The 222,727-nt window shown below is 69.9% G+C and carries 198 protein-coding genes, 32 pseudogenes and 1 riboswitch (1 of these 231 cut by a window edge); of the genes and pseudogenes, 112 read left to right on the forward strand and 118 right to left on the reverse strand.

Going from position 1 to position 222,727, the window contains the following annotated elements; all coding sequences use genetic code 11:
- The first annotated feature begins 280 nt into the window (after nt 1–280).
- The 15 genes and pseudogenes from ACFYZJ_RS17455 to ACFYZJ_RS17525 all read left to right on the forward strand — a co-directional run bounded on the left by ACFYZJ_RS17455 (nt 281) and on the right by ACFYZJ_RS17525 (nt 15,793).
- Complete coding sequence (locus ACFYZJ_RS17455; RefSeq protein ID WP_388569437.1) at nt 281–1,753, forward strand: FAD-dependent monooxygenase; 1,473 nt, start codon at nt 281–283, stop codon at nt 1,751–1,753.
- 63 nt (nt 1,754–1,816) lie between these two features.
- Nucleotides 1,817–2,146, forward strand: a complete 330-nt coding sequence (locus tag ACFYZJ_RS17460; RefSeq protein ID WP_388568625.1) for a TcmI family type II polyketide cyclase — start codon at nt 1,817–1,819, stop codon at nt 2,144–2,146.
- Entirely contained in the window at nt 2,143–3,414 is a 1,272-nt protein-coding gene (locus ACFYZJ_RS17465) for a beta-ketoacyl-[acyl-carrier-protein] synthase family protein (RefSeq protein ID WP_388568628.1), read from the forward strand. The genes ACFYZJ_RS17460 and ACFYZJ_RS17465 overlap by 4 nt, the downstream gene beginning before the upstream one ends.
- Nucleotides 3,411–4,622: a ketosynthase chain-length factor gene (locus ACFYZJ_RS17470; protein WP_388568630.1), complete on the forward strand. Its 1,212-nt coding sequence runs from the start codon at nt 3,411–3,413 to the stop codon at nt 4,620–4,622. Before ACFYZJ_RS17465 ends, ACFYZJ_RS17470 begins: the two co-directional genes overlap by 4 nt.
- A 128-nt stretch (nt 4,623–4,750) precedes the next feature.
- Nucleotides 4,751–5,011, forward strand: coding sequence for an acyl carrier protein (locus ACFYZJ_RS17475; RefSeq protein ID WP_388568633.1), 261 nt, complete (start codon nt 4,751–4,753; stop codon nt 5,009–5,011).
- Between the two features lie 93 nt (nt 5,012–5,104).
- Complete coding sequence (gene fabG / locus ACFYZJ_RS17480; protein ID WP_388568636.1) at nt 5,105–5,890, forward strand: 3-oxoacyl-ACP reductase FabG; 786 nt, start codon at nt 5,105–5,107, stop codon at nt 5,888–5,890.
- A gap of 50 nt (nt 5,891–5,940) precedes the next feature.
- Complete coding sequence (locus ACFYZJ_RS17485) at nt 5,941–6,879, forward strand: aromatase/cyclase (protein WP_388568639.1); 939 nt, start codon at nt 5,941–5,943, stop codon at nt 6,877–6,879.
- Nucleotides 6,834–9,260 (forward strand): annotated as a pseudogene (locus tag ACFYZJ_RS17490) (SDR family oxidoreductase); the annotation flags it as partial. The gene ACFYZJ_RS17485 and the pseudogene ACFYZJ_RS17490, both read left to right, overlap by 46 nt.
- 118 nt (nt 9,261–9,378) lie before the next feature.
- Complete coding sequence (locus tag ACFYZJ_RS17495; RefSeq protein WP_388568642.1) at nt 9,379–10,842, forward strand: MFS transporter; 1,464 nt, start codon at nt 9,379–9,381, stop codon at nt 10,840–10,842.
- A 124-nt stretch (nt 10,843–10,966) separates the two neighbouring features.
- Entirely contained in the window at nt 10,967–12,547 is a 1,581-nt protein-coding gene (locus ACFYZJ_RS17500) for an acyl-CoA carboxylase subunit beta (RefSeq protein WP_388568645.1), read from the forward strand.
- A gap of 29 nt (nt 12,548–12,576) precedes the next feature.
- Nucleotides 12,577–12,837: an acyl-CoA carboxylase epsilon subunit gene (locus ACFYZJ_RS17505; protein ID WP_388568648.1), complete on the forward strand. Its 261-nt coding sequence runs from the start codon at nt 12,577–12,579 to the stop codon at nt 12,835–12,837.
- Between the two features lie 58 nt (nt 12,838–12,895).
- On the forward strand, nt 12,896–13,759 hold the full coding sequence (locus ACFYZJ_RS17510; protein WP_388568650.1) for an NAD(P)H-binding protein: 864 nt from the start codon (nt 12,896–12,898) through the stop codon (nt 13,757–13,759).
- A gap of 50 nt (nt 13,760–13,809) precedes the next feature.
- A complete protein-coding gene (locus ACFYZJ_RS17515) occupies nt 13,810–14,508 on the forward strand; it encodes a putative quinol monooxygenase (RefSeq protein ID WP_388568653.1) in 699 nt (232 codons plus the stop codon).
- 17 nt (nt 14,509–14,525) lie between these two features.
- Nucleotides 14,526–14,714 (forward strand): hypothetical protein, encoded by a 189-nt coding sequence (locus ACFYZJ_RS17520; protein ID WP_388568656.1) that lies wholly within the window; start codon nt 14,526–14,528, stop codon nt 14,712–14,714.
- Nucleotides 14,715–14,761: 47 nt separating this feature from the next.
- Nucleotides 14,762–15,793 (forward strand): alpha/beta hydrolase family protein, encoded by a 1,032-nt coding sequence (locus ACFYZJ_RS17525; protein WP_388568658.1) that lies wholly within the window; start codon nt 14,762–14,764, stop codon nt 15,791–15,793.
- Here ACFYZJ_RS17525 and soxR read toward each other — a convergent pair.
- Entirely contained in the window at nt 15,708–16,163 is a 456-nt protein-coding gene (gene soxR, locus ACFYZJ_RS17530) for a redox-sensitive transcriptional activator SoxR (RefSeq protein WP_388568660.1), read from the reverse strand. The genes ACFYZJ_RS17525 and soxR overlap by 86 nt on opposite strands.
- 63 nt (nt 16,164–16,226) lie before the next feature.
- Here soxR and ACFYZJ_RS17535 point away from each other — a divergent pair, with 63 nt between their 5' ends.
- The 6 genes from ACFYZJ_RS17535 to ACFYZJ_RS17560 all read left to right on the forward strand — a co-directional run bounded on the left by ACFYZJ_RS17535 (nt 16,227) and on the right by ACFYZJ_RS17560 (nt 21,310).
- Complete coding sequence (locus ACFYZJ_RS17535; RefSeq protein WP_388568663.1) at nt 16,227–16,652, forward strand: hypothetical protein; 426 nt, start codon at nt 16,227–16,229, stop codon at nt 16,650–16,652.
- Nucleotides 16,652–17,749: a cytochrome P450 gene (locus tag ACFYZJ_RS17540; protein ID WP_388568666.1), complete on the forward strand. Its 1,098-nt coding sequence runs from the start codon at nt 16,652–16,654 to the stop codon at nt 17,747–17,749. The genes ACFYZJ_RS17535 and ACFYZJ_RS17540 overlap by 1 nt, the downstream gene beginning before the upstream one ends.
- Nucleotides 17,746–18,525, forward strand: coding sequence for a class I SAM-dependent methyltransferase (locus ACFYZJ_RS17545; protein ID WP_388568669.1), 780 nt, complete (start codon nt 17,746–17,748; stop codon nt 18,523–18,525). The genes ACFYZJ_RS17540 and ACFYZJ_RS17545 overlap by 4 nt, the downstream gene beginning before the upstream one ends.
- A gap of 92 nt (nt 18,526–18,617) precedes the next feature.
- On the forward strand, nt 18,618–19,925 hold the full coding sequence (locus ACFYZJ_RS17550; RefSeq protein ID WP_388568671.1) for an MFS transporter: 1,308 nt from the start codon (nt 18,618–18,620) through the stop codon (nt 19,923–19,925).
- A 73-nt stretch (nt 19,926–19,998) separates the two neighbouring features.
- Nucleotides 19,999–20,640 carry a DsbA family protein gene (locus tag ACFYZJ_RS17555; protein WP_388568674.1) on the forward strand — a complete coding sequence of 214 codons (642 nt, stop codon included), beginning with the start codon at nt 19,999–20,001 and terminating at the stop codon, nt 20,638–20,640.
- An 85-nt stretch (nt 20,641–20,725) separates the two neighbouring features.
- On the forward strand, nt 20,726–21,310 hold the full coding sequence (locus tag ACFYZJ_RS17560; protein ID WP_388568677.1) for an NADPH-dependent FMN reductase: 585 nt from the start codon (nt 20,726–20,728) through the stop codon (nt 21,308–21,310).
- Nucleotides 21,311–21,352: 42 nt separating this feature from the next.
- Here ACFYZJ_RS17560 and ACFYZJ_RS17565 read toward each other — a convergent pair whose 3' ends face one another.
- Complete coding sequence (locus tag ACFYZJ_RS17565; RefSeq protein ID WP_388568680.1) at nt 21,353–22,027, reverse strand: response regulator transcription factor; 675 nt, start codon at nt 22,025–22,027, stop codon at nt 21,353–21,355.
- A gap of 1,052 nt (nt 22,028–23,079) precedes the next feature.
- Between ACFYZJ_RS17565 and ACFYZJ_RS17570 the strand changes: the two genes are divergently transcribed.
- On the forward strand, nt 23,080–23,295 hold the full coding sequence (locus ACFYZJ_RS17570) for a hypothetical protein (protein WP_388568683.1): 216 nt from the start codon (nt 23,080–23,082) through the stop codon (nt 23,293–23,295).
- A gap of 303 nt (nt 23,296–23,598) precedes the next feature.
- Here the strand turns inward: ACFYZJ_RS17570 and ACFYZJ_RS17575 are convergent.
- Nucleotides 23,599–23,751, reverse strand: a pseudogene (locus ACFYZJ_RS17575) (transposase); the annotation flags it as partial.
- Between the two features lie 6 nt (nt 23,752–23,757).
- A pseudogene (locus tag ACFYZJ_RS17580) lies at nt 23,758–24,264 on the reverse strand (transposase); the annotation flags it as partial.
- A gap of 604 nt (nt 24,265–24,868) precedes the next feature.
- On the opposite strand from ACFYZJ_RS17580, the gene ACFYZJ_RS17585 reads away from it, so the two are divergent.
- The 4 genes and pseudogenes from ACFYZJ_RS17585 (at nt 24,869) to ACFYZJ_RS17600 (ending at nt 26,755) form a co-directional block, all read left to right on the forward strand.
- Nucleotides 24,869–25,117 (forward strand): hypothetical protein, encoded by a 249-nt coding sequence (locus tag ACFYZJ_RS17585; RefSeq protein WP_388568685.1) that lies wholly within the window; start codon nt 24,869–24,871, stop codon nt 25,115–25,117.
- A 64-nt stretch (nt 25,118–25,181) separates the two neighbouring features.
- Entirely contained in the window at nt 25,182–25,442 is a 261-nt protein-coding gene (locus ACFYZJ_RS17590; protein WP_388568688.1) for a hypothetical protein, read from the forward strand.
- Between the two features lie 113 nt (nt 25,443–25,555).
- Nucleotides 25,556–26,010, forward strand: a pseudogene (locus ACFYZJ_RS17595) (TolB-like translocation protein); the annotation flags it as partial.
- Nucleotides 26,011–26,173: 163 nt separating this feature from the next.
- Nucleotides 26,174–26,755 carry a DUF4389 domain-containing protein gene (locus ACFYZJ_RS17600; RefSeq protein ID WP_388569439.1) on the forward strand — a complete coding sequence of 194 codons (582 nt, stop codon included), beginning with the start codon at nt 26,174–26,176 and terminating at the stop codon, nt 26,753–26,755.
- Between the two features lie 307 nt (nt 26,756–27,062).
- Here ACFYZJ_RS17600 and ACFYZJ_RS17605 read toward each other — a convergent pair.
- Nucleotides 27,063–27,573: pseudogene (locus tag ACFYZJ_RS17605) on the reverse strand (IS5 family transposase); the annotation flags it as partial.
- A gap of 231 nt (nt 27,574–27,804) precedes the next feature.
- Here ACFYZJ_RS17605 and ACFYZJ_RS17610 point away from each other — a divergent pair.
- The 3 genes and pseudogenes from ACFYZJ_RS17610 to ACFYZJ_RS17620 all read left to right on the forward strand — a co-directional run.
- Nucleotides 27,805–28,428 (forward strand): DUF1989 domain-containing protein, encoded by a 624-nt coding sequence (locus ACFYZJ_RS17610; protein ID WP_388568691.1) that lies wholly within the window; start codon nt 27,805–27,807, stop codon nt 28,426–28,428.
- A pseudogene (locus tag ACFYZJ_RS17615) lies at nt 28,406–28,850 on the forward strand (IS5 family transposase); the annotation flags it as partial. The gene ACFYZJ_RS17610 and the pseudogene ACFYZJ_RS17615, both read left to right, overlap by 23 nt.
- Before the next feature lie 63 nt (nt 28,851–28,913).
- Nucleotides 28,914–29,012 (forward strand): annotated as a pseudogene (locus ACFYZJ_RS17620) (ROK family protein); the annotation flags it as partial.
- Between the two features lie 297 nt (nt 29,013–29,309).
- On the opposite strand, the gene ACFYZJ_RS17625 reads toward ACFYZJ_RS17620, so the two are convergent.
- Nucleotides 29,310–29,921: a TetR/AcrR family transcriptional regulator gene (locus tag ACFYZJ_RS17625; RefSeq protein WP_388568694.1), complete on the reverse strand. Its 612-nt coding sequence runs from the start codon at nt 29,919–29,921 to the stop codon at nt 29,310–29,312.
- Nucleotides 29,922–30,195: 274 nt separating this feature from the next.
- On the opposite strand from ACFYZJ_RS17625, the gene ACFYZJ_RS17630 reads away from it, so the two are divergent.
- Together ACFYZJ_RS17630 and ACFYZJ_RS17635 are read left to right on the forward strand one after the other, a co-directional pair.
- Nucleotides 30,196–31,302: an MFS transporter gene (locus ACFYZJ_RS17630; RefSeq protein WP_388568696.1), complete on the forward strand. Its 1,107-nt coding sequence runs from the start codon at nt 30,196–30,198 to the stop codon at nt 31,300–31,302.
- A gap of 182 nt (nt 31,303–31,484) precedes the next feature.
- Entirely contained in the window at nt 31,485–32,417 is a 933-nt protein-coding gene (locus ACFYZJ_RS17635; protein WP_388568698.1) for an alpha/beta fold hydrolase, read from the forward strand.
- A 246-nt stretch (nt 32,418–32,663) separates the two neighbouring features.
- Here ACFYZJ_RS17635 and ACFYZJ_RS17640 read toward each other — a convergent pair whose 3' ends face one another.
- A complete protein-coding gene (locus ACFYZJ_RS17640) occupies nt 32,664–33,305 on the reverse strand; it encodes a carbonic anhydrase (RefSeq protein WP_388568700.1) in 642 nt (213 codons plus the stop codon).
- A gap of 38 nt (nt 33,306–33,343) precedes the next feature.
- Between ACFYZJ_RS17640 and ACFYZJ_RS17645 the strand changes: the two genes are divergently transcribed.
- Entirely contained in the window at nt 33,344–33,559 is a 216-nt protein-coding gene (locus tag ACFYZJ_RS17645; RefSeq protein ID WP_388568703.1) for a hypothetical protein, read from the forward strand.
- A gap of 257 nt (nt 33,560–33,816) precedes the next feature.
- Here the strand turns inward: ACFYZJ_RS17645 and ACFYZJ_RS17650 are convergent, their stop codons facing one another.
- The 5 genes from ACFYZJ_RS17650 to ACFYZJ_RS17670 all read right to left on the reverse strand — a co-directional run bounded on the left by ACFYZJ_RS17650 (nt 33,817) and on the right by ACFYZJ_RS17670 (nt 38,645).
- Nucleotides 33,817–34,212, reverse strand: a complete 396-nt coding sequence (locus tag ACFYZJ_RS17650; RefSeq protein ID WP_388568705.1) for a hypothetical protein — start codon at nt 34,210–34,212, stop codon at nt 33,817–33,819.
- A 139-nt stretch (nt 34,213–34,351) separates the two neighbouring features.
- The gene (locus ACFYZJ_RS17655; protein WP_388568708.1) at nt 34,352–35,020 is read right to left on the reverse strand and encodes a Type 1 glutamine amidotransferase-like domain-containing protein; all 669 of its coding nucleotides are present in this window, start codon (nt 35,018–35,020) and stop codon (nt 34,352–34,354) included.
- Between the two features lie 326 nt (nt 35,021–35,346).
- Nucleotides 35,347–36,522 carry a PP2C family protein-serine/threonine phosphatase gene (locus tag ACFYZJ_RS17660; protein WP_388568710.1) on the reverse strand — a complete coding sequence of 392 codons (1,176 nt, stop codon included), beginning with the start codon at nt 36,520–36,522 and terminating at the stop codon, nt 35,347–35,349.
- A gap of 259 nt (nt 36,523–36,781) precedes the next feature.
- Complete coding sequence (locus ACFYZJ_RS17665; protein WP_388568713.1) at nt 36,782–37,918, reverse strand: ABC transporter substrate-binding protein; 1,137 nt, start codon at nt 37,916–37,918, stop codon at nt 36,782–36,784.
- Between the two features lie 136 nt (nt 37,919–38,054).
- On the reverse strand, nt 38,055–38,645 hold the full coding sequence (locus ACFYZJ_RS17670) for an IS5 family transposase (protein ID WP_388568716.1): 591 nt from the start codon (nt 38,643–38,645) through the stop codon (nt 38,055–38,057).
- Between the two features lie 412 nt (nt 38,646–39,057).
- Between ACFYZJ_RS17670 and ACFYZJ_RS17675 the strand changes: the two genes are divergently transcribed.
- Nucleotides 39,058–39,627, forward strand: coding sequence for a peptide deformylase (locus tag ACFYZJ_RS17675; RefSeq protein WP_388568718.1), 570 nt, complete (start codon nt 39,058–39,060; stop codon nt 39,625–39,627).
- A 153-nt stretch (nt 39,628–39,780) separates the two neighbouring features.
- Here ACFYZJ_RS17675 and ACFYZJ_RS17680 read toward each other — a convergent pair whose 3' ends face one another.
- Nucleotides 39,781–40,884 (reverse strand): ArsR/SmtB family transcription factor, encoded by a 1,104-nt coding sequence (locus tag ACFYZJ_RS17680; RefSeq protein WP_388568720.1) that lies wholly within the window; start codon nt 40,882–40,884, stop codon nt 39,781–39,783.
- 191 nt (nt 40,885–41,075) lie between these two features.
- Between ACFYZJ_RS17680 and ACFYZJ_RS17685 the strand changes: the two genes are divergently transcribed.
- Nucleotides 41,076–41,480 carry a hypothetical protein gene (locus ACFYZJ_RS17685; protein ID WP_388568723.1) on the forward strand — a complete coding sequence of 135 codons (405 nt, stop codon included), beginning with the start codon at nt 41,076–41,078 and terminating at the stop codon, nt 41,478–41,480.
- Between the two features lie 168 nt (nt 41,481–41,648).
- Nucleotides 41,649–42,008 (forward strand): hypothetical protein, encoded by a 360-nt coding sequence (locus ACFYZJ_RS17690; protein WP_388568725.1) that lies wholly within the window; start codon nt 41,649–41,651, stop codon nt 42,006–42,008.
- Between the two features lie 260 nt (nt 42,009–42,268).
- Here ACFYZJ_RS17690 and ACFYZJ_RS17695 read toward each other — a convergent pair whose 3' ends face one another.
- On the reverse strand, nt 42,269–42,823 hold the full coding sequence (locus ACFYZJ_RS17695) for a hypothetical protein (protein WP_388568727.1): 555 nt from the start codon (nt 42,821–42,823) through the stop codon (nt 42,269–42,271).
- Between ACFYZJ_RS17695 and ACFYZJ_RS17700 the strand changes: the two genes are divergently transcribed.
- The 3 genes and pseudogenes from ACFYZJ_RS17700 to ACFYZJ_RS17710 all read left to right on the forward strand — a co-directional run bounded on the left by ACFYZJ_RS17700 (nt 42,822) and on the right by ACFYZJ_RS17710 (nt 44,560).
- The gene (locus ACFYZJ_RS17700) at nt 42,822–43,178 is read left to right on the forward strand and encodes a hypothetical protein (RefSeq protein WP_388568729.1); all 357 of its coding nucleotides are present in this window, start codon (nt 42,822–42,824) and stop codon (nt 43,176–43,178) included. The genes ACFYZJ_RS17695 and ACFYZJ_RS17700 overlap by 2 nt on opposite strands.
- Nucleotides 43,179–43,319: 141 nt before the next feature.
- Nucleotides 43,320–43,667 (forward strand): hypothetical protein, encoded by a 348-nt coding sequence (locus ACFYZJ_RS17705; protein WP_388568732.1) that lies wholly within the window; start codon nt 43,320–43,322, stop codon nt 43,665–43,667.
- Between the two features lie 32 nt (nt 43,668–43,699).
- Nucleotides 43,700–44,560: pseudogene (locus ACFYZJ_RS17710) on the forward strand (IS5 family transposase).
- A 9-nt stretch (nt 44,561–44,569) separates the two neighbouring features.
- On the opposite strand, the gene ACFYZJ_RS17715 reads toward ACFYZJ_RS17710, so the two are convergent.
- Together ACFYZJ_RS17715 and ACFYZJ_RS17720 are read right to left on the reverse strand one after the other, a co-directional pair.
- On the reverse strand, nt 44,570–44,953 hold the full coding sequence (locus ACFYZJ_RS17715; protein ID WP_388568734.1) for a hypothetical protein: 384 nt from the start codon (nt 44,951–44,953) through the stop codon (nt 44,570–44,572).
- Between the two features lie 122 nt (nt 44,954–45,075).
- Nucleotides 45,076–46,554, reverse strand: coding sequence for a dihydrolipoyl dehydrogenase family protein (locus ACFYZJ_RS17720; RefSeq protein WP_388568737.1), 1,479 nt, complete (start codon nt 46,552–46,554; stop codon nt 45,076–45,078).
- Between ACFYZJ_RS17720 and ACFYZJ_RS17725 the strand changes: the two genes are divergently transcribed.
- Nucleotides 46,553–47,020, forward strand: coding sequence for a hypothetical protein (locus ACFYZJ_RS17725; RefSeq protein WP_388568740.1), 468 nt, complete (start codon nt 46,553–46,555; stop codon nt 47,018–47,020). The genes ACFYZJ_RS17720 and ACFYZJ_RS17725 overlap by 2 nt on opposite strands.
- 145 nt (nt 47,021–47,165) lie before the next feature.
- Here the strand turns inward: ACFYZJ_RS17725 and ACFYZJ_RS17730 are convergent, their stop codons facing one another.
- From ACFYZJ_RS17730 to ACFYZJ_RS17750, 5 genes are all read right to left on the reverse strand, one after another.
- The gene (locus ACFYZJ_RS17730) at nt 47,166–48,080 is read right to left on the reverse strand and encodes an NADP-dependent oxidoreductase (RefSeq protein WP_388568742.1); all 915 of its coding nucleotides are present in this window, start codon (nt 48,078–48,080) and stop codon (nt 47,166–47,168) included.
- A gap of 240 nt (nt 48,081–48,320) precedes the next feature.
- Nucleotides 48,321–48,674: a hypothetical protein gene (locus ACFYZJ_RS17735; protein ID WP_388568744.1), complete on the reverse strand. Its 354-nt coding sequence runs from the start codon at nt 48,672–48,674 to the stop codon at nt 48,321–48,323.
- Nucleotides 48,675–48,737: 63 nt separating this feature from the next.
- Entirely contained in the window at nt 48,738–49,385 is a 648-nt protein-coding gene (locus ACFYZJ_RS17740) for a nitroreductase family protein (RefSeq protein ID WP_388568746.1), read from the reverse strand.
- Nucleotides 49,386–49,445: 60 nt separating this feature from the next.
- Complete coding sequence (locus ACFYZJ_RS17745) at nt 49,446–50,270, reverse strand: isocitrate lyase/phosphoenolpyruvate mutase family protein (RefSeq protein WP_388568748.1); 825 nt, start codon at nt 50,268–50,270, stop codon at nt 49,446–49,448.
- A 531-nt stretch (nt 50,271–50,801) separates the two neighbouring features.
- Entirely contained in the window at nt 50,802–51,356 is a 555-nt protein-coding gene (locus ACFYZJ_RS17750; protein WP_388568750.1) for a carboxymuconolactone decarboxylase family protein, read from the reverse strand.
- A gap of 569 nt (nt 51,357–51,925) precedes the next feature.
- Here ACFYZJ_RS17750 and ACFYZJ_RS17755 point away from each other — a divergent pair.
- From ACFYZJ_RS17755 to ACFYZJ_RS17765, 3 genes are read left to right on the forward strand one after another with little or no spacing between them, the layout of a single operon-like run.
- Nucleotides 51,926–52,306 (forward strand): RidA family protein, encoded by a 381-nt coding sequence (locus tag ACFYZJ_RS17755; RefSeq protein ID WP_388568752.1) that lies wholly within the window; start codon nt 51,926–51,928, stop codon nt 52,304–52,306.
- A 23-nt stretch (nt 52,307–52,329) separates the two neighbouring features.
- The gene (locus tag ACFYZJ_RS17760) at nt 52,330–52,947 is read left to right on the forward strand and encodes a TetR/AcrR family transcriptional regulator (protein WP_388568754.1); all 618 of its coding nucleotides are present in this window, start codon (nt 52,330–52,332) and stop codon (nt 52,945–52,947) included.
- Nucleotides 52,850–53,206, forward strand: a complete 357-nt coding sequence (locus ACFYZJ_RS17765) for an Ada metal-binding domain-containing protein (RefSeq protein WP_388568756.1) — start codon at nt 52,850–52,852, stop codon at nt 53,204–53,206. Before ACFYZJ_RS17760 ends, ACFYZJ_RS17765 begins: the two co-directional genes overlap by 98 nt.
- Nucleotides 53,207–53,241: 35 nt before the next feature.
- On the opposite strand, the gene ACFYZJ_RS17770 is transcribed toward ACFYZJ_RS17765, so the two are convergent.
- From ACFYZJ_RS17770 to ACFYZJ_RS17795, 6 genes are all read right to left on the reverse strand, one after another.
- Nucleotides 53,242–53,625 (reverse strand): MmcQ/YjbR family DNA-binding protein, encoded by a 384-nt coding sequence (locus tag ACFYZJ_RS17770; protein WP_388568759.1) that lies wholly within the window; start codon nt 53,623–53,625, stop codon nt 53,242–53,244.
- A 615-nt stretch (nt 53,626–54,240) separates the two neighbouring features.
- Nucleotides 54,241–54,825: a sigma-70 family RNA polymerase sigma factor gene (locus ACFYZJ_RS17775; RefSeq protein ID WP_388568760.1), complete on the reverse strand. Its 585-nt coding sequence runs from the start codon at nt 54,823–54,825 to the stop codon at nt 54,241–54,243.
- Nucleotides 54,826–55,005: 180 nt separating this feature from the next.
- Nucleotides 55,006–55,779, reverse strand: a complete 774-nt coding sequence (locus ACFYZJ_RS17780; protein WP_388568762.1) for a hypothetical protein — start codon at nt 55,777–55,779, stop codon at nt 55,006–55,008.
- 357 nt (nt 55,780–56,136) lie between these two features.
- Nucleotides 56,137–56,808, reverse strand: a complete 672-nt coding sequence (locus ACFYZJ_RS17785; RefSeq protein ID WP_388568764.1) for a TetR/AcrR family transcriptional regulator — start codon at nt 56,806–56,808, stop codon at nt 56,137–56,139.
- Between the two features lie 280 nt (nt 56,809–57,088).
- A complete protein-coding gene (locus ACFYZJ_RS17790; protein ID WP_388568766.1) occupies nt 57,089–59,053 on the reverse strand; it encodes a SpoIIE family protein phosphatase in 1,965 nt (654 codons plus the stop codon).
- A gap of 457 nt (nt 59,054–59,510) precedes the next feature.
- Nucleotides 59,511–60,428: an NADP-dependent oxidoreductase gene (locus ACFYZJ_RS17795; protein WP_388568768.1), complete on the reverse strand. Its 918-nt coding sequence runs from the start codon at nt 60,426–60,428 to the stop codon at nt 59,511–59,513.
- 309 nt (nt 60,429–60,737) lie between these two features.
- Here ACFYZJ_RS17795 and ACFYZJ_RS17800 point away from each other — a divergent pair, with 309 nt between their 5' ends.
- Nucleotides 60,738–62,414: an aminotransferase class I/II-fold pyridoxal phosphate-dependent enzyme gene (locus ACFYZJ_RS17800; RefSeq protein ID WP_388568770.1), complete on the forward strand. Its 1,677-nt coding sequence runs from the start codon at nt 60,738–60,740 to the stop codon at nt 62,412–62,414.
- Between the two features lie 226 nt (nt 62,415–62,640).
- Entirely contained in the window at nt 62,641–62,784 is a 144-nt protein-coding gene (locus tag ACFYZJ_RS17805; RefSeq protein WP_388568773.1) for a hypothetical protein, read from the forward strand.
- A 130-nt stretch (nt 62,785–62,914) separates the two neighbouring features.
- Here the strand turns inward: ACFYZJ_RS17805 and ACFYZJ_RS17810 are convergent.
- Both ACFYZJ_RS17810 and ACFYZJ_RS17815 read right to left on the reverse strand, forming a co-directional pair.
- A pseudogene (locus tag ACFYZJ_RS17810) lies at nt 62,915–63,151 on the reverse strand (NADP-dependent oxidoreductase); the annotation flags it as partial.
- Nucleotides 63,152–63,641: 490 nt separating this feature from the next.
- The gene (locus tag ACFYZJ_RS17815; protein WP_388568775.1) at nt 63,642–66,146 is read right to left on the reverse strand and encodes a SpoIIE family protein phosphatase; all 2,505 of its coding nucleotides are present in this window, start codon (nt 66,144–66,146) and stop codon (nt 63,642–63,644) included.
- Between the two features lie 1,138 nt (nt 66,147–67,284).
- Between ACFYZJ_RS17815 and ACFYZJ_RS17820 the strand changes: the two are divergent.
- Nucleotides 67,285–67,826 (forward strand): annotated as a pseudogene (locus ACFYZJ_RS17820) (LOG family protein).
- Nucleotides 67,827–67,981: 155 nt separating this feature from the next.
- Here the strand turns inward: ACFYZJ_RS17820 and ACFYZJ_RS17825 are convergent.
- Together ACFYZJ_RS17825 and ACFYZJ_RS17830 are read right to left on the reverse strand one after the other, a co-directional pair.
- Nucleotides 67,982–69,442 (reverse strand): PLP-dependent aminotransferase family protein, encoded by a 1,461-nt coding sequence (locus ACFYZJ_RS17825; RefSeq protein WP_388569442.1) that lies wholly within the window; start codon nt 69,440–69,442, stop codon nt 67,982–67,984.
- Nucleotides 69,443–69,770: 328 nt separating this feature from the next.
- Nucleotides 69,771–70,058 (reverse strand): restriction endonuclease fold toxin-2 domain-containing protein, encoded by a 288-nt coding sequence (locus ACFYZJ_RS17830; protein ID WP_388568777.1) that lies wholly within the window; start codon nt 70,056–70,058, stop codon nt 69,771–69,773.
- 602 nt (nt 70,059–70,660) lie between these two features.
- On the opposite strand from ACFYZJ_RS17830, the gene ACFYZJ_RS17835 reads away from it, so the two are divergent.
- From ACFYZJ_RS17835 to ACFYZJ_RS17845, 3 genes and pseudogenes are all read left to right on the forward strand, one after another.
- Nucleotides 70,661–71,395: an HPP family protein gene (locus ACFYZJ_RS17835; RefSeq protein WP_388568779.1), complete on the forward strand. Its 735-nt coding sequence runs from the start codon at nt 70,661–70,663 to the stop codon at nt 71,393–71,395.
- A 346-nt stretch (nt 71,396–71,741) separates the two neighbouring features.
- Nucleotides 71,742–72,029, forward strand: a pseudogene (locus ACFYZJ_RS17840) (hypothetical protein); the annotation flags it as partial.
- A 9-nt stretch (nt 72,030–72,038) separates the two neighbouring features.
- Nucleotides 72,039–72,887 (forward strand): alpha/beta hydrolase, encoded by an 849-nt coding sequence (locus tag ACFYZJ_RS17845; RefSeq protein WP_388568781.1) that lies wholly within the window; start codon nt 72,039–72,041, stop codon nt 72,885–72,887.
- Nucleotides 72,888–72,950: 63 nt separating this feature from the next.
- Here the strand turns inward: ACFYZJ_RS17845 and ACFYZJ_RS17850 are convergent, their stop codons facing one another.
- Nucleotides 72,951–73,112: a DUF4328 domain-containing protein gene (locus ACFYZJ_RS17850; protein WP_388569446.1), complete on the reverse strand. Its 162-nt coding sequence runs from the start codon at nt 73,110–73,112 to the stop codon at nt 72,951–72,953.
- Between the two features lie 17 nt (nt 73,113–73,129).
- Nucleotides 73,130–73,424: pseudogene (locus ACFYZJ_RS17855) on the reverse strand (class I SAM-dependent methyltransferase); the annotation flags it as partial.
- A 169-nt stretch (nt 73,425–73,593) separates the two neighbouring features.
- Between ACFYZJ_RS17855 and ACFYZJ_RS17860 the strand changes: the two are divergent.
- Nucleotides 73,594–74,889, forward strand: coding sequence for an MFS transporter (locus tag ACFYZJ_RS17860; protein ID WP_388568783.1), 1,296 nt, complete (start codon nt 73,594–73,596; stop codon nt 74,887–74,889).
- A gap of 407 nt (nt 74,890–75,296) precedes the next feature.
- On the forward strand, nt 75,297–75,461 hold the full coding sequence (locus ACFYZJ_RS17865; protein WP_388568785.1) for a hypothetical protein: 165 nt from the start codon (nt 75,297–75,299) through the stop codon (nt 75,459–75,461).
- 80 nt (nt 75,462–75,541) lie between these two features.
- On the opposite strand, the gene ACFYZJ_RS17870 is transcribed toward ACFYZJ_RS17865, so the two are convergent.
- From ACFYZJ_RS17870 to ACFYZJ_RS17900, 7 genes are all read right to left on the reverse strand, one after another.
- Nucleotides 75,542–75,817 carry a hypothetical protein gene (locus ACFYZJ_RS17870; protein ID WP_388568787.1) on the reverse strand — a complete coding sequence of 92 codons (276 nt, stop codon included), beginning with the start codon at nt 75,815–75,817 and terminating at the stop codon, nt 75,542–75,544.
- A gap of 321 nt (nt 75,818–76,138) precedes the next feature.
- A complete protein-coding gene (locus ACFYZJ_RS17875; RefSeq protein ID WP_388568789.1) occupies nt 76,139–78,211 on the reverse strand; it encodes a hypothetical protein in 2,073 nt (690 codons plus the stop codon).
- Entirely contained in the window at nt 78,211–78,648 is a 438-nt protein-coding gene (locus tag ACFYZJ_RS17880) for a hypothetical protein (RefSeq protein WP_388568791.1), read from the reverse strand. The genes ACFYZJ_RS17875 and ACFYZJ_RS17880 overlap by 1 nt, the downstream gene beginning before the upstream one ends.
- Before the next feature lie 386 nt (nt 78,649–79,034).
- Nucleotides 79,035–79,967, reverse strand: coding sequence for a hypothetical protein (locus ACFYZJ_RS17885; RefSeq protein WP_388568792.1), 933 nt, complete (start codon nt 79,965–79,967; stop codon nt 79,035–79,037).
- A complete protein-coding gene (locus ACFYZJ_RS17890; RefSeq protein ID WP_388568794.1) occupies nt 79,964–80,320 on the reverse strand; it encodes a PadR family transcriptional regulator in 357 nt (118 codons plus the stop codon). The genes ACFYZJ_RS17885 and ACFYZJ_RS17890 overlap by 4 nt, the downstream gene beginning before the upstream one ends.
- A 132-nt stretch (nt 80,321–80,452) precedes the next feature.
- Nucleotides 80,453–80,728: a hypothetical protein gene (locus ACFYZJ_RS17895; protein WP_388568796.1), complete on the reverse strand. Its 276-nt coding sequence runs from the start codon at nt 80,726–80,728 to the stop codon at nt 80,453–80,455.
- 11 nt (nt 80,729–80,739) lie between these two features.
- Nucleotides 80,740–81,144, reverse strand: a complete 405-nt coding sequence (locus ACFYZJ_RS17900; RefSeq protein ID WP_388568799.1) for a hypothetical protein — start codon at nt 81,142–81,144, stop codon at nt 80,740–80,742.
- A 21-nt stretch (nt 81,145–81,165) separates the two neighbouring features.
- Between ACFYZJ_RS17900 and ACFYZJ_RS17905 the strand changes: the two genes are divergently transcribed.
- Both ACFYZJ_RS17905 and ACFYZJ_RS17910 read left to right on the forward strand, forming a co-directional pair.
- Nucleotides 81,166–81,732 (forward strand): hypothetical protein, encoded by a 567-nt coding sequence (locus ACFYZJ_RS17905; protein WP_388568802.1) that lies wholly within the window; start codon nt 81,166–81,168, stop codon nt 81,730–81,732.
- Nucleotides 81,711–82,115, forward strand: a pseudogene (locus ACFYZJ_RS17910) (ATP-binding protein); the annotation flags it as partial. The gene ACFYZJ_RS17905 and the pseudogene ACFYZJ_RS17910, both read left to right, overlap by 22 nt.
- A 52-nt stretch (nt 82,116–82,167) precedes the next feature.
- Here the strand turns inward: ACFYZJ_RS17910 and ACFYZJ_RS17915 are convergent.
- Complete coding sequence (locus tag ACFYZJ_RS17915) at nt 82,168–82,806, reverse strand: HAD family hydrolase (RefSeq protein WP_388568804.1); 639 nt, start codon at nt 82,804–82,806, stop codon at nt 82,168–82,170.
- Between the two features lie 736 nt (nt 82,807–83,542).
- Nucleotides 83,543–84,994, reverse strand: coding sequence for an amidase (locus tag ACFYZJ_RS17920; RefSeq protein ID WP_388569449.1), 1,452 nt, complete (start codon nt 84,992–84,994; stop codon nt 83,543–83,545).
- Between ACFYZJ_RS17920 and ACFYZJ_RS17925 the strand changes: the two genes are divergently transcribed.
- Nucleotides 84,993–85,343, forward strand: a complete 351-nt coding sequence (locus ACFYZJ_RS17925) for a hypothetical protein (RefSeq protein ID WP_388569498.1) — start codon at nt 84,993–84,995, stop codon at nt 85,341–85,343. The genes ACFYZJ_RS17920 and ACFYZJ_RS17925 overlap by 2 nt on opposite strands.
- Before the next feature lie 1,303 nt (nt 85,344–86,646).
- Here ACFYZJ_RS17925 and ACFYZJ_RS17930 read toward each other — a convergent pair.
- The 8 genes from ACFYZJ_RS17930 to ACFYZJ_RS17965 form a co-directional block, all read right to left on the reverse strand.
- A complete protein-coding gene (locus ACFYZJ_RS17930; protein ID WP_388568807.1) occupies nt 86,647–86,793 on the reverse strand; it encodes a hypothetical protein in 147 nt (48 codons plus the stop codon).
- A 357-nt stretch (nt 86,794–87,150) separates the two neighbouring features.
- Nucleotides 87,151–88,035 carry an alkaline phosphatase family protein gene (locus ACFYZJ_RS17935; protein ID WP_388568809.1) on the reverse strand — a complete coding sequence of 295 codons (885 nt, stop codon included), beginning with the start codon at nt 88,033–88,035 and terminating at the stop codon, nt 87,151–87,153.
- Between the two features lie 554 nt (nt 88,036–88,589).
- Nucleotides 88,590–89,288, reverse strand: coding sequence for an XRE family transcriptional regulator (locus ACFYZJ_RS17940; protein WP_388568812.1), 699 nt, complete (start codon nt 89,286–89,288; stop codon nt 88,590–88,592).
- The gene (locus tag ACFYZJ_RS17945) at nt 89,285–89,668 is read right to left on the reverse strand and encodes an ATP-binding protein (RefSeq protein ID WP_388568814.1); all 384 of its coding nucleotides are present in this window, start codon (nt 89,666–89,668) and stop codon (nt 89,285–89,287) included. Before ACFYZJ_RS17945 ends, ACFYZJ_RS17940 begins: the two co-directional genes overlap by 4 nt.
- A gap of 137 nt (nt 89,669–89,805) precedes the next feature.
- Nucleotides 89,806–90,531: a lactate utilization protein C gene (locus tag ACFYZJ_RS17950; RefSeq protein WP_388568817.1), complete on the reverse strand. Its 726-nt coding sequence runs from the start codon at nt 90,529–90,531 to the stop codon at nt 89,806–89,808.
- A complete protein-coding gene (locus ACFYZJ_RS17955) occupies nt 90,528–91,985 on the reverse strand; it encodes a lactate utilization protein B (protein WP_388568820.1) in 1,458 nt (485 codons plus the stop codon). The genes ACFYZJ_RS17950 and ACFYZJ_RS17955 overlap by 4 nt, the downstream gene beginning before the upstream one ends.
- Nucleotides 91,982–92,755 carry a (Fe-S)-binding protein gene (locus tag ACFYZJ_RS17960; protein ID WP_388568822.1) on the reverse strand — a complete coding sequence of 258 codons (774 nt, stop codon included), beginning with the start codon at nt 92,753–92,755 and terminating at the stop codon, nt 91,982–91,984. Before ACFYZJ_RS17960 ends, ACFYZJ_RS17955 begins: the two co-directional genes overlap by 4 nt.
- Nucleotides 92,756–92,775: 20 nt before the next feature.
- Nucleotides 92,776–94,485: an L-lactate permease gene (locus ACFYZJ_RS17965; protein ID WP_388568825.1), complete on the reverse strand. Its 1,710-nt coding sequence runs from the start codon at nt 94,483–94,485 to the stop codon at nt 92,776–92,778.
- 189 nt (nt 94,486–94,674) lie between these two features.
- On the opposite strand from ACFYZJ_RS17965, the gene ACFYZJ_RS17970 reads away from it, so the two are divergent.
- Nucleotides 94,675–95,466: a FadR/GntR family transcriptional regulator gene (locus tag ACFYZJ_RS17970; RefSeq protein WP_388568827.1), complete on the forward strand. Its 792-nt coding sequence runs from the start codon at nt 94,675–94,677 to the stop codon at nt 95,464–95,466.
- Nucleotides 95,467–95,712: 246 nt separating this feature from the next.
- A pseudogene (locus ACFYZJ_RS17975) lies at nt 95,713–96,348 on the forward strand (IS110 family transposase); the annotation flags it as partial.
- Between the two features lie 135 nt (nt 96,349–96,483).
- Here ACFYZJ_RS17975 and ACFYZJ_RS17980 read toward each other — a convergent pair.
- Entirely contained in the window at nt 96,484–97,563 is a 1,080-nt protein-coding gene (locus tag ACFYZJ_RS17980) for a Gfo/Idh/MocA family protein (protein WP_388568830.1), read from the reverse strand.
- A 113-nt stretch (nt 97,564–97,676) separates the two neighbouring features.
- Here ACFYZJ_RS17980 and ACFYZJ_RS17985 point away from each other — a divergent pair, with 113 nt between their 5' ends.
- A complete protein-coding gene (locus ACFYZJ_RS17985) occupies nt 97,677–98,255 on the forward strand; it encodes a TetR/AcrR family transcriptional regulator (RefSeq protein WP_388568833.1) in 579 nt (192 codons plus the stop codon).
- A gap of 158 nt (nt 98,256–98,413) precedes the next feature.
- Nucleotides 98,414–98,944 carry a GNAT family N-acetyltransferase gene (locus ACFYZJ_RS17990; RefSeq protein WP_388568836.1) on the forward strand — a complete coding sequence of 177 codons (531 nt, stop codon included), beginning with the start codon at nt 98,414–98,416 and terminating at the stop codon, nt 98,942–98,944.
- An 86-nt stretch (nt 98,945–99,030) separates the two neighbouring features.
- Here the strand turns inward: ACFYZJ_RS17990 and ACFYZJ_RS17995 are convergent.
- The 3 genes and pseudogenes from ACFYZJ_RS17995 to ACFYZJ_RS18005 form a co-directional block, all read right to left on the reverse strand.
- Nucleotides 99,031–99,252, reverse strand: a pseudogene (locus ACFYZJ_RS17995) (ATP-binding protein); the annotation flags it as partial.
- 169 nt (nt 99,253–99,421) lie between these two features.
- A pseudogene (locus ACFYZJ_RS18000) lies at nt 99,422–99,527 on the reverse strand (IS5/IS1182 family transposase); the annotation flags it as partial.
- Between the two features lie 283 nt (nt 99,528–99,810).
- Complete coding sequence (locus tag ACFYZJ_RS18005; protein ID WP_388568839.1) at nt 99,811–101,025, reverse strand: PP2C family protein-serine/threonine phosphatase; 1,215 nt, start codon at nt 101,023–101,025, stop codon at nt 99,811–99,813.
- Between the two features lie 276 nt (nt 101,026–101,301).
- Between ACFYZJ_RS18005 and ACFYZJ_RS18010 the strand changes: the two genes are divergently transcribed.
- Nucleotides 101,302–101,664 carry a DUF488 domain-containing protein gene (locus ACFYZJ_RS18010; RefSeq protein ID WP_388568842.1) on the forward strand — a complete coding sequence of 121 codons (363 nt, stop codon included), beginning with the start codon at nt 101,302–101,304 and terminating at the stop codon, nt 101,662–101,664.
- A gap of 61 nt (nt 101,665–101,725) precedes the next feature.
- Nucleotides 101,726–102,133: an STAS domain-containing protein gene (locus ACFYZJ_RS18015; protein ID WP_388568844.1), complete on the forward strand. Its 408-nt coding sequence runs from the start codon at nt 101,726–101,728 to the stop codon at nt 102,131–102,133.
- Nucleotides 102,134–102,229: 96 nt separating this feature from the next.
- Here ACFYZJ_RS18015 and ACFYZJ_RS18020 read toward each other — a convergent pair whose 3' ends face one another.
- Nucleotides 102,230–102,496 carry a SpoIIE family protein phosphatase gene (locus ACFYZJ_RS18020; RefSeq protein WP_388568846.1) on the reverse strand — a complete coding sequence of 89 codons (267 nt, stop codon included), beginning with the start codon at nt 102,494–102,496 and terminating at the stop codon, nt 102,230–102,232.
- On the opposite strand from ACFYZJ_RS18020, the gene ACFYZJ_RS18025 reads away from it, so the two are divergent.
- A complete protein-coding gene (locus tag ACFYZJ_RS18025; protein ID WP_388568848.1) occupies nt 102,495–102,686 on the forward strand; it encodes a hypothetical protein in 192 nt (63 codons plus the stop codon). The two genes, ACFYZJ_RS18020 and ACFYZJ_RS18025, sit on opposite strands and share 2 nt — an antisense overlap.
- Before the next feature lie 400 nt (nt 102,687–103,086).
- Here the strand turns inward: ACFYZJ_RS18025 and ACFYZJ_RS18030 are convergent, their stop codons facing one another.
- The 4 genes from ACFYZJ_RS18030 to ACFYZJ_RS18045 all read right to left on the reverse strand — a co-directional run bounded on the left by ACFYZJ_RS18030 (nt 103,087) and on the right by ACFYZJ_RS18045 (nt 105,059).
- A complete protein-coding gene (locus ACFYZJ_RS18030; protein ID WP_388568850.1) occupies nt 103,087–103,707 on the reverse strand; it encodes a hypothetical protein in 621 nt (206 codons plus the stop codon).
- 123 nt (nt 103,708–103,830) lie between these two features.
- A complete protein-coding gene (locus tag ACFYZJ_RS18035; protein WP_388568853.1) occupies nt 103,831–104,319 on the reverse strand; it encodes a hypothetical protein in 489 nt (162 codons plus the stop codon).
- Between the two features lie 210 nt (nt 104,320–104,529).
- Nucleotides 104,530–104,913, reverse strand: coding sequence for an integrase core domain-containing protein (locus ACFYZJ_RS18040; protein WP_388568856.1), 384 nt, complete (start codon nt 104,911–104,913; stop codon nt 104,530–104,532).
- Nucleotides 104,901–105,059, reverse strand: a complete 159-nt coding sequence (locus ACFYZJ_RS18045) for a hypothetical protein (protein ID WP_388568860.1) — start codon at nt 105,057–105,059, stop codon at nt 104,901–104,903. Before ACFYZJ_RS18045 ends, ACFYZJ_RS18040 begins: the two co-directional genes overlap by 13 nt.
- 66 nt (nt 105,060–105,125) lie before the next feature.
- On the opposite strand from ACFYZJ_RS18045, the pseudogene ACFYZJ_RS18050 reads away from it, so the two are divergent.
- A pseudogene (locus tag ACFYZJ_RS18050) lies at nt 105,126–105,245 on the forward strand (IS5/IS1182 family transposase); the annotation flags it as partial.
- Between the two features lie 215 nt (nt 105,246–105,460).
- Here the strand turns inward: ACFYZJ_RS18050 and ACFYZJ_RS18055 are convergent.
- The gene (locus ACFYZJ_RS18055; protein ID WP_388568862.1) at nt 105,461–106,057 is read right to left on the reverse strand and encodes a hypothetical protein; all 597 of its coding nucleotides are present in this window, start codon (nt 106,055–106,057) and stop codon (nt 105,461–105,463) included.
- Nucleotides 106,058–106,385: 328 nt separating this feature from the next.
- On the opposite strand from ACFYZJ_RS18055, the pseudogene ACFYZJ_RS18060 reads away from it, so the two are divergent.
- Nucleotides 106,386–106,469, forward strand: a pseudogene (locus tag ACFYZJ_RS18060) (IS5/IS1182 family transposase); the annotation flags it as partial.
- A 59-nt stretch (nt 106,470–106,528) separates the two neighbouring features.
- Here ACFYZJ_RS18060 and ACFYZJ_RS18065 read toward each other — a convergent pair.
- Nucleotides 106,529–107,089 (reverse strand): hypothetical protein, encoded by a 561-nt coding sequence (locus ACFYZJ_RS18065; RefSeq protein ID WP_388568865.1) that lies wholly within the window; start codon nt 107,087–107,089, stop codon nt 106,529–106,531.
- A gap of 104 nt (nt 107,090–107,193) precedes the next feature.
- A protein-coding gene (locus ACFYZJ_RS18070; protein ID WP_388568868.1) for an IS5 family transposase occupies nt 107,194–108,032 on the reverse strand; the annotation gives its coding sequence in 2 pieces (ribosomal slippage) (nt 107,194–107,666 and nt 107,666–108,032; 840 coding nt in all).
- A gap of 111 nt (nt 108,033–108,143) precedes the next feature.
- Between ACFYZJ_RS18070 and ACFYZJ_RS18075 the strand changes: the two genes are divergently transcribed.
- The 3 genes from ACFYZJ_RS18075 (at nt 108,144) to ACFYZJ_RS18085 (ending at nt 110,979) form a co-directional block, all read left to right on the forward strand.
- Nucleotides 108,144–108,272: a hypothetical protein gene (locus ACFYZJ_RS18075; protein WP_388568871.1), complete on the forward strand. Its 129-nt coding sequence runs from the start codon at nt 108,144–108,146 to the stop codon at nt 108,270–108,272.
- Between the two features lie 475 nt (nt 108,273–108,747).
- A riboswitch (ZMP/ZTP riboswitch) is annotated at nt 108,748–108,832 on the forward strand.
- A gap of 22 nt (nt 108,833–108,854) precedes the next feature.
- Complete coding sequence (locus tag ACFYZJ_RS18080; protein WP_388569452.1) at nt 108,855–109,721, forward strand: bifunctional 5,10-methylenetetrahydrofolate dehydrogenase/5,10-methenyltetrahydrofolate cyclohydrolase; 867 nt, start codon at nt 108,855–108,857, stop codon at nt 109,719–109,721.
- 139 nt (nt 109,722–109,860) lie between these two features.
- Nucleotides 109,861–110,979 carry an IS630 family transposase gene (locus ACFYZJ_RS18085; RefSeq protein WP_388568874.1) on the forward strand — a complete coding sequence of 373 codons (1,119 nt, stop codon included), beginning with the start codon at nt 109,861–109,863 and terminating at the stop codon, nt 110,977–110,979.
- 33 nt (nt 110,980–111,012) lie between these two features.
- Here the strand turns inward: ACFYZJ_RS18085 and ACFYZJ_RS18090 are convergent, their stop codons facing one another.
- Nucleotides 111,013–111,813, reverse strand: a complete 801-nt coding sequence (locus tag ACFYZJ_RS18090) for an inositol monophosphatase family protein (protein WP_388568877.1) — start codon at nt 111,811–111,813, stop codon at nt 111,013–111,015.
- Nucleotides 111,814–112,241: 428 nt separating this feature from the next.
- Between ACFYZJ_RS18090 and ACFYZJ_RS18095 the strand changes: the two are divergent.
- Both ACFYZJ_RS18095 and ACFYZJ_RS18100 read left to right on the forward strand, forming a co-directional pair.
- Nucleotides 112,242–112,355: pseudogene (locus ACFYZJ_RS18095) on the forward strand (threonine dehydratase); the annotation flags it as partial.
- Nucleotides 112,356–113,058: 703 nt separating this feature from the next.
- Nucleotides 113,059–113,859: a polysaccharide deacetylase family protein gene (locus ACFYZJ_RS18100; protein ID WP_388568879.1), complete on the forward strand. Its 801-nt coding sequence runs from the start codon at nt 113,059–113,061 to the stop codon at nt 113,857–113,859.
- A gap of 148 nt (nt 113,860–114,007) precedes the next feature.
- On the opposite strand, the gene ACFYZJ_RS18105 is transcribed toward ACFYZJ_RS18100, so the two are convergent.
- Nucleotides 114,008–115,015 (reverse strand): alpha/beta hydrolase family protein, encoded by a 1,008-nt coding sequence (locus ACFYZJ_RS18105; protein ID WP_388568882.1) that lies wholly within the window; start codon nt 115,013–115,015, stop codon nt 114,008–114,010.
- 638 nt (nt 115,016–115,653) lie between these two features.
- On the opposite strand from ACFYZJ_RS18105, the gene ACFYZJ_RS18110 reads away from it, so the two are divergent.
- Nucleotides 115,654–116,850 (forward strand): hypothetical protein, encoded by a 1,197-nt coding sequence (locus tag ACFYZJ_RS18110; protein WP_388568884.1) that lies wholly within the window; start codon nt 115,654–115,656, stop codon nt 116,848–116,850.
- Between the two features lie 194 nt (nt 116,851–117,044).
- On the opposite strand, the pseudogene ACFYZJ_RS18115 reads toward ACFYZJ_RS18110, so the two are convergent.
- The 7 genes and pseudogenes from ACFYZJ_RS18115 to ACFYZJ_RS18145 all read right to left on the reverse strand — a co-directional run.
- Nucleotides 117,045–117,903 (reverse strand): annotated as a pseudogene (locus ACFYZJ_RS18115) (D-alanyl-D-alanine carboxypeptidase family protein); the annotation flags it as partial.
- Between the two features lie 187 nt (nt 117,904–118,090).
- On the reverse strand, nt 118,091–118,498 hold the full coding sequence (locus tag ACFYZJ_RS18120) for a hypothetical protein (protein ID WP_388568887.1): 408 nt from the start codon (nt 118,496–118,498) through the stop codon (nt 118,091–118,093).
- Between the two features lie 228 nt (nt 118,499–118,726).
- The gene (locus ACFYZJ_RS18125; RefSeq protein WP_388568890.1) at nt 118,727–119,533 is read right to left on the reverse strand and encodes a polyprenyl synthetase family protein; all 807 of its coding nucleotides are present in this window, start codon (nt 119,531–119,533) and stop codon (nt 118,727–118,729) included.
- A gap of 134 nt (nt 119,534–119,667) precedes the next feature.
- Nucleotides 119,668–120,123, reverse strand: a complete 456-nt coding sequence (locus ACFYZJ_RS18130; RefSeq protein WP_388568892.1) for a hypothetical protein — start codon at nt 120,121–120,123, stop codon at nt 119,668–119,670.
- A 15-nt stretch (nt 120,124–120,138) separates the two neighbouring features.
- Nucleotides 120,139–120,297, reverse strand: coding sequence for a hypothetical protein (locus ACFYZJ_RS18135; RefSeq protein ID WP_388568894.1), 159 nt, complete (start codon nt 120,295–120,297; stop codon nt 120,139–120,141).
- A gap of 195 nt (nt 120,298–120,492) precedes the next feature.
- Nucleotides 120,493–121,103 (reverse strand): annotated as a pseudogene (locus ACFYZJ_RS18140) (ATP-binding cassette domain-containing protein).
- A gap of 304 nt (nt 121,104–121,407) precedes the next feature.
- Nucleotides 121,408–122,331, reverse strand: coding sequence for an alpha/beta hydrolase (locus ACFYZJ_RS18145; RefSeq protein WP_388568896.1), 924 nt, complete (start codon nt 122,329–122,331; stop codon nt 121,408–121,410).
- Between the two features lie 67 nt (nt 122,332–122,398).
- Between ACFYZJ_RS18145 and ACFYZJ_RS18150 the strand changes: the two genes are divergently transcribed.
- Nucleotides 122,399–122,875 (forward strand): MarR family winged helix-turn-helix transcriptional regulator, encoded by a 477-nt coding sequence (locus tag ACFYZJ_RS18150; RefSeq protein WP_388568899.1) that lies wholly within the window; start codon nt 122,399–122,401, stop codon nt 122,873–122,875.
- Nucleotides 122,876–123,086: 211 nt separating this feature from the next.
- Here ACFYZJ_RS18150 and ACFYZJ_RS18155 read toward each other — a convergent pair whose 3' ends face one another.
- The 3 genes from ACFYZJ_RS18155 to ACFYZJ_RS18165 form a co-directional block, all read right to left on the reverse strand.
- The gene (locus ACFYZJ_RS18155; protein WP_388568901.1) at nt 123,087–124,478 is read right to left on the reverse strand and encodes a Fic family protein; all 1,392 of its coding nucleotides are present in this window, start codon (nt 124,476–124,478) and stop codon (nt 123,087–123,089) included.
- Nucleotides 124,479–124,592: 114 nt separating this feature from the next.
- Nucleotides 124,593–125,207 carry a hypothetical protein gene (locus ACFYZJ_RS18160; RefSeq protein ID WP_388568904.1) on the reverse strand — a complete coding sequence of 205 codons (615 nt, stop codon included), beginning with the start codon at nt 125,205–125,207 and terminating at the stop codon, nt 124,593–124,595.
- A gap of 299 nt (nt 125,208–125,506) precedes the next feature.
- Nucleotides 125,507–126,757: an ROK family protein gene (locus ACFYZJ_RS18165; RefSeq protein ID WP_388568906.1), complete on the reverse strand. Its 1,251-nt coding sequence runs from the start codon at nt 126,755–126,757 to the stop codon at nt 125,507–125,509.
- 113 nt (nt 126,758–126,870) lie between these two features.
- Between ACFYZJ_RS18165 and ACFYZJ_RS18170 the strand changes: the two genes are divergently transcribed.
- From ACFYZJ_RS18170 to ACFYZJ_RS18205, 8 genes are all read left to right on the forward strand, one after another.
- Nucleotides 126,871–128,328, forward strand: a complete 1,458-nt coding sequence (locus ACFYZJ_RS18170; RefSeq protein WP_388568909.1) for an APC family permease — start codon at nt 126,871–126,873, stop codon at nt 128,326–128,328.
- On the forward strand, nt 128,325–129,308 hold the full coding sequence (locus ACFYZJ_RS18175; protein WP_388568911.1) for an ROK family protein: 984 nt from the start codon (nt 128,325–128,327) through the stop codon (nt 129,306–129,308). The genes ACFYZJ_RS18170 and ACFYZJ_RS18175 overlap by 4 nt, the downstream gene beginning before the upstream one ends.
- A gap of 22 nt (nt 129,309–129,330) precedes the next feature.
- Entirely contained in the window at nt 129,331–130,410 is a 1,080-nt protein-coding gene (locus ACFYZJ_RS18180; RefSeq protein WP_388568913.1) for an SIS domain-containing protein, read from the forward strand.
- A 738-nt stretch (nt 130,411–131,148) separates the two neighbouring features.
- Nucleotides 131,149–131,394, forward strand: coding sequence for a hypothetical protein (locus ACFYZJ_RS18185; protein WP_388568915.1), 246 nt, complete (start codon nt 131,149–131,151; stop codon nt 131,392–131,394).
- Between the two features lie 379 nt (nt 131,395–131,773).
- On the forward strand, nt 131,774–132,976 hold the full coding sequence (locus tag ACFYZJ_RS18190; protein ID WP_388568917.1) for a cytochrome P450: 1,203 nt from the start codon (nt 131,774–131,776) through the stop codon (nt 132,974–132,976).
- A 377-nt stretch (nt 132,977–133,353) separates the two neighbouring features.
- The gene (locus tag ACFYZJ_RS18195) at nt 133,354–136,383 is read left to right on the forward strand and encodes a SpoIIE family protein phosphatase (protein ID WP_388568920.1); all 3,030 of its coding nucleotides are present in this window, start codon (nt 133,354–133,356) and stop codon (nt 136,381–136,383) included.
- 382 nt (nt 136,384–136,765) lie between these two features.
- Nucleotides 136,766–138,295 (forward strand): hypothetical protein, encoded by a 1,530-nt coding sequence (locus ACFYZJ_RS18200; RefSeq protein ID WP_388568922.1) that lies wholly within the window; start codon nt 136,766–136,768, stop codon nt 138,293–138,295.
- A gap of 146 nt (nt 138,296–138,441) precedes the next feature.
- Complete coding sequence (locus ACFYZJ_RS18205; protein ID WP_388568925.1) at nt 138,442–139,101, forward strand: zinc ribbon domain-containing protein; 660 nt, start codon at nt 138,442–138,444, stop codon at nt 139,099–139,101.
- A 218-nt stretch (nt 139,102–139,319) separates the two neighbouring features.
- Here the strand turns inward: ACFYZJ_RS18205 and ACFYZJ_RS18210 are convergent, their stop codons facing one another.
- From ACFYZJ_RS18210 to ACFYZJ_RS18240, 7 genes and pseudogenes are all read right to left on the reverse strand, one after another.
- The gene (locus tag ACFYZJ_RS18210; RefSeq protein ID WP_388568927.1) at nt 139,320–140,861 is read right to left on the reverse strand and encodes an AMP-binding protein; all 1,542 of its coding nucleotides are present in this window, start codon (nt 140,859–140,861) and stop codon (nt 139,320–139,322) included.
- A 69-nt stretch (nt 140,862–140,930) separates the two neighbouring features.
- The gene (locus ACFYZJ_RS18215; protein ID WP_388568929.1) at nt 140,931–141,890 is read right to left on the reverse strand and encodes an alpha/beta fold hydrolase; all 960 of its coding nucleotides are present in this window, start codon (nt 141,888–141,890) and stop codon (nt 140,931–140,933) included.
- Nucleotides 141,891–142,592: 702 nt separating this feature from the next.
- The gene (locus tag ACFYZJ_RS18220; RefSeq protein ID WP_388568931.1) at nt 142,593–142,712 is read right to left on the reverse strand and encodes an RICIN domain-containing protein; all 120 of its coding nucleotides are present in this window, start codon (nt 142,710–142,712) and stop codon (nt 142,593–142,595) included.
- On the reverse strand, nt 142,709–144,121 hold the full coding sequence (locus ACFYZJ_RS18225; protein ID WP_388568933.1) for an alginate lyase family protein: 1,413 nt from the start codon (nt 144,119–144,121) through the stop codon (nt 142,709–142,711). Before ACFYZJ_RS18225 ends, ACFYZJ_RS18220 begins: the two co-directional genes overlap by 4 nt.
- A 44-nt stretch (nt 144,122–144,165) precedes the next feature.
- Nucleotides 144,166–145,572: a ricin-type beta-trefoil lectin domain protein gene (locus ACFYZJ_RS18230; RefSeq protein WP_388568936.1), complete on the reverse strand. Its 1,407-nt coding sequence runs from the start codon at nt 145,570–145,572 to the stop codon at nt 144,166–144,168.
- Between the two features lie 984 nt (nt 145,573–146,556).
- A pseudogene (locus ACFYZJ_RS18235) lies at nt 146,557–146,949 on the reverse strand (sugar phosphate isomerase/epimerase family protein); the annotation flags it as partial.
- Nucleotides 146,944–147,284: pseudogene (locus tag ACFYZJ_RS18240) on the reverse strand (FAD-dependent oxidoreductase); the annotation flags it as partial. The pseudogenes ACFYZJ_RS18235 and ACFYZJ_RS18240, both read right to left, overlap by 6 nt.
- Before the next feature lie 53 nt (nt 147,285–147,337).
- Between ACFYZJ_RS18240 and ACFYZJ_RS18245 the strand changes: the two are divergent.
- The 3 genes and pseudogenes from ACFYZJ_RS18245 (at nt 147,338) to ACFYZJ_RS18255 (ending at nt 148,993) form a co-directional block, all read left to right on the forward strand.
- Nucleotides 147,338–148,030, forward strand: a complete 693-nt coding sequence (locus ACFYZJ_RS18245) for a TetR/AcrR family transcriptional regulator (protein ID WP_388568939.1) — start codon at nt 147,338–147,340, stop codon at nt 148,028–148,030.
- A gap of 352 nt (nt 148,031–148,382) precedes the next feature.
- Nucleotides 148,383–148,538, forward strand: a pseudogene (locus tag ACFYZJ_RS18250) (VOC family protein); the annotation flags it as partial.
- 26 nt (nt 148,539–148,564) lie between these two features.
- Entirely contained in the window at nt 148,565–148,993 is a 429-nt protein-coding gene (locus ACFYZJ_RS18255; protein WP_388569501.1) for a hypothetical protein, read from the forward strand.
- A 473-nt stretch (nt 148,994–149,466) separates the two neighbouring features.
- On the opposite strand, the gene ACFYZJ_RS18260 is transcribed toward ACFYZJ_RS18255, so the two are convergent.
- From ACFYZJ_RS18260 to ACFYZJ_RS18270, 3 genes and pseudogenes are all read right to left on the reverse strand, one after another.
- Nucleotides 149,467–150,642, reverse strand: coding sequence for an RNA polymerase sigma factor (locus ACFYZJ_RS18260; protein WP_388569454.1), 1,176 nt, complete (start codon nt 150,640–150,642; stop codon nt 149,467–149,469).
- Nucleotides 150,643–150,650: 8 nt separating this feature from the next.
- A complete protein-coding gene (locus ACFYZJ_RS18265) occupies nt 150,651–151,058 on the reverse strand; it encodes a YciI family protein (RefSeq protein ID WP_388568942.1) in 408 nt (135 codons plus the stop codon).
- A 154-nt stretch (nt 151,059–151,212) separates the two neighbouring features.
- Nucleotides 151,213–151,412, reverse strand: a pseudogene (locus ACFYZJ_RS18270) (IS481 family transposase); the annotation flags it as partial.
- Nucleotides 151,413–152,506: 1,094 nt separating this feature from the next.
- On the opposite strand from ACFYZJ_RS18270, the gene ACFYZJ_RS18275 reads away from it, so the two are divergent.
- Complete coding sequence (locus ACFYZJ_RS18275; protein WP_388568944.1) at nt 152,507–153,226, forward strand: polysaccharide deacetylase family protein; 720 nt, start codon at nt 152,507–152,509, stop codon at nt 153,224–153,226.
- Nucleotides 153,227–153,760: 534 nt separating this feature from the next.
- Here ACFYZJ_RS18275 and ACFYZJ_RS18280 read toward each other — a convergent pair.
- From ACFYZJ_RS18280 to ACFYZJ_RS18290, 3 genes are all read right to left on the reverse strand, one after another.
- A complete protein-coding gene (locus ACFYZJ_RS18280; RefSeq protein WP_388568947.1) occupies nt 153,761–154,612 on the reverse strand; it encodes a putative RNA methyltransferase in 852 nt (283 codons plus the stop codon).
- Between the two features lie 668 nt (nt 154,613–155,280).
- Nucleotides 155,281–156,006 carry a restriction endonuclease gene (locus ACFYZJ_RS18285; RefSeq protein ID WP_388568950.1) on the reverse strand — a complete coding sequence of 242 codons (726 nt, stop codon included), beginning with the start codon at nt 156,004–156,006 and terminating at the stop codon, nt 155,281–155,283.
- Complete coding sequence (locus ACFYZJ_RS18290) at nt 156,003–156,212, reverse strand: hypothetical protein (protein ID WP_388568952.1); 210 nt, start codon at nt 156,210–156,212, stop codon at nt 156,003–156,005. Before ACFYZJ_RS18290 ends, ACFYZJ_RS18285 begins: the two co-directional genes overlap by 4 nt.
- Before the next feature lie 890 nt (nt 156,213–157,102).
- Between ACFYZJ_RS18290 and ACFYZJ_RS18295 the strand changes: the two genes are divergently transcribed.
- The 3 genes from ACFYZJ_RS18295 to ACFYZJ_RS18305 all read left to right on the forward strand — a co-directional run bounded on the left by ACFYZJ_RS18295 (nt 157,103) and on the right by ACFYZJ_RS18305 (nt 160,080).
- The gene (locus ACFYZJ_RS18295; RefSeq protein ID WP_388568954.1) at nt 157,103–157,900 is read left to right on the forward strand and encodes a hypothetical protein; all 798 of its coding nucleotides are present in this window, start codon (nt 157,103–157,105) and stop codon (nt 157,898–157,900) included.
- Nucleotides 157,901–158,276: 376 nt separating this feature from the next.
- Nucleotides 158,277–159,227 carry a hypothetical protein gene (locus tag ACFYZJ_RS18300; RefSeq protein ID WP_388568956.1) on the forward strand — a complete coding sequence of 317 codons (951 nt, stop codon included), beginning with the start codon at nt 158,277–158,279 and terminating at the stop codon, nt 159,225–159,227.
- Nucleotides 159,228–159,531: 304 nt separating this feature from the next.
- A complete protein-coding gene (locus ACFYZJ_RS18305) occupies nt 159,532–160,080 on the forward strand; it encodes a GNAT family N-acetyltransferase (RefSeq protein WP_388568958.1) in 549 nt (182 codons plus the stop codon).
- Nucleotides 160,081–160,294: 214 nt separating this feature from the next.
- Here ACFYZJ_RS18305 and ACFYZJ_RS18310 read toward each other — a convergent pair whose 3' ends face one another.
- Nucleotides 160,295–160,852 (reverse strand): putative immunity protein, encoded by a 558-nt coding sequence (locus ACFYZJ_RS18310; protein WP_388569457.1) that lies wholly within the window; start codon nt 160,850–160,852, stop codon nt 160,295–160,297.
- Between the two features lie 882 nt (nt 160,853–161,734).
- Here ACFYZJ_RS18310 and ACFYZJ_RS18315 point away from each other — a divergent pair.
- Nucleotides 161,735–162,598 (forward strand): class II glutamine amidotransferase, encoded by an 864-nt coding sequence (locus tag ACFYZJ_RS18315; protein ID WP_388568960.1) that lies wholly within the window; start codon nt 161,735–161,737, stop codon nt 162,596–162,598.
- Between the two features lie 109 nt (nt 162,599–162,707).
- Here the strand turns inward: ACFYZJ_RS18315 and ACFYZJ_RS18320 are convergent, their stop codons facing one another.
- Nucleotides 162,708–163,436, reverse strand: a complete 729-nt coding sequence (locus ACFYZJ_RS18320; protein ID WP_388568962.1) for an LmeA family phospholipid-binding protein — start codon at nt 163,434–163,436, stop codon at nt 162,708–162,710.
- Nucleotides 163,433–164,059, reverse strand: a complete 627-nt coding sequence (locus ACFYZJ_RS18325) for a TetR family transcriptional regulator (protein WP_388568965.1) — start codon at nt 164,057–164,059, stop codon at nt 163,433–163,435. The genes ACFYZJ_RS18320 and ACFYZJ_RS18325 overlap by 4 nt, the downstream gene beginning before the upstream one ends.
- A gap of 132 nt (nt 164,060–164,191) precedes the next feature.
- Between ACFYZJ_RS18325 and ACFYZJ_RS18330 the strand changes: the two genes are divergently transcribed.
- Entirely contained in the window at nt 164,192–166,366 is a 2,175-nt protein-coding gene (locus ACFYZJ_RS18330) for an MMPL family transporter (protein WP_388568967.1), read from the forward strand.
- 60 nt (nt 166,367–166,426) lie between these two features.
- Entirely contained in the window at nt 166,427–166,576 is a 150-nt protein-coding gene (locus ACFYZJ_RS18335; protein WP_388568970.1) for an Lrp/AsnC ligand binding domain-containing protein, read from the forward strand.
- A gap of 80 nt (nt 166,577–166,656) precedes the next feature.
- Here the strand turns inward: ACFYZJ_RS18335 and ACFYZJ_RS18340 are convergent, their stop codons facing one another.
- From ACFYZJ_RS18340 to ACFYZJ_RS18355, 4 genes are all read right to left on the reverse strand, one after another.
- A complete protein-coding gene (locus ACFYZJ_RS18340) occupies nt 166,657–167,937 on the reverse strand; it encodes an amidohydrolase (RefSeq protein ID WP_388568972.1) in 1,281 nt (426 codons plus the stop codon).
- A gap of 48 nt (nt 167,938–167,985) precedes the next feature.
- The gene (locus ACFYZJ_RS18345; protein ID WP_388568974.1) at nt 167,986–168,627 is read right to left on the reverse strand and encodes a trimeric intracellular cation channel family protein; all 642 of its coding nucleotides are present in this window, start codon (nt 168,625–168,627) and stop codon (nt 167,986–167,988) included.
- An 81-nt stretch (nt 168,628–168,708) separates the two neighbouring features.
- A complete protein-coding gene (locus ACFYZJ_RS18350; protein WP_388568976.1) occupies nt 168,709–169,350 on the reverse strand; it encodes an NADPH-dependent F420 reductase in 642 nt (213 codons plus the stop codon).
- A 323-nt stretch (nt 169,351–169,673) separates the two neighbouring features.
- Nucleotides 169,674–170,369 (reverse strand): DUF899 domain-containing protein, encoded by a 696-nt coding sequence (locus ACFYZJ_RS18355; RefSeq protein ID WP_388568979.1) that lies wholly within the window; start codon nt 170,367–170,369, stop codon nt 169,674–169,676.
- A gap of 268 nt (nt 170,370–170,637) precedes the next feature.
- On the opposite strand from ACFYZJ_RS18355, the gene ACFYZJ_RS18360 reads away from it, so the two are divergent.
- The 3 genes from ACFYZJ_RS18360 (at nt 170,638) to ACFYZJ_RS18370 (ending at nt 172,711) form a co-directional block, all read left to right on the forward strand.
- Nucleotides 170,638–170,937, forward strand: a complete 300-nt coding sequence (locus ACFYZJ_RS18360) for a TetR-like C-terminal domain-containing protein (protein ID WP_388568982.1) — start codon at nt 170,638–170,640, stop codon at nt 170,935–170,937.
- Between the two features lie 405 nt (nt 170,938–171,342).
- On the forward strand, nt 171,343–171,849 hold the full coding sequence (locus ACFYZJ_RS18365) for an NUDIX hydrolase (RefSeq protein ID WP_388568985.1): 507 nt from the start codon (nt 171,343–171,345) through the stop codon (nt 171,847–171,849).
- Between the two features lie 85 nt (nt 171,850–171,934).
- Entirely contained in the window at nt 171,935–172,711 is a 777-nt protein-coding gene (locus tag ACFYZJ_RS18370) for a methyltransferase domain-containing protein (RefSeq protein ID WP_388568988.1), read from the forward strand.
- Nucleotides 172,712–173,334: 623 nt separating this feature from the next.
- Here the strand turns inward: ACFYZJ_RS18370 and ACFYZJ_RS18375 are convergent.
- A pseudogene (locus ACFYZJ_RS18375) lies at nt 173,335–174,134 on the reverse strand (M1 family aminopeptidase); the annotation flags it as partial.
- A 409-nt stretch (nt 174,135–174,543) separates the two neighbouring features.
- Between ACFYZJ_RS18375 and ACFYZJ_RS18380 the strand changes: the two are divergent.
- The 7 genes from ACFYZJ_RS18380 (at nt 174,544) to sbnA (ending at nt 186,742) form a co-directional block, all read left to right on the forward strand.
- Nucleotides 174,544–175,833, forward strand: coding sequence for a glycoside hydrolase family 3 N-terminal domain-containing protein (locus tag ACFYZJ_RS18380; RefSeq protein WP_388568990.1), 1,290 nt, complete (start codon nt 174,544–174,546; stop codon nt 175,831–175,833).
- A 229-nt stretch (nt 175,834–176,062) separates the two neighbouring features.
- Nucleotides 176,063–178,306 carry an RICIN domain-containing protein gene (locus tag ACFYZJ_RS18385; RefSeq protein WP_388568992.1) on the forward strand — a complete coding sequence of 748 codons (2,244 nt, stop codon included), beginning with the start codon at nt 176,063–176,065 and terminating at the stop codon, nt 178,304–178,306.
- 197 nt (nt 178,307–178,503) lie between these two features.
- The gene (locus tag ACFYZJ_RS18390; protein ID WP_388568995.1) at nt 178,504–181,008 is read left to right on the forward strand and encodes a Pls/PosA family non-ribosomal peptide synthetase; all 2,505 of its coding nucleotides are present in this window, start codon (nt 178,504–178,506) and stop codon (nt 181,006–181,008) included.
- The gene (locus tag ACFYZJ_RS18395; protein ID WP_388568997.1) at nt 181,005–183,566 is read left to right on the forward strand and encodes an amino acid adenylation domain-containing protein; all 2,562 of its coding nucleotides are present in this window, start codon (nt 181,005–181,007) and stop codon (nt 183,564–183,566) included. Before ACFYZJ_RS18390 ends, ACFYZJ_RS18395 begins: the two co-directional genes overlap by 4 nt.
- A 23-nt stretch (nt 183,567–183,589) precedes the next feature.
- Entirely contained in the window at nt 183,590–184,594 is a 1,005-nt protein-coding gene (locus tag ACFYZJ_RS18400) for a TauD/TfdA family dioxygenase (RefSeq protein ID WP_388568999.1), read from the forward strand.
- Nucleotides 184,591–185,661: a 2,3-diaminopropionate biosynthesis protein SbnB gene (gene sbnB, locus ACFYZJ_RS18405; protein WP_388569001.1), complete on the forward strand. Its 1,071-nt coding sequence runs from the start codon at nt 184,591–184,593 to the stop codon at nt 185,659–185,661. The genes ACFYZJ_RS18400 and sbnB overlap by 4 nt, the downstream gene beginning before the upstream one ends.
- A 52-nt stretch (nt 185,662–185,713) precedes the next feature.
- Complete coding sequence (gene sbnA / locus ACFYZJ_RS18410; RefSeq protein WP_388569003.1) at nt 185,714–186,742, forward strand: 2,3-diaminopropionate biosynthesis protein SbnA; 1,029 nt, start codon at nt 185,714–185,716, stop codon at nt 186,740–186,742.
- A gap of 54 nt (nt 186,743–186,796) precedes the next feature.
- Here sbnA and ACFYZJ_RS18415 read toward each other — a convergent pair whose 3' ends face one another.
- From ACFYZJ_RS18415 to ACFYZJ_RS18425, 3 genes and pseudogenes are all read right to left on the reverse strand, one after another.
- Nucleotides 186,797–186,973: a hypothetical protein gene (locus ACFYZJ_RS18415; protein ID WP_388569505.1), complete on the reverse strand. Its 177-nt coding sequence runs from the start codon at nt 186,971–186,973 to the stop codon at nt 186,797–186,799.
- A gap of 73 nt (nt 186,974–187,046) precedes the next feature.
- Nucleotides 187,047–187,508, reverse strand: a pseudogene (locus tag ACFYZJ_RS18420) (4'-phosphopantetheinyl transferase); the annotation flags it as partial.
- Nucleotides 187,509–187,765: 257 nt separating this feature from the next.
- Nucleotides 187,766–188,167, reverse strand: coding sequence for a VOC family protein (locus ACFYZJ_RS18425; RefSeq protein WP_388569005.1), 402 nt, complete (start codon nt 188,165–188,167; stop codon nt 187,766–187,768).
- 92 nt (nt 188,168–188,259) lie between these two features.
- On the opposite strand from ACFYZJ_RS18425, the gene ACFYZJ_RS18430 reads away from it, so the two are divergent.
- Complete coding sequence (locus ACFYZJ_RS18430) at nt 188,260–189,048, forward strand: TetR/AcrR family transcriptional regulator (protein WP_388569008.1); 789 nt, start codon at nt 188,260–188,262, stop codon at nt 189,046–189,048.
- A 111-nt stretch (nt 189,049–189,159) separates the two neighbouring features.
- Here the strand turns inward: ACFYZJ_RS18430 and tpg are convergent.
- From tpg to ACFYZJ_RS18465, 7 genes and pseudogenes are all read right to left on the reverse strand, one after another.
- Nucleotides 189,160–189,713 (reverse strand): annotated as a pseudogene (gene tpg / locus ACFYZJ_RS18435) (telomere-protecting terminal protein Tpg).
- A 3-nt stretch (nt 189,714–189,716) separates the two neighbouring features.
- The gene (locus tag ACFYZJ_RS18440) at nt 189,717–189,857 is read right to left on the reverse strand and encodes a hypothetical protein (RefSeq protein WP_388569010.1); all 141 of its coding nucleotides are present in this window, start codon (nt 189,855–189,857) and stop codon (nt 189,717–189,719) included.
- Nucleotides 189,858–190,192: 335 nt separating this feature from the next.
- Complete coding sequence (locus ACFYZJ_RS18445) at nt 190,193–191,275, reverse strand: PP2C family protein-serine/threonine phosphatase (RefSeq protein ID WP_388569460.1); 1,083 nt, start codon at nt 191,273–191,275, stop codon at nt 190,193–190,195.
- 264 nt (nt 191,276–191,539) lie between these two features.
- Entirely contained in the window at nt 191,540–192,634 is a 1,095-nt protein-coding gene (locus ACFYZJ_RS18450; RefSeq protein ID WP_388569012.1) for a class I mannose-6-phosphate isomerase, read from the reverse strand.
- Between the two features lie 188 nt (nt 192,635–192,822).
- The gene (locus ACFYZJ_RS18455; RefSeq protein WP_388569014.1) at nt 192,823–193,698 is read right to left on the reverse strand and encodes an FUSC family protein; all 876 of its coding nucleotides are present in this window, start codon (nt 193,696–193,698) and stop codon (nt 192,823–192,825) included.
- Nucleotides 193,650–193,925: a hypothetical protein gene (locus tag ACFYZJ_RS18460; RefSeq protein ID WP_388569016.1), complete on the reverse strand. Its 276-nt coding sequence runs from the start codon at nt 193,923–193,925 to the stop codon at nt 193,650–193,652. Before ACFYZJ_RS18460 ends, ACFYZJ_RS18455 begins: the two co-directional genes overlap by 49 nt.
- Before the next feature lie 290 nt (nt 193,926–194,215).
- Nucleotides 194,216–194,794, reverse strand: a complete 579-nt coding sequence (locus ACFYZJ_RS18465; RefSeq protein WP_388569019.1) for a TetR/AcrR family transcriptional regulator — start codon at nt 194,792–194,794, stop codon at nt 194,216–194,218.
- Between the two features lie 88 nt (nt 194,795–194,882).
- Between ACFYZJ_RS18465 and ACFYZJ_RS18470 the strand changes: the two genes are divergently transcribed.
- Together ACFYZJ_RS18470 and ACFYZJ_RS18475 are read left to right on the forward strand one after the other, a co-directional pair.
- On the forward strand, nt 194,883–195,764 hold the full coding sequence (locus ACFYZJ_RS18470; RefSeq protein WP_388569022.1) for an SDR family oxidoreductase: 882 nt from the start codon (nt 194,883–194,885) through the stop codon (nt 195,762–195,764).
- Nucleotides 195,765–196,329: 565 nt separating this feature from the next.
- Nucleotides 196,330–196,845 (forward strand): DinB family protein, encoded by a 516-nt coding sequence (locus ACFYZJ_RS18475; protein ID WP_388569024.1) that lies wholly within the window; start codon nt 196,330–196,332, stop codon nt 196,843–196,845.
- A 13-nt stretch (nt 196,846–196,858) separates the two neighbouring features.
- Here the strand turns inward: ACFYZJ_RS18475 and ACFYZJ_RS18480 are convergent.
- Nucleotides 196,859–197,398: pseudogene (locus ACFYZJ_RS18480) on the reverse strand (IS5 family transposase); the annotation flags it as partial.
- Here ACFYZJ_RS18480 and ACFYZJ_RS18485 point away from each other — a divergent pair.
- Nucleotides 197,388–197,826 (forward strand): annotated as a pseudogene (locus tag ACFYZJ_RS18485) (GlxA family transcriptional regulator); the annotation flags it as partial. The pseudogenes ACFYZJ_RS18480 and ACFYZJ_RS18485 sit on opposite strands and share 11 nt — an antisense overlap.
- A 104-nt stretch (nt 197,827–197,930) precedes the next feature.
- On the forward strand, nt 197,931–198,929 hold the full coding sequence (gene gap, locus ACFYZJ_RS18490) for a type I glyceraldehyde-3-phosphate dehydrogenase (protein ID WP_388569027.1): 999 nt from the start codon (nt 197,931–197,933) through the stop codon (nt 198,927–198,929).
- Nucleotides 198,930–199,022: 93 nt separating this feature from the next.
- Here the strand turns inward: gap and ACFYZJ_RS18495 are convergent, their stop codons facing one another.
- The 5 genes and pseudogenes from ACFYZJ_RS18495 to ACFYZJ_RS18515 form a co-directional block, all read right to left on the reverse strand.
- Nucleotides 199,023–199,868 carry an RNA polymerase sigma factor SigF gene (locus ACFYZJ_RS18495; protein ID WP_388569030.1) on the reverse strand — a complete coding sequence of 282 codons (846 nt, stop codon included), beginning with the start codon at nt 199,866–199,868 and terminating at the stop codon, nt 199,023–199,025.
- Between the two features lie 256 nt (nt 199,869–200,124).
- Nucleotides 200,125–200,376, reverse strand: coding sequence for a WhiB family transcriptional regulator (locus ACFYZJ_RS18500; protein ID WP_388569032.1), 252 nt, complete (start codon nt 200,374–200,376; stop codon nt 200,125–200,127).
- 260 nt (nt 200,377–200,636) lie between these two features.
- Nucleotides 200,637–200,927 (reverse strand): annotated as a pseudogene (locus tag ACFYZJ_RS18505) (helix-turn-helix domain-containing protein); the annotation flags it as partial.
- On the reverse strand, nt 200,873–201,160 hold the full coding sequence (locus ACFYZJ_RS18510; RefSeq protein ID WP_388569507.1) for a hypothetical protein: 288 nt from the start codon (nt 201,158–201,160) through the stop codon (nt 200,873–200,875). The pseudogene ACFYZJ_RS18505 and the gene ACFYZJ_RS18510, both read right to left, overlap by 55 nt.
- Before the next feature lie 436 nt (nt 201,161–201,596).
- On the reverse strand, nt 201,597–203,003 hold the full coding sequence (locus ACFYZJ_RS18515; protein WP_388569463.1) for a DHA2 family efflux MFS transporter permease subunit: 1,407 nt from the start codon (nt 203,001–203,003) through the stop codon (nt 201,597–201,599).
- A 141-nt stretch (nt 203,004–203,144) separates the two neighbouring features.
- Here ACFYZJ_RS18515 and ACFYZJ_RS18520 point away from each other — a divergent pair, with 141 nt between their 5' ends.
- Complete coding sequence (locus ACFYZJ_RS18520; RefSeq protein WP_388569034.1) at nt 203,145–203,576, forward strand: MarR family winged helix-turn-helix transcriptional regulator; 432 nt, start codon at nt 203,145–203,147, stop codon at nt 203,574–203,576.
- Nucleotides 203,577–203,689: 113 nt separating this feature from the next.
- Here ACFYZJ_RS18520 and ACFYZJ_RS18525 read toward each other — a convergent pair whose 3' ends face one another.
- The 3 genes and pseudogenes from ACFYZJ_RS18525 to ACFYZJ_RS18535 all read right to left on the reverse strand — a co-directional run.
- Nucleotides 203,690–205,261, reverse strand: a complete 1,572-nt coding sequence (locus ACFYZJ_RS18525; RefSeq protein ID WP_388569037.1) for a PP2C family protein-serine/threonine phosphatase — start codon at nt 205,259–205,261, stop codon at nt 203,690–203,692.
- 1 nt (nt 205,262) lies between these two features.
- The gene (locus ACFYZJ_RS18530) at nt 205,263–205,829 is read right to left on the reverse strand and encodes a methanogen output domain 1-containing protein (RefSeq protein WP_388569040.1); all 567 of its coding nucleotides are present in this window, start codon (nt 205,827–205,829) and stop codon (nt 205,263–205,265) included.
- A 221-nt stretch (nt 205,830–206,050) separates the two neighbouring features.
- Nucleotides 206,051–206,218 (reverse strand): annotated as a pseudogene (locus ACFYZJ_RS18535) (molybdenum metabolism regulator); the annotation flags it as partial.
- 488 nt (nt 206,219–206,706) lie between these two features.
- Here ACFYZJ_RS18535 and ACFYZJ_RS18540 point away from each other — a divergent pair.
- Nucleotides 206,707–207,519: a LuxR C-terminal-related transcriptional regulator gene (locus tag ACFYZJ_RS18540; protein ID WP_388569043.1), complete on the forward strand. Its 813-nt coding sequence runs from the start codon at nt 206,707–206,709 to the stop codon at nt 207,517–207,519.
- An 86-nt stretch (nt 207,520–207,605) separates the two neighbouring features.
- Here the strand turns inward: ACFYZJ_RS18540 and ACFYZJ_RS18545 are convergent, their stop codons facing one another.
- The gene (locus ACFYZJ_RS18545) at nt 207,606–211,934 is read right to left on the reverse strand and encodes an HAD-IC family P-type ATPase (protein WP_388569046.1); all 4,329 of its coding nucleotides are present in this window, start codon (nt 211,932–211,934) and stop codon (nt 207,606–207,608) included.
- Here ACFYZJ_RS18545 and ACFYZJ_RS18550 point away from each other — a divergent pair.
- Nucleotides 211,933–212,445: a hypothetical protein gene (locus ACFYZJ_RS18550; protein ID WP_388569048.1), complete on the forward strand. Its 513-nt coding sequence runs from the start codon at nt 211,933–211,935 to the stop codon at nt 212,443–212,445. The two genes, ACFYZJ_RS18545 and ACFYZJ_RS18550, sit on opposite strands and share 2 nt — an antisense overlap.
- A 1,034-nt stretch (nt 212,446–213,479) precedes the next feature.
- Here ACFYZJ_RS18550 and ACFYZJ_RS18555 read toward each other — a convergent pair.
- Nucleotides 213,480–214,451: an anti-sigma factor RsbA family regulatory protein gene (locus ACFYZJ_RS18555; protein WP_388569050.1), complete on the reverse strand. Its 972-nt coding sequence runs from the start codon at nt 214,449–214,451 to the stop codon at nt 213,480–213,482.
- Nucleotides 214,448–214,807, reverse strand: coding sequence for an STAS domain-containing protein (locus ACFYZJ_RS18560; protein WP_388569052.1), 360 nt, complete (start codon nt 214,805–214,807; stop codon nt 214,448–214,450). The genes ACFYZJ_RS18555 and ACFYZJ_RS18560 overlap by 4 nt, the downstream gene beginning before the upstream one ends.
- A gap of 667 nt (nt 214,808–215,474) precedes the next feature.
- On the opposite strand from ACFYZJ_RS18560, the gene ACFYZJ_RS18565 reads away from it, so the two are divergent.
- The gene (locus ACFYZJ_RS18565) at nt 215,475–216,281 is read left to right on the forward strand and encodes an SGNH/GDSL hydrolase family protein (protein ID WP_388569054.1); all 807 of its coding nucleotides are present in this window, start codon (nt 215,475–215,477) and stop codon (nt 216,279–216,281) included.
- A 725-nt stretch (nt 216,282–217,006) separates the two neighbouring features.
- Entirely contained in the window at nt 217,007–217,456 is a 450-nt protein-coding gene (locus ACFYZJ_RS18570; protein WP_388569057.1) for an SPW repeat protein, read from the forward strand.
- Nucleotides 217,457–217,592: 136 nt separating this feature from the next.
- Here the strand turns inward: ACFYZJ_RS18570 and ACFYZJ_RS18575 are convergent, their stop codons facing one another.
- Nucleotides 217,593–218,657: a galactosyldiacylglycerol synthase gene (locus tag ACFYZJ_RS18575; protein WP_388569465.1), complete on the reverse strand. Its 1,065-nt coding sequence runs from the start codon at nt 218,655–218,657 to the stop codon at nt 217,593–217,595.
- 374 nt (nt 218,658–219,031) lie between these two features.
- Between ACFYZJ_RS18575 and ACFYZJ_RS18580 the strand changes: the two genes are divergently transcribed.
- The 5 genes from ACFYZJ_RS18580 to ACFYZJ_RS18600 form a co-directional block, all read left to right on the forward strand.
- Entirely contained in the window at nt 219,032–219,880 is an 849-nt protein-coding gene (locus ACFYZJ_RS18580) for an SDR family NAD(P)-dependent oxidoreductase (protein WP_388569060.1), read from the forward strand.
- A gap of 7 nt (nt 219,881–219,887) precedes the next feature.
- A complete protein-coding gene (locus tag ACFYZJ_RS18585) occupies nt 219,888–220,850 on the forward strand; it encodes a DMT family transporter (RefSeq protein ID WP_388569062.1) in 963 nt (320 codons plus the stop codon).
- Between the two features lie 15 nt (nt 220,851–220,865).
- The gene (locus ACFYZJ_RS18590; RefSeq protein ID WP_388569065.1) at nt 220,866–221,024 is read left to right on the forward strand and encodes a hypothetical protein; all 159 of its coding nucleotides are present in this window, start codon (nt 220,866–220,868) and stop codon (nt 221,022–221,024) included.
- 21 nt (nt 221,025–221,045) lie between these two features.
- Nucleotides 221,046–221,834, forward strand: a complete 789-nt coding sequence (locus tag ACFYZJ_RS18595) for a polysaccharide deacetylase family protein (RefSeq protein WP_388569068.1) — start codon at nt 221,046–221,048, stop codon at nt 221,832–221,834.
- A 369-nt stretch (nt 221,835–222,203) separates the two neighbouring features.
- A protein-coding gene (locus tag ACFYZJ_RS18600) for a cyclase family protein (RefSeq protein ID WP_388569071.1) crosses the window boundary here: on the forward strand, nt 222,204–222,727 show its 5' portion. 415 nt of this gene lie beyond the right edge of the window; the window shows 524 of its 939 coding nt (coding positions 1–524); its start codon is at nt 222,204–222,206; its stop codon lies off the right edge, out of view.

Below are 222,727 nucleotides of genomic sequence, written 5' to 3' on the forward strand. Positions count from 1 at the left end.
ATGGAGCAGCCGCTGAACGCCCACAAGGCCGGCACCATCAAGGGCCTGAACGCCGAGGTCGGCGCCTCCATCACCTCCGGCGCCGCCATCTGCGACATCAAGGACTGAGTTTCTCACCGACATTACCGGCCGGAATTCCTACTGAACCGGCCAGGGGACTCCGGCACGCGCGATCGCCACGCCGCTCGCACCGATTCCCTCCCTCGGGCCGCCGGTCCGTGACCGGACCGGAAAAACCGAGGAAATCCAAAGGAAAGGACTCATGGCCAAGGAGAGGCACATGGACGCCGAAGTGATAATCGCCGGTGCGGGACCGACCGGCATGATGCTGGCGGGTGAACTACGCCTGGCCGGTGTCGACGTGATCGTCCTGGAACGTCTCGAGCGGCGCACGGGCGAGTCCCGCGGCCTGGGGTTCACCGCACGCACCATGGAGGTGTTCGACCAGCGCGGACTGCTGCCGCGGTTCGGGGAGATCGAGATCAGCAACCAGGGCCACTTCGGCGGCCTGCCCGTCGACTTCGGCGTGCTGGACGGCGCCCACCAGGCCGCCAAGACCATCCCCCAGTCGCAGACCGAGAGCGTCCTGGAGGAGTGGGTCACCGAACTGGGCGGTGACATACGACGCGGCCACGAGGTCGTCGTCGTCAAGGACGAGGGCGACTCGGTCACCGTCGAAGCCCGCGGTCCTCAGGGCGTGGAGCGGTTCACGGCGCCGTACCTGGTGGGATGCGACGGAGGCCGGAGTACGGTGCGCAAGGCGGCCGGCTTCGCCTTCCCCGGCACGGCGGCGACGATGGAGATGTTCCTGGCCGACGTCAGGGGCCTGGACCTGGAACCGCGCATGATCGGCGAGACGCTTCCCGGCGGCATGATCATGGTCGGTCACCTGCCGGGCGGCATCACCCGGCTCATCGTGTGCGAGCGCGGCACGCCTCCCCGGCGCCGCACCGCGCCGCCGCAGTACGACGAGGTGGCCGCCGCGTGGAAGCGGCTGACCGGCGACGACATCTCGCACGGCGAGCCGGTGTGGGTCAGCTCCTTCGGCGACGCCACCCGCCAGGTCACCGAGTACGTGCGCGGCAGGGTGCTGCTCGCCGGCGACGCCGCGCACATCCACTTGCCGGCCGGCGGGCAGGGCATGAACACCGGTATCCAGGACGCGGTCAACCTCGGCTGGAAGCTCGCCGCCGTGGTGCGCGGCCGGGCCCCGGAGGGCCTGCTGGAGACCTACCACAGCGAGCGCCACCAGGTCGGCAGGCGGCTGCTGATGAACACCCAGGCCCAGGGCCTGCTCTTCCTGAGCGGCCCGGAGATGCAGCCGCTGCGCGATGTGATGACCGAGCTCATCCAGTACCCCGAGGTCAGCCGTCACCTGGCCGCCATGGTCAGCGGTCTGGAGATCGGCTACGACGTCGGCGGCGGCACCAACCCGCTGCTCGGCCGCCGCATGCCACACGTCGACCTGGTCCGCCCCGACGGCACCGCCACCGGCAGTACACAGGCCCTGCACCGGGCGCGCGGCGTGCTGCTGGATCTGGAGGACAACGCGGTGCTGCGCCACCGGACGGCCGGCTGGCGGGACAGGGTCGACGTCGTCACGGCGGCCCCTCGGGGCGAGCGGGCCGTGGAGCGGCTGGCCGGCTGCTCGGCCGTGCTGGTCCGCCCGGACGGCTACGTGGCCTGGGCCGCGCCCGGCAGCCACGGCGACCTGCCGATGGCGCTGGAGCGCTGGTTCGGCCCCGCGCTGTGACCGGACTGCGCGGAGTGACTGGGACGACCGGAACCGGTCGTGAGTCGTGAGGAGACAAGGAACATGCACAGCACGCTGATCGTGGCACGGATGGACCCGGGCTCGGCATCCGACGTGGCCAAGCTGTTCGGCGAGTTCGACCGCACCGACATGCCGCACCGGATGGGCACCCGGCGCCGCCAGCTGTTCCACTTCCGGGGCCTCTACTTCCACCTGCAGGACTTCGACGCCGACGACGGCGGCCGCCGTATCGAGGAGGCCAAGCTGGACCCGCGGTTCGTCCGGATCAGCGAGGACCTCAAGCCGTACATCGAGGCCTACGACCCGGCGACCTGGCGTTCGCCCAAGGACGCCATGGCCACCCGCTTCTACCACTGGGAGGCGTCGGCGTGACGGCACGTCGGGTGGTCATCACGGGCATCGGTGTCGTCGCCCCCGGCGGCATCGGCGTCAAGAACTTCTGGAACCTGCTCAGCGAGGGACGCACCGCGACCCGCGGCATCACCTTCTTCGACCCCGCACAGTTCCGCTCCCGGGTGGCGGCCGAGATCGACTTCGACCCCGAGGAGCACGGCCTGGGCCCGCAGGAGGTGCGGCGCATGGACCGTGCGGCCCAGCTCGCCGTCGTCGCCGCGCGCGAGGCGGTCGGCGACAGCGGGCTGGAGCCGGACGAGCTCGATCCGCACCGCGTCGGGGTCACCGTCGGCAGCGCGGTGGGCGCCACCATGGGTCTCGACTGGGAGTACCGCGTGGTGAGTGACGCCGGGCGGCTGGAACTCGTCGACCACGAGTACGCCGTGCCCCACCTGTACAACTACTTCGTGCCCAGCTCGTTCGCGGCGGAGGTGGCCTGGAGCGTGGGTGCCGAGGGGCCCACCAGCGTGGTGTCCACCGGCTGCACCTCCGGCCTGGACGCGGTGTGCCACGCTGTGGAGCTCCTGCGGGAAGGCTCCGCCGACGTCATGGTGGCCGGCGCCACCGACGCGCCGATCTCGCCGATCACGATGGCCTGTTTCGACGCCATCAAGGCGACCACCCCGCGCAACGACGACCCCGAGCACGCCTCGCGGCCCTTCGACGGCACCCGCAACGGCTTCGTGCTCGGAGAGGGTTCGGCGGTGTTCGTACTGGAGGAGCTGGAGAGCGCCCGGCGGCGCGGCGCGCACGTCTACGCCGAGATCGCCGGCTACGCCTCCCGCTGCAACGCCTTCCACATGACCGGCCTCAGGCCGGACGGCGCGGAGATGGCCGAGGCGATCCGGGTCGCCCTGGACGAGGCGCGTGTCGACCCGGAGGAGATCGACTACGTCAACGCGCACGGCTCGGGCACCAAGCAGAACGACCGGCACGAGACGGCCGCCTTCAAGAAGAGCCTGGGCGAGCACGCCTACGCCGTGCCCGTCAGCTCCATCAAGTCGATGATCGGCCACTCGCTGGGCGCGATCGGCTCGATCGAGATCGCCGCCTCGGCGCTGGCCATGGAGCACAACGTCGTACCGCCCACGGCCAACCTGCACACCCCCGACCCCGAATGCGACCTGGACTACGTGCCCCTGACCGCCCGGGAGCACCGCACCGACGCGGTGCTGACGGTCGGCAGCGGCTTCGGCGGCTTCCAGACCGCCGTGGTCCTCACCCGTCCCGAGAGGAGGGCGGCATGACCGCGACCGCGGTGATCACCGGCCTGGGCGTCGCCGCGCCCAACGGGCTGGGGACGAAGGAGTTCTGGGCGGCCACGCTCAGGGGCGAGAGCGGCATCGGTCGCATCGAGCGGTTCGACGCCTCCCGCTATCCGGCGCGCCTGGCCGGCCAGGTGCGCGGCTTCGTCGCCGAGGACCACCTGCCCAGCAGGTTGCTGCCGCAGACCGACCGCATGACCCGGCTGGCCCTCGTGGCCGCGGACTGGGCGCTGGACGACGCCGGGGTGCGGCCCGACGAACTGCCGGCCTACGACATGGGTGTGGTCACGGCCAGTTCCTGCGGCGGTTTCGAGTTCGGCCAGATCGAGCTGCGCAACCTGTGGAGCAAGGGCAGCCAGTACGTCAGCGCCTACCAGTCGTTCGCCTGGTTCTACGCCGTCAACAGCGGCCAGATCTCCATCCGCAACGGCATGAAGGGGCCCAGCGGCGTGGTGGTCAGCGACCAGGCCGGCGGTCTGGACGCCGTCGCCCAGGCCCGTCGGCAGATCCGGCGCGGCACGCCGCTGATCGTCTCCGGCAGTGTCGATGCCTCGATCTGCCCGTGGGGCTGGGTGGCCCAGTTGGCGAGCGGCCGGCTCAGCGCCAGCGACGACCCCGACCGCGCCTATGTGCCCTTCGACGCGCAGGCGTGCGGCCACGTCCCCGGGGAGGGCGGCGCGATCCTCGTCGTGGAGGACGCCGAGGCGGCCCGGCGCCGCGGCGCGCGGCCCTACGGCGAGATCGCCGGCTACGGGTCCACGTTCGACCCCGCGCCGGACAGCGGCCGCGAGCGCGGCCTGAAGCGGGCGATCGAGCTGGCACTGGCCGACGCCGGGGCCGACGCCCGGGACGTCGACGTGGTGTTCGCCGACGCGGCGGGCCTGCCGGCGGAGGACCGCGCGGAGGCCGAGGCCCTCGCGGCCGTGTTCGGCACCCGGGGCGTCCCCGTCACGGCGCCGAAGACGATGACCGGGCGGCTGTACTCCGGTGCGGCGCCGCTGGACCTGGCCGCGGCCGTGCTGGCGATCGCCGACGGGCAGATCCCGCCCACCGTCAATGTCCGGCCGGTCGCCGACTACGGCCTGGACCTGGTCACCGGCGCACCGCGCCCCGCACAGCTGCGCACCGCGCTGGTGCTGGCCCGCGGCCACGGCGGCTTCAACTCGGCCATGGTCGTCCGGGCCGCCTGACGAGGTTCCTGCGGCAGCCGCCCCCGTCTTCCCTTCTCTCCCCCTCAGCACGAGGAAACACCTCCTCGGCACCACGGAGATCCCCTCACAGCACGACGAAACAGCACGACGAAACGGAGCAAGGAACCGTGCAGTTCACCATCGACGACCTCAAGCGCATCCTCCTCGAGGGCGCCGGCGCGGACGAGAGCGTCGACCTCGACGGCGACATCCTGGACCGGCGCTGGGACGAACTCGGCTACGAGTCGCTGGCCCTGCTGGAGACCGGCAGCCGCATCGAGCGCGAGTACGGCATCACGTTCGACGAGACGTCGGTCACCGAAGCCGAGACGCCGCGCGCACTGCTGGAGCTCGTCAACGCCCAGCTCGGCGCCTCCGCCGCCGCCTGACGTCCCCGTCCCCGCCCGGGGCGGACGGGCCTGCACCCGCACCGTCGGCCCCGGGCGGCCCCACCGTCCGCATCGCACCCAGCCGGAGAAGCCATGACCGAGCACACCTCGCGAGTCGCCGTCGTCACCGGAGCCACCAGCGGCATCGGCCTGGCCGTCGCCAGGGCCCTGGGAGCCCGGGGCCATCGCGTGTACATCGGCGCCCGTACCGCGGAGAACGTCACCACCACCGTCAAGCAGCTGCGCGAGCAGGGCGTCACCGCCGAAGGCAGCGCCGTCGACGTGCGCGACGGCGCCGCGATCCGGCGCTTCGTCCAGGCCGCCGTCGACGCCTTCGGCGCCATCGACATCCTCGTCAACAACGCGGGCCGCTCCGGCGGCGGCGTCACCGCCGACATCGCCGACGAGCTGTGGGACGACGTCATCGACACCAACCTCAACAGCGTCTTCCGTATGACCCGCGAGGTGCTCAACACCGGCGGCATGCGCGAGAAGACGTGGGGCCGCATCATCAACATCGCCTCCACCGCCGGCAAGCAGGGCGTCGTCCTGGGCGCCCCCTACTCGGCCTCCAAGCACGGTGTCGTCGGCTTCACCAAGGCCCTCGGCAACGAGCTCGCCCCCACCGGCATCACGGTCAACGCCGTCTGCCCCGGCTACGTGGAGACGCCGATGGCACAGCGCGTCCGGCAGGGCTACGCCACCGCCTACGACACCACCGAGGACGCCATCCTGGAGAAGTTCACGGCGAAGATCCCGCTCGGCCGCTACTCCACCCCGGAGGAGGTCGCCGGCCTCGTCGCCTACCTCGCCTCCGACACCGCCGCCTCCATCACCTCGCAGGCCCTCAACGTCTGCGGCGGCCTGGGCAACTTCTGATCCCCGGCCGGCCTGGACAGTCGTCCGATTCCCACGAGGAGTACCCAGTTATGACGAGCCGTCAGGTGGAACACGAGATCACCGCCGACGCCCCCGCGGCCACCGTCTACCGGCTGATCGCCGAGGTGGAGAACTGGCCCCGGATCTTTCCGCCCACCATCTACGTCGACCACGTCGAGCGCAGTGCCGCACAGGAGCGCATCCGCATCTGGGCCACGGCCAACGGAGAGGCCAAGAGCTGGACGTCGCGCCGCACCCTGGACACGGACAACCTACGGATCACCTTCCGCCAGGAGGTGTCCGCCCCACCGGTCGCCGCCATGGGCGGCATCTGGATCATCGAGCCGCTGTCGGACACGCGGTCCCGGATCCGGCTGCTGCACGACTACCGCGCGGTCGACGACGACCCGCGCAGCCTGCAGTGGATCGACGAGGCGGTGGACCGCAACTCCCGCTCGGAGCTGGCTGCGCTGAAGGCCAACGCCGAACTCGCCCACGGGGCCGAGGACATCGCGTTCTCCTTCGAGGACACCGTGCGCATCGCCGGCTCCGCCAAGGACGTCTACGACTTCGTCAACGACGCCCACCTGTGGCAGGAGCGGCTGCCGCACGTGGCCCGCGTCCGCTTCGAGGAACCCGCTCCGGGCCTGCAGGTCCTGGAGATGGACACCCGTGCCAAGGACGGCTCCACGCACACCACGAAGTCCTACCGGGTGGCCTTTCCGCACCACCGGATCGCCTACAAGCAGGTCACGCTGCCGGCGCTGATGACCCTGCACACCGGGATCTGGACGTTCACGGAGCAGGAGAGCGGCGACGTCGCAGCCACCTCGCAGCACACCGTGGTGCTCAACACGGACAACATCGCGCAGGTGCTGGGGCCGCAGGCCACCCTGGCGGACGCCCGCGCCTACGTCCAGGGCGCGCTGAGCACCAACAGCCGCGCCACCCTGAACCACGCCAAGGACTACGCCGAGAACAGGCACTGACCATGACCGGGCACACGCTGGACACCGACGTCGTCGTGGTCGGCGCGGGCCCCGTCGGGCTGATGCTCGCGGGCGAACTGCGCACCGGCGGCGCGCGGGTGACCGTACTGGAGCGGCTGCCGGAGCCCACCGCCGAGTCCCGCGCCTCGACCCTGCACGCCCGCACCATGGAACTGCTGGACCAGCGCGGCCTGCTGGAGAGGTTCGGAGAGCTGCCCAACGACGTGCGCGGCCACTTCGGCGGGATCCCGCTGGACCTGACGCTGCCCGGTCCGTACCCCGGCCAGTGGAAGGTGCCCCAGACCCGTACCGAGGCGATCCTCGCCCAGTGGGCCGGCGCGCTCGGCGCGGACCTGCGGCGCGGCCACGAGGTCACCGGGCTGACGGAGCACCCCGACCACGTGGAGGTCGAGGCCGCCCGGCCCGGCGGCACGGTGCGGCTGCGCGCCCGGTACGTGGTGGGCTGCGACGGCGAGCGCAGCGCCGTCCGCCGCCTGGCCGGCATCGCCTTCCCCGGGCACGACGCCGTACGGGAGCTGTTCCGCGCCGACGTGGCCGGCATCGACATCCCCGACCGGCGCTTCGAGCGGCTGGAGAAGGGCCTGGCGATCGCAGCCCGCCGGGGCGACGGGGTGACCCGGGTGATGGTCCACGCCCACGGACGCGCGCCACGGCCCCGCACCGGCGCACCCGAGTTCACCGAGGTGTGCGAGGTGTGGCGGCACGTCACCGGGGAGGACATCGGCGGCGGCACACCGCTGTGGCTCAACGCCTTCGGCGACGCCTCCCGGCTGGCCGCCCACTACCGCGCCGGCCGTGTCCTGCTCGCCGGCGACGCCGCCCACCAGCAGATGCCGGTCGGCGGCCAGGCCCTCAACCTGGGGCTGCAGGACGCGGTCAACCTGGGCTGGAAGCTGGCCGCCGTGGTGCGGGGCCGGGCGCCGGAGAGCCTGCTGGACACCTACCACCACGAGCGGCATGCCGTCGGCGCCCGGGTGCTGAAGGGCATCGAGGCCCAGACAACCCTGCTGCTGGGCGGCCCCGAGGTGGAGGCGATGCGCTCGGTCCTGGCCGAGCTGCGCGGCCACGAGCGGGTACGGCGGCACCTCGCCGGGACGATCAGCGGCCTGGACGTGCGCTACGACCTCGGCCGGGACCCCCACCCGCAGATCGGCGCCCGGCTGTTGCCGGTCCCGCTCATCACCGGCCACGGTCCCACGACGACGACCGCGCTGCTGCGGCCGGGACGCGGGCTGCTGCTGGACCTCAGGGGCGATGTCGACCGCCACACGGAGCTGCGCCGGGCGTGCGGCCCCTGGCTGGACCGGGTGGACCTGGTGGCGGCCGAGCCCGCGCCAGGCGGAGCGGACCTGGAAGGGGACGCGTTCCTGCTGCGCCCGGACGGCCACGTCGTCTGGGCGGCGTCCGCCTCCGACGAGGACGGGCCGGCCGCCGCGCTCAAGACATGGTTCGGCCCGCCCGCGGCCGCGCCACAGACCGCCGGTGGTCGCACGACGGCGCGGCCACGCGCCGCGCGACCCGGCACCGCAGAGCACCGCGTCGACGCACACCACCGAGGAGTCGACCGGCACCACCGAGGAGAAGGAGGAGACAGGCAGATGGGCAGGCTCACGGGCAGGACGGCGCTGGTCACCGGGGCCAGTCGGGGCATCGGCCGGGCGATCGCCGTCCGGCTGGCGGCCGAGGGCGCGCTGGTCGCCGTCCACTACGCGACCGACCGGAATGCGGCCGACGAGGTCGTGGCGGCCGTCGAGAAGGACGGCGGCCGGGCCTTCGCCGTGCGGGCGGAGCTCGGCGTGCCCGGCGACGTCCACGAGCTGTTCCTGGCCCTGGAGCAGGGGCTGAAGGAGCGCACGGGGTCGACCGACCTGAACATCCTGGTCAACAACGCGGGCCGGATGGGTGGCGTGCCGGTCGAGAAGATGACGCCGGAGGAGTTCGACCGGCTGTTCGCGGTCAACGCCAAGGCGCCGTTCTTCATCGTCCAGCGCGCCCTGGCGAACCTCACTTCGGGCGGCCGGATCATCAACATCTCCTCCGGGCTGACCCGCTTCGCCAACCCGGACGAGATCGCCTACGCCATGACCAAGGGAGCCGTGGAACAACTCGCCCTGCACTTCGCGAAGGTGCTGGCGCCCCGTAGGATCACCATCAACAGCGTCGCGCCCGGCATCACGCGCAACGGCAACCCGCTGTTCGACGTGCCGGAGGCGGTCGAGCAGATGGCCCGGCTGTCCGCGTTCAACCGGGTCGGCGAGCCGGAGGACGTCGCCGACGTGGTGGCCTTCCTCGCCTCCGACGACAGCCGCTGGGTCACCGGCGCCTTCCTCGACGCCACCGGCGGCACCCTGCTGGGCTGACCCGCCGCGGCGCCCCTGCGCCCGGCCGCCGTACGGTCGCGGCCGGCCGGGGGCCGGGGGCCGCCCCCTCACCGTCACCCCTGTTCGGAACACCCCCGACTCTGTTTCGGAGCCCTCCGTGAAATCCTCGACGCACGCACCGGCCGGCTCCCCGGACGCGGCACCCGGGCCCTGGGACGCCGGGCAGTGGGGCCTGCTGGTGGTCCTGGCCGGGAACATGCTGATCGACTCCCTGGAGGTGTCGACGGCGATGGTGGCGCTGCCGTCCATCGGCCGGGATCTCCACCTGTCGCTGACGGTCCTGCAGGGCGTGGTCACCGGCTTCGCCCTGGGCTTCGGCGCGCTGCTGCTGTTCGGCGCCCGCGTGGTGGACCGGCTCGGCAGGCGGCCGGTGTACCTGTCGGCGCTGGTGGTCTTCGCCGTCGCGTCCGTGGCCGGTGGACTGGCCGGCGGGCCCGTCCTGCTCATCGCCTGCCGGGTGGTGAAGGGGTTCTGCGCCGCGCTCACCGCGCCGACCGGCCTGGCCATCATCACCACGGCCTTCCCGGAGGGGCGCACGCGGTCCCGGGCCGTGTCGGTGTACGCGTTCGTCGGCGCCTGCGGGTTCACCGGCGGGCTCCTGCTGTCCGGTGCGCTGACCGAGGCGGACTGGCGCTGGACCTTCCTGTTCCCGGCGCCGGTGATGCTGGTCCTGTTCGCCTTCGGGCTGCGGCTGATCCCGGCGAGCGCCTCCGCCGGCCCGGCGCGCCGCCTCGACCTCGCCGGCGCGGCGACGCTGACCGTTGGCCTGGCGGCGGTGGTGACGGGCATCGTCCAGGTGCCCGGCCGTAGTTGGGGCAGCCCGCTCGTCATCGGCGCGTTCGCGGCCGCCGCCGCGCTGCTGGCCGCCTTCCTCGTGATCGAGCGAACGGCCGCCGACCCGCTCTTCCGCCCGGCCCTGCTGGCCCACCGGGACCTTGCGCGGGCGGTGCTGGGTGCCGTCGCGCTGAACGGCTCGTACCTCGGGCTGCTGCTGGTGGCCACCTTCCAGCTGCAGACCACCGAGGGCTGGTCGCCGGCGCGCACCGCGCTCGCCCTGCTGCCCGCGAGCCTGCCGCTGACGGTCACCGCGCCCCTCTCGGGGCGGCTGATCGAGCGGTTCGGCACCCGCCGCCTGATCGCCCTGGGCGCCCCGGCCCCGCTGCTCGGCCACCTGCTCTACCTGCGGGCGCTCACCCCGCACCCCGCGTACGCCACCGACGTCCTGCCCGCCATGCTGCTGGTCGGGATCGGCTTCGCGCTGTGCTTCGCCGCCCTGAACGTGCAGGCGGCGGCCGGGGTGCCGGCCGCGGACCGGTCGGCGGCCACCGGCCACTACCAGACCGCGGTGCAGACGGCCGCCGTGCTCGCACCCGCGCTGGTGACGGCGCTGCTGCTGTCCTCCGGCGCCCCGGGCTCACCCGCGGCCGGGGCCTACCGGCCCGCGGTATGGCTGGTCGTCGCGCTCGGGGGGCTGGGACCGGTGGCGGCGATGGCGCACCGCCCCGTGCGTCGCTCCGCCTCCGGGCGCACCGCCGGACCGCACCCGGCCGCCCGCCCGTGACCCGCCCCGAGCCACGAGCCGTCCCCGCCCCGAACCCGTCCCTGCCCGTACCCGACCGTCTCCCGGCCCCGTACCCGTCCCGGCGCGCCTGCCGCCGGGCGAGAACCACAGGAGCTGCGACTCGATGACCACAGCAACCTCCCGGTCCGTCGACGCCCCGGAGCGCGACGGCCTCACGGAACTCGCGCACCTCAAGGAACAGGTGCTCCAGGGCCCCGACCCGGCCGCCACCGAGCGGCAGCACGCCAAGGGCAAGCTGACCGCGCGCGAGCGGATCGACCTGCTGCTGGATGCGGGCTCCTTCCACGAGGTGGAACCGCTGCGCCGGCACCGCGCCACCGGCTTCGGACTGGAACACAAACGCCCCTACACCGACGGCGTGGTCACCGGCTGGGGCACGGTGCAGGGCCGCACGGTCTTCGTCTACGCGCACGACTTCCGCATCTTCGGCGGAGCCCTGGGCGAGGCGCACGCGCAGAAGATCCAGAAGATCATGGACATGGCGATGTCGGCGGGTGCTCCGCTGGTCTCGCTCAACGACGGCGCCGGCGCCCGCATCCAGGAGGGCGTCACGGCACTCGCCGGCTACGGCGGCATCTTCGAGCGCAACACCCGGGCCTCGGGCGTCATCCCGCAGATCAGCGTCATGCTCGGCCCCTGCGCGGGCGGCGCCGCCTACTCGCCCGCCCTGACCGACTTCGTCTTCATGGTCCGCGGCACCTCGCAGATGTTCGTCACCGGACCCGACGTGGTGCAGGCCGTCACCGGAGAGCGGATCACCCATGACGGGCTCGGCGGGGGCGACGTGCACGCCGAGACCTCCGGCGTCGCACACTTCGTCCACGACGACGAGGCGAGCTGCCTGGAGGACGTGCGCCACCTGCTGTCGCTGCTGCCGGCCAACAACCGGGAACTGCCGCCCCGCACGCCGTGCGACGACCCCAAGGACCGTCCGGTCGAGGCCCTGCTCGACATCGTGCCGGCCGACCCCGGCCGCAGCTACGACGTGCGGGCCGTCATCGAGGAGCTCGCCGACCACGGCGAGTACGTCGAGGTCCACGCCGGCTGGGCCCGCAACGTCGTGTGCGCGCTGGCCCGGCTCGGCGGCGAGACCGTCGGAGTCGTGGCCAACCAGCCGGCCGTCCTCGCGGGCGTCCTCGACATCCACGCCAGCGAGAAGGCGGCCCGCTTCGTGCAGTTCTGCGACGCCTTCAACATCCCGCTGGTGACGCTGGTGGACGTGCCGGGCTTCCTGCCGGGCGTGGACCAGGAGCACGGCGGCATCATCCGGCACGGCGCGAAGCTGCTGTACGCCTACTGCAACGCCACCGTCCCCCGCGTCTCGGTCGTGCTGCGCAAGGCCTACGGCGGCGCGTACATCGTGATGGACTCGCGCTCCATCGGCGCCGACCTCGCGCTGGCCTGGCCCGGCAACGAGATCGCCGTGATGGGCGCGGAGGGCGCCGCGAACGTCATCTTCCGGCGGGAGATCCAGGCCGCCGACGACCCCGAGTCCGTACGGCAGCAGAAGATCAAGGAGTACCGGGCGCAGCTCATGCACCCCTACTACGCCGCCGAACGCGGTCTGGTGGACGACGTCATCGACCCGCGTCGCACCCGGGAGGTCCTCGTCGACGCCCTGGCGATGCTGCGCGAGAAGCACGCCGACCTGCCCTCCCGCAAGCACGGCAACCCGCCGCAGTGAGCACGCAGGAACGGAAGGAACACCGCCGCATGCACCGTGAACGGACTGCGGACGCCACCCCACTGATCCGCGTCACCCGGGGCGAGGCCGGCCCGGAGGAGCTCGCCGCGCTCACCGTGGCCCTGCTGCTGCACGCCCGCGGCCCGGCCGCCGCGGGAGCGGGACCGGCCGCACAGCACCGGCGCCCGGCCACCTGGCGCCGGCTCGAGCGGGCGCTCAACCACCGCAGCGCGCGCAGCTGGCGCAACGAGGCGCGCCGCACCCGGCCGCTGTCCGGGGCCGGTATCTGACCGCGCCCTCGTCCCCGTATCTCCGCATCCCGCACATCGACCACCGAGGAGTGACCCGATGACTGCACAGCCCACCGTGCTGGTGACCGCGGCCACCGGCAACGTCGGTCCGCACGCCTGCGCCCACCTGCTGCGCGCGGGCGCCCGGGTGCGGGCCCTGGTCCTGAAGGACGACCCGCACGTCACGCGGCTGCCCGACGGCGTGGAGGTGTACCACGGCGACCTGGCCGTGCCGGAGAGCCTCGACACCCCCTTGGAGGGCGTGGACGGCGTGTTCTGGATGTGGCCCTTCTTCACCCTGGACGTGCGCACGGCGCCCGAGGTGCTGCGCAGGATCGAGGAGCGGACGCGACGCATCGTGCTGGTCTCCTCCGTGGGCGTGCACATCGGCCTGGAACCGGTCGACAACAACTGCCATGCCTACCTCGAGCAGTTGATCGAGCGCACGGGGCTGGAGTGGACGTTCCTGCGCACCACCGGCTTCATGGCGAACGCGCTCGGCTTCGCCCCGCAGATCCGGGCCGGCGACGTGGTGCGCTTCCCCTACGGAGCCGCGGCCCGCACGCCGGTGCACGAGGGCGACCTCGCCGAGGTCGGCGCCCGCTCCCTGCTGGCGGACGGGCATGCCGGGCGGAAGTACCTCGTCTCCGGCCCGGAGGTGCTCACCCAGGAGCAGCAGGTGCAGATCATCGGGGACGTGCTCGGCCGCGGCCTGCGCTGGCAGGACGTGCACGCGGACGAGGCGCGCAAGCAGATGGTGGCGGCCGGCTGGCCTCCGTCGTACGCGGACGGCGCGCTGGACTACTTCGCCCGCCTGACCCGGGAGCCCGAGGTCGGCTCCTCGGTCGTCGCCCAGGTGACCGGACGGCCCGCCCGCACCTTCCGGCAGTGGGCCGAGGAGCACGCCGAGGCCTTCCGCTGACCACGCGTCCGCCCGGCCGCCCGAGGAGAGAGACAGAACCTGGAGACCCCATGACCCCGACGCACCCCTCACCGGCCCCGCAGCCGGGACCCGAGACCCCTGTGCCCACGTACGCCGCCGCCTTCGAGGTGCTGCGTGTCGACGGCGCCGCGACGGCCGACGCCCTGGCCGGCCTCGTCGCCCGGGAGGTGGCGGCCTGGGTCGGCGAGGCACCCGGATTCCTGCTGTCGCGGGTGCACGTCGCCCTGGACGGCAGGGCCGTGGTGCACCACACCCGGTGGCGCGACGAGGCCGGCTACCGCACCTACCTCGGCCATCCGCGGGCCGGTGCGCTGCGCGACCTGGACCGGCGGCCGGGGGTGGTCTCCGCCGCGGTGTTTGCCGGCACCCCGGCGGGCGGCATCGCGGGCCCCGCGGCCGGACGGGCGCCCGGTGTGGTGGCCGTGGCCACCCGCCACCTCGCCGGGCCTCAGCAGGCCGGTGAGGTGCTGGGCCTGCTGCACCGCACCGGCGCGTGGAAGCGCGACTTCCCCGGTTTCATCTCCGCCACCCCCTACCTCAGCCCCGACCGGCGCACCTTCGTCAACTACCCGATGTGGACGGACCGCGCCGCCTACGACGCGTGGATGGCCGACCCCCGCATCGCCGAGGGGCAGAGCGAGGTCGCCCGGTTCGAGACCGCGCCGCCCGAGTACCTCGTGTGCACCGTGACCTGCGAGACCAGCGCCCCGTCGGCGGCCGCAGGTTGAGACTCTCTGGAGACACCGTGACCGACCTGCTGTTCCGCCCCGGCCCACCCGCCGCGGCATCCCCTGCCCGGCCCGGCCGGACGCCCCAGCCGCACCCGGACGAGCCGGTTCCCGAACCGGCCGGCGGCCGGCCGCCCGTGCCGCTCCTGGCCGGAACAGGGGACGCCGACCCCGCCGAGTCGCACATCGTCCGCGGCATCGACTGACGCGGCCCCCGCCCACCGACCGAACGACGCGCGAAGGCGCAAGCACCATGATCTCTGAACCGATCACCACCGACCTTCCGGGCGGCACAGTCGCCGCCGCACCGCCGCCCGTGCGGGAGACCGTGCTGGACGCGGACGGCGTCCCGCTCTCCGGCCTGCTCGGCCTGCCGGCGGACGGCCCGCCCCGGGCGACCGTGGTGGCGCTGCACGGCGGAGGGATGCGGGCCGGCTACTTCCACAGCCTTGCCCACCCCGGTCTGTCGCTGCTCGCCCTCGGCCCCCGGCTCGGATTCACCGTGCTGGCCCTGGACCGCCCCGGCTACGGCCGCTCGGCCGCGCACCTGCCGCACGGGCAGACCCTGCGGGAGCAGTGCGCCGCCGTACGGGCGGCGCTCACCGACTTCGGCCTGCGCCATCCGCTGGGCGGCGGCGTGTTCGTCGTGGCCCACTCCTACGGCGGCAAGCTCGCCCTCGCGCTGGCGGCGACCGGCACCGATCTGATCGGGCTGGACATCTGCGGCCTGGGCCACCGCTTCGCGGTCGACCCGCGGCGCCTCGCCTCGCTGCACGACCGCCGCACGGCCGCACTGCACTGGGGGCCGCTCGCCCTGTACCCGGCGCACACCTTCCGGCTCGCCGCCGCGCTGGTGGGCCCCATGCCGGAGCGTGAGGAGCAGGAGGCCCGGCGCTGGCCGCGGATCTTTCCCGAGCTGGCCCCGCGGGTGGGGGTCCCGGTCCGGTTCACCTTCGCCGAGTACGAGCGCTGGTGGCGGCACGACGAGGAGGCACTGACCGAGCTGACGGAGTTGCTCCCGGCGGCCCGGGTCCGCGTGGACCGGCTGCCGGACGCCGGCCACAACGTCAGCCTGGGCTGGGCCGCCCGCGCGTACCATCTGCGGGCCCTGGCGTTCCTGGAGGAGTGCCTGGCCGCCCGGCGGCTCGCCGCGGAGCGTAACGCCCGGCCGACCGGCAAGGCTGCGCCGGCCGGCTCCCTCAGTCCACCTGGAGCCGGCGCGGACCCGCTCCCTGCTCGCCCAGCACGTCGTAGGGGTTGGCCAGCACGCAGCGCTCCAGGGTGAGGCAGCCGCAGCCGATGCAGTCGTCGAGGTCGTCACGCAGCTTCAGCATCTGCTGGATGCGCCGGTCGAGGTCGGCCCGCCAGTGCGCCGACAGGGCGGCCCACTCCTCCCGGGTGGGCGCCCGGTCCGCGGGAAGGACGGCCAGGGCGTCCTGGATGACGCTCAGCGGGATGCCGACCCGCTGTGAGACGCGGATGAAGGCGACCCGGCGCAGGGTGTCCCGTGAGTAGCGGCGCTGGTTCCCGGCCGTGCGGTGGCTGCGGATCAGCCCCTCGCGCTCGTAGAAGCGCAGCGCCGAGGTGGTCACGCCGCTGCGCCGCGCCAGCTCGCCGATGGTCAGCTCCTTGGGGAGGGGGGTGGTGGTCGGCATACGCACCACGCTAGAAGAACCTCACCTTTACTTCAACTTCCCGTGGAGCAGGGAGGAACAGGAATGACGTCATCGGCAGCCCCGCCCGTGCCGCTGTTCGGCAGCGCGTACTTCCAGAACCCGCATCCCGTGTTCGCCTGGCTCCGCGACCACGCCCCGGTGCACGAGTTCGCCTTCCCGGTGGGTGGGGTGCGCACGTGGCTGGTGACCCGGTACGACGACGTGAAGGCCGTGCTCGCCGAACCCCGGTTCAGTTCGGAGGACGGCACCTGGGGCAACGCGGAGTTCGAGAAGGCCGGCCTGGTCAGCGGTGCGGAGAGTGTCCCGGAGAAGGCGGTGACGGTCGTCGATCCGCCCCCGCACACCCGGCTGCGCCGGCTGGCGATGAGCACGTTCACCCCGCGCCGGATCGCGCAGTGGCGGCAGAGCGTGGAGCAGGTGGTGGCCTCCGTCCTGGACGCCTGTGCGCCCGGGGAGAGTTCGACGTGATGGACGACTACGCAGGCCCGGTCTCCTCCACGGTGATGGGGGAGATCCTCGGACTGCTCATCGACCGGCACCGGAAGCTGGTGAACGCGCTCGCCCAGGCCTTCCCGTCCGATGCCGCCCGTATGGACCAGGCGCCCGAGGGGTTCGCCCGGATCTGCGGCTACGCCGAGGAGCTCGTCGCCCTCAAGCGGCGCAGCCCGGCCGACGACCTGACCTCCGCGCTGATCCAAGCGCGGCAGGACGAGGACCGGCTGACGGAGGAGGAGGAACTGATCGCCATGGTGGCGGCCGTGATCCTCGCGGGCAGCGACACCGTCCGCGCCTTCGTCGGCAACGCCGTGCTCGCGCTGCTCGGCCACCCGGGCCAGGCCCGGCTGCTGCGCGAGCGGCCCGGCCTGGAGGCGGATGCGCTGGAAGAACTCCTGCGCTACGAGGGCGCACTGACCACGGCCCTGTTCCGGGTGACCACCGAGGAGCTGGAGTTCCGCGGCACGGTGCTGCCCGCCGGGGCGCCGGTCATCGCGGCGCTGCTGTCCGCCAACCGCGATCCCCGCCGGTTCCCCGACCCCGACCGGCTCGGGCCTCCGCCTCGGCGGGCCGCACCACGTCGGCTTCGGCCACGGACTGCACCACTGCCTGGGGGCCGCACTCGCCCGCCTGGAGGGGCAGTTGGCCATCCCGGCACTGCAGCGCAGGTTCCCCTCACTGGCCCTGGCGGTGCCGCGCGAGGAGTTGCGCCACATCGAGAACTGGGCGATGCGGCGGCTGGTCCGGCTCCCTGTCCGCGCCGCCGGAGAGGGAGCGGCATGACCGCCTGTCAGACCGAAGCGCGCGCCACCGTGCGCGTCGATCCGCGGCTGTGCCGGGGCACCGGTCTGTGCCGGGCCACGTCGCCCGCCCTGTTCCGGCTGACCGGTGCCGGGCACGCCGTGCCCGTCGAGAGCGAACTGCACGACGACGGCTCGGTGCGGCTCGCCCGGTCCGTCGCCGACTGCTGCCCCATGGGCGCCGTAGGAGGTGCTCGCCGGCCTCGACGGCGGTACCGGCGCCCACGTATCCAACCCCGACCGCAGCGACCGGAAGGGGTGATCCCGTGACACACACTTCTCAGGAGGAACCGACCATGGACCAGTCCGAGGCCATTCTGTCCAAGCTGTGGGAGCGCAACTACGACCCGCTCACCTGCGAGATCATCGACCGCCTGGCCCTGCGCCCCGACGCCCGCTGCCTGGACCTGGGCGCCGGGGCCGGATCCATGGCGTACCGGCTCGCCGAACAGGTACCCGAGGGCTCCGTGCTCGCCGTGGACGTGGACACCAGCCTGCTGGACGCTTCGCGCAGCCCACGCCTGATGGTACGTCAGGCCGACGTGGAGGAGGAGGACTTCGCCCCGGGGTCCTTCGACCTGATCCTCGCCCGGGCTGTGCTGTCGGTGCTGCGCGCCCCCGACGAGCTGCTCGCACGCGCCGTGCGCTGGCTCGCCCCGGGCGGCTGGCTGGTGGTGGAGGACTTCTACTTCCTGCCCGCCGAGGACGCGGCGACGCCGGTGGGGCGCGCGGTCATCGAGGCGTACCTGCGGACCTTCGACCTGCACGGCGCCGACATGCGCTTCGCCCGCCGGCTGCCCGCCCGGCTGGCGCAGCTCGGTCTGGCCCGCGTCGACCTGCACCTGCGGCCCCTCGGCCCCGGGCAGGGCGAGTACGAGAACGAACTCATACGGCGTCGCCTGGAGTTGCAGGGGCAGCCGCTCGTCGACAACGGCTGGGTGAGCGCCGAGCAGCTCGGCGAGTTCATCGCCGGGCTGGACCGGCCCGAGGCACGCGACGTCACGACGCTGCTGTTCTCGGCATGGGGACAGCGCCCCGCGACGTGACCGACAGCCACCGCTTGACTTCAACTTAAGTTGAACTTTTACGGTGGCAAGCACAGCAAGCGACCACAAGCTGTCACCGAGGAGAGGTACAGGTGCGCTCCGACCCGACAGTCAACGAACACGGCCGCCGAGGCGGGCCCGGCCGGGCGGGCGTTCTGGTGCTCGCCGGCACGCTCACGATCATGGCCGGAGCCGTGGTGTCCCCCGCGATACCCGGCATCCGCGCCGCGTTCGCCGACACCGCCGACGTCGACCTGCTGGCCAGGATGATCACCAGCGCCCACGCTTTGGCCATCGTGCTCTTCTCGCCGTTCGCGGGCGCCCTGTCCGAACGCCTCGGGCGTAAACGGGCCCTGGTGGCGGGCATGCTCACCTTCGCCCTGGGCGGCAGTTCCGGCTTCTACCTGCCCGACCTGGTGAGCATCCTGGCCGGCCGCGTCGTACTCGGGCTCGGCGTGTCCCTGATCATGACGAACAGCGTGGCCATGATCGCGGACCTGTACGACGGAACCGAGCGCCAGCGGCTGCTCGGGCGGCAGACCGCCGCCGGCGCCTTCGGCGGCGTGCTGCTGCTGGTCGGCGGCGGTGCACTCGCCGGGCTGGGCTGGCGTACGGTCTTCCTGGTCTACCTGCTCGGCGCGGCGCTCGTCGTCCCCGCGCTGACGCAGCTGCCGGAGACCCGGCCGGGAGCCGCCGGCACCCGGCCGGCCGCGGGCCCCTCCTCGTCCGGAGCCCTGCGCGGCCCGGCCACGGGGGTGGCGGCGGCGCTCGCCGCGATGTTCCTGGGCCAGGTGGCCTTCTACTCGGTGCCGGTGCAGGTCCCCTTCCTCGTGGAGGACCATTTCCACGCCGGTTCGGTGGCCTCCGGCGCGGTCATCGCGGTGCAGACACTCACCACCGGCCTGGTGTCGCTGCGCTTCGCCGCCATCCGGCGCCTGGCCGGCGAGTACGGCCTGGTCGCCACGGCCTTCGTGGCCATCGCCGTCGGCTACCTGGTGCTCTTCCTGGCCCCGCACGTCGCCGTCCTGGCGCTGGGCACCCTGGTGATGGGCGTGGGCCTGGGCGTGCTGATGCCCACGCTCAACAGCTGGGTGGTCAACGAGGCGCCGCCCGAGGCACGCAGCCGGTACACGGGTTTCCTGACCACCGCGCTCTTCCTCGGCCAGTTCCTGGCCCCGATCGTCACCCAGCCGCTGGTGCGGGTCCTCGGCATCCAGCCGATGTTCCTGGCCATAGCCGCCGGCGCGCTGCTGGTCGCCGCCGGGTACCTGGTCGGCGGCCGACGGCGCACGGCGGTCCCCGGCCGGGCGGGCGCCCCGGCCGGGGGGCGCGGGGAGCACCAGGAGCACCGGGAGGCGCCGGCCGCCGGGCCCGACCGCGCCGCCGACCGGACGGGGTGACGGGCCCCGGATGCCCCCACCCGGCCGCCGGCAGCCCCTGCGCACACCGACGTCGTGTTCACCGGAGGCGACCATGGCACCGCATTCCCCCCGCACTCCCACCACCCGGCGGGTCGAGTTCGTCCTCGACCTCGTCTGCGTCCACTCCTACCTCGCCTTCACCCGCTTCGAGCGCGCCGCGGCGCGGCGGCGGGCCGACGGCGACCGCGTGGAGGTGGTGTTCCGCCCCTTCCAGATCGCTCCCGAAGCCCCCGCCCAGGGCGAACCGCTGCCCGAGCGCCACCGGCGCGACTTCGGGACCGAGGCCGAGCGGATGACGCGGCACATGGCGGCCGTGGGCGCTCAAGAAGGCCTCCGCCTCGACTTCGACCGGGCGGTGTTCGTCAACACCCTCCCCGCCCACCGGCTCCTCGCCGCGGCCGGACGCCAGGGACGGGCGGAAGCGATGGCGGAACGCCTCTTCCGCGCCTACTTCACCGACGGCGCGAACATCGGCGACGCCGCCACGCTGGACCGTCTGGCCGCGCAGGCCGGCGTCCGGCGCGGCGCGCCGGACGAGCCCGACGAGCCGGACCTCGCGGCGGAACTCGCCAAGGTCCGCGCCGAGAGCGTCCGCCAGGTCCCGCTGCTGCGCTTCGACACCGGGACGGCCCTGACCGGCGCACAGCCTGAGGAGGCCTACCTCCGGGCGCTGTCCGGACCGCCCGCCCACTGACCCCTTCGCCGACTTCGACGTCACCTTCACCCATCACCGTCGCCGGTGACCGTCAGTCACCGGCAAAGAACCAGTAAGGAGAGGCATGTCCACGTCCCCTCTGCGTCTCGCGGTCATCTGCGCCAGCGTCCGGGAGGGCAGGTTCGGTCCTACGGTTGCGCGGTGGTTCGCCGACCAAGCCCGTCAGCGCGGCGACATCGAGGTCGACTACATCGACCTCGCCGAGCACCCCCTGCCGACGGTGCTCTCGCAGTCCCCCGACAGCGGCACCGCCGAGATCCTCGCGCAACTGACGCCCCGCCTGGAGAACGCGGACGCGTTCGTCGTCGTGACACCGGAGTACAACCACAGCTACCCGGCCTCGCTGAAGTCCTTGATCGACTGGCACTACACGCAGTGGCGGGCCAAGCCGGTCGGCCTGGTCTCCTACGGCGGTCTGGCCGGCGGCCTGCGCGCGGCCGAGCACCTGCGGCCCGTCTTCGCCGAGCTGCACGCGGTGACCATCCGCGAGCAGGTGAGCTTCCACAACGCCTGGGACAGGTTTGACGAGAACGGCGACCTGAAGGAGCCGCAGGCGCCCGCCGCCGCGGCGAAGACCATGATGGACCAGCTCACCTGGTGGGCCGAGGCGCTGCGCGAGGCGCGCCGCAAGCGGCCGTACGGCCAGTGATCCGGTGCGGTGCGGGGCCCCGGCCCCGCACCGCACCGCCGGTCAGGCCGCCATGGTCATGCCCCGCCCGAGGCGGAAGCCGACACCGCGCACGGTGAGGATCCAGGACTTGTCGCCGAGCTTGTTCCGCAGGCTGTTGACGTGGGTGTCGATCGTCCGCCCTGCCGTGGTCGCGACACTCTTCTGCCACACACGCGCCATGAGCTCTCTGCGGCTGAAGACCGTGCCGGGCCGGGAGGCGAGCGTGTGCAGCAGGTCGAACTCCTTGCGCGTGAGGGAGAGTTGCTTGCCGGAGAGGTAGGCCTCACGCCGGGCCACGTCGATCTGCAGCGGACCGTGGACGATGCGGCTGCAGTTCATGGCGGGGCGGGCCCGGCGTAGCACGGCCTCCACGCGGGCCATCAGCTCCTGCACGCCGTAGGGTTTGTCGAGGCAGTCGTCGCATCCGGACTTCAGGCACAGCACGCGTTCGAGTTCGGTGGTGCGTTCCGTGATCGCTATGATCGGCGTGTCCGCCGCGGCGCGGATGTCCGCGCAGACCTGCAGGCCGTCGAGGTCCCGCAGCCCGAGGTCGATTAACACGAGGTCGGCTTGGTGGTGCAGCTCCAGCGCCGCTGCACCGGTCCCCACGCTCCAGGCAGCGTAGCCGTTCTTTCTCAGCAGGTGGACGACAGACCGTGCGCAGGCGGTGTCGTGGTCCACTACGAGCACCCGCATTACTTGCCCTTTCTCTACCCGACCGGCATGTGTCGCTGTTCAACTGGCATTGCTCATGGGTGGATCGTCCCGGCGGCGCCAGTGATCTGCCCCGACGGCTCCGCGACGGGCCGGCGGCCCCGGGTCAGGACACGCCGACCGCGCCGGAGCGAGCGGGGCAGACGCTGGAGCTGTGCCGACCACTCCCCCGTTGATCTGGCGGTATGGCCTGTTGCCTCCCCCACGCCTGGGCGAGTGAGCAGACCTGCAGGAGTCAACGTTTCAGCGTAAAAACCCTGCGCCAGGCACTGTCAATGAAGCGATGGCCAATCCCCTTCGTCCGCACGGCGCTTGTGCACGCTGGGTGACGGCACGCCGGGCCTGGATGCTGGTCGTGGCCTGTTTTCGACACCGCAGGCGACCGACCGCAACATGCCTATATGCCGAACATCACAGATCAGGTGACGGGATGTCAGGCCGGTGGTAGCGGTGGTCTCTACTGGGGCAGGCGGGGTTCGGCGGGTGCTGCCGAACAAAGGCCCCGGAGCGTTGTGATGTCGCCGTGCGCCCAGCGCCGAGGCGGTGGTTCGGCCCGGAGCGGCCAGGACGCCTGCGCCGCATCGGCCTTTCTGTTGATCGTCATGACGGTCGTCTTGCCCCTCCCACGGCAGGGCCGTCAGGCCCTGGCGGCCAGCCGTCGCCACGCGTTCCAGGTGTCGAGTCGCTGCCGGTAGGCCTTGTGCGGGCGGGCGTGTTCGGCCTGCGGTACCAGGACCCGCCAGGCAACGATCTGTGGAAACTCGTCGGGGCTGGTGGCCGCCGGATGTTTTCCACTGGCGCGGTGTGTGCGGAACGCGAGTGGGTAGGCACACCGACCTGATGCTTCTGCTCACAGGCCGACGTGTTTCCCACCGCTCGAGCGGCTCGCTTCACGAGATGGGTCGCTCGCAGCCAGTGATCGGTGGGCCGCTCAAGGAGGAAAGATCATGAAGAAGCTGATGCGTCATATCGCGGCCACGGGCGTTTGTGCCGCAGTCGCCGGAGGCGCTGTGTTCGCCACCGGAGCCTCAGCGATGGCGGCCTCTCCGCAGACGCCGGGGCATCTCCCCGTCCGGACCACCGCGGTCGCCACCGACCACAGCGGCTCCCAGCACACTGCCCACCAGCACATGGATCCCTGGGTCGCGGGCCAGCTGGCGATGTTCGAGCCCGCGGCCGCCAAGCGCCTGGCGGTGTACGACCCCTGGGTCAAGGACCAGCTTGCGCTGTTCGCCCCCGTTGCCCGGTAGCACCGCCCGGTGGGACCGCCCGTGGGACCGCCCGTGGGACCGCCGGTAGGACCTGCCTCAAACGCCTGTATGAGGACCTCGACGGCCTGGTCCGGTCCGGAGCCCACGTCCTGTGTCCGGCAGCCCGGGAGGGCGGTGCGCGCGATCTCCCTCAGCAGGCAGCGGAGGGGCCCGCACCCGCGTCCAGGACGGCGTTGACGCCTGCGGCGGTCTGCGCCGGGAAAGATGCCTGGCATGGCACCCCGAGTCGCTCGGCCAGGTCCCGGACGTGCAAGTCGGCGGCGGCGATCACCAGGATCGCCAAGGTAGGTACTCCCACTGGATGCCGGTATGCAGCACGAACAGGATCCCGCACAACGCCTGCCGGTCCGGCACCCGGGGCCGGCCCTCCACCAGCTTCGGCCCCGGCTCGGGCAGCAATGGCTCGATCAGCGACCACAGTTCGTCCGACCCGATCCAAGGCCGCGACTGGGTGCAGGCGGCGAGGACCAGCCAGGTCCAGCGGTCGGCGGCCTCGGGCGTGCGGATCTTTGGGGAGGTCCATCCGAGGGTCTGTTTGAACAGGCGGAAGGTGTGCTCGATGCCGAAGCGCCGCAGGTAGGCCTGCCAGAGACGGTCGGCGTCTACCGCGGTGGCGTCGGTGCCTGACCACCACAGCCGGACCGGCTTCGGTGTTGCGCCGCTGGGCAGGTGGCCGATGTCCAGGCGGATCACCGTCCCCTCGACGACCGGGAGAGTACCGTCGGCGCCCTGGCCGACCTCACCCCTGATGAGCGCCACGTCCTGCGCTCGGTCAGCCTCCTGGACGCCTTCGACCTCCCCCTGGCCACCCGGTCCGCGGGCCTCGCCCACGAGGCGCCGACGATGCGGCTGATCGGGCGTCCCTTCGTCCGCGAGAACCCCTTCGGGCTCTGGCCTTACCACCTGCACGCCCTGATCCGCTCCACCATCCGCGGCGCGGACGACCACACCGACGACCGTGGAGCCGCGCCGACTGGCAGCGCGCCGCCGAACGCGCCTTCACTGCCCTCGGCCAGCAGTGGCGAGACGGATCCGACCGCGACCGGCTTCTCCTGGTCGGCTGCCTGCGCCAAGGCCTGCGCCTGGCCGGCACCCACCGCCTGGAGCTGGGCTGGCTCACCGACGCGGCCTGGGCCTACATCAGCGACTCCGTCTGGGAGCCGATCGCCCCGCCCGACACCGGCGATCGCACCAGCCTGGACACGGCCGGCTGACGCTTTGGTCGAACTTCGCAGCGCCCTCACCCGCCGCCAGCACGAACACCGCGCCCGCACCGTGGAACGGCTGACCGGCGTCCTCGACACCCGCCTCCTGCCCGCCGAACTCGAGGAGATGGCCCTGTACTACCGGGCCAAGGCCTATCGCGACACGGGCAGAGCCAGGAATCACGCCGCGGATACCAGCAGGTCGCCGACAAGGGCGGCCGCCTGGCCCCGCCGCCCGGCGCGGCCTTGCCCAGGCCGCCCGGCTCGCCGGAGACTTCCCCACTGCATACGCCGCCGCACAGACGCTGGGCTGGGAAGGACGCCACCAGCGCGTCCTGGGCGACCTCTTGTGGCTGCAAGGAAAACCAGAACGCGCGGCCGCCGCCTACCTCGCCGGACGCACGGAAGCCGAACAGCACGCCAAAGCCGGCGAAGCCGCACACAACCAAGCCCTGCGCGCCCTCGCCGTCGCCTTCCACGACCCCCACCAGGCCGACGACGAAATCGACCTCGCCCACCAGCTCCTCGCCAACCTCGACCTGCGCGCCACCACGATCAACGCCGGCCATCGCCGCTCTGATCCGCGATGCCGGTGATCCCGCGCTCGACGACCGCATTCGCACCCTGCGCACCGAGCTCGACGTCGCCGGCCTCACCTCCATGGCCCCCACCCTCGAACTCGCCGCCGCACTCCACCAGGCCGTCCTCGACGACCACGACGCACTTGCCGCCACCCTTGCCCGGCTGCGCGAACAGACCCAGAGCGGGGACTACGCCTACTACACCGACATCGCCTCCTCCATGGCCGGCATTGCCCTCCCCGACGGTCACACGCCGCCGCACTGGCTGGATGGCGAACAGGCCACCCGCACTCGATGGTGCACCCTCGTCACCACCCGCCAGCACCACCTCCACCAGTAAGAGCAGAAGGGACGCGACGCCGCCCCGGCTGCTCCTATGTGGCACACAGCCCGTTTTCCCCAGGCGAGCGGGGTGCAGTGTGAGGGTGTGAGGCGTGAGACGAGGGCCTGCGGAAGGACGGCAGGACGTACCACGCGTCGGCCGTGGACTTCTGGGTCGTGACCTTCGCCCCGGACGACCGCACGTTCTACACGACGCTCGCCACCGGGGGCACGACCTACCTGGTCCGCGGCGACCTGCGCGCCCGCACTGTCACCACGCTCCACCAGAACGTCGAGGGCCCGTCCCTCCCCCCCGACGGCACGCGCATCGCGTACAAGAAGCGGGTCAAGGGTCTTCCCAAGGACACGCCCTGGCGCCTGTCCGTCCCGGATCTGCGCACGATGCGTGAGACACCGCTCGCGGAGTCCCGCAGCGTGGACGACCAGGCGGTCCGGCGGGACGACCACACCCTGGTCTACGCCCTGCCGGGCGACTACGGGCGGACCTGTACCAGGTCCCGGCGGACGGTGTGGGAAAGCCGCGGCGCATCAGCACCGCGGCCCTTTCCCCGGCCTACGTCCAGTGATCCCGGGTGTGACACTGGGTGTGTGCGGACGCTCGAGGACCTTCGCGCCAGCGCCACGAGCCGGGCGCCCTACCGCTCGGTGAAGGTCGAGGCCGAACTGGACGAGCCGCTGTCGCGCTGGCTGTGGCTGGTGAAGACGGTCCTGCTCATCCCCCACCACCTGGTGCTGACGGCGCTGTGGCCCCTTTTCGCCGCGGCGAGCGTGGTCGCCTTCTTCACGATCCTGTTCACAGGGCGGTACCCGCGGATCCTGTTCGCCTTCACCACGGGCGTGCTGCGCTGGTCCTGGCGGGTCGGTTACTACTACTTCGGGGCGCTCGGCACCGACCGTTATCCGCCGTTCAGCCTGGGCGCCGTGCCCGGGTATCCGGCACGGCTGGAGATCGCCCACCCCGAGCGGCTGTCACGCGGCCTGGTGCTGGTGAAGTCCTGGCTGCTGCTCCTGCCGCACTACCTGTTCCTGGCCCTCGTCCCCCTGGCCCTCCGTCTGGCCGAGTGGTGGGGTGGGCTGATCTGGCTGCTGGCGGTGATCGCCGCTGTGGTCTCCAGCCTGGTGGGGCCCGGAACGATGCTGCTGTTCACGGGCCGCTATCCCAGGCACATGTTCGACACGATCGTTGGTGTCGACAGGTGGATCCTGCGGGTGGCGGCGTACGCGGCGCTGATGACGGATGAGTATCCGCCCCTGCGGTTCGACCGCGGCGGCACCGAGGCCGGCCGGGAGACCGAGGCCGACCGGCCCTGACAGCACAGCGGGGGTACGGAAGCCGCCCCGGCGGGTGGCCGGCGGCGCAGGCTCGCCCGGTGGAAGGTCAGGCCGGGTTCAGGGGAGTAATACCGGTGCCCGTGTAGAGCTCAGGTTCCAGCGACAGGACGGTGAGCGGTTCCCCCGCCTTCACCGCCGGCCAGGCGATCGCCGCCACGTGCGCCACCGGCCAGTCGTCGTTGGTCCACTCCATCGCATCCACCGCGTGCGCCGCGGTGAACGGCACGTTCTCCGCGAACCGCGGGGACGCCGCGTGCTTGCCCGCGCCGGCGACCTGCCGTTCGGCACCGCGGACGAGCGGCTCGAGGGCCTGGCTGTCGTGCAGGTTGGCGCCGGAGATGGCGATCGAGAGGGGCAGCCCGTTCCGGTCCACGAGGAGGTGGATTTTCGATCCGTTTTTACCGCGGTCGGTCAGATTCGGTCCCGTCAGGGTCCCCCTTTGACCGCACGGACGCTGACGGAGTCGATCGCGCATCACGACCAGTCCAACTCGCCCTGACCACCGAGATGGTCGAGCACCAGGCGATGGAGCTTGGCCCACACACGAGCCTCGGACCACTCGGTGAATCACCTGAACGCGGTCACCCCAGACGGACCGAACCCGGGAGGGAGCTGGTTCCACGTGCAGCCTGACGTGGCCACGAACACGATGGCGGCCAAGACTTCGCGATCTCCATGGCTTCGACGCCGACCACCAGCCGACCACCGCCCTTCGGACGGGTCGGCGCCGGCGGCGCAACCCGCTGGAACAACTCCCACAAACGGTCCGGCACCAACCGCTCGACAAGCTCACTCAAATTCCGCCAGCATCCCGCAAGATCACACCAAATGAGATGGCTGGCCTGTGATAAACACTCTGGACAGTCCGCCCCGTGTCGCCGGCCATTGAGAATGACTCTGACAGCCCCGTCCTTGGACCTGGCTGGCTATCGCGCGGCCCCTCTCTTGTGTGCGATGTCCTAGCTTGTCTGTTATAGGAGTCCGGGGCGGTAACGAAGGCGCCTCGGTCTGAACACCGAGGAGGGATCGTGGCTGTCACGACGACGCTGGTCGCACGCACAGGAGCGGCCTTCCAGGTACCGCAGGGCGGAACACTGCGTGTGATCAACACGTACGGAAGCCAAGTGGTCGACACCTGGGCAGTAGCGAGGCAGGAACCGCAGCACGGGCTGTCGATGGCGCACACGCGCGCCGTGCTGGGCCGCCTGATGGTGAAGGCCGGTGACGAGCTGGTCGACGATCGACGCAGGCCCGTCCTTCAAATCGCCGAGGACACCTCTCCGGGCGTGCACGACACCCTGATCCCGGCCTGTGACCCCGTCCGCTACCAGCAACTGGGACACAAAGGACACCACGACAACTGCAGCGACAACTACCACCGAGCCCTCGCCGAGTCCGGCCTCCCGGACCTCATGACCCCGGTGCCTGCTCCACTCAATTTGTTCATGAATGTGCCCGTCAACTCGGACGGTGACATCGTGTTTAGCGCGCCGGTCAGCCGTCCGGGCGACTCGGTGCTCCTGCGGGCGCTCACGGATGTGGTGATCGTGCTGTCCGCCTGTCCGCAGGACCTCGTCCCGGTCAACGGCGATCTCCAGCAACCAAGGGACCTGGAGATCCGTATCACGACCGAATCTGACCGACCGCGGTAAAAACGGATCGAAAATCCACCTCCTCGTCGACCGGAACGGGCTGCCCCTCTCGATCGCCATCTCCGGCGCCAACCTGCACGACAGCCAGGCCCTCGATCCCCTCGTCCGCGGGATACCGCCCATCCGCTCCCGATGCGGACCCCCGCGGACGACGCCCGACCAAACTCCACGGCGACAAGGGATACGACTACTCTCACCTGCGGCAATGGTTGCGCACGCGGGGCATCATCCCTCGCATCGCCCGACGCGGAGTCGAGAGCTCCCAACATCTGGGCCGGCACTGGTGGGTCGTCGAACGCTCCATCGCCCGGCTCAGCGGATGCCGACGGCTACACCGCCGCTACGAACGCAAGGCCAGCCACTTCCTGGCCTTCACCGCCCTCGCAGCGACACTCATCTGCTACCGCAGACTGCCCAAATGAAATGGCCTGTCAGGTGACACTTGGTCGACCACGGCCAGCCAGTTCGGCAACTGCGCCTGGGAGGGGTCGACGGGGCGCCGGCGCCACCAATCCGGCCCCGTCTGCCGCTGCGGCAACCGGGGCTGTCTGGAGACCTTCGCGTCGGCGCGGTGCCGGGCGCCGAACAGGACCAGGAGCAGGCCGAGGGCGAGTTTCGAGGCTCCTACCCAGGCGGCCGACTGCTTGTGGGCGGAGGCGCCGCCCGAGCCTCCCGCCTCTGCCCACCAGGCGGTAGACCATGGTCCAGGCTCGCCACGGCGTCGGCTGGGCAGTGGACCGACGGCGAGCCAGTCACTGCGTCGCTACACGCCCGTGAGCACTCCGTCCGCGAGAGCGCCGACCGTCTCGGCATCGCGCCGGCGGCAGTACCTGTGGGCATGCCGGGTCGCAGAGGGCGAGTCCCGGCGCAGCCGGTGCCCGTCAGCCTTGGCCGACGTCCTTGGATGCCGCCCGGGCGATGGTGTCCGCCACCGTTGTGCATGCGAGTCGGGCCACGGAGCGCAGCTCGGCGTCCGAAGTGCCGGCACGGCTCAGTACGGCCAGCGACTGGTTGATGGCGACGACGAACAGGGCGAGCTCGTCGAGCGTCCGGCTGTCGGTCGAGGAGTCCGCCAGTGCCGCACGTACCCGTTGGCGCTGTGCGTCGAGCAGGCCACGCACCTGCATGCCGTTCTCCTCCTTCAGCGTCAGTGACTGCGCGGCGGACTGGGCGATGAGGCACCCCACGGGGACCGACGGGTCGGCGATACGGCTGAGGACGACGTCGAAGAATGCCTCGATGGCCCGCACCGGGTCACCGGGGTGCGCCGCGAGCGCCTGCTCATACCGCGCGCCGTAGATCGACGCGTAGCGGTCCAGGCACTTGCCGAACAGAGTCTCCTTGTTGCCGAAGGTGCCGTAGAGGGAGCCGCGGCCGAGGCCGGTGGCCGAACCGAGGGCATCGAGTGAGGTGTCCGCGTACCCGCGCTGCCAGAACACCCGCATGGCCTGGTCCAGGGCCGCGCTGATGTCGAACTGCTTCCGGCCGGACACAGCGTCCACCTCCTTCTGTACGTCCCTGGTGTGATCCTACTCGCATCTTGGACTGATCGGTCAACATATCTTTGACCGATCAGTCCAAGATGCTTAGCGTGAGGGTCCCGGTTGTCGCACCCGAAAGGCCGCACCATGATCGACGACATCGCGTCAGGGACCCGCGTACAGGCTGTTCCGCCTGCCGGCGGGCGCCGACCGCGCGCCGGGATCTGGTTCGTAGCCGCCGTGTACACCGTGGTCATGCTGGGCGGGACGCTGCCGATTCCGCTGTATGTGCTCTGGGCGCCTGTATGTGCTCTGGGCGCCGCAGATGGGCTTCGGGCCCTTCACCACCACGCTGGTCTTCGCCGTCTACGCCGTGGGGACCGTGCTCGCGCTGATGGTGTTCGCGTCGCTGTCCGACCGTGTGGGCCGCCGTCCTCTCCTGGCCGCCGCTGTACTCGCCGCGGCCACGAGCACAGCGCTGTTCCTCCTGGCGCACGATGTCGGAACCCTTCTGGCAGCACGGTTCCTGTGCGGCCTGGGCACCGGTGTCTTCACCGCCACAGGGACCGCGGCACTGGGCGAGCCGGCCGGAGCCGAGCGCACCCGACTGGTGTCGACCGTCTCCACGGCGGCGAACATGGGCGGGCTGGGGCTGGGCACCATTGTCGCGGGCCTGTTCGGGCACTACGGGGCGACCCCCACGCACCTGGTGTTCTGGGCTTACCTCGCCAGCCTGGTCCCAGCGCTTGTGGCCGTCATCGTCACCCCGGAGACCGTCGCGTCCCGGCAGCGCCCTGCGATGTCCGTGCGCCGCCCGGCCTTTCCCGACCGGCGGGCAGCCCGGACCGAGTTCCTGAGGGCCGCCACGGCTGTCCTCGCCGCGTTCGCGGTCAGCGGACTGTTCTCGTCGCTGGTGCCCTCCTTTCTCCGTGAACAGTTGCACGTCCACAACGTCGCAGCCGTCGGCGCAGAGGTCGGTCTGCTGTTCATCGTCGCCCTGATCGCGCAGGTGGCCGCCCCGGAGCGGTGGACCTCCGGGCGCCGGCCGACGTCGGCGTTCCTCGTGGCGGGCGTCGCAGTGTTGGAGGCCGGGCTGTGGGCACGGTCACTGCCGACGTTCGCCGCCGGAACGCTCCTGGCGGGCACGGGCATCGGCCTGGCCTTCCGCCGCGGCGTCGCGGTCCCCCAGCGGCTCGCCGTCCCGCGGCGCCGGGCGGACCTGCTCTCCACGTACTTCCTGGTCGCCTACACCGGCACGATCGTTCCCACGCTGGCCCTGGGACTCCTCGACCAGACCATCAACCAGGACGTCGCCACCCTGATCCTCGCCGTCGCCGTCATTGCGACAACCCTCGCGAGCGCACTCAGCCGCCCAGCCACCACCATGGCCTGAGCGGCCGCCGCACCGAGTGGCTCTGTGTCCCGCGCTCTCAAAGACGGGCTCCGAATGGATACCCAGGGCGAGTCAATAATGGCGCTGAACACCCCAAATAGTCGATTTGCTCGGAACTCGTGCCCGGCCCCGCCCCGGCCGACATACCGAACCAGTACACCCGATATCGATGGAGCAAAACCATGACTGACCCGGCAACCACCGCCCGCGTCCCCGACAACCCGGTCCGCGACCTGCCCCTGCACGACCTGGCCGGCTTCACCCACCGCTGGGTCGACGCGGGCGGCGTCCGGCTTCACGCGGTCGAGGGCGGTCAGCCGAACGGCCCAGCCGTCGTGCTGCTCGCCGGATTCCCGCAGACCTGGTGGGCATGGCGAAAGGTGATGCCCGGCCTGGCCGACCGGTTCCACGTCATCGCGATCGACCTGCCGGGCCAAGGCCACTCCGAACGCCCGGACGGCAGCTACGACACGCACACGGTCGCCGCGTACGTCCACGCCGCGGTGCAAGCGCTCGGAGTGTCGACATACTGGCTGGCCGCCCACGACATCGGCGCCTGGGTCGCCTTCTCCCTCGCCCTGAAGCACGAGAGCCGGTTGCACGGCCTCGCACTGCTCGACGCCGGTATCCCGGGCATCACCCTCCCCGACACCATCCCGACCGACCCCGAGGTGGCGTGGAAGACCTGGCACTTCGCATTCCATCTCGTGCCCGACCTGCCCGAAACACTGCTCACGGGCCGAGAACGCGAGTACGTCGGCTGGTTCCTGAAGGCCAAGACCCTCGCCTCCGACACCTTCGACGACGCCGAGATCGAGCAGTACGCCGCGGCCATCACCGCTGACGGCGGACTCCGCGCTTCCCTGGCCTACTACCGGGACGCCGCTGAATCGGCGCGGAAGAACCACGAGGCCCTTGAACAGCACCACCTGACGGTGCCGGTTCTCGGGATCTCCAGCAGCCACGGTTCCATCCCTGACATGGCAGCTTCCATCCGGCCGTGGGCCGACAACACCACCGGGATCGTCGTGCCGGACGCAGGCCACTTCATCCCGGACGAACACCCCGACGCCGTCGCTGCCGCTCTGGCCGGCTTCATCGCTGAAAGCGATTGACCCCGGCTACACCCACCCGCCTGCCAGGCGACCGGCCTGTTCTGGCTCACAGCGTTGTTCCGGCTCACCGCGAACTCGCCGAACGCACCTCGCTCCCGAGGGCGACGACGCATACGGCGTCGGCAAAGGCTGCGGCTGAAAGCCCCTCATCGCCGACGGCCCCTGCCTGCGGCCTGCTGAACCATCAAGATCATCCCGTGTCCTGCGGCTGCGGCAAATCGCGCTGAGCAGCCACGGCCGGGGCGGTCAGGACGCTGCGGGGACTGTGGCGTCGAGGCCGCGGGCGGCGACGAATTGTGCGCTGCCGTCGGCCAGGCGGTAGCGCAGGCCCACCACGGCGGCCTGCCCGGCGGCGACCTTGTCGGCGAGGACCCGGGAGCGGTCCAGGAGCAGGTCGGCGGTGTGCCTTATGTGCTCGGCGAGGATCTGATCGGGTTCGACCTGTCCGGCGGCTCGCGCGGCCAGCACGCTGGGGGTCACCCGCTCGACGACGTCCCGGACGTACCCGGCCGGCGTCATGCCGTTCTCCAGCGCGGCGCACGCGGCGCCGACCGCGCCGCACGAGTCGTGGCCGAGGACCACGACCAGCGGGCAGCCCAGCACGTCCACGCCGAACTCGATGCTGCCCAGCACCTCCGGGCCCATGACGTGGCCGGCGGTGCGCACCACGAACAGGTCGCCCAGGCCGCGGTCGAAGATGATCTCGGCGGCCAGCCGGGAGTCGGAGCACCCGAACAGCACGGCGAAGGGCTGCTGGGACGGTGCGGTCTCGGCGCGGCGGGTGGCGTCCTGGTTGGGGTGCTCAGGGGTGCCGGCGACGAAGCGCCGGTTACCGGCCAGCAGCAGCTCGAAGGCGTCGCGGGGCGTCGGAGTGTGGATCTCGGTCATGGCCGAAGCCTACGAGCCGTACGGTTCGTTGGCAGTGCGTGGATGCTCACAACGGTGATGCGCAGCCCTTTGCGGCCTCTCTGGAGGTGTACTGGCTCCCGCCCTGGTCGGACAGTCACACCGATGCCGGCGCGCATGGACGAGCGATGAGGCGGCTGGCGTCGTGGAACGGACGGGCGGTGATAGTCGCCATCGCGGTGGCCACCGTGATCCTCGCGGTGGTGTCCGTCGTGTTGCGTGACCTGCCCAGGTGAGTGTGTATGAGCTGTTCGGGGAACTGGTGGTGCGCAGCTGGCGTGCGGCAGCTGGCCGGCAGTCGGATGGGCCGCAGGATGACCACCCGGACGAGCGGTGCGGCGGGCCCGATTCCCCGGCGGCGCCTGCGCATCCCGCGGAGTGTGCGGATCCTGTGGGACCGCCCGCCCGGCTGCACCGTTCTCCCAGGGGTGCAGCCGCCCCGTGCCCGTACGCCGCGTGCACACAGGTGCGGGCCGTGGGAGCTGCGTGCGCGTCAGGGTGCGGGAGGGACGGCGCGGGCCAGGGGTTCCAGGTTGCCGTAGAGGGCGGCGTGGAGTGCGGCCGCGAGTTCACGGGCGCGTTCTTCGCTGCGCACGCCGTGCATCATGAAGTAGACCGGCCCTGTGTAGGCGTCCAGGTCGACCTCGTGGCTGTGGACCAGGCGGGTGATCGCGTCCCGGATTGCCTCGTTGACGGTATCGGCGACCGCGTCGCCGGAGCCGGCGGTGAGGGTGTCCGCCTTCACGGTCCACCGCTGGCGCTTTTCGGATTCGATGGCGACGAATACGGCGTTGTGCGCCATGGCGTTGCGGTAGACGTCGTGGAAGGCGTCGGTGCCGGTGGCATCCGGGATGAGGTGCGCGGGGCAGGGAACCGGCAGAGGCTGCACCAGGGCATTCTGCCAACAGGTGAGATCTCTGCGCACCCGCCACGCGATGGCGGATCAGGTGATCGCCTCGGCAGCTCCGGATCAGTGCGCCCCTGGGCACCGCACTGGCCTGTCCGGGCGCCCTACCGCGTGTATTGAGTCACGGATGGAACCGCCACCGGCCTTCAGAAATGACATCCACCTTGCCGTCCCTGACGCGAACGGCCGTCTCGTCGTCGATGAAGTAGATCGGGAAGTCCGCCCGCGCAGCGATGCGATCAGCCCAGGCGTCGTCCCGCTCGGGGAAATCCGGTGAGTACAGGTGAGGCTTGAGATACCAGTCGAAGAGGCCGAACGGCGGCTCCACGGTCGTCGCGCCGAGCACGTGGAGGTCCGTGGTGTCACCGATGACGTCGGCAGAGTGTCCGGTGAGATTACGGCTGAAGATCATTGATCCGGCGCTGAACCCCACATAGACCCGGCTCTCCAGCGCCTCCAGGAAGCCGTCGGCCAGGCCGTTGCCGGTGATGCTGCGCGCGAGGTGGTAATGGCTGCCGCCCCCCACATAGATGACGTCGGCGTGGAGCAGCCGGTCGAGCACCATCCGCCGGGGCAGGCCATTCAGCTCCAGGACGTCGAACTCCCGCCAGCCGAGGCCGTGCAGCCGGTTCATGTCAGCGACGAACCATCCATGGTCCCCGGACTCGGCGAGTGATGCCGTGGGAACGTACACGACGTTCGCCGATCCGAATGGCCTACCCATCATCTCCCGCAACGCATCCCGCAGCGATTCGTTACGGAGGCCACTCGCCGTCAACAGCAAGTTCATCGGGCGAGCCAAGCACGACTCACGGGCCCGCACAACAAGCCCAGGATCCATCACTACCGTCATGGCATGGACGCATCAGGAACACCCTGGGCTTGTGCCCGAGGCCGCCGATCTGGTGATCGACGCGCCTTTGTGGGCGGTGAGTCAGTCCGGGGCCGTCTGTGCTCCACTGGATCTATTCGGCTGCTGTTGCCGGAGACGGCGGTGCTGGTCGACATCCGGCCCGGTCACAGAAATGCCCGAACCAGGGTCAGGGGCGGACAGTCTGGGAGAACTGACGCCACCCGGTGCAGGATGCCGTCGGGACGCGGGTCCCCGGGCGCTTGTCACGCCCCGGCGCGGTGGTCGTGAAAGTCGCCATGTACCAGATCGCTGACGTGGGGGCCCGTGTGTGGCGCGGGTGCGCGGTGGATGGCAAGGATGGCGGCGTCATCGGCGAGAGCCCCGTCGGCGTGGGCAAGAAGGTCTTTTTCGATGTGCTGCACAAGTGTCTTGGGGCTGCTCTTGGCCCATAGGGGGAGCCGCTCCTCCAGCGGGTAGAACGCTCGGCTCCTGTCGCGGGCCTCCACGACGCCGTCGGTGTAAAGGAGGAGCGTGTCGCCGGCCTGGAACGAGAAGGTGTGCACGGCATGGGTCTTCGGGCCCAGCCTCCACATGCCCAGCGGAGGCGCCGGGTAGAGACTTGTCACGGAGGTCACGTGTCCGTGCCGGAGTAGCAGGGGTGGCGGGTGTCCGCAGTGGACGACCTGTGATATCGGGCTGTGGTCGGGGATCTCGACCAGCAGCGCGGTGATGAAGTGCTCCTGGGCTTCTCCGTTCGCCTCTGGGAATCCGGTGAGGTAGCGGCAGACGCTGCGGTCCAGCGCCTCCGCCAGGCCCGGCAGACTGACGTGGTGGTGGGCGGCCTCCTGGAATGCGCCGAGCAGCGTGGCCGCCTCCCCGATCGCGGCCAGTCCCTTTCCTCTGACATCTCCGATGATCACGCGAGTGTGGTCACCGGTGTGCGCCACCGCGTACAGGTCGCCGCCGATGCAGGCCTCCTTCTCGGCGGCCAGGTAGGAGGATGCGACGTGCAGGGAGCCGATCCGGTCGGGCAGCGGGCGCAGCAGGGCCCGCTGGGCGGCCTCGGAGACGGACCTCACTTGGGCCAGTTCCGCCGTGCGCCGGTCACGGACGAAGCAGACGATCACGGCGAAGACCGAGAGAATCGCAAGCCCGATGATCTGCGAGATGTGGTTGGTGGTGGCCAGTCCGCCGTGGAGCACAGCGATGATGACCTGGGCTCCCACCGCCAGTGCCCCGATCAGTCCGGTCAGCCAGTAGCCGGCGAAGGCGGTGGTAATGGCCGGGGCGACGACGAGCAGCGGGCCGAGGTGGACGGATTCCGGGGAGTGTATGTCCACCAGAGTGATCACCATGATCAGCACAAGGGGGATCGCCACCAGCGCATGTCTCGACTGCCACAGCTGACGTAGAAGGGCGACGCGCTGCCCCACGTGCATCTTTCCAATGTGCACCATCGGCGTGGAAAACCAGTCTCTGCACGAATGCAGGAGTCACAGTGAATACTCATGGTCACCGCTGCACGACGAGAGCCCTTCGCCATGGCCAAACGCCCGGGAGGATCTTTTGCGGTGCCCTCCGCAAGGACCGAGCTCGGATTCAAGCCGAGGTGGAGGCTTGGAGCCGGCGTCCGTGTGGCCGGCCCTGCCAGGGCACCAAACCCCGGCTGATCGCCTGGCAGCCTCGGCCGATCGCCGGTCAGCCGGAGATGGCCGTCGTCCAGCCCCGGACGACGGCCTGCCTCGCCTTCTCCAGTTGTGCGTCGGTCGGGAACTGCGGCGTTCCCTCCACCGTCGGCAGCCGGGCGGCGGCGGCCTTGTCCAGGGTGCCGTCCTTCTGCATGACGTCCATGAGGGCCGGGCGGGCATAGCCGTGAAGCCCGAGGTTCTGGCCCTCCGTACTGAAGAGGTACTCCTGCCACAGGCGGGCGGCCGCCGGGTGCGGGGCGTTTTTGTTGATCGCCTGTGCGTAGTACTGGGCGAAGCTGCCATCGAAGGGGATCGCGACCTGCCAGTTCACGCCCTTGCCGCGGAGTTGGTCGGCGTAGCCGAGATTGAGGTAGTCCCAGTTGATGCTGATGGGCGTCCGGCCGGCCTCGATCGTGGCTGAGGTGGACTGGAGGGCATTGAAGTTGCCGGTCTTCTTCAGCTTGGCGAAGAAGTCGAGGCCGGGCCGGATGTCGTCGAACGACCCATTGTTCGCCAGCGCGGCCGCATAGACGCTGGCGAAGGCGGATTCAGCCCGGGTCGGGTTCCCCTCGAGCGCCACCATGCCGCGGTAGGCGGGCTTGAGCAGATCGGCGAAGGTCTGGGGGCAGGGCTTCACGCGCCGGGTGTCGCAGCCGATCGAGATGTAGCCGCCATAGTTGTTGGACCAGCGGGCCCCGGAGTCCTTCTGGTTGCCGGGGATCGCGTCCCACGACGCGACCTTGTACGGCGCGAGCAGACCCTGCCGTGCCGCCGCTCGGGCGAACGTGTCGCCGACGTCGATCACATCGGGGGCGGTCGGCCGGTTTCCGCTGCTCCTGAGGACGTTGATCTCGTCCTCGCTGTGCGCGTACGGATCTTCCACGGTGACCTTGATGCCGTACTTCTTCTCGAAGCCGTCGATCAGGCCGCCGTAGTCGGCCCAGTCACGCGGAAGCGCGATCGCCGTGACCCTGCCCTCCTTCTCCGCCGCGGCGACCAGGGCGCGCATCCCGCCCACGTTCTGCGCCGAGGTCGCCGACGACGGCTTCTCGATCCGGGCGGTCGGCGTGCCGCAGGCGTTCAGGCACAGTGCCGCGAGGGTGAGGCAGCCGAGTGCGGCCACGGCTCGGGCACGCGGTGCGGTCACGACGGCTCCAGGGGGTGCGGCGGCGCGGTCGTGGAGTTGCGGAACTCTTGAGGGCCCCGGCGGTATGGCCGCCGCGTCGGCCCTGAGGTCCCCCGGGCCAGCGTACCCACGCCAGGCGATCGCTTTAGACCTCGTTTCAGTTGGTGAGTCGGCGGTGGCTGATGAGGGCTGCGGCGATGCCGACGAAGGCGAGGAAGTGTTCGGCCGTGCGCTCGTAGCGGCGGTGCAGGCGTCGGCAGCCGGCGAGCCAGGACACGGTCCTCTCGACGACCCGGCGGTGACGGCCCAGCCGCTTGGAGGACTCGATGCCTTTGCGGGCGATGCAGTGGAGGATGCCGCGCTTGCGGAGCCATCGGCGCAGGTGGTCGTAGTCGTAGCCCTTGTCGGCGTGGAGCTTGGCCGGTCGCCGGCGGCGTGGGCCACGCCGGGAGCGGATCGGTGGGACCCCACGGACCAGCGGCTTCAGGCCGAGGCTGTCATGCATGCTGACGCCGGAGATGCCCAGCGACAGCGGTAGACCGTTCCGGTCCGTGATCAGGTGGATCTTCGATCCGTTCTTGCCGCGGTCGGATTCGGTCCGGCCAGTGGCCCCATTACCGTTTTCGTGGCCCCGCAATGGGGTTCCCGGCCTCCGGGCCCGGTATGACTTGGGCCCCCTGTCGATCATGGTCGAAAAGGTGGTGTCACCGGGACTCGGAGGCATTGGCAGACCGCTGATCAGGGGCATGACCGCTCGCGCCCGAGTCCGGGTGGGGCCAGGCCTTCGTAACGTGGATGCCGGCACGCTGATGCCGCAGAGGTCGGGAGAGGGGACGGATGGGGAGGGGCTGAATGAGTACGGACGAGGTCGACGTCTATCTCGGTCTGGATGTCGGTAAGGGTGAGCATCACGGCACCGCGCTCACTCCGGCGGGCAAGAAGGTCGCCGCGGCGCCCCGGGTCGGCACCTGACCTTCTGGTACCGAGACCTCGATGACCGCCGAGGCCTCTCCCCTGCCCAGCGCTCCCGGCCGACGCGAGGAGGACGGCATGCGCGTCTTCACCTGGTCGACCGGCCGCCCGGCTCTGCACGCTCGCTATCGTCTGGAATGGAGGTTCCGGGCCCGTCCCGAACAGAACGTGAATCAAGGGGAGTTCAGGTGAGCCAGGTCCGGCCCAGCGAGCAGATGCGCAACCTCGGCATCGTCCGGCGCGGCGCCCCGGTGCTGACCGAGGCAGCCCGACCGTTCGACCTGCCCGCCGAACGGGAGGCCGCCGAGCAGGCCGTGGAAGCGCTGTTCGCCTCCATGGAACGCATCGGCCGGGTCCACCTTTTCGCCAAGGGCATGGGACTCGCGGCCCCGCAGATCGGCATCGGCCGCGCGGCCGCCGCCGTCCAGCCACCCGACCAGGGCGCCGGCGCCATCGTGCTGCTCAACCCCCGCGTCACCGAGGACTCCGACGACACCGACGAGCAGTACGAAGGATGCCTGTCGTTCTTCGACGTCCGCGGGATGGTCCCCCGCCCGCTGCGCATCACCGTCGAGACCACGACGCTGGACGGCACCACGGTCACCACGGTGTACGAGCGGGGGCTTGCCCGGCTCATCGCCCACGAGATCGACCACCTCAACGGGATGCTGTACCTGAACCGGATGCGGCCCGGCGTCGAGCCCATCCCCATCGAGCAGTACCGGCAGACCGGCCGGTCCTGGGCATACGACTCGTGACCAGGTAGCAGGTCGTCCGGTGTTCCCACCCCGAACCGCGAAGTCCGGGGCCTTCCTCACGAGCCAACTCACCTCAGAAACTCACCGAGGTGAGTCATGGGTACGGGAACCCCCGGGCGTCGCACAAACCGGCTCGGGCAGAGCGGCACGCCGCTACGCTGGTCGCAGGGTGCGGCGCTCCCCCCGTGGCGCCGCACCCTCGCCTCCGGCCGGTCGCGCATGTGCCGACGCCGATTCCCGCGGCTCTGGCCCCACTGTCGGCCCCAGGGCATGCCCTTGGCAAAGGGAGGTGCCAAGGGGGGTGACGACATGCAGCACGGTGTTGCGGTCCCGATGGCTGGTGATGAGCCCGGCGTCGCGCAGGATGGAGGCGTGTCGGCTCACCGTCGACAGCGGTGCTGCGGCCCGCGTGGCGAGTTCGCTCGTGGTGCACGGGCCGTCGGCTATGGCTCGCAAGACGCGTGCCCGGGTGCGGCCGAGCAAGGCATCCAGCGGATCCACGGAAAGGGAGCTGAGTGTCTCAGCTGTGGACATCCAACCATATGGGTGATCTACAGGGTAAACCAGCACAGGGGGCAGGCTGGGGTCGACCAGCGTGGTGGCGCACTGACCGGACGGAGAGGGGTGGTCGAAGAAGGCGGGCTGAAGGAGAAGTCCTCTGCCGTCGAGCTGGATGCACCGGTCGACCGGGTACTGCAGTTCCAACACCGGCGGCACCCAGCGGCCACCGGGCACAAGCGTGGCCAGGAGCGCCTCGATACCGCCCTCTGCCACAGTGCGCACCCGGCTCGCTGCGTCCCGCTCGACGTGCTGCCGCGCCTGGTCCCAGTGAGGGGCGAGGCACCGGTGAAAGTAGTGGTGTATCTCGCCGCCGAGGGCCCGCAAGACGTCAGGCCGGCCACGGGCGAGATCGGCGGACCAGACCGGCAAGGTCCGTTCCCGTGCGATCAGAGCCATATCGGTCCGTAATCGATCACCTGGGGTACTCAGCATCGTTTCAATCCCGCATTCGAGTGTGCCGTCACCCGCCGGTGTCAAAAAGTCGGGGGAAGAGCCGAATACAGGCACGAGAACTTGCAGGAACTGCATGGCCCCGCGCAGCCGCCGCCGAGCCTCCAGCCGCCAGCGGTCGAACACGACCGCACCGTGCGATGCTCGCAGCAGGTACAGGCTCAGGAGCACCTCCCACATCGGGCTCGGCCGGCAGGCGATCTTGGTACGCGCGAGGTCTTGCGCAGTGAAGTGAATACGCAGCATGCCCACCTGCGTCAGCACACTCCACAAGGCGCATCGAGAGTAAGACGCCTTCCAGGCAATTTAGGTGATCTCCGGGTAGACCGTCGGGCCTTTCCACCGTGGTGGAAAGACGTTGCTAGGCGACCCAGAACGACACGAACATCGCCGTGGAACCGCAACCTGCTCTTCTCCGCAGCAGGCGGCGGAGTCGCATGACCCACCAGCCGATGCCGAGGGGATCAATAGTGCGCAAGTGCCTAGCTTCGTGGGGAGTGGCCACGGCAGTGATCACCAGTGCCATGGTCTTCAGCCCTGCCGCGAACGCCGCGGAACGGAACTACGAGGTTGTCATCTGCAGTGAGGATGGCGGCCTTGAAGGACCCGTCAACGTCGGCGGGTGGAACCAGAACAACCAGTACGTGCACACGCCGAACTTCATGCTCTACGACACAGGAACATGTGGACACCAGCCTCACTGGTGGTTCAAGCCCAACCAGACCGTGGAGATCAACGTCAAGATCAACAGGGATTGGACGCGGTACTTCAGGAACCTCAAGACCGACTGCTCGACCGGTGCCGTGTCCCACCCGACTCAGATCGTGTGCGCCATTCCGTGACACCGCGCACAGTAAACGGCACACCTCCACCCCGCGAGCTCACGAAAACTGAAGGAGCTTCGGCGGGAACCCGAGGGCGCCATGTCCTGACGTCGGTGAACAGGCCCAGTGGCACAGCACCTGAGCGCCCCGTATCACTTGAACCGGAACGGAGACATCCATATGCGCATGCGACAGATCGCAACCATCGTAGCGGCGACCGCCCTGGCAGTAGGCGGGGTGGTCGCCAGCACGGGAACAGCCGAAGCGGCAGGCGCTTGGTATGCGGTACCGCGGACCGGCGGCGGCAACCCCGGCTACATCAACGTCCACTTGCAGCCCGGTGACAACTGGATCCAGGAGACGATCGAAGCCCCAGACGGGCCCTGGTGCTGGCACCAGACCACAAACTGTGGTTCGTACGTCACCGGCCCGGCCTACCAATGCTACAGCGGTGCTCCCGTGTACAAGGACTGGCTGCCGGTCGCTCTGTCGACAGGAAAGAAAGGATATGTGGCACGCCATTGCGTGATCGCAACCTATGAGTAGGCCTCGGGGCCTCTCCTCATCTTCACCGAGGGCGCGTTCAGCTTCTGACACTGCCGAGCTCGCACGGGAGCGCAAGGTGCGCTGCGGCCGGGGCAAGCCCGGGGTCGGGTAGGGGCAGAGCAGCAACCGGGTGGATCACGTAGGTGGCCCGGTGCTCCCGACCAAGTTGGGGTGTTGGCTCCCAACGGGTCCGGGCACTGGAGCGGGGCCCGACGCCGTGGGGACGTCGAGCGCCTGGAGCTCGGCGTCGGGCCGCCACGTCACGCGTTGGTGCCGGGCGCGTTCCGCAGCAGTGCGGCAGTCATCGCCAGGAGTGTCTCCGCCTCAGCCCGGTCGTAGACAAAGTCCTTGGTGACCGCGTCGTTGTGCAGAGCGCCGCACGTCTGGCCGTGGAGGGCGTCCTGGATCCGCCACCACCGCTCGGTCTGGTTGCACTGGCTGGCGAGCTTCTTCGACCCGGGCCCATCCCAGGCGACGTTCTGCTGGATCCACTCCAGCGCACGCCTGACCTCCAGGATTGACGCCCTGATCTCCCCCACGGTCAGCAGCCGCTGCGCCTCCCTCAGCGTCTGGCCCACCTCGGCACGCTGCGGGTCGCCGACCGGGTACGGCACGGCCATCTCGAACGCCGCGGACGGCCCCAGCTGTGTGATCTGCTCTTCCCACCGGCTCTTGGCAATGGTGATGTCCTCCGTCTCCTGGGCACACGCCGGGTACCCGGCGGCCTGCGGCAGGGTCGCATTGAAGTCGATCTCGAAGCGGACGTCTCCGGTGCGGCCCTCCTCGATCGCGTGGATCTGCAGCGTCGTCAGCATGAAGGACTGGTTCGCCCGGTGGACGGTCGCATTCGGGGTGTACGCCAGGTTCACCGAAACTGCGGCGCAAGCTCGTCGAGGCCGCCCGGTGACCCACGCCTTCTTCAGCGACCCCGCCGAGAAGATCCTCACCGAACTCAGCCCGACCGAGCGGGCCGCCGTCAAGAGCGTCCGCCGCTCGCTCGAAGACGGCCCGGCACAAGGCCGCGGCCTGCCGGACGCCGACCCGCGCAGCGAGTCCCGCGTCGTCGTGCTGCTGCCCGAGCAGACCGGCGGCCGCGGGATCTCCGTCGTCTACCGCTACTGCCAGGGCCTGAACGCCGTCCTCATCCTCTGGCTGATCGCCGGACCGTAGGCATATCCCCGCCGTCCACCTGACCCGTGGACGGCTCGTAGGCACTGCGGTGCGCTACCCGCAGGCCCTCATGAGGCCACCAGTACGTGCGGGCCGTCACCAACGTCGAGCCGTCGAGGCGACCTGGTCCGCGTCGCCCTGATGGAAGCACGCCCCGCCGGCCTGCACACCTACCAGCTCATGGCCGCCACCCGCCTGACCCGCTCACAGGTCGGCCGCGGCATCCGACACGTCCGCGATGTCGTTGCCGCGGAGAACCTGACGCCGATCACATGGACACGGCGGGAGGGGTTCATGTTCTCCGACGACCCCGCGGACTGGATCGAGTACGACAAGCGGCAGTTCCGGCAGATCCTCGGCCGCCTCACCCGGGTGATCACGGGCACGCTCGACCCGCACCTGGCCCGCTACCCCGACGACGAATGGGCCCAGCTCGCCACCGCACAGCTCACCGGTGTCCGCGCAACCCTCGCCCAGCTCTCCAAATAGCCCCCGCAGCCGATCACCCTGCCGAGCCCGCCATGCCCGCTGCCACCCGTCGCCGCCGCTACCCCTCCGACACCTCCGTCGCCGAATGGGCATTCCTGGAACCCCTGCTGCCCGTCCCGGCCTGCCAGACCAAGACTGGTGGACACCCGGAGAAATAGCCCTGGCGGGAGATCGTCGACGGCATCCGCCGCATCGTCGACAACGGCGCGAAGTGGCGGGCCCTGCCTGCGGATTTCCCGCCGTGGGAGACGGTTTACGGGTTCTTCTGGCGGTGGAACCGGGCCGGAGTCGTCACCTACATCCGTGACCAGCTCCGCCGCAGGATCCGTACCGGAAAGGGCCGCTGCTTCCATCCAGTGACACTGATCGTGGACTCCCAGTCGGTCAAGGGCGCTTCCACCGTCGGCCGCCACAGCCGCGGCTACGACGCCGCGAAGAGAATCAACGGACGCAAGCGACATATCACCGTCGACACGCTCGGCCTGCCCGTGATGATCACGGTGACGCCCGCCGACATCCAGGACCGCGACGCCGCCCGCGACGTCTTCTGGCGCCTGCGCCTCACCCAGCCGCAGATCACCCGGATCTGGGCCGGCCGCGGCTACGCCGGCGACCTCGTGGACTGGGCCCGCGACCGCCTCTGGCTCACCCTGCGCATCGTCTCCCGCCCCAAAGGGGTCAAGGGCTTCGTCGTCCTGCCCCGTCGCTGGAAAGTCGAGCGCGCGATCGGCTGGTGCATGAACGCCCGCCGCAACGCACGCGACTACGAACGCCTGCCCCAGCACTCCGAAGCCCACCTGAACTGGGCACTCATCACCACGATGACCCGGCGCCTCACCCGGAAAAGCCCCCGCACCAGTCAGTGGACAAAGAGGCCGCCAACCGGGCAGTGACGCCGGTTACTACGTGGTGGACTCCGGTCCAGGACGCTGCAGCCGCCCGCCGAGCAGCATCGCGCAGGCCCCGAGGGTCAGCAGCCCGCCGGCCAGGAAGGTGTCCCGCACGTCGGCCCACGGCAGAATCACTCCCCCGAGCGCGGCGCCCGCCGCGATTCTGGCATTGTATGAACCGGAGTTGGCTGCGAGTGCGATATCTGTGCGGCCCGGGGCACAGTGCAGCATCGCGTTCTGGGTCGTCATGAACACCGGCCCGAGCGCACCGCCCATCAGCGTCAGGAACACCACCGCCGCCACCGGATCGGTGCCGGCCGAGTACAGGCCGAGCATGGCCACCGTCTGCGTCGCCACGGCCGTGGTCAGCGCGGACTGCGGGAAGCGGTCGAGCACTGCCCCGGTGATGCTCGGGACCGGCTGACATTGCGGCCATCGCCGACAGGTCGGATCGCCGGGTGGCTGCCAGTGCTGTGTGTGCGGCGCTGTCGAGGGCCCGGTCGGGGGAGGCGAGGGCGTCAGGTAGCGGTGGTCCACGGCGTCTCCTGATCCCGCTTGTAGGCGGCGAGGAGGAAGAGCCAGATCTCGCTGACGGTGGGGAAGGGGGCGACCGCGTGCCTGAGCCGTTTGAGCGGGACCTCGCCGGCGACCGCGATGGTGGCCGAGTGCAGGAGTTCGCTGACGCCGGGGCCGACGAAGGTCACTCCGAGCAGGATTTCCCGGTTCAGGTCGACGACCAGCCGGGCGTGGCCCTGGTAGCCGTCGGCGTAGAGGTCGGCGCCTTGGGCGGCGTTGAAGTCGAGGTCGACGGTCTTGATGCGGTATCCGGCGCGCTCCGCCTGTTCGGCGCTCAGGCCCACCGAGGCCGCCTCTGGGTCGCTGAAGAAAACCTGGGGTACGGCGTGCTGGTCAGCGGTGGTGGCGTGGTCGCCCCAGGGCGTGTCGTCCAGCGGGCGGCCGGCGGCGCGGGCGCCGATGGCGTCGCCTGCGGTCCGGGCTTGGTATTTGCCCTGGTGGGTGAGCAGGGCGCGGTGGTTGACGTCGCCGAGGGCGTACAGCCAGTCGCCGTCGGCACCCTGGACCAGGCAGGTGGTGTCCACGTCCAACCAGGAGCCGGGGGTGAGGCCGACGGTGTCGAGTCCGATGTCGTCTGTGGCGGGGGTGCGACCGGTGGCGAACAGGACCTCGTCGGCCTCCAGCTCGCCGCCGTCGTCGAGGGCGAGGGTGACCGGCCCCTCCGGGTCCGGGCGTCGCAGGGCGGTCACCTGGACGCCTATCCGCACGTCCACGCCCGCCTCGCTCAATCCCTGGGCGACCAGTTCGCCGGCGAAGGGTTCCATGCGGGGGATCAATCGGCGCCGGGCGAGCAGGGTGACCTGGGAGCCGAGGCCCTGCCAGAGGGTGGCCATCTCTATACCGACTCCGCCGCCGCCGATGATGGCAAGGCGGGCGGGCACGGTGCTGGAGTCGGTGCCGCGTCGGTTCGTCCAGGGACGGGCCTCCTCGATGCCTGGGATGTCGGGCAACGCCGGCCGGCTGCCGGTGGCGATGGCCACCGCGTGCCGGGCCGTGAGGATCTGCCGGGCGCCGTCGTCACGGGTGACGCTGACGCGTCGGGGCCCGTCGAGACGGCCGTGGCCGCGGAAGAGGTCGGCTCCGATGGACTTGAGGAACAGAGCCTGTCTGGTGTCGTCCCAGTCGGAGACGTAGCGGTTGCGGCGGGCGAAGACGCAATCGGTGTCGAGCCGGCCGGTGACGGCCTGCCGGGCACCGTCCACGCGCTGGGCGTCGGCGACCGCGATGACCGGCCGCAACAACGCCTTACTGGGCACGCACGCCCAGTAGGAGCATTCGCCGCCGACCAGTTCCCGTTCCACGATCGCTACGGAGAGACCGGCGGCACGGGCGCGGTCGGCGACGTTCGCACCGACCGGGCCTGCACCCAGCACGACCACGTCGTAGGACACGCCTGCCTGGATTTCATGCGGTTCGCTCATGTTCTTCCTCGCAGACCTCGGCGATCTCGGCGTCGATGACGCCCACGGCCCGGGCAGTCTTGAGCTGCGTCTCGTCGATGTGGCCGCGCCCGCAGGACGCGTCGGACAGAGCCGGCAGTGCGGCGGCCTGCGGGTCGGCGGATTCCGCGTGGCAGGCAACGCACGCTCCGGTTCCCCAGCGTCGACCTTGGCGACGCGCGCCCCTATGCAGGTGTGGGCGGAGAGGCACCAGGTGCAATTGTTGTACTCCGCGGTGGCGATCGCCAGCCGTTCCCGGAGCTTCACAGTGTTCTTCGAGACCCAGCTGCCGGGCGAGCGCACTGATCGGCATCCGCTCGGCCCGGTGCAGCCTGCGGATCTCTGCCCGGTCTTCCACATGGATCACCTCATCCCTCCTGACCTTGATCACCAAGGCCAGGATCAGATGAAGATCACCAAGTGGGTCAGCTTGATACGCCGTCAGTGAGTCCGTTTCGGGTCGTCGCCGAGACCTGGCAACCGGCTCCATCGGCTGCGGCTTGGTGAACCTTCCTATCTCAGCCTGACGACTTCTCGATCGCGCCTGGCGGGATGCGTGGCCCGGCATCGGGATCGGGCGGTGCCCGGTCGGGTCATGCTGGGGTGAGCACGATCTTCCTACCACCGGCCCGTCCGGTAACCACCCGGGCGAACGCAGCCGGTCCCTCGCTCAGTGGCAGGGGTTCCGGTGCTAGTTTCAAGGTTCCTGCGACGGCCCGCTCCGCCAGCTGGACAAGCTGGGCGGCGTTGGGCTCGACGTAGAGGTCCCAACTCGTGATGCCTCGTTCCTCCGGAGGCGCGTCCGAGGTCAGGGAGCAGAGTCGGCCGCCGTCCCTCACCAAAGGCAGAGCGGTGTCCGCCGTGCCGGTGGCGATGATGAGGGCGGCGTCGAACCCGCCGCGTACCTTGGCCGACCAGTTCGGCTCGTGGTAGTCGACGACCTCCATCGCTCCCAGACCGAGCAGGCGCTCTGCGGCGGCAGCAGACGCGGTCGCGGTCACCTCGATGCCCTTGGCCGCGGCAAGCTGGATGGCCAGCACTCCGGTGGCCCCGCCTCCGTTGGTGATCAGGAGCCGCTGTCCTCGGCTGAGGTCCAGCTTCTCCAGGGCCTGCAACGCGGTGAGCCCGTTGACCGGCAGTGCCGCCCCGTGCACGGCGTCCAGGCCGGGTGGGCAGGCTGCCGCGTGATCCGCGTTGATCAGAACGCGTTCGGCCCAGAAGCCGCTTCCCCCGGGCAGCGGGGCCTCGTGCGCGAGCACCCGGTCGCCTACGGCAAACCCGGTGACACCCGCGCCGACGGCCAGCACCCTGCCAGCGCCCTCCACTCCCAGCGCCGCCGGGGGGCGCAGCCCCACGTCCCAGCCGGCGCCGTTCAGCAGTTGGTCCCACGGGCCGACCCCGGCCGCCTCAACCGCCACCAGGATCTGACCGGGCCCGGGAGATGACGGTTCGGGCAACTCCAGCAGGGCGACTTCCTTCTCGGCCCCGGATACTCCGCACGCCTTCACAGTAGATCTTTGTCCTCTCACTCAGTCCGACCGACCAGGAGGTACGGGCCGGAAACCCAAAGCAGGCAACGGTGTCGACCTGGACATTCCGCACGCCTTCACAGTAGATCTTTGTCCTCTCACTCAGTCCGACCGACCGGTTCCACATCCCCGGGGCGTCGGACAGCTGCGTGGCCGCCGACGGCAGGTCGCCGGTCCGCGCCGCCTTCGCTCACCGCCACCTGCTTGAACCTGTTGAGGTCATGGGCGTGCCGCAGATGCCGCGGCGCTCGATGTGCGGTACGCCGTGGACGTCGAGGCGCTGCGAGCGGTGCTGCCCGACTCGATCGACGTCGGCGAGATCGTGGCGCTCTGTGGCGCGGTCCGGATCTCGTCGACGCCACCCACCAGCAGTTCTTCGCCGAGCCGTTCGACGACCGCACGGTGCAGGTGGAGAACCCGATGCCGGGCGGGTTGGAGGTCCACCCACGCCGTTGGGTCATCCAGGCCACCAACGATTGCGGCGCTGCGGCCGGCGACCCACGACCGACATCGCGCGGGTCCGATGACGGGCGGCGCGATGTCGCCGATCTGGTTGTCCGGGTGGGCCGACATCGAGGACCGAGGTGGGAGCGGCCTGCGGACTTCGGCCGCAGTCGTTCCCGGTGCCGGGGATGTTCAGAGGAAGGTGAACAGCCGGTCGGGTTCGAAGCGCGAAATCGGGCTGTTGTACACCTTCTTGGGGTCGGGGTAGCCGAGGGCCAGCAGCACTGTCGTGGTGTGTCCGTTTTCGCGGATCTTGAATGCCTTGTCGACACTGGCCGGGTCGAACCCTTCGAGCGGCATGGCTTCGACGCCGAGCTCGGCAGCCGCCATCATGGTCAGGCCCATTGCCAGGTAGGTCTGCTTTTCCATCCAGTGGTTCAGGTCCTTGTAGCCGTAGTTGCGCAGATTGAGGAAGTCGCGGGTCATTGACTCCCACAGCGCCTGCTTTGCCGGGTCGGGGAACCGGCCGTCGACCCTCTCCTTGTCGAACACCGCCTCGAGGTGGCTGTCGGGAAGATCCGCCCTGGTGGTGAGGATGACGGTGTGTGAGGCGTTCAGGATCTTCTCGCTGTTGTCCTGGAATCGTTCGCCCAGGTTGGCCGCCAGCCGCTCCTTGCCTTCGGGCGTGGCGAGGACGTAGAAGTGGTTGGGCTGTACATTCGTCGACGACGGCGTCGAGCGCAGGAACCTCAGCAGTTGCTGAAGTGTCTCCTCCGGGATGGTCTTGCTGGGGTCGAAGTACCTGGTGAGGTGCTTGTTCATGAGCTTGTCGAGATTCATGTCAACATGCCTTCTTCTTGCAATCGCTAGGTGAAGAGTCAGCTATTCGTGGTGTTTGGGTCAGTTCTTGCCGCGGGCAAGCAGCTCGTTGACGCGCGCGAAGCTCATACCTGTCGTCGCCGAGGCGAGGTCGCCCGCGAGGAGCGCCTTCGCAGCCTGTTCGAGCGCCCCCATCGCGTTGGTGTAGAGCAACGGACCCAAGCTGATGCGCTTGACTCCGGCCTGCTGCAGTTCAGCGACGGTCAGCACCTTGTCCGACGGAGACACCAGCACGTTGACCGGTGTCGGAGCGACCGCGGTGACGATCGCGACGAGTGCGTCGAGGTCGGGTGGGAACGGCGCGTAGACCACATCCGCGCCGACCTCAGCGAAGGCCGTCAGACGCCGAAGGGTGTCGTCAAGATCGGGCCGTCCCTGGATGAAGTTGTCGGTGCGGCCGGTAACGACGATGCGCCCCTTGGAAGCGTCGACGGCGCTACGTACGCGATTGACTGCTTCGTCGAAGTCGCGGATCGGTTGATCGGGATCGCCCGAGGTGTCTTCCACTCCGATACCGGCCAGGCCGGACTCCACGGCGGCCTCAACGGTCGCGGCGACGTCTTCAGGCGTGTCGCCATAACCGTCCTCGAAGTCTCCGTTGACGGGCAGCCCGGTGAGGCGGCCGAGCAGCCGCGCATGCTCAAGGTGCTCTTCGCGGGTGACTTCGTGACGCCCGTCGAGTCGGCCGAGCGTGGCGGCGATCGCCGCAGACGATGTCGCGATCGCCTCGAAGCCGGCATCGGCCAGCATCAGCGCCGAGAGGCCGTCCCATGCGTTCGGCATGACGAGGCCACCGTCACGAGTGTGCAGCGCCATGAATTTCTCATAGAGTTCGGAGCCCGGCATGTCGGCCTTTCCTGAATGATCGTGAGTCGGTGAGAGGTTTGCCGGCTGGGTGCCTACGCCGCGTCGAGGGTTCCGGCGATCAACCGGCGGTGGGGTGTTGTGGGCGGCGGCGTGGAGCTTCTTGAAGCCGACCCAGCCCCCACACACGAGAGGACGCGCGATGAGTCCGTGGACGATGTCTGTGGACCCGACGAGGCGGGTCTGTTCGCCCGTCGGTGTCTGGCGCGGGTACTCGCAGGTCAACTGGCGCCCGTCGGTGAGGTAGGTCCCGGTACACCACCCAGTCCTCGAAGACTCCTGCGCGGCGACGGGCGGCGAAGAAGGTACGGACCGGCTCGCGGCCCTGGAACACGGCAGCGCCCCAGGTCTCCCGAAGCACGGCGGTGGGTGTTCCGCTGACGCCCTCTGCCGCATAGATGTCGGCGATCTTGTCCGCGTCCTGTGCCGGCACGACTTTGTGCCGGGAGCGGAACACATGCTCGGTCGCGCTTTCGTGCACCGCGCCGGGCGTAGTCGGCTCCGGGTGCTGGTTCACTGGGCCGCGGTCGTATCGACCGAGCCGACGGCGGGGATGTCGAGGTCGGTCTGGTTGACGTTGTTGATGAAGTTGGTGAGCAGGAATTGCACCGTCACCGCGACGATCGCCAGGATCTGCGGGTCGGTGTACCCGGCGCCTCGCACACCCGCGAGCTCGGCGTCGCTGACCCGCCCGCGGCTGTCGACCACCCGTTGGGCGAAGCGAGCGGCCGCGGCGCGTTTGGGATCGACCGAGCTCCCGACGCGGCCGAGTTCGATGTCGTCGCCTGACATGCCGCCGACTTCGGTCGCGACGTAGGTGTGCATCGCCAGGCAGTAACTGCAGCCGTTGGCTTGCGACACGGCCAGCGCGATGCTGTGCCGCGTCTTCGCATCGAGAACCCGACCCAAGGCGCCTTGCAGTGTCGTGACGGCCTCGAGAACGGTGGGGTTCGACGCGATGGTTTTGAACATGTTCGGGACGAAGCCGAGCTGCGCACCAACTTTGTCGAGTATCCGCTGCGCGCCGGCGGGCACATCCTCTAGAGGGGGAACGTTCAGTCGTGACACGGCGAATCGACCTCCGGTCGGGGTGTGAGTAGTCGTCGAGCCCAGGTCGGGCTCGTAGTGCTTTCAGAGCTCCCCGCAGGCCTTAGCTGCGCGGGCCGCAAACTGGCCGGTGGCGTCGGTTGCGCCGGGCACCTGGTGACTCGCCTTGCGAGTTGTGACTCCGTCGGCGCCGAGTTCCGGATCGCTTCGCCACCCCGGACACCCGCATAAGAAGGACTATACAGACCAGAAAATTCTACGCAACCCTCCCCCGGGCGGGCCGAGTCCGCCGCGCCGGCTGCGAGCGGGTCAATGTCGCATCGGATCAGTAAATTCGCAGCTCAACGCCTCATGGAGGCTACGCCGCGAGCCCTGCGGTCGGCCGGAAGGAGCGAGTTCAAGCCGCCACGAGCCCGTCCGGCTCAGGCCCGATCGATTGATACTGACGGACTTTTTGGTCCAATCGTTGACTGAGGCTCGACTGAAGCGAGCGCAAGATCTCTCGGACCTGCCTGCCGCCTCCCTGTCGCGTCTGTCCATGAGGGGGTTATCGCTGATATGACCGCTGTAACACAGTTCACCGACACCAGGTGTCGCGCCACATCGGCACCTACTCCGATGCGGTCGCCATCCCGGCCGGCGCCCTGCAGGTCGTCCTGTTCGGCACCCCGGGATTGCGGCCGGACGGAGCCCTGCCGAAGGATTTCGCCGAGGAGGCCGGGCAAGCCTCGGACAACGTGTGCGCGGCGCTGCGGTGCGCGGGCGCCGAACTGAGCGACATCGTCCAGGTCCGGTCCTGGCTCACAGACCGCGACGACATCGACGCCTGCGTGAAGGTTCGCAAGGACGTCATCTCTCACCGACCGGCCTATGTGCTCGCAGTGGTGCCACAACTGATCGGGCCCGGTCTCCGCCTGGAGATCGAGGGAACCGCGGTCGTGACGTACTCCGCGGCCGAGCAGCACGAGTGAGTAACATGCCCGAGGGGGGCACCGTGCCCGGAACCAGCGTTACTCGCCGCACGCCACGCGGCCTGGAGACCCGTTCACGGATCGTTGATTCGGTGGCCAAGCTGTTTTATGTCAAGGGCGTCAACGCCACTACGCTCGATGACATCCGGCTGGCGAGCGGCACGAGTAACTCGCAGTTGCACAACCACTTCGAGGACAAACTCGCGCTGATCCACGCCGTGGTCGACGTGCAGTCGAAGTTCGTCCTCGCCCGCGAGAAACAGCGCCTGCGCGGCGTGAAGACCCTCACCGGTCTGCGTCGCCGGCGTGACGCCCTGGTCCAGGCCGACTCACTGCAGGACGGCTCGTACGGGTGCGCGCTGGGCGCGATGTCGATTGAGCTGTCAGACAACGATGAGCAGTCCCGCCAAGCGCTCAACGCATCATTCGATGCCTGGCGGCGGCTGCTCGTCGAAACGCGGACCCGGTTCCGTGTCCTCGGCGTACTCGCCGAGGACACGGAACCACAACGCTTGGCTACTGGTCTGCTGGCTGCTCTGCAGGGTGGTTACGTGCTTGCACAGAGCGCTCACAGCTCCGAGCCGATGGCCGTCGCGCTGGACATGGCCCTGGACCACATCGAATCCTTCGCTCGCGACTGAGCCCACGTTCGCCGCCCCACAAGCGTGTTCGCTCACAACTCTCAGGCGGCCGCTGCCACTTGAGGTCAGTTCGGCACTCCTGTTCGACCCAGGAACAGGGCGGACCAGGCACACCGACTTCGGCAGCTGCTATCAGGCGGTCACAGACAAGGACCGACGTCACGACGGCCCGTTCGTCACCGCGGTCGTCACCACTGGCATCTGCTGCCGGCCTTCCTGCCGGGCCCGGCTGCCGCAGGCCGAGAACGTGTCCTTCTGAACCGCCCCGGACGCCGCTGATGGGCATGGCGAAGGTCAGGCGCGGGGGCCGTAGGTGTGCGGATCCACGGGCTGCTCGGACTTGGGAAGCCCGCCGACCACGAGACGGTAGGAGTCGATCACGAGCTCCTTCACCAGCTCCTCATCGATGGTGCCTCCACCTTCCACCGTGATCCAGTGCCTCTTGTTCATGTGATAGCCCTGGGTAATGTCTGCGTGCCGCTCACGCAGGGTTGCCGCGGCGTCCGGATCAGCCTTCAGGATCACGACGGGGTGCCCCGGCATGTCGGTCATGAGCATGAAGACCCTGCCGCGCACCTTGTAGACCTCCCAGTCGGGGCCGAAACGATGCTCCAGGTCGGCGCCGGGCAGTTCCACAGTGCAGTCGCCCGCGATCTTCTGCAGCTCCTGTCCGTCCAAGGTGATCAACTCCTCCATCGATCCGAGTGCCCTGACCGCCCGGCCAAGGTCCAAGGTGGCGTCTCCCGCACGGCCGCCACGAACGGCGGCGCCCGCACGCCGGCAACAGTGACGGAAGCCGACGGAGGTAAAGAGACAGTGACGCGGGCGGCGCGACGCAGGCGGCCAAATCCGCGCTGGTCATGGCCCGAGCGTATGCGCGCGTCCGCCCACACGGGTGGACCATTTTCTGAGCAAAAGATCGGACCATTTCGCCTCGAACGGCCAGGCGGACCCCTGGGCGCCGCCTGCCAGGCATGTTCGAGCCTTCCTGAAGGATCGTTGGGTCGCTGAGGGGTTAACCGGGCTGGGTGCGCGGACCCGTCTAGGGTTTCGGCGATCAAGCGATCGGCGGATCGCTGGGCCGCGGCCGTATCGACGGCGGGGATGTTGGCCTGGATGACGTTGTCGATGAAGTTGGTGAGCAGGAATTCCACCGCCACCGCGACGATCGCCAGGATCTGCGGGTCGGTGTACCCGGCGCCGCGCACACCCGCGACCTCGGGTCGCTGACCCGCCCGCGGCTGGTGAGAGCCCTTTCGTCAGCGCTGCCCGGCCGACGTCGCCGCCGCTGCATCAGCCCGCAGCGCAGAGATGTCCGCTGGCTGTCAGCTGAGCTCGCAGTTTCTTACGGGCGTCGAACATCGTCTTGTAGAGCGCGTTACAGTTCGTCTCCAGCTCACTGGCGAGCGTTTCCACGGGGACGCCGTTGAAGACGGCGGTGAAGACCTGCCGCTGGCGGGCGCTCAGTACTGTCTCGACTGCGTCGCGCGCCGCTTCGACCAGCTCTCGCGCCTGCCAGTGGCTGACGGGGTCGACACCGGAGCGGTCGGGAACTTGCGCCCATTCGTCCAAGTCGAACCGGGTGTTTGAAACACGCCAGAAATGGCGGCCCAGCTTGCTGGACACTTCAAGCACGACGAATCGGAACGCCCATGTGGTGAACCTGGCGTCGCCTCGAAATTCCTGGATTTTGTGCGTGATCCTCATCAGTGCGTCGGCGGCCGCCTGGTGCGCGAGATCGTTCAGCTCGGGCCCGGTGATGCGGTAACGAGGGCCCCGCCGGAACACTTCGTCCATGGCGATCCGCACCAGCAGTTCGTGCAGCTGCGTGCAGGCCTGCTCGTACTGCGGCCCACGACCGCCCTCGAGCGCGTGCACCCAGGCGGCGGACTCCGGGTCGAGCTGCCTTCGGCCCGTGGCGGGCCCTGCTTCCGGGGCGCTGCCACTGGTTCCGGCAGGTCCATCCGGAGCCGTGCGGCACGTCTTTCCAACATCCGCAGAATGCATGGTTCTCAATCTCCAGGTAATTTCGCGCGAACAAGCCAATCACGAGATTTTCTACACAACCTCTACGCCATGTCGCTGTCTTTTTCTTTCGCCGTGCAGGCAGCCTGGGATTTCACGGACAGGGTTTCCGGCGCATTTCGACGAGGGACTCGCGCGTCGTGGGGCACGCTTTCCCAGGTCCGCAAAGAGCTGGCCGTCCGGGAAGCGGTCGGCTGGATGGTGGGCGACGGTGGTGGCGAAAGCTGTCTTTCCGGCGCCGGCCAGTCCACTGACCGTGTAGATGGCCACAGAGGACGGCGACTTTGCAGCGGCGACCAAGCGCTCGACATGCTCCTGCTCTCTCTCGGAGCCGACGAGGCTCGGCAGGGCGGCTGGGAGCTGAGCCGGAGCGTGATGCGGGGGCGTCTGTGGCGCGCCCTTCGGCTGGTCGGCGCTGTGCGAGAGCTGGAACCGTCCGGACGGATACGCTCGTGGACTTGCTGCAGTTCCGGCGACGGGCTGACACCGAACGTTGAATCTGTTCAGGTCCAGAGCGTCCCGTTGGGTGTGCAGCAGGTAGCCCCCGTCGACCGGGCTCACGGAGCTGTCACTCTGCCCCCTCAGCGCCCGGCTGAGCCTGTGGACGTACGTGCGCACGGAGCCTACGGCCGGTGGTGGGGCGTCGTCGCCCCACACGTCCTCCACCGGTTGCGAGAGGCTTACAGGCTTGCCTGTCTTGAGCAACAGCGCAGCCAGCACGACGCACTGCCTCGGTTGACCGGCTCCGGCCTCGACCCGCTGTTTGTGTAGCAGGACCGGGCCGAGCGCTGGGAACTGGACGCCCACGTGCATAGTGCTTACCGCCCTGGAGATCCTTGTGAGGCTTGGCTGCTGGGCTGTCCGTAGAGGACCGCTCTCCCCAAACGTACCGCAGGTCGGCCAATTTTCAGGACCAAATAGTCCCTTCGTGCGGGCAGGAGACCTGCCTTCGCTGCAGGGGGCCGCCGCTTTGGGTTGGCGGTTGAGGCCTCATGCGGGCACAGAGCGTGCGGACGAACCGCCTCTTCCCGCCGTCAAGCCCCCCAAGCCGGGCCGCCTCCGCCCGCCAGGAGGCGGTGAAAGTCCAGACGGGACCGGGGACTGCGATGCAACCGCCCGTGGCGCCGCGCCGAGACTTCTCGGCGCCGCCTCGCCCCAGACCGCTTAGCGCCCTCCCACGCCCCCCTCCGGCGGATTGACGTCCTCGGCGAGCACGGCATAGGCCTTGACATGGCCGATCGCCATGTCCAGCGCGATCCTCATGGGTTTGACGTCCTGGGCCGTCTGCGCAAGGAGGTAGCCGCCTTGCAGGGCGGCCATGAGGCCGGTGGCGAGCTCTCCGGCGTCCGCGTCAACACGGAGGACTCCCGAGTCCTTCATCCGCTCGAGCCCGGCCTCGAGCAGCTCCTCCCAACTGTCGAAGTGCCGGGCGATCGCTTTGCGCGCCTCTTCGTCCTGATCGGCCAGCTCGCTTGCAAGGGAGCCGAGCGGGCAGCCGTACGCTCCGTTTCGGAGCGCGTTGTGTTCGACCATTGCGTCCCGCCAGCGCTCCAGGCCGCGGAGGGAGTTGAGTCGCTGCAGTAGCTGGTGCTGACGTTTGAGCAATTCTGTGGCCTGCAACGCGACAACGTCCCGCACCAGTGCATCCTTGTCGGAGTAGTGGCGGTAGAGCTGGGATTTGCTCGTTCCGCTGGCCGCCCTGACGTCGTCGAGGGTCGTGGAAGACACGCCCTTGACGTACATCATGTCGGCGGCAGCCCTCAGAATGCGCTCTCGAGTCGCCCGCCCGCGCTCAGTCAGCCGGGAGTCGTTTTTGCCACGCGCCTGTTCCGCCACATTGGCCAGATTACCGGTGCGTACGTTAGCAGGCCTGAAAAAGGACCTCAAGGTCCTTCTGTGGGGCCTCCCGGGCGGCGACGACCTGCCGGAGCCGCGCACTCGACCGAGCATGCAGCAGCCATGCCCTTCGCGATACAGCGACCTACGACCATCTGGTCGCCGCGGATCCCGTCCTCGCGCACCTCGCCAAGCGAGCCGTCAGGGGAGTCTCCCTGGGCGCTGCGCCGGTGAATGATGGCCGGAGGGCAGCTTCCCGGCCGGGGAGCCGCATCGAGTCTCATGCGCGTCGGATGACCAGCACGGCCACGTCGTCGAGGTGGTCCACCGCGGCCACCGCGTCGAGTACTCGGTCTGCGGTCGCCTCGACGCCGAGCCGGTCCTGGAGGGCTCGACCGGCCAGCGCTCCCGCTCGCTCCAGTCCGGCGTCCAGGGTCAGGCGCGGCCCTTCGACCACCCCATCGGTGACCATGACCAGCGCGGTGCCCTCCTCCAGAGTGAAGGTCTCCTCTGGGTACTCGGTGCCGGGCACGATTCCCAGGACCGGCCCGGCGGGAAGTGTGAGGATGGTATGGCTGCCGTCGTCGCGCGCGCGGAGCAGTGGCACATGGCCTGCGCTGGTGCCGATGACCTGTCCGTCATGCGGATCGAGGTGCAGCATGGTGCAGCTTGCGAAGCGTGGCGCGTCCATCGCGACGAGCAACTCGTTGGTACGCGTCAGCACCATTGCCGGATCAGGCTCGTGGGCGGCGATCGCACGCATGGACGAGCGCACCTGGCCCATGAAAACCGCGGCATCCACGTCGTGCCCTTGAGCGTCTCCGATTTCCAATGCGACCGCACCGTCGGGTAGGAAGTACGCGTCATACCAGTCTCCTCCGATATCCAACCCATCCCGGCTGGGCTGATAGCGGGCGGCGATCTCCAGGCCCGGGAGGTGCTCCGGCAGCGTCGGGAGCATGCTCTCCTGGAGCGCCATGGACAGTTCGACGTGGGCTTGCTGCAACCTGATGGCCCTCAGCGCCTGGCCTGCCAATTCGGCCAGAGCCGTCATGAAGGCGAGCTTCTCCGGGGACGGAGGGTGCTCACTGTCGTACGTCACCGCCCAGGCCCCGAGCGGCCGGTCGCCCACCGGGCTGAGGGGGGTGATCGACAAGGCGGTGCCGGGGGTGGCGCGCGCCAGGGGCAGACGGTCGTCATGCAGCCACCGGCGAGCAAGCTCCTCGTGGTTGCGGAAGAACTGTGCCTGACCGGTACGGATCACGTAGGGCAACGGTCGGTCCTCATCCAGCGACAGGCCGAGCAGAGCATCAACCTCCCACGTGGGGATCCCGGCATCCGAGGAGACCCGCAATCGACCATCGTCGACGAGCGCGAAGAGGGCGCCGGCACCTCCGACGGCCGCGGCAAGCCGGGCGAGGACGACTTGTTGCAATTCCTGCTCGGTGGCGGCGCTGAACAGGGCGGAGGAGAACGCGGTGATCCCGTCGGCGCGCTCCCGCTCCGCGCTCGCCTCTGCCAGCGTCTCTTGGCGGTGTGCCTCCGACTGGGTGTCGTCGCGGATCACCGCGAAGACCCGTTCGGGGCCGCCGTATCCCAACTGGATCCGGCGAACCTGGCCTGCGAGAACACGCCAGCCATCGTGCTCGGTGAGGAACCGAGACCTGATCCACGGGGACTGGGCGGCGACCGGGCGCACGAGCCGCTGCACGTCCTTCCGGTCATCAGGGTGCACTCGCCTGATCATTTCGGACCGGGGCACCGACGCCTGTGGGAAGAGCGCGGCCAGGGCGGGTGAGCCACCCAGCCACTCCACCTGGTGTTCATCGGGGGAACACATGTAGAGGCCGAGGTCGGCAGCCTTCGCCGCAAGCTGGAATGGGATCAGCAGACCGCCGAGGTCGTGTCCCGCGTCCAACGAATGCACCCACACGAGCCGCTCGCCGTTCGAGGAATCCGTCACCGCTCGCGCCTCGACGAGGCAGACCACAGATGCGGTGCTCGTGCCGGGAAATTCCAGCACACGCATCGCAAGCCTCTTCGTCGTGGCCCCGTGCGTCAGCAGGCCCTCCGCCGAGATGCGCTGGTCCTCGGGGAGCAGATCAATGAAGCCATGACCCACGCACCGTTCCCGCGGCCTGCCCAGTTGAGTGGCCATCGCGGCGTTGAGGGAGCGGATGACACCGTCCGGGGTCAAAAGAGCCGACGGTGTAGCCATCTGAAGAAGTTCGTCCGAGGCGTCCATTTGCCGCTCACTACCCATCGTCGAGCGATATGACCTCGTCGTCCTTCAACAACACTATCTGCCGCAGCGCAGGTCGCGTCCACCAGCAGCGGCATGCGACAGGGCGCAAAGCAGGACACCAGCCGACAGGAGGCTACCTGTGGGGAGATTGCCGCTGTGGCGGAATCATTCCGTGTGCTGCAGTGGTGGAGTGATGCGATCATCAACGTCGACGCGTTCCAGGACGGCACCTCAACGGCTCGCCCGGACAGCGTGGGATGTAACGCGCATGCGTATCGAGATGCAGGCGGCACTTGAATCCAGCGTTCCAGCCGGGTGCATAGTCCCGGCCGTCATTTTTCGGATTTCTCGACTCGTCTTGTGCCGCGCGGTGGCGCGTCGGCCGCACCACCGGTCAACGCAGCCGGCTGATCCGGACAGCGTCGGCCGGCGGCGTGCATCGATGGGCGCGTATCGCTCATGGACGAACACTGATGATCGTCTTCCCGGTGATCCGCTCGGTCGGATTGAAGGCCGCAACGGCGTCATCGAGGGTCGAGATGTTGCCGATGTTCGTCCGCAGCCGCCCGTCCCGCACCCGCTGGACGATCTCACCCAGTTGGGCACGATCGGGCACGACGACGAAGTCGATCGCCAGGCCGTCCGGGGGCCGGGCTTCGGGCGGCCCGGCGATGGACACCAACGTTCCTCCGGCATGGATCACGCCTGCGGACCTCCTCCCGATGTCTCCGCCGATGACATCGAACACCAGATTGACTTCGCCGACGTCTTCCAGGGCGTCGTTCTCGAGGTCGACGAACTCCCTCGCACCGAAGTCAAGCGCCGTCTGTCGATCGGCGGTACGTCCGGTGCCGATGACGTAGGCGCCGACCTCTCGTGCGAGCTGCGTAACAATCGCCCCGACTGCGCCGGCCGCCCCATGCACGAGGACGCTCTGCCCCGCCTGAAGGCGGCCGTGCTCGAACAGTCCCTGCCATGCGGTCAGCCCCGGCATCGGCAGACTCGCGCCCACCGTGAAGTCGACGTCGGCCGCCAGCGGCGCGAGGTTGCGCGCCTCGATCGCCACATACTCCGCCAGGGTGCCGCCCCGATGCCCGTCCGCGAGGCCGAACACCCGCTGGCCCACCGACAGCCCCGTCGTGCCATAGCCGAGAGCGGTGACCACTCCGGCCAGCTCTTGCCCGGGAATCGACGGAGTCCGGTCGCGGCCGAAGCGATCGGTCCAGGTCGAGGGCCACGTGAGCTCACCCGGAGTGAATCCCGACGCATGAACCTGAACGACGACATCGTTCAGCGCTGCCTGCGGCTCGGGCCGCTCCACCAGCCTCATCCCGGCCGTTCCCGCAGCCTGATCCGTCACCACAATCGCCTTCATCCGGCGCCTCTCTGTATCCAGTCCACGCCTGCACGGCCTTCTCGGTTCGACAGTAATAGCGGCGCCGGCCCTCGGCGTCTTACCACGCTGACCGATAGGGAGTGGGGCGCGAGGGCATCGAGGAAAAGCGCAACAGCGAAAGTTCGGTAAGGCGGCGCGAAGGATCGACGCTCATCACACAGGTGCAGACGCAATCCGGTAGGCCTTCTCGCTCATCGGAGTCGCGTCGTGTCCAACGGGGCGTGGGAGAGGCCATCCCGCACACCGCGTTGAAAGGAACCCTTATGCGTGACAGCTGGGCTTGTTGGCATGACCGCACTGATCACCGGCTCTGGCCACGGTATTGGCCCAGCGATCGCGACCGGACTTGCCCGGGCCGGACTCGATGTCATCCTTCTCGCCCTCACCACCGACCAACTCGACGAAACCGCCAACGCCATCAGAGGAAGTGCGTCGAGTGTTGAGGTTCGCATCGTGACCACCGATCTGACCAAGGACGACCACCGCACCACGGCCATCGGCGACCTTCTGCCCGGAGGCCCGGTCGATGTTCCGATCAACAACGCGGCCACTGTCGGGCCCCTAGGCGCCCGCACCACGATCACTCCGGTGCAGCTACGGCAGGCCTTTGACCATGATTTGGTACGAGCTGGACGAGGGGTGCGCCGTGCGCTGGCCGAAGCCGTGCGTGAAGCTGTCCGCACCGGCCGCCTGGCCCCGGGGACACGGCTGCCCTCCTCCCGCCGGCTCGCCGCCGACCTCGGCGTTGCCCGCAACACCGTGGCTGACGCCTATGCCGACCTCGTCGCCGAGGGATGGCTCACCGCCCGCAGAGGCTCGGGCACACTCGTGGCAGACAGGATGATCTCTCGGCCGATCTTGGAGCGCTCGGCCGCCGAGCCGTCCGGTGCCCCTTGCTACGACCTGATCCCAGGTAACCCCGACCTCACCGCTTTTCCTCGTGCAGCTTGGCTGAAAGCCGCACGCCGCGCCCTGGCCGCGGCCCCCGACGAAGCGCTCGGCTACGGCGACCCCCGCGGTCGGCCGGAGCTACGGGCCGCACTCGCAGACCATCTCGCTCGAACCCGGGGCGTGTACGTGAGTCCGGATCACATACTGATCTGCGCCGGCGTCTCCCACGGCCTGCAGATCCTGAGCGCAGTCCTGGCCGGGCGGGGAGCGAGGAACGTCGCCGTCGAGTCCTACGGCCCAGACAGGTACTGCAGCCTGCTGGCGGCTGCTGGGCTGAAGACCCTCCCGCTTCCCTTGGACACCCACGGGACCGACCCGGTGCCGCCCGTCGGCACCGATGCGGTCCTACTCACACCGGCTCACCAGTTCCCTGTGGGCACGGCGCTGCAGCGCGATCGCCGGACGGCCGTCGTGGACTGGGCCAGACGGACCGGCGGGCTGGTCCTGGAGAATGACTACGACGGTGAGTTCCGGTTCGACCGCCAGTCTGTCGGAGCGCTCCAAGGACTCGACCCGGACTGCGTGGTCTACCTGGGTACCGCCAGCAAGACCCTTGCTCCTGGCCTGCGGCTGGCCTGGATGGCGCTGCCTCCCACGCTCGCTGAGGAAGCCGTGGCGGCCAAGGGGCAGATCGACTCGTGCGAGGTATTCAGCCAGCTGACGATGGCGGAATTCATCACCTCCGGCGCCTACAGCCGTCACGTACGTGCTGCCCGTCGGCGCTACCGCGATCGCCGAGACGCTCTCGTCGCAGCCCTGGCCCAGCACGCCCCTGCAGTGCGCGTCATCGGGACAGCGGCCGGCCTGCACACCGTGCTCGGTTTGCCGCCCGGGACCGAGCAGCGGGTCCTTCAGTCGGCAACCCGGCAGGGCCTCAAAGTGGCTGGCCTGTCCAGGTACCGCCATGAACGGTCCCCGAACGCCATGGCCGATGCCCTCGTCGTCGGATACGGAGTGCCCTCCGACGCTGCGTGGCCTCAAGCGCTCTCCGCACTCGTGCGGATCCTTTCCTGACGCGCCCCCAAGTAGCCAGGCACCGGAACTGCCCGCCCCGGCGGCGTGACGGTCGGCCACCCACCGATCAGCCGTGTGAACAACGCTTCAGGTCAATACAGTCAGGGCCTGCTGCCCCCTTCCCGGTTCGAGGAGCTGATGGAGGACGCGACACGGCACGAACGAGGGGCTGCCCGGCGACATCCCCGTGGTGGAGGGATGCCGCCTGCTCGTGCTGGACGAGCCGATGCATCAACGCCGTTGGAACACCGACCGGTTCTTCCCGCTGCTCCCGGGTACGGCCGAGCTGACCTGCGTCCTGTCCGCCGACGAGGCGCGGACGTGGTTCGCCCGAACCCCGTTCGGCAACGGGACCTGCCGGGCTTCCTGACTCGGTGGACCCGGCCGTCACGGCGCGGCCGCCCCGAGTCGGAGCTCGGACTCGGTCCCCTCTGTCACACAAGGAGTGCACCGGGGTGCTGTCGGAACTGCTGAACGTCTTCCCGGTGATCACGAAGTTGCTACGCCCTGTGATCACTGGGGATCATCGGCGACCCGGTGATCGTCCTGCCGATGACGCGCCGCTCAGGGGCGAAGACGGCGGCTGCCTCGGCCAACGGGCGGACCGCGCCGACCCGCAGGTCGAGCCGCCCGTCCCGGACCCGCTGCGCAGGGTCCGCGAGACGCGCGCGGTCGGGTTCCACGACGAAGAACAGCGCCCGCCCGTCCTTGGGCCGGACGATGGGCGGCTGGGCGATCGGCGGTGATGGCTTGCACGACTGTTCCCCCGTCTGGCTTTCCGAAGAGCGCATCTATCAATCACGTCAGTGGATCTCTACCGTCGTGTCGTTGCTTCTCGCAGGTATCCGGCATGCGACGGCGGCCAGCACCGGGCCGATACGGCCGGCATGGCCGACATGGCCGACATGGCCGGTGGGTCCGTCGGCGCGTGACCGACCGGTATGGATGAGGGCAATCAGTGACAGAACCTCGACGGACCGATGTCCTTTTGGGAGGAAATCCCGGTACTTTGACCGCGTCCAGGAGCGGGTGGGGCGCCATTGGAGTCTGGCGAACAAGGCGGGAAGGCCGGATGGGACTTTCCACCCCGACACCGGGCTACCGCTGGTGTGGTGTGGGAGCGTACGTCCGCTCTCAAGCCACATAAATGGTGCCTACCGAGTTGACGGTCTTCTCGGGGCACAGGCACTGGCCTCCAAGCGCTTTGGGCTGGGCGGGTAAGTGCTTTCACGCACTGGCCGGCGGTCGCTGATCAGCCCAGATGATTTTGCCGTCCGGGGTGTGGCGGGTTCCCCATCGGCTGGACAGTTGAGTGACGAGGAAGAGGCCGCGGCCGTGTTCGTCGGTGGAGCGGGGGTGTCGCACAAGCGGGTGGCTATGGCTGGCGTCGGAGACTTCGCAGGTCAGTATCTCGTGCCGGATGAGGCGCAGGCCGATCGTGCGGTCGCTGTTGCAATCGCCGTTGCCGTTGCCGTTGCCGTTGCCGTGGATGATGGCGTTGGTGAACAGTTCGCTGACGATCAGCTCCGTGGACTCCGCTAGGTGTTCCAGTCCCCACTGGGTCAGCTGCCGGGCGGCGAGAGTTCGGGCACGGCTGACGACGGCCGGGTCGCTGGGGAACTGCCAGGAGGCAACCTGGTCCGCGCTCAGCGAGCGGGTCCGTGCGAGAAGCAGAGTGACATCGTCGCTCGGCGCCTTGGCCCGGAGCGTGTCCACCGTCGAAGAGCACAGATCGTCCAATGCGAGGTCGGGCCGTGCGAGGGCCGCGCGCAAACGGTTCATGCCGGCGCTGATGTCCTGGTCGCGGGCCTCGATCAGACCGTCGGTGTAGAGGGCCAGCACGCTTCCTTCGGCGAGTTCGAACGTTACGGACTCGAAGGGGACCAGTCCGAGGCCGAGCGGTGCTCCGGCGGGCAGGTCGGGGAACGTGACGTGGCCGTACGGGTCGATGACCGCGGGCGGCGGATGGCCGGCCCGTGCCATGGTGCAGGTACGGGTGACCGGGTCGTAGACGGCATACAGGCACGTGGCGGCCATCGTGGTGGTGGCCGGGTGCCGGGGGTCTTCCGCCTCGGTGAAGCGGATGACCTGCTCGTCGAGGCGGGACAGTACTTCGTCGGGAGGCATGTCCATGTCCGCGAGGGTGTGCATGGCGGTGCGGAGTTGGCCCATCTTCGCCGCCGCGTTGATGCCGTGTCCCACCACGTCGCCGACGACCAGGGCGACGCGGGCGCCGGAGAGGGGGATCACGTCGAACCAGTCACCCCCGATGCCGTGGTGGCTGTCGGCCGGCAGGTAGCGCCAGGCCACATCCGCGGCGGAGCCGCCCGTGGGGCGGTGGGGGTGCAGCAGGCGCTGCAGGGCGAGAGCCGCGGAGCGTTCGCGCACGTATTGGCGGGCGTTGTCCAGGGCCAGCGCTGCCCAGCTGGCGAGTTCCTCGGCCAAGAGCAGGTCGTCCTCCTCGAACGGCCTGGGGTCCTCCGTCCGCACGAAGACCGCCATGCCCAGCACTGCGCCTCGGGCGTGGATCGGGACGACCATCAACGAGTGCATGGCGTGCTCGCGGATCTTCTCCGCCCGCGCGGGGTCGTGGTGGTCGAGCCATGTGCCCGGGGATGTGTCCAGTATCGGCTCGAAGTGGGACTTCCCGGAGCGCAGGACACCGGCGAAGGGCGAAGTGGGCGGGACGACGACCGGCTCTCCGCGAGCGAACAGGGACTCCGGCGTTCCCGGGTGGATCGAGGCCAGGCCCGCACGGCGGAAGGCGGGGATGCGCTCGTCCTGTGGGCCGAGATGGTCCAAGGGCTCCTCGCCGTGTTGGACGGACTCCGCCAGGTCGACGGTGGCGTAGTCCGCGAGGAACGGCACGGCGAGGGCGGCCAGTTCCTGCGCAGTCTGCATGACGTCCAAAGTGGTGCCGATGCGCCTGCTGGCCTCGCCGAGGATTGCCAGACGCTCTCGCGCCCGTCGGCTGTCGGTGCCGTCCACGCTCACGACGCACACGCCCAGCGCGCGCCCGTGCGCGTCGTCGAGGCGGAAGTAGGACGCTGTCAATATGCGGCTGCTTCGCACATTCGCCGGCAGGAAGGCCTGGTAGTCCAGGTTGATCGCCGGGTCGCCGCTCTGCAGCACCTGGTGCATCACTGCCTCCAGCGTTTCGGCCTCCGTCCCGGGCGCTGCCTCCGTCAGCCTGCGGCCCAGCCGCTTGGGGAGAGGGATGCCGTCCTTGGAGCCCTGGGTGTCGTTCACCCGGATGCAGCGCAGGTGCGTGTCCCGTACGACGACACCGATCGGCAGGCGGCTCGGCAGCGGCAGCCCAGCGGGGAGCGGCTCCGCCACTGTGACCTCGGCCGGCCACGCGGGAAGCGAGGCCTTGTCGGTCGCGCAGACCAACCACCAGTCCCGGCCGTCCTGCCCGGTCAGTGAAGACACGCACAGGCGCACGTCAATGCTGCGGCCGTCGCGGTGGCGGACCTGCGCGAGGTCGGACCAGCAGCTCCGGAGGGTGCTCTCCTGTGCGGCCTGTGAAGCCTTCGCTCGGTCGTCAGCGGCCACCAACAGGACACAGGCGGACTGCCCCACCACCTCCGTGGCCGAGTAGCCCACGAGCCGCTGAGCGGCCTGCGACCATCCGACTACCGTCCCCTGCGCGTCGAGGACAGCTATCGCTGGGCAGACTGTCTCGATGGCCGTCTGAGCCTCGGAGACCGCTGTCTCTGCCGAACCACCCATTGCTCTTCCCTTCTACGTCCCCCCGGCGATGCGGTCCCCCAACTGCTCGGCTGTCTGGTGGATGGATAGGTCCAGGGCAGGAGTGAGCTACCAGGCACGGCAGGCCACAGCCCATTCACACTGCCCCCGACGGTGGCTGCGGCGGTGGTCTCGGCCCGTCAGACGTGCACCGGCGGACCCCTGTGGGGCCTGGGTGCAGCCGACGGGCCGTCGGCTGACACCGACGGCAGCAACACGGCCGTCCGGTGACTCCCCGATTGCTCTCACCCGCACCTCACGCGTCAGTCGGCGACTGCTGAGAAGGTGTGCAGCCAGACCCCGAGGGCCCCCAGAATCGGAGCCACCAGACAGATCCGCGGATCGGTGGTCTGCCCAGCGAATGCGGCAGGACAGAGCTCACTGGCGGAGCGATCACCAGCGCAACGGACAGACAGTCCGATGACGTACGGCACCAGGCGGACACAGCGGGCATGAGCCATGTAAAACCCGGCCGCCAGCATGGTGACCGTCATGCCGCCGGCCTCGGCGAGAAAGACTGACGCGGGCTGTGGCAGGGCGCGGGCACGATCGCCGCGTAGGCGATCGACGGGAAGGAGACCGCGGGCCCCACACCAGGCGCCCAAGACCCGTCCCCGCCATTTGGGCCCCCACGTAGGGAACGATGCTGCGCCCGGGGAAGGCGCACGTGAGCCACCGGGAGAGACCATCACGGTGCCGTGTCCAGGCGGATCATGGCCTGAGGCCTCCGGGCGAGCTTCGCCCACTGCAGACGGCGCGTGTGCTCGGGGAGGCGCTGCGGGCTTCCGCGTGCTTCGTTCGTACTCATGCGTGGAACGCTACGCACCCAGTGGCTCCGGAGTATGGTCCATTTCTATGACAAATTCCCAGACCAATTCTGCGGACCAAGCAAGATCGCGATCTACGGAACTGGGACACCAACCCGTTCCCGGCCCTGGCGCTCCGACCATGCGACGAGGCGCTCCGGCTTGGCGGTGCCAACGCTCTGACAGATGGCCGCCCAGGGGCCTGCCTGGCCGTTCGACGCGAAGTGGCCCGGTCTTTTGCTCAGAAAATGGTCCACACCTGTGGAGGGACGCGCGCATACGGTCCGGTCACGACCGAGACAGTGACCACCGCGATGAACATCGGCGTCTTCCTCTCAGCCGCTGACCCCGACGAGCTCTACACCCAGCCGGCCCGCGAGTTCGGGTAGCTCATCGGCAGGGCCGGCCACACACTGGTGTGTTGCGGATCCGATACCGGGCTGAGGAAGGTCGTCACCAACGGAGTACAGGCGTCGGGAGGGCGGCGCACGGGGATCTCGGTCGATTTTTCTCCGGAAGTGGGTCGGGGAAGGACGCCGACGCAATGACGTTCGCCAGGGATCTCGGTGAACGCAAGGCACGGTTTCCCGCCGTGTCCGACGCAGTAGTGGTGATGCCCGGCGGCATGGGCACGTCGGACGAAGTGACCGAGGTCCTGGAGCTAAGGAAGCACGGCCTGTTCGACGACCCCGTGGTGCTGCTGAACACGGCGGGCTGCCACGGCAGGCTGACACTCCAGCTCCGGCGAATGGACGAGCAGGGGTTGCTGCCATTGCCCCTCGGAGAGCTGGTCTTCGCCGCCGACACCGCCGCCGACGCACTCGCCACCGTGGAGAAGTGCGTTGGAACGGAATAGCGAGATCGTGACAACACGCCTTCCCGCCTGAGAGATCGCCCCGACTCCGGCACGGGCGGCCTGGCGCTTGAGGCCGACAGCCCCAGCACCTCGAAGCTCAGCAGGGACGCTCCCGAACGGACAGAGGCGCGTCCGCTCCGCCCTCGGAACCCCTTCTAGGGAAGCACCCGGCACAGTGCGTCCAGTGCGCCTGCCCACGCGCTGTCCGAGGGCGCCGCGTAGTTGAACACCAGGGCATCCCGTTCGGGCAACTGCCATCCACAGTCCGCCACTTCGTAGCGGAACTGAGTCAACCCCCTGATCGACAGACCTTGCCGGGCCGCAGCCTGGACCACCGAGCTTTCGGTTCCACGCGGGAGTTCGAGGACCGTCTGCAGCCCTGCAGCCATCCCGGTCACACGAATGGCAGGAGCCCTCTGGCGCAGGACCTCGACCATCTGATCGCGGCGATGCCGGTAGCGAAGCCGCATCGAGCGCACATGACGGTCGTACGCACCCGAGACGATGAATTCCGCAAGCGTCAGCTGCTCCAGGGCGCTCGTCATGTAGTCGCCGTGCCTTTTCGCCGTCACGATCTCCGGGATGAGTTCCTCCGGCAGCACCATCCATCCGAGCCGTACCCCCGGTGCCAGGGACTTGCTCACAGAACCGAAGTACACCACCCGCTCCGGATCGAGGCCTTGCAGGGCCCCCACCGGCTGACGGTCGTACCGGAACTCCCCGTCATAGTCGTCCTCCAGGATCAGGCCGCCAGCGGCACGTGCCCACTCGACGGCTGCCGTGCGCCGGTCCGGGCGGAGCGCGACCCCCGTCGGGTACTGGTGCGCCGGGGTCATCAGCACCGCCCCCACTTCGACCAGTCGCGCGAGGTCGTCGATGCGTGCGCCATGGTCGTCGACGTAGAGGGGCGGGGTGTGCAGACCGGCACTCGCCAGCAGGTCGCGAAACAGGTCGAGTCCGTAGGCCTCGACTGCCACCCCTCGCACCCGCCGCGCCCTGAGCGCCTGCGCCATCAGCGCCAGACCGTGGTGGAATCCGGAACAGATGACGATCCGATCCGACTCTGCGTACACTCCGCGGGCCCGCGCCAGATAGTCCGCGAGTGCGGTGCGCAGCTCCATCCGGCCGCGGGCGTCGCCGTAGCCGAAGGCATCGTGTGGCGCGGCGGTCAAAGCCCGGCGGGCCGCAGTGAGCCACTGCGAGCGCGGAAAGTTCGCGAGGTCCGGTGCACCGGTCCACAGGCCATACCCGGGACGGGGCTCGTCCGGCCTCCGGCGAGGAGTCTCAGACGCGGCCCTGCGCGGCTCGACCCGGGTGGCCACCCGGGTCCCGGAGCCCTGCTGCGCGGTGAGCCAGCCCTCAGCGACCAGCTCGGTGTAGGCCTCGACCACGGTGTTACGCGAAACACCGAGATCCGCAGCGAGTGAGCGGGAGGCCGGCAGCCGACTGCCGGGCGCCAGACGCCCCGTGCGCACGACCTCCCTCAAGGCGTCCGTGAGCCCTGCACGCAGCCCGGGTCCGCGCAGCTCCAGATGCAGGTCGGCACCGAACGCGGGGGTCGGACCGGCCGCGGAACTGGTCCGAGAACCTGCCACGTAAATGAACCATACTCCCATACCATCGACTGGCTGGTCGTCCGGTGGGGCCGCGCTGCGCGCCACCGCAGTCTCGTCGCGTCGCCACAGTCAGCGACGACAGGACCATACGCCTGTGGGACGCGGTGCTCCCCCACAGCGATGCGGCAATCCAGGCCATCTGCCGAGACGTCGACGAGGACCCCCACTCAGGACAAGCAGGTTTGCCTTCCGCAGGGCGGATCAGTTGGCCGCGTCTGCCCTTCGATCTAACGAGCCGTGGGTCGCATCGCCCTCGTCCAGGCCCTTGAAAGACGCCTCTTGTTCCACCGCTTCGCGGCTTCCTTGCGGTAGGTATCGGCCAGGTTGCTCAGCGTTTCCGGCTTGCGCCAGCATCTTTCTCGTCGTCCACGTACTTCGAGTCGAGCATGTAGCCCTCTGCCGGTCGCATACCATCTGCGGCCTGGAACGGTCTCTTCGAGCCGGGACCCGAAGGAACCTTCCGTTCCGGATAGCCGGCGGTCCGCAGCCGGCACGCGTCCTCCGGCCTGTTCGGATTCGAGGGGTTGCTTCCGAAGCCCAGGGGCTCCAGGCCATCGACGAACTTGTCGAACTTCTCACGTTCGGCGTCGGTCAGCGGCTGGGTCGTGCCCGGCACCGGCGCCACCGGGTCCCGGTAGGCGATGTTCGAGCCGGAACGACATACACCGCCGGTACGATGCCCGGCATTCCACCTCACCTCGGTAGGACGCCAGCAGTATGGGAGCCGGCTCCGGTCTGGGGACCGGGATGAACGGGCCGAAGGGGGCCGCTGGGCCCCCGTCCGAGCGGTGCGGCCGCTTCTCCGAGCTGTCTTGACGTCTTCCACCTGAACGGCGTAGCGGTCGCGGGCCTTCGCCAACCGCGTGCATGCGAGAGACCGGATCGGTGCACCGACACAGTTGCGACAGTCCCTGGTTCCCCGCCGCCGCACTCGCGCTGTGGCCTCGTTCGCCGAGCAGCGGTCTTCTTCGACGCCCGCCGTTGGTCAGGAAGGCTCGCTCGGCGACTCGGCCTGGCGCTCCCAGTCGATGCTGCGAGTAGACATGCTCTCATTTTGTCCGGAAGGCCCGACTTTGCCATCGTTGGTTTTCTACCCGTGCAGGTCTCCGCCGACTCCCGCTGACGGGAGAAATGGCGAGCGGGCTCCATAGCGCCGCAATGGCCCCAGAACGACGACGCCGAGTGCCCCGGCGACTCCCACCTGTTCCAGGACTGCCAATGACCACACCGGCTGACAAGAACGGTCGTGCTCTCCAGCTCCACCCGGAAGCGAGTGGACCGTCCCACGAGAACACCCGGCACAATGGGCCGCCCTCCCGGCGCCCGCCATCGTTCAAGGCACGGTTGTCCGCGGGCAGTCGGCTGCTGCTCCTTTCCGCGGCACTGCTCGCAGCCAACGGCTTCATCGGTCATGGAATCGGCTGGATCCTGCTGACGACGACCCTGGGGCCGACTGCGTACCTCCTCCTGGCACACCCGGAGAGAACAGGTCCCCGGGTGAGGGACGCGGTGATGGGGCACACGGCGGCGACCGCCTGTGGACTTGCCTGTCTCGCCGCCTTCGGGCTGTGGAACCAGCCCTCGGGGCTGGAACAGCACCATGACACCCTGCCGCAGATCGGGGCACAAGCACTCGCGGTCGGGGCGACACTGTTCATACTCACCCTGTTCTGTGCCCACCACCCCCCGGCCGCTGCCACCGGCCTGCTCATCACCTCCGGGATCACCCGTCCAGGGCCTCTTCTGTACGGCATGCTCACCGGGCTCGCCATCGTGATCTGCGGCTCGGCGCTCCTGGCGAAGACCCGATGGCACCGTCGCCGCATCCGCCCCGGCCTCCTCACCTCGTCATCCGAAAGCGCGGAGGGCCAACCGAGCCCGGAGGTCACCGCGCCTGAGCGAGGAGCCGCCAGCACCCCGCGCAGCCAGGGCAGCTCCCACGAAAGGGCATAAACACGCCTCCGGATCACGGAATGAGTCGGGCGCGGGAGTCCGCAAGCAACCCGGTCGTCCCCGGACACACCGGGTGCCCGACCAGACCATCTCCGGCCTGCGCGGATGCCAAGGCCCGCCGGGTCATGCCGAGACTCTTCGGGAGGTCCGCTGCAGCAGCGCACGCGGGCGGGCTGCTCAGACAGGTGTCATAGCTGCGGCTTCGCCCGGACCTGGCGTTAGAGGACGCGACAGCCGGTCTCCCCTGACCTGCCCGGCTTGGAGGCGGCCATCGAGGGCGTCGGCGGCGGGCTCACACGTGGCCGGGACCGCCGCTGCCGAACGCGCCGCTGGAACCGGGCGACCACCGCTCGCCACCGGCGCGGTGGAGGGTGCCTGCCGCCACCTGATCGCCGACCGCCTCGACATCACCGGCGCGTGCTGGGGCCTTCCCGGAGCCGAAGCCGTCCTGCGACTGCGTGCCGTCGTCTCCAACGGCGACCTCGACCCCTACTGGCGATACCACGCCGACCGCGAGCACGAACGCCTCCACCCCACCCCCGACCAGCGAACTTACCCCTCGCCTCTTGATCGCGGCCGTCGATCCGAACAAACCGTACACAATCCCTTTGAGACGATCGGACAGCATCTCTAGGGTGCGGACGTGACCATCGAGCTGCCCTTTCGTCCGCTCCCCATCGACCAGCAAGACGTTCGCTACGCCTACGGGCCCGATTCGGGCATACAACCGGGCGTCCCCGCCGGCTCGACCGTGGAGTTTGACTGGTGCGAGAACACGATCTACCCCGGCACCACGAGGCGGTACTGGGTTCATGTGCCCGCGCAATACGACCCCTCCGAACCCGCGTCGCTGATGGTGTTCCAGGACGGATGGTGGTACTTGGACCCGGACGGGCAGGTCCGCGGCGGCATCGTGTTGGACAACCTCATCCACCGCGGCGAGATCCCGGTCACTATCGGCGTCTTCGTCGACCCCGGCGTCCTCAATAACGCCGAACAATCGAAGAACCGCAACGCCGAGTACGACGCGTTCGACGACCGCTACGTCACCTTTCTCCTGGCTGAGATCATCCCCCAGGTCACACGGCGCTACTCGATCGCCAAGGACGCCGACCAATGGGGCATCTGCGGTGGCAGCAGCGGCGGCAACTGCGCCTTCACGGCCGCGTGGATGCGCCCGGACAAGTTCCGGCGAGTCATCTGCTACCTCTCCAGCTTCACGCAGATGCCGAACGGAAACCCGTACCCTGCCCTGATCCTCAACGCCCCCCGCAAACCACTGCGCATCTTCATGCAAGCAGGCCACCGCGACCTCAACTGGAACAGGCCCGAAAAGAACTGGCTCGCCGGCAACCTGCGTGTGGCAGCCGCTCTCGCGGAAGCAGGCTACGACTTCCGTCTCGTCCTCGGCGACGGTGGCCACAGCCCCAACCACGGCGGAGTCCTACTCCCCGATGCGCTCCGCTGGCTATGGCGCTCAGCCGCGACCTGACGAAACCTGCCCGAACGATCACTCCATCCGAGCTGCGCCCAAAGCAGCTTTGCCGGCCTTTCCCTACATCCCAGCACTCGCGCGCTCGATGTCCAGCACGACCTGGCGCGGGAACCACCAGTTGAGCACGGGGATGAAGCAAGCCATGACAAACCAGACACCGGACGCCCCGACAGTTGTGCTGGAGCAGATCTGCGCGTTACGCCGACAACGCCCCAGCCACACAAGGAACAACGCGGCTGCCCCAAGTCGAGCAGCGGGAGCATCTGGCCCGCATCGACCACGAGATCGAAGTCCGCCGCGATGCCGATCAGGCTCGGCTCGAACCCGACGAGATCGGCCTGGAACCAAGGCAGTTCGGCCGCCTGCCACTGCGCCACTGCCAGCATCCACGCATCAAAAGATCGCCCCCGCCACAGTCGTACCCGAGCTCCGCGAGCCGGATCATGACCCGTCCGGTACCGCACCCGGCACCCAGCACCCGCGCTCCGGCGGGCGCGAGCGCCGCGCAGGACCGCCCTCCCCGTGCACGTCCTCCTGGAGCGCACCCTCCTACGAGACGAGCGCCCTCTGCTCGATGCCCTGTGCGACAACGAGCACCAGCCGCACCGAGCCGTGAATCAAAAAAACGGCTCGACTTCGCCGGCTGCCCGACCAACCACCGAGGCAGGACAGATCAGGCGCCTGGAGATCCGCCGACCACCTGGTGCTCTTCGCCTGCCTCAGCTTCATCGAGGGCATCGTGCTCGTGGCCACGCCGGCACTGATCCGGGACTTCTCCCCACAACTCGGCCGAGCCACCGCAATGGGCTACTGGACCATGGGCCCGGTCATCGGGAGCCTGGTCGTCACCGTCGTCACCAGCAGCACCCTGTCCTTCGCCGGCTGGCAGGACGAGCTGCGCTACTCCGGCTGGGCCGGGCTTGCCGTCTTCGTTCTGGCGCTGGTGGGGCTGCGCGAGCTGTCGCCCCGGCTGCGTGATCAGATCATGGTCAGCCTCCGCGACCGTGCGCTGGTCGAAGCGCGGGCCAAGGGCCTGAATCCGAGGACGGCGGCAGAGGGCCACTGGCGGCAGATGCTGCGGCTGGACGTCGTCGGCTCGGCCACCGCTGTCAGCCTCTTCCTCCTGCTCTACTTCGGCGCTGTGGGAAACTTCGTCGTCTATTTCGCCGCGACCTTCGGCTACACCGAGCAGCGCACCAACGGGCTGGCCAACTGGTACTGGGCGGCCAACGCGGTCGCGCTGCTGGCGGCCGGGCTGGTCTCCGACAAGCTGAAGGTGCGCAAGCCGTTCATGGTTGCCGGAGCCGTCGGTTCGATCGCGGTCACCACGCTCTTCGCCCTGCACGCCACAGAGCAGCGCACCGGTTACTACACCTTTGCCGCACTGTTCGTCGCCATCGGTGTGTTCACCGGCGTCACCTACGCACCCTGGATGGCGAGCTTCACCGAGACCGTCGAGAAACACAACCCGGCCGCCACGGCGACCGGTCTGGCCGTGTGGGGATGGATCATCCGGGCGGTGGTCGCGATCTCCACAGCGTTCGTCCCGGTCGTGGTCACGTCGGCCACGCCGCTGGTCGAGCATGGTGCCCAGGTGAAGGCCGCGAGCGTCCAGGCCGCCGCCGCTCTGGCCGTCATCGACGCGCACCCGCGGCTTTTCGCCGAACTCGAGGCGTACCCTCCGACCGCGGTCCCGCCCGCACTGGCGGCTCGGGCGGTGCGAGAGGTCGGGGCCGACGATCTGGCCACCGTGCGCAAGGCCCAGCCGCAGTTGGCGCTGCTGCAACGCTACGGATCCCAGGTGAAGAGCGCCGCGGCCCAGGGGCCGGAACAGTGGCGCACCTGGTGGCTGGTCTGTGTGGCCGGACAGGTGTTCTTCCTGCCGTTCATCTTCGTCATGGCCGGCCGTTGGAGCCCGCGGAAAGCACGCGAGGAGGCAGTGGAGCACCAGCGCGCCGTGGAGCGTGAACTGGCGGCCCTCGCCGATGAGGGCGACTGATCCCACGGCCACCCTCCAGCCTTGGTGGGCAGCGCAAGGGCTGCCCACCAAGGCCGTGGCTCGGCGATCGCGCCGTGCGCACGCCGCTCGGCCGGAACCCGTACGAGCACGGACAGAGGTCCGCCTCGCCGACGGTCCCAGCCGCAAGCCCGCCCGCTGTGCCGGCACCACCTGCAGGGTGCCTACTGCCTCAACGTGTGCCAGGCTGTCCCGCTGGCGGACGAGTCGGTGGGGAGGCGACGTCGTTACACCCCGAGCACAAGCCGCCCCAGCGTCGCCCGCGCCCGCGTGTCGGACTGTGCCCGGGCCGTGACCGCAACTGCGAGCTCCCGTACCCACTCGTCGAGCGCCACCGGGCGCCGCGAGAGCACCACGCCGCGGACCTCCTTGCACGCCTCGCCCTTGCGATGCGTGCCCGCCAGGTCGAACACGAGACGCTGCTCGCCGAGGAAGACCTCGATCCGCTCGACGCGCCCTCGCGCCCCGCGAGCCGGTCGGCCATGCTCGGTTCGCGCTCGACGGCGACGGCACCCGGCGACGGTGCCTCCGACACTGTCCCGGTGAGCACCTGACCGACCGCGATGAACTCCGCGATGTCGCTGCCGAATTCAGGGACCTCGACGCTGATCCGCACGCCGACGGCGACCCGCGGTCACCCGCTCACCGGTCCGGGCCGCTTTCCCGCCGGTGCCAGGACGGACAGCACCGCATCCTCGTCCTCCGGACGGCCGACCGTCAGCCGTATCCCCTCCGCGGCCCAGTGACCGATGTGGATCCGCGCGGTGTTGAGCGCGTGCACCATCCGGTCGGTGCCGGTATCCGGCCCGGCGGCGAACCAGGGGAAGTTGGCTTGGCCGGACAGGACGGGCAGCCCGTACCTCGCGAGCCTGCGGTGCAGGCGGTCCCGTTCGCCGATGACGGCGTCCACGCGTGCGGCAAGTTCCTGGCCCGGCCTCTCCGCTGCCGACCACTGGCTCAGGGCCGCTCTAGGTGTCGCCGGGAAGGAAGCCGTGGGCGAAGGCGCTGAGCTCGCAGCCGGCGACGACGCTGGCAGTGGCTTTCCAGAGGGGCCGGTCGAGGGAGTTGCCCGCCCACAGCTGCCAGCGGGTATCCCGCGTCGTCAGTTCGGCTTCCGGGTCGAGGTCGCCGGTGCTGAACTCCAGGTCGGCTGCCGCCCTGAGTTACGCGTCAGCCCGTCCGGCAGGCACTCGCCCCTGGACGAAGGGATCAGGGGCCCCCGCGGCAACTCTCACTCCTGCCGGGTCAGACGTTCCTGCAACCGGGCATGCCGGAACTGGTACACGGGGCCGGTCACCCGCAACAGGTTGCGGTGGTGGGCATCCTCCAGGAAGGCCATCAGGCGCACAGGAGTGCGCTCCCGGAAGGCCAGTTGTACGGCGGTGAGGGCGGTGGCCACGGCGAGGTTGCCGGCAGGACCGGCGAACAACGCGGCCCACAGGCCGGCCACAAGACCCGTGGCAACGCCGTTGTGCAGCCCGTGGGCCCAGCCCATGAGGCAGGCGAAGAACAGTGCCACGGCGAGTCCGGACAGCAGCGCCAGCACCAGCCGTAGCCCGAGGTGGTGCCGCCACACGTCCCGTGGGCCGATCGACCGGCTCTCGGTCACCGTGCGTCGGGTCAGCCCTCTTCGCAGGCCGTCGAACCACGCTCCGGAGCCCACAGCGAGAATGAAGCCTCCGGCCATGAGCTGATACCCGGGTCCACTTGCCATGGTGGCGGCGAAGCCAAGCGGCAGCGCACTGAGCAAGTCGAGCCAGACCGGCATCGGCGGGTCCACAATGTGCGGGCCCAACAACCAGTTCAGGAGCCCGATGCCCAGCCAGACCCCCAAACCCATCTTGAGGGTCGCCGGGGAGAAGATGTCCCGCCATCCGGCGCTGGGCAGCGGCTGCCGGGCAGCCAGGAGGCTTGCCTGCCGCCCTGCCACGCACCCGGCGGCGACCGCCATGAGCGGTCCCGCCACCCAAGCGGACAAGGCGCCGGACGCCCGCCATAGGCCGAGGGCGTTGACGACCCCGTACACCACACCGACCACGATGCCGACGACGACCGCCCTCGGCCGGGGGTTCGCCCATCCCGGAATGTGCCACCAGGACAGATCGCCGGTTCCCTCTTGGGCGAGCCGGGCAGCGATGAATCGCAGCGTCCGCTCGGCCGTCTCTGGGGAGTGACGAGGCCGGGGATCCCAGTACCCTGGGGTGTATGCAGCCGCGACCGCGTGGTCGAGGAGGTGATCCTCGATCGTACGGGAGTCGGGGAAGCGGGCAGTGTCGAGCAGCTCGTCGACCGGGTCGTCTTCACGGTGGACATCCCGCACCAGGCTGATCGCCAACGGGCTGGAGAGCGCCTGGGCAACGGCGCTGTCGGGTTCTTCCAGCAGTCTGCGGGTGAGCCGATGCCAGGCGGGCGGCGGCGGGTCCGGCAGTTGGTTGAGCAGGTACTCGGCGGCGGCCTCTGACTTCACCGGTTGGATCTCCAAGCCGGCAGCCCCACGCAACCGCGCTTTCTGGGCGGTGCGTTCGGCCTCGTCGACCCGCGACGTCACCACCATCCGGAAGGGCGCGGATCCCAAGGCGCGCACCATGGCCCCCCGCAGTTTGCCCACGACCTCGTCGAGTCCGTCCAGGAACAGCGCGACGCGGCGCTCCTTCAGTAGCTGCCGTGCCTCCTCGGGCCCGCGGAACCGGTACTTGCGCGCGATCTGCGCCGCCGCCCAGTCCAGCGGGCTCTCCTTCCTGGGATCCCAGCCCTCCAGGGGCAGGAGCACCGGGACAGGGATGCGCCGCTGGTCCTCGGGCTTGGCCTCCCTCCGGTATTCGAGTGCCTTCAGCAGCAACAGCACCAAGGCTGCCGTCTTTCCCGCCGCCTCACGGCCGACCAGCAGAATCCGGCCGGAGGCCAGCCCGCCGTACACCTCGTGCAGTTCCTTCAGGCCACCGCCCTCCAGGAGCTGCTCGCGCGTGACCACACTCAGCCCGGGTAGCGGGCCGAAGTTGTGCCTCATACCCTCGGCGGTCGCTCCGGCGGCCCGGTCTGTCACCCTGCGCCCGCTCACCTCCCACCGCACGGGCAGCGGAGTCTCGTCCACGACCCGCGCTTTCAGGCGCCGCAGTCCGGCCTCCTTGTTCCACTCCTCCTCCACGGCGGCGGCCAGCGATTCGGCCATGGCGTCGAGTGGAGTCTGAGGCGTCAGGTGGTTGTGGACCACCATGGTGCCGTGATCGCCGACCACCATGTTCGTCGTGCCGTTGAACGTGCTCTTCGAGACCCCACCAGGGCCACGGGACCTGGAACGCCTCATCACGCGGAACCGAACTTGTTCTCCTGATGGTTGTGGTTGCCGGTCTGAAAGTTGGTCGGGCCGTTGAACGTGTTGCCCGACACCACCCCTCCGGCGGTCGCGTCCGGTGATCCGAACTCGCCTGCGATGGCACGCAGCTCGGCGGCTACCCGTTCCCTTTCCTGATCCCCCAGGGACTCCAGCAGCGAGGCGAACTCGCCCCGCCACAGCCGTGCGTGCACGATGCCGACCCGCTCCCGCTCGTCGTCCGAGGCTGCCGCCAGGGCGGTTGCGGTCCGGTCCAAGCGCTCCAGCGCCTCGGTTTCACGAGCGGGATCACCCCGGCCGATGAGCCGCGCCCCGCGCGCCCTGCACCAGGCCCAGAAATCCGTGCCGGCTGCCTGCACCACCGCCGTGCCGCCAGCCGCCGCAGCCGCCGTCATCGCCTCCGCCAACACTGTCAGTCGTCTCCCCGTCGTCAGGTGGTCCGGAATTCGGACCACACCCTCTTGCTGCCCGAAGGCCCCGGCTCCCACCCCACTCATCGAGCACCGCGTCCGGCAAGGCGAGCCCACGGTTCCGCTCCGCATCATGGGCCAACACAGCGCGTACCGAGAGCAGTTGGGAAAACCTACACATGAACTCCCCTGCAGCACCAACACTTGCACCGGTGGAAGGTATCGGACGACATGTGCGATCAATTCGGTCACGGCCAACTCAGCGGCGTCTGGCCATACCCCATTCGGGTGGATACGACCACATGACCGGCCGGATCGCTCAGCCAAGGCCGTGAAAGGCCCGAAGCTCTGGCCCGATCCGGGCCGCCGACCGGGCGCGGATCCCGCTATGCCGCGCTCGGTGGGGTTGTCTGGGCGCGGCGCCGGCGCGCGCGCAGGACGGAGACCGTGCTGCTGAGCAAAACCACGAGCAGGGCGCCCACGCCCGCGGGGGTAAGCGGGTAGAGCAGCGACGCAGTCATCTGCAGCGCGATGGGAAGCAGAGCCACCGCCAGACCCGCGGCAAGCAACCGGTCACGCCTGCTGAAGAGCAGAGCGACCGCGAAGGCCCCGGCCCAGAGTGTATGGGTGATCAGCGGGCCTCCCTTCAGGGGGTAGTAGGCGCTGACGAGGAGCGCCACCCACAGCGCGACGGCCAGCGCGGTGGTGCCGGCGATCGCGGCGCGCTGTGGCTGGGAGGGGCCGAGCAGGTCCCTGGGTGCCGCGAGGACGACGGCGCCGGTGAGCAACGGCACGATCAGGTTCAGCGCAGCGCCCGCGTAGGTGCTGGCGAAGAGGTGGGAAAGCAGGAGCAGGGGGAGGTCGGCCAGCCGCAGCACCGTCGCCGGCACGACCAGTGCCCGGGCCACACTCCAGCGCCCGGTCCAGACGGCCGCGAGTGCCGCCAGCCAGAGCAGCGGCATGAGGCCCTGGTTGGCCAGGAAGAGCATGCCCGGGAGTGAGGAGGAGCGCGGGATCCGGATGCCGGGGGCGACGAACCACAAGAGGTTCGCCACGCTGCCGCCCGTCGCGACGGCGACCGTCAGCGGTGCCGCATGCGCCAGGACCTGACCGGCAGTCCGGTCCGAGCCGAGGCCGGTGCGCCGCCGCAGGCCGTGGCCGGCGACGTCGAGCGCCTCTCGCAGTCGGCCAAGTGGGCCGGCGTCCTTCGTGGCCTCGGCGTAGATCGCGCTCAACTCGGCTTCGTGCTCGGCACGGTAGGCGGCCGGGTGGAAGCGCAGGGCCCAGCGGAGGGGGCGCGGCGGGTGCTGCTCCGTCATGCCAGGGCACCTTTCGGGCGGATGGCGGGGGCGTTGCGGGCGGCCATCCGGCGTTCCGCCTCGGCGACGACGGCGCGCAGCCGCTCCATCTCGGCGGCCAGCGTGGAGCGACCGGGCTCGGCAAGGGCATAGACCTTGCGGGCCCGGCCGTCGACGACCTCCTCGCGCTCGACCCGGATCAGGCCCTGCTGGAGCAGCCGGTCCAGCGCGCCGTACAGGGTGCCGGTGCGCATCCGCACGCGGCCCTGGGAGATCGCGTCGATCTCCTGGATCAGTCCGTAACCATGCCTGGGCTCGTCGGCCAGGGCGGTGAGCAGGAGCAGCGTCGGCTCCTGAAGCGGTCGGTCACTCATGCCACCTATATATATCGGTGACCAGCATATGTTGTCGAGTGGCGCATCCACTCCGCAGCTTGTAAAACCCGATCTGCCGCCTTGGGGTGCTCCTCCGCCATCGGGTTTGCGATCTGTGAGGGTTCGCCCTTTTCAGGCTGTAGCCGACAGCACGCGGTTTCGCCCATCCCGGCCGGTAACCGACTGGAGCGGGCGGCGCACAGTGCCGGGCCAGGGGCCGTCGGCCGACCGTGCGAGTCCGCTTATGGTCTGCCCGCTCAGGTCAGTTGTTCTGGGCTGTCGGTTGATGTCGGCCGCGGCGAGGTGTTCGGCGTGCTGGGTTTTGGCGCGCAGGGCGGCCAGGGTCTCCTGCAGGCCGGCGACCTCGCCGAGCCAGACTTGTTGACGGGCCTCGGTGGCTTTGTTCACGAGTTGCGTCGTCAGTTGTTCACGGGTTTGGGAGGCACCCGGATCCACGGTCGGGTGATGTTCACGAGTTTTGACGGCACGGGGGTTCTTGCCTGGGCAGCATCGGGGTGTTCCTGGTGAAAGGCCCTGGTCATGCCGCAGATGTCGAAGGTCGAGCTGTACGCGGCGATCCGGCGAGACCACCGCGGCGGCATGACGATGCGGGAGATCGAGCGCAAGTACAACGTGTCGTGGCGGACGGTCCGCAGGGCTGTGGACTCGGTCTGGCCGGAGCCGCGGAAGAAGCTGCCGCCGCGGCCGACGGCGCTGGATCCGTACAAGTCGTTGATCGACGGATCCTGCGGGCGGACCTGGATGCGCCGCGCAAGCAGCGGCACACGGTCACGAGGATCTACCACCGACTGGTCGACGAGCATGGCGCCGATGTCTCCTACCAGATGGTCCGGCGTTACGTCGCGGACCGGAAGCCGCGGATTCTGGTGGAGTCGGGCAAGGCTCCGCTGGAGGCGTTCGTGCCACAGACGCACCAGCCCGGTATGGAGGCCGAGGTCGACTTTGGTGACGTGAGCGTGCGCCTCGCTGGCGAACTGGTGACCTGCTGCTTGTTCTCCTTCCGCCTGTCGTACTCGGGCAAAGCCGTCCACCGCGTCTTCGCTTCCTGCGGCCAGGAAGCCTTCTTCGAAGGGCACGTGCACGCCCTGCGGGCGCTGGGCGGTGTCCCACGGAGCAAGGTCCGCTACGACAACTTGAAGGCCGCTGTTGCCCGGGGGCTGGGGCTGAGCCGGGCCAGGGTGGAGACGGACCGGTGGATCGCCTTCAAGTCGCACTTCGGGATCGGGAGTTTCTACTGCAGGCCCGGCATCGACGGCGCCCACGAGAAGGTCGGGGTCGAGGGGCAGATCGGCTACTTCCGGCGCAACCACTTCACCCCGGTGCCCGATGTCGCCTCGCTGGCGGAGCTGAATGAGCTGGTCGAGCAGCGCTGGGCACCGAGGCCGCCATGAAAGGCTACCGCGTGCGCTACACGCTCGCCACGCAGCTGGTGAACGAGCTGGTCGAGGCCGCCGACGAGAAGCAGCTGAACAAGACCATCGCCCGCTACGGCCGCGTCGGCCTGCTCTGCATCGACGAACTGGGATACATGGAACTGGACCGGCATGGCGCCGAGCTCCTCTTCCAGGTCTTGACCGAGCGCGAGGAGAAGAACAGCGTCGCCATCGCCTCCAACGAGTCCTTCGGCGGCTGGACGAAGACCTTCACCGATCCCCGTCTGTGCGCCGCCATCGTCGACCGGCTCACTTTCAACGGCACCATCATCGAGACCGGCACCGACTCCTACCGTCTGGCCAGCACCCGAGCCCGAGCCGAACACGCAGAAGCGGGCTGACCAACCGCTCCACCGCCTGGCCGGCAACCGCTGAAGGCCGACCAGGCCGACGTCATCCGAGCGGGACACGCCCTGCAACCCGAGGAACAGAGTCCAGATGAGCTGCGATCCGCGTGATCGTCCTGGCGTTGTCCTCGAACAGATGCGCCTGCATGCCCGCCACCTGGGCCGCCTCAACGTTTACGGCGAAATCGTCGATGAAGAGGCAGTTCTCCGGCCGCACCTCCAGGCTGGCACACGCGGCCTCGAAGGCACGTGGGTCCGGCTTCTCGATGCCGATCTCGTGCGAGTACACGATCTCTTCGACCAGTTCGTCGAAGTGGTACAGCGCCGTCTCCCGCTCCCGGGCACCGACGAAGCTGTTGCTCAGGATGCCCAGCCTGCAGCTTCCCCGCAGCCCTCGCACATAGGCGATGAGTTCCTCGTTAGGCGTTCCCAGGTATTCCGCCCAAAGATCCGCCATGAACGCTTCCACCTGGGACGCGTCGAGCCCCAGGCGTGCCGCCACCTGCTCGTGAACCTCTCGTTCGCTGATGCTCCCGATGCTCCCGGCCTGCCACACGTCGCGCATCCGCTCGTGCACAGTGCCCGGCGGCAACACCAACCGCTCTTCCCACCGCTGCACCCACCCCGTTTCCGGCGTGATCTCCAGCACGCCACCAATATCAAGAATGACGCATGTCGCCGTCACTCGGACTCCCCCTCTTCGTCTGGCCGACTGGCGAGCACATACCGCCCGCTCATGTGATCTACGGAGACACTGTTGTCCTTCCTGCTGGGGCAAGGTCAAGCGATCTTGGAACCTTGTGGCAGCCCTGTTGCGAGCCGCGACACGACTCGGCTGCATCAGCAGGTGCCTTCAAAACTCATGACGATCCGCGGAGTCCTCGGCCGGGCAACGACGTCAGAACTCGTCAACAAACGCTGTCGCAAGAAGTGAACGAAGCCACATTCCCCATGATCGGGAGTTATACCGAACGTTTTACAGTCCCGAGCGTGATCGCCGACCTGATTCCAGCACGCTCGCAGATGGAAGTTCCGTGACGTGCAACGCCTGATGGTGACGGCGGGAACTGACCGCGGATGTTGGTGAGTTGTCACCGCGGGTCGCGGCGTCGGGCTTGGTCAATGTCGGTCTGAAGTGGCCGCACTGTTCGGGAGCCGGCGTTGGTGCCCTCGTCGGAGTCGAGGTGGTCCAGTGGTTGTTCCCGCTGGTCAGTGGAAAGACAACATCCATGGCGGATCTTCGGTATTCCCATCAGACGCGAAGGCTTCGCGTCTGATGCGAACACGATCCGGCTGACGAGGCGACTGGACAGCCCGCCGGCATGGCCGGTCCCGCGTGTCAGGTCGCGAGCGTCAGGACCAGCCCCAGCCCTCGTTCGTCATCCGCTCCTCATCCTCGACTGACACCCGGTGGTTACGCCCTACCTCGGTGCCTGAAAGCCGCCGATCCTCTGCTCGAGCAGTTCGGCCAGCCGCAGCGGGGTGCGGTCCTCGAACATCGGACCGATGAGCTGCACTCCCACCGGCAGGCCCTCAGGGGTCCGGCCCGCTGGTATGGCGGTGGCGGGCAGGCCGGGCATGGTGGCCAGACCGGCCCAGACAAGCTGGTCGAAGTACGGGTACTCGACGCCGTCGATGTCGAGCCGGCGTTCCAACAGATCGGGGTTGTGGTCGTGCGGGAACGCTGGAGTCGGCGTGATCGGGCACACCACGGCGTCGAACTCGGCGAAGAACTGCCGCCAGCCGTGACGGTGGAGCTCTCGATGATTGTTCGCCTCCATCCAGTCGCGGTGGCTCAACACCATCCCGCGCAGCCGCGCCGCGTCGAGACTCTGGTCGTCTGCGCTCAGTGCGGCGGCGCGGGTCCGCAGCTGCTCGTACGCCTCGACGGGAAAACGCGCAACGGAGCCCGAGAACAGCAACTGCGTGTAGAGCGTCGCGGCTTCGGCCAGGTCGGGCAGCAGCGGACTGTGCCGTTCGACGCGGGCACCGCCGTCGACAAGCGCGTCGGCCACCCGGTTCACGCCCGCCCGCACAGCGGACCCGGTCGGAATGAACGGATGCTCGTCGAGGACCAGGACCCGGAAGTCGCTCAGCCGCCGGTGGCGCGCGGGCGGCAGGGTCAACTCGTACGCCACGCCGAGCGTCAGCGGGTCCGGCCCGGCCATGACATCGAGCAGGAGCGTGAGGTCGCGGGCGGTGCGCGCCATCGGACCGACGACGGCGAGGTCGAGGTCGACCGGCAATGCCGGCGTGGTTGGCGGGACCATACCGCGGTTCGCCACCAGCCCGAGTGTCGGCTTGTGCGCGTAGATGCCGCAGAAGTGCGCGGGGGTGCGCAGCGAGCCGGCGATGTCGGAGCCGAGGGACAGCGCGCCGAATCCAGCCGCCAGGGCCGCCGCTGATCCGCCGGAGGACCCGCCCGGCGTACGATCGTGATCACACGGGTTGTTGGTGGTGCCATAGATCTCGTTGAAGCTCTGCAGATCCTGCAGCCCCAAGGGCACATTGGTCTTACCGAGCACCACCGCGCCGGCGGCCCGGAGCCGCGACACCTGTACCGCGTCCTCGGCCGGCACATAGTCCCGGTACTGCGGCATGCCCCAAGTCGTGGGCAGCCCAGCGATGTTGTAGGACTCCTTGACCGTCACCGGAATACCGAGCAGTGGCCGATCCTCGCCGCGGGCGCGCGCCTGGTCGGCACTGCGCGCGGCGGCCCGCGCACGGTCGAAGTCCCGCACGCAGATCGCGTTGATCATCTTGTCGTCCCGCTCGATACGGGCAATCGCCTCGTCGGTCAGCTCCACCGAGGTCACTTCACCGGCACGCAAGGCAGCCACGAGTTCCTCGGCCGTCGGAAGATTCCACTCCATGAATCGACCGTATCGGCCTCTGGAAGAGGTCATAAAATGCCGGTTCACACAACGGGATAGATGTCCCAACTCATCATGTTGCTTTCCGGCCACAGAAAATTCGCCGACCGCTGGCCATGGCGACGCGCGGCGCACCTACGGAGATGGTCACGACGGAGACGCCCAAACCGCCCTGCGCATCCTGCGGGACCTGGCCCGCCTCCTGACCGAGCACCGCGGCAAGGATGACTGGGCCCTGGTGGACGTGCACGACATCGCAGCCTTCCCGGCGGTCTTGCCCAATGCCCGCAAGCGTCGGCTGGTGGTGCTGCGCCAGTTCTTCTCCAACCGGATAGGTTCGCCGGGTTGACGGGTCATTCCTTCTCGGAGGCAGCTGCGAGGTGGCGGCGGCAGAGGTCGGCAGCCGTGAGGTGGGGTGTGTGCAGCGCATCGGCGTAGAGGGGCTTCCCAGTGCCTCGCGGTAGGTGTCCTCGCCCCCCCAGCAGACGGTGCCTGAGCTCGTCGCGGAGCGCGGGATCCGTTGTGAGCAAGGTAAGCATCTCCTCGCCCACCTGGTCTCCGGCTTCCGCGCGCGCAATCAGGGTGTCGACGTCCCGGGCGAGCGTCCCACCATCAGATGCCCATAATTCAGGCGCCTCCCCGCGCATAGCACGGACCGTAGCCACAATCTCCTCGTCGCCCGTCTTCCCCCCAAGCAGTCATCAGCCGACAACCGTAGCTCAGGTGCCTGGGCCTGAATGCGTGGTTCCAACAACGGCTGAACGCACGACTTTCCGCGCTGGACGGCAAGCTGGTCGTATGGGACGCCGCCGGGCGCCTCGCGTTCGAGCGCTCAGCATCGGCTCCGGCAACGTCCACGTCACTACCGGATCCCTCCCACCGCGCTCGGTTGCAGAGTGACGGGGGCGCTTGAGCCAGGTGCGGACGGCGCACGGCCGGTCTTTGAGGGCTTCCCCAAGGTTGAGTCCCCGGACGCGCGGTCCTGGTCGACTGGGGTCACCAAGCCCGAGCCGGCGGGCGGTCAGTGGCCGGCCGCGGCACGGGCGCCGCCCATCTGGCCCGGCTGTACGGCGCTTTGGCCGAGGCCGTCCTGATCAAATTGGCCGACCGCCTGCGGGGCTCCGCGTGGCACTGACCACCGAGGCGTGGTCAGGCACACCCGTGGATCGCGGTGGGTCTCGCTGAGCTGATCAGGGCCGGGGAGGTTGCCGCCGACGAGGTGGAGGCGGGTGCCCGGTCTGCCCTTGACCGTATGGGCACGGAGTTGAACGCCCTGCCCGGCGAGTTGCTCACGCAGGGCCGGCCATCCTGTCTTCGCCCCGCGTCACAACGCGCATATTCCGCGACTTCCATGCGCGGCATGTTTCCAGACCCAACCCGGGGGTCGAACGCTTTTCCACAGACGACAGTCGCGACGCAAATATCCGCCTGGGGAGCAACCTATGAAGCGTCCAGGGGAAATGGACCCCTTCGGCGCCGTGAGAACCATCAGTCCATCCACCCATCACCCGCACCCCTGGCGCAGCAGGTGTGGTCGGCCACCGACCACGACCGAGTTCTAATCCCTGGTTCGGGTGCGATCGTTCGGCCGCCCGTGGCTGATGCCTGGTGAGGGGGCCTGCGGCGCCCCTGATCCACCCGGCTCATGGTGGTCATGACCGTGGGTGAACGCGCGTAGGGGTATCCCCGGCGTCGAGGCCGCGCACCTCGCCGAACAGCCGCTCCATCGCGCCGTGCCGCAGCCGGTCGGCATCCTCGATCGAGTCGGGCCCCGCGCACATCGCGCCAACGAGGCTCATCGACTCGGCGGTCCAATTCACCCCAAGGACCGTTCGCAACACCGGCGTCCCCACCTCTGGGCGGCCACCTTCGGCACGACCACGTCAGCCCGTGGTCGAAGGCGTCTGTTTCGGCGGATGCGGGAACCGGTGGGATTCGAAACCACGACCGGGCAGGGCAGGTTCCGCCCCTCACCCCGTCTCCCGGCCATGCGGGGAAATCAGCCGTGACCGGTGCAATCGGCCACACTCTGCCACGGCCCGCGCCCTACGGGATTGCGCTGTCCCCGGTGTCGACAGGGCCGCCGCCTCCTGCGAGGCGGCGGCCTGATGCTCTTTCACCGCTGCGGAACGGTGTTGCGGAAAGCCCGCCCGAGGTCAGTTCCAGATACCGGTGATGTCGGAGGCGTTGGCCCCGGCCCCCGCGTGGGTGGTCAGCCCGGCCAGGTCCTCAAGGGTGCGCAGGGTGTTGTAGTGGTTGTACTGCGTCGAGGTGGAGCTGCCCGGCGCCACGTGCGCACCATAGAAGACGGTGGCGATGTGGTTGTTGTGCGTGCTGTCGTCCTCGTCGAAGGTGACGGCCAGGATGCTGTTGTGGCTCTGGGCCCAGGTGGCGTAAGCGCTGAGGTTGTTCTTCAGCCAGTTGTCGCCGGTCGTGATGGAGCAGTCGTGCATGTCGTCGCACAGGTTCGGGATGACGAACGACACCTTCGGGAGGGTGGTGTAGTCCGTCGGGAACTGCGTGAAGGTGTAAGCGGTGTTCAGCGGCACGTTACTGAAGGCGAACCACGGGTTGTGCTTCTGGGCGTACTTGGTGGAGGACTTGGTGCACACCGTGGAGCCCTGGGAGGGCAGGCCCTCGTTGTAGCTGCCCCACGTCTTGCCCGCGGCGAGGAGCTCGGAGCCGAGGTTCGCGGCACTGCTGAACTGCGGGGTGTAGCAGTTGTCGTTGGTGATGCCCTGGTTGTTACCGGAGAACAGGTCCAGGTAGTTCGGCTGGCTGGGGTGCGTGATGGCGTACGACTGGGTGAGGTTGCCGCCACCGGCCACCAGCGTGTTGTTCAGGTACGGGGCGCTGGAGCTGCCGATGACCTGCTCGTAGGCGTGGTTCTCGAACACCACCACGACGACGTGGTCGGGGGCGGGGAGCGTGGCGGCCTGTGCAGCCGGGGCGCCGGCCCACACCCCGACCAGAGCGGCGGGCAGGGCGGCGACCAAGGCGAGCGTCCGACGAGAGCGCTTGATGCGCGACAGCAGGGACACGGGAGACCTCCTGAGTGAGCGGCGGAAAATGCGTGGAGGTTGTTCACCGACCAGGGCCCTTCCTGATCAGGCGGTAGGAGAGTAGGGGAGCTCTTGCGTCGGTACAGCCGACCGGACATGAAGAGACGTCAAACAGCCGCGAGCCGCCCGGGATTCATCCGCCCCTTGTATTCACCTGCCGGAGGTTGTACCCGGGCGCCAGGCTTGGAACCGAAGGTTCCCACCAGCAGGGCTGAAGCCAGGACTGCTGCGTAGCGACCGGCGGCTGGAGTCGACGCGCAGGGCTCCGCCGCCAAGGCTCGGAGCAGTTGCGGAACCCGGCCGACGCGGGTCGGCCGGGTTCCGGGATCAATGACGGGCAGGGGTGCCCCCAGTCGCTGCGGCGGCCGCGGCCGCGGGCGCGGCGGACCGAGCGGCGGACCCCGGGCCGCCGCCACCGCCATCCACGTCCTCCGTCCCACTGACAGGGACGGACCGGGTCCGCCCCGCCTCATCAGTCGTCGCGCGGAGGGCCTTCCGCACGACGACTGCAATGGATCGCTCTGCCACGGCGCCTACGCCGTCTCCCCGGCCTCCAGTCTTCGACAGAACACCTCCACGATCTCGTCCAGGAAGGCCCGGGCGTCCTCGCCGGGGTTCAGTGTGATTGTGTCGGCGCCCCAGTCGAGGGTGCCGGTGAGGGACTGGTACTGGGCGTGCAGGTGGCGGAGGGCTCCTTCGATGCGGGGGCGCGGGCCGGGCACCAGGCGCTGGACCGGGCGCACGTAGCCCTGCCAGCGGGTGATGACCGCGCGGCGCAGGAACTCGGCCAGTCGGCCGGCCCGGCCGGTCACTTCCAGGTGGGCCGCGAGCGGCAGCGCCAGCGTCTCGGTGAGCCGGGCGGCCTGAGCCCGAGTCAGATGCCAGCGGCCGCTTCGTTCCATCTCCTCGTAGGCTGCCGGCGTGATGCCGAGCCGCAGCGCGACGTCGGCGGCCGCGGTCCCACGGGCGAGTCGGTGCTCGCGTGCGGTGCGCGGCGCGGCCATCAGATCGCCGACGGAGCACCACAGTGCCCCCGCCAGTGCGGTCAGTTCCCTCTCGGTGGGCGCCTGCAGGCCTGATTCCCAGCGGGTCACGGTCAGCGGCGTCACGTGCAGGCCGTGGGCGGCCCCCATCACGGCCGCCACCTGTGCCGGGTGCATCCGCAGCAGCAGGCGTGCCCGGTGCGCTGCGCGGGGGTCGAAGGGGGGCCTGCCGGGCACTTGCGGGGTCACTGCTCGCTCCTTGGTCGGGGCAGGCATGCCCAGGCGCAGGAGCCCGCCGGGGTGCGCTGCACGCCGCAGTCGGTGGCGTGCGCATGCACCAGGTACAGGCCTCGGCCGGTCTCGGCGAGTTGCCCGGCCGGGTCGTAGTGGTGTGCGGGGGTTTGCCCCCGCCAGATCCCGTCGTCCTGCACGCGGATCACGATCTTCTCCGCGGTACAGTCCAGGCGCAGGGTCACCCCGGTCGCGCCGCTGTGCAGCACAGCGTTGGTGACGAGCTCGGAGACCACGATGCGGGCGGCGTCGGCCACCTCCTCCCCCACGTGCCACCGGCTGAGCTGGGTGACCGTGAACGACCGGGCCAGCGCGGCCGCGCGGCACTCGGCGCGCATCGCGCACACCGCCACGCTGCTCGGGGGTGGATCGCCTCGGGACCTGCGCTGTCGTGCGGGCGAGGGCCGGTCCGCCCGGGCGCTCGGCTCGCACCGGGCCACGGGAAGGAGATGACGTGCAAGATGGCGCATGGACATCACGGCTCCGCGGGATCGTCGATGGGCCGGTGGTCTTCGGGCGGGGGCGGTGGCTCGGCGGCGACGACCAGGACCTCCAGGGTGCGTGGGCCGTGTACGCCCTCCACCCGCTTCATCTCGATGTCGCTGGTGGCCGATGGGCCGGAGACGAAGGTCAGCGGCCGGGCCGGGTCCAGGCGGGCCAGGGCCTGGGGGACCGAGCGCACGATCCGCTCGGCCGGGACCACGCACAGGTGGTAGTCGGGCACCAGGGTCAGCGCCCGGCGCCCCTGTCCGAGGCCGCCGTCGAGGACGAACGTTCCGGTGGCCGCCACGGCGGTTGCCGCGGTGGTGACCGCGCCGTCGACGGCGTCCAGCGCGCCCAGGCCCACGGGCGGGTCGTCATCGAGCACGCGAACCCCGGCCAGGCCGGCGCGCCACCGCTCGGGGAACCCGTGCGGAACCACCACCGTGCCGACACTCCGCCCGGTGAGCGCCTCGGCGATCGCGGAAGGCGCCGCGCTCGCGTCGACCAGGCGTGCCGAGGCCCCGTAGTCGGCGAGGCGTTCCAAGAAGAGCGCGACCGTCTGCGGCGACCCGGCCTCCCACGGGCGTCCCCCGCCCGCGTTGCGGTAGCCGCGCGGCAGCTGCGCGTAGCTCTGCTCGACCGCGGACGAGTCGCCCACCGAGCTCCGGATGCGGGCCAGTACCTCCTCGCGGGCGGTCGAACGGGATGAAACCGTCATGGGTGCGTCCTCCTCCACCAGGTACGGAAGCTCTCCGGGGCGGGAGCCGGCAGGTCGCGCGCGTCGGTCCACCCCGCGAGCGGGCCGGGCAGCCGACGGATCCGCCCGTCACGGCGCACCAGCCGGGCCGCGGCGGCCGCCATGCGCTGCGCCCCGGCCAGCCGGCGCGGGGAGGACAGCGTCCAGCGCGCCGCCACCATCACCAGCCGTTCCCATCCCGGGAGCGGGCGCCGACGCTTGCTGTCCACCACGCGGGCGCGCAGGTGGACCAGGACCTCGGGGATGTTGATCTTGACTGGGCACACCTCGTAGCAGGCACCGCACAGCGTCGAGGCGTAGGGCAGCGAACGGTCCACCGCGGAGGCGGTGCCGCGCAGTTGGGGGCCGAGAATCGCGCCGATCGGGCCCGGGTAGACGGACCCGTAGGCGTGCCCGCCCACCCGTTCATAGACCGGACAGACGTTGAGGCAGGCCGAACAGCGGATGCAGTTGAGCGCCTGCCGGCCGATCGGGTCGGCCAGGGTTGCGGTGCGTCCGCCGTCGAGGAGGACGACGTGGAACTCCCGGGGCCCGTCGTGGTCGGCCGTCCCGGTCCAGCTCGAGGTGTAGGGGTTCATCCTCTCGCCCGTGGAGGACCGGGGCAGCAGCTGGAGAAAAATCTCCAGGTCCTGCCAGCGCGGAACGACCTTCTCGATGCCGGCCAGGCAGATCAGGGTCTCGGGAAGGCTCACGCACATGCGCCCGTTGCCCTCCGACTCGGCCACGACGACCGTCCCGGTCTCGACGACCAGGAAGTTGGCGCCGCAGATGCCCACCTGGGCGCGCAGGAACCTCTCCCTCAGGTGCCGCCGGGCCGCCTCCGCCAACTCGTGCGGTTCGTCGCCGAGGGGACCGGCGTCCCCCGGGTCGTCGCCGGCCGTGCCCGTGCCCATCTCGCGGCGGAAGATCTCCCGGATCTCCGCGCGGTTGCGGTGGATGGCAGGCACCAGGATGTGCGAGGGCCGGTCCTGGCCGAGCTGCACGATCAGTTCGGCCAGGTCCGTCTCGTACGCGCGGATCCCGGCCTGCTCCAGCGCGGTGTTGAGGCCGGTCTCCTGGGTGGCCATCGACTTGACCTTGACCACCTCGCTCCGGCCGGTCCGCCGTACCAGGTCCGCCACGATGCGGTTGGCCTCCGCCGCGTCGCGGGCCCAGTGCACGCTGCCACCCGCGGCGGTGACCCGCTCCTCGAACTGCAGGAGGTAGTGATCCAGGTGGCGCAGGGTGTGCTCCTTGACCGCCCGCCCGGCCTCGCGCAGCTCCTCCCAGTCGGGCAGCTCGCCGACCGCCTCGGCGCGCTTGTCGCGGATGGTGCGGGTCGCCTCGGCGAGGTTGCGGCGCAGTTGCGCGTCGCCGAGGGCGTCGCGCGCCGCCCGAGGAAACGCCGGCATGCCGAGGAACGTCGTGCCGCTCACCGGTGGGCCACCTCCTCCCCGGTATGGGGCGCGGACGCCGGCTCGCCCTCGGTGGACGCCAGGATCTCGGCGAGGTGGAGGGTGCGCACACCGGTGCGCAGCCGGGTCAGCGCGCCGCCGATGTGCATCAAGCAGGAGTTGTCCGTGGCGCACAGCACCTCGGCTCCGGTGTCGAGGACGTGCCGGACCTTGTCCGCGCACATGGCCACAGAGGTGTCGGCGTTCTTCAGCGCGAAGGTGCCGCCGAAGCCGCAGCACTCCGCGGCCGACGGCAGCTCCACCAGGTCGATGCCGCGTACGGCCCGCAGCAGCGCGAGGGGTTGGCGGACCGCCTTGAGCATCCGCAGCGTGTGGCAGGTGGGGTGGTAGGTGACCCGGTGCGGGAAGTACGCGCCGACGTCCACCACACCGAGAACGTCGACCAGGAATTCGGAGAGCTCGTACACCGGCGGGGTGCGGCGCACCGCCGCCGCCAGCCGGGGCTGGCCGGCCACCTCGGCCACCCGCCCGTGGTATTCGCGGACCATGGCAGCGCACGAGCCGGAGGGGGTCACGACGGCGTCATAGCCGTCGAAGGCCTCCGTGAAGCGGCGGACCAGCGGCACGCACTCGCGCTGGTATCCGGTGTTGAAGTGCATCTGGCCGCAGCAGGTCTGCCCGGCCGGGAAGTCGACGGTGCAGCCCAGCCGTTCCAGCAGCCTGACCGTCGCCCGGGCGGTGCCGGGGAAGAGGGTGTCGTTGAGGCAGGTGACGAACAACGCGGTGCGCATGGTCACTCCAGTTCGGAAGTTCACGGAAGCATCCCCGCCAGGACGCCGGACTGCAGGTAGACCAGCGCGCACAGCGCCAGCAGCAGGCCCAGGCTCCATCTGACGGCTCCGCGCAGCAGGTCCGACTCCCGGCCGGCCAGGCCCACGGCGGTGGCGGCGATGGTGAGGTTCTGCGGGCTGATCATCTTGCCGAGGACGCCCCCGGAGGTATTGGCGGCGACCAGCAGCGTCGGTGACAGGCCGGCCTTGGCTGCGGCGGTCTGCTGCAGCGTGGCGAAGAGCGCGTTGGCGGAGGTGTCCGACCCGGTGACGGCGGTGCCCAGCCAGCCGAGTACCGGGGAGAGAAACGCGAAGGCGGTACCGGTGCCGGCGATCCAGGATCCGATGGTTATGGTCTGGCCGGAGAGGTTCATCACGTAGGCGAGGGCGAGCACCGCGGCGATGGTGAGCACGGCCCAGCGCAGTCTGAAGAGCGTGGCACCGAACTCGCGGACGGCCGCGGCCGGGGTGATGCGGTAGGCGGCGGTGACCAGCAGGCCGGACAGCAGCAGCAGGGTGCCCGGGGAGGACAGCCACGGAAGGTGGTAGACGGTGGTCGAACTGACCTTGCCGGCAACGGTGAGGACCTGGCCGTCGAGACCGGGCCAGTGGATGTCGGCGGTCGTTGCGGCCAGCGCCCGCTGCACCGGCTTGACCAGGTTGGCGACCGAGAAGACGGCGATCACCACGAGGTAGGGCAGGAATGCCATCAACAGGCGGGGGCCGGGGATCGCCTCCCACGGTCCCTGGGTGGTGCCGGACGCCTCCGACCGGATCCGGGTGCCCACCGCGGCGGCGGGGCCGGGTGCTGGGGCGGAGCCTGCCGGGCCGTCGGAAGCCTGCGGGTGGACTGCGCTCAGATCGGCGCGGGCCTGCTCGCCTCCGCGTGGCTGCCACAGGCGCAGGAAGACGACGACGGCGGCCAGGGCGGCGAGTGCGGCGATGATGTCGGTGAGCTCGACCGAGAGGAAGTTGGAACTGGTGAACTGGGCCAGCGCGAAGACCGCCCCGCACACCAGGGCCACCGGCCAGGTCTGGCGGACACCGCGCCGGCCGTCGACCAGCGCGACCAGCAGCAGCGGCACGAAGAGCGCGAGCAGCGGCGTCTGCCGCCCCACGTACGCGCCGATCTCGGTGTAAGGAATCTTCGTCAGACCGCCGGCAGTGATGATCGGGATGCCGATGGCGCCGAAGGCGACGGGAGCGGTGTTGGCCACCAGGACGGTGAGCGCGGCGCGGAACGGCGAGAAGCCGAGGGCCATGAGCATCACGCCGGTGATCGCCACCGGGGCGCCGAATCCGGCGAGCGCTTCCAGCAGGCCGCCGAAGCAGAAGGCGATGATCATCGCCTGGACCCGAGGATCGTCGCTGATCAGGTGAAACGCCTGGCGCAGATCCTCGAAACGCCCGGTCATGACGGTCAGCTGGTACAGCCAGATTGCGGTGACCAGGATCCACACGATCGGGAAGAGGCCGAACGCGGCGCCCTCGCCCGCGGACAGTAGCGCGAGGCGGGCGGGCATGTGGTAGCCCGCGACGACGACCGCAACGGCGACGGAGGCGAGCCCGGCCCAGTGGGCGCGCAGCCGCGCACCGCCGAGCAGCACGAACAGGGTGAGCAGGGGAACTGCGGCCACGAGAGCGGACAACGCGAGGCTGCCTGCGACTGGCGAGAGGTGGGGCTGGTACATGGAGGACCCTCGTCTACCTTGGTCAGACCATAGCCTGGACAGTTCAAAGCTAGGTCTGTCGCCCTCGCTCGTCCAGGGGGCGACACGAAATTCCTCCTTTGGTCTGACCAACTAATGGGCAGATCGGGATACCATCGACTCCGGGCGGGCGGACACCGGCTCGCCCCCACCTCGACGAGAAGGGTTTTCATGGCTGAGCCGACGATCTGGGAACCTGTGCCGCGGTCGCGCACCTACGAGCTGGTCCTCGCGCGGATCGAGGAGCAGATCCTGGCCGGCAAGCTGCGTGTCGGGGACCGGCTGCCGACCGAGCGGGAGCTCGTCGAGTTGCTCGGGGTCAGCCGCGCGGCGATCCGCGAGGCCTTGCGGGTGCTGGAGGCCCAGGGGGTGCTGCGGGCCCGGGTGGGCACCGGCCCCGACTCCGGCAGCGTCATCGCCGCCATGCCCAGCGCCGGCCTGACCCAGTTGCTGCGGCTGCACATCGCGCTGGCGAACTTTCCCGTCAAAGACGTCGTGGAGGCCCGCGCCGCGCTGGAGCGGTCGAGCGCCCGCCTCGCCGCCGATCAGGCCAGCGAGGCGGACCTGGCCCGGATGGCCGAATGCCTGGCCCACATGGACGCGCCCGAGATCTCCCGCGAGGAGTTCAACGACCACGACACACGCTTCCACGTCGCCATCGCCGAGGCCGGGGGCAACCGCCTGGTCACCGATCTGACCGTCGCGGTACGCAACGCGGTGCGACACACCCTCCTGGCATCCTTCCACCGGCTGGAGGACTGGGAGGACGAACGGGACCGCCTGCGCGCGGAACACCACGCCATCCACGACGCCATCGCGGCCGGGGACGTGGAACGCGCCGGCGACCTGGTCGAGTCCCACATCCGGCGCTTCCACCACGACGTGGTGCGCACGGTCCTTCAGTCCGCCGAAGGCACCTCCGCCCAGTCGGCGGTCTGGGACAGCCCCCCACGGGAGCGATGAGCCGCGGGGTGGGGTCTGGGACGGCCCCCGTGATGTTTTCCGCGGTCCTGCAAGAGGACCGCTGGCCTCCGGGCCCGGCATGACTGTCCCCCTGTCGAACGGATGACCTGGGGGATGGTGTCACCGGGCCCGGGAGGCGCCGTCGGAGACGCTGATGAGAGGTCCGACCACCGCCTGGCCCGGCGCAATGCCTGGCCGCTTGCGGGCGGCGGGTCTGCATGACGTGGATGCGCGTATACGACGCCAATGCCCTGGCCGACACCGGATGAGTCCCGGTCGGGAGGTAAGTTGGACGAGATCGACGACGTGGGCGTCTTCCTCGGCCTGGACGTGGGCAAGAGCGCCCATCATGGGGACGGGCTGACCCCGGCCGGGAAGGTCTTCGACAAGCGCTGCCCAACAGCGAGCCAAAGCTGCGGGCCGTCTTCGAGAGGCCGGCCGCGAAGTTCGGCACCGTGCTGGTGATCGTGGACCAGCCCGCCTCGATCGCAGCCCTGCCACGGTCGCCCGGGCCGCCGGCTGCAAGGGCGCCTACCTGCCTTGTCCATGCGGCGGATCGCCGATCTCCACCCGGGCGAGGCGAAGACCGACGCGAAGGACACCGCGGTGATCGCGGACACCGCACGGACCATGCCGCACACCCTGCGCTCGTTGGCACTGACCGACCAGATCACCGCCGAGCTGACCGTGCTGGCGGGCTTCGACCAGGACCTCGCGGCCGAGGCGACCCGCACCTCGAACCGGATACGCGGCCTGCTCACCCGGTTCCACCCCAGCCTGGAGCGCGTCCTGGGCCCTCGCCTGGGCCACCCCGCCGTGACCTGGCTGCTGGTACGCCACGGATCCCCAGCCGCCCTGCGGAAAACCGGACGCCGCAAGCTGCCGGCACCACCAATTCTCACCAGCACCAACCCCAAACCCACAGGCCGCACTGGCCGAAGCCACACGCCCGACGGGGGGTTGCCCCCGGGGGCGACCTCGCTCAGCAGTTGGTGGACGTGGTGGGTATCGGAGGGTTCAGTGGACTTCCTGAGGGGTCGTGGTGGCCGCCGCGCGTTCGATCACAGCGAGGAGCCGGTGGTGACGCAGGCCGGCGGCGAAGTCGGGGTCGGGCCGGCGCCGTTCGGTGATGGCGGCGGCGACCTCTCGGTAGAGGGCCGCGATGTTGGCGGGTGGGCCGGCGGGGATGCCGGCGGGTACGGTCCGGTAGGACTCGGGCACCGACAGGAGTTCGCCGTCGACCCGAATCTCCCAGTCGCTCCAGTGGATGAACGACCCCGGTTCGGTGGGGGTGGCGGTGAGGGTGCCGGTGCTGCCCGCGAGCTTCAGCAGGAACCCGTCCGGGGTGCGCCCGTTGCCGCCGTGGATGGTCACCGACGCGGTGGCGCCGCCCTCCAGCAGCCCGTGCACCAGTACCTGGTCGGGGGTTGCGTTGACCTCGGTACGCTCGGTGTCGCCGACACGGACGCGTTCGTGCATGCGGGGCAGTCGCGCGGAGACCTCGGTGAACCGGCCCGCCACTCGTTCCAGGGTCGCCAGGAAGTGGCCCGCCATGATCGTGAGGATTGAGTTCCCCGCGGCGGGGTCGAGGCTCCAGGCCAGTTCGGCGGGGATGCTGCTGCCGCCGAAGGGGTCGCCTGCCGCGACGACCACGGCCGACTGAAGCGTGCCGATGCGGCCCTCGGCGAGCAGGTCGGCAACGAACGCGGCGCTCGGGGAATGACGGCCCTGTAAGACGACCGCATGTTGTACGCCCGACGCCGAGGCGGTCTCGGCCAGTTCGCGTGCCTCCTGTTCGTCGACGGCCAGCGGCCACTCGGACACGACGTGCTTGCCCGCGTCCAGTGCGGCGCGGATCACCGCGGCGTGCCCGGTCACACGCACCGAGACGACGACCAGGTCTACGTCGGGGTGGGCGGCGAGCGTGGCGGCGTCCGCGAAGGCGTGCCGGATGCCGTGCGCCGCGGCCACGCGGTCCGCGCTGGCCTGGTTGGTCGTCGCGACCGCGGTCACTTCGTACTCGGGGAGCCCTGTGAGCGCGGGCAGGTGCGACCCGTCCGCCCATCCGCTCGCCCCGACCACTCCGACTCGGATCATGCACCACTCCCTAATTGTGTACCTGCCGGTATAAAACTAGAGGTGGGGCGAAAGCCGGCGCAAGACGTAACGTACCGATAGGTATAAAACTTCGGAGAGCAACGGAGGACACGATGCCCGGGGGGCGCCCACGCTCGTTCGACGCCGACACCGCCCTCGACTGCGCCCTTGAGGTCTTCTGGCGCCAGGGCTACGAGGGCACCTCACTGACCGATCTGACCACCGCCATGGGCATCAACAAACCCAGCCTCTACGCCGCCTTCGGCAACAAGGAGGAACTCTTCGGCAAAGTCCTCGCCCGCTACCTCGAAGGGCCCGGCGGCTACGCCGCCGCCGCGCTGGGCGCGCCCACCGTCCACGAGGTCGTCCGGCTCCTGATACACGGCGCAATCGACCTCACCGCGGGCCGGGACACGCCGCACGGATGCCTGTGCGTCAAAAGCGTCCACGCCGGAGGGCCCGATTCGGAGCCGGTCCGGCGGAACGCGGTTGCTGCTCGTAAGGCCGGCGAGGCGGCGCTGCGCAGACGACTGGAACAGGCCGACGACCTGCCGCCCGGCTACACGCCGGCCGACCTCGCCGCACTCGTCCACACCATCTCTGACGGCATCGCCGTCCAAGCGGCCGCAGGACGCACCCGCAACGAATTGAGCCGCGTCGCAGAGACGGCGCTGCACGCGCTGCTCGGCTGAACATCCCGGCAATGCGGCGTCCGGAACCGGGCGGTTGCTCGGCCTCCCGCGGCTGGTACAGCGGTTCATCTGCGTTGTCGGGCCTTAACCCGGAATCTTGTTACATGCGGACCGGTCTGGAACCTCGGCAGGATGGGCGGATGGAGCAACCTCTTGACGTGCCTGAACTCGCCGCTGGTGGTGGATTCACGCTTCGGCCGTGGCGCCTTTCGGACCTTACGCTGGTTCGTGAGGCGTCGGAAGACGACTACATCCCGTTGATCACGACGGTGCCGTCGCCCTATTCCGAGCCGGCGGGCGTCGCGTTCATCGAACGGCAGTGGGGTCGGGCGACCACAAGGGCTGGGTACACGTTCGTCATCGTGACCTCTGACGACCGACCGGTCGGACAGGTGGGGCTGTGGCTGAGGGACCTGGCACAGGGCCGTGCGTCGCTGGGCTACTGGGTCGTCAAGTCGGGGCGCCGTCAGGGTGCCGCCGTGGCTGCCCTCGACGCAGTGGTCGGCTGGGCCTTGCGTGATCTGCGGATTCCCCGGCTTGAACTGTGGGTGGAGCCGTGGAACACGGCCTCCCTGCGCACTGCCGAGCGTGCTGGGTTCCGACGTGAGGGGCTGCTGCGAAAGTGGCAGCAGGTGGGGGACGAACGCCGGGACGTGTTCATGTATTCGCTGCTGAATGACGAGCTGTGATGTCGTTGGTCCTGCCGCCGGGCCGGCAGGACCAACGCGCTGGCAGCACAGTCAACCGTCCTTGACGGGGCCTCGGTGCGGGCCCGGGTGCTGGCGAGCCGGTAGGAGTCGGTGCCGGTCTCAATCGTTCCGTTGAAGGTGAGCCGGTCGACGATGGCCGCGCAGAGACGAGGATCGGTGAACGTCTTCGTCCAGCCGCCGAAGGACTCATTGGAGGCGATGGCGACCCTGTTCTTCTCCTCGCGCTCGGTCAGGACCTGGACGAGGAGCTTGGCGCCACGCCGGTCGAACTCCATGTATTCGAGTTCTGAGGTGCTGTCCGCGAGCGCGGACGGGCAGCCCGCATCCGCCACCGCAGGTCCGCCCACCCGAACCTGCCCGCCACCAGCGCGAAGACCGACTCCAACTCCTCGGCCCAACCCTCGACTTCAGGAGATGGTGGCCTCGCCCGGTCGATCAGGTGTGTGCCGGGACGGAGTCCTGCACGCTCGCGGCCGTGACCAGCACAGCCAGGAGCAGGCCGAGCGTGTCGGTGACGATGCTCCGTTTTGCGGCCGACGATCTTTTTCGCCGCGTCCGCGCCCTGCCCGGCGGCCGGGACGCCGGCACTCCACCAGACCCGCCAAGACGCCAACCCCGGTCGAAAAACCCAGAGCAAAAGCACACGTCACAGGTGAAAATGACCCCTAGAGGCCTCTAGATGGGGTTTCGTGGAGTGATGACTGTTTTGAAGCGCCCCGCCTACCAGCAGATCCTCGCCGCCTTCGCCGAGGCGCGGAAGCCGCTGCGGGCCCGCGACCTGTGCGAGGCCCTCGACCTCGACAAGGACAAGATCCCGGCCGTGGCCGGGGTCGGCGCAGACCGCGTCACTGGTACTGCGGGCGCCATTCGAAGAGCAGGATGGTCGCGTCGTCCCGCAACTGGTTGCGCTGGTAGTCGAGGATGGCGTGGATGAGCAACCGCAGTACCTCGGCGGGGCGCTGGCCGGCGGCGGAGGAGCGGATGATGAAGTCGGTGAACCGGTCGAGGCCGAACTCCGTGCCGTCCGCGTCGCGGGCCTCCACGACACCGTCGGTGTAGAGCAGGACGCAATCGCCTGGTTCCAGGATCGTCTCGTGGACCTTCCGGGCTGCCTGGGCCGGTGGACCGGCCAGGCCGATCGGCGGCTGCGGGATGCTGTCCAACGCCCCGGCGAGCACCCGCTCCGCACGGATCAGCAGGGGCGGCGGGTGACCGCAATTGACCCAGCGCAGCACCCCGGTCTCGGCATCGAGCCGGCACAGCACGCCGGTGCAGAACTGGTCGGGCAGCCATTCGGCGAGCGCCTGGTCGACGGAGGCGACGACGTCGGCCAGGTCGTGCCCGCCGCGGCGGGCGTTACGCGCCGCCGCCATGGCGACCGACGTGGTCAGGCCGGCGGTCAGGTCGTGGCCCATGGCATCGAGGATCATGGTGTGCAGCACGTTCTTGACCACCGAGTGGTCGAAGGCGTCGCCGGCGATGTCGTACGCCGGTTCCAGGACGGCGGTCGAGACGCACCTGACGCTGCCGATGGTGCGGGGTGGCAGGAAGGCCCGCAGCATCTCGGCGGGCAACCCCATGGGCGCGGTGCGGGTACGGGCGGCGAGCCAGTCGCTGTAGGCGCGCTTGGAGGTGACCAGCATGGCGAACAGATGGGCCAGCATCCGACTGCGACGCATCCGCACCCCGTCGAGCGAGGCGGTCCCCACCGCCAGCACGCCCAGCCGCTCCGCCCCATCCACCAGCGGCATCCAGACGATCAATCCGTCGTCGGTATCGCCCACCCGCGGGGAAAGTGTGCGGTAGGCCCACCCGGCCGACGAGCCCTCCACTGCCAGCGGCTCCAAGTTCTCGGCGAGGGGGATCAGCAGCCGTTGTTGCAGGTCGGCGAGGTAGATCAGCGCGGTCTCCAGGCCGAGGGCCGCGGCGCACCGGTTCGCCAGGGCCGGCAGTTCGACCGGCAGGGCCGTCTGCGCCTCGATGATCAGCTCTTCCAACCGATGCTCGTCGATGGCGGCGTCGGGACCGGAGGAGGCGTGCGGTGGGTCCGACACGGGCATCACCCCTTCCCCGCTCAGTCTCACACCGCTCCCGTGCTCTCTCATATCAGGCAGCGGCCAGGGCGGTCTCTGAGCTGGACCAGGCACATCTTGTGCGCCTGCCAACCACCGCCGGTCCTCCAGCAAGATCACCGTGTGCGTCACGATGCAGGCGCTCCGGATGCGAGGCTCGATAAAATGAATGAGGCATGGACGTCCGCCCACGCGGTGGGGGAAACGCGCCCACCCATCCGCAGTCGCGGGCGGGTCGGCCGACCGATCTGGAAGGGCTCTGTCATGGTCGGACAGATCGCATACCGCAGGGTCTACGAGGAGACCTCGCCGCAGGACGGCAAACGCGTGCTCGTCGACCGGGTCTGGCCTCGGGGCATGCGCAAGGAGAGCGCGCATCTGGACGAGTGGCTGCGTGACATCGCCCCGTCGAGCGAACTGCGCAAGTGGTACGGCCATGAGCCCAGTCGCTTCACCGAGTTCCGGCGCCGCTACCTGGCGGAACTGCGCGACGCCGGGCACCGCGAGGCAGCCGGGCATCTGCGTGACCTGGCTGGGCACGGCAAGCTCGTGCTGCTGACAGCCACCAAGGACGTGGACCGCAGCCAGGCCGCCGTCCTCGCCGAATGGCTCACCAAGAACCGGTGACGGACACTCGGGACGTCGGCTATGCGGCTGTCGCCGTCCGGAGACGTGAAGAGGGTTGGCCATGCGAACGACCATCATCCGCAACGAGAGCATGATGGCCAGCTACGACCTGGTGAACGGCTGGACGGTTGTCGAGGTCGACGGTGATCTGGACGCCCACACCTCGCCCATGATCCGTGAAGCGGTGATCGAGCTTCTCGAGGGGGGTCATCGCCATTTCATCCTCGACCTGGGCTTCGTCCCCTTCATGGATTCGATGGGGCTGGGCGTGATCGTGGCGGTCACCAAACGCATCCGTGAACACGAAGGCTCGCTGCGTATCGCGTCCGTCTCCGGCCGGATACTGAGGATCTTCGACCTCAGCGGCATGCGCGAGAGCTACGAGATCTACCACTCGTCGGAAGAGGCGACGCGATCTGCTCCTTCGCGCGGCGGCCTCGTGCACTGGCCGCACCCGTCGTCCAGCTGAGAAGCCGCTTCTCCGAGTCCGCTGGTCATCGATTCTCTGCGCGTCCCGGAGCTCTGGAAGGGCCACCCGAACGCAAGGGTGGTCGGAGAGGCCGACTCATCGAGCCGAGTCGTCCGGGGTGCGCAGGGCGAGGACGGCGACGTCGTCGTCGACCACCTGCCGGCTTTGGGTGATCAGGGCGTCGCACAGCTCGTCCAGCGGGGCCCTGGCCAGGCGGGCGGCGTGCTCCGCCAGGTCGTCCAGGCCGGTCTCGATGTCCTGGCCGCGGCACTCGACCAGCCGGTCCGTCGGTGACAGCAGCAGGGTGGCGCCCGACGGGAGCGGTTGCGCGTGGCTGAACGGCGAGGCCGAAGAAGGCTTCATGGATGTCGTCTCGCGGTTCTCATCGGATGTCAGCAACGCCCGCCAGTACGCGCCTGGCCCCGTTCTGCTCGACCTGCGCGTCACCGGCGCCGTGATCGAGGTGGTCGTCTGGGACAGCGACCCCGTTCTGCCGGTGGCCCCGGGGCCGCCGACCCGGGCCGCGCAGGCCAGTACGGACTGGAGACCGTGATGGCGGTCGCCCAGGCTTCGAGGCGCAGCAGGAGCCGGTCGGCAAACGCATCACCGCCCGTCTTGTACTGCTGGACGTCCGGGGCAGCGCCGTGGCCGGCTGCCGCCCCTGCTGACCCGCCCGGCTCATCCGCCGAACACACGCTGTGCGGCCGGCACCTCTTCCGGGAGGGTGGGATCGCCTTCCCGGTGGGCGCCGGTGTCGGGCTTCCGGCCGACGGCCGTATGGATCGATCGCCGGCTGCCGCCTGCTGGGCACAACAACCAGCTCGCGGGCCCGCGTATGGCCGGGGGTGACCGCGCTGGCGCTGGCGCTGCTGTTCGGCGCCGCGTGCCGGATGCTGCCCGCACCCATGAGGAGCGCGGCCACACCCGCTCCTGCTCACCCATGGCGGCCCTCCTCAGGGCTGCCGGCGCCGACGGTCCGCATGACCAGGCGTACGGTCTCCCGGTCCTCCTCGTCCTGTGCCGTTTGGAAGGCGCGCGAAGTAGTGCCGCGCGCGCTCCCGGCCGTACACGGCGAACAGCAGACCGACGCCGTACTCCTCGTTGGCCGGGAACTTCTGGCTCTCGTGGCGCAGCTCCCGCAGAGCATCCTCGTCGCCATCATGGGCGCGGCGGATGATCTCGTCCATGTGACGTTTACGCTGGTCCGCCATCCGCTGGAACTCGGGGTCCGTGAGCGAGGACCGGAACTCGCCCAGCAAGTCGGAATGTGGAGCGACCTGCTCCAGCAATCGCAGCACATCGGACAGCCCGTCCGTGTCACCCGTCAACAGGCAGCCGTATGCCACGAGTTCCAGGACCTCGGCGTCCCGTGGCATCCCTTCCCGTGCCTGCTCAGCCGCGGTGAGGACACCGCACGCAGTGATGCCGCTGCCCGGCCTCTGCGCGAGTGCTGCCAGCACCTTGCACCATTCTTTGAGATCTGCCGGGCCGGCCTCGCCGCGCGCTGCCAGTTCCCGGTACGCGTCTGCCTCCAACTCCAGTAGCCGGAACTCCCGCTCGACTTGGTCACGCACCGTGGCCAGGTTCCTCAAGGCGCTGCTGACGATCGGGCGCAGTGGGTCGCCATCCGAGCACCATTGCCGCTGTGCCCTAATAACCTCTACCAGAACGAGACGGCATGGCGGGGAGTGACCCCGTCAACGCATCGGGCGTAGGACGACTGTGTAGTCCTCTCCGCCGTACAAGGACTCGTAGCGGATCTCGAGTGTGAGCCGCCGATTGATCAGATCCTTGACTTCGGCGTGGTTCTGCGGGTCGTAGCTCGCGACACTCAACAAGTACTGTTCGTAGTCGATGGCGATGACCTCTCCTTGGCTGAAGGTCACGGCGGATGGGCGCACCGACAGGCGGTCGCGGACTCGATCGGCACTGAGTCTGTCCCAGGCACCAATCACTTCGCCATCGACGGTGAGCGTGCTCTCGACGATGACCGCTGGCCCGAGTCCGGAGTTGATGAGCCGGATCCCAGCTCTGCCTCCTGTCGGCCAGCCGCGGTGTAGTTGGAGTATCGGGCGCACGGAGTGGCGGTTGTGTTGCCGCATGGCGTGCGTCTGGTAGACCGAAACGACCAGCGATGCGACAGCGATCACGACCGCGCAGATCGCGGTGATGGTGTCTGCGTTCATGCATCCCCCCCGGTGAAGTCTCCTCGCTCGGACGGTATCCGAACCGATCGTCGTGTTCCCCGCCCGGCCTTCACCGGTTGGTCAGGTCATCGGGCGTCGCCGTGGGACGTGAACTGTGGGAGCGGATCGAACCGATGTTGCCGAGGAGGTGGCGGCGGTTCCGGTATCCGTATCCGGGCCGCCTGTCGGTGTGCCACCGACGAAGATCGATTACGCCTGGGTCGTGGTCTTCTGCTTGAGGCGTTCGTAGGGGGTCTGGCCGCCGAGGCCGCCGTGGGGGCGATGGTAGTTGTAGTAGTCCTCCCACTCGCGGAGTTTGTCGTTGAAGACTTCGGCGTCGTCGATGATGACGCCGTCCAGGAGCCGGTAGAACTCCTCGGCGTCGATGCGGTGGGAGCGTTCGACCTTGCCGTTCAGGCGTGGGGTGCGGGGCTTGATGCAGGTGTGGGCGATGCCTTTGTCGAGCACGTGCCAGTGGAAGGCGGACTGGAACTCGGCGCCGTTGTCGGTCTGGATGACTTCGACCTGGAACGGCAGGCGTTGGATGACGTAGTGGAGGAACTGGATGGCGGTTTTCTGGTTCAGCGGCGGCACCAGGTGTAGTACGCCTGCCGGCTGATCCCGAAGTAGCGGCAGGACATCGCGACGTTCCCGGTGACCTCTTCGACGTGGCGTATGACGGCCAGGCGCCGCTTGGCCTCACGGTCAAGCGGCGGGGTGGTGGGGGTGGACTTCGGCATGTGGATCTCCGTAGTGATCGGAGACCCAGGTGTCAACAGTGATCGTCAGTGGCACACCGACAGCCGCCGACACTGCCGGACCGGGGTGTGCTACACGGAATTCTGTACGTGCTGCACACAGGCATCCAGTGGGAGTACGTGCTGAAGGCGCTGGGCTTCGACTCAGGCATCATGTGCCGGCGCCGTTGATGAGGATCAGCGAAAACGGCCAGGCCCGTTCCCCAGTTGGTTGGACCGTTCAACGGTCTGAGGAGGCTGGCGCGGTCAGGTCGGTGCGTTCATCGGCGCAGCAAAGTCCGGTACGCATGGGGCACAAGGGGAATGCGCCCCGGGGCATGGCCATGCCCCGGCCGGCCGGAGCCGGACGCGGGGCGCAGCGCGTGGGTGCGGGGTCGGTCAGTTCAGGTCCAGATGTCCCAGCCCTGGTAACCGTTGTCCTGAGAGGGTCCGTTGCAGGGGTAGCCGCGCAGGAGGTCGCTGCCGTTGGGCCCTGCGTTGGAGTCGTCCAGGCAGCGGCCGGTGGCGGCGTTCTGGAGCACCTGCTCGTAGTAGCCTGCTGCGGTCGTGCGGTTGACGATCCGCCAGCCCTGCCAGCCGCCACTGAAGCTTTGGGTGTAGCAGGGGAAGCCGCGCAGATAGTCGCTGCCGTCCGACAAGCGGGTGGAGTCGTCCAGGCACAGTCCGGTGGCGCCGTTCTGGAGCTGGGCGTAGCCGTTGGACAAAGCGATCACCTTCCATTGTTGCCAGCCCCCGCTGTAGTTGTATTGGGCGCAGGGAAAGCCGCGCAGCAGGTTGCCGTCCGGCAGGTTGGGGGCGTACGAGTCGTCCACGCAGCGTTTGGTGCTGTTGTTACCGCCCAGCCAGTAGCCCAGGCTGTTGACGTCCCACCAGTCGGTGTTGCCGTACGCCTGCGCGGTGCCGCTGGCGGCGGCGATGCCACCGAGGGCGAGCGTCGCGGCGAGGGCGCCTTGGATGGCGCGTTTGGTGATGGTCCGCATGCCAGATGAACCCCCCGCTTGCGTGCGAGGGCAGCCCTGATGCTTCCCCCCGTCACACCAGCGAGCCTATGGCTGTCTCGCAGCGTGCCAGGGAGACGAGAACCAGCCAAGGCGTCATCTCTGCACTGATTTCCAGGGTCGGCTACCGGGGTGAGACCTCCTCCACCGACCGCCGGCTACCGGGCACCGCATCGCGCCCGCTGTCCGCGGCCGAGCATCGCCGCCTAGCAGGTGTCCCCGACAGCAGGGGCGCTGACGTGAGGAACTACGTGAGTGGGGCTGGCCAGTACCCGAGCACTGGATGGGGAGATTCAAAGAGCCCCATCACCGTCTGCGGGACTGGAACGAGGCCGAAGTCTGGCAGCGGCTGCACGAGATCCTGCTCGCCGAGCTCAACGCGGCTTCGCGGTTGGGCTGGCCTTGCCTTTGGACCGGCCGAAGCCCGAAGCCCCCCCTGCCCGCTCACTTGTCCTAGAGATCCTGCTCAGGTGGCGTGATCCCAAGGTCTGCACGCATGACGCGGCGCAATTCCCACAGGGCGTCCCAGAGCCTTCTCATGTCCTCCTGGGCTACGTCCAGGCCCTCCCCCTCCTCTGCGAGGCCTCTGTCGAGCCGCTTCAGTAGGCCGTACAGATCACCGAAGCCGCGGTTCACCGTGCTGGCTGCTGCCATCACAGCATCGGGCAACATCATTTGGGCCTCGGCATGGCGCAGACGGTGGTCCCGGCGTGCTCTATCCAGATCCGATCGCAGTTCGTCTGTCACCTCGCCAGCCTTCAGGGCGTGCCAGAAGTTCGCCATCACGGTGATGTAGTCGCGAGTACCAGCGTTGAGAGCGGCGTAAGACGTTCTTCGCGCTTCAAGCTGAGCCTGGCGAGTGGCGTACTCGCGTTCCTCGGCCTTGAGTTGCCTGGCGTGTTCCAGCTCGCGGAGCCTCGCACGGTCAGCAGTGCGCTGTGTGAGCAGGGCTGACGCGAGGGTGCCCCCGATGCCCAGAACTGCGACTGCGATCTCGCTGATTGAACTACTCATGCCGCCCCCGTACCCGATCAGCTCACAGAGACTGTACCGGGCAGTCGTCGTCCGCTCCCGGGCACGCGTCGACGCGCAGGCCTGGTCCTCCTCGGTAGATCAACTCATGGTGTTTCCCGATGGAGTGAGAGCTTCTTCAGTCGGCGCCGGCAGATGATGCTGCAGGCCAGGCTGAGGAAGGCTGCGTGGATGTCGTCGCGGATTTCCCAGCGGATGCGTGACCGGCGGAACCAGTGCAGCAGCGCGAAGCTCTGCTCGACGACCCACCGGTGGACGCCCAGACCTGAGCCGTGGCCGGTGCCACGGCGGGCGATGACCGGGGTGATCCCCAGGGCCTGCACCTGCTTGCGGTACGTGTCGTGGTCGTAGCCGCGGTCGGCGTAGAGCCTGACCGGTCGCTGTCGGGGCCGCCCTCGCCGGCCACGTACAGGCGGGACTGCCTGGATCAGGGGGACGAGCCGGGTGACGTCGTTGCGGTTTCCGCCGGTCAGCGATACCGCCAGTGGGATGCCGTGCCCTTCGGTGATCAGATGACGCTTGGATCCTGTTCGGGCACGGTCGACCGGGCTCAGTCCTGATTTGGGCCGCCCTTGAGCGCCCTGACGTGCGAGCCGTCGATCACCGCCCTCGCCCAGTCCAGCGCGCCGACGGCGTTCAGTTCCGCCAGGAGCGACTCGTGCAGACGCTGCCAGACACCCGCCTCGTTCCAGTCCCGCAAACGCCGCCAGCAGGTCATGCCGGAACCGAAGCCCAGCTCCTGCGGCAGGAACTCCCACGGAATGCCGGTGTACAGCACGAACAGGATGCCCGACAACACCTTCCGGTCGTCCAGACGCTTGCGCCCCGGGTGATCTGTGCGGCGCGGCACAACCGGCAGCAACGGCTGGATCCGCGCCCACAGCTCATCGGACACGATCCACGGCGGCTGCTCACCCCTTCTCATGTGAAGGCTAACGCCCCGTCAGGCACCAAGATCAAACCGACGTGTTGATTCCCGGCAAGCCCTAAGCAGGCAGGCTGCCCACTTCAAACGCACACGGATCGCGCTTGGGCGGTGTTCAAGCAGCAGACGCCAGAGCTGGAGCGAATCACCAAAGCGTTTCGCGACCGCGAGTCCGATCGCGTATCGCTCGACGTCGGCGACATCACCGGTGGCGGCACGATTGGCCAGGCCCTGCAGTAATCGATCCTGGTCCAGCACCGATGCGCGGTCCGCCAATGCCCGGATGGGATCGCCGGGCGGCTCGGGACCCCCAGTACCTATGGCCACGACAGGCGGAACTGAGTCATGCCACCACCGGCTTCCAGATGCGCACCCTGCCATCCGGAAGAACGACAGCAGCAAGATGTTCGATTCCCAGGAAGTCTTCATCTCGGCCAGGACGGACCTGTCGACCTGGCGCACACCCGTGCCCGAGCTCGGTGCTGGCAGGCCCAAATGTTCAGGAGTCGCGTATTCGCCGTAGCCGTCGGTCGATCGTCTCCCTGTTGACTTCGTGTACCTCCAAGTAGCGGTGCTTTCGGTGAGTTCGCCGGACGCGTGGGCGGATCAGGAACGTTGGCGAAAATCGACGTCAGTCCGGATGGGGATGGGCCGTGAGGAGTGTCCCCAGCTGAGCACGCTGGCCAGTGTGAGCGTGGTGCGTCTACTACACTGCAGTGTGGGCCGTGACTGGCGCTGAGGTGGAGCACCACCGGGGAGCGGTCTGACGAGACGTCTTGCCGTGCGCCTGGGCGAGTGATCAGCAGCGCCTGGAGGGCAATGATGTCCGCGACTCAGACGGCCCAGCTCATGGATGGCACCAGTCTCGCCAAACGCATCGTCGAAGAGGCTGCTGCCAAGGCGGCGGAAATCTCACGACGCACGGGGACCAGTCCCTGTCTGGCGACGGTGCTGGTGGGAGACGATCCCGCCTCTGCCACGTACGTCCGGATGAAACGAGCACGGTGTGAGAAGGCAGGTATCCAATCCCGGCATATCGGTCTGCCCGCCACCACCACGACCGCCGAACTGATCGACATCCTCGCCGGCCTGTCCAGCGATCCAGAGGTGCACGGCATCCTGCTCCAGCACCCCTGCGGCCCTCACATCGACGAGCGAGCGGCGTTCGAGGCCATCGCCCCCGAGAAGGATGTCGACGGGGTCACGACGCATTCCTTCGCCGCGATGAGCTTCGCGCTGCCGGGCTTCGTGTCCTGCACCCCGGGCGGGATCATGCGCCTGCTGGAAGCGTACGACGTCGACCTCGCCGGCAAGCACGCCGTCGTGGTGGGTCGCAGCCCGATTCTCGGCAAGCCCGCCGGGATGCTCCTGCTGGCCAAGCACGCAACGGTGACGTACTGCCACTCCCGCACGACGAACCTGTCGGCGATCGTCCGGGAAGCGGACGTCGTGGTAGCAGCCGTGGGACGACCCCGGCTGATCCGCGGTGAGGACATCAAGCCGGGCGCGGTCCTGATCGACGCCGGATACAACCCAGGCAACGTCGGCGACGTGGACTTCGACACCGCCCGCACCCGGGCCCGTCTGATCACTCCGGTGCCCGGCGGCGTCGGGCCGATGACCATCGCCGTCCTGCTAGCGCAAACCGTGGACGCCGCCGCGAACCAGCTCGGAATCCAGCACCACTGACCTCCCGACCAGCAGCCCCTTGGGATCGAGCCGGAAATGGTCACGTACGTGAGTAGTGCTCTGACCGGGAAGGTTCGCCGGGGCGGTCGTCCGGGCCGTTGGATGTACGGTGACGTTCGGTCCGACTGCTGGGGGTGTGGTGGCAGAGCCTGTCCGTGTGCGCAGACTGACCGACCAGGAGGGGCAGAAACTGCAGCAGATCGTGCGCCGGGGCGGCACCAGTTCGGTGCGCTACCGGCGCGCGATGATGCTGCTGGCCTCGGCCGGCGGGAACCGGGTGCCGGTGATCGCGAAGCCGGTGCAGGCCGATGAGGACACCGTCCGGGATGTGATCCACCGGTTCAACGAGATCGGCCTGGCCTGCTTGGACCCTCGGTGGGCGGGAGGCCGTCCCCGCCTGCTCAGCCCTGACGATGAGGACTGCGTCGTGCAGACGGCCACCACCCGCCCGACCAAGCTCGGCCAGCCCTTCACCCGCTGGTCCATCCGCAAACTCGCCGCCTACCTGCGGAAAGTGCACGGCCGTGTCATCCGGATCGGCCGCGAGGCGTTACGGTGCCTGCTCGCCCGCCGCGGCGTCACCTTCCAGCGGACCAAGACGTGGAAGGAATCGCCCGATCCGGAGCGCGACGCCAAGCTGGACCGCATCGGGGAGGTGCTGGAGCTTTTCCCGGACCGTGTCTTCGCGTTCGACGAGTTCGGGCTGCTCGGCATCCGGCCCACCGCCGGGTCGTGCTGGGCCGAGCAAGGCAGGCCCGAGCGGCATCCCGCAACTTACCACCGCACCCACGGGGTCCGCTACTTCCACGGGTGCTACTCGATCGGCGACGACACCCTGTGGGGCGTCAACCGCCGCAAGAAGGGTGCCGCGAACACCCTGGCCGCGCTGAAGTCGATCCGGGCCGCCCGCCCGGACGGCGCCCCGATCTACGTGATTCTGGACAACCTGTCCGCCCACAAAGGCGTCGACATCCGTCGCTGGGCGAAGAAGAACAAGGTCAACCTGTGCTTCACCCCGTACGCGTCCTGGGCCAACCCGATCGAGGCCCACTTCGGACCTGCTGCGGCGTTCACCGTCGCCAACTCCAACCACCGCAACCACACCGCCCAGACGCGCGCCCTCCACGCCCGCCTGCGCTGGCGCAACGCCAACGCCCGCCACCCAGACGTCCTCACAGCTCAACGCCGTGAACGTGCCCGCATCCGTAGTGAGAAGGGCATCCGGTGGGGCGGCAGGCCCCTCCAGGCCGCAGCCTGACCCAGCCCGACGAAAACCCATGCGGTCACAGCACTAGCTTCGGCAGCGCATCATCGACATCAGCAGCCTGTGGGTCTCGTCGTCGGCGGCGACCACAAGCCCACGACCTGCCTCCCCAATCGGGGCACCGTCGATCCCGGTGACAACGCAGCCAGCAGCCCGGCACAAAGCGATGCCGGCCGCGAAATGCACGCTCCTGGAGAGGTCGCCGCCATCGGTGACATACGCGGCGCGCTTGCCGGCAGCCACCCAGGCCAGCGCCAGAGTCGTGGATACGACGCGCGGCCGGAAACGTTCGATGAACCCAGGATGGGCCAGCAGTTCCACGGCCCGGAATCCCGGCGCACTCGGGAACGGCGGATCCAGGTTGACGTCCACCAATCCGGTAGCGGGCGTGGGCGTCAGCAGTGTGTCGTCGGCCCCGTCATGCCGCACCCAGGCGGTCGCCGCGTCGGTGAAGAACACCTCGCCGCTGAACGGGTCGGCCACGGCCGCCGCCCCATCGCGCAGCGCCACGTTGACGGCCACCAGCATGTTGCCGACGGCGTAGTTCAGCGTGCCGCACAGGGGATCCACCAACCACTGGCGCACAGCGTCAGCGGCGCCCTGCTGCCCGCCTTCCTCGCCGAGCACCGCGTCATCGGGCCGTGCGGCACGGATGACGCCGAGGATCGTCTTCTCGGCCTCCACATCGGCGGCGGTGGCAAAGTCCCCGGCACCCTTGTCGATGCGGTTGAGTCGCTGGCCGTACATGTTGCGGACCACGTCCGCGCCGGCCCGCGCCCCGGCTATCGCGACTGCGGCATCGTCAGAGCTCGCGTATGAGTCGATCATGCCGTGCAGACTATCGAGGCGAAGCTACCGCCCCGGCGAACCTTCCCGGTCAGAGCAGTAGCGACGTCGTCTTCAACGTGAGACGCCCACCTGACGGCCGGCATGCGCCGCTACATCGCCGAACGGACCGGCTCGCCGTCGACGAGCTCCCGCCCCAACGCCCCGGACCCCAACGCAGTCGAAGGCATCCGGTTCTTATTGCGGCGGACTACCACGGCCGGGCCTTCACCGACCCGCAAGACCTGAGCACCGCGTCCGGCGGGGGTTGCGCCGGCTCCGATACCGCCACGACATTCTCGACGGCTGCCTCACCGGGACCGGACTCGTGACCACCCCGCCATGACGACATCGCGCATTAAAAAAGTATGCGTGAATCGGCTGACCACTCAATTGCTGGTGGAACAGCGCCGACCCTACGCTACTGAGTCATGCAGGGGCCGCGCCTCGACACTGCTCGGATCCGGGCGGCTCGCCGGGTCATCGACCCGATTTTCCTCGACACTCCGCTGTACCGCTGCGAGGCACTGGGGGCCGACCTCGGTGATCGTCCGTCAGCCGCTGTGAGGCCGACCGCGACGGCGTCCGCGGAGCCAGGCGATGCGGTAGGCAGCAGGACGATCAACCAGGACCCGGAGCGTTCTCCTCGATGAATATGCGTCCGTGCGTGCGGTCACGAGCTCATGGACGACGGCCGGGCCGTGGCCGCTTCCGCCGGTGTCGCGGGAGCGTGCGTCGTCCATGCGGGTGAAGCCTCCGCCCGTTCCCGGTCGGCCTCAAAGATGGGCCGCTCCTGCCGCACTGCCGCCCCTCCCCCTGCCTCGGCTTCACTCGGTCGGCGCAACCGGGCGCCGGTGACAAGGCTCATGGGCGAGCCGGGACTGTGGTGCACAGCGACTGGCCTGCGACAGCCCGGCCGGGACAACCGTCATGGCGACCTGCCAGGAGCTGCTGCCGGGCCGTCCAGTGACGATCTTCCCGGCTGGACGGGCAGCCCGAGGAACCCGGGCATCCCCGCTCCACTACCTGCACACCTTGGAGAAGCGCGTCGGGCTTCATCTCAGGCATGAGGCCCGGTCCGCAGCGGACGCACGCAGGTTGAACAATGCGGCGCTGAAATGCCGGCTTCTGTACCGCGGGGTACCTTCCCCAGCAGGGTCAGGAACGGCACGGCAGCCAGAGGAGCCCGGCACGGTGAAGCAGCGCGTGAGGCGAGCCAGGGTCTGCGTACCACTGGCGGGCGCCGTCATGGCAGCCGCAGCCGCCAGCGGCTGTGGTGCAAGCGGTGGCGGCGCGACCGGCCCGGACGCCCCCACCCGCAGCGCTTCCAGCACGCCCTCCTTCGTCGACGCGGCCGCCTGGCACAAGTGGGGCCTGACACCGCTGCCCGCGGCCCCCGAGCCCCCGGCCGACAAACCCATCAAGCTCTCCCCCACCGGCCCGGTCCCGGTCTTCGCGCACATACCGACCTCGCAGAAGGTCGTCTTCATCTCCATCGACGACGGACTGGAGAAGGACCCGAGGTTCATCCAGATGATGCAGGACTTGAAAGTCCCGATCACCATGTTCCTGATGGACGATGCCATCAAATCGGACTACACGTACTTCAAGCCGCTGCAGGCGATGGGCGACCACATCCAGAACCACACCCTGCACCACCCGAAGATGACCAAGCTCCCACTGGCCCGCCAGAAGGAAGAGGTGTGCGGCGACCAGAAGGTGCTCACCAAGGAGTACGGCACCGCGCCGCTGCTGTTCCGCCCGCCCTACGGTGCATACAACAAGGACACCGAGACCGCGGTCGGTGAGTGCGGGCCCCGGGCGATCGTGTGGTGGCGGGAGTCCATGCGGATCCGCACCCTGCAGTACCAGGTCCCGGACAAGAAACTGCGTCCCGGCGACATCATCCTGGCCCACTTCCGCGGGCCGGCGGAACTCAAGGGCGCCACGATGACGGAGATGTTCGGCAATCTTCTCAAGTGCATCCAGGAGCAGGGCTTCGCGGTGGCCCGCCTTGAGGACTACATACAGGCACCGGCCGGTCGCTGAGCCGACCAGAGGCACGACGGTACAGTCGGCAACCGCCGAAGTAGCGTCCTCGCAGAAGCATGACCTTGGGCGGCCACCGCAGCACAGGCGCCGGTGCGCGAGGCCGGGCGCCGTGAATTGCGCACGGCAGCTGCTCGGCGGGCGCGGCTCAGCCGGTCCCGGTGTCCGGCGTGGTGCAGGCCCCGCGCCGGGTTCCGCCGTGGGCACTGAGGAAGGCGAGCAGGTCGCAGACGGACTGGCCGATCACCTGGTCGTGCCCCGCCCCGGGGTAGGTGCGCTCGAGCACGGACGGTGAGCCCAGCTGGCGCAGATGGGCGACGACCTGGTCGGTCCAGGCGGGCGGCACGTCCTGGTCGGTCCCACCTTGGATGATCAGTGCGGGGACAGGGACAGGGAATCGGTCGGGATCGCCGTAGGCACCCATCCGCTCTCCGATCCGGTGCAGCTGGTCGGCACTCAGCGGCAGCATCTTCCCGGTGTCCAAGCCCTTGAGCACCGGCGCGCTGTTGGCGGAGCACGCGGCCAGGACCCGTGAGGCGGTGGCGGCTGACGCGTTCCCCAGCAGCGAGCGCAGGCTCACCGACGCGTCGCTGGAGTCGGTGGCCGCCAGCCCGGCCAGGGAGTAGAGCGCGAAGGACAGCTCGCCGGGTACGTGGGAGGCTTTCACCCCGGCGAGCATCGCCTCCAGATGGCTGGCCGGGGCGATGGCCACCACCCCACCCAGGCGTTGAGCGCCAGTGGGGTGCGCGGCGTGGGCGGCGAACAGGGCGGCCTGGCCGCCTTGGGAGTGCCCGACCGCGAACCACATGCGCCCCAGGCCGGGAACCAACTGGTGGGCGCCGGTGACGATGTCGGCCACCGCATTGCCCTCGTCGGCGCCGACGAGACAGGTGTGCATGCCCGGGGTACCGAGTCCGGGGTAGTCCGAGGCAGCGACGGCGTATCCGGCGCGCAGCAGCGCGCCGAGTTCCTGGCTGTAGGCGTCTGATCCGACATCGGGTAGCTGAGAGGGGGCGCAGGCGTCGGCCACGCCGGTGGTGCCGTGCGCCCAGGACACCACCGGCCAGCCGTCCCGAGGAGGAGCGCCGGGTGGCAGGAGTACGGTGCCGCTGACCGGGATGTCAACGCCATGGGCGTTGGTGGAGTGGTAGAGCACGGTCCAGCGCCGGGCGTCGGCCAGCCGGGCATCGGGGCCGTGGTCGGTGGCGGCGATCAGTGCGCCGGTGTCCCGGCCGGCGGCGGCTCGGGTACCCGGTAGGTGTGGCCCACCATGGCCACCGCCGACGGCGCAGCGCTGGCTGCGGCACGGGTGACCGCCGGATCGGCCGCGGGACGGGGGAAAACGCAGCCGCCCGCGACTGCCGCGACCACGGCCGCGACCTCAGTGGTCAGTGGTCCAGCCATGCGCCGGGGCCCCGGCGCTCCGTCCGGACGCTGGACCACCCTCTGCAGGCAGTGCGGCATCTCCATGGTGGGTGGTTCCTCTCGAGCGGAACCGCTCAGCTCAGCATCACCCTGGCATCACCACCGGCCCCGCGCATCCGGTGATCCACCCCCGTGACCCATCGCCTCTGCCCGGCGACGATGACAGGTGGGCAAGAGGGGAACCCTCGCACCTTTGCCACCAGGCCGAAGCTCTCCGACTTCCTGTGCCGCTGGTGGCCGGCCTGGCGGCCTCACCGCTTCCCACTGCGCCGCGTGTCGTGTCACCGGATTCCACCACTTCGGCTGTAGCCCTGGGAGCTCGGATGCGACGACGGGTCTCGCAGTCCGAGATCAGCCATGGGAGGAACAATGGGCGGATTTCGTCTCGCAGCAGCCAGGCGCCGACGCTTCACCTTGTCGGCAAGCCTTGTCCTGCTGCTTTGCGCGCCGCTGTGGGCCACCGGTTGCGACGGCCGGGGCGGTTCACCACCAGCCTCCGACACGTTGTCCGCATCACCGGCGCCCATGGCCTCCGCCGCCCTTCCGGGCATGCCCAAGCCCGTGGACCCGCACGACCTCTACGCCGCGGACCGGCCCGGTCATCTGGTGGACGCGGTCAAACGCTTCCCTTCGCACGTCTACGTGCCCAACCTGCGCAGCGACACGGTTTCCGTGATCGACCCGGCGACCTACCGGGTGATCGACACGCTGAAGGTCGGGCGGGAGCCGCAACACGTCGTGCCGTCGTGGGACCTCAAGACCCTGTGGGTCAACAACGACCTGGGCAATTCACTCACCCCGATCGACCCGGCCACCGGCAAAGCCGGGCCTCCGATCCGGGTGGAGGACCCCTACAACCTGTACTTCACCCCGGACGGCAGGTACGCCGTCGTCATGGCGTCGAACCTGAGGCAGATCGTCTTCCGAGACGCCCATACCATGGCACTGGTCAAGGCCGTGCCGGTCGACTGCGCCGGGGTCAACCACGCCGACTTCTCCGCCAACGGCCGGTACTTCATCGTCTCGTGCGAGTTCAGCGGCGATCTGCTCAAGATCGACACCGCCCGCCAGGCCGTGATCGGTCACCTGAAGCCACCCGGCACGCCCGGGATGCCGCAGGACGTCAAGATCTCGCCCGATGGGCGGACCTGGTACATCGCCGACATGACCCGCAACGGCGTCTGGGTCCTCGACGGCGACCGCTTCACCCCGCCCAGACTGCTGCCGACGGGAAAGGGCGCACACGGACTCTATGTGAGCCGTGACTCGCGCACCCTCTACATCTCCAACCGTGGCGAGGGATCGATCTCGCTGCTGGATCTGCACTCAGGGCGGCTGACCGGAAAGTGGACCCTGCCGGGCGGGGGAAGCCCCGACATGGGCGGCCTTTCGATCGACGGCAAGATCCTTTGGCTGTCGGGCCGCTACCACGCGGAGGTCTACGCGATCGACACCTCCAACGGGCACCTGATCAAGAAGATCAAGGTCGGTAGCGAGCCCCACGGGCTGGCCGTCTACCCCCAGCCCGGCCGCTATTCCCTGGGTCACACCGGCGTCTTCCGCTGACCGCCTCCTCCGCCAGTCACCTGGACGACCGACATACGGACCGCAGACGACGCAGTCGGCTCAACCTCGGCGGCACGGTCGCCGCACCTGCGCGAAGTCATGAACGCGATCCTCCACGTCAACCCCACCGCTGGAAGACGTGTGGTTGGCGGACGTCAAGAGCGCTTGCGACGACGCACCAGATCCGGCAGCGGTCAACGGCGGTTGACCAGGAGCGCCCCGACCGAGAGCACCATCAGCAGCCCGCCCGCGATCCCCAGGGCGTTCGAACCGCCCGTCCCTTCCTCCTGGCCGGAGGTGCCGGGTCGCGTGCCGGCCCCCGCGGCGTCCTTCGGTGCGACCAGCTCGCCCACCGGATTGACTTTTCCCTCCGCACGGAAGCCCCAGTCGAACAGCTTCGCGGCTTCCTTGTAGACCTCGTTGTGCTCGTGCTTGGCCGGGTTCATCACGGTGACCAGCAGCACCTTGCCGTTCCGCTCGGCGGCGCCGGTGAAGGTGGCACCCGCGTCGGTGGTGTTGCCGTTCTTCACGCCCGCGATACCCGGGTACACCGGGACGTCGGTGTCGCCGCTGGGCAGCCTGTTGGTGTTCTGGATCACCTCGGACTCGAAGCGGGCACGCGCGGTCGAGCAGTAGTCGCGGAAGTCCTTCTTCTGCAGCCCGGATCGGGCGAACAGCGTCAGATCGAACGCCGACGACACCTGTCCCGGCTCGTCGTAGCCGTCGGGACTGACCACGTGGGTGTCCAGGGCCTGCAGTTCGTCGGCGTGGTCCTGCATGTCCTTCACGGTCTGTGCCACTCCGCCGTTGATCACGGCCAGCGTGCGCGCGGCGTCGTCGCCCGAGCGCAGGAAGACACCGATCCACAGGTCACGGACGGTGTAGGTATGCCCCTCCGTCAGGCCGACCACGCTGGAGCCGACGCCCATGCCCGCCAGGTCGGACGCCACCACCTTGTGCCGGGTCTCCTTGGGCAAGCGGGGCAGCAGCGTGTCCGCGAACAGCATCTTCAGCGTGCTCGCCGGGGGGCAGCCGCCAGCGCGCGTTGTGCGCCCGTGGTCGACGGTTTCGCCGTGCTCCCCGCGAAGTCACAGCACATCAACATCAGGCTTTCCGTCATCACCGAGGTGATCCTCACACATGCCCAGGGCGGTGCCCCGCCGAACCTGGTATTGGAGGAGATGCTCGGGACAGCCGGGACCTCGTACAGGCCCCGGCATCCTCTGGTACTGCTACGGGGTCAGCGGACCCTGACGGTCTCGGTCGGCGTGACCAGTTGCAGGTGGAGCTTGTTGGAGCCCCAGTCCGTCTCGTAGAGCGCGCCGCGGAACTGCAGCGTGCCACGGTGCTTCGCCTTCACCCAGGTGTCGACCGAACCGCCGTCGAAGACCGCTCCGTGAGCGCACTTCACCGTGCGCCAGGATGCTTTGCCCTGCCGCTCCTGCACGCAGAACTTCTGGAAGAGGTCGTCGTCCTTCGCGGCGTATCCCTTCACGTGGACGCGCGCGCCGGCTTTCACGGTGCGCGGACCCACCTTGAAACCATAATCGGCCTTAGCCGAAGCCGTCACCGCACTCAGGCCGAGTACCGCAATACCGGCTGCCGCAACAACGGCCGCACGCGCGGCACGCCGGTTGATCACAACCATCGTCTGTTTCCCCTTCGGATAGTCCGCGGCCCGCAGCCGCTGTACCCGCTCGGCGCTGTCGACCCGTCAGAGGGGAAACAAGGGAACGCCGTTGCCCCGCAATGCCCCATTTTTTCGGCTGGTCTCGGTGAGCGTGACCCAGAGTCCGGGCCGTCAGCGGCCCGTGACTCGAACTGCGCATCAGTGCACGATCGGACCATGCGCATACGCAGAGAAGTGCGGTGGCTTCTATGGGGGGGCTCTGGTCGGGTGATCGCAGTGGAGACTGCCGTGACGGTGATATGGGTGGCGTATGTCCTGCTCACCGGCTGCTGGGCCCGGGCGGACGGCCGTTGACGGACCCCGGTGCCTCCACGCCGGCCTGCGTGGTGCAGAAAACCACGCAGGCGTGAGCCTGCGCCCACAACCGTGACCCCATCGCCACGGTTGAATTCGGCAGTTGGCTTGGTGCTGATGCGGGATTGCTCCGACCAGGATCGCCCCGGCCTGGCAGGCGGCGCCGGTCAGCACGGCAGTCTTGGCTTGCATGACGTTCAGGACGGTCGGCACTCCGCAGGTCAGGTCGCCGCGGATTTCTGTTTCGCGCATGATGCCCTGGCACATGTGCCGCAGTGCCTGGACGGCTACCCGTGCCGCTTGCAGTACGTGCTCGGCGGGGCCCGGGCTGAGCAGCGCCGCGATTCCGGCCATCGACCGTCCGTCGCCTGCTACCAGAGCTTCGGCGAGGCCGTACTGCTCGGCGTTGGAGGCCCGCCCGCGGCGTACCGGGTCCTGGTCGATGATGTCATCGTGAACGAGGCTGGCTACGTGCAGGCATTCGATGCCGGCCGCGAAAGCCAGCACCTGGTCGGCGGTGCCGCCGACGGCTTTGGCCGACTCCATGCACAGCACCGGGCGCAGGAGCTTCCCCGGCGGGAACAGCGCGTCCAGGCAGGCCAGCTCCAGCAGGCTGTCGCCGCTGCCCACCCAGCGAAGCAACTCGGCCTCCAGGAGCGGAAAGTACGTGTCGCCGGTGGGGGGCACAGCAATGGACATGGCGCGTCCTTTCACAGGTCAGCAGGGGATCACTGCGCGCATGAGGGGCCGCCACACATTGAGCAGCGTGCCCAGGGGTGGCTGCACCGGTCGGCGGAGGACGTCCTGGCCTGCGGCCAGCACCCCGTCGAGGATCAGGGTGAGCCGTCGCACCCGGGACAGTTGCTCAGCGGGGCGTCGACGTGGCCCGGGCTGAACGCGCGGGTTGCCGGTGCCGGGGTGGGCCACGGCAGACGGAAGGGTGGCCGTGTGGTCAGGGCGTCTTTGGTGCGGCGGTGGAGGGCAAGCAGGCCCAGGAGCGCGGCGCCGGTAAACCACAGGACCTGGACGGCCAGATCGCCGGGCAGGGGTTGGTCGGTGAAGCCCGCGGCGGTGGAGGCCTGCATGGTGCCGTAAGTGGGCAGGAATTGCACGGCCGCGCTTTTGGTGCCGCCGCTGGCCAGGGGGCTTTGCAGGCCGACATCGACGAGGCTGGTCATGACCACGGCGAACATGCCCTCCACCTCCCGGCGGCGCAGCACGGAGTCGAAGACGACGTCGAGCGCCCCGTAGGTCATCGCGCCGCAGAACAGGGCCGCGGCGAGTTGCACAGGCCGGCGCGGGATTCAGGCCGTGCAGATCACCGCGGTGGCATAGGCGGCGATGGTGCCGGAGGCCAGCGTCAGGGAGGTGGTCTTGGCCAGGACGAGATGGATGCGGGGGTAGCCGGCCCTGGCCAGGCGGCGGTCGAAGCGGCCGCCGTTGAACGTGACGGCGAACATCATGAACCCGGTGATCAGGGCGACGGCGTTGATGGCACCGGTGATCTGCGTGATCTGGTTGCCCGCGGGTGCCAGGAGTCGGCCGGTCGCGCGCAGCCTGAAGGGTACGGTCCTGCTGGGGACGACGGCGTAGGCCAGGTGATCCAGGAGGGGATGAACAGGGCGACCAGGACCATGGCGAGCCTGTCACGGGCGTGCTCAATCAGGTCGAAGCGGGCCGCGGTGACGAACAGATGCAGGTGCCGCCTCACGCCGGCACCGCCCTTGCGGGTGCAGGACGCCGCCCTGAAGCCGCCACAACTCATCCAGGCGCTCGGCGTCATAGGCCAGGTGCGAGACGACAAGGACGGAGCGGCCCGCATCACGCAACCGTGCCGCCAAGTCCCAGAACCGCTGGTAGGTGTCCCAGTCGAGACCCTGGTAGGGCTCGTCCAGCAGCAGCACCCGCGGGTCATGCATCAGCGCCAGGGTCAGGTTCAGCTTCTGACGGGTCCTGCCACTGAGCAGGCCCGCACGCTCATCGGCGCACTCCGTCAACCGCAGCACCTCCATGGCCTCCCCGGCGTGGCGCAGATCCGGCAGCCCTCGCGCGACGCGGAAGAACTCCAGATGCTGACGCACGGTGAGGGCATCGTTGACGACCGCGTCCTGCGGGCAGTAGCCGAAACGGCCTCCGTGACGGACCGTGCCACGCTGCGGACGCAGCTCACCAGACAAAATCTTCAACAGCGTTGACTTGCCCGCCCCGTTCCCCCGACGATCCCGGCCCGCACACCAGGCCGCAGATCAAGGTCCAAGCCCCGCAGCACCTCACGACGACCGTACGCGTGACGCGCGTCCCTGCCCCCGGCCCCCGGCCCCCGGCCCCCGGCCCCCGGCCCCCGGCCCCCTAGACCGTGCCACGCACTCGCTGCTGACCACTCACCGTCACGCCAGGCTAGGCATTATGTATGGTCAACAGCTCAGAGAAGGCCGCGACCTGCGCGGCCTTCCTGCCACGAGCAACTGCCTGGTTCACCGGCACCCGGCCGGGCGCTGGGGTGGCCGACGGGCCCCCGGGGAAGCCAGGGCCCGGGTTGCGGACCGTGGCCCGTAGGAGACCGTCTGCGGGCTTCAGGCTGCCGACGTGTGTGCCGTGCCCCTGGGGCGGATGTGCTGACTGAGAAAGAGAGCGGCGCGCTCCAATGCCTCGTCGGCTTCGTCCAGGACCCCGGCGAACGCCTGGAAGACATGTGGAACGTCGGCGGTGACGTCCAGGATGACGTCCACTCCGGCTTCCCTCGCGCGCGCGGCCATGCGTGTGGAGTCATCCAGGAGCACTTCGTCGGTGCCCGCCTGCAGAAGTATCGGGGGGAAGCCGGTCAGGTCGGCGAGGGTGGCGGGGCTGAGCATGGGCTGGTGCGGGTCCTGTCCCGCAAGGTACATGGCCCCGGTGTGTTCCAGCCCCTCACGCGTGAAGAACGGGTCGATGCCCGCCTTGGTGTCCATGCTCTCGCCCGTCCGGGTCATGTCGAGTCCGGGGGAGAACGCCACGATTGCGGCGGGCGTGGGCAGGCCCGCGTCACGGGCGGCAAGGCAGGTGGTGACAGTGAGGCCGCCGCCGGCGGAGTCCCCGGCGAACGCGATCGCCGAAGGGTCTTCGCCGCTGTCGAGAAGTGCGCGGTAGGCGCTCAGCCCGTCCTCGATCGCGGCCGGGAACGGATACTCAGGGGCGAGCCGGTAATCCAACGAAAATGCCCTGAACCCTGTTTTGGTCACCAGGTTCCCCGTCAGCGACATCGCCGTCTCCGGTGAACCGACCACGTAAGAGCCGCCGTGAAAGTAGAGGATCGTCCCGGGCTTCGGAGTCCCGGCCGGCTCGACGAGCACCGCGGGCCGATCGCCGAGCGTCGCAGTGCGGGTGCGGATCCCAGTCGGGACGATCATTTCCCCCATCATCGCCCTGAATGCGGCGCGGAGCTCCTCCACCGACCGAGGGCCCTCCGGCTGAGGCCGTCGGACCATCGCGTCGATCTCCGCGCGCTGTTGCCTGCTCATTGTCGCCTCCATCGCAAGTCCATGCCAGAGAACTATATGCCTAGGCATCTAGGCTAAGATATATGCCATGGCATCCAAGTCAAGCGGTGGCCGGGTCGATCTCCCGGGCTTCTTCGCCGATCTCGTCCGATGCGAGACGCGCCTCTACAACGCGCTGAACGACCGTCTTCGCGAGCGGCACGGGATCGTCACCTCGCAGTTCGAGTTCCTGCGCTTCCTGCGCGACCACCCCGGGTCCCGGGTGGCGGACCTCGCCGCCGAGTTCGCCATCGGTATCGGTGCGACCAGTAAGGGCATCGACCGCCTGGAGAAGCAGGCATGGGTCGTACGGCGAACCAATCCATCGGATCGCCGCTCATCACTGCTGGACCTGACCGATGACGGCCTGCAACTCGTCGAGGCGGCGGAGGCGACCTTCACCGAAACGCTGGCCGAACTGACCGCAGACACCCTCGACGGCCCCTCAGGACTGGCCGCCGTGCAGGTCCTCTCGGAACTCCGCGCCGTGCTCGAACGCGATCAAATCGGCCTGCCCACAGGCTGACCGGCATGCGCATCCAGTGGACTGCCCGTTGGCCGCGTGATCAGCGTTCGTTACGAGGGTGAAAGCCGCGGAGTGATGACGACTCGGTGTTGACACGCCACGTCCAGCCCTTCGCGGCCATGGCCGACCCACGTCACCGTGGGCCGCTGGGGCGAACCCAATATCCCAAAGGCGCCCCACCACCCACACCGCTGGAGCGTCCAGTAGTCACTCAGTCATGTGTCGATCCCTCGCCAGGAGTCGGGGATGCGGTGTTGTCGCGGGTGTCCCTGAGATGGATGTCGATGTAGCGGGTGAGGGGCAGCGCGTCCTGGGGGTCGTCGGCCTGGAAGGTGACGCGACGCAGCAGGCTGACGTCGTCGAGCGTGACGCCCTCGCGGGCGAGGACGAAGACGAGGGTGAGGAAGGCGGAGCGGGCGTTGCCGTCGTCGAAGGGGTGGAAGAAGCAGACGTCGAGATGGGCACGGGCGGCCCGGGCGGTCAGGGGAAGGGGCCTTCCGGGGTCCTGTGCGCTCTGGGACAGGCAGGCGTCGAGGCGGGCGCGGGTGTCCGGGCCGATGCCGTAGCGTTCCCGGCCGCCCTTGGCGAAGGCCGGCTGGTCGCGGAACGGCGGTGCCTGCGGCGTGCCCAGGACGTGACGCTGCCAGCCCTGGATTAGCTGGAAGTCGAGCAGGGCGCCGCGTGCCGCGTCGGCCCGCAGTAGCTCCAGGGCAGTGAGCAGTCCTTGTGCACGGGTGGGGTCTATGGCGTGGTCGAAGGTGCGGATGTCTTCTGCCGCGCCGTCGTGCGCGGGGGTCACTGGTTCGTCGCCGCCGCCGTCGGGGGCTACGTCCCATGGCACGGTCTCGCGTACCGCGAGCCAGCGGCGCAGGTGGTCTGGCGCGGGCCCGGTGGATCGTACGGCGTCGCCCGGCCGCAGCGAGAAGGCCAGCCGCTCCGCGACGTCCTCGACCAGAACCGGGTCGGGGCTGGTCCAGCTCCGGAACCGTCCGCCGATGGCCTGCGCGACCAGCTTCTTCGCCCGCTGGGGTGGGACGCTCCAGCGGCTGAGGAACCAGGTGAGCACTTGGCGGCAGTGTCCGTACCAGCCGCTGCCGCAGTCGGTGCGGTCGATCACCTGCCCGATCAGGTTCCGGGCGGCGCGTTCCCACAGGTTTCGCTGGTCCTCGATGTCGGCGACGTTCAGCGGGTAGGCCTCGAACCATCCGGCGAGGCTCTCCAGCCACTCGCGCCACTCGCAGAGCGCTGCGACGACACGGGCGCGGGTCTCCTCCGGGGTGGTGATCGAGTCCCGGGGACAGCACCAGTTCCCGACGGGTCCTCCGTCGAAGTCCCCTTCGTCGTGTGCCCAGCGCCAGCCCGCGGTCCAGCGGCCGTAGTGCTCGGCCAGGGCGTGCGACATGGCGTCGGCCCAGGGTTGGCCCGTGTCCCTGCTCCATCTGTTCATCGCCGGGTCAGCGAGGGACAGGTCGGGGCGGCGTGGCACCCTCTGGGCGGGTCCGAGCGACCGCACGACCTGCGGCACCGAAGCGCTGTCGAAGGGATGACGAGCGGGGTCCACGTCGTCCCAGGTGAGATAACTGGGGGCCAGGTCGACAATCACCGCGCAAGCCTGCCACGTCCAACCGACTGCGCATCAAGCGGATTACCGCGGGTGGCTTCCGTCCACGAATCCGGTTCGCCGTCGACGCCCAAGCCCTCCTGGCCCTCCGCCCTTTCAAGGGGAGCCGTTCGTCAGCAGCAGGTGGAAGGTGCGGCCTCGGTGGACGAACGTGGCGGTGTCGGAGCCGCTGCCGTCGAAGTACACCGGCCGCTGCGGCTCCTCGCCGCTGTAGTAGCCGGTGGAGCGCAGGAAATCGGGGCCGACAGTGGCGAATGACCATGCCTGGCCGTCTGCGCCGAGCAGCTCCCGGGCGAAACCGCGCACCAGTTGCTCGGCGTCCGCCGCCGGGTAGTGGTGGCCGTAGGGGCTGAACGCCTCGCAGAGCATCCAGCGCAGCCGTGCCAGGAAGCCTGCATGGTCGAGGGGGCTGACCGGGGCGCGGAAGCCCTCGCGCAGAAGCGGGTGCTCGACGGGCTCACTGTCGTACTCGTTCGACAGGTTGTACCAGTTGCGGCGCAGGTCGGCGGCCCGCATCAACCGCTCGAACAGGGCACTGCGCAGAAAAGCGTGCAGGACATCCTGGCGGTTCCCGGCTACGACGGGTACGTCGCACTCCGCTGTGAGCAGCAAGGTGTTGCTGTTCATCGCGTGGTCGACGGCAGAGAGGAACGCATCGACGGCGGGGGGTTCGCGGTCGGGCGGCGGCGCGGTGAAGTTCGGGCAACCCATGGTGGCAGCCTTGCGGACGGCCGGTCACTGCTTCCACGGCTTTTCCCCCTCCACGCCTTCTCCCCCGCATGCCCACCGCAACCAGCATCTGCTGCGACTCCTGCTCCGCTGGGCGACGAGCGGCACAGCGCCCGGGTTCTGGTGGGCGCCGCTCGCTCATGGGCCGACGGGCTGGGCGGTCACCGGTGCGATGCGGAACTGCCGTGCACCGCGCAGTGTGGTGTTCAGCGGCCCCGTGCGGCGCTGCCCGCACTATGCACCGGGCAGATCACCGGCTGAACCGGCGTCTGCCGTACGCCTCAGCGCGGCCAGGGGCCTTCCTCGCCCTCAGCCTCCTGGCGATGCCGCTGGCACGCGCCGAAGGCTCGACGCCAGGCCTCGTCGACGGCCTGGGCGACACCGCCGGTGACGGTGGCGTCCTCCCCGACAGCGGACACCGCGAGTTCGGGCAGCGGCAGCGGAACCAGCTCGGCGAGCCGGCGCCCGAGGGGTTCCAGCAGGAACTCCGCATGACTGCCGACCCCACCGCCGAGGACGACGAGCTGCGGATCGATCAACGCCACCACCGCGACCAGGGCCCTGGCGAGCAGGTCGACCTCACGATCCACGATCGCCGACGCGACGGAGTGGCCGGCCCGGGCCGCCGTGAAGACGTCCTCGACCGAGCACTTCTCCCCCATCCCCGCATCCCGGGCGGCAGCGACGATCGCATCGGCGGCCGCGGCGCTCTCGAATGCGCCGCGCAGCCTGACCTCCTCCAGGGTTTTTTCCCCCGGGTCGCCGACCAGGAGAAAGGCGATCTCGCCGGCCGCGCCGCGGGCGCCCCGGTGCAGCCGGCCGCCGGTGATCGTCCCCATCCCGACGCCGCTGCCCACGGAGAGGTAGACGAAGTCGGGGACGCCGCGGCCGAGTCCGGCCGCCTGCTCCCCCAGGGCCGCCAGGTCGATGTCGTTCTCGAACCTGATGCTGTCGCCGAACTCGTCGGTGAGCAGGCCCACGATGGTCGGGCGGTCCCAGCCGGGCAGGTTGTAGGCATGGCGCAGCCGACGGGACGCGGGGTCGTAGATGCCGGGGCTGCCGACCACGGTACTGAGCAGCTGATCCCGGGTGACCTCGTTGCTCTCCAGCAGTTCGGCCACCAGCCGGGAGATCTGGTGGACCAGATCCGTCGCACTCCGGGCGCGGGACGGCTCCTGGCGCCGGTCGAGCACGGTTCCGCCGAGGTCGGCGAGGGCCAGCCGGACCCACTGGGCGCCGACGTCGACACTGATCACCCGGCCGGTGTCGACATGGGGCTCCCACAGCCGGGCGGCCCGACCGGCGTTCCCGGTGCGCCGTCCGGTCTGCCGGACGAGTCCGTCCTCCTCCAACCGGGCGAGGGCCAGGTTCACGGTGGGCCGGGAGAGTCCGGTGTCGGAGGCGAGTTCGGGGGCCGAGACCGGGGCGTGCGACCGCAGCCTCTCCAGGACGACCCATTCGTTGGCCTGGCGCATGCTGCCAGGTCCGCGTAGCGCCGTGCTGTACGAGGGACCACCCACCGTCGTTGTCATGAACGCCATCCTCCCATCGCTACGCAATCCATTCTCCGACAGCTCTTGTATTTGTAAAGAAAGACTCGTTACATTTGCGCCTGCTGCCACGCCCCCTCCTCAAAGGCGCAACCGTGTCCGTGTCCACTCCCCCATCCGGCGGCCTGGCCCGCCGGATAGGCCTGCTTCAGGCCACCGCTCTGAACATGAGCCAGATGGTCGGTGTCGGCCCGTTCATCACCATCCCCCTGATGGTCGCCGCGTTCGGCGGTCCGCAGGCCATCGTCGGCTGGATCGCCGGCGCCGTGCTCGCTCTGGTCGACGGCCTGGTGTGGGCAGAACTCGGCGCCGCCATGCCCGGCGCCGGAGGCACCTATGTCTACCTCCGCGAGGCGTTCCAGTACCGCACCGGCAAGCTGATGCCCTTCCTCTTCGTGTGGACGGCCATCCTCTTCATCCCGCTGATCATGTCCACGGGCATCGTCGGTCTGGTGCAGTACCTGGGCTACCTGTGGCCGTCGATGGGCTCGGGCTCGGGAGACCTCGTCGGACTCGCCCTGATCGGCCTCATCGTGTGGCTTCTGTGGCGCAGGGTCGACTCCATCGCCCGGCTGACCACCGCCATGTGGGTCGTCATGCTGTTCGCGGTGGCGCTCGTCCTGATCGCCGCGTACTCGCACTTCCACGCCGGCAACGCGTTCGACTACCCGGTCGGCGCGTTCGACCTGCTCGGCGGCAAGTTCTGGACCGGTTTCGGGGCCGGCCTCGCCGTGGGCGTGTACGACTACCTCGGCTACAACACCGCCGCCTACCTCGGCGGCGAGCTGAAGAACCCCGGCCGCACCCTGCCTCGCTCCACGGTCACCGCCGTCTTCGGCGTCATGGTCATCTATCTGCTGCTGCAGGTTGGTGTGCTCGGCGCGGTCGACTGGCACCGGATGCTCGATCCGAATTCCGCCGTCTACCAGTCGATGGCGTCTGTGGTCCTGGAACAGGCCTGGGGCCGCGGCCCGGCGGAGACCGTCACCACCCTCATCCTGGTCACCGCCTTCGCCTCCGTCCTGGCGGGCCTACTGGCGGGCTCCCGAGTGCCGTACGACGCGGCGCGCGACGGCGTCTTCTTCCGCTCCTTCGCCCGGCTGCACCCCAGGCACGGCTTTCCGACCGTGGGCCTGGTCACCATGGGCGTCATCACCGCCGCCGGCTTCATGATCGGCCGTCATACCGACATGGGCACCCTCATCCAGCTGCTCACCACCGTGATGGTGCTGGTCCAGACCCTCTCACAGATCGTCGCGCTCACCGTGCTGCGCAAGCGCCGGCCGCGGCTGCACCGCCCGTACCGGATGTGGCTGTACCCGCTGCCCAGCGTCCTGGCCTTCGCCGGGTGGGCCTACATCTATGTGCGCGCCGACCACAACGCCCCCGGCCGCCACCCCATCGAATGGTCGCTGGCCTGGGTCGCCCTGGGCGGGCTGGCCTTCCTGGCGTGGGCCCGCAAGGAGCGCATCTGGCCGTTCGGCGACAAGCAGATCCGCGAGGAGTACCTCGACGCGGACGACGACACCGTCCAGCAGGCGGCCACCGCATGACCACCAGCACCGACGCCGCCGTCTCCGCCGCTGACGCGGCCGGGGGCGGCCCGGCCCCGTACCACGTCCTGGCCGTGGACCTGGGCGGCACCAAGACCGCCCTGGCCACCGCCGCCCCGGACGGCACCGTCCTGCACCGGGACGCCATCCCCACCCTCGCCGACCAAGGCGCCGACCAGGTCATGCGGCGGGTCGTCGAACACGGCCGCGTACTGACCGCACGCACCGCCGCCGACGGCCACGGCGCACTGCGGGCGGTCGCCGCCGCTTCGCCCGGGATCGTCCTGGAGGACCGCATCCTGCTGGCGCCCAACAACCCCGGCTGGGAGCGGCTCGCGCTGGCCGCGACCCTGCGGGAGGGCTTCGGGACCGACACGGTCGCCGTGGAGACCGACGTCAAGGCCGCTGCCCTGGCCGAGGCCCGCTGGGGCGCACTGGCCGGGTCCGTCTGCGGGATCTTCCTCAACCTCGGCACCGGGCTGTCCGCCGCGACCGTGGTCGACGGACGGGTGCTGCGCGGTGCCCACCAGGCCGCCGGCGAGATCGGCTCCCAGCTGCTGGGGACCGCCGACACCCGGGGTGCGGCCGACGGCCGCGCGCCGCTCGAGGAGTACGTGTCCGGGCGAGCCATCGGCGACCGGGCCTCGGCGCTCCTCGGCCGCCCGGTGACCACCGCCGAGGTCTTCGCCCTCGCCGAGCAGGACGCCGAAGTGGCCCGGTTCCTCGACGACGCCCTCGACACCCTCGGCGTGCACCTCGCCAATCTGGCGATCGCGCTGGACCCGGACACCATCGCGGCCGGCGGCGGTCTGACCCGCGCGGCGGGCCGGATCCTGCCCCGCCTCCGGCGGATCCTCGAGCGGGCCGTGCCCTTCCCGCCGAGGCTGGTCCCCGCGCACTTCACCGAGAGCGCACCGCTCACCGGAGCCGTCATCCTGGCGCTGGACGCGGTCGCCGCGCGGGCCACCGATGTCCGATAACCACCGACAGGAGTCCTCCCTCATGCCCACCGAGAACCGGCCGGAGCAGCACCGACCGGGCCGGACGATGTCCGCCGAGATGGCGCAGCAACCCGCGGTGCTGCGGCGCATCCTGGCTGACGGCGCACCGCAGATCCACCGCACCGCCGATCTGATCGCGGCCCGCAGGCCCCGCTTCGTGCTGCTCACCGCGCGCGGTACCTCCGACAATGCGGCGCTGTACGCCAAGTACCTGGTCGAGGTACTGCTGGGGATGCCGGCCGGCCTCACCTCGATGTCCACCACCACGGCCTACGGCGCCCGGCAGGACCTGACCGATGTCCTGGTCGTCACGGTCAGCCAGTCCGGCGGCTCACCCGATCTGGTGGCGTCGACCAGGGCGGCCCGGGAGGCGGGGGCGATCACCCTGGCGGTGACCAACAACGCCGCTTCCCCGCTCGCCGAGGTCTCCGAGTTCCACATCGACGTCCTGGCCGGTCCGGAGAAGGCGCTCCCCGCCACCAAGACGTACACCGCCGAGTTGCTGTCGCTGTACCTGCTCGTCGACCGCCTTCGCGACGGCGCGGACTCCCGGGGCACCTCCGTCGCCGCGCCGCTGCCGGACCTCGCCCAGCAGGTCCTCGCCCGGCAGGCCGAGGTGGCCCGGCTGGCCGCGCGGTACCGCTTCGCCGAGCGGCTGATCCTCACCTCCCGGGGCTACGGCTACCCGACGGCCAAGGAGGCGGCGCTGAAGCTGATGGAGACCAGCTACATCCCCGCGCTCTCCTTCTCCGGCGCGGATCTGCTGCACGGCCCGCTCGCCATGGTCGACAACGTCTCGCCGATCATCGCCGTGGTACCCGACGGCAGGGGCGGCCAGGCCCTGCAGCCGGTGCTCGACCGGCTGCGCGACCGCGGCGCCGACCTGGTCGTGGTCGGGAACCGGTCCGCGGTCGACGCCGCTTCCGCAGGATTCGTACTGCCGACCTCCGGCATACCCGAGAAGATCCAGCCGATCCTCCAGATCCTGCCGCTACAACTGCTGGCCTACGAGATCACCACCGCGCGCGGCCAGGACCCGGACGCCCCGCGTGCCCTGGCGAAGGTCACCGAGACCCACTGAGTCCCCGGTCAGGCACAGGTCCCGTCTTGAGCCGCACCGGATGCGTCTCGGGGGCCTCGCCGTTCCGCCCTGGACCGACGGCGTAACTGACGGGGTACGAGCCGCGGCGGCTCAGCCCTCTCGACGGGCGTGCTTGCGCGGTTCACGACGTTCGGGTTCGCCGCTCCGTTCGTGGACGGCGTGGACGATGTCTCGGAGCCCCAGTGGATGAGGGCGTCGCGGGTGCGAGCCGTGTGGAACCGAATGTGAGTCACACGCTGCCCAGTGCGCGAGACCTCGCCCGCCGAGGCCGCCCGTGTCGGCGTCGTCACTGGACCGCCGGCCTGGTCATCCTCGGGCGGATGAAGGTCCGGGGCGTCCCAGGAGAACGTCACCTCGTCGCGGGTTTCCGCAGATCGCAGGCTGGGACGTCCCGTAATCACCCCACATCTGCGCAGTTGCTCGGCCACGCAGATCGCGGCTTGCAACCTCGGTGATGGAAGCGAGCGGCGCCGGTCGCGCGCCGCCACACCACGGCAAAGAAGGTGAACCTTGAAGGCACGCAACAGCATCGCTGCCGCAGCCGCAATCGCCGGTCTCGTACTCGGGGGAGGAGCTGTCTTTTCCAGCCCGGCCCAGGCTCATCAGCCCCTCACGTCGGCCGCAACCTCGGCAGCGGCAGGCAGCCCGCTCGGCGCGGCGCGGACATCACTCGGCGGAGCCCTGCCTCCGGCGCGTCAGAACACCGGCAGCGGGAGCATGAGGCCGGCCGGCAGCTGGCTCGGGAAGTGCTACCCCTACCACAAGGCCGGCACGAAGTGGGCCGGTGGATGGTGCGACGGCAACGGTCCCAACTGGCAGTACTGGGGCTACGTCAACTGTTCGGGAAACACCCGTTACTTCGGCCCGCACCGCTGGGCGGGTGACAAGCGCGGCTCCTACGCCGCATGTCCGGCAGGCCGGTCCTACAAGTCCGGTGGTGTCTACTCCGGTTGGGTCCGGTAATCGCGCCGTCTGACTGTGACACAACTGCGGGGTCTGAGTTCCGCCTCCGTGCGCTCCCGCGCGGGGACGGAACTCACGATCGCGACGGACGACGGGCCGGCTCCGCGCAGGGTCGGACGGTCACGGGGTCGACATGTCGGCACAGGATGTGCGGGCGCAGTTCAGCGGGCTCACTCACACCCGTCGAGGCGGGCGACCGGTTCCGCGACCGCCGCCTCGGATCTGTGCGCCACGTCTGCGCACAGATCGCGGCGGTCGCCGTGCTCGCCCTCGCCGACCGCGGTCGCCGGTTCTCCCCGACCCGGTTCGGCCGGATGCGTCCTTCGTTGAAGGGCCGCCCGTTGCTAGCGTCGGAGCGAGCCGGGAGACGGGGGCAGGAATGGCGGCAGCCGAGGTGATCGATCTGGCGGCGATGGGCGAGGATTTCGTCCGCGATCCGTATCCGGTTTACGCAGCGCTGCGGGAGCGCGGCCCCGTGCACAAGGTGCGGATTCCGGAGGGTGCGGATGCCTGGCTTGTCGTCGGGTACGAGGCCGGGCGGGCCGCGCTTGTGGATCCGCGGCTGTCCAAGCGGTGGGAGCATGCCTCGCCTTCCTTCCCGATCCCCAGTCCATCTGCGGGATCCCACATGCTCAACTCCGATCCACCGGATCATGAACGGCTGCGCAAGCTGGTCGTCCGCGAGTTCACTCCGCGCCGGATCGAGCAGCTCTCGCCGCGGGTGCGGCAGATCACCGACGAGTTGCTCGACTCGATGGTGGCGCTTCCGGAAGGGCGGGCCGATCTCGTCGAGGCACTCTCGTTCCCGCTTCCGATCTCGGTGATCTGCGAGCTGCTCGGTGTGCCGATGCTCGACCGGGCCGCGTTCCGCGCCTGGACCGGCACGATCCTCACCGATCCCGACCCGGGGGCGCGGCTGACGGCGACGCGTGAGGTGGCCACGTACCTCACCGACTTGTTGGAGCGCAAGCGCCGGGCCCCGGGCCAGGACCTCATGAGCGCCCTGATCCGCACCACCGACGAGGACGGCGACCGGTTGTCCGCGGACGAACTGCGCGGAACCGCCTGGCTGCTGCTGGTCGCGGGGCATGAGACCACGGTCAATCTGATCTCCAACGGCGTATTGGCCCTGCTGACCCATCCCGACCAACTCGCCGCACTGCGCCAGGACATGATGCTCATCGACAACGCGGTGGAGGAGATGCTGCGCTACGACGGGCCGGTGGAGACGCCGACGTTCAGGTTCACCACCGAGCCGGTCGAGATCGGCACCACGGTCATCCCCGGCGGTGGTGAGCTGGTCCTCGTGGCCCTGGCCGACGCGAACCATGACCCGGCACGCTTCCCCGACCCGGGCTGCTTCGACATCCGGCGACCCACAGGCGGCCATGTCGCCTTCGGTCACGGCATCCACTACTGCCTCGGCGCGCCGCTCGCCCGCATGGAGGCTCGGATCGCGATCCGAGCCCTGCTGGAGCGCTGCCCGGACCTCGCACTCGACGCCCACCCGGCCGCCCTCAGCTGGCGCCCCGGCATGCTCATCCGGGGCCCGCGTCAGCTGCCGGTGCGGTGGAAGTCCTGACCTCGCGCTTGCCGAGTACCTCATCGGTGCTGGTCACGCATGATGGTGCCGTCGTGGAGGATGCTGCCGCACCTCGATGAACCATCCGCCCGGACCGGCCCTGGTCGTTCCCGACGCGGCGGCCGAGCGAGGCTTCGGACGCCGCGCCGCCTCTGCCACCTCCCCTCCAACGGGCGGACAACCTCGGCGGTAACGGGTGGGTGACGCGACGCCACACAGTGTTGATCGATGCCGGAGGCTTTCCCAGACAGATGAAATTGCCGTGGCTGTTCTGATTAGGATGGGTTCGACGGATGTGGATCGCCTCAGGTTCACATCCGATCACATGCGGCCCAGCCGGTGACCGAAGCGGTGAGCGGAGGTGACAGTCTGCAGTGGTGACCATCAGAGGCGGCGATGCCGACGACATCGGCCCGTCCATGCCCGGCGACCCCCATCCGTTGCACCGGCCTCAGGGCCCGCGGACCAAAGAGACCCTGCAACCCCTGGCTCGACACCGCATGCGGATGGGGTTGCTGGACGGTGTGGCCGAGGACCGGCGCGATGTCGAGGTGCTGCTGACCGCCCTCCAGCAGGCGGTGGCCGAGGTACAGGGCTTGGGCGGCATGGTGCACCTCCCGGGCGGCGGCATGAGCGGCATCCTCTACCTGGTCGCCGACAGTGGCCTGCCGGAGTCGATGACCCGGCCCTGGCTGATCATCCCGGCACGGGGCGTGGCACCGCCCAGCAGGGCCGCCCGCGACGACACCATCGCCTGGCGGCCCGACCTGGCCCCGCCCGACCCGGTACCAGGCCGGGATCCCGCCGCCCTGTGGCCTTCCCGGCTCCCCGCCGGCATCGGTCACCTGGCCGTCCCCATCCCGGGCGGTGGCCGACGACGCGGCGCGCTCTCCGTCCTCTTCGCCCCGGGCACCGAGCCCTGCGCGGCGGAGCATGCGTTTCTGAACGAGGTGGCGGCCTGGATATCCGGAAGGCTCAAGTCCTCCGGGATCCTCAATCCGTCCCCCACCCTGCTGCACGCCCTGCAGAACGGGCCGGGACCGCGGGAGGCCGCCTCCCCGTGGGACGGGGAAGGGGTGCCCTCGCTTACCTTCACCTGGGACCTGCGCACCGGCGAGCTGACCGCCGACCGGCCCGTCGAGGAGGTGCTGGCCGGCATCGATCCGGAGGTGATGGGCGGCGGCATCGAGGCGTGGGCAGCGCTGATCCACCCGGATGACCTGCCAGGGGTGGTGGCCGGCTTCGACACGGGCATCCAGTTGCGCGGCGGCTTCCAGAACGAGTACCGGATCCGACGCCAGGACGGCACATACCTCTGGATCGAGGCCCGTGTCCGGACGATCACGGACGAAGAAGGGACGCCGGTGAAGGTGATCGGCGCCCTCCGGGACAGCAGCGAAACGCACGCCGTCGCCGAGTCGGTGGGACGGGCCCTGCGGCACCTGAGCGACGGTTTCGTCTCCCTGGACACGGACTGGCGCATCGGATTCCTCAACCAGGCCGCCGAACGGCTCCTGGGCGCTGCGGGAGATGTGGCCGGAGCCCTGCTCTGGAACATTCCCGCGATGGGTGCCGTGCCGGGGCTGGAGCAACGCTGCCGGGCCACGGCGGCCGAGGGCCAACCGGCCGGATTCGATGTGCAGGGGCCGGACGGGACGTCCTGGTACCACCTGCGTGTGGTGCCGGTGCCGGAAGGCCTCACGCTCTACATCACCGACATCACCGAGCGGCATCTGCGGGAGGCCGAGCGGGCCGCCGCGGAGCGGGCGGCCGCGGAGCGGGCGGCCCTGGTGCAGCGGATCACGCGGGAGCTGGCCGAGGCCGTCACGGCTGAGGACGTGATGGCGGCGGTGGCCGACGGCGTGATGACACCCCTGGGGGCCACCGGGCTCATCGTGCTCGGCGTGGTCGGCGAACGGCTGACCGTGGTCGGCTCCCGGGGATGTTCGGAGGGGTTCACCCGCCTGCTGGACGGGCTGTGGGCGGTCAAGGACTCCACGAACCCGGTGAGCGACGCCCTGCGTACCCGCGCCTCCCTCTACCTCTCTTCCCCGAAGGAGCTCCTGGAGCGTTACCCGGGGACCGAGATCCTGACCCGCGAGGACGACAGGCAGGCGTGGGCCGTCCTGCCGCTGGCGGTGTCCGGACGCGGGATCGGCGCGGCGGTGATCTGCTTCGGCCGACCGCGGGTGCCGGACGACGACGAGCGAACACTGCTGACCGCGCTCAGCGGCCTGATCGCGCAGGCCCTGGAGCGGGCCGGGCTCTACGACGAGGCGACGACCCGGGCCCGTACCCTGCAGCGCAGCCTGCTGCCGCAGGCGCTGCCCGAGCTGCCCGAGGTGACAGCGGCGGCACGCTACCAGCCGGCCAAGCAGGGAGCCGACGTCGGCGGCGACTGGTACGACGTGATCCCGCTCTCCGCGGCCCGGGTGGCGCTCGTGATCGGCGACGTCATGGGCCATGGCATGGCCGAGGCCGCCACCATGGGCGCGCTCCGCACGGCCGTGCGCACCCTCTCGGAGCTGGAGCTTCCGCCCGACGAAATCCTCGGCCACCTCAACGACATCGTCGGCGAGCTGGGCACCGATGCCTTCGTGACCTGCTTGTACGGCATCTACGACCCGGTGACCCAGCGTCTGTCGTACGCCAGCGCCGGCCAGCCGCCCCCGGCGGTGGCCCACCCCGACGGCACCGTCACCTTCCTGCCCATGACCCCGGACCCGCCGCTCGGGGTGGCCGCTCCCCCCTTCGAGACCCTCGAGACCCTGCTGCCCGCCGACAGCCTGCTCGCCCTGTACAGCGACGGCCTGGTCGAGAGCAAGGACAGGGACGTGACCACCGGCATCAACCGCCTCGCCGAACTCCTCATGCAGTCCGTGAAGGCCATGCCGACGTCACCGGACGCGTCCGACCTGGACGCCCTCTCCGCCTCCCTCACCTCCGCTCTCCTGCCCGCCCACGGCTCGCTGGTCGACGACGCCGCTCTGCTACTGGCCCGCACCCGACCGCTGGGCTCGGAGAACGTCGCCGAGTGGCCGTTGCCGGAGGACCCGGTGGCGGCCGGCCAGGCCCGTGAACTGGTCCGCACCCAGCTCACCGACTGGGGCCTGGCCGATGAGGACCTGATCATGACCACCGAGCTCCTGGTCAGCGAGCTGGTCGGGAACGTCGTCCGGCACGCCTGCGGCCCCATCCGGCTGCGCATGCTTCGCAGCCGCGCCCTGATCTGCGAGGTCTCCGACGCCAGCCTGACCACACCGCACATCCGCCACACCTCCGCCACCGACGAGGACGGCCGCGGCCTGCAGCTCATCTCCGCACTCTGCCAACGGTGGGGCACCCGCCACACCCGCACCGGCAAGTCCATCTGGACCGAACAGTCCCTCCCCACCACCTCGGTCTGACGTCAACCAGGTCACCGGCGGGGACAGTCCGGGGCGCCGGCGAGTTCGCCGAGGAGCCGAGCCGCCCGGAGCCCGGCAACCGGTGCGCCTCCATGACTCCGCTCTTCGACCAAGGTTCGGCAATGGCTGGTGCGGCCGTTGAACATCCCGTGGCCGCGGCACGTACCGCGAGTGGATCCGTCGTACCGGGCGATCGGATGAGTCGTCCCTCCGCCCGCCGAGAAGGGTCCGCACTGTCATGACCGTCGTGCGCCCGCGCGACCGTGGGTCACTCCCCACGGAGCGACGCACAGTGAGGAGCAGCTCAGTGGGCCGCCAGAACTCGACACAGTCGTCTCGTACTTCGCGGCGGGAGCACGCCCGACGCTGGAAGCGGTCGAAGGTGTCGCTCGCGCTGATCGGCGGGCCGGTGATTCTCGCCGTCGTCGCCGGTTCGGTGTTCGCGGCGGAAGGCCGTGATCAGCACCGCCCGCCAAGGAGCCAGGGAGCCGCCGCGCAGCCCGCGGCGGCCGGCAAACCCGATCCGAACTGCACGCTGTTGGTGCCGGACAACCCGCTCACCGCCCGTGGCCTGGCCACACCGTACAGACTGGTCGCGACCGATCCGGCACAGGGACCCTGCCACGAGGCCAATCCCGATCAGTCGGCGTTCGTGGAAGCCGCGATCGTCGCCCCCGACGGAAAGCTCACGGTCTACAACCCGTTGGTGATCGACAAGGGAACGAGACCGGCCGCGCGCACCGCCCGGCCCTCGGTGCCGCGCGGCTCGACCGTGGGCATCTGGTTCGGATTCAACAGCGCCAATCTGACCTTGCGCGCAAGCGGCCGTCCGGACGCTCTTGCCCAGGCCAAGTGCGTCAACGGCCTGCGGGGATCGGTCTTCGGCCAGTTCGCGTACTGCAATGCGCCGGCCTTCTTCCGCACCGCCAACGCCCAGGTCGCCAAGGGCCACCTGAGGATTCCGGCGCTCGGGACCGCCAAGGACGGCTTGCCCTGCCCGACCACGCGGGACTTCTCCGTGGTGGACCAGGACGGAAGCGACAATGTGGTGACCCACTACCTCGCCGACGCGCACGGCCGTATCGCCCAGAACAACGCCGCGAGCAGGGCCGCACTCAAGAAGGCCGCTCGGCTGACCAACCGGGGCGACCGACACCACCGGCACAACGGCAGGGCCAAGTGGGCCACCACCCGCGCCCCCAAGGACCTGGCCAACGGCAGCGACAACCTGTTGCTGACCCAGTTCATGGACCCTGCCCTTGGCTGCAAGCCGTTCACCGCGCCGGACCAGTCCAGCGACGGCCGGGCCACATCGGCCCTCGCGTTGGACGAACTGTCCGCCGCGGCACACCAGAAGGCTCCCATCGCGCTGGTGCCGCAGAACGATCCGATGACGCTCGTCGACGGCCGCAGCAGTGTCGCGAAGACCAACGCGTACCGCGCGGGAGTCGACATGCCCGCGGTCGGTTCCGGCGCCGACGGTGACGGAGCGGCCTTCTGCACCGCCCTCTTCCGCGACCCGGCCGGCATCCAGCGTGTCTTCAAGGACAAGGCGCTCTTCGAGAAGGCACCCTCGCCGGACCCGGCCATGGCGCCGAACCTCTTCGGTTTCCTGGCCGCACGGGCCAGCCAGACGTTCACCAACCTGGGCTGCGATCGGCTTCTCCGCGCCGCCGACCCCGTCACGCTCACCACGAACGCCGACGGCCTGGTCACCGACGCGGTGCTGGCCACGCTCGGCCGGACGCCCCCCTCGACCGCTCCCACGCCCGGCACTTCCCCGTCCGCATCGCCGAGCACCCCCTCGGCCGGCACAAGCGCGAGTCCAAGCGCCGCCACCACCAAGGCCACCTCGCCGACCGGCGCCTCCGTCTCCCCGACCCCGACGGCACAGCAGTCCCATGGAGGCTGACCGCCACGGCCGCGCCCGGCGGCAGCCCCGTGACCGTTGTCTCCAGCCGTTGGCCGGGACGCGTCGTCGATTGGCCAGAACCAGTACCGTTTCCCCGGCGTCGTACGGCAGTGTGTGCCAACGGCCCGACCTGTGGGGGGAACCACGTGAGCAGCGAGATGTACTTCAGCAACAACTACCGCGACCTGTGCGAACGCAATGGCACCGGCGCAGGGTTCCAGTTCGAGTTCTCGTGCTCGCGCTGCTATGACACCTGGCGCTCGCCGTTCGAGCCCTACGCCGGCGAGCGGGCCGCCACCTGGCTGAGGAAGGGTGTCGACATGGCCTGGGGCCTGCTGGGGCGCAGCGGCGGCGGGCTGTCGTCCGCGGCCGACGGGCTGGCGGGCGCCGGCTGGGGACGAGCCCGCGACCACGCCTTCGAGCGGGCCACCAGCAACGCTCGGGGCCACTTCACCCGCTGCGCCCGGTGCACCGACTACGTCTGCGGACGCTGCTGGAACGCAGCGCAGGGGCTGTGCCTGCGCTGCGCCCCCGACACCGCGGCCGAAGCCATGGCCGCACAGCAGCGCGGCCTCAACGACATGGCCGCACAACGGGCGTACGCCGCAGGGCAGCAGGCAGGGCAGAGCTACGACCCCCACACGCCACGACAGTTGGTGTGTCCGCGCTGCCACACCGAGACCCGCGGAGCCGCCTTCTGCTCCGGCTGCGGCTACCAGCTGGCTCAGCGTCACCAGTGCTCGTCCTGTTCCGCCGCCGTGCCGGACGACGCGGCCTTCTGCCCAGGGTGCGGCGCGCGGCGTTAGCACGCACCCGCAATCCACCGAGCCGGTACCGCCGTCCCGGGCGGCGACGGGGTCCGCGCCCCGCCCGGACGGCCACGAGATCACGGAACACGCCACTCGCCACCCGCAGCGACTACTCGAGTCGCACCGCTGCTGAGGTCTTGTCGCGCGCCCCCGTCACTGTATGAGCGGGGACACCACGCCAATGCCGGCCGCGCCGTGCTGCGTCAGGCCGGTGATCAGTTGACTTTCCGGTCCAGGCCGGACCAGTACGGCTGGCGGAGCTTGAACTTCTGGATCTTGCCGGTGGCCGTGCGGGGGATGGCGTCGCGGAACTCCACACTCGTCGGCGCCTTGTAGCCGGCCAAGCGCTGCTTGCAGTGGGCGATGATGTCGGCCTCGGCCGCCGTGGCTCCCTCGGCGAGCACCACGAGGGCCTTGATCGTCTCGCCCCACTTCTCGTCCGGCACCCCGATGACGGCGACCTCGGCGACCGCCGGGTGGCTGAAGATGGCGTCCTCCACCTCGATGGAAGACACATTCTCGCCGCCTGTGATGATCACGTCCTTCTTCCGGTCGGAGATCGTCAGGTGACCGTCGGACTCATCGATCGTGCCACCGTCGCCGGTGTGAAACCACCCGTCCTCCAGGGCCACGGCGGTCTCCTGCGGCTTGTTCCAGTACCCGTCCAGCACGACGTTCGACCGGGCCAGGACCTCGCCGGTCTCGGAGACCTTCAGCCTGACTCCCAGCGCGGGCAGTCCTGCACGGGACAGTTTGCGCGCCCGCTCCCCAGCGGGCAGCGCAGCGTCTGCCGGCCTGGACCGGTTGAACGTGAGCAGCGGGGACGTCTCGGTCAGGCCGTAGATCTGCGTGAACTCCCAGCCCAGTTCCTCCCCCACCCGCTGGATGAGCGTGCTCGGCGGCGGAGCCCCCGCGCACACGATCCGTACCCGATCACGGCCAGGGATCTCTCCCTCCCATGAAGCCGCCGCATCCAGCACGGCCTTCCACACCGCCGGCGCGCCGCACATGAGCGTCACGCCGTGTCGGTCGACCCGACGCAGGATCTCCGCGCCGTCGACCTTGCGCAACACCACCTGCTTCACGCCCAGTCCGGCCGCCACGTAGGGCATGCCCCAGCCGTTGCAGTGGAACATGGGCAGCGTGTGCATGTACACATCGCGCTCCCACACCCTGGTGTGCAGCCCGAAGGTCATCCCATTCACCCAGATGTTGCGGTGGGTCAACTGCACCCCCTTCGGCCGGGCCGTGGTCCCTGACGTGTAGTTGATCGTCGCGGTGGCATCCTCGTCCGGGTCCGACCACGGTCGGGGGGCTACTCCGAACCGCATCAGCTCGGTCTCGGTCTGCTCCCCGAGGACGAACCGGTGGCACGCCTTGACTCCCGACAGTGCCTCGTCCAGCTCAGGGTCGACGAGCAGCACCGACGAGCCGCTCTGCTGCACCACGTACTCGACCTCGTCGGGCTTGAGGCGGAAGTTGACCGGCACGCAGATCCGACCGCTCATCGGCACCGCGAACAACAGCTCCAGCAGCCGGGCGGAGTTGTGGCTGACCACCGCCACCCGCTCACGCTCACCCACACCCAGCGCATCCAGCCCCGCCTGCCAGGCGCGCACCCGCTCACCGAACTGGCCATACGTCGCCTCAGGTACCGGCAGACCTGGCTGATCCGGCTCGTCCACCACACCGGTGTCGGAGGCGAAACCCAACTCGGCCCGCTCAAGGAAATCGGCGACCGTCATCGGAACACGCATAGCTCACTCTCCTGCATCCGGAACAACTCCTTCACGCGGAAGCCCCGTGCTTGCCGACGGTCTACCCGGCTAACCGCTTGTGCCGGCCGTGCCGCCGCTCGCGCCCGCCGCGTCAAGCAGATGGCCGGCCACTGTGCGCGCGCCGTCGTCGCCGACGAGCACGGTGTAATGGTTGACGTCGGCCACCCGGTGCGTCGCCAGCCGGGCGGGGTCGAGGCCGGCGGCGGCCAACCGCTGCTCGTCGTACAGTCCCTGCGGTTCGTCCATCAGGCCCCGGTCGGCCCACAAAAGCCGGGCGGGCAGCTTCAGTTGACCTACCGCAGACAGCACCTCCGGATCGCACAGCACCTGCGTGCCGTCGACGCGCACAGCGTCGCGGACGCAGGACGAGCGCAATCGCGGTTCCGCGCCGACGAGGTCGCGTTGGATGTAGGCGTCCACCCACGGCGACCACGAGCCGGAAAAGGCCGGATGATCCCGCCAGTAGTCACGGTACGCCTGCCGGTCGGGGAAGGTCATGGCCAGCCGACGCATCGCCGGGCCGATGACGGCGTCGAGGAGCGCGTCGGGGTCCAGATGGGTCGGTGCGGGGAAGCCGAGTCCGCCGTCGACGAGGACGAGCGAGGCGAACCTCCCAGGATGGTGCACGCCGGTGAACGCGCTGACGAAGGCGCCCATCGAGTGGCCGGCGAGCACCGCCCCCTGCAGCCCGAACGCCTCGGCGACCGCCGCCACGTCGGCGGCGTGTGCGGCGATCCCATACGGGCCGGGCAGCGACCGGCTGCCGCCCCGGCCACGCAGATCGGGCGCGATCAGAGTGGCCCGGCCCGCGAGGTGGTGGGCGACCCGGGCCCAGGACAGTGCGTTGGCGGTGATGCCGTGCACCGCGAGCACAACGGGGGCACCTGGTTCGGCCGCGGGCCAGCGCAGCAGGGCGAGTTCGCCGCCGCTGATGGGCACGCTCAGTTCTTCGTACGGATCCGTCTCCGGCGTGGCCTTGCGGCGAGGGGCCTCGGCGTGACGCGTCATTTTCGGCGACTCCTCATCTCGTCGCGCACCGAAATCATGATCGTCCGGTCGCGTGTCGCGCACGATAGGGCCCTGCGAGCGGATCCGACACGTGCTCGGCGCATGCAGGCGGCCTCGGATTCGTGTGGTAGGTCCACGTGGTCGAGGTGCAGTGTGCCCCCCATCGTGCACTTCACGGTAGAGGCGGAGCAGGTCCCGGCGGCCGCCATGCCGGGTGGCCGCGGCACCGCAGTTCGCGACCATGGCCGCGCTCTTCGACCGCTACGGCGTCGTGGTGTGGGTGCCGGAGCCGGCGGGGCAGTGGCTCCACGGACCTCGAGGCAGGATGAGCTGATGTTCCTGCTCGGGATCCTGTCCAAGCGGGAGATCGCCCGCGCCCGATTCCGCACGCGCACCGCGATGACGGGGCAAACGCGTGGCCCCGGCCGCCACCTCGGCGGCGGACCGGGGGTTGACGTCGGACCAGAAACGCGGTCAGCCCGCGCCCGCCCCGGTCGGTGACGTTCGTCGACCACGCCGGATCGCGCTCGACCGCGTCGGGCCAACCAGCTGGGGGAAGGCAGGCATCAGGCCTGGCTCCTCCGCCTGGCGAGCTGGGCCAGTTTCGGCTTTCCTCCGGTCACCTCCACCTCCTACTGATTCGATTCGCTGCTCGACCACGGAACCGATGATCCTGCGGTCACTGTCACCGATCGCGCCGTATCACGTCGGCTGGTGCCATCGTTGATCGGTGGTGCCGGCGCAGCTCCAGGTCTGCAGCCGGGTGCCGTTGGCGGAACTCTGCCCGGTGGCGTCCAGGCACTTGCCGGAGGCCGGGTTCACGAGCGTGCCGTTTGCCTGGGCTTCCACTGCTGCGCACCGGTGCCGTTGCAGTCCCGTAGCTGGATGGCGGTGCCATTGGCGTTGTTGGACCCGGCGACGTCGACGCACTTGCCGCCGATACCGGTGATCGGACCGGTCGGGGACGGCGGTGGAGGTGTACCGGACGCCACATAGGGGTTGTCGGCGTTGGTCAGTGTCTCCCATGCCACGAAGAGGTTGTTGGTGCCTTGTGGGCGGTGCGACTCTGTGTACGACTGGGTGTTGGCCATCGCATAGCCGTACCGGTTGTGCATGGCGTTGAAGCCAGGCTCGGTGATCGGGCCCAGGCCGAGGTTGAGCGTGCCGTTGCACAGCCAGGACGGGGCCGCGGCTCCGTTCTCGTAGGTGGTCTGGAAGCCCAGTGCCTGCCGCAGCCGCTCACCGACCTGCGGGTACAGGTCCTGGCCCTGGATCAGCGCGGTCTCCGCGATATGCGAGATCGCAGAGATGCCGTACCCGGTGTGGGTGAAGTCACGGCATGTCTCCTGGGTGAGGCCCGTGACGAAGGTCGACTGCCCCTGCCAGTAGTTGGTGATCTTTTGTGAGGTGTCCAGGCCGCTGCCGGGCACCGTCTTGGGAAGGGGGCCGTCCGAGGACAGGTAGATGTAGGCCGGGACCCGGTTCAGGTAACGCTTGATGGCCGAGTCGTAGCTGACCGGGTCCTCGATGAAGACGGAGATGCCGACGGCGGCCTCCGTCATCGACAGTTCCCAGTTGCCGTTGCTGTTGGATCCGTTGATGACCTCGGGGAGGTAGACGTTCCGCAGCATCGTCGTGAAACGGCCGATGTCCGAGGAGGACCAGCCGGTGTACGTGTAGCGGATGATCTCGGCGGCCCGGGGCCACACCGAACCCGCCCAGCCGGTCTGCAGCGGGGCGTTGCTGTTGGTGTGGTCGGTGATCACGGCAGACCACGCGTTCATCAACTCGATGGACTTGTCGGCGTACCGGCTGTCGCCGCTGATGTACCAGATGAGCGCGTCGGTGTAGGCCGCTATGGCGTCCTGCCGTTCGTCGGTGCAGCCGCGGTTGGGGTTGGAGTAGGGGCCGCACTCGACAACGGACCACGGCTTGGGGACGCGCGAGAGCGAGGCATAGGAGCTGGACGTCATCTGCCGGTAGGCGGACGCCCACGGCTGGGCGCCTGCCTGCACCTTGGTGCGGACGTAGTCCAGCTGGGGTCTGCTGACCATGACGCCCGGGTGGGTGAAGGTGGTGGGCGAGGCGGCGACCGCCACCTGGGGGGCGGCGGTGTCCTGTGCGGCGGCCGGCCCGGCGAGGGTGCCGCAGAGGAGGGCCGACGCGACCGCGAGTGTTCCGGGAAGCACGGTTGCGGCGCGGATCCGCCGCAGAAGTTGACGCAGTTGCATGGCAGGTTTCGCCCTTCAGACCGGTCTTACCGGTGCGGAACGGATCAGGTGGGGAGGTTCCACTTCTGGTTGGCGCTGCCGGTGCAGGACCAGATCTGGGACTGCGTGCCGGGTGTGGTGGACCAGCCGGTGTCGTCGAGACACTTGCCCGACTGCGGGTTGAGCAGCGAGCCGCCGGACTGCGGGACCCATACCTGCGCGCCCGTGCCGTTGCAGTCGTACAGCTGTACCTTGGTGCCGTTGGCGGTGCCGCCGGCCGTGACGTCCAGGCACTTCCCGAGCACCTGGAGGGTGTGGTCGGAGTCGTTGACCGTCCAGGTCTGCGCGTTCGTGCCGTTGCAGGTGTAGACCTGGATCGGGTTGCCGTTGGCCGTCGAAGCGCCCTTGTCGTCGAGGCAGAGGCCCGCGTAGCCGGTGATCGGCCCGGTGTGGGTGGTGCCACCGCCGCCACCGCTGATGCCCCCGAAGATGCCGGCGAACTGGTAGGGACTCTGCGGGGTGCCGCTGCAGGTGTCGGAGAGCGTGCCGTTGGTCGCGCAGGCCTTGTCCCGGCCGAGGGACCAGTAGCCGATCTGCTGGATACCGTTGGACTTGGCGAAGTTGGTGAGCGTGGTGGCGTTGCCGGTGGTGAAGACCTCGTTGAGCGAGTCGTTCACGCCGATCATGGGGGTGTTGCCCTCCATGGCCCACAGCTGGGCGGAGGTCTTCGTGGTCCAGACGTTCCCCAACTGCGTGTGGAGTGCGTTGGCGGCGCTGATGGCGGCCGACCCCATGTCGGAGACGTTCTGGTAGTAGTCCATGGTCATGATGTTGACCAGGTTGACGTTCACATTGCGGGACTTGGCGTTGTTGACCAGGCTCAGCCCGTCCGAGTCGAGACCGTTGGGGTTCGTCGGCAGCGTGTAGTCGATGTCCAGCTTCCGGCCGGCGGTCGCGGCAGCCGCCTGGAGGCCCGCGATGGCCTGGTTGCGGCGGTCGTTGGCGGCGGTGTCCGCCAGCGCCGACCCCTCGATGTCGAAGTCGAGCCGGGTGAGGTTGAGCGTGTCGATGACGCGTTGGTACTGGGTCTGGAGCGCCGACACAGTGCTGCAGGCCTGGGCGAGTTCGGTGCCGGCGGCGCCGCCGAAGGAGGCGATGACGTCGCCGCCGGAGGCCCGCAGGTTGTTGATCGCGCTGGTCCAGCCGGCGTCGCTGATCGACATGTTGCCGTTGAAGGTGGCGTTGCAGGTGCCGTCACTGATGACGAACGCCAGGTGGAAGTGGTTGACGCCGGTCGCGGCCTGGGCGTTCGCCATGGCGGACGGGGAGTTCCAGGTCTCCACCCAGGGCGCGACGTACTGGGCGGGGAAGCCGGGACCGGGGTTGGCTGCTGCCTGGGCGTCAGGGGCGGCACTGAGCAGGGAGACCGCCGCAAGGAAACCGACGAGGGGGGACAGATGTCTGATACGCATGGGCCATCCAACTGAGGCTGGTGAGAGACCGGTTGAGGGGGGAGAGAAGGGCGGCCGAGCAGCGCGCAGTCAACTACTGAAGAGAGCGGCGCGCAAGAGAATCGACAGGAAAGTTTCCTGTCCTCGTTCGACTTCGACCCCTTGGAACGACCGCGTGGTCCCGCCCCGCGGTGTTGCTTCACGAGGTTGCGTCACAAACCCTTTCTTGACGCCCTGACGCCGTACTCTGTACGGGAGTTGAATGCGCGACGGCCGAGCTCCGCAAGGGGAACCAGCGTTTTGCACCATCCGCCGTTGGTTCCCACACCCTTCGCCGTCGGCAGCCGCGGCGGCCCTGGGCAGTTTCGTCCGCAGCTGCAGGGCTTTGTCGCACCCGTCCGGGGTGATCGGTGTGCCATCTGCCGTCCGGCGGGTGCGAATACCTCATCCGCACGGGTCACCGCTTCGAGTCTGCTGGGCCGCGAGCCGACGGCCCGTCGCACGGCCTGACCGTCGCAGGCACGCAGACCCTGCCCACCGGCTGCCGCCGACGAGGATCAACACACTGAGGTGGTTCCCCATGTTGTGGGTCGGCCGGTGTCCGGACCTCCAACCGGCGGGGCCGAGGTACGGCCACCCCGTGATCAGCGCGACGGGCGAAAGCTTCGACAGGGATCCGACAGGGGAGGTGAAGGCATCGATGTCGACGGGGATGGCCGAGGGACCCTGCAGGGCACCAAGAGCTGCGTCAACCGCTGATCCACCGACCGTCGGCGTGCGCGTCGGAACAATCACGACCACGGTCGCCGAGCCCAGGACGACGAGCCCGAGCGCCCCGACCACCCGGCTTCGAACGGCAGATCGAGGAACAGAACGACGAGGACCGCGACCTGAGGGTCGCGGTCCTCGTCGTGTGTTCCTCGGAGGGGATTTCGGGATCCCGACGGCCGAAGGCCCTTGCCGGTCATCGGCCACCGCGAGGTGATGCGTTGGTCTTCGAAGTCGTCAGTGGCCGGAGGAGAAAGCCGAGTCGAAGGACTGGGCCGACGGCTCGATCGCCACGAGCCGGCGGATGAACTGCAGGGCGTCCGGGGCGCCGACCATGCGGTCCATGCCGGCGTCCTCCCACTCCACCGAGATGGGTCCGTCGTACCCGATCGCGTTGAGCATCCGGAAGCACGCTTCCCAGGGGACGTCTCCGTGTCCGGTGGAGACGAAGTCCCAGCCACGGCGCGGGTCCGCCCACGGCAGATGGGAGCCGAGGCGGCCATTGCGCCCGTTGAACCGCTTGACCGACTCCTTGCAGTCCACGTGATAGATGCGGTCCTTGAAGTCCCACAGGAAACCGACCGGGTCCAGGTCCTGCCAGACGAAGTGTGAGGGGTCGAAGTGCGGGCCGAGCAGCAGGGCACGGAGTTGCCCGCGGTCGATCTCGGGGTTGGCCCGGTCATCTGGACGGGGTCGCCAGTCGCGCAGGACGGTCCCGTCCGCGTCCAGGATGCGCATGCCTGCCCCTCGGGACGAGACAGCGCCTGGAACTCCGCCGGCAGCCCCGCCTTGTCCAGCGCGAGCTGACCCAGCCCTTCGTGCAGGTCCAGCGTGCCGCCCAAGGGGCGCGCGTCGGGGGCCGGATCGCGTTCGAGGACGGCGACGGGGTAGTCATGGCGGTGCAGGACACGGGCGAAGGTAAGGCCGCCAGGGCCGCCACCCACTACGGCGATACGCTGTCTCATGCCGATACACTGTATCCTCGCAATACAATGCATCGCGACGGAACGGTGTGACCATGACTGTGTGGGACCGGCCGGAACCGCCGGCTCGCCCCGTGCCGCTCGACCGGGAGCGGATCGTCGCCGCCGCCATCGCGCTGGCCGACGAGGGCGGGCTGGAGGCGGTGTCGTTGCGCAAGGTCGCCGCTCGGCTGAACGCCGGCCCGATGCGGCTGTACGGCTACATCTCCACCAAGGAGGAGCTGTTCGACCTCATGGTGGACGAGGTCCAGGCCGAGATTCTCCCCGAGGAGCAGCCCGGTGACTGGCGGGAGGCGCTGCGCATCCTCGCCCACCGCACCAGGCAGGCCGCTCTCCGCCACGAATGGCTCGCCGACCTGCTCGGCGGCCGCCCAACCCTTGGCCCGAACGGCCTCGCCGTGACCGAGGCCAAGCTGGCCGCCCTCGACGGCCTCGCCGACATCGACACCGTCATGCGCGCCGTGGAGACTGTCAGCGCCTACGTCACCGGCGCGATCAGGCGCGAGGTCGCGAACCTGCGGGCCGAGCGCGCCACGGGCCTGTCCAAGCGCGACTGGCAGCGCGCCTCCGGCCCGCATGTGACGAGAATGTTGGCCACGGGCCGCTTTCCCGCGCTGGCCAAGGCGGTGTACGACGGCACGGACGTGGACGCGGAGACATCCTTCGCGACCGGCCTGGACTGGGTCCTCGACGCCGTGGCCGCCAAACTCACCCGGCCGCCGGCGTGACGCTTCACAGTTGCCGAATGTGAGCGAGGTCGGGGTCGGTGTCCACGGGCCGTGCGGGCTTCCGCCGCCACCACTTCGCCGAGACCCGCACCTTCAGCTCGAGAGTCGTCCACCTCCGCTACCGCGTGGCGCGCTAAGGGTTTGTCCCGTAGATGATCTTTGGTATGCGGTAGTTGGTCAGGCCTGAATCCTGGGGACCACCGGTGGGCTCCGCCACCAAGGGCGCGTCGTTCTCGTGGATCGTCCGGTTCGACCACCTGGGGTCCAAAGTGGCCAGGGCCCGACGGAGTGCGGGCGGATCCCCTGGGGAAATGAGCAGCAGCGTCCCAAGTCCCCTTGGCACGGTGCGCCGGTGTCAGCGATCAAGAGGTTCCAAGTCACCTTTGACTGCGCAGAACCCGAGCGTCTCGCTCGTTTCTGGTGCGAGGTGTTGGGGTACGTCGTACCGCCTCCACCGGAGGGGTTTGCCACTTGGGATGATTTCAAGCGTTCGCAGCCACCTGAGCAGTTCGGTGGGCTGTCCTGTCCGTGGTGATGCGGCAGCAGGACATCGACTCGCTGCCCGACCAGACGCCCGGAGTGACCCCCGGCGGGCTCCCCACTCTGAAGGCCCTGAGCAAGCGGGATCGCACCCTGTGGTGGCTCACTTCCATGGGGTCGAACGTCGTTGCCACGCTCAAGGAGGCATTCGCCGTCGCGCCCGGGATCACTGCCGTTGACCTTGCCGTGCTCACGCGGCTGCCGGATACCCAGCGTCTGGGGTTCGTGGCCTACGGCCGCTGGACGCGCCAGGCCGTCGAAGTGGGCCCGTGGCGGGAGCCGGCCGACACGCTGCGGTTCCTCGACATCGGCCCGGACGTCGCCTGCTCGGTCACCACCACCGCTTCCGGGGTCGCCGCCGCGCCGAAGGCCAGGTTGACGTCGCTGCCACCACGAAGCGCTTCAGGCACTCGTCGTCCGTGAGCGGCCGGGCCCAGTCGTACGCCTCCTCCAGCAGCATCTCGGCCAGGTCCCGCTCACCGCTTGCCGCGCGCACGCAAGTTGGCCTGTCGCAGCGAAGAGTGAGCGGCGGTTCTCATCGAAGGCCGGGCGCCGAACCGCGCAAGTGCGACAGGGGCAAACCCCGGTGACGTCCCACGACATCGCACCGATGCGAACCGCTCGGCGTGGCGACGGCCGGACGAACTTGCGGTTCGGCGACATCCTCGCTGCGGCGTCCACCCCGTTCGGTGGGTGGGCAGGAGGGGCGGCCGGGCCTCGGTGGGCCCGGCCGGCGGGGGTCGGATCAGCTCTGGGTCCGCCTGTCGGCGCTGGGCTTCCTCGTCGGCAACGCGTCGGGCAACTGGTCCAGAACTGCCTACTCACTGTGAAAGGACCGGTCTCGCGACGGGTCCGCGGGGCCGCGCAAGGCTGCAGGAAAATCCGAGTGCGATCCGTCAGCGGCGCAGGCGGGCGTTGAGCCGGGCGGCCTGGCGCGTGAGGTGGTCGCGCTCGGCGAGGTTGGGTGCCTTCTGGGCCGCCTCGGCGTAAAGCCGTGCCGCCGTCGCCAGGTCGCCGTCGCGCTCGTGGAAGTACGCCGCCGCGGCGGCGTGGCGGGGCAGTGAGGCGTCCAGCGCCGCGAGTGCCGCCAGGCCGGCGCGCGGTCCGTCGGCCTCCCCGACGGCGACCGCGCGGTTGAGCCGGACGACCGGGCTGTCGGTCAGGCGCGTGAGCTCGTCGTACCACTCGACGATCTGCACCCAGTCAGTCTCCTCGGCGGTGGGCGCGTCAGCGTGGAGTGCCGCGATGGCGGCCTGGACCTGGAACTCGCCCAGCCGGTCACGGGCCAGGGCCGCCTGGAGGACGGCGACGCCCTCGGCGATCAACGCGGTGTCCCACCGGCCGCGGTCCTGCTCGGCGAGCGGCACCAGGCTGCCGTCGGACGCGGTCCGGGCCGCGCGCCGGGCGTGGTGGAGCAGCATGAGGGCGAGCAGCCCCGCCGCCTCGGGGTGGTCGACCTGGGCCGCGAGCTGCCGGGTGAGCCGGATGGCCTCGGCGGCGAGGTCGACGTCGCCGGAGTAGCCCTCGTTGAAGACCAGGTAGAGGACGCGCAGCACGGTGGCGACGTCGCCGGGCTGGTCGAACCGTACGCCGGAGACGGTGCGCTTGGCCCGGCTGATGCGCTGCGCCATCGTCGCCTCGGGGACCAGGTAGGCCTGGGCGATCTGGCGGGTGGTGAGCCCACCGACGGCGCGCAGCGTGAGCGCGACTGCGGACGACGGCGTCAGCGACGGGTGGGCGCACAGGAAGTAGAGCCGGAGCGTGTCGTCCACCGCGGGCGCCGTCCCGGGCCCCGGCTCCTCCTCGACACGCTCCTCACGCCGGCGGCGGGCGGCGTCCGCCCGGGCCTGGTCGAGGAACTTGCGCCAGGCTACGGTGACCAGCCAGCCCTTCACATCCCGGATGGGGCGTCCCCTGCTCGAAGAGCTTGGGGAGGGGTCCGCGGGCCAGAAGCGGAGCGCCTCGACCAGCGCGTCCTGCACGGCGTCCTCGGCCGCCGCGAAGTCGGCCCCGCGGCGGACGAGGATGGCGAGCACGCTCGGCGTGAGGCTCCTCAGCAGCGCCTCGTCCATCGGTGACGTCACTCCGTGATGGTGGGCGGCGCGGCCAGGAACGGGCGCACCTCGAGCCACTCGTGGATCGGCTTGCCGCCCGCCCCAGGGGCGGCCGACAGTTCCCCGGCCAGCTCGACGGCACGCTCGTAGCTGTCGACGTCGATCACCATCCAGCCGGCGATGAGGTCCTTGGTCTCGGCGAACGGGCCGTCGGTGACCGGCGGGCGCCCCTCGCCGTCGTACCGAACCCACGCCCCCTCGGGGGCGAGCGCCTGGCCGTCGACGAACTCTCCGGTCTTCTCGAGCCGGGCCGCGAAGTCGTGCATGTACTGCATGTGCGCCGAGATCTCCTCCGGCGTCCACTGGTCCATGGGCACGTCGTTGACCGGGGCCGGAGCGCCGCGGTAGTGCTTCAACAGCAGGTACTTGGCCATCGTGGTTCTCCTCGGTGCTGTGCGACCCATTGTGGTCGCGTTCACCTCGGGGACGGAGCCAGTCACCGGTTCTCGACATCGCCGTCCGAGATTTTTTTGGCTTCAGGGTGTAGTGAGCGCAGTGTTGTTCACGCGGCTGATGGGTGGCCGGCCTGCGAGTGATGCCGTTGGCGGTGCGGAAGGCAGCGGCCCGGCGCAGGAGGGCGGCGCAGGTGGCAGCCTGCTCAGCACTGTGGATCTCGCGGTAGCAAGGCGGGTGTGGTCGTCGACGGCGGAGTGGACGTGATCGAAGACCAGGGCATTGCGGGTGGCGCGGCACGGCCGGCCGGCCTGGCGCTCCTGAACCTTGTGGCCGCGTGAACGATCGGCCGGGCATTGCGGGGGGACACGAAGACCTCCGTGCGTAAAGATTCGACACCTCCACCACACCGGAGGTCTTCGCCATGATCAAGCCGGCCGGCGTTGACAACGCTCGTGATCGATGCACATAGGGGCCTTTGCACGGCGGGCACATCGACTGTCACGCGGTGCGGTCGGCGGGGCACCTGGTGCGATGCGGGCCGCCTCCGCCGCCCGAGCGTGGTGCCCGAGCGCGACCTCCCGCCCAGGCCGGCTCCCTTCTCCGCTCGATCTCAGGGCGGGGAGATCAACTGAGGGGGTCCGCCCCCCGAAGAGTTGCCGATCAGGTCGCCTGCGACGACGAGATCTTTCGATCTCGTCCTCGACCATGTCGACGACGCGGACCGGGATGGCCAATAAGCGGGCATCCGCCAAGACTCATTCCGGAGTGGTGATCCACCCCCGATTTCAAGGCGATGGCTTCAAGGCGGCGGTTTTGTTTTTCGACTCGCACCCTTTCACCCCAGGAGGCAATGCGACATTCATCACATATTGGAATTGTTAAGCAAGGTGACACGCGTCCTTTATTGTGGTCGGACATCAGGCGCAAACCGGATGTACTGGCCATCTCCAATGAGAGCGGGGGATCTGCGGCCGGGCGATGGAGCCCGTCGCCCGACCGACCCTCGGAGCGCTCGGAGCGACCAGTAACCCCTGGGCGCTGACACGCAGGGACGCAGATCTCCAGCGGACCTGACTACGGACGCCGCCGCGCCATCGACCGGCAGCGCGCCTGCGCTCAGTCCTACCTGGGCATCGACGCGACCAGTACGAGACCGATTCGGGCACCGAGTGGTGCCGACGGAGGTAAATCTGTGGCATCGGCCAGAATCAAAGCGGTGACGGCAGGCACCATCACGGCAGTGATCGCGGGAGCCGTGCTCACGGCGTGCGGGCCGCACGCAAGCGGGCACATACCCGACAGCTCAGGCAGCAGCATCACTCCCTCGGCGAAGCTCTCCTCACCCGGGCCGCACCCGTCCTCCCAGGCGCCGTCGTCCTCGTCTGCTCCTCCGTCCGCTTCTCCGTCCGCGTCGGCATCCGGACGCGTGGCAGGAGGGACGCAGTCCGGCCGCAACGGAGGCCCCACCGCGGTGCCGTCCGGGCCTGCTTCGCAGTCCGGCTCGGCGAATGCCTTCGGGCAGGTGCCGAGCGCCCCGACGGGCTCCGACGTGGTGCTGGGCCACGGAGTGGAGGGCGGCGGCAGGTCCGTGGCGCTCACCTTCGACGACGGCCCGGACCCGCGGTGGACCCCGCAGGTGCTGGCGCTCCTCGCCCAGCACCACGCGAAGGCCACCTTCTGCGAGATCGGGCCGCTCGCCCAGAGGTACCCGTACCTGACCAAGGCGGTCGTCGCGAGCGGGGACCGACTGTGCGACCATTCGGTCCATCACGACGAGCAGCAGAGCCGCAAGCCGGTCGAGTACAACATCCGCGAGATCGTCGACGCCAAGAGTGAGATAACCAACGCCGCGGGGAACGGCGCGAAGCTGATGTACTACCGGGCACCCGGCGGTGACTGGAGCCCGACGATCCGGGAGATAGCCGGCGCCAACCACCTGCAGCCGCTTGGCTGGAGCGACGACGCCAACGACTGGCGGCGCCCCGGCGTGGCCGGCATCCTGCGCAACATCGACCAGGACTTGCGACCCGGCGCGATCATCCTGATGCACGACGGCGGCGGTGACCGTTCGGAGACGGTGCAAGCTCTCGCCCGCCTCCTCAGCCAGCTGGACGCTCAGGGCTACAACTACGGATTCCCCGCCTGAGACGCCCGCCTGGAAAGGGCTGTCCCGTGAGGGGCCCTGCTTCCGCATTCGACCGCGCTCACGGACCGATCAGCCCCACTGTGCGCGCTCTGACGGACGCAGTGCCCCTCTTCTTCAGGTGGTGCGCGGCGCAGTGCACCGCCGTTCCGCGAGGACGGCGACTCCGCCGAGTGGTTCCTCCAGAAGGTCTTCCGTTTGACCGCACCGGCATCTGCTCGGCCCGGTGAAGCCGAGGGTCGCTGCTGGTCACCGGCCCGCCACGTCATGCGGACTTGATCCCGCCTCTCTGCTGGAGCGTCAGAAGTGCCGGCGGCCCCCAGGGCGGCTAAAGGTCCCATCGTCGACCAGCCCCGAAGTACCCGGTGGGTCATCGTGGTACGGCCTATTGACCTGAGGGTTGGGGCGCGCTCTTCCCGTCGATGATGCGACGGTGGTCGGCGAACGGGCACCCTGCCGTCCCGGCATTGCGGGGAAGACAGGGCGACAGGCGTGCCCATTGCTTGTCAGTTCGCAGGCGCATGCGCCCGCCCGTGGTCACCGAGGCTGGTAGGCGGTGGCCAGCACGGAGACGGTGACCCTGTCGGGGAGGAGGCCGTCATCGCTCAGGTCTACACGGCTCAAGTGGCGTGCGCTCGGCGTCATCTCCACCAAGTCCATGACCTCCAACCCGGCCAGGGCCATGGGGTATTCCACCCGTTCGGTAACGACGGCCTCGAAATAGGGATCCATCGCCCGGTGCAGGCGCTGTTCCTTGGTCGGATCGATGCTGACCATCGCAGGCACCCGGCTGCGTAGCTCGGCCAGGTGCAGCCCGGTGGGACGGACCACAATCAGCCGGCCGGCCGGGCGCAGTACTCGATGAAACTCGGCTGGATTGCGCGGGGCGAACACGTCCAACACCACGTCGGCCACCTCGTCAGCCAGCGGGAAGGAACGGAAGACGTCCCAGGTCGCTGCGGCGGCTCGGTCGTGGACTCGCGCTGCCGAGCGCAGCGCGCGCACCGACGTGTCCAGGCCCAGACCTCGGGCGCCGGGCAGTTGGTCGAGAACGCCGGCCAGGTAGTAGCCCGTACCGCACCCGACGTCGACAACCGTGCCCCGCTCCGGTGCGGAGTCGGCCGCCAGGCGGGCCACGGCCTGGCGGATGGGCGCAAATTTTCCGGTGGTCAGGAAGCGATCCCGGGCCTGGACCATGGCCGCGTCGTCGCCGCTGGTGGCGCGGGTTCCGGTCAGGAGGCCGGCGTAACCGTGGCGCGCGATATCGAAGGCGTGGCCCGTCGCGCAACGCAGTGATCCGCGGTCGGGGTGCAGACGGGGCGTGCGGCATGTGGGGCAGCGCAGCAGGTTGAGGAACAGTTCGAGGGCAGGGGGAAGCAACACGGGCACGAGGCACTCCTGGCAAGGCTGAAGGGAAGACACCGTGCCTGCACGCACACACAGAAGGTCACTGCCTCAGGAGGGAACGGGCAGTGCCAAGAAGGTGGTTCGCGTAGCAGACACACCAAGGAGGGCGACACGGTCCGACATCGCCCTCAACGCCTTCCGATCACAGGAAGCAGCAGTGGGGGGTGCTCATGAATGCCACGCCATGAGTTTACGAGCCCCGAGGAAGCCCTTCCACCCCACCGGGGTCGGGAGACGCGGCCTGGTCGTCCGGCCCGTCCAACGACGCGGATCACCGGCTCAACTGGTCGGACTGGCGGCGGCGTTCCAGTCCGATCCGGTCCAGCCACCACGGGCAGCAAGCAGCCCAGACCTGGACGAGCGGTACGGTTGGTGTTTCGCCCGGTACGACACCCGGTATTCGGTCCCGATCACCGGTCACCGCCCTGATCACCACCGAGGCAGGAACCATGCACCCGATCTACGGGCAGCCGGCGGCCCACTCCGGCCGGCACCTGCCCCAGCAGGCCGGCGCCCTGTGGACGACACCGTCGAGATCCTTCACGACGGCTGGCGCGACCACCCGTAGCGATACAACACCACGTCGGCCCGGCAGTGAAAGGGACAGCACACGACGGCGCCGGTGAGGCCGACCGCGACCGCCGGCGGACTCAGGAGAAAGCAGTCGGCTCGCGGGGCGGCGGGACGGCTCGAAGCAGCTCCCACAAGGGGCGCGAGCCGGACGCCCACACACCGAGGGTGCGGCGGTCGACCACATGGAGGCGCTGCTGCTTGGCGAAGGCGACAGCCGGCGCTGTCACCCGGCCGTTCGTCACGATCACCGCGACGTCTGCGCCGTGAACCTGGCGGGCGGTGCCGTTGAGAACCTGCAGGTCAGGCGTGCCCACCGCAGATCCGGCCAGGCCGTTGCGCCGGTGCTTGCACTGGATCACCCAGCGTCGCCCGTAGGGGTCGGTGGCCTTCACGTCGGCGCCCAGGTCACCGCCGCCCCCGACGCGGACCGCGTCCTGACAGCCGTCGCGGCGCATCAAGTCCCGCACTGCGTCCTCGAACCGGGAGTGATGCAGGGCGTCCAGTTGGGCCAGCCCGTACCGCAGGCCCTGTGCGCGGACCGCTTCCCACTGCGCCCTCCGCTGCCTCAGGTGGAGCCAGCCGCCGCCGGCCGGCACCGCGAGCGCACCGATCACAACCAGGACCCACCAGTGAGCCAGCAGCCAGTTCACGACGGCCACCACCAAGGCGAGGACCAGGACCACGGCCACCAGAAGACCGATCAGCCGGTCATCCGTGCGCCGCCGCCTGACGGGCCTGCGGGTGCGCCGCCGCACGGGCGAGCGCCTGGTCGCCGTCCGGCCCTTGCGCGCGCGGGAACTCATCGGCTGGCCTGCGTCACGCCGCTCGTAAGCTGTCCCAGGATGTTCAGGATTCCCTGGCCTGCCGGAGTGGGGGCGATCAACACCCCCAGCGCCAGAACGATGACGACGGTCAGCTTCTCGTCGAAGCGACTGCGGGCCTCCGTACGCCGCCGCAGCCGAAAGAAGACGATGACTGCGAGCAGAACCGCAACGTCGATGGTCAGCAACTGTCCCAACCTCCCCCAACGACCGGCCATCACCAACCCGGGGAGGCAACGCGCCACCCCAGCCTTCTTGTGTAGCCGCGCCTCAGTGAGGTTGGAGGCGGGTTACCGACGAATGGCACAAAGCAATCGGACCTGGCCGAATATCCGCGCACCGCTCAATTGAGGCCACGGGCTCACTCCGGTCACAGTGAGAGAACGACGGCCCGGGCCCCAGTCGGCATCGATGGCGGGAGATTGGCTCGACCTGCCCTGTCTCGCTGCTACCGGTCTCATCCCGGACAGCTGACCGACATCACGCTTTCGAGGTTCAGCAGGTGCTGTACCGCATGGGTTCGCCGGATTCGTTCGCGTACTTGGACGGCCGTGGCGCCTGAGGCCGGTGGTCCGAACACATTTCGGACCTTCGTCCCAGAGCTGGGCGGTGTAGCTGAGCCAGCTACCAAAGAGCCGGCGCTCGATCTGGTCAGGACACGCTTGGCGGCCGCTCCTATCGCTCTCTTCACGCGCCCAGGGCAAGGAGGGCGCAGTAGCGCTGCCACGTGTTCGGCGGCCAGTTCCCCTTGCATGGAAAACAGGTCTCCGCGTGTGATGTTTGCCCGGCCGGCCGTGTCTGTACGTGCGCTGAGCCCGCCGGGCAGTGCCCGCTCGGCAGGTTCCGCGTTCCGCCAGGCTGCCCGGACGGCGAAGGAGTGGCCGTGGATCCACTCCGGACTGCACGCCTCCCACGCCGCCGTGCGATGCACCTTCGGCCCCAGCAGGAAGAGGCACGAGTCGGCAGCACAGCAGGCGCTGGGGACGAGCCCAGTGCTGCGGGACAACTCTCATCCGAAAGTGACCCCGGATACGTCCGGGCACATCCGTTGTCAGTGCGGTGCGCTTCACTGTCCGCCATGGAACTCACGCAAGCGACCGTCAACGACCTGCTGGACCAACTCCGCCCGGGGGACGGCTACATGTACCTGCCCCTCGGCCTGGACCCGCAGGCTCTGACCGACCTGCTCGCCAGCAAATACGGCGCCCCGCGCACCCTCGTCCTCGACGGTTTCACCGATCCGACGGTCGACGATTCCAGGGGCGCGGCTCTCCTCGTTCCCTTCGAGGCCCGGGCCGTGAAGATACGGGCCTGGGCGTACGGGGATCAGTGGGTCGGCACGGGTACGGCGCGCGACGCCGAAGGGGTCGAGCGGCCGGTCCTGGCAGTCGCTCACAGGGAGGTGCCAGAAGCTTTGGTGGTCGCTCCGGACGAGGACGTCGACTGGATGGAGCGGCTCATACGGATCACCGGCTGGACGCAGCCCGCCCAGCAGCCGGACGTGGGCTGGGCGGAGATGGAGTCGCGGCTGGGCACCGCGCTGCCGCGCGACTACAAGCGCATGGTCGAGACGTTCGGCGTGGGCGCCTTCGATGGATACCTGGACCTGAACCAGGAGCCGTGGACGGACCTCAGGGAGGACGGGCTGCTCATCTGGGCGGGCACGGAGCACGAGGACCTGTACTGCTGGAGGGCCGACGGCGAGGACCCCGACCGTTGGCCCGTCGTGGTCCGGTCCTTCGACAACAAGGACGTCCCCTTCGACTGCCAGGCCGCGGAGTTCGTCTGCCGCATCCTCATCGACCCACACCACCCGTTCACGATGGCCCGCTATTTCGACACCCACTGGTTCATGAACTACCGGACGAGCGACTGACCAGGCCCGCGCCGCCAACGGAGTCTGGAAGTTATCAAGTCGGTGGACCGGTTGAGGCCGAACTCCGCACCGTCCGCGTCGCGGCGCCCACCACGCCGTCGGTGTGGAGCAGGATGCAGTCGCCCGGTTCCAGTACCGTCTCGTGGACCTGTCGCGCTGCCGGGCCAGTGGGCCGGCCAAGCCGATCGGCGGCTGCGGGGTGTGTCCAACGCCACCGGGTGCCGGTGCCGGGCATGGTGGAGAAGGTCGACAGCCCAGTGGCGGCCGCCGGGCCGCGTCAGGCCGAAACGAGGAAGTGGACGAAGGCCGGGGCAGTAACTGATAACGATCTTGGCCAATACCTTGTGTCACAGCTCGTCGTCCTTAGCCTACGGACATGGCATTTCTTTCCAGTCGCCGTAGAAGGGCACGCCTGGCCCCGGAACTCGACGACGAGCCCCTGCGCAGACTTCTGAAGTCCCTTCTGGCGACCACCAGAACCGGCATGATCGCGACGACAGACCTGTGCATAGCCCAGATATCCCGCCTCATGAACCAGGACACGGACGACTGGGACCGTCGTACCCACCGCATGTCCGTACTGGCGGAGTACCTCTCCCCGTCGTATCTGCCGTCGGCCTGGGCCACACGTGAGCCTCGCAACGCGACCGCACTCGTCCTGCACGCATGGGAGCGGCTCGTACAAGGCCGCTCCCAGGGGCGCCTGGAGGACGCGCCCGAGGTCACCGAGACCTGCTTGCGGGCTGCCGACCTCGCACCGCAAGACCCCACTCCTTGGGTGGTGTTGCTGGGAGTGTCCCGCCTTGAGCGCTGGCAGCAGTCGCAGGTGTTCGCGGTGTGGAACGAGGTGCTGGCACGCGACCGCTGGAACCGCGAGGCGTACCTCAGCATGGTGCGTTACCTCAGCCCCGAGGAAGCCGGCTCACGCATCCAGGTGCTGGAGTTCATCGACGCCCTGCGCAGCCGCATGCCCGCGAACGCGCCCTGCGCGGCAACGGAACTCACCGCGCAGGTCCTGCAGTACCACGCCGTCCTCGCCCGAGGCGGGATCGAAGCGCTGGTAGCACGCAATCACTGGTCCCAGGGGCCTGCGGCTCAGGCTCTCGACCATGCGGCCCGCACCTGGGTCCAGCCGGAGTTCTTCCGCCATGCGGCGGCCCTCGCCGACCTCAACCTTCTCGCCTACGCACTGACCGCGGCCGACCGACGCCAGCAGGCCCGCCCGGTCTTCGAGGCACTCCGCGGCACCGCCACCGGCTGGCCCTGGCGTACCGGCGGCGATCCGCTGACCGAATTCGAGCAGGCCCAGAACAGAGCCGCCTCGTGACCGACTGCTCCACAGGCCGTCGCCCCGGCCGGGACAATTGCTCCACGCCACACCCTCGCAGGCATGGGCACCGTCCATGGCGTTCGAGCGACAAGACGGCCCTCACTGGCAAGCGCCTTGGCACAAGGCATTCAGTGTGTGAGCGCCTCCGATGCCCATCTGCAGCTGCGAGGAGGTACAGGGGTGTCCTGGCGACGGGCCATCGTTCTGGTGGCGCGATGAGCCGCAGTGAGCCTCCCCCAACTTGAGGTCTCAGGGGAAAACTGTGTGCGAGCCACCCGGAGGGGGTCTCTACCCTCCGGGCATGGATCTTCGCGAAGAACTTCCGAGCGACAGACAGGCCGTGCGGGATGTTCACCTGCAGGCGTTCGGCGACCATGGCCGTGTCGTGGCCGAGCTGGTCGATACCCTGCGGGACACCATCACGCCCGAGAACGGTCTCTCGATGGTCGCCGAGCGCGACAGACAGGTCGTCGGCCATGTCATGTTCACCCGCAGTCTGCTCGATGCCCCTCGGCAGCTGGTTGAAGTGCAAGTCCTCAGTCCGTTGGCCGTGATGCCTGAGCTCCATGAGCGCGGTATCGGATCGGTCCTGGTCCGACACGGACTGGGGATCCTCGCCGAGCGAGTTGTTCCCCTCGTCTTCCTGGAGGGCGATCCGGGCTATTACTCACGTTTCGGCTTCATGCCCGGTGGTGGCCTGGGCTTCCGAAAGCCATCCCTGCGTATCCCGGGTGGCGCGTTCCAGGCCCTCAGGCTCCCGGAGCATGAGCCATGGATGACGGGGACGCTGGTCTGCGCAGAGCCGTTCTGGCGGCATGACGCAGTCGGCCTCCGTGATGCCGACACGTAGTGACGCAAGCGCCGATACCCGTGTTGTGCTGACGCGCCGTTCGGATGCCAGCCCGGGCGGCGCGATGTCGCCAGGCTGTGCGGGTGGCAGAACGAGTACGCGTCCACGAGCCGAGGACCCCGCCCGCGCCACCCGTCTCCTGGGCGCCCTGTACTGACGAACCTCGAAGTCAACCGTTGACGGATGTGAGGCCACGCCCTGTGAACGTTGAACGTCATTCAGCGAAGGCAGCGAAGGTGAGTGACCGAAGGTCCGCGTCCAGCATGCGGATCAACTCACCAACTCGACCGCCGCCACTTGGCGCCGCGGGGAATCGTTTGAGCACGTCAACGACGGTGGGCGTCGCGCGATGCACCGTCTGCTCAAGGTGCCCGGCGCCAACACTCCGATCGTCGTCGGCGACGAGTTCGGCTGCTCTGGCCGCATGGGCGCCAGCTCCGAGAATGTGCTTGACCTGGGTGGCCTTGGCCAATGGATGCAGGTAGGCGGCGCCCGCGGCGGACATCGCTGCCCACGCCGCCTCGCGCGCAGCCGCAGTGTCCGCGCTCTTGGCTGCCTTGAGGGCCGCCGACGCTGCGTCGCGCAGGGATTTTCCGCGTTCGCCGCCCCGGGCGAACTCCCACGCGGCACTGACAGCATCTCGGGGCCGCGAGTCGCCCGGCTGATCGGCCTCGAATATCCCGAGCACCACCTCTGCACACGTTGCGGCGAACGCGGCGACCTCACGAAGGTCCTGCTTGCTCAGAACGATCTCATTCACTTCGGCTGTCATCGTTTCATCTTCCATGACCGGGTTGAGCGGTTGGGGCGGCTCGGGGCCGCCCATGCCGACGGGCTACCAAGCAGACGGGATCGTAAAAAGCCGCCCGGCCACAGCGAGCAGGAATCGGCCGGCCGACCACTCCGTCAGATGATCCAGGAGCCGGGGCTGACCCCGCCCGCGTCCACGCGGACTGCCGCCCACGACCAGCGCCAGCCGGGGACACTCCTCCGCGCGGCCTGGCTGCTGTCCCTGGGTGTCGGGATCGGACCTGTCACCGGATGCCTGCTCTCACGCGGTCCTGGCCTGCCGGACCACCCGATGACCGCGGCCACTGGCTCGCGCCTCTCGGACTGGCCGGCCTGGCCGTGGAAGGCACGTTGATCATTTTGGCCGCCACCGCGATGGTCACGAACCGACATCCGCCGTTCCGCGTCCCCCAGCCGTCCGGCCGTGGTCGCCCATGGGTGGCGACGACTGCGCACCCGAGTGGTCACGACGGCGGTGCGGCACCGCATGGTTCGGCACCGCTCTCCCCCACCGGGATCCCGGTCGCCGAGCGCGGGCCCCAGAGCAGGGTGGTGGAGCGGGCCGGGCTTGTTCGTGGGTCCGCAGGCCGCCGGCCTCGGCAATCGTGGTGGGCGGCGCATGGCGAGGTGCGGACGGGAAACCCGCTCTGGGCTGGGCCATCCCGTCGGAAGGGATGCTTGGATGCCACCGACTCATACCTCCGAGTACAAGGCGCAGGCTCCGGGGACATCAGCCGCCGCCAACCGCCCGGCCTCCCCGGTCGGACACCACGCCGCGGGCAACGCCCAGCGGTCCGGTACGGGGCATGTGGACCAGGCCGCGGAAGACGCCTCAGGCACTGTGTGGAGAGGAGAGGGGACCGGCATGTGCCGCCTGTTCGGGCTGACCAGTGCACCCCGGCGTACCCACGCGACGTTCTGGCTGCTGGACGCGCCGGACAGCCTCAGCGACCAGAGCCATCGCGACCCCGATGGCACCGGCCTGGGCTACTTCCGGCCCGACGGCAGCCCGCAGGTACACAAGGCACCGATCGCCGCCTACGCGGACCGGGCCTTCGCGGAGGAGGCCCGGCGGGTCGAATCGGTGACCTTCCTCGCCCACGTGCGCTTCGCCTCCACCGGTGATCTGGAGCTCCGCAACACCCATCCCTTCGAACAGGAAGGACGGCTGTTCGCGCACAACGGAGTCATCGAGGGTCTCGACAGGCTCGACAACCACCTCGGCAGCGACCGCGCGCTGGTCCGGGGCGACACCGACTCGGAGCGGTTCTTCGCCCTCATCACGCGGGAGATCGAACACCACCGCGGTGACATCCGCGCCGGCATCCGGCACGCCGCACGGTGGGTGGCCCAGAACCTGCCCGTCTACGCCCTCAACGTCATCCTCACCACCCCCGATGAGCTGTGGGCACTGCGCTACCCCGAAACGCACAAGCTGTACGTCCTCCAGCGGCCCGTAGGCGGACACCACGGCACCCGGCACCTCGACCACAGCGGCAGTCACGGGCACATGCGCGTCCACTCCGCCGATCTGGCCCACCACGCCGCCGTCGTCATCGCCAGCGAGCGCATGGACGACAACCCCCACTGGCGCCTCATGGAACCGGGCGAGCTGCTCCATGTCGACCGGCGTCGCCACACCACCAGCCACGTCATTCTCCCGCAGCCCCCCGCCCACCGTCTGAGCCTCGACGACCTGCACCCCGACGCCGCAGCCTCACAAAGGTGATGCGCGTCGGGCAACGGGGCTGAGCCGACGGGGCGTCACTGAGCGGCGTCGTGCATCGCAGGAGCGGGCGGACCGGCCGAAAGTCATGCACGTGGGGCCTGGCTGTGGCTCACCTCGCCGCACACGTGCGCTCGGCCTTGGAAGGGGTGCCGGCCGCCCCGGCTGCCAGGTGGAGGTGGAGCGCGAGGCCGTCCGCGGCGGCGCGCGCGCCGGTCAGGAAGACTCCGGTGGGAAGCGCGGGGAAGCGTATGACGCGCGGCTTCAGACGCTGGGCCAGGGAGGTGCCGGGGAGGTTGCCGCGCACGGTGGCGACGGGAACGGTGCGCCCGAGGACCGTGAGCTCGGTGGGTGTGACGACGAGTGTGCCGGTGTGCACTGCGATGTCGGTGTGGACGGTGACCGGCACGCCCGGGGTTCCGGCGGCACCGGTGAGGATCAGGCCTGTGCCGTCGGTGCCAGGAGTCCACGGGGGGCCGCTGCCCGGTTGGGGCAGGCGCTTGGCCAACTGCGTGTAGGGGATGGTCACGGTGGCGCTTCCGCCGTGGGTGGCACCGCCTGTCGTTACCTGGCGCAGGTGCGCATCGAGGTGCAGGGCCGTCCCGTTGCGTCGCAGGCCGTCGGCCCGGAGGTCGACGTCGCCGACGCTTCCGCCCAGCATGTTCACGGCTGCCAGTGGGCTGTCGAGGGTCGCGCTGACGTGCGCGACGGGAGCCAGGCGGCACGCGGCGATGTGGTCGATGCGCTGTTCGGCCCGATGCGTGAGCACCGCGTTGCCTGCCATCAGCGCCACGACGGTGAAGGCCGCGGAGGTGGCGAGCAGGAGGCGTCGGCGGCTCATGGAGCGGCGTTCCCCATCTCCCGCAGCATCTCGAAGGCCCGGGGCAGCATGGCGGCCGGCCGGTGGGTGCCTGCGGCGCGCCGGCTGCGCTGGGTGCGCAGAACGGCGCGGACGGTTGCGAGGGCGGCGCCGGCGACCACGGCGGCCTGCAGATCCGCGTCCGGCGTGTCGGGGGGCAGCCGGTCGAGGAGGAGGTGGGTGAGACGGTCCTCGAACTCGGTGAAGGCCTGGATCATCCGCGCCGCGATCAGTTGTTCGGTTCCGTCCAGGGGGTGAGTGAGGGCCGTCAGGCTGGTGCTCCGGAAAGGGGCGGCGGCGGCCAGCAGCGCGTTGCAGACGGCGTCGAAGGGAGGCTCGTCCACGGGGCGCTGCCCGAAGGCGTGTTCGACCGCGGCGAAGAGTTCGACGCCGTCGGGCAGGAGCAGGTCCTCCTTGCTGTCGAAGTAGCGGAAGAACGTGCGGGTGGACACGTCCGCGCAGGCGGCGATGTCGGCGACGGTGGTGTCGGCGAAGCCGCGTTCGGCGAAGAGCTGGGCGGCACAGGTGCGCAACCGCTGCCGGGTCTGGTCCTTCTTGCGTTCTCGCAGTCCCGGGGTCGGTGACGACTCGTGTGGAGTGGGCATGACGCCAGCGTATCTTGTCAGGCATGCCAAATGGCAATCATGACAAAAGTCAGTCGAGACAAATGGCAGCCATGACAGTTTTGGTCTAGTGTCCCCGCCAGCAACCCTCCGCCCCTCTGCCGGGAGCCATCCATGCCTGCTGGATCCGACACCGACGCGCCTGCTCATCCCGTTTCCGCCCGACCAGCCGGCGGCCTCGCCCGGCTCGGCGGCTGGTGCGCGCGCCACCCCGTGCTGGTCATGGCCGCCTGGGTGCTGGCCTTGACGGCGGCACTGGCCGGTCGTCACGTCGTGGCACCTGCGTTCAGCGACCAGGTGAGCCTGTCGGGGACGCAGTCCAGCACCGGCGCGGACCTGCTCGCCGCTCACTCACGCACCGCCGGCGGCTCCAGCGGACGTGTCGTCTTCCACAGCGACAGCGGTGCCGTGACGTCCAGCCCTTCAGTGAGCAGCTCGCTGTCGGGCCTTGCCCACCTGCCTCATGTGACGTCCGTGTCGGCTCCGGTGGTCAGCGACGACGGACGCACCGCCTACACCACCGTGCGGTTCGACGTGGAGGCCAAGACCCTCGGCCATGACTACACCCACCAGCTGGACCGGGCGACACAGCCGGCCCGCGACTCCCGCCTGAAGGTCGCCTACGGCGGTGACCTGGACCAGGTCACCAGGCAGCCCGCCGACGACCGTGCCGGCGAACTCGCCGGCATCGTCGCCGCCCTGCTCGTGCTGCTGCTGGCCTTCGGCAGCGTCCTCGCCGCGCTGGTCCCCCTGGTCTCCGCGCTGATCGCGGTGGGCACCGGGCTCGGAATCGTCGGCATCGTCGCCGGCACCGTGTCCTTCGCCACCTCCGCCCCGACCCTGGCCACCATGATCGGTCTGGGCGTCGGCATCGACTACGGCCTCTTCCTGACCACCCGGTTCCGGCAGGACCTGATGGATGGTCATGACCCCGTGTCGGCCGCGACCCGCACCGCGACGAGCAGTGGCCGCGCCGTCCTCATCGCCGGGGTGACGGTCATCGTGGCGATGCTCGGCCTCTACGCCTGCGGCCTGAGTTTCATCGGCAAACTGGGCTTCGCCGCCTCCCTCGCCGTCGCGATCACGGCGACCGCCGCCGTCACACTCGTCCCCGCCGCTCTCAGCCTGACCGGTCGTCGCATCGACCGCCTCGCCCTTCGCCGGCCCATAGCCGAAACCTCCGGCGATCGCGACGGATGGCACCGCTACGCAGCCCGCGTCGCCCGGCACCCCTGGCGTCACCTCGCCGCCGGCACAGCGGCTCTGGTCCTGCTGTCCGTCCCCGCCCTGTCCATGCGGCTGGGCCACGTCGACGCGAGCGCGGACCGCGCGGGAACCACCAGCCGTACCGCCTACGACCTCATCGCCGAGGCGACCGGCCCCGGTTTCGGCACCGGCGCCAACGGCCCCCTGACCGTCGTGATCGACCTCGGCACCCACCACTCCGGAACATCCGACCTCGTCACGACCCTGCAGCAGGCCCTGCGGAGAACCCCCGACGTCGCCCAGGTCACCGCACCAACGTCCACACCGGACGGCAGGCTGCTGACCACCACCGTCACCCCTGCCCACGGCCCCCAGGACGCGTCCACCACCGCCCTGGTGACCACCCTGGTCGACGACGTCCTTCCCAGCGCCCTGCACGGCACGACCGCCCACGGTTATGTCACCGGTACCACGGCCGCCCAGGTCGACTTCCGCGACACCGTCCAACAGCGCCTGCCCGTCATCATCGCGACCGTCCTGGCCGCGGCCTTCCTCCTGCTGATGACCGTCTTCCGCAGCCTGGTCATCCCGCTGAAGGCCGTTGTGCTCAACCTGGCCACCACCACAGCCAGTTACGGCGGGCTGACCGCAGTCTTCCAATGGGGCTGGGGCAGCAGCCTGCTCGGTCTGCACGAGCCGGTGCCCATCGAGTCGTACGTCCCGATGATGATGTTCGCCATCGTCTTCGGGCTCTCCATGGACTACGAGATCTTCCTGCTCTCCCGTATCGCCGACCTCTGGCACGCCGGCACCGACAACACCCGCTCCGTCGGCACCGGCCTGGCCGCCACCGGCCGCGTCATCTCGAGCGCCGCCCTCATCATGACCGCCGTCTTCCTGTCCTTCACCAGCTCGCCCACGGTCGTCGTCAAGATGCTCGCGCTCGGCCTCGCCATGAGCGTCATCCTCGACGCCACCCTCGTCCGCCTCGTCCTCGTGCCCTCCAGCATGTTCCTCCTCGGCCGCGCCAACTGGTGGCTCCCCGACCGGCTCGACCGCCGCCTTCCCCACCTGCACGCCTGAGCCGCACGATGCGGCCCGTCATGACGCGTGAGGGGTGACAGCCTGTGGGAGTTCCGCCGCATGTACGGGCGTCCTGACTACTTCCTCCGCGTCGCGGTCGCCGACCACGCCGCCTATCAAGCCTTCCTCACCGGCAAGCTCAGCCGCCTGCCCGCCGTCCGGCGCCTTGAATCCCACCTGACCATCAAGGAGATCAAGACCAACGAGTAGGACGACATGAAACCCCGGGCCCAGGCAGAGCCCTGACCGCACCGGCCGTCATGGGCACAGCCGTCCCCGGGCACGTTGCCTCACGGGCTGGTGTGGTCGCGTTTGGCGAGCCGTGTCAGTGAGGCCGCGATCAGGGCCTGGACGCCGGTGTCGAGGGTGGGCTGGAGGACCGGTGCAAAGCGGGGGCTGTGGTTGACCGGGATGTCCTGGGCCACCGTTCCGCGTTGCCGGGCGGCCTGATAGGTGCCCGGATCGACGCAGCCGAGCGCCCAGTAGGTGTAGGGGATGTCGAAGGCGTCCGGGATGCGGCTGAAGTCCTCGCTGGCGCTCTGCAGTTCGACGGTGCCCGCGCGTTCACCGAAGGTCGCGGTGAAGGCGGCGGCGACCTCGCGGGTCACCGCTTCGTCGTTGACGGTTGGCGGAAACCGGATGCCCTCCTCGATCTCCGGCTCGCGGGACGTCCCGGAGGCGTCGCACTCGGCCTTGACGATGCGTCGCACCGCTGCCAGGACGTGCCGGCGGCTGTCCTCGTCGTAGCTGCGCACGTTCACCAGCAGATCGGCCGACTCCGGAATCACGTTGCCGCTCGTACCCGCCTGCACGGAGCCCACCGTGAGCACCACCGGCTGAGTGGCGGCCACTTCGCGCGAGACGATGGTCTGGAGACGGACGACGATCATCGAGGCGATCACGACGGGGTCGATCGCGGCCTGCGGAGCCGACCCGTGAGCGCCCCTGCCATGAACAGTGATCTTGATGTTGTCCGCCGCGGAGAGGAAGGAGCCGGCGCGCGTACCGACCTGCCCGGCGGGATAGGGGAGCACGTGCTGGGCGAATGCGACATCCGGGTGGGGAACCAGGTCGACGAGCCCATCGGCGAGCATCCGGTCGGCGCCGTCCCCGGGCTCTTCAGCGGGCTGGAAGAGGGCCAGCAGCGTGCCCTGCCAAGCCCTTCGGGCGGCCGCCATGAGACGGGACGCCCCCAGCAGACAGGTGACGTGCATGTCGTGACCGCACGCGTGCGCCACCGGGACCTGGCGACCGGAGGCATCCGTGGCGCCAGCCGTGCTGGCGTACGGAAGCCCCGTGTCCTCACGGACCGGCAGGGCGTCCATGTCGGCGCGCAGCAGAACCGTCGGACCGTCGCCGTTGGCCAACACGCCGACCACGCCGGTGCCGCCGATCCCGTCATGCACCTCGTAGCCGCAGTCCCTCAGGCGCTGCGCCACACGGGTCGCGGTCCGGTGCTCCTGATGGCCCAGCTCCGGGTGGGCATGCAGGTCCGCGTAGAAGTCTTCCAGCTCGGACCGGATGTCATCGAGTCCTGCAACCACGGCGTCGACGGAATCCTTGAGGGTCACGGCTGTCTGCTCCTCGTCCTCGGTGGGTGATCGTCTGCCCCCGTCGGGTCAGGAACCGCGGCCGCGCCACGCCCCCGGCCGCCAGTCACGGCTGCCCGGCAGCCTCCAGCCCCAGGTGAGCGCTGCCAGCCGCAGCAGGACGCCGGCGGTGATCCCGGCCAGAATGCCGACGGTGGGCGCGCCGAGCCGGCTGCAGAGGACCATCACCCCGCTCACCAGCACCGCGACGGTCGCATACAAAGGGTTGCCGCCGAAGATGGCGGGGGTGTGAGCCAGTAACAGGTCCCGGATGGCACCGCCGCCGACCGCCGTGATCGTGCCCAGCAGCACGGCCGGCAGCCAGCCCAGACCGACGGCGAGCGTCTTCTGCGCCCCCGCGACCGCCCAGACGCTCAACGCCAGGGCATCGAGCAGATTGAAGGCCCAGCCAGAGGTGTGGCGGCTCAGGTCGGCCACGAAGGCGAGCAGGGTGCCGGCGGCGGCCACGGCGAGATAGGTGTAGTCGGTCAGGGCCACGGGCGTGCCGTGCTGCAGCAGGGTGTCGCGGACGACACCGCCGCCCAGGCCGGAGACGATGCCGATGACCAGGAAGCCGAACAGGTCGAGGCGGCGGGCCCGGGCCAGCACCCCGCCGAGCGTGCCGTTGGCGAACACCCCGCTCAGGTCCAGGGCGCGGGTCACTTCGGTCACGTTCTGAGGCGACAACCAGCCGGCCATGCGTCAGCACCTCCCTCCCCCACCATCGAACGAGCCCCGGCGGGCACCTGCCTGTCACGGCAGGATCGCGATGGCGCTCGACCAGTTCAGGCCAAGCCGTTCCTGTGACGCCATGTGCAGGAGCTGAAAGGCTTCCAGCTCGCGTGCCCGGCGCAGCGGTCCCACGTCCAAGGGGCGCAGCCCTGCGGAGGAGACCAGGTCCGTCACGGTCTGTCGCGCCGTGTCGTCGTCTCCGGCGATGAAGACGTCCAGTGGCCGGCCGTCCACCTGTCCTGTGGCGAGCGGCCCGGCGAACGTGGTGTTGAAGGCTTTGACCACCCGGCTTTCCGGCGCGGCTGCGGCGATCTGTTCGGCAGCCGAGGTGCCGGGAGGTACGACGAGCGAGTCGAAGGTGGTGAAATCCACCGGGTTGGAGATGTCGACGACGATCTTTCCTGCCAGGACGCCGGCCCACGCCGCGGCGACGTCGCGTCCGGCCGGATACGGCAGGGCGAGCACCACGATGCCGGAATCAGCCGCGGCGTCTGCGTCGACCGCCGTGACGTCCGCTCCAGGGATCGCCTGGCCCAACGCGGTGGCCAGGGCTTCCGCCTTGGCGGGCTTGCGATCGTGCAGACGGACCGAGTGCCCGCCCGCCAATGCCCGGGTACCGATTCCGCGGGCCATGTTCCCGGCACCGACGATGGTGACGATCATGCGTTGCTCCTCGATGGACGTCACATGTCTTCCACCCTCACACCCCCGGGCGGCCACTGCCACCGACCGGCCCTCTTCCGGCTGACGCCGCATCCCAGGCCCGGTCGGACAGAAGCGAAGGGGCGTTGGCAGCCGTGCGTCGGATGTACGGAGGCGTACTGAGCGACCCGCTGGTCTCTCTATTTCGGGCCGGCCTGGGCAATGGCGTGACGGCGGCGTCGTCGGCCGTCGTTGGCCACTGTGGGTCCTCCTTCCACGGCCCACAGACGGCCCGGGGGCGCGTGGACGACGAGCCCCCGCGCCACTCATCGGCCGTGATCAGTTCATCCGCCGCCAGAGCCGGGGCCATAGAGGGCAGCGATGTCCTTGGACGTAGCCCACCGGCTGTAGGTGGGCGACTGGGGCCAGCCCTCGGGCGAGTCCTGCCATTCCTCCTGCCGTCCGTACGGCAGGACGTCGATCAGCGCGAAGGTGTGACTGAGCTGTTCAGTGCCCCGACCGTTGGTGTGCCAGGTGCGATAGACGGTGTCGCCGTCGCGTAGGAACACGTTCACCGCGAATCCTCCGTCGGGCGGTGCGCCGACGTCGTCCCCGAATGCGCTGTTGGCAGTCGAGTACCACGTCATCCGGTTGCCGACCCGCTGCTTGTAGGCGAGTGCCTCGTTGATCGGGCCCTGGGTGACGATGACGAACCGCGCATCGTAGTTGTCCAGGAACTCCAGGCGGGTGTACTGCGAGGTGAACCCCGTGCAGCCCGCGCACTGCCATTCCTTGCCGGCGGACCACATGTGGTTGTAGACGATCAGTTGCCTCTTGCCTTCGAAGACGTCCGCCAGCCGAACAGGACCGTCCTCGCCCTCTAGGACGTAGTCGGGCATCTCGACCATCGGCAGGCGACGGCGCTCGGCGGCGACGGCGTCAAGCTCACGCGTCGCGGCCTTCTCCCGGGCCCGCAGCGACTGGAGTCGGCGCTCCCATGTCGCGGCGTCGACGATGGGTGGTAGTGCGCGGGTGGTCATGATCCCCTCACAGAGCTCGTGCGTGGCTTTCGGCTTTGCCGAGGTAGACCCCACCGGACCCGGGAACTCATCGGGCATGGCAAGGGAAGACGGCTGACGCGGTGGACCGGTCGACTGACCGACGTCGAGGAGCACTCGGCGATCATCGGCATCGCGGGTGTCCGGGAGCGCCTCAGCTGCGGGGCGATGGAGGTCGCCCTCAAGGACTGTACGCGCTGGCTGCCGCGTATCGCGGTTGGGGACGCGCACACCGCCACCTGTACACGGTTTGTTCGGCGGCGCGCAGTCCCTCGACCCGTCGGACAGGACCGGCGACCGCGATCCCGTACGACCACTCCTCGCGGCGATCGACCGCGCCGTGGCGGACCACACCCTCGCGGGCGACCCCACACTGATCGCCGTCTCGCTGTGGGTCGCCCTGCGCGGACTCGTGACCGTCGAACTCGCCGGCGCTCTCGACAGCACCGCAGCCGAGACCGCGTTCCGGTCAACGATCGACGCCGTACTGCGCGGCTGGGCAACACCCGCCGCCCTCTCCGGCCTTCACCTAACCGACCGCGCGCCGTGAAGCGTCCCGTGGAGCGGGCGGGGCCCCGGTCAACACGTCTCCGAAGCTTCCTTCGGCACGACGGCGTCGGATCCAGCCCCGTACGTAACCGGACCCACCAAGTGATGGTGACATCGCCCAGACCCTGGTAGCCCGTCACCCGGGTCACGCCCTGCGGGCGGCTAACCCAGGCTCTGCAGCCGTGTCATGGCGTCGGCGAGAGTGTCGCGGCAGAAAGCGAAGTGATCGGGACCGTAGCCGCGCGGCCCGCATTCGACGACGAGCAGCAGGCCCAGGTAGAGGTGGTAGAGGCTCCATGGACCGAGTAAAAGGTGCCGCCGTCCATGGCCCCACCTTCATGTCGCCCTCCGCGGGAGAGTCAAGTCCTTCTCCTTCCCATGTGTTCCGCGGATAGCATCGGGGTTCATGACGCTGACGCAGCGCTGGACTTCCCGTGTTCTCCTGGTGGACGGCGATGATCGTCTGCTCCTGCTGTGCGGCCGCGATCCGCGCAGTCCAGGGGCACGATGGTGGTTCACCGTCGGTGGTGCTGTCGAGGACGGCGAGAACTATCCCCAGGCTGCCGTGCGTGAAGTCCGGGAGGAGACGGCGCTGTCTCTTCCCGTTGGGCGCTTGAGCCCCGTTGTCTGGACCCGGCAGGCGATCTTCAGCGTCGACGGCCGCGTCTTCGACCAGTACGAGGAATACCGCCTTGCCCGCGTCACGGCCGATGAGGTCCGCGGTATGAACGTCCGGACGGAGGAGGCTCGTTACGGGCATCGTTGGTGGTCGGCAGCGGAACTCGCTACCACTGCGGAGACCGTCCGACCGAAGGGGATGGCTTCTCTCCTGCCCGCTGCCCTGTCGGCCGTGGGCCTTGATCAAGCCCCTGTGCATTTGGGCAATTTCAACGAAGACACTGATCCGGAGTAGCTCATCGGTACGGCTTGAGCGGCCGAGCCATATTTTGTCGTGATACAACCTATATGACGGACTGAGTAGTTGGTCGACTGGACGCATGACACCATCTGCGTTCGAGACGGCCAAGCCCGATCCCGTCAGCTATCTCGACCGGCTCGCCACGAGCGATCTCGGCCGCTCCTACAAGCGGCGGATGCTCGACGAACTCGACCTGCGTGCCGGACACAGGGTGCTCGACCTCGGCTGCGGCCCCGGTACGGACCTTCAGGCGCTCGCCCGGGCAGTCACCTCGACCGGCGCTGTCATCGGCTTCGACAACGACCAGACCATGGTCGACGCCGCGCGGACACGCATCGCCGGTCAGGCCATGGTGGACGTCCGGCACGCAGACATCCACGACCTGCCGGTGCCCGACCACACCGCCGACCGCGCCCGAACCGACCGGGTCCTGCAGCACGTCGCAGATCCCCTGACAGCGCTCGGTGAGATCCGCCGGGTCCTGCGGCCGGGCGGGCGGCTCGTCATGGGCGAGCCCGACTGGGAAACCCTGGCCGTCGACCATCCGGACAGTCACCTGACGCGCGCCTACACCCGCCATGTTGCCGAACGGGTGGTCCGCAACGCGGGGATCGGCAGGCAACTGGCGCGCCTGGCGGCCGAGAGCGGCTTCACAGTGCCCACGGTCATCCCTGTCACACCGCTCTTCCGGGACGTCCAGGTCGCGGACACTGTCCTGGGCCTGGAACGCACCACTCGGCGGGCCGTCGAAGCCGGCTACTTCAGCGACCAGGCGGCGGAAGCCTGGCTGAGCCATCTCACGCGGGGCCCCTTCTTCGCTGCGGTGACGTTCTACATCGTCGTGGCCGACGCGTAGTCGCGCGTCGCATTGGCCGTGGTCGGCGCGGCAGTCCCCACCGTCTCGCCGACCACGGCAGGTAGCGGCGAAACTCGTCGCGGAGCTGGGGCATCGCGGGTGGAGCGGGTGTCGTGCCGCCGGGTCCCGCCGGTGGAGCACGAGGACGGCCGCGCAGGTGGTCACGACGATCGCGGCGATCTGGACCACGATGCCGGTGCCGAGGTGAGCGGTCCCAGAGGGGTCGAACAGGTGGGTCCAGTTCCGCCAGTAGTGCATGGGCAGGACGACCTGCACGGCGTGCAGGGTGTGCGTGCCGTTGAGGATGCGGGCAGCGATCACCAAGGCCACGGCGGTGCCGAGGGCTTCGCTGCCGCGGGGCAGCAGGAGTCCCGGAACGAACGCGATCGTCGCGACGCTCAGCATGCACAGCAGGCAGTAACCGGTCGCCGACAAGACCCGGGTGGCCGTCTCCCCTCGGTGCGCCGGCCTGACCATGATTACCGGCTCAGCGTTAACCGCTGTACCAATGTTCCCCGGGGCCGTTCCTCATCGGGCTCCCTCCGGCAGCAGCACACTGGCGACTCACCGGGTGGAGCCGGTTCGCCGCCGGAAGGGACTCGCCACGGCGAACCGGATCACGGTCAGCCGTCGATGCGGTGCTGTGTCCAGAAGGAGGTCAGGTCCGTGGTCGAGGCCGCCTGGGCTGCCGCCTTGAACTCGGACGTGGTCGAGATCCCGTACCAGTGGGAGGCGGCGTACTCCTTGAGGAGTTTGGCCATGGCCGTGTCGCCGAGGACGCGCCGCAGTTCGTGCAGGGCGCACTTGCCGTAACCGTAGACGACGGTGGAGTACCGGGAGGAGTGGGCGTCCCGATAGGCCATCGAGTTGGTGATCTTCTCGGCGGCCGAGGACCACGCGACGCTGTTCCAGCAGTTCGTGCCGGCCTTGTTCAGTGCCACGTCGGTGGCGTAGTCGGTGAACGCCTCATCGAGCCGCGGACTTTTGTACTCGTCGTCGCCGACGATGCCGTACCACCACTGGTGGCCGATCTCGTGGGTGAGCGCCGTGGTGCTCACCAGGTCGAGGACGAATCCCGGGTATTCCATGCCGCCGAACCAGAAGTTGTTGTCGATCACCGCGTCCAGTTCGCCGTACGGGTAGGCCCCGAAACGTGACGCATGGGCGTCCACGGCGGTCTTGGCGGTGGTGAGCATCGACTGCGCGTCGGCCGTGCTGATGCCCGAGACGGAATAGACGTTCACGGGTGTGCCGGCCGCCGAGGTGCCGGAGATCTTGGTGAAGGGGCCGGCCGCCCAGGCGAAGTCACGGACTTCGGAGGCGGGGGCGGTGGTGGTCGTGCGTCCGCTGGAGCCGGGGTGTCGACCGACACACCGGTGGCCGGCACCAGCAGGGTGCTGGGGTGGTCGAGAGTCACCTTGATTTGACCGAGCATGCCATTGACCGACGGGAAGCCGACCCCGGGCCGCGGTGTCCCGGCCCCGCGAGGACGAGCGGACGCCGTGGTCCGCCGTCGGCAGGCCGGCAATGGTGCGTCGTCCATCAGGGCTGGATGGGGTTCGGGCCTTCGCGGCGGCAGTGACCTGTCCACTTCTGGTTGGCGCCTCCCGCCACACCCGCGGCGGGGCGGGCGACCGTCACGTCATGTGCAGCGGCAACCCTGCACAGTCACGCTCCGTGTGGTCCCCAACCGCATGCAGCGCGCCCAAAGGCGTGTCGGCGTAGCGTGACAGACGTGGGGGGCCGAACGCGGCGCAACACAAGCGAATCGGGAGCGGGGAGCCCCGTGGCCCCGTGGTCCGAAGAGAGCATCGACGTCAGGAGCACCTTCCATGTCAGCACGTGTTCGACTGCGCGGAGCCCGCCGCTCAGCAGGCCTGCGCACCGCGGTGCCGCTGGTCACCGTGCTGCTGGCGGCGACCGCCTGCGGCGGACCGGCCACGCACGTACACCCCGAGGCCCCGCTCCCGTCCGCCACCACCGGCCACGGCACGGAAACCCTTCGCAGCGGGAGTCCCCTGCCGGGCCGTGGCACCGCCACCCCCTCGGCCACACCGTCGGCGCCCGCCGCCGCCTGCGCCGACCGGATCTTCTCCGGTATGACCCCCGCCCAACGGGTCGGGCAGCTCTTCATGGGCGGGGTCTCCGCGGCCCACCCCGACCAGACGCAGCTGCGTACTCTGCGTGACTACCATGTGGGGTCGCTCATGCTGACAGGGCGCAGCAGCGCCGGTACGAAGGCGACCAGAAGGCTGGTGGATGGTGTCCGGGGGCAGGCCGACCAGGTCGGCGGGCGACGAGTCGGGATGCTGGTCGCCACCGACCAAGAGGGCGGGCAGGTGCAGGTGTTGAGCGGCCCTGGCTTCTCGGTCATGCCCAGCGCACTGACCCAGGGCAGCTGGTCGACCACGACGCTGCGCACCCGGGCCGCCGTGTGGGCCGGCCAGCTGAAGGCCGCCGGGGTCGACCTCGACCTCGCCCCCGTCGCCGACGTCGTACCGGCGAGCCTGGGCACCCGCAACGGCCCCATCGGCCACTACTTCCGTGAATACGGCCACGCTCCGGACACGGTGGCCTCGCACAGCGGCGCTTTCGCCGCCGGCTTCGCGCGGGCGGGCGTGATGACCACGCTGAAGCACTTTCCCGGGCTGGGTCAGGTGTTGGGCAACACCGACACCACCGCGAACGTCGTGGACTCGGTGACGACGGCATCGAGCGCCAGTCTCACGCCCTTCCGGAGCGGGATCAGGGCCGGCTCGCCGTTCGTGATGGTCTCGCTGGCCAGGTACACCAAAATCGATCCGGGGCACCTGGCGGTCTTCTCACCGACGGTCATCGGGCGGCTGCTGCGCACCGAACTCGGTTTCCACGGCGTGGTCATCTCCGACGACCTCGGGCAAGCGGTCGCGGTGCGGTCCTACACGCCGGCGCAACGGGCGGTGAACTTCCTCGCGGCGGGCGGGAACATGATCCTTACGGTACGGCCGAGCACCGTACCGGCCATGGCGCAGGCGGTGCAGGGCCGGATGAAGCAGGACGCCTCCTTCCGGACGCAGGTCAACGACAGCGTGCACCGGATCCTCGCCGCCAAGGTCAACGCGGGTCTGCTCGCCTGCGGCTGAGCAGACCGCGGTCTCACCCGGGGCCGCGCACGACCGCAACTGCTGTCGGCCCCGCCCCAACCAGCCCGTCCGGTAACCCTCGTTGCAAGCATGGGCAGTTGGGGTCAAAGCACCCACAGCAGCCGGCGCCGGGAACATAATTCACGGCTTATATTTTGATATGTATTGACGGCCCGTCGAGCGGCGCCTACCGTCCCATCACCCCCACCACGCGACCGAGGAGACACGCGTGACCGACGTTCTCGCCGTGCTCGTCCGACCCCACCGTCACCGCAGACGCGCAGCCGCCCTCACGACGGCGCTCCTACTGCCGGCCGTCGCCGGCATCGCCCTGGTCTCCGCACCGAGCGCCGGCGCCGCGACCATTCCCACCACTCCCACCACCGTCGTCAACGCAGGCAGCGGCAAGTGTGTCGACGCGCGTGCCGCGGCCACCGGCAACGGCACCGCCGTGCAGCAGTACACCTGCAACGGCACAGGAGCCCAGTCCTGGCAGTTCACCGCGACCGACAGCGGCTACTACCGGATCGGCGCATCGTCCGCGCCGAATCAGGTCTGGGACGAGACCGACGTCTCCACCGCCGACGGCGCGCCGACCCAGCTGTGGCTCTACGGTGGCGGCGCCAACCAGCAGTGGCTGCCGGTGGCCGAGGCCTCCGGGACGTACCACTTCGTCAACCGCAACAGCGGCAAGTGCCTCGACGTGCCGTCGGCGTCCACCGCCGACAGTGTCCAGTTGCAGCAGTACACCTGCAACGGCACCGCCGCCCAGTCCTTCACGCTCTCCAGCGGCACCACCCCGCCGCCCAACACGCCCGACTTCGGCCCCAACGTCACGGTGTTCGATCCGTCGATGCCCGTGTCCACCATCCAATCGAAGATCAACTCCGTTTACAGCACCCAGCAGAGCAACGAGTTCGGGACCCAGCGCAACGCCCTGCTGTTCACCCCCGGCACGTACAACGTCGACATTCCCGTCGGCTACTACACCCAGGTCTCCGGGCTGGGCCTGTCACCTGACCAGGTGTCGATCACGGGCGGCGGCGTCCACGTGGAGGGTCACACCAGCGACGGCAACGCCACCCAGAACTTCTGGCGCGACGTCGAGAACATGTCGGTGAGCCCCGGTTCCGGAAGCACCATGTGGGCCGTCTCGCAGGCCGACCCGTTCCGGCGCATGGACGTACACGGCAGCATGAAGCTGTGGGACGACACCCACGGCACCACCACCAACTGGTCGAGCGGCGGCTACATCGGCAACTCCCGCATCTCCGGCCAGATCAACTCCGGAACCCAGCAGCAGTTCCTCACCCAGGACACCGCCATGGACGGCGGCTGGACCGGACACAACTGGAACATGGTCTTCGTCGGCGACACCGGTGCCCCTGCGACCAGTTTCCCCAATCCGCAGTACACCACCGTCGCCCAGAGCCCGGTGATGCGCGAGAAGCCGTTCATCTACGTCGACGGGTCGGGCAACTGGCAGGTGTTCGTTCCGTCAGTGCGCACCAATGTGCAGGGCCCGGACTGGGTCAACGGGACGGCCCCGGGCACCTCACTGCCGATCAGCCAGTTCTTCATCGTCAAGCCCGGTGACACCGCCACGACGATCAACAACGCGCTCGCCGCGGGCAAGAACCTGATCGTCACCCCGGGTGTTTACCATCTGTCGGCCCCGCTGAACATCACCCGCCCCGACACGGTGGTCCTGGGACTGGGCCTGGCCACTCTCGTGCCGGACAACGGCGTCTCCGCGATCACCACCGCCGATGTCGACGGCATCGACATCGCGGGGCTGCTGATCAGCGCCAACACCACCAACTCTAACACGCTGATGCAGGTTGGGCCGGCCGGCTCGACCGCCGGTCACACCGCCGACCCGATCGTGCTGCACGACGTGTTCTTCCGCATCGGCGGCGACATCGCCGGCAAGGCCACCCAGACACTGGTGATCAACAGCAACGACGTCATCGGTGACGACCTGTGGCTGTGGCGGGCGGACCACACCAACGGCGTGGGCTGGACGACCAACCCGGCCGCCAACGGGCTGATCGTCAACGGCAACAACGTGACCATGTACGGCCTGGCGGTGGAGCACTACCAGAAGTACCAGACCACCTGGAACGGCAACGGCGGCCGCACGTACTTCTACCAGAGCGAGACCCCCTACGACGTGCCCGACCAGGCCAGTTGGACCACCAGTGGAGGCGACCCCGGCTACGCCTCGTACAAGGTCGCCAATTCGGTCACCTCCCACGAGGCATGGGGTGTGGGTGTCTACGCCTACCTCCGCGACAACCCCTCCGTGGTACTCGGGCATGCCATCGAGGTGCCCACCACGTCCACGGTGAGGTTCCACAGCATGGTCACCACGGTTCTGGGCGGCGCCGGCACCATCAACCACATCGTCGACAACACCGGCAACCAGGTCACTGCCAGTAGCAACGTGGCCTACCTGGTCAGTTACCCGTAAGGCGCAGACCTGACGTCACACAGCAGAGGGGCCGGCCGGCCCAGGGGGGCATGACAACGGCCGGCCCTTTCGTGCGGCCGCCTCGGTGTGGGCCGTACGGCATGGGCCTCTCCGACTACGTCCCGAGAGGCATGCCCGAATCATGGAAAGCATTGGCTCATCTCAATACATTCGTGCAGGCGCTTCGTATATGAGGTATGGCTTCAACGGGAACACGGCATGCCGCGCCCTCCGATCTCGAGGACGCTCTCGCAGAGGTGCTGGCCGAGGTGGTGGGCGTCAACCAGGTACCGGTCGACGGTCATTTCTTCGACGACCTCGGTGCCGATTCCCTGGTGATGGCGCATTTCTGCGCGCGGCTGCGCAAGCGGGGGGATCTGCCCTCCGTGTCGATGAAGGAGATCTACCACCATCCCACGATCAGAGCTCTGGCGGCATCGGTAACCGGCCCGGCGCCTCCACGCCCCGCACTCCCCCAGAGTCCGCCTGCGGAGTTCCAGAGCCCGGGGACCGCGGCGGATGGCGCCAAGGGCGTGACGCACTACGTCCTGTGCGGATTCCTTCAGGCCCTCGCCTTCCTCGCCTACACCTGTCTCGTGGCGATGGCCGCGGGCTGGGGGTACGAGTGGATCTCCGCCGGGACGGGCCTGCTCGATGTGTATGTCAGGTCGGTGCTGTTCGGCGGCGTCGCCTTCCTGGGGCTGTGCACCCTGCCCATCCTCGTGAAATGGACGCTCATCGGTCGCTGGAAACCGGAGGAGATCCGCATTTGGTCCCTGCGGTACGTCCGCTTCTGGATCGTCAAGGCTCTGATCTCGTCGAACCCGCTGGTGTTGTTCGCCGGCTCGCCGTTGTACCCGGTCTACCTGCGGGCGCTGGGCGCCCGCATCGGGCGGGGTGCCGTCATCCTCTCCCGCCATGTGCCTGTCTGCACCGACCTGCTCACCGTAGGTGAGCACACCGTCATCCGTAAGGACTCCTTCTTCTCCTGTTATCGCGGCCACGCGGGCGTGATCCAGACGGGTCCGGTCAGCATCGGGACATCGGTGCTCATCAGCGAAGCCACGGTGATCGACATCTGCACGGTGCTGGGCGACGGAGCCCAGCTCGGGCATGCCTCCTCGCTGCACAGCGGGCAGATCGTGCCCGACGGCGAGCACTGGCACGGATCCCCGGCACAGCCGACCGAGATCAACTTCCAGGTCGTCGGCGAGCTACCGCACGCCTCGGTGCGCAGGGGCCTGCACAGTGTTCTGCAACTGGTGGTCGCGCTGTTCGGGTACGTGCCGTTCGCGGTCGGGGGCACGGTCATGCTGCTGGTCACTGTTCCGCGACTCAAGGCGATCATCGAGCCGGGGCCCGCGGTCCTGACCGGCGCCACCTTCTATGGCGATGTGGCGGAGGCTGCCGCGGTACTCGTCTTCGGCGGTGTGCTGCTCGACCTCCTGCTCGTCGGTCTGGTGCCCCGTGTGCTCCGCCTTGCCGTCGTACCGGGGCGCGATTACCCGTTGTACGGCTGGCGCCATTCGATGCACCGGGCTGTCGCTCGGCTCACCAACAGGAAACTGCTCACCCGCCTGTTCGGTGACAGTTCCGGCATCGTCCACTACCTGCGTGCCATCGGCTACCACTTCTCCCGTATCGAGCAGACGGGCTCGAATTTCGGCACGCTCGTGAAGCAGGACACCCCCTACCTGACTTCCGTCGGCGGCGGGACGATGGTTGCCGACGGGCTGTCGATCGTGAATGCCGACTTCTCCAGTACCGCGTTCCGGGTGTCCCCGACATCGATCGGGGCGCACAGCTTCCTGGGGAACTGGATCGCCTATCCGGCGCGGGCACGTACGGGCGCCAACTGCCTTCTGGCGACGAAGGTCATGGTTCCGGTCGACGGACCGATCAGGGAAGGCGTGGGACTGCTGGGCTCACCCAGCTTCGAAATCCCGCGGTCGGTCCTGCGTGACAGCCGCTTCGACCGGTTGAGAACCGGTGAAGTGTTTCGCCGTGGTCTTGCGGCGAAGAACAGGCACAACGCCGCCACCATGGGCTGGTACCTGCTGGTGCGGTGGATCTACGTGCTGGGTGCCATCCTGCTGGCCGCCGGAGCGGCCGACACCTATTCCCTGGTGGGCGCGCCCGCTTTCGCACTGGCCGATGTTCTCCTGCTGGTGTTCACGGTGGTGTACTTCGTCCTGGTCGAGCGGGTCGTCATTGCGTCGCATCCTCCTGGTGCCCTGTACTGCTCGATCTACGATTCCCGCTTCTGGTGGCGCGAGCGCTACTGGAAGGTGCCGTCGGAGTCGTATTTCCGCCTCTTCAACGGCACCCCGTTCAAGAGCGTGATCTGGCGGCTCCTGGGCGTCCGGATCGGGCACCGCGTGTTCGACGACGGCTGCTACATGTCCGAGCGGAGGATGGTGACCATCGGTGACGCGTGCACGCTGAACGCGGGAAGCGCCATCCAGTGCCACTCGCAGGAGGACGGCACGTTCAAGTCCGAGACGACTACCCTCGGTCACGGCTGCACCGTCGGAGTCGGTGCGCTCGTCCACTACGACGTGACGGTGGGCGACGACGCGGTGCTGGGCCCGGACTCCTTCCTCATGAAGGGCGAGGTGGTTCCCCCGCACTCCCGGTGGGCCGGGAATCCGGCTCGGGAGCTGGATCAGGGCCGCGACGATGCAGGAAGGTGCAGCCGATGACCATCGCACCCAACGTCCATGCGATCCGGCCCGACGAGGACGTCCAGCGGTCCGGTCCCGTCCGGGGTGGGCCCACCACGGTTCCGCGCTGGTGCAGCGCGCCGGTCACGGGCTTGGCCGAGCACGACGTCGCGATCCCCATGGACGTCATGACCGCGGCGCACCGGCTGGCCGACGACATGGCCGTGCCGATCGGCTCGGTGCTGCTGGCGGCGCACGCCAAGGTGCTCGCCGCGTTGTCCGGCGAGCAGGAAGTCACCACCTGCTACCTGGCCCGGCCGGACGCCCGGACGCTGCCGTGCAGGCTGTCGATGCGTCCCCCGACATGGAAGGCGCTGGTAGGGGAAGCCCGGCGCGCTGAAACGGACTCGCTGACACATCGGCAGGTCCCGGACGAGGGACTCCATGGCGCATCGGACCTTTCGGGACCGCCGAGTGAGGCCTCGTTCGTGGCGTTCCCCGCCGGCCTCTCAGCCGACGCCGGCCGAGGTGGCAGCCTCCCCGCCGGCACCGTGGTGCAGGTCATGTCGGTGCCGAGCGACAGCGGCCCCGTCCTTCGCCTGCGGTACCGTCGCGATGCACTGGACGCCGCGTGCGCCGCCCGGATCGCCGGATACCACCTGACCGCCCTGGCCTTGATGGCCGCCGATCCCAGCGCCCGGCACGGGCCGCAGAGCTTGCTGTCCGCCCAGGAGGTCCACTACCAGCTCCACGGACTCGCCGGGCCCCGCCGAGAGCTGCCCCATCGCTGTGTCCACGCACTGTTCGAGCAGCGTGTGCAGGACCACGCGCACTCCGTGGCCATCGTGCACGGGACCCGCCAGTGGACGTACACGCAGCTCAACGAACACGCCAACCAGGTGGCCCGGGCGCTCCTGAGGCGGGGAGCGAGCCGGGAGGATGTCATCGCGGTGGTGACGGAGCGCAACCTGAACTGGGCGGCCGCCGTGCTGGGAGTTCTCAAGGCCGGCGGTGTCTACCTGCCCGTCGACCCCAACTTCCCCGCCGAACGCACGGCGATTATGCTCGCCCGCGCCGGATGCCGGCTCGCGCTGACCGAGTCCGGCAGCGCCAGCGCGCTCTCCCAAGCCGTCGAGACACTGCCCGAGGTGCGGACAGTGCTGGTCGAGGCGGCCTACGCGGAGACGCACGCGGCGGGCAACGTGGACATCGACGTGTCCCCGGAGCAGCTCGCCTACATCTACTTCACGTCCGGCTCCACCGGGGAGCCCAAGGGCGCGATGTGCGAACACGTAGGAATGGTCAACCACATCCACGCCAAGATCGACGACTTGGGGATCGGTGAGGGGCAGGTCGTCGCCCAGACGGCGCCTCAGTGCTTCGACATCTCCCTGTGGCAGCTGGTGGCGGCGCTTGTGGTCGGCGGGCGGACGCTGCTCGTTCCGCAGGAGGTGATCGAGGACGTTCCGCGCTACCTCGACACCGTCGCCGACGGACACGTCAGTGTCCTGCAGGCCGTGCCCTCGTACCTCGACGCCGTGTTGTCCTTCCTCGAGAAGTGCCCACGGGAGCTGCCCGACCTCCGGTGCGTGTCGGTCACCGGGGAGGCCCTCAAGAAGGACCTCGTACGACGCTGGTTCCGCGCCCAGCCCGGGGTGAGGCTCGTCAACGCCTACGGACTCACCGAGACGTCGGACGACACCAACCACGAAATCATGGACCGGCTGCCGGACACCGAACGGATCCCACTGGGGCGTCCGGTCAACAACGTGCAGGTCCGCGTCGTCGACGAAAACCTGTCACTGGTGCCGCTCGGCGCTCCCGGGGAGATCGTCTTCGGCGGAGTCTGCGTCGGCCGCGGCTACGTCAACGACCCCGAGCGCACGCGCCAGTCGTTCACGGCCGATCCCTACCGTGTCGGCGACCGGCTCTACCGAAGCGGCGACTTCGGCCGCTGGCTGCCCGGGGGCACGCTGGAATTCCTCGGCCGCAGGGACAGCCAGGTCAAGATCCGCGGATTCCGCGTGGAGATCGAGGAGGTGGAGAACGCCCTGCTGAACGTACCGGGCGTGCACGCGGGCGCAGTCACGCTCGCTCCGGGCGATCAGGGCCGGCACCTGGTGGCCTTCTGCTGCGGTACGCCCCCGCTTCCCGACAGCGTCCTGCGGGACCACTTGGGCAGGCGACTGCCCGCCTACATGGTTCCGTCAGCGTTCCACTGGCGCACCGACCTCCCGCTGACCGTGAACGGCAAGGTCGATCGCGGGGCCCTTGCGTCGCTCGCCATGGAGCTCGACAACGCGGGGCCCCACGACAGGTGTGGCGCGACGGCCGCACAGGCCGGCGAACCACCGCGCACATCGACGGAGAAGCGTTTGGCCGCCGCCTGGGCTGCGGTGCTCGGCGTCCCGCAGCACCGGATCGGGCGGCACGACCACTTCTTCGACGATGTCGGCGGCACGTCCCTCACGGCGCTTCGGCTGGCCATCCGGCTCGATCGAGCGGTGTCCCTGAAGGACCTCACGCTCCATCCGGTCCTCGCCGATCTGGCCCGCCTGCTCGACGCCCGCGTCGCGTCACCCTCCACCGATACGTGAACCGATGCCGGAGGCGATGCGAGATGTCGTCCTCGTTCACCACCCGCCCGGTCGATCCGGACCTCCGGCTCGGCCCCATAGCCGTACTGACCACCGGACCGGCCGGCGATCCGGCCCGCTGGGCGGCCGAACACCGGAGCCTGCTGCGGAACCTTGTCACCGAGCACGGTGCCGTCATGGTGCGTGGTCTGGGGCTGCACGACGTGTCCGGGGCAGCCTCCGTCTTCACCCGGGTGGCCACCGGCCTGATGGACGAGAAGGAGGCGTTCGCCGCGCGGCGCTCCTACGGAAGGGGCGTGTACTCGTCGTCGAAGTGGCCGCCCAACCAGCCGATGTGCATGCACCACGAGCTCAGTTACGCCCTCCGGTTCCCCGGCATGATGCAGTTCGCCTGTCTGCGCGCGCCCACCGGCGGCGGTGCGACCGCCCTGGCCGACTCGCCGACCGTCCTGGACGCCCTGCCCGACGACCTGGTCCGGCGGTTCGAGCACGAGGGCTGGCAACTCGTCAGGAACTACCACGACGACATCGGCGCTCCCTGGACCGAGGCCTTCGGAACCGACGACCGCACGGCCGTCGAGGACTACTGCCGCACCGCCGCGATCGAGTTCGCCTGGCAACCGGACGGCGGCCTGCGCACCAGGCAACGCCGCAGCGCCGTGATCCACCACCCGCTCACGGGGCGGCGCTGTTGGTTCAACCAGATCGCGTTCCTCAGCGAATGGACCCTGGATCCGGAGATCCGGGAGTACCTGGTGGATCTCCATGGCGCCGAGGGGCTGCCGTTCACCACCCGTTACGGCAACGGCGGTGCGGTGTCGCAGGACACCGTCGACCTCATCAACGAGGTCTACCGGGCTCACACCGTACGCGAACCATGGCAGCACGGCGATCTGCTCCTGGTCGACAACCTGCGGACCGCGCACAGCAGAGAACCCTACGAAGGACCCCGCGACGTCCTGGTCGCGCCGGCGGACGCAGTGCACCTGGCCGACTGCTCGCCCACCGTCGAGGTGATGACGTCATGACCACCACCTACTCCCCCGCCCCCCGGCTCACGCCGTCCGACACACTGAAGGTGCCTCCCTTCGCCGTCGTCTCCGGCGCGCAGGTGCGGCGTGTGCTGCAGGGACGCGAACAGCACATCGTGGAGCTGGTCCAGGCCGCCTACCGGCTGCACGCGGCAGGAGACTCGGTGAACCCGCCCTCCTCTTTCCTGCGTCTCCACGACCGTCCCGCCGCCCGCATCATCGCGCTGCCCGCCTCGCTCGGCGGCGAGACGAGGGTCGACGGGCTCAAGTGGATCTCCAGCTTTCCTCGGAACGTGACCGCCGGCATCCCTCGGGCATCGGCGGTGCTCATCCTCAACGACCATGACACCGGCTATCCGTTCGCATGTCTCGAAAGCTCGATCATCAGCGCGTCCCGAACGGCCGCGTCGGCCGCGCTGGCGGCCGACTGGCTCAGCCGGCACCGGGCGCGCCCCACCCACGTGGGCTTCGTCGGAACAGGTCTGATCGCGCGCTACATCCACACGTTCCTGGCCGGCACCGGCTGGTCGTTCGAGAACATCGGCGTGTTCGACGTGGATGCGGACAGTGCGGCAGCCTTCCGTTGCTGTCTGGAGCAGTCCGGGGCTGTCGGGCGCGTCACCGTGCACGACAGCGCCGAACAGGTCATCCGCCTCAGCGACCTGGTGGTCTTCGCCACGGTGGCCGCTCGTCCCCACATCCATGACCCGGCGTGGTTCGCGCACAGTCCGGTCGTGCTGCACATATCGCTGCGCGACCTGGCTCCCACGGTGCTGCTCGCGGCGACCAACATCGTCGACGACGTGGAGCACTGCCTGCGCGCCGGCACATCTCCGCACCTGACCGAACAGCTCACCGGGAACCGGCAGTTCCTCCACGGCACGCTGGATGACGTCATGGCCGGGCGGACCATCCCGCCGCCGGGCCGGGCCGTGGTCTTCTCGCCCTTCGGCCTGGGGGTACTCGATCTCGCGGTCGGCAAGTACGTCTACGACCAGGTCGCCGAGTCCGGAGAACTGCACCTCGTCGACGACTTCTTCCATGAGCTGAACCGCTACGGATGAGACGCCTACGGCGCCGTCGCGCACCGAGCCGCTGCAACCCACGGAGGCCATCGTGCCCGTCATATCCGACCCCTACAGCTTCAACGAGGAGGACCTCTACGTCGACCTGCAGGCGATCTGCGGGCAGCCGCTCTTCCTGAAATGCGAGGGCTTCAACTTCGCCGGTTCCATCAAGCTGAAGCCGGCCATCGAGATGGTCGAGGCCGCGGAACGGGCGGGGGGCATGACACCCGAGTCGGTCCTCGTCGAATCCTCCTCGGGCAACATGGGCGTGGCCCTGAGCGTGATCGCGGCCAGCAAGGGATACCGGTTCCTGTGTGTGACCGACTCGCGCTGCAACCTGTCGACCCGGTTGTTGATGGAGGCGCTCGGCGCCCAGGTCCACGTGGTCACCCAGCCCAGCCCGCACGGGGGCTTCCTCGGTGCTCGTATCGACTACGTCCGTAGGAAATGCGCGCAGAACGAGAGGTACGTGTGGCTGAGCCAGTACACCAACGCCAACAACTGGAAGGCGCATTATCACAGGACGGCCCCGGCGATCGCACGCTCCTTCCCTGGCCTCGACGTCCTGTTCGTCGGAGCGGGCACCACCGGAACACTGATGGGTTGTGCGCGCTGGTTCAGGCGCTGGCACCGACCCGTGCGGATCGTCGCGGTCGACACCGTCGGCTCGGTGACCTTCGGCGGGGCTCCCGGACGCCGGATGCTTCCCGGTCTGGGCATGAGCGTGCGTCCGCCGCTGCTGGACGCGTCCTACGTGGACGAGGTGATCGAAGTCCAGGAGGCCGACACCATCCGGGCTTGCCATCACCTGGCAAGGCACGGTTTTCTCTTCGGGGGTTCCACGGGCACCGTGGTCAGCGGGGCGGTCGACTGGCTGACCCGGTGCGACACGCAGGCCCTCACCGCGGTGGCGATCGCGCCGGACCTCGGCGAGCGCTATCTCGACACCGTCTACCAAGCCAACTGGATCCAGGACCTGTACGGCGAAGACGTCTTGACGGGCAATGCGCGGCCCCACGCCGATCGACGTGGATCCCGTCCCGCACCGTCGGCGCGGTCACCCGGCAGGCGGCCGTAGACGTCGGTGAGGATGCTGGTTGCAGATGGTTCGAGGGTCGTGCCGCCCGGGCTGTCACCGCTCCGGCACGGCCGGCAGCGTCCGGGACCGCACCACCGCAACGGCCGTCAGGACCAGGCCTGCCCCCACCACGAAGCGCCCGTCGAAACGCGCCGGCGCCGTCTTCTCGACGCGGGGCTCGAGCAGGCGCCCATGAAAGGTTGCGTCGCAAGGGTCCACGGTGACGAACACGTCGGTGAAATCCAGCCACTTGTGGGTCAGCGGGAAGGAACCACGCCTTGTAGATGCTCTCCTTGGCGCTGAACAGGACCCTGTCCCAGCAGACGGGGCCCGGAGGCAGGTCTCTGAGAGCCGCCGTCTCCGGCGGGGTGGTGATCGCTTCCAGGACACCGGCCGGCAGCCCCTCGTGAGGCTCGCCGTCAATGCCCACCGCCGCCAGGTCGCGTTCGAGCGCCACCGCCGCGGCGCAGTAGCCGCGACAGTGCGTGATGCTGCCGACCATGCCGTGCGGCCACATCGGTTCGCGACACGCCCCGATCAGCACTGCGGAGGCCGGCCGCCCCAGCGCTCGCATGGCGCGCCGGGCACAGGTCCTGCCGGCGGCGAACTGCCATCTCCTGTGCTCCGCCACCCGCCCCAGAGCCGCCGCCTCCTCGGGCAGGACGTCAACATCGCCCTCGTGCCCCAGGATCTGCTCGGCACGCGCCGCGGCCGGCAGGAGCGCGACGAGCGACACCGTCGGTCCCGGTACGAACGGCACGGGCATGGTGTCAAACCCCTCATCGTCACCGAACACCGGCGCTTGCCGGAGACGGAGCCCTGACAGCAGTTTCACCCACCGGCGCGTCCTGCGCACCTGCCCTCAAATCGCCACGGACGAGGCACGGCGGAGGGCGGTACCGGGCTCCTGATGCCGACCGGGCTGCGACAACCGGTGTTCCGGGTCCAGGACCACCTGGAAGCCGCAGTTCGACGCAGCACGCGTCGGGCCGTGGGGCGAGGACCGCGGCCGCGCCTCGTGCCCTACTCGGGTGTCCCGGTTCCACCGGTGGCGTTCCAGTCGACCAACTGGACGATCACACCGTTGGGGTCCCGCACCTGGAAGGCGCGCTCGCCCCACTCTTCTTCGGTCAGCGGCATGGTGACCGTGACGCCCTCGGCGCGCAGGCGCGCCAGCTCGCCCTCGAGGTCGTCGACGACGAAGGCGAGGATGAGTCCGGCGGCGTGCTCGTCGCGCTGGTCGGCCGGGAGTGTCCGGAGCCCCCGCCGCAGGAAGACGACGTTCATGCCGACGTCGTCGCGCGTCAGGGACGCGAATCCGTCGGCGGCCATCTCCTCATGGAACCCGAAGTGCGTGCGGAGGAAGGCGCTGGACGCCTGGACATCGGCGACGTTGAGTGACACGGCACTGGAAGTGACCTTCACGGAGGCTCCTCGGTCCTGGTTTCTCTGTCCTACTTTCTCTATACGCCGTACAATGTACTCGGTACAGAGTTGCGGTGCGAGAAGATTGGGCCGTGCTTACCGACCGAACCAGTGCGGGCGACCCGGCCCGCACCCTGCAACTGCTGTGGCGTGAGGCCGCCCCCGACCGGGGCCGTGGGCCACGGCGCGGGCTGAGCATCGACGCGGTGGTCGAGGCGGCCACCGCCATCGCCGACGCCGAAGGCCTGGACGCGGTGACCATGCGCCGCGTGGCCCGGGAACTCGGCGTGGTGCCGATGACGCTCTACACGTACGTGCCCGGCAAGGCCGAGCTCCTCGACCTCATGCTCGACGCCGCCTACGCCCGCATGCCCCGCACCGACACAGCCGGACAGCCCTGGCGCCAACGCGTCACCGCCGTCGCCGCCGAGAACAAGGCACTCTTCGAACGCCACCCCTGGGCCGCGGCAATCTCCACCTCCAGGCCCCCGCTGGGCCCCGGACTGATGCAGAAGTACGAGCACGAACTGTCGGCGTTCGCAGGCCTCGGTCTGAGCGACATCGACATGGACGACTGCCTCACCTACCTGCTCACCTTCGTACAGGCATGCGCCCGCGCCGCCGCCGACGCCCGGGCCGCCCAGCACGACAGTGCCATGAGCGACGAACAGTGGTGGCGGGTCAACGCCCCGCTCCTCGACCGGGTCCTCGACCCCGACGCCTACCCCACCGCCGTCCGCGTCGGCACCGCGGCGGGCACCGCACACGGCACCGCCTACGATCCCGACCACGCCTACGTCTTCGGCCTGCAACGCACCCTCGACGCCTTCGCCGCCCTCATCGGCCGAAGCAGCGACGCGAACGCGCCCACCTCGACGTGAAGGCGTCGGGTCCGCGGCGGAAGGCGACCGGCGCGCCGCGGTCGTGGCCGACCAGTGCGAACGGCTCGTGTCCGCGGGCGCGGGCCGGGGTGACGATGTTCCGGGGTGCGCCTACAGGTCGAACTCCACGTGCTCCACGTCGGTGAACTCCACCTCAAGGCCCTGGGCGCGGCGGCCGCGGTCACGGAAGTAGATCTCGCCCAGGCCCTCGGCTGCGATGTGGCGCAACTGCTGCTCGGTGGCCCCTTGTTCCTGGGCGTCAAAAAGACGGGCCGCGAACTCGGGGGGCAGCGCCACCGTCAGGTGACGCTGCCTCGGGTCGTCGGTGGTGCCCGGGGCGGCGGTGTAGCCGAAGCGGGCGCGGGTGTCGATGACGATGCCGGTGGTGCTGGCGGCCTGCTGCTTGGCCCGGGCGCGGATCTGCGGCTGCCGGCGTCTGCGGACCTCGCGCTCGAGCCGCTCCGCGAGCTCCGGGCGGGGCTTTCTGAGCGGTCCTTGACGTAGCGCTCGACGGTTCGCTGCGTGATGCCGAGCAGCTCGGCCACCGGCCTGGTGCCCTTCAACTGCTTGACGAGGTACCGCATCCGCGCGCCCGCGCTCTTGGGGACCGGGCGGGTGAACGCCTTCTGCAGGGCCTCTTCGAGGCCGTCCCCGACCGTGTCCATCGGTCAGCCCCTTTCCCACTCCCCGCTGTCGGCGGCGGTGATGTGACCGTCCTTGATGTGGCGGGCGGGGTTGAGGTCCTGGCCGTGCCTCTCGCGCACCTCTTCGGCCCACAAGGTCGTCCGGGTGTCCTCGTGCTTGACCATCCCCGGCAGGACGCCGAGCCGCAAGCTGCCGGCCGCTGCCCCCTTACCCTGGCGCAGGAAGCGTACGGATTCCGTACGACCGGCGTGCACTTGGCGTACGAAGAGCTTGGAGGGGCCGGCGTCGGCTGTGAAGCGGCCGAGTTCGGCAGTGAGGTCGGCGACGAACTCAGCGGCGTGGTCAGGGTCCTGCTGCCGTGGCTTGTCCGAGCCGGGCGGAACGCGGCCGGTCGCACCGAGCGGAAGTCCGGCCCAAGCCGGGGGACCGCACGGCGGCGGGTCCGCCCCGGCGCCTCGCCGTCGGCGGCTGCGCGAACGGCATGCCGCGTCGACGGTGGTCAGTCCCGATCGTCCATGGGGGCGGCTTGCCCTCCCTGTTCGCCTCCTTCCGGGAGCCGTTCGACGAGGAGCATCGCCGCATCGTCCGTCAGACGGCCCCCGGTGTGGCGGATCAATCCGTGGTGCAGCTGTTCGAGGAACTCCGACGGAGTGCACTGATGCGCCGCTTCCATCGCGTGGTGCAGGGGGAAGAAGTCGCCGTCGGGGCTGCGCGCTTCGATCACGCCGTCGGTGTGCAGCAGCAGACGGTCGCCGGGCTCGAACGGATAGCTCTCCGCCTCGACGGAAGTGCCGGTGACGAGATCCTCCAGGCCCAGCGGCGGCAGTGGCGAGGTGGGCGTCAGGGCCTCGACCTTGCCCTTGCGCAGTACCAGCGGCGGCGGATGCCCGCGATTGACCACCTGGACCGTGGACCTGTCGGACACCTGCGCCACGACCGCGGTGACGAAGTCCTCGGCCCGTTCCTCCTCATGGCCGTGATCGAACGCGTTTCTCCCGGCGCACTGCCGTTCGAGTGCGGCCGCGCAGTGGTTCGTCACCTCCACCAGTTCGGCGTCATAGTGCGCGGCCTCCCGGAAGGCACCCAGGACCGCGGCGGCCAGGCGCACGGCAGGCAGGCCCTTGCCACGGACGTCCCCCACGATCATCCGGACCCCGTACCGGGTGTGCACGGCCTCGTACAGATCGCCGCCGATCTGGGCCCCCGTCTCCGCCGCCCGGTACATGCTGGCCATCTGCACCGGGCCCAGCCGGGCGGGCACGGGCGGCAGCACCACTCGTTGGGCCGCCATGGCGACGCGGCGAACCTGGTCGAGCTCGCTCTGCCTGCGCATGCGCATGGTGTTGCTCATGACGATGCTGGCCACCGACACCACAAGAAGTGACAGGAGGTTGCTGTACGCCTGGCCGCCCCAGCTCTGGTGGAGGATCGCGGTGATCACGGTGACGGCAAGAGATCCGGCCGCTGCCGCAAGGGTGCCCTTCGGCCCCATCGTGAGCGACGCCAAGGCAGGCATCGCCGCGAGGATGGGACCGGTGACCACAGCGTGTGCGGGCGAGAGCTCGATGCCCAGCGCCAACATGATGATCACGAACGGCACACACTGCGCGAGTCTGAAAAGGACCCCGCTGTGACCGTCCGCCCCTGATGGATCAGGTGAGCCGAGCAGCAGCGACCGCATGGCTACAGCCTGCCTCGCTGAAGGCCCGCGCTCCACTCAGGGCAAGACACCCTCCAGTTCGACAACCGGTCGCATGTCTGACGCTGTCCTCGGACTTCCAGGACGTGGCCCGGTCATCAGGAACAGTGGCTTCGCGAAGGACGGCTGCCGGAGGCCTTCGCCGACCTACCGGATGCGATTCCCGGGTGGGGAGAGCCCTTCGCCCAGTGCGGCGATCGCTGCCGGCCCGTGGCCGGCGGCGAGCAGCGGGGTGCGCACGTCGAGGTCGAGGTCGGGGAGGTAGCCGAGCAGGACGTCGGCCGGTCCCTCCATCCGCAGACGGCCGAGTGCGGCGGGCAGCAACAGGCTCTCGGCCCGGGCCGGTGGCTCCCGTCCGCCGGGGGTGGCCACGGTGACGGGCGGCCCCGCGTTGCTGAGGACCAGCGCGGTGTGGAACTCGCGCAGCAGGGGCGCGGCGGTACCGACCCGCCACCGCTCCAGGGCGAAGTGGGGGCCGGCGCACAGCACGGTGCGCTCGACGCCGTCGTCGACCCGCACGCTCAGGCCGGACCGGAAGTCGGGGCGCGGCTCGGGCCGCCACTCGTCCAGGAGCCGTTCCAGGTTGGTGTGCCACTCCTGGTCCGTGATCGGCGAGCCGTCCTCCATCCGGTGGCGCATGGCGTGCTGCTGGATGTCGGAGGTCTGCTCGATCTCGTAGACGAGGGTGCCCGGGCCGAAGCTGTGCAGGGTCCCGCCGGGGACGTACAGGGTCTGCCCGGCGCGTACCGGCAGGCGGCGCAGGACCGCGTCGAAGTCCTGTGCCAGCAGGGCCCGGTGGAGCCGGTCGCGGTCGACGCCGGGTTTGACGCCGGCCAGGGCGGTGGCGCCGGGGGCGGCTTCCAGGATGTGCCAGGCCTCGGTCTTGCCGTTGGGGCGGCCCTCGAGGCGGCGGGCGGCTTCGTCGTCGGCGTGCAGGTGGACCGGGAGCGGCCCGGTGGCGTCGATGAACTTCGTCAGCGCGGGGAAGCGCTCGCCGCGCCAGCCGCGTCCGACCAGTTCCTCCGGACACACCTCGACCGGTTGTCGCAGGGTGCGCCCGGCCAGTGGCCCCTCCGTCACCACCGCGCCGTCCCCGTCGACGTCGCTGACCTCCCAGGTCTCGGCGACCAGACCGTCGGGCAGGCCCGCGCGGCCCCACCGGTCGGCCAGGACACGGCCGCCGAAGACGTGCTGTTTCACCGGGGCGGTCAGCCGCAGCGGGTACCAGTCCACGAGGTACATTCTCTCGCTGCCCTGTGGGGGGATGAGGCAGGAGCGGGGCGACGCCGCCTCCGGGCTCCGGGCTCCGGGCTCCGGGCTCCGGGCTCCGGGGGACGGCTACCCGGGAGCATTCGGGAGAAACAGCTCACATCATCCGGGCGCTCGGTGGTCGGTTGTTCCGTATGCCGGTCAGTTGTTCCGTATGCCGGTCAGTCGCGGCTCGGTCGACTGCCCGGTCGCCGGACCCGGGCGTGCAGGATGAGGGCGAGCACTCCACCGAGGGTGGTGTCGACCGCGCAGTAGAGGGCGGAGTCGCCCGGGGGTGCGGCCACGACTTGCAGGAACAGCAGGACGTATCCGGCGATGCATGCGCAGAACAGCCCGTAGTTCACCGGCTGCACCGTGAACGCGCCCCACAGCAGGACCGTCACCGCCGCCACCAGGGCGGCTCCCCGCAGCGGGACCGCATCGGCCACGATTCCCACGGCGAGCACCCCGATCAGGGTGCCGGCCCAGCGGTCCACACCTCGGCTTGCGGTGGTGACCCAGACGGGTCTGAGGACGTTCAGCAGCGTCAGGGTGATCCAGTAGCCCCGCTGGCCCGGCAGCAGCCGTTCGGCGGCCGTCTGCGCGAGGGCCAGCCCCAGGGCGAGCCGGAAGGCGTGCCAGCGGGCCAGCGGATCCGGCTGCGTGAGCGCCCGGCCTGTCGACCGCAGCACGGCCCGGATCGGTGGGCGGTCCCGGCCCGGGTCGGTACGCGGACACGGTGCGGGCGGCCACGCCCGCAGTGCGGCCCGGAGAGTGGCTCTGCGCAGCACCGTCCCCAGCATGATCTGGGTGAGGCCGCCGGTCACGATGCCCGCGGCCAGCAGCGCCGCGGTGCCGACCGGCTGCGGGGACCGGCCCAGCGCGACGAATCCCACCATGGCCTGCACCCCCATGGCGGAAGCCGCCTGACCGGGACGGGCTAGCAGCCCTGCGACCGCTCCGAGGAGGGCGAGCACGGCAATCGAGACGGCAGGCGTGCGCGCCGTGATCATGCCCAGGAAAGCCGCTGTGGCCAGCGCGGCCAGCGACACGCACATGGCCGCGCGGGGACGGGAGAGCCCGGGGTGGTGCCCACCGCCCCGGCGTTGACCGCGCCCGCGGCGACGATCATGCCCGGCCGCGGCCCCCACAGGGCCGTCGCGGCGGCGAGCACCGCACCGGCCCCGAGGGCGTAGCGCAACCCGGCCCACGGCAGGGCCTTCGACCAGTCCATGTCCCTGGCCCGTCCGAGTACCTCGGCGAGCCGCCATCGGCTTTCCCGCACCGCGGCCGTTCTCCGGCTCAGAAGTCCGCTTCCCTGCCAGGAGTGGCCATCCTCTCCGAATGTATGCAGTGCCGCCACCGACGCACTCGGCCGTCGCCCGTGCCCGCGCCTCGAGCTGCCCGGGCTCTGTCGCAGCCGGGGCACCGGCGTAGACAGCGATCTGATCGGCTCGACGCTCCCGCACCTCCTGGGACGTCAGCCCGGGGGTACAGCGTGGGCACCCCACCGCCGGAGCCGTCCAGGTCCACGGCTCTGGCCGCAGTTCCGTGAACGGCGCGTGAGGTTGCCGGTCAGCCCAGCGAGGCGCTCGCTGCACGCAATTCGTTCAGGGCCGTCAGGATGTACCCGGCGAGGTCGTCCTTGCCGTCACGGTCGCCCTCGGACCATTGGGCGTATCCCCGTTTGAAGGCGAGGACGCCCAGCTCGCCCGCCAGAGCCGCGGTCGGATCGGGTATGCCGCGGGCGACCAGAGCGGTCGTCATCGCGGCCGCGAGGCTGACGCTCTTGAGGGCGTCACGCTCTTGGAGTTCGTCGCTGGCGGCGACGGCCGCCTTCAGGCGAGGCGCGAGCTCGCGGCTCATGGGGCCCATCGCACTCGACGCGCGCTCCAGACCGGCGGCGACCGCCTCAAGCGGGCTGGCGTCAGCGGGCGCGTCGGCGATCCCCTCGGTCAGCAGTCGGCTCAGCGTCTCCTGTCCGGCCACCAGCAGCTCGCGCTTGTCGGGGAAGTGCCGGAAGAAGGTGCTCTTGGTGACTCCTGCGCGCTCGGCGATCTGCGCGACCGTCGTGGCGTCGTACCCCTGCTCGGTGAACAGGTCGACGGCAGCCACGACGAGGCGTTCGCGTGCGCCTGGTTCCCATCTACCCATGGTCACCATCCTAGGTGATGGGACTCTTGTCCCATCACTGCAGTAGAGTGATGGGACAAGAGTCCCATCACTCGTGGGGGAGTTTTCCATGCGCGTTTTTGTCACCGGCGGCACCGGTCTGATCGGTTCCGCTGTCGTCGCCGAACTGCTCGACAACGGCCACACCGTCCTCGCACTCGCTCGCTCCGACGCATCCGCGCAGGCCGTAGAGGCGGCCGGTGCCGAGCCCCTCCGGGGAGCCCTCGCCGACCTGGACACCCTTCGCGCCGGCGCCGCCCGGGCCGACGGGGTGATCCACCTCGCGTTCGACCACGACTTCAGCAGCCCCGACACCATGGCGAAGTCGGTCGCGGAGGAGGGTGCCGCCCTCGCGGTCCTCGGCGAGGAACTCGTCGGCAGCGACCGCCCCCTCGTCACCTGCTCGGGCACGCCCTACGTACCCGGCCGCGCCTCCACCGAGGCCGACCCGCTGATGACCGAGGGGCCGCTCGGCGGTCGCGGTCGTGCGGTCACGTCGGTCCTGGGCCTGTCCTCGCGCGGGGTCCGCAGCAGCGCCGTACGCCTGCCGCGCACGGTTCACAACCAGGGCTCCGGCGGATTCGCTGGCCTGTTGACCGACATCGCACGCCGGACCGGGGTGTCCGGTTACCCGGGTGACGGCGCACAGCGTTGGCCGGCCGTGCACGCGCTCGACGCGGCAGTCCTCTTCCGGCTCGCCCTGGAACAGGCGGAAGCGGGTACCTCCTGGCACGCCGTGGCCGACGAGGGGGACAAGGTTCGCGATATCGCCACGGTCATCGGCCGACGGCTGGGCCTGCCGGTCGAGTCGGTATCGGCGGAGACCTTCGGCCCCCTCGGCCAGATCTTCGCAAGCGACCAGCCCTCGTCCAGCGCGTACACCCGGCGGGCGCTCGGCTGGGAGCCCAAGCATCCCAGCCTGCTGGAGGACCTGGAGAACATCCAGCCCTGACCGGCGACCGGGACGTTCGGGCGGGCCCCCTGCCGGAACGATCCGCCGTTCCCCTCGCTGACCCGGGGATTCACGGAACTGAACTGCGGCCAGAGCCCCGAAACCGCCTACAAGCGCTCTCCGGTCTCACCTACGCAGCCACGGCGGGAGTTCGCGGGCCGGCTGATAGACGGCCGGGTGCTGCCCTGCACCTCTTCAGCTATTTGCTCAGCACGGGCCGTCCCTGGGCGGTGAAGGGATGCGCCGGAAGCCTGGATCGTGCCCATCCGAGAGAGGGGCGGACACTGACCGAGATGCGAGGAGAGTCCGCGCATGGCACCGAGCGAGGACGAGGACCGCCGCCGGGCGGAGAAGGCCCGGCCGGTCGGTTCGGCCGGAACGGGCCGTGGCTGTCGCCTTCGAATGCACGACGTGACCGCGTGGCTGAGAAGCTGAGCAGCTTCAGTAGGGTCTGTCCGGCGGATCTTGCCGGGCTCTCCCTGAGCACAGCCGGTGCTGTGGCACTTGACGGTGCTTCCGATCAATTGAGTCGACACCCGTTCCGAGCTGCGGGAAACTCCCCGCGATGACTCAACGAACCGACACGCCTCCCACGTGGGACGAGCGTACGCAGCTGGCCACCTTCCTGGACTACGCCCGTGATACCGCGCGAGCCAAGTGTGAGGGCGTATCCGCCGAAGATGCTCGCAAGGCCCCACTCCCGAGTTCACCGCTGATGACGTTGTGCGGGCTGATCAATCATCTGCGGTGGGTCGAGTACTACTGGTTCCAAGTGATGTTCCTGGGCGAGGAGCTTGCGGGGCCGCTCACCGAGGCGACCGACGATGATCCCGATCCTGAGATGCGGACAGCAGTCGACATCCCGTTGCCCCAGCTTCTCGCCGAGTACGAGGAGCAGAGTGCCCGCTACCGTCGCCTGGTGTCCGACCACGAGCTGAACTCAACGGCCAAGCGTCCCATCAGCGACGGCCGCCACGTCGACCTGCGCTGGGTGATCCTCCACCTCATTGAGGAGACGTCCCGCCACAACGGCCACCTCGACGTCGTGCGTGAGCTCGTCGACGGGCGGACCGGCGCCTGAGATCTCGTGCGAGTCACGAGCGGAGCCAGAGCCGGATCGAGGCGAGGGTGACGGTGCCGTGGAACACATAGGCGCGTTTGTCGAACCTGGTGGCAACGGCGCGGGAGTTCTTGAGTGCCAAGATGGTCCGTTCGACTTCGTTCCTGCGCTTGTAGATCGTCTTGTCGAAGCCGGCGGGCCGTCCGCCCTTGCTGCCGCGGCGTTTGCGGTTGGCTCGCTGGTTCTTCGGCTCGGGGATGGTGTGCTTGATCTGCCGTCTGCGCAGGTAACGGCGGTTGCGGCGGGAGGAATACGCCTTGTCACCGCCGAGGTGGTCCGGGCGGGTGCGGGGGCGTCCGCCGCCGAGGCGGCCGACACGGATGCGTTCCATGACGGGGATGAACTGCGGGGCATCGCCCCACTGGCCTGGAGTGATCAGCAGGGCCAGGGGACGGAGCCCGCCTTCCCCAGCCAGATGGATCTTGGAGGTGAGGCCGCCCCGGGAGCGTCCGAGCCCTTCGTCGGGACGGTGTTGCCGGGGCGCGCGCCTTTTCCCGATCTGCGGGGACCTCGGGGTGGCCGCGTCGAACCACGCGGCGCGACGTCTGGTCGCGGCCCCCTACCGCAGCGGCGGTCAGGCGCAGTACGTACCGCGCAGCGTGCCCGAGCCGCTCGGCGAGCGGTTCGCCGCCACGCGGGAGTGGGCGCTGCACCGGCTCGGCGAACCCCTCACCCTCGAGGTGCTCGCCCGGCATGCGGCGGTGTCGGCCCCGCACGTTCTCGCGGCGCTTCGTCGAGGACACCGGGTACACGCCGATGCAGTGGGTCATGCGCGCCCGCATCGACGCGGCCCGCGAACTGCTCGAGCGTTCGGAGCGGAGCATCGAGCAGATCGCCGCCGACGTCGGTCTCGGCACCGGTGCCAATCTGCGGCTGCACTTCCAGCGGGTCCTCGGCACCACACCCAGCGAGTACCGGCGCACCTTCGCCCGGGGCGAGTAGCCCGGCTGCCACTTGGCGCGATCCTTGCGGACCCTGGCGATCACGCCGCTGTCCCGGGCGGATGCCGCACGGGACCCTGGTGGCGAACCGAAGGGACACCACTCGTGACTCGCATCGCCATCAACGGATTCGGCCGCATCGGACGCAACGTGCTGCGCGCACTGCTCGAACGGGACAGCGGTCTGGAGGTCGTCGCCGTCAACGACCTCACCGAGCCCACCACGCTCGCACGGCTGCTCGCCTACGACACGACGGCCGGTCGACTGGGTCGCCCGGTGACCGTCGACGGGGACGCCCTCGTCGTGGACGGCCGCCGCATCACGGTGCTCGCCGAGCGGGAACCTGCGCAGCTGCCGTGGGCCGAGCTCGGCGTCGACATCGTGCTCGAGGCCACCGGCCGTTTCACATCGGCGAAGGCCGCCCGCGCCCACCTGGACGCGGGCGCGAAGAAGGTGCTCGTCAGCGCGCCGTCGGACGGCGCCGATGTCACTCTCGCGTTCGGGGTCAACACCGACGCGTACGACCCGGCCGTGCACACGATCGTCTCGAACGCCTCGTGCACGACCAACGCGCTCGCACCGCTGGCCGCGGTGCTCGACGAACTCGCCGGCATCGAGCACGGCTTCATGACGACGGTGCACGCCTACACGCAGGAGCAGAACCTGCAGGACGGTCCGCATCGCGACGCCCGCCGCGCCCGCGCCGCCGCCGTCAACATCGTGCCGACCACGACGGGCGCCGCGAAGGCGATCGGCCTCGTGCTGCCGAACCTCGACGGGAAGCTGTCCGGCGACTCGATCCGCGTGCCGGTTCCCGTGGGCTCGATCGTCGAACTCAACACGACCGTCGCCCGCGACGTGACCCGCGACGACGTGCTCGCGGCGTACCGCGCGGCGGCCGAGGGGCCGCTCGCCGGCATCCTCGAGTACTCGGACGACCCGCTGGTGTCGTCCGACATCACGGGCAACCCGGCCTCGTCGATCTTCGACTCGGCGCTCACCCGCGTCGACGGCCGCCATGTCAAGGTGGTCGCCTGGTACGACAACGAGTGGGGCTTCTCGAACCGTGTGATCGACACACTCGAGCTCCTCGCCACCCGCTGACCGGAGCGCCGGCGCCCCCGCGGTGGCCGCCGCACTCGGGACTCGCGTACGGGGCGACGGCGTGACCGCGGGTCAGGGCCGCCGGCCGACCGCTCAACCGGTGGTGAGCATGCCTTCGCGCAGCCGGGTGAGCGTGCGGGACAACAGGCGGGAGACGTGCATCTGGGAGACGCCGAGGCGTTCGCCGATCTGTGCCTGGGTGAGTTCTTCGACGAACCGCAGGTGAATGATCTGCCTGTCCCGCTCACCGAGTTCGGCGATCATGGGGGCCAAGGCCTGGAAGTCCTCCACCAGTTCCAGCGCCTGGTCGTCGGTGCCGATGAAGTCCGCGAGCGCGGTCTCACCGTCCTCGCTGTTGTTGATGGCGGCGTCCAGGGAGGAGGAGTTGTAGCCGTTGGCCGCCAGACGGGCCTCGATGACCTCCTCCTCGGACAGGCACATCAGGTCCGAGAGCTCCTTGACCGTCGGAGCCCGGCCCAGGCGGCTGCGGAGCTCCTCGGTGGCACGCGCGAGTTGCACCCGGGCCTCCTGCAGGCGCCGCGGCACGTGCACCGCCCAGGACGTGTCGCGGAAGAACCGCTTGATCTCACCCACGATGTACGGAATGGCGAAGGAGGTGAACTCGACCTCCCGTGAGAGTTCGAACCGGTCGATCGCCTTGATCAGCCCGATCATGCCGACCTGGACGATGTCCTCCATCTCCTCCGGCCCGCGGCTGCGGAACCGGGCCGCAGCGTAGCGGACAAGGGACATGTTCATCTCGATCAGCGTGTTGCGCGCGTACTGGTACTCGGGCGTGCCCTCCTCGAGTACCGCCAACTGGTCGAAGAACAGCTTCGACAACGCACGGGCGTCCTTGGGTGCAACCCCGGACGGGTCGGCGAGCTGCGGCAGTCCCGCTATGTGTGCTTCCTTCGTCGCCGTGGTCGTTGCCGTCACGTGTTTCCCTCCCGAGTCCAAGCAGGCCTCCCCGCCTGCGCGAGCTGACGAGCCGTCGTGTACCCCGGGACTCGCTGCACATGCCTGCCTGACGCACGGCTTCCCGATACCGGGGCACCGGCGGCGGTGAGGACCAGGAGGAATCGACGAATACAGCCGGGGGGCCGCCGTTTCGCTGCGGCCCCCGGCTGGGCGCACCTCCCCGGCGGATCGCCGAGGCATCACCCGTGCGGCGCGCCCCGACGCGCCGCACGGGTCATCCGGAGCGGCGGCGGGCTCCCGCGCGCCGCTTCAGCGCGCGGCGTTCGGTCTCGCTCGTACCGCCCCACACCCCGATGGTCTGGTTGGTGTCGAGCGCCCACTGCAGACACTCCTCCTGCACGGGGCAGCGTCGGCAGACCGCCTTCGCCTGTTGCGTCTGGAGCAGCGCCGGACCCGTGGTACCGATCGGGAAGAAGAGGTCCGGATCCTCGTGTCGGCACGCGGCGTGGTCTCGCCAGTTGTCCATGAGAGTCACCTGCGATCGAAAAGTCGTCCGTGCCCTTGGGAAACGCGTACTCGCTTCGGGTCACCTGCCGACGCGCGGATGAAACAGGGCAAAAAGCCGTGCAAGGGTGAGCTTCGCGGAATCCTCACAAGTCCCCGCTCGGTGCGGGCGGATACCCCACGAGCCGCGTGTCCTCGCCGACGACGTGAGCACTACCGGGCCGGAGTCGGCCGAACCTCCGGCCCGTGAGGGTCCGTACGGGTCCCCTCATTCGACTTTCCTCATTCGATGCCCCGGAAGATGTTGCGGTAGGCGCGCGGCGACACGCCCAGGGACTCACGGAAGTGCTGCCGCATCGCGGTCCCGGTGCCGAATCCCGTTCTGGCCGCGACGCGATCGACCGGCTCGTCGGTACGCTCCAGCAGTCGGCGTGCGTACTGCAACCGCTGCTGGGTGAGCCACTGCATCGGGGTCAGGCCGATCTCCCGCCGGAACTTCCGGGTCAGCGAGCGTACGCTCATCGCCGACCGCGCGGCCAGGTGCTCCAGGGTGAGCGGTTGGTCCAGGTGTTCGCCATCTGCGGGGCCTCCACAAACGGCATCGTGTAAACCCATTTCGTGCCGCCCGCCCACGACCACGGGATGCCGCTCAGCATGGCCTGGACGCTGCTGGCGTTCATCGGCGTCTTCGACGTGATGGGCACCGTCGCCTCCGGCCGGCTCACGGACCGCACCGACGCACGGCGGCTGCTCGCCGCCGGCTTCTTCCTGCGCGGCCTGCTCCTGGTGAGCCTGCCGCTGATCATGACGGTCATGGTCGACCCGCCGATGCCGGCCTTCGTCGTCCTCTTCGGCCTGCTCGACCTCGCGACGGTCCCCCCCCGGTCATCGCCCTGTGCCGCGCCTTCTGCGGCGACGACAGCGCCATCGTCTTCGGCTGGGTCAACGCCGCCCATCAGGTCGGCGCGGCGTCGGCCTCCTTCCTCGGCGGCGCCGCCCGCGACGGGTTCGGCAGCTACAACCCCGCCCGGAGCCTGGGCGCCACCTGCGCGACCGCCGCGCTGCTGTCCCGGGTCATCGAGGCGAGCACACCGGAACGGCCCGGGATGCCGCAGGAACAGACCCGTGCCGACGCCATCGCCGACCCATGGGTGAACCGAACGCCACCGATCGCCCTCGCGACAGCGCCCGGTGGGCAGAGGCACCGGTGTGCCGTCCGCCGGGTCGGGGAGCGGGCACCGCCTAGCGCGCGTTCTCCCTCTGGCGCCGGAAAGGAGTGGACCGGTTGGTGACGGTGGTGCCGCGTGCCGCGGCGCGGGCCGGGCCGTCCGGGAGGGTGAAGGCGAAGGCCGCGGTCACCGCCGCGATCACGGCCAGGGCCAGGTAGGCGTGCTGGTAGGCGGTGATGGGCGGGTCCGCCGCGGCCGCCGCGGGAGTGCTCAGAACCAGGACCGTGGTCACCGCTGCCGGCGCGAGGGCGCCTCCGGTCTGGCGTACCACGGTGTTCAGCGTGGACGCCTGGGCCAGGTCCGGTCGCCCGATGGTCGCCAGTGACGCCACCGTGGTCGGCATGAAGACCCCGCCCATGGCGAGGCCGAGCAGGAACATGTAGGCGCGGAAGGTCCACAGGCCGGTGTGCTCGTCACACAGGGCGAAGAGCAGCAGGACCGCGCTGACACCGGCCATGCCGCAGCCGACGATGACCCGCGGGCCGATCCTGGCGTAGCAGGCCCCGACGACCTGGACGGTGAGCAGGACGCCGAAGGCCTCGGGGAAGGTGCTGGTGCCCGACTCCAGGGCGGTGCGGCCCTGTCCCTGTTGGAGGAAGAGCGGGCCGAGGTACATGGCGCCCAGGATCGGCACCAGACCCACCAGGTTGATCAGGTTGGTGTCCCTGAAGAGCCGATCCGCGAAAAGGCGGAGCTTCAACAGCGGCTCGGTGGCGCGCAGTTCGAAGACGGTGGTGGCGGCGAGCAGGACCGCGCCCAGCACCAGGGCCGCGACCACACCGGCGGATGACCAGCCGCGGTTGGGGCCTTCGCTGATGCCGAACATCACGGCGCCCAGGGCCGCCGCGCTCAGCAGCAGCCCCGGCAGGTCGAAGCGGCCGGGCCGGGTGCCGCGGTGCCCGGACAGGAACAGCAGCCCGAACAGCACGGCCGGCAGACCCACCGGCAGGTTGACGTAGAAGACGCAGCGCCAGGACAGGTGGTCCACCAGCAGGCCGCCGAGTATGGGGGCGGCGGCCGGGGCGATCTGCTGCGGGATGATCATGTGTCGGGAGATCCGCACCTGCTCCGAGGAGTTGAAGGTGGAGAACAGCAAGGAGGCCGAGGCGGGGAAGAGGACCCCGGCGGACAGTCCCTGCAGTGCGCGGAAGGCGACGAGTTGACCGAGGCCGGTGGCCGCGCCGCACAGCAGTGAGGCGCCGAGGAAGCCCGTCAGCGCGGTGAGCAGGACGCGTTTGGCGCCGAACCGTTCGACCAGCCAGGCGGAGGCCGGGATGGCCATGGCCAGGCAGACCGGGTAGACCACGACCACCCCGTCCAGGGCGGCGGTGGTCAGCCGGAACTGGCGGGCGATCGACGGCAGCGCCACCGTGGTGATCGCTCCGTCGACGATCGCGATGAACGTCACGCAGACGCACATCACGGGGACGACCAGGCGCTGGCCGGGACGGATGGAGGGGACGGGCAGAAGGGAGAGACGGCGGAGCAGGGGCACATGCTGAGCATACTCACTATGAGGCTGCCCATAAAATGGATTATCGCGAGGGAACGGGGAAGCCGGATGGCAGTGCACGGCAGCAGCGACATCCTGATCGACGAGCTCTACGAGACGACGCACCAGCTGCGCCGCTTCGTGGAGTCCCGGTTGCGGGCGGGCGGTGCCTCGGTCGCCCGTCTCCGCGCCCTGCGGATGCTCGCACGGGCGGAACAACCCCTGCGGATGCGGGACCTGAGCGAGATGACGGGTGTCGCGGCACGGACCACGACGAGCATCGTCGACAGCCTGGAGCGCGACGGCCTGGTGGAGCGCGTACGCCATCCGCAGGACCGCCGGGCCTTCCTGCTCCGTCTCACCGACGAAGGCCGGCAGTGCCACCGCGAAGCGGAGGAGGTGGACCGGCTCGCGCTGGCCGAGGCCACCGCCGCCCTGAGCGCGGAAGACCGCGCCGAGCTGCGGGCCCTGCTCGCGCGGATCCGCGAGGCCACGGCCTGACACCGGCTCGGCAGCCCCGGGCGGGTGGTTCTCCGTCTCGGGGCAGGGCCGATCACGGAGTGCGGGCAGGCAGCGTGTGGTTCAGTCGGCCGACGCGGGGAGCAGCGTGTGGTTCAGTCGGCCGACGCGGGGAAGTGCACGGCGAGCAGGGCCCTGTCGTCCGGCATCTCCGTGTCGGGCTGCTGGTGGAGCAGCAGGGAACAGACACCCTCGGCGTCGAGGCCCGCGGTCGAGCGCGCTGTCTGAAGGAGCTGCTCCAGGCCGACGTCCAGGCTCTGACCGCGCCGCTCGATCAGTCCGTCGGTGTAGAACACGAGCGTGGCGCCTGCCGGGACGGCGGTCTCCCCCTGCGGGTAGTCGGTGAACGGGACAGGACCGAGCGGTGGGGCGAGCGCGCCCTCCAGGTACCGGCTGACCCCGTCGGCGTGGATCAGCAGGGGCGGAGGGTGGCCGGCCCTGGAGTACCGCAGGGTGCGCGTGCGGCGGTCGTAGGCGGCGTAGCAGGCCGTGGCCATCAGGCCTTGGTGGTAAGTGCCGAGGAAGTCGTTGAGCTCCGCCAGGACCGCGGGTGGGCGGGTACCGCTGCGCCGGGCGATGCTGCGGAGCACGGTGGTGGTCTGGGCCATGGCGGTGGCCTCGGCGATGCCGTGGCCGGCGATGTCGCCGATGGTGAGGCCCACGGTTTCGTCATCGAGAACGTGGACGTCGTACCAGTCACCGCCGACGTCGACCAGCTGGGTGCCGGGGGCGTATCCGCCCGCGATGTCCAGGCCGTCGACGGGTGGCAGGTTGGGCAGCAGGCTGCGCTGGAGGCGTTCGGCGAGCCGGTGTTCGTGCTCGAAGAGGCCTGCCCTGCGCACCGCCTGGGCGATCTGCTGGCCGATGGCGACGGTGTGCTCGGCGTCCTGCTGGGCTCCCGAAGCGTGGCGGATGACCAGGGTGCCGAGGGTGACACCCTCGGACTGAAGCGGCAGGCGCTGCTCGCCGTCGTGCAGCGGCGCGGAGTCCGCTGCGGTGTGCACCCGGTCGAGATCCACCCAGGGGGCCGTCGTCACGGGCAGCGTGTCGGCCGAGCCGAGGGACGGCACGACGCGCCGCGGGTGCAGCTCGAGGCTCACATCCGCGGCGTCGAGGGCCTGGGGTGCGCACTTGTACACGGCGTCGCAGACGTCCGTGAGGGTGGTGGCGGCCGCCAAGGCTGCCGTGAGCCGGTACAGCCGCTGCATACGCGCGCGGGCCCGTTGCTCGGTGCGCAGCAGTTGGTCGCGCTGCTGGGCGATCGCGTGCCGGTAGGCCATCTGCTGGTTCAGCAGGCTGACGCGCTGGCTGAGTGCCACGAAGCGGTCGCTGACGTCGAGCCGGGACAGGTGCAGCTGGACGACCGGCTCGGGGCCTTTCCACCAGGTGGCCCGGCCTCCGTGGCACCGCAGGCGCACCGGATCGCCGGCGCTGTCGCGCACGGTCATGACGCCGGGCAGCGGGGATCCGCTGCGCGACCACTGCGCCATCCGCCGGAGCAGGTCGGCGGGGTCCAGCACCAGGTCCGCGAGTTCCGCTCCGGGACGGAGTGTGTCCACCGTACGGATCGTGGCCGGATTGGCGGTCACCAGCCGGCCCGAGGTGGTGCAGACCACGACGGCGTGGGGAAGAGGCCTGGCGATGGCCTGGAACACCGCCAGGTTCATCTCAGCCACCCGTTCCGGGCGCCGCCTCGCCCGCTTCCTCCTCGACCGCCGGAGCGTCGCCGAAGTACTCGCGGCCCAGTTCTTCGCCCAGGTCGAGTTCGGGTTCCAGGTACACCACGACGCGGCAGCCGGTGGCACCGCGGGCGATCGTCTCCTCCAGCTCGACGCGTGCGTATCCGAGATTCTGCGCGGCGATGGTGCCGAAGACGTTGGACGTCATCATGCACATCGAATCCCGCCCGAGCACCTTCTCCGCGAACGGGCAGCTGCGGCTGCCCAGCACGATTCTGTGCTCGTCCTGGGAGATGAGATAGAAGTCGCCCCTGATGCGCTGTTTGAGATCGACCAGCACGTCGGCGACCTGTTCGCGGCTGAGCTGTGGCAGGCCCATGGCCTTGGTGTAGGCCTCGTTGATCTGCAGCCCCACCGACTGGCCGACCAGGCTGATGTACCCGGACGCCTCCTCGAGCCCGACGACCGACTCCAGGGATGTCGCGAGCTCACGGACCAGACCACGCATGAAGACGTCCCGGTCCAGATCCACGTGCGCGTCCTTGGCCAGGTTCACGACGGCCCCTCCCTGTCACGGAGTACCGTGCGCACGGCCGGCGCGGATGTCGACTGACAGCTCACCTGTCATCACACGGTCTGTCGGCGAGCATAGCGCCCCGCCCACCGACGCACGAACCCTCGGTTCCGGACGGGCGTGTACGTCCCGGCGAGCAGCGGCAGTCGGCCGCCGGATGCTCCAAGGAGGGCGCGGCTCGGTCGGATCCGCGTCCGCATCGGTCACAGCAGCCGCCGGATGTCACCGCGGACCCGGTAGAAGCCGCCCGCCGCCGCGTGCAGGGCGTCCACGACGTAGCGCGCGCCGGGCTCCCGTATCGCGCGCGGGAACTGCACGTTCCACGACGAGTCATAGCCCTCGGACACCACATGCACGCGGAGGCGGCCGCTCACCGCCGCCATCCTGGGACAGCTCCGGATACGTCGTCGACACCGCGGACCCGGCAGACATGACAGACCCCTCCCCAAGAGCGGACCCGCGGCCTCTCCGCCGGGCCCCACTGCTCACACCGTAGGAGGAGCCACTGACAATCACCCCGCACCGCGCACTGCGGTCAGCGTCATCCGGCTCGGGCCACCGGCCGGGCGCCGCGGAGACAAGGGCCGGGCCAAGGAGTGGGCGGGGCAGCCGTGCGGGCCGGCGTTCCCCTATGCCGCCGGCCCGCACAGCCCGTGGTGGCCCACTCGCCATCGACCCCGTGAGGTGGATCAGACACCCCCCGGTCGTCTGATCCACCCGTCACACACCGCCCACGCCATGGGCCGGAATGCGTCCGGGAACGTCGATGAAGCGTCGGTTGGAGTGTGGATCAGCCAGGGCGCGCACCGGTATGGGTAGAACTGCGTACCCGAACGGCCGGATGAGTGGGGATGGACACATGGCACAGGGGCTGGGCACGGCCTACGCACGCATGCTGTCGGTGGCCATGGCGGCGCTCCACGAACGCGAACCCGGGCGGCTGTGGCCCCTGATGGCCGCGACGCTGCCGGACGTGTGCGGCGGCGAGGTCCTGGTCTACAAGCTGGACGACTGGAGCGAGAGCGCGGGCACGGTAGGTACGGCGCCCGACGCGGCAGCGGCTTTCGACGTACTCGACGACGCCGCCCTGGGGCTGCTGCGCGCCGGGTTTCCGTTCGCCGGGCATTACGCGAACGATCGCGACCGCACGCCGGTCACGGCCGGCCGGGTGCTCGGGGACGCATGGTCCGCGAGTGCGACCGCACGCCTCGTCGACGAGGTACTGGACATGGATCACGTGCTGGCGATCCCGCTCCCCGAGGCGACCACTCCCATCACCGGGTGTCTCGTCTACCGCGCGGGAACGGACTTCACGGACGACCAGCTCCGCTTCGCCCGGCAGGTGCAGCCGCTGCTGGCGGCCGTCGACCAGCAGCGGCAGCTCCTCGAACGCTGGCAGCGCCTCGTCGCTGCGAGCGCTCCGCCGGACGTGGCCGAGGACTGGGATCTGACTCCCCGCGAGACGGCCGTCCTGCTGCTGCTCACCGAAGCGCTGACCGCCGCCGCCATCGGCCGCCGGCTCGGCATATCCGACCGGACGGTGCACAAGCACATCCAGAACGTCTACCGCAAACTGGGCACCCGCGACCGCATCAGCACCGTGCTCCGCGCCCAGCAACTCGGCCTCGTCCCCGCGTCGGACCTGTCTCACCGTCAGCGGGGCAGGAGGTAGGTCCGGTTGTGAGCACCTGCCGAAAACTCGTATTCGGCCTTGTCGAGAACCTGTATACGGGCTCCTCGCCAACCGGCCGTCCGCGGTCACCCCCTTCCCGTCGGCAGCAGTCGGGCGATGGCGGGTTCGAGCCGTGGCAACGCCCGTTGACCCATCAGCGCCAGGGCGATCGCCGCCGCGACGCCCGCCCAGCCGAACGGTCCGAGCGGAGTACAGCCGAAGAGACGGCTGACGCCGGGCGTCTGGATCAGCGCCACGAGTGCGACGGCGGAGCCGAGGGCCGTGACGCGGACCAGCGGGCTGTCGCGGCGGTCGGCCAGGGTCTGGGCGAGCTGGGTGCCGACCACCCCGCACAGGGCCATCGTGCCGGAGCGGCGAGCACTGCCCGGGGTGAAGCGGCCGATCAGCCAGGCCGCCACCGCACCCAGGCAGGTGGTCAGCGCACGGTGCCGGATCTGCCGGATCAGGGGTGCCCCGAGGACCTGTGGCACCCCGTCCACGGAGGTGGTGGCGTCCTCCCCGTCCTGCCCGTCGGTCGTGGGCTGCTGCCGCTGCGGCGTCACCGCCACCGCCATGGCGGGGAACAGGTCCGTGAACAGGTTCACCAGCAGCATCTGGCGCGTACTCAGGGGGGCGGTCCCGGACAGCAGGGTGCCGATGGCGCCGAAGCCGATCTCGCCCGCGTTGCCGCCGATGAGGATGGCCACGGCGTCCGCGACGCTGCGCCACAGGGCACGGCCCTCGCGGACCGCCTCCACCAGGACGGTCAGGTCGTCGACGGTGAGCACCAGGTCGGCGGCGTTGCGTGCGGCTGCCGACCCCCGGGCGCTGATGCCCACACCGACGTCGGCCGCACGGATCGCCGCGGCGTCGTTCGCCCCGTCGCCCACCATGCCGACCACCCGTCCGGCGTCCCGCAGGGCCTCCACGACCTGGAGCTTCTGCTCCGGCGCGACCCGGGCCACGACCCCCGCGCCGGCCAGCATCCGGACCCGCACCGACCGGTCCGCGGCGGCCAGTTCGTCCCCGGTGACCACCACCGTGTCCTCGGGCCAGCCCAGTTCGGTCGCGATCGCCCGGGCGGTCTGCGGATGGTCACCGGTCAGCATGACCGGCCGTACACCGGCTTCCCGCAGACCGCGGACCAGTGCCGTGGACGTCTCGCGCGGCGCGTCGGAGAGCGCGAGCAGACCGGCGAACTCCAGCCGGTCCAGCGGCTGTTCGATGACGTCGGACTCCTTCTCGTCGTCGCCCAGGGTGCGCCGGGCCACCGCCAGGACACGCAGGCCCTCGCCGGCGAGCGTCCGGGCCGTGGCGAAGGCGTGGTCGAGCGGTCCGGAGCAGGCGGGCAGGACGGTCTCCGGAGCGCCCTTGACCACGAGCGTGCGCGGGCCGTCCGCGGCGCGGCCCACCGCGGCGGCATGGCCGCGGGCCGCCTCGAACGGCAGGCCCACGGCCTGCTCCCACTGCGGATCGGCACCGGCCGCGTCCAGGACGGCCGCGTCGGTGGCGTGCACGGGCCGCTCGGATCCGCCGTTCAGCCGGGGGCAGGCGCGCGCCGCGTCCCGGACGATCCCCGCGACCGCCGCCTCCGTGGCCCCGTGGACCGTGCCGTCGGCGTCGGCGACACGGGCCAGGCGCAGCCGGTTCTGCGTGAGGGTGCCGGTCTTGTCGAAGCAGACGGTGTCCATGCGGCCCAGTGCCTCCAGTGTCCGCGGGGTGCGCACCAGGACGCCGCGCCGGCCGAGCCGCCGGGCGGCCGCGAGCTGCGCGACCGTGGCCACCAGCGGCAGGCCCTCGGGCACGGCGGCCACGGCGACGGCCACGCCGCCGCTGACCGCCTCGCGGACGGGCGTGCCGCGCAGCAGCGCCAGTCCGGTCACCGCCGCTCCGCCGCCCAGGGTGAGCGGCAGTGCCTTGCGGGTGAGTTCCTGCAGCCTGGCCTGGACCCCGGCGGAGGGCGGGGTGCGCGCGGCGAGCGTCACCGCGCGGGCGGCCTCGGTGCTCTCACCTGTCTGCACCACGACGGCCCGGGCCTGTCCCGCCACCACGGTGGTGCCCTCGAAGACCATGCAACTCCGGTCGGCGACAGGGGCCCCCGGAGTCGGGTCGACCTGCTTCGCGACCGGCAGGGACTCCCCGGTCAGCGCCGACTCGTCGACCTCGAGTCCGTCCTCCCGGAGCAGGCGCGCGTCGGCGGGTACGACGTCGTCCGCCTTGAGCTCGATCACGTCGCCGGGCCTGAGCCGGGCGGCGTCCACGGTCCGCGTGGGTTCCGCCGTGTCCTCGTGCGCCGGTGCGACGCGCGCCTTCTGCTGCTGCTCGGCGAGCAGTCCGGACAACGCCCGTTCCGCGCGCAGCCGCTGGATGCCGCCCACGAGCGCGTTGAGGTCGAGCGCGCCGACGACGAGCGCCGCGTCGACGACGGAACCGAGGATCGCCGAGGCGGCGGAGCCGACCGCCAGGACCGGCGTGAGGGGATCGTCGAGTTCGCCGCGCACCGCACGGGCGAGCTGGAGCGTCCAGCGCGCCGGGGCCAAGGCGGGCAGCCGCCCGGCCGTGCGCGTCGCCTTGCGCAGCCGGGACGTGACCAGGTCGAACGGGTCCGGTTCGCGGGCCTGTTCGGTCGCCAGCCGGGCCTGGGCCTCCTTGGGCGGCAGCGCGTGCCACGGCACGCGCGGACGGGGGCGCGGGGCGCGGGCCGTCGCGACGCCCAGCGCCGCGCGCGCCCCGGACACCAGGGCCGTCGCCGCGCTCACGTCGACCGGAACGTGCCGAAGGCCGGGCAGCAGGCCGAGCCGCCCCCGGCCGCCCTTGGACTCGCCGACGGCCACCAGCAGACCGGAGAGCGCGGCACCGGAGCGGGCCAGGGTCTGCGCCCGGCGGCCGACGGCCCGGGCCGCGGGCACCGCGAGCAGCAGCCGCCACACGTCGCGCAGGCCGTGCGGGGCCAGGACGTCCGCTCCCCATACGACGGCGGCGTCCCGGTCCGTGAGGGCGACGGCGATGTCGCCGGCGAGCAGCCCGGCCAGGACGGTGCGATCGTCGGCCGAGGCCGGCCTGGCGACCGTGACGACTCCACCGGAGTCGCCGCGCAGTCCGTGCACCACATCGTCCAGCGGACGCCGCGCGTCCACCACCTGGTCGGCGAGGCCGGTGAACTCCCGCAGCGCTGGGTCGTCCACGACCACGACGCGGAGCCCGGCCCGGCGCGCCGCGTCGAGTACCGCCTCGGCCCAGGGATCCGCCTCGCCGCCCTCGGTGCGCAGCGCGCTCGGATGCAGCACGACCGTGCCGGCCATCTCCAACTGCCGCAGCCGCTGCGGGTCCCGCACCAGTACGCCGTCCCGTGACAGCGCCCCGCTCAGGATGGCGTGGAAGGCGGCGGGTCCGTAGCGCGCGGCCTTCGGTGATCCCGCCAGCACGGCCTCGGCGGCCTCGTCGAGGTTGCGCTTGACCAGCAGTGTCACCGCAGCTCCGACCAGGCTGCCGGTGGCGGCGTGGGAGGCGTACTCCTGGGCCGGGCTGGGACGCAGCGGCGGCCTCGGGACCTCGCCCGCGGGCACGCTGATCCGCTCCGGCGCACAGACCTCGTCATGGATCGCGTCGAAGGCGGCCGCACGGGCCACCGTCTCCGCCAACTGGCAGGACCGCAGTGCTCCGTCGAGCACCAGGGACGTGGGTGTCTGTCCGGCGCCGTGTGCGGCCGCGTTCGCCCAGGCGAGCGCCAGGTCCATGCCGGTGCGCCCGAGCCGGGCGCGCAGCAGGTCGCGGAAGCGCGGGTTCTCCCGCAGCAGTGTCACGGCCGCGGTCACCAGGCGCGGCGACGGCGGCAGCCGCAGGGCCGACCCGATCACGGCGGCGGCGGTGCCGGCCACGTCGGCCGCCAGCGCGGTCGCGGCGGCCCGTACCCCGGAGGGCTCGGCAGGATGCGGGAACTCCTCGGGCAGGTCGTCCGCCCGGACCAGGCCGTGGCGTTCCGCGAGACCGGTCGCCTTCTGCACCACGCGGTCGGTGGCGGCCTCCTCGGTCGCGGCCACGACCAGGCGGGCCAGCCCGCCGTCCCAGTAGGCGAAGGCCACGTCCGGGTGGTCCGCCAGCGCCGCGGCCACCCGGCGCGCCCTCGTGGCGATTCCGTCCGCCCGCCGCTCCTCCCCTGGAACCGCCTGCCGCAGCGCGAGATGCGCGCGTGTGCCGGACCGCCACGGGCGGGGGCGGCCCGGCAGCGCGTGCCGGACGACGCGGGCGACACGGACCGCGGTGTCCGCGCCCCGCACCCCCGCCCGCGCCGTCCGCGCCACGACTCCGGCGGCCGCGCCCACGGCGGTCGGCGCCGACTGCTCGAACAGGTGGACCACCGTCGGCACGACACCTCCAGCGGTGGCCGAGGGCGTTGTCAGCAGCGCAAGGACCATGACGCGCCCTCAGCCGCTCGTACGGGCACGGCGCGTGCCGGAGCGTTCGCGTCCCGAGGACGCCGAAGGCTTCTTCGAGGACGCGGGCCTGGCTGCCGGGGATGAGGCCGGCTCGGGTGCCGACGATGACGCGGGCTTGGACGCCGGGGAAGACACCGACCTGGATGCGGAGGACGACGCCGACTCGGACGCCGAGGACGACACCGACTCGGACGCCGAGGACGACACCGACCGGGACGCCGGGGAGGACGCCGACCGGGACGCGGAGGACGACGCCGACTCGGACGCCCGGGAAGACACCGACCTGGATGCGGAGGATGTGGACTTCTTCGCCCGGGACGCCGTTGGCCGGGCCGCGGTGGAGGTACTCCCCTTGCTCCCGGACGCCTGGGCCGGGGCCTGCCCGGATGCCTGCGGCCGAGGCTGCGTGAGCCAGGCCACCGCCGCGCCGGTGAGAGCGACGGGCCACTCGACCACGCCCACGGCGCCGAGCACCCCGGCCCCGGCGTAGACCGCCAGCCGCCGCCCCCGCGGCGACACGACGCCGACCTTTTCCAGCGTTCCTTCGGCCGCCCTGCCCACCATCGCGGCGCCGGGAAGCCGGCCCAAGGCCGAGGCCGCGTCGCGCAGCGGCCGGGGAAAGGCGCTCAGCGACGCCGGTAGGGACGACGACTTCTGCTCTGCCATGACTCACCTCATCCGTGGTGACATCGCCTTCTTGCGGGGCCCGGGTTCCCGCGTCGGCGCCGGCCATCCCCAGGTCTTGGTCATGTTGCGGCCATGCGGATCCATGCCCGCACGTCCCTGGACGGTGGAAGCACCCGTCAGTGGCGCGTTCGAGGAAGGCCGACCGGAAGGCCTTGTCGACCTTGTACCGGATCGCCCAGCCGGGGCAGAAGTCCACCAGCGGGAGGCGGGTTGCCTCGGCCGGGGTCACCGGCGCTGGACCGGCCGGGCGTCGGTCGCCGCGCCTGTCACCAGGACCATGTACTCCTGCTGCCGGCAACCGGGCTGTCAGTTCCCGCAGTTGGGGGTGTCGAGGGCGACGACGGCCAGGTCCACGCTGCCGTCGCGCAGCGTCTGCGGGATGTCACCGACGGGTGCCTGGCGCAGCCGGACCGGCACCGCGGGTACTCGCGGTGGAAGTCGGCCAGTGCCTGGGCGAGTCCGGTGAACAGGCCCCGCGTCACACCGATGGTGATCTCGCCGCGCAGTGCGTCCTTGTAGGGGTCGACGGCGGTACGGGCCTGATGGGCGGCCTGCAGAGTGGCGGGGGCGGCCGGCAGGAAGGCCTCTCGCGCAAGTCAGCGACACCCGGTGGGTGGTGCGGTGGAACAGCGGTGTGCCCAGCTCGCGCTCCAGGGACTGCACCGTGGTGGACACCGCGGACTGCACCACGTGCAGCCGCCGGGCCGCCGCGCTGGACCCGCCTTCTCAGGCGACCGCGACAACGACCTCCAGCTGCCGAAGGTCCATGGCCGCCTCCTGTGGTCACCGCGTGTGTGTACACCTTCTCCCGTGCGGTGCGGCGGTGTGGACGCAGGGTCAGCTGCCGGATGCTCGGTGAGCGTCGTGGCCGTACGTCTCCGTGCCGAGGTAGATGCGGGTGGTCGTGCCGGCCGGGCCGGTGTGCAGGCGGACCAGGTCGGAGAGGATGTTCACCAGCAGCAGGCCCCGGCCGCCGGGGCGGGCGGAGGGCGGAGGGATGCGTCCGGCCAGCGGATCGGTGTGCACCCCGGCGTCGTTGACCTCGCACACCAGCTGCCGGCCCTCCACCCACAGGCGCAGGGTGCCACGGCCGCCGCCGTGCACCACGCTGTTCGTGGTCAGCTCGGCCACCGCCAGCTCCAGGTCCGCCGTCCGGTCCTTGCCCAGGCCGAGCAGTGCCGCCTGCTCGGTGGCGAAGCGGCGGGCTGCGGGCAGCGCAGTCGCGTCGAAGGGGAACTCGGCGGCGCCGAGGGGTGCGGGAGGCAGGGGCTGGTTGTACCGGCTGACGACCCGCTCGGGCGCGTAGGCGCCGCTGGCGCGCTCCTGGCCGCTCTCGATGACCGTCGGGTGGGTGGCGTGCGCGTCGGCGAGTACCCCCGAATCCAGCCGGGAGGTGTCGTACGGGCACAGGATGCTCACCGCCCGGCCCTCGAAGGCCGCGTTGATCAGGGCCTCGTGCTGTACGCACGCGGGGTACTCGGTCGCGGTGCGTCCGGCCCAGATGGGCTCCCCGATGATCCGTACCCGGCCCGTGGGGTGGGCGTCCGCGAAGGCGCGCAGCACCCGGGGGATGATCCGTCCCGGATTGCGCCCGGCCTCGGTCATGTCCAGGAACTGCACGGCCGCTCCCTGTTCGCCGAGAGCCTCCCGCAGCAGACGCAGATGGTCGCCCGGCACGGCCACTGCCACCGGCTCCCCGGCGGCCAGCCCGTCCTGCACGAACGGCACGGTTCCGGACAGGTAGTCGTCGCGGCCGGAGTAGAACAGGGCGGGGTGCCAGAACCGGTCACCCACCGTCGTGCCACTCATGACTGCGCCACCTCGATCGTCGACAGCTCGGGCCAGAACAACTCCAGCGTCCGCCGCAGACTCGCCGGGGGCCGCCACAGCACGATGCGCCGCCCCTCCCCCAGCGCCTCGGCCGCCGCCGCGAGCGAGGCGACGCCGCGGACGTCGATGAAGCTCACCGCGGACAGCTCCAGATGGCACACCGGCTCGTCCCCGCCCACGAGTTCCTCCAGCAGACGCTCCCACACCGGCTGCGTCGTCAGACTGATTTCGCCGACCACCCGCAGCCCGGCCCGGTCCCGTAGTGGCCCGCCCTCCAACGCGGCCGCCGGCAGACGTTGGGAGGTCGCCTGCCGCGTGCCTTGTGGTGTGTCCATCTCTCCACCTCGTGCGGCAGCTCCGGAACCCAGCCAGTATGGCCCACGGCCGAGCGAAGCCGTTCGGTGGCATCCCGGGAGCGGGCGCACGCACGGGCCGGAACCATGCACGGCGGCGGTTGTCGGAGCCCGGCCTCCGTGCCGGGCACGTCGTCCGCCGCGCCTCCACCGCGGGCCGCAGTCGCTGCGGCGTCGCGGCCGGTGGCGGGCGGCAGTCCTGCGGCGTCGTGGCCGGTGGCGGGCGCCGGTCAGCCGAGTTCAGGTGCACGGAAGCGGTGGTCGGGCCGTGCACCGGGGGTGGGCAGGGCATCGGGCGTTCATCGGACGTCCAGGGACGTGAGATCCCGGGTGGTGGGGTCGGTCAGGGCGAGCGCGGTGGCGGGCACATCACTGCCCTGCCCGCCACAGCCGCGGCACCGGGCAGGCGCCCCTGCCACCCGGGCGGGCAGCGCGCCGTCGCGGCGCGCCAAACGTCGCCGGTCGGGTGACGGCTGATCGGGTGCCGTCCGTGGCCGGGAGGGGGCGCGCCGCCGCGGTCTTCGGCGGCGGCACGAGGCCGTGCCGTGCGACCGCGCTCCGCGAGCACAGGTGTGGCCGCCTCTCAACCGGGGGGACGGTCGTCGGCGGGTCGGCAGCAGGGCCAGGTACGTGGTGGTAAGCGGAATGCATGAGACCCTCGCGTATCGCCGCCTGTCTGTGCTCACTGCTCACCGCCGTCTGCACGCTCACCGCAACTCCCACGGCGCACGCCGCTCCTCGTGGGTACGCCACCGGGTACGTCGCCCTGGGCGACTCGTACTCAGCCGGTGTCGGTGCCGGCAGCTATCTCACCTCCAGCACCAACTGTCTGCGCAGCAGCCGCTCCTTCCCCGCGCTGTGGGCCGCGGCCAACCGGCCGGCCGGCTTCGACTTCGCCGCCTGCAACGGCGCCCGCGCCCTCGACGTGCTGAGCGGCCAGCTCGGCCCGCTCAACTCCCGCACCGGACTGGTCAGCATCACCGTCGGCGGCAGTGACGCCGGCTTCTCCCACGTGATGACGACCTGTGTGCTGCACTCCTCGACGACCTGCCTGGACGCCGTCAAGGAGGCACTCGACCGCGTCGACGGCGCCCTCCCCGGCGACCTCGACCGCCTTTACGCCGCCATCCGGGCCAAAGCCCCCCGCGCCCATGTCGTCGTCCTCGGCTACCCGCACCTGTACCAGCTCAACGGCGGCTGCAAGGCGGGGCTGTCGGACACCACCCGCTCCGCCCTCAACGGCGCCGTCGATCGCCTCGACAAGGTCATCGAGGAACGGGCCACGGACCACGGGTTCACCTACGTCGACGTCACCGGCGCCTTCACCGGCCACGAGATCTGCTCCGTCGCCCCGTGGCTCCACAGCGTCAACTGGCTCGCCCCGACCGAGTCGTACCACCCCACCGAACAGGGACAGTCCCAGGCCTACCTCCCCGCCCTCACCCGCACCGCCTGAAGGCCCGCAACGACGACAGCCGCGTCCACCGGCCGCCTTCCGCCGGGCGGACGCGCGCTCACGCTCCGGTGGCCTCCGTGGGGTCCCGCCGCGCCGGCAGACGGCCGGGGCGAGCCGCCCGGTCGCAGAGGGACCGAAGCCACCGAAGCCGCCCGGGTGCTGCGCGACTTCGGCGAGACGGACCCCATCCACCTGACCTCTCAGAACGTCACCCGAATGCGGGCGGCGGCCGGGCTCCTGCGGCAGGTCTTCGCCGCCGACGGTGTCGACGAGGCGGCCATGGCACTCAACAGCCCCCTGCGACGGCACACCGGACCTGTCCGCCTCACGTCACACGGAGGCGGCACCCCCCTGGCACCCCCACCTCGACCACGACGACGCCCCCTGGGCCGCATGGCTGCTCGCCTCGTCCTGTACGGCCCTGACCGTGCTGGTCCGGGGCCACCAACGCCCGCCCGGCGGGATCTGCGCGTCAGCCGGCTGCCGCAACGTCTTCATCACCCGGGGCAGCGGTCCGGGAGCGCCGCCACGCTCCCGCCGCTGCGCGACCCGCGAGCGCGTCGCGGCGCAACGCCGCGCGCAGTCCGCCGCGACACGGAGGGCGGAGTGCGGTGACGGCGCGGCGACCTCGCGACCAACGAATGAGACAAAACTGGGTAAATCCACCTGAATGGGGGAACCGGTCTATGTAAGGAAAAAATCAATCCTCCTGGAGAGGCACAGCGATGTCGTATCCGCAGCAGTCCAGTGGAATGGGCACGCATCCCGAGATAGCGGAGATGCGGGAACGGCTCGAGCGCACGGCGGCCAGCAGCGGGGCCATCGCCCTTGAGGGGATGATCCTCCTGGCAGGTGTGTACGCCGCGATCTCGCCCTGGGTCGTGCACTTTTCCGGTACACCCTTCATCGCCGTCAACAATCTGATCGTCGGCATCACCGTCGGCCTGATCGGGCTCGGTCTGACCCTGGTACCCGAGCGCATGTTCCGCCTGGCATGGGTGGTCGCCCCTCTCGGTGTGTGGCTCATCATCTCGCCCTGGGTGGTCACCGCCGCCCACAGCGCGCGGGCCGGCATCGTCGCGAACAACTGCGCGGTCGGTGCGGTGACGGCTGCGCTGGGCCTGGCAGCCATGGGCCTGACCATCGGCGTCGCCCGCCGTGGCACCCCTCAGTGAAACGGCAGCACGGCCCAGGCCATGGGGAGCGTGCCGGGCGTACGTGAATCACGCACACCGGCACGCTTTCGGCCGCCGACGCACAACAGTCCGGCCGATCGGCCGCCCAACGGCCCGGTCGGCCGCCCCGGACGGCTCACACGGCTGAGGCGTCCAGGAGTTCCGTCACCCGCGTCAGGACGTCCGCGCGGAACAGCGTGCGGGCGTGAGCGACACGGCGGTCCCGCCCGGGACTCCGGGTGGTGAGACGGTTCAGCGCGTCGAGCAGCTCGGACTCCGAACCGGCCAGCTCTGTCAGGCCGAGCGCGGCCATCCGGCGGACGCCTTCCTCACCATGGCCCGGCAGCGGGCGGAATCCCACCACCGGCAGACCCGCGGCGAGGGCCTGTACTGCGGTCTGGCCTGCGGCGTTGTCCACCAGGGCGCCGGCCGCGCGCATCAGCCCGGGCATGTCGGCAACCCAGTCCAGCGCGAGAACCCCCGGGATCTCGGCGAGGTGCTCGCGGAGCGCGTCGTTGCGGCCGCACAGCACGACCGGGAGAAAGCCGTGCGCGGCCAGCAGTGCGGCCGTGGCGGGAAACCGTGAGCCCGCTCCCCAGGCACCGGCGGAGAGGATCACCGGGGCCCGGCCGGGAGCGAACCGGGTGAAGCGGCGGGACCACTGCGCGGCGCCGGGACTCGGTGCGAGGAACTCGGGAGCCACGGCGGGCCCGGTCGCCTCGGCGGGCGTGGCGATGTCCTCGCGCACCTCGCGAGCGGCCTGCTCGGTGAGGCAGAAGTAGCGGTCGTTGCCCGGATGGAGCCACTGCCGGTGCACCGCGAAGTCGATCAGGAAGACGGCGCTCGGCACCCGCAGCCGGCCACGGGACCTGAGATGGCCGGTCAGTTGCGCCGCCAGGTGGAAAACGGCGATGACGACATCGGCGCCCGTCCGGTCCACGACGTCCGTCAGGCGGCTGCCCGCCAGACGGGCCAGGGGGACGCCGCTGGGGCGGCGGCCGGGGCCCCGGCGCAAGAACGCGCGGTACAGGACGGCGTACGCCCATGGAAAGTGCCGGACCGAGGACCGGTAGAAGCGGCGCAGACCCGCACCCAGGCCGCAGGGCAGGAGGGTGAGGACGTCGACCACGTCCACCTCGTGCCCCTGTTCCCGTGCGCGCCGCGCCAGTTCCCCGGCGACCGTGTCGTGCCCGGCTCCCATGCTCGCGCTCACGACGAGGATCCGCCGGGAGCCGTCGGGGGATGCGGACGGGGCTCCGGGGGCGGGGGCCGGTTCCGTCGCGCGGGCCGCTCCGGTCGCCGGGCGGCGGGCCGGGGTCGTGGACGTTCGCGTCGCTCGCCGTCGAGGCACGGGGGAAAATACACGCACTGGTACTGATTGTCCCGAGCCGTACTTTCCAAACACGCCCGTGTTACGGGTTTCGGGGTGTGGCGAGCGGGATACTCACCGTCCGCCTCGTCCGCTTCAAAACCCTCTCAGCGCAGGAGTGCTCGAAGCCACGAGCACCCGACCACCAGCCGCCGCAACCCGTCCGTCCGGTGTTCGCCGTCGCAGCCGAGCCGAGGTCAGCCACCATGTCCCATGCTCCCTCCCCTCCTCGATCCGTCCCCGCCCTCTCCGTGAAGGCTCCGACCCCGGAGGCCGGCGCCGCGCCACGCGCCGGTGACCGGGCGGCCCACCCGGGCACGGCACTGGTGACCGGCGCCTCCTCCGGCATCGGGGCCGCCGTGGCGCGCCGGCTGGCCGCCGAGGGCGGCTGGCGTCTGGTGCTGAACGGGCGGGACGCGACGCGTCTCGCCCAGGTCGCCGACCGGGCCGCCGCCACCGGTTACCCCGCGGATCTCAGCCGTCCCGGAGCCGGCCGGCAGTTGGCCGAGTTCGCCCTCGAGCACCTGGGCCGCGTGGACCTGCTGGTGGCGTGCGCCGGGATCGGCTGGGCCGGCGAGTTCAGCAGCATGCCCCCACGCGCCATCGACGAGGTGATCGACGTCGATCTGCTCGCCACGCTGCATCTGGTGAGGGAGCTCGTCCCCCATATGGTCCAAGCGGGCTCCGGACGTGTGGTGATCGTCGGATCGCTGGCTGGTGCGGTCGGTGTGCGCGGCGAGGCCGTCTACTCCGCGGCCAAGGCGGCGCTCGCGGCGTTCGCCGACGCCCTGCGCTACGAGCTGCGCGGCACCGGGGTGCGGGTCAGTCTCGTGGTCCCCGGTGTGGTGGACACCCCCTTCTTCGAGCGCCGGGGTGTGCCCTACCGCAGGTCCAGGCCGAGGCTGGTGCCGCCCGAGCGGGTGGCGGACGCCGTCTGGTGTGCGGTGAGCCGGGGCCGGGACGAGGTGTACGTGCCCCGCTGGCTGCGGCTGCCCGCCCGGATCCGCGGTGCGGCGCCCGGCCTGTACCGGCGGCTCGCCGCCACGTTCGGATGAGTGGCGGGTGAGCGCTCTCACCGTCGTACTCGCGCTGCTCACGGCGCTGTCCAACGCCTCCGCCTCCGTGCTGCAACGGCGGGCGGCGACGGACGAGCCCGCGGGCGGCCGTGGGGTGCGTCAGGCGGTGCGCTGGCTCGGCCAGGTGCTACGGCGGCCGTACTGGCTGGCGGGGGCCGGGTTGCTCGCACTGTCGACGGTGTTCCAGGCCGGCGCGCTGGCCGTGGGCAGCCTGGCCGTCGTGCAGCCGCTGCTGGCCACCGAGTTGCTGTTCACCCTGGCGGTCGGCAGCGTCGTCTTCCGCAGCCGCCCGAGTCGGCGCACCTGGCTGGCGTTCACCGCCCTCGCCGCCGGCCTGGCGCTGTTCCTGGGGGTGGCCGCGCCCTCCCCCGGCCGGACCACGGCCCTGCCGGGGCGCTGGCTCCCGGCGGGGGTGGCCGTGGTGTGCGCCGTGGTGGCTCTGGTCGTCTCGGCCCGTGCGGTGCGGGGCGCGCCGCGTGCCGCGCTGCTGGGGCTGTCGAGCGCGGTGTCGTTCGCCGCCACGGCAGCGCTGCTGAAGGAAGTCATGGGACGGCTCCCGCAGGGCGTGGGGGCCGTGCTGACGCAGTGGCCGCCGTATGTGACGGCGCTGATCGGCGTTGTCAGCTTCTTGTTGTTGCAGAGCGCGTTCCGGGCCGGGTCGCTGACGGCGTCTCAGCCGGCTCTGACCCTCGGGGACGCGATGGTCGGGGTGGCGTTGGGCTCGGCGCTGTTCGACGAGCAGATCGCGCTCGGCGTGCGGGTGCTGCCCGAAGTGCTCGGCTTCGCGCTCATCGGTGCGGGCAGTATCGGACTGGCGGGCGCCCCGTGGGCGGGCGGCGCCTGGGACGCGAGCCCGAACGAGCGGGACGGGCCGGATCCCGCGGCCCGGGAGCAGGCGCCGGGCAGGCCGTCGGTCGGTGGTCCGGACCGGGACCGGCCCGGCCCCTGACGACGATGCCGGTCCATGGCGGCCGCCACCGTGCCGGTGTCCATGGCCGCCTCGGCCGTGCCGGTCCCGCTCCATGGCTGTCCCGCTCCCCGCCGGTCCTGCCCCGACGACGAACCCACCCGCGACGACCCCGCCCACGACGGCCCGGCGCCCGGCGAAGCCCCGGGGGCCTGACGACAAGGAGGCAGTTGCCCGATGACTCGTCCTCACGGCCCCTCCGCCACCGGGCGCGCGGCGGCCCTCCTGGCGCCGGTAGCGGCCGCGGTGGCGGCCGTGCACATCGGCCCGGCCGCCACCTGGCTGCCCGGCCTGCGCCGCCGTTTCCTCCCCGGGCTCGCCGGGGTGGGCCACCCCGACCACATCGCTCTGACGTTCGACGACGGGCCCGATGCCGGCTCCACGCCGCACTTCCTCGACGCGCTCGACGAACTCGGCGTCCGGGCGACGTTCTTCGTGTTGGGCGAGAGTGTGGTGCGCTACCCGGCGCTGACCCGGGAGATCGCGGCGCGGGGGCACGAACTCGCCGTGCACGGCTGGAGTCACGACCGGCCCTGGTTGCCGTCTCCGGCTCGTGACACGGCGGACCTGGTCCGAACGGTGGACGCGGTCCACGACGCGGCAGGCCGTCGGCCCCGGTGGTACCGGCCGCCGTACGGGATCCTCACGTCGGGGCGCTGGGCGGCGGCCCGACGCACCGGACTGCGGCCGGTGCTGTGGACGGCGTGGGGCAGGGACTGGACGGCCGACGCCACGCCCGCCTCCGTACGCGCCACGGCCGGCGCGGAGCTGCTGGGTGGCGGCACCCTGCTTCTGCACGACTCGGACCATGCCGCGGCGGTCGGCTGCTGGCGTGCCACGCTCGGGGCGCTGCCCGGCATCGTGGACGACTGCCGTGAGGCGGGGCTGTCGGTCGGGCCGCTCGGCGAACACGGTGTGGAAGGCGGCGCGGATCGGGCCGCGGCGCAGAATCCCGCGGCGGGGTGACTCCGCGGCGCCTGACTCCCAAGGCCGCTGATTCCCACGGCCGCTGACTCCCACGGCCGCGAGGAGACGGACCGGGGTCGAGGTCGGGCGGTCACCGGTCCCCGCGGCGACGGTCGGCGGCGCCTGCGCCGTACGGGCGATCCTCCGGCAACACCCGAGGGGGACCCGACGAGCCGCCCCCGGCTCGGATAGCTTTCCCCGGGAGCCGACCGGACAGCCCGGAGTGCGCCGATGGACCGCCATCCGCCGATCGCCGGCCATGGACGCTCCGACCTACCCGGCAGCGCACGCAGGTCTTCACCCATCGGTCCCTGATCATGGCGGCGTCCGCCCCGGACGACGTCCTCGACGCGAAGCAGAGGTGCTGACGTGGCCGGCCCCCGCGGCCTTCCTCCGGTCACCGCGCAGGAGTTCCGGGCCTTGTACGACAGAGTGCGACGCCACTCACCGGGCGGACGGGCCGGCCGTGGGGCGCTCGACCTGATCACGCCCGACCGTGTCGTCGCCGCGGCCCGCGAGGTCCGGACGGGGCGTCAGGTGAGCCTCGCAGCGCCCGTGGAGACGCACCCGGGACCGGACAGCGCCGAGCCGGCCGAGCACCGCATGACCGGGCCCGTCGCGGGGCGCATCGACAGCCGCGGCGAGCAGTACACCTGGGATCACTTCCGCATGAACATCCACGGCGACGTGGACAGTCACCTCGACGCGCTGTGCCACGTCATCTACGACGGCACACTGCACGGAGGCGTCGACGCGGCCCGTGTCACGCCGGCCGGCGCCGAGGAACTCTCCGTGGAGGTGGCGCGGGACGGGATCGTCGGCCGGGGGGTGCTGCTGGACATCCCCCGGCTGCGTGGGGTTGCGTGGCTGGAGCCGGGTGATCAGGTGACCGG

Origin of the sequence: Streptomyces sp. NPDC001848 (genome assembly GCF_042891915.1) — a bacterium.
Classification (GTDB): Bacteria; Actinomycetota; Actinomycetes; order Streptomycetales; family Streptomycetaceae; genus Streptomyces.

What these genes read in the sequence shown, in the direction of transcription:
- ACFYZJ_RS18210 (WP_388568927.1), bottom strand. Translation starts at nt 140,861, where the DNA reads ATGCGTGTTCCGATGACGGTCGCCGATTTCCTTGAGCGGGCCGAGTTG.
- ACFYZJ_RS17635 (WP_388568698.1), top strand. Translation starts at nt 31,485, where the DNA reads ATGACTGACCCGGCAACCACCGCCCGCGTCCCCGACAACCCGGTCCGC.
- ACFYZJ_RS17890 (WP_388568794.1), bottom strand. Translation starts at nt 80,320, where the DNA reads ATGAGTGACCGACCGCTTCAGGAGCCGACGCTGCTCCTGCTCACCGCC.
- ACFYZJ_RS18300 (WP_388568956.1), top strand. Translation starts at nt 158,277, where the DNA reads ATGGCATTTCTTTCCAGTCGCCGTAGAAGGGCACGCCTGGCCCCGGAA.
- soxR (WP_388568660.1), bottom strand. Translation starts at nt 16,163, where the DNA reads ATGCCGACCACCACCCCCCTCCCCAAGGAGCTGACCATCGGCGAGCTG.
- ACFYZJ_RS17835 (WP_388568779.1), top strand. Translation starts at nt 70,661, where the DNA reads ATGACCACACCGGCTGACAAGAACGGTCGTGCTCTCCAGCTCCACCCG.
- ACFYZJ_RS17460 (WP_388568625.1), top strand. Translation starts at nt 1,817, where the DNA reads ATGCACAGCACGCTGATCGTGGCACGGATGGACCCGGGCTCGGCATCC.
- ACFYZJ_RS17535 (WP_388568663.1), top strand. Translation starts at nt 16,227, where the DNA reads ATGACGTCATCGGCAGCCCCGCCCGTGCCGCTGTTCGGCAGCGCGTAC.
- ACFYZJ_RS18265 (WP_388568942.1), bottom strand. Translation starts at nt 151,058, where the DNA reads ATGGCCAAGTACCTGCTGTTGAAGCACTACCGCGGCGCTCCGGCCCCG.
- ACFYZJ_RS18315 (WP_388568960.1), top strand. Translation starts at nt 161,735, where the DNA reads ATGTGCCGCCTGTTCGGGCTGACCAGTGCACCCCGGCGTACCCACGCG.
- ACFYZJ_RS18145 (WP_388568896.1), bottom strand. Translation starts at nt 122,331, where the DNA reads ATGAGCAGGCAACAGCGCGCGGAGATCGACGCGATGGTCCGACGGCCT.
- ACFYZJ_RS18370 (WP_388568988.1), top strand. Translation starts at nt 171,935, where the DNA reads ATGACACCATCTGCGTTCGAGACGGCCAAGCCCGATCCCGTCAGCTAT.
- ACFYZJ_RS17875 (WP_388568789.1), bottom strand. Translation starts at nt 78,211, where the DNA reads ATGAGGCGTTCCAGGTCCCGTGGCCCTGGTGGGGTCTCGAAGAGCACG.
- ACFYZJ_RS18560 (WP_388569052.1), bottom strand. Translation starts at nt 214,807, where the DNA reads ATGGACACACCACAAGGCACGCGGCAGGCGACCTCCCAACGTCTGCCG.
- ACFYZJ_RS17925 (WP_388569498.1), top strand. Translation starts at nt 84,993, where the DNA reads ATGAATCGACCGTATCGGCCTCTGGAAGAGGTCATAAAATGCCGGTTC.
- ACFYZJ_RS18540 (WP_388569043.1), top strand. Translation starts at nt 206,707, where the DNA reads ATGGCACAGGGGCTGGGCACGGCCTACGCACGCATGCTGTCGGTGGCC.
- ACFYZJ_RS17695 (WP_388568727.1), bottom strand. Translation starts at nt 42,823, where the DNA reads ATGCTGACGACGCTGCAGATCCACGCGATCGAGGAGGGCCGCACCGGA.
- ACFYZJ_RS17515 (WP_388568653.1), top strand. Translation starts at nt 13,810, where the DNA reads ATGACCCCGACGCACCCCTCACCGGCCCCGCAGCCGGGACCCGAGACC.
- ACFYZJ_RS17685 (WP_388568723.1), top strand. Translation starts at nt 41,076, where the DNA reads ATGACCCACCAGCCGATGCCGAGGGGATCAATAGTGCGCAAGTGCCTA.
- ACFYZJ_RS17930 (WP_388568807.1), bottom strand. Translation starts at nt 86,793, where the DNA reads ATGAGCCTCGTTGGCGCGATGTGCGCGGGGCCCGACTCGATCGAGGAT.
- ACFYZJ_RS17985 (WP_388568833.1), top strand. Translation starts at nt 97,677, where the DNA reads ATGCCCGGGGGGCGCCCACGCTCGTTCGACGCCGACACCGCCCTCGAC.
- ACFYZJ_RS18450 (WP_388569012.1), bottom strand. Translation starts at nt 192,634, where the DNA reads ATGTACCTCGTGGACTGGTACCCGCTGCGGCTGACCGCCCCGGTGAAA.
- ACFYZJ_RS17965 (WP_388568825.1), bottom strand. Translation starts at nt 94,485, where the DNA reads ATGTACCAGCCCCACCTCTCGCCAGTCGCAGGCAGCCTCGCGTTGTCC.
- ACFYZJ_RS17455 (WP_388569437.1), top strand. Translation starts at nt 281, where the DNA reads ATGGACGCCGAAGTGATAATCGCCGGTGCGGGACCGACCGGCATGATG.
- ACFYZJ_RS18595 (WP_388569068.1), top strand. Translation starts at nt 221,046, where the DNA reads ATGACTCGTCCTCACGGCCCCTCCGCCACCGGGCGCGCGGCGGCCCTC.
- ACFYZJ_RS18185 (WP_388568915.1), top strand. Translation starts at nt 131,149, where the DNA reads ATGAGGCCGGCCGGCAGCTGGCTCGGGAAGTGCTACCCCTACCACAAG.
- fabG (WP_388568636.1), top strand. Translation starts at nt 5,105, where the DNA reads ATGACCGAGCACACCTCGCGAGTCGCCGTCGTCACCGGAGCCACCAGC.
- ACFYZJ_RS18580 (WP_388569060.1), top strand. Translation starts at nt 219,032, where the DNA reads ATGTCCCATGCTCCCTCCCCTCCTCGATCCGTCCCCGCCCTCTCCGTG.
- ACFYZJ_RS18285 (WP_388568950.1), bottom strand. Translation starts at nt 156,006, where the DNA reads ATGAGTTCCCGCGCGCGCAAGGGCCGGACGGCGACCAGGCGCTCGCCC.
- ACFYZJ_RS18395 (WP_388568997.1), top strand. Translation starts at nt 181,005, where the DNA reads ATGACCATCGCACCCAACGTCCATGCGATCCGGCCCGACGAGGACGTC.
- ACFYZJ_RS18335 (WP_388568970.1), top strand. Translation starts at nt 166,427, where the DNA reads ATGTACGGGCGTCCTGACTACTTCCTCCGCGTCGCGGTCGCCGACCAC.
- ACFYZJ_RS18565 (WP_388569054.1), top strand. Translation starts at nt 215,475, where the DNA reads ATGAGACCCTCGCGTATCGCCGCCTGTCTGTGCTCACTGCTCACCGCC.
- ACFYZJ_RS17790 (WP_388568766.1), bottom strand. Translation starts at nt 59,053, where the DNA reads ATGGACGCCTCGGACGAACTTCTTCAGATGGCTACACCGTCGGCTCTT.
- ACFYZJ_RS18045 (WP_388568860.1), bottom strand. Translation starts at nt 105,059, where the DNA reads ATGCCGAAGTCCACCCCCACCACCCCGCCGCTTGACCGTGAGGCCAAG.
- ACFYZJ_RS18310 (WP_388569457.1), bottom strand. Translation starts at nt 160,852, where the DNA reads ATGACAGCCGAAGTGAATGAGATCGTTCTGAGCAAGCAGGACCTTCGT.
- ACFYZJ_RS18350 (WP_388568976.1), bottom strand. Translation starts at nt 169,350, where the DNA reads ATGATCGTCACCATCGTCGGTGCCGGGAACATGGCCCGCGGAATCGGT.
- ACFYZJ_RS18080 (WP_388569452.1), top strand. Translation starts at nt 108,855, where the DNA reads ATGTCCGCGACTCAGACGGCCCAGCTCATGGATGGCACCAGTCTCGCC.
- ACFYZJ_RS18470 (WP_388569022.1), top strand. Translation starts at nt 194,883, where the DNA reads ATGCGCGTTTTTGTCACCGGCGGCACCGGTCTGATCGGTTCCGCTGTC.
- ACFYZJ_RS17680 (WP_388568720.1), bottom strand. Translation starts at nt 40,884, where the DNA reads ATGCTGCGTATTCACTTCACTGCGCAAGACCTCGCGCGTACCAAGATC.
- ACFYZJ_RS17900 (WP_388568799.1), bottom strand. Translation starts at nt 81,144, where the DNA reads ATGCTCGTCGACCAGTCGGTGGTAGATCCTCGTGACCGTGTGCCGCTG.
- ACFYZJ_RS18440 (WP_388569010.1), bottom strand. Translation starts at nt 189,857, where the DNA reads ATGGTCAAGCACGAGGACACCCGGACGACCTTGTGGGCCGAAGAGGTG.
- ACFYZJ_RS18545 (WP_388569046.1), bottom strand. Translation starts at nt 211,934, where the DNA reads ATGGTCCTTGCGCTGCTGACAACGCCCTCGGCCACCGCTGGAGGTGTC.
- ACFYZJ_RS18555 (WP_388569050.1), bottom strand. Translation starts at nt 214,451, where the DNA reads ATGAGTGGCACGACGGTGGGTGACCGGTTCTGGCACCCCGCCCTGTTC.
- ACFYZJ_RS17555 (WP_388568674.1), top strand. Translation starts at nt 19,999, where the DNA reads ATGGCACCGCATTCCCCCCGCACTCCCACCACCCGGCGGGTCGAGTTC.
- ACFYZJ_RS17630 (WP_388568696.1), top strand. Translation starts at nt 30,196, where the DNA reads ATGTGCTCTGGGCGCCTGTATGTGCTCTGGGCGCCGCAGATGGGCTTC.
- ACFYZJ_RS17700 (WP_388568729.1), top strand. Translation starts at nt 42,822, where the DNA reads ATGAAGGACTGGTTCGCCCGGTGGACGGTCGCATTCGGGGTGTACGCC.
- ACFYZJ_RS17590 (WP_388568688.1), top strand. Translation starts at nt 25,182, where the DNA reads ATGGCCCCCACCCTCGAACTCGCCGCCGCACTCCACCAGGCCGTCCTC.
- ACFYZJ_RS18325 (WP_388568965.1), bottom strand. Translation starts at nt 164,059, where the DNA reads ATGCCCACTCCACACGAGTCGTCACCGACCCCGGGACTGCGAGAACGC.
- ACFYZJ_RS17980 (WP_388568830.1), bottom strand. Translation starts at nt 97,563, where the DNA reads ATGATCCGAGTCGGAGTGGTCGGGGCGAGCGGATGGGCGGACGGGTCG.
- ACFYZJ_RS18380 (WP_388568990.1), top strand. Translation starts at nt 174,544, where the DNA reads ATGTCAGCACGTGTTCGACTGCGCGGAGCCCGCCGCTCAGCAGGCCTG.
- ACFYZJ_RS17825 (WP_388569442.1), bottom strand. Translation starts at nt 69,442, where the DNA reads ATGGGAGTATGGTTCATTTACGTGGCAGGTTCTCGGACCAGTTCCGCG.
- ACFYZJ_RS18090 (WP_388568877.1), bottom strand. Translation starts at nt 111,813, where the DNA reads ATGATCGACTCATACGCGAGCTCTGACGATGCCGCAGTCGCGATAGCC.
- ACFYZJ_RS17905 (WP_388568802.1), top strand. Translation starts at nt 81,166, where the DNA reads ATGGTCCGGCGTTACGTCGCGGACCGGAAGCCGCGGATTCTGGTGGAG.
- ACFYZJ_RS17950 (WP_388568817.1), bottom strand. Translation starts at nt 90,531, where the DNA reads ATGACGGTTTCATCCCGTTCGACCGCCCGCGAGGAGGTACTGGCCCGC.
- ACFYZJ_RS18010 (WP_388568842.1), top strand. Translation starts at nt 101,302, where the DNA reads ATGGTCGGACAGATCGCATACCGCAGGGTCTACGAGGAGACCTCGCCG.
- ACFYZJ_RS18475 (WP_388569024.1), top strand. Translation starts at nt 196,330, where the DNA reads ATGACTCAACGAACCGACACGCCTCCCACGTGGGACGAGCGTACGCAG.
- ACFYZJ_RS18190 (WP_388568917.1), top strand. Translation starts at nt 131,774, where the DNA reads ATGGCGGCAGCCGAGGTGATCGATCTGGCGGCGATGGGCGAGGATTTC.
- ACFYZJ_RS18230 (WP_388568936.1), bottom strand. Translation starts at nt 145,572, where the DNA reads ATGCGTATCAGACATCTGTCCCCCCTCGTCGGTTTCCTTGCGGCGGTC.
- ACFYZJ_RS18365 (WP_388568985.1), top strand. Translation starts at nt 171,343, where the DNA reads ATGACGCTGACGCAGCGCTGGACTTCCCGTGTTCTCCTGGTGGACGGC.
- ACFYZJ_RS17510 (WP_388568650.1), top strand. Translation starts at nt 12,896, where the DNA reads ATGACTGCACAGCCCACCGTGCTGGTGACCGCGGCCACCGGCAACGTC.
- ACFYZJ_RS17540 (WP_388568666.1), top strand. Translation starts at nt 16,652, where the DNA reads ATGGACGACTACGCAGGCCCGGTCTCCTCCACGGTGATGGGGGAGATC.
- ACFYZJ_RS17565 (WP_388568680.1), bottom strand. Translation starts at nt 22,027, where the DNA reads ATGCGGGTGCTCGTAGTGGACCACGACACCGCCTGCGCACGGTCTGTC.
- ACFYZJ_RS18550 (WP_388569048.1), top strand. Translation starts at nt 211,933, where the DNA reads ATGACGCGCCCTCAGCCGCTCGTACGGGCACGGCGCGTGCCGGAGCGT.
- ACFYZJ_RS17705 (WP_388568732.1), top strand. Translation starts at nt 43,320, where the DNA reads ATGGAAGCACGCCCCGCCGGCCTGCACACCTACCAGCTCATGGCCGCC.
- ACFYZJ_RS17725 (WP_388568740.1), top strand. Translation starts at nt 46,553, where the DNA reads ATGTTCTTCCTCGCAGACCTCGGCGATCTCGGCGTCGATGACGCCCAC.
- ACFYZJ_RS18035 (WP_388568853.1), bottom strand. Translation starts at nt 104,319, where the DNA reads ATGAACGCAGACACCATCACCGCGATCTGCGCGGTCGTGATCGCTGTC.
- ACFYZJ_RS17795 (WP_388568768.1), bottom strand. Translation starts at nt 60,428, where the DNA reads ATGAAGGCGATTGTGGTGACGGATCAGGCTGCGGGAACGGCCGGGATG.
- ACFYZJ_RS18330 (WP_388568967.1), top strand. Translation starts at nt 164,192, where the DNA reads ATGCCTGCTGGATCCGACACCGACGCGCCTGCTCATCCCGTTTCCGCC.
- ACFYZJ_RS18135 (WP_388568894.1), bottom strand. Translation starts at nt 120,297, where the DNA reads ATGATGTTCGCCGTCACGTTCAACGGCGGCCGCTTCGACCGCCGCCTG.
- ACFYZJ_RS17485 (WP_388568639.1), top strand. Translation starts at nt 5,941, where the DNA reads ATGACGAGCCGTCAGGTGGAACACGAGATCACCGCCGACGCCCCCGCG.
- sbnB (WP_388569001.1), top strand. Translation starts at nt 184,591, where the DNA reads ATGACCACCACCTACTCCCCCGCCCCCCGGCTCACGCCGTCCGACACA.
- ACFYZJ_RS17865 (WP_388568785.1), top strand. Translation starts at nt 75,297, where the DNA reads ATGCGTGCCCGCCAGGTCGAACACGAGACGCTGCTCGCCGAGGAAGAC.
- ACFYZJ_RS18260 (WP_388569454.1), bottom strand. Translation starts at nt 150,642, where the DNA reads ATGGACGAGGCGCTGCTGAGGAGCCTCACGCCGAGCGTGCTCGCCATC.
- ACFYZJ_RS18215 (WP_388568929.1), bottom strand. Translation starts at nt 141,890, where the DNA reads ATGACGCGTCACGCCGAGGCCCCTCGCCGCAAGGCCACGCCGGAGACG.
- ACFYZJ_RS18175 (WP_388568911.1), top strand. Translation starts at nt 128,325, where the DNA reads ATGACCACCAGCACCGACGCCGCCGTCTCCGCCGCTGACGCGGCCGGG.
- ACFYZJ_RS17815 (WP_388568775.1), bottom strand. Translation starts at nt 66,146, where the DNA reads ATGGGTGGTTCGGCAGAGACAGCGGTCTCCGAGGCTCAGACGGCCATC.
- ACFYZJ_RS17970 (WP_388568827.1), top strand. Translation starts at nt 94,675, where the DNA reads ATGGCTGAGCCGACGATCTGGGAACCTGTGCCGCGGTCGCGCACCTAC.
- ACFYZJ_RS17960 (WP_388568822.1), bottom strand. Translation starts at nt 92,755, where the DNA reads ATGCGCACCGCGTTGTTCGTCACCTGCCTCAACGACACCCTCTTCCCC.
- ACFYZJ_RS18305 (WP_388568958.1), top strand. Translation starts at nt 159,532, where the DNA reads ATGGATCTTCGCGAAGAACTTCCGAGCGACAGACAGGCCGTGCGGGAT.
- ACFYZJ_RS18445 (WP_388569460.1), bottom strand. Translation starts at nt 191,275, where the DNA reads ATGTTGGCGCTGGGCATCGAGCTCTCGCCCGCACACGCTGTGGTCACC.
- ACFYZJ_RS17570 (WP_388568683.1), top strand. Translation starts at nt 23,080, where the DNA reads ATGGCGGCCTCTCCGCAGACGCCGGGGCATCTCCCCGTCCGGACCACC.
- ACFYZJ_RS18590 (WP_388569065.1), top strand. Translation starts at nt 220,866, where the DNA reads ATGGCGGCCGCCACCGTGCCGGTGTCCATGGCCGCCTCGGCCGTGCCG.
- ACFYZJ_RS18515 (WP_388569463.1), bottom strand. Translation starts at nt 203,003, where the DNA reads ATGTGCGTCTGCGTGACGTTCATCGCGATCGTCGACGGAGCGATCACC.
- ACFYZJ_RS18025 (WP_388568848.1), top strand. Translation starts at nt 102,495, where the DNA reads ATGGATGTCGTCTCGCGGTTCTCATCGGATGTCAGCAACGCCCGCCAG.
- ACFYZJ_RS17660 (WP_388568710.1), bottom strand. Translation starts at nt 36,522, where the DNA reads ATGCACGTGGGGCAGCGCGTCGCCCTTCTACGTCAGCTGTGGCAGTCG.
- ACFYZJ_RS18100 (WP_388568879.1), top strand. Translation starts at nt 113,059, where the DNA reads ATGGCAGCCGCAGCCGCCAGCGGCTGTGGTGCAAGCGGTGGCGGCGCG.
- ACFYZJ_RS17670 (WP_388568716.1), bottom strand. Translation starts at nt 38,645, where the DNA reads ATGCCCCTGATCAGCGGTCTGCCAATGCCTCCGAGTCCCGGTGACACC.
- ACFYZJ_RS18065 (WP_388568865.1), bottom strand. Translation starts at nt 107,089, where the DNA reads ATGAGTAGTTCAATCAGCGAGATCGCAGTCGCAGTTCTGGGCATCGGG.
- ACFYZJ_RS18455 (WP_388569014.1), bottom strand. Translation starts at nt 193,698, where the DNA reads ATGTGCGTGTCGCTGGCCGCGCTGGCCACAGCGGCTTTCCTGGGCATG.
- ACFYZJ_RS17735 (WP_388568744.1), bottom strand. Translation starts at nt 48,674, where the DNA reads ATGTCGGCCCACCCGGACAACCAGATCGGCGACATCGCGCCGCCCGTC.
- ACFYZJ_RS18180 (WP_388568913.1), top strand. Translation starts at nt 129,331, where the DNA reads ATGCCCACCGAGAACCGGCCGGAGCAGCACCGACCGGGCCGGACGATG.
- ACFYZJ_RS17945 (WP_388568814.1), bottom strand. Translation starts at nt 89,668, where the DNA reads ATGCGCGCCGAGTGCCGCGCGGCCGCGCTGGCCCGGTCGTTCACGGTC.
- ACFYZJ_RS17720 (WP_388568737.1), bottom strand. Translation starts at nt 46,554, where the DNA reads ATGAGCGAACCGCATGAAATCCAGGCAGGCGTGTCCTACGACGTGGTC.
- ACFYZJ_RS18020 (WP_388568846.1), bottom strand. Translation starts at nt 102,496, where the DNA reads ATGAAGCCTTCTTCGGCCTCGCCGTTCAGCCACGCGCAACCGCTCCCG.
- ACFYZJ_RS17505 (WP_388568648.1), top strand. Translation starts at nt 12,577, where the DNA reads ATGCACCGTGAACGGACTGCGGACGCCACCCCACTGATCCGCGTCACC.
- ACFYZJ_RS17560 (WP_388568677.1), top strand. Translation starts at nt 20,726, where the DNA reads ATGTCCACGTCCCCTCTGCGTCTCGCGGTCATCTGCGCCAGCGTCCGG.
- ACFYZJ_RS18245 (WP_388568939.1), top strand. Translation starts at nt 147,338, where the DNA reads ATGACTGTGTGGGACCGGCCGGAACCGCCGGCTCGCCCCGTGCCGCTC.
- ACFYZJ_RS18225 (WP_388568933.1), bottom strand. Translation starts at nt 144,121, where the DNA reads ATGCAACTGCGTCAACTTCTGCGGCGGATCCGCGCCGCAACCGTGCTT.
- ACFYZJ_RS18005 (WP_388568839.1), bottom strand. Translation starts at nt 101,025, where the DNA reads ATGCCCGTGTCGGACCCACCGCACGCCTCCTCCGGTCCCGACGCCGCC.
- ACFYZJ_RS17805 (WP_388568773.1), top strand. Translation starts at nt 62,641, where the DNA reads ATGCATCAACGCCGTTGGAACACCGACCGGTTCTTCCCGCTGCTCCCG.
- ACFYZJ_RS18510 (WP_388569507.1), bottom strand. Translation starts at nt 201,160, where the DNA reads ATGATCAGCGGCAGGCTCACCAGGAGCAGGCCGCGCAGGAAGAAGCCG.
- ACFYZJ_RS17640 (WP_388568700.1), bottom strand. Translation starts at nt 33,305, where the DNA reads ATGACCGAGATCCACACTCCGACGCCCCGCGACGCCTTCGAGCTGCTG.
- ACFYZJ_RS17740 (WP_388568746.1), bottom strand. Translation starts at nt 49,385, where the DNA reads ATGAATCTCGACAAGCTCATGAACAAGCACCTCACCAGGTACTTCGAC.
- ACFYZJ_RS18165 (WP_388568906.1), bottom strand. Translation starts at nt 126,757, where the DNA reads ATGACAACGACGGTGGGTGGTCCCTCGTACAGCACGGCGCTACGCGGA.
- ACFYZJ_RS18295 (WP_388568954.1), top strand. Translation starts at nt 157,103, where the DNA reads ATGGAACTCACGCAAGCGACCGTCAACGACCTGCTGGACCAACTCCGC.
- ACFYZJ_RS17655 (WP_388568708.1), bottom strand. Translation starts at nt 35,020, where the DNA reads ATGAACTTGCTGTTGACGGCGAGTGGCCTCCGTAACGAATCGCTGCGG.
- ACFYZJ_RS18525 (WP_388569037.1), bottom strand. Translation starts at nt 205,261, where the DNA reads ATGAACCTGGCGGTGTTCCAGGCCATCGCCAGGCCTCTTCCCCACGCC.
- ACFYZJ_RS18015 (WP_388568844.1), top strand. Translation starts at nt 101,726, where the DNA reads ATGCGAACGACCATCATCCGCAACGAGAGCATGATGGCCAGCTACGAC.
- ACFYZJ_RS18110 (WP_388568884.1), top strand. Translation starts at nt 115,654, where the DNA reads ATGGGCGGATTTCGTCTCGCAGCAGCCAGGCGCCGACGCTTCACCTTG.
- ACFYZJ_RS18390 (WP_388568995.1), top strand. Translation starts at nt 178,504, where the DNA reads ATGGCTTCAACGGGAACACGGCATGCCGCGCCCTCCGATCTCGAGGAC.
- ACFYZJ_RS17800 (WP_388568770.1), top strand. Translation starts at nt 60,738, where the DNA reads ATGACCGCACTGATCACCGGCTCTGGCCACGGTATTGGCCCAGCGATC.
- ACFYZJ_RS18150 (WP_388568899.1), top strand. Translation starts at nt 122,399, where the DNA reads ATGGCATCCAAGTCAAGCGGTGGCCGGGTCGATCTCCCGGGCTTCTTC.
- ACFYZJ_RS17920 (WP_388569449.1), bottom strand. Translation starts at nt 84,994, where the DNA reads ATGGAGTGGAATCTTCCGACGGCCGAGGAACTCGTGGCTGCCTTGCGT.
- ACFYZJ_RS18570 (WP_388569057.1), top strand. Translation starts at nt 217,007, where the DNA reads ATGTCGTATCCGCAGCAGTCCAGTGGAATGGGCACGCATCCCGAGATA.
- ACFYZJ_RS18125 (WP_388568890.1), bottom strand. Translation starts at nt 119,533, where the DNA reads ATGTCCATTGCTGTGCCCCCCACCGGCGACACGTACTTTCCGCTCCTG.
- ACFYZJ_RS17885 (WP_388568792.1), bottom strand. Translation starts at nt 79,967, where the DNA reads ATGACGGAGCAGCACCCGCCGCGCCCCCTCCGCTGGGCCCTGCGCTTC.
- ACFYZJ_RS18055 (WP_388568862.1), bottom strand. Translation starts at nt 106,057, where the DNA reads ATGCGGACCATCACCAAACGCGCCATCCAAGGCGCCCTCGCCGCGACG.
- ACFYZJ_RS18120 (WP_388568887.1), bottom strand. Translation starts at nt 118,498, where the DNA reads ATGGTTGTGATCAACCGGCGTGCCGCGCGTGCGGCCGTTGTTGCGGCA.
- ACFYZJ_RS18575 (WP_388569465.1), bottom strand. Translation starts at nt 218,657, where the DNA reads ATGGGAGCCGGGCACGACACGGTCGCCGGGGAACTGGCGCGGCGCGCA.
- ACFYZJ_RS17690 (WP_388568725.1), top strand. Translation starts at nt 41,649, where the DNA reads ATGCGACAGATCGCAACCATCGTAGCGGCGACCGCCCTGGCAGTAGGC.
- ACFYZJ_RS17470 (WP_388568630.1), top strand. Translation starts at nt 3,411, where the DNA reads ATGACCGCGACCGCGGTGATCACCGGCCTGGGCGTCGCCGCGCCCAAC.
- ACFYZJ_RS18355 (WP_388568979.1), bottom strand. Translation starts at nt 170,369, where the DNA reads ATGACCACCCGCGCACTACCACCCATCGTCGACGCCGCGACATGGGAG.
- ACFYZJ_RS17525 (WP_388568658.1), top strand. Translation starts at nt 14,762, where the DNA reads ATGATCTCTGAACCGATCACCACCGACCTTCCGGGCGGCACAGTCGCC.
- ACFYZJ_RS17745 (WP_388568748.1), bottom strand. Translation starts at nt 50,270, where the DNA reads ATGCCGGGCTCCGAACTCTATGAGAAATTCATGGCGCTGCACACTCGT.
- ACFYZJ_RS17500 (WP_388568645.1), top strand. Translation starts at nt 10,967, where the DNA reads ATGACCACAGCAACCTCCCGGTCCGTCGACGCCCCGGAGCGCGACGGC.
- ACFYZJ_RS18400 (WP_388568999.1), top strand. Translation starts at nt 183,590, where the DNA reads ATGTCGTCCTCGTTCACCACCCGCCCGGTCGATCCGGACCTCCGGCTC.
- ACFYZJ_RS18520 (WP_388569034.1), top strand. Translation starts at nt 203,145, where the DNA reads ATGGCAGTGCACGGCAGCAGCGACATCCTGATCGACGAGCTCTACGAG.
- ACFYZJ_RS18160 (WP_388568904.1), bottom strand. Translation starts at nt 125,207, where the DNA reads ATGGGTTGCCCGAACTTCACCGCGCCGCCGCCCGACCGCGAACCCCCC.
- ACFYZJ_RS18255 (WP_388569501.1), top strand. Translation starts at nt 148,565, where the DNA reads ATGCGGCAGCAGGACATCGACTCGCTGCCCGACCAGACGCCCGGAGTG.
- ACFYZJ_RS18500 (WP_388569032.1), bottom strand. Translation starts at nt 200,376, where the DNA reads ATGGACAACTGGCGAGACCACGCCGCGTGCCGACACGAGGATCCGGAC.
- ACFYZJ_RS18320 (WP_388568962.1), bottom strand. Translation starts at nt 163,436, where the DNA reads ATGAGCCGCCGACGCCTCCTGCTCGCCACCTCCGCGGCCTTCACCGTC.
- ACFYZJ_RS18465 (WP_388569019.1), bottom strand. Translation starts at nt 194,794, where the DNA reads ATGGGTAGATGGGAACCAGGCGCACGCGAACGCCTCGTCGTGGCTGCC.